Origin of the sequence: Aeromonas sobria (assembly GCF_000820145.1) — a bacterium.
GTDB lineage: Bacteria > Pseudomonadota > Gammaproteobacteria > Enterobacterales > Aeromonadaceae > Aeromonas > Aeromonas sobria.
Genome location: NZ_CDBW01000016.1, coordinates 171,001 through 375,929, shown reverse-complemented (window position 1 = coordinate 375,929; position 204,929 = coordinate 171,001). Strand labels below are relative to the sequence as shown.

At 57.9% G+C, this 204,929-nt stretch carries 192 protein-coding genes, 1 tRNA gene, 1 other RNA gene, 2 pseudogenes and 3 riboswitches; of the genes and pseudogenes, 85 read left to right on the top strand and 111 right to left on the bottom strand.

The genetic code is table 11. The annotated features are described in order from the left end of the window. Positions 1 to 70: 70 nt before the first annotated feature. From BN1135_RS08645 to moaA, 16 genes are all read right to left on the bottom strand, one after another. Positions 71 to 847: an alpha/beta fold hydrolase gene (locus tag BN1135_RS08645; protein ID WP_042020357.1), complete on the bottom strand. Its 777-nt coding sequence runs from the start codon at positions 845 to 847 to the stop codon at positions 71 to 73. Between the two features lie 91 nt (positions 848 to 938). Continuing rightward, entirely contained in the window at positions 939 to 2,039 is a 1,101-nt protein-coding gene (gene modC, locus BN1135_RS08640; protein WP_042020356.1) for a molybdenum ABC transporter ATP-binding protein, read from the bottom strand. Next, complete coding sequence (gene modB, locus BN1135_RS08635; RefSeq protein ID WP_042020355.1) at positions 2,036 to 2,716, bottom strand: molybdate ABC transporter permease subunit; 681 nt, start codon at positions 2,714 to 2,716, stop codon at positions 2,036 to 2,038. Before modB ends, modC begins: the two co-directional genes overlap by 4 nt. A 217-nt stretch (positions 2,717 to 2,933) precedes the next feature. Next, a complete protein-coding gene (gene modA / locus BN1135_RS08630; protein WP_042020354.1) occupies positions 2,934 to 3,662 on the bottom strand; it encodes a molybdate ABC transporter substrate-binding protein in 729 nt (242 codons plus the stop codon). An 87-nt stretch (positions 3,663 to 3,749) separates the two neighbouring features. Beyond that, positions 3,750 to 4,223 (bottom strand): molybdopterin synthase catalytic subunit MoaE, encoded by a 474-nt coding sequence (moaE, locus tag BN1135_RS08625; protein WP_042020353.1) that lies wholly within the window; start codon positions 4,221 to 4,223, stop codon positions 3,750 to 3,752. Between the two features lie 100 nt (positions 4,224 to 4,323). Then, positions 4,324 to 4,569, bottom strand: coding sequence for a molybdopterin synthase sulfur carrier subunit (gene moaD / locus BN1135_RS08620; RefSeq protein WP_042020352.1), 246 nt, complete (start codon positions 4,567 to 4,569; stop codon positions 4,324 to 4,326). After that, on the bottom strand, positions 4,566 to 5,090 hold the full coding sequence (gene moaC / locus BN1135_RS08615) for a cyclic pyranopterin monophosphate synthase MoaC (RefSeq protein ID WP_042020351.1): 525 nt from the start codon (positions 5,088 to 5,090) through the stop codon (positions 4,566 to 4,568). The genes moaD and moaC overlap by 4 nt, the downstream gene beginning before the upstream one ends. 9 nt (positions 5,091 to 5,099) lie before the next feature. Further along, positions 5,100 to 5,606, bottom strand: coding sequence for a molybdenum cofactor biosynthesis protein B (moaB, locus tag BN1135_RS08610; protein WP_042020350.1), 507 nt, complete (start codon positions 5,604 to 5,606; stop codon positions 5,100 to 5,102). 245 nt (positions 5,607 to 5,851) lie between these two features. After that, the gene (locus BN1135_RS08605) at positions 5,852 to 6,445 is read right to left on the bottom strand and encodes a NapC/NirT family cytochrome c (protein WP_042020349.1); all 594 of its coding nucleotides are present in this window, start codon (positions 6,443 to 6,445) and stop codon (positions 5,852 to 5,854) included. Positions 6,446 to 6,456: 11 nt separating this feature from the next. Next, positions 6,457 to 6,912 (bottom strand): nitrate reductase cytochrome c-type subunit, encoded by a 456-nt coding sequence (locus BN1135_RS08600; protein WP_042020348.1) that lies wholly within the window; start codon positions 6,910 to 6,912, stop codon positions 6,457 to 6,459. After that, positions 6,912 to 7,787, bottom strand: a complete 876-nt coding sequence (napH, locus tag BN1135_RS08595) for a quinol dehydrogenase ferredoxin subunit NapH (RefSeq protein WP_042020347.1) — start codon at positions 7,785 to 7,787, stop codon at positions 6,912 to 6,914. The genes BN1135_RS08600 and napH overlap by 1 nt, the downstream gene beginning before the upstream one ends. Next, positions 7,784 to 8,518, bottom strand: coding sequence for a ferredoxin-type protein NapG (gene napG / locus BN1135_RS08590; RefSeq protein WP_042020346.1), 735 nt, complete (start codon positions 8,516 to 8,518; stop codon positions 7,784 to 7,786). The genes napH and napG overlap by 4 nt, the downstream gene beginning before the upstream one ends. Positions 8,519 to 8,534: 16 nt before the next feature. Next, a complete protein-coding gene (gene napA, locus BN1135_RS08585; RefSeq protein ID WP_042020345.1) occupies positions 8,535 to 11,024 on the bottom strand; it encodes a nitrate reductase catalytic subunit NapA in 2,490 nt (829 codons plus the stop codon). A gap of 101 nt (positions 11,025 to 11,125) precedes the next feature. Continuing rightward, positions 11,126 to 11,380, bottom strand: a complete 255-nt coding sequence (locus tag BN1135_RS08580) for a chaperone NapD (protein WP_031227438.1) — start codon at positions 11,378 to 11,380, stop codon at positions 11,126 to 11,128. 34 nt (positions 11,381 to 11,414) lie between these two features. After that, the gene (napF, locus tag BN1135_RS08575; protein WP_042020344.1) at positions 11,415 to 11,954 is read right to left on the bottom strand and encodes a ferredoxin-type protein NapF; all 540 of its coding nucleotides are present in this window, start codon (positions 11,952 to 11,954) and stop codon (positions 11,415 to 11,417) included. Between the two features lie 239 nt (positions 11,955 to 12,193). Beyond that, a complete protein-coding gene (gene moaA / locus BN1135_RS08570; RefSeq protein ID WP_042020379.1) occupies positions 12,194 to 13,189 on the bottom strand; it encodes a GTP 3',8-cyclase MoaA in 996 nt (331 codons plus the stop codon). Then, a riboswitch (molybdenum cofactor riboswitch) is annotated at positions 13,177 to 13,330 on the bottom strand. It overlaps the preceding gene by 13 nt. Before the next feature lie 78 nt (positions 13,331 to 13,408). Between moaA and narQ the strand changes: the two genes are divergently transcribed. The 3 genes from narQ to BN1135_RS08555 all read left to right on the top strand — a co-directional run bounded on the left by narQ (position 13,409) and on the right by BN1135_RS08555 (position 16,438). Further along, entirely contained in the window at positions 13,409 to 15,121 is a 1,713-nt protein-coding gene (narQ, locus tag BN1135_RS08565) for a nitrate/nitrite two-component system sensor histidine kinase NarQ (protein WP_042020343.1), read from the top strand. Next, complete coding sequence (narL, locus tag BN1135_RS08560) at positions 15,121 to 15,759, top strand: two-component system response regulator NarL (RefSeq protein WP_005334471.1); 639 nt, start codon at positions 15,121 to 15,123, stop codon at positions 15,757 to 15,759. Before narQ ends, narL begins: the two co-directional genes overlap by 1 nt. Positions 15,760 to 15,862: 103 nt before the next feature. Further along, positions 15,863 to 16,438 carry an LON peptidase substrate-binding domain-containing protein gene (locus tag BN1135_RS08555; protein ID WP_042020342.1) on the top strand — a complete coding sequence of 192 codons (576 nt, stop codon included), beginning with the start codon at positions 15,863 to 15,865 and terminating at the stop codon, positions 16,436 to 16,438. Positions 16,439 to 16,675: 237 nt separating this feature from the next. On the opposite strand, the gene BN1135_RS08550 is transcribed toward BN1135_RS08555, so the two are convergent. Then, complete coding sequence (locus BN1135_RS08550; RefSeq protein WP_042020341.1) at positions 16,676 to 18,772, bottom strand: hybrid sensor histidine kinase/response regulator; 2,097 nt, start codon at positions 18,770 to 18,772, stop codon at positions 16,676 to 16,678. A 31-nt stretch (positions 18,773 to 18,803) separates the two neighbouring features. After that, positions 18,804 to 19,988 (bottom strand): FIST signal transduction protein, encoded by a 1,185-nt coding sequence (locus BN1135_RS08545; RefSeq protein ID WP_042020340.1) that lies wholly within the window; start codon positions 19,986 to 19,988, stop codon positions 18,804 to 18,806. A gap of 113 nt (positions 19,989 to 20,101) precedes the next feature. Here BN1135_RS08545 and BN1135_RS08540 point away from each other — a divergent pair, with 113 nt between their 5' ends. After that, positions 20,102 to 21,016 carry a gluconeogenesis factor YvcK family protein gene (locus tag BN1135_RS08540; protein WP_042020339.1) on the top strand — a complete coding sequence of 305 codons (915 nt, stop codon included), beginning with the start codon at positions 20,102 to 20,104 and terminating at the stop codon, positions 21,014 to 21,016. A 39-nt stretch (positions 21,017 to 21,055) separates the two neighbouring features. Here the strand turns inward: BN1135_RS08540 and BN1135_RS08535 are convergent, their stop codons facing one another. From BN1135_RS08535 to lpcA, 3 genes are all read right to left on the bottom strand, one after another. Then, the gene (locus BN1135_RS08535) at positions 21,056 to 21,391 is read right to left on the bottom strand and encodes an Hpt domain-containing protein (protein WP_042020338.1); all 336 of its coding nucleotides are present in this window, start codon (positions 21,389 to 21,391) and stop codon (positions 21,056 to 21,058) included. 320 nt (positions 21,392 to 21,711) lie between these two features. After that, on the bottom strand, positions 21,712 to 22,503 hold the full coding sequence (locus BN1135_RS08530) for a class II glutamine amidotransferase (protein ID WP_042020337.1): 792 nt from the start codon (positions 22,501 to 22,503) through the stop codon (positions 21,712 to 21,714). A 140-nt stretch (positions 22,504 to 22,643) separates the two neighbouring features. Continuing rightward, positions 22,644 to 23,222 (bottom strand): D-sedoheptulose 7-phosphate isomerase, encoded by a 579-nt coding sequence (gene lpcA / locus BN1135_RS08525; RefSeq protein WP_042020336.1) that lies wholly within the window; start codon positions 23,220 to 23,222, stop codon positions 22,644 to 22,646. Between the two features lie 254 nt (positions 23,223 to 23,476). Between lpcA and fadE the strand changes: the two genes are divergently transcribed. Together fadE and BN1135_RS08515 are read left to right on the top strand one after the other, a co-directional pair. Continuing rightward, entirely contained in the window at positions 23,477 to 25,933 is a 2,457-nt protein-coding gene (gene fadE / locus BN1135_RS08520) for an acyl-CoA dehydrogenase FadE (RefSeq protein WP_042020335.1), read from the top strand. Between the two features lie 180 nt (positions 25,934 to 26,113). Next, a complete protein-coding gene (locus tag BN1135_RS08515; RefSeq protein ID WP_042020334.1) occupies positions 26,114 to 27,388 on the top strand; it encodes an amidohydrolase in 1,275 nt (424 codons plus the stop codon). 96 nt (positions 27,389 to 27,484) lie between these two features. Here the strand turns inward: BN1135_RS08515 and BN1135_RS08510 are convergent, their stop codons facing one another. Further along, positions 27,485 to 27,832 (bottom strand): RnfH family protein, encoded by a 348-nt coding sequence (locus BN1135_RS08510; protein WP_042020333.1) that lies wholly within the window; start codon positions 27,830 to 27,832, stop codon positions 27,485 to 27,487. Beyond that, positions 27,825 to 28,259, bottom strand: coding sequence for an SRPBCC family protein (locus tag BN1135_RS08505; protein ID WP_042020332.1), 435 nt, complete (start codon positions 28,257 to 28,259; stop codon positions 27,825 to 27,827). Before BN1135_RS08505 ends, BN1135_RS08510 begins: the two co-directional genes overlap by 8 nt. A 169-nt stretch (positions 28,260 to 28,428) precedes the next feature. Between BN1135_RS08505 and smpB the strand changes: the two genes are divergently transcribed. The 3 genes and pseudogenes from smpB to BN1135_RS21520 form a co-directional block, all read left to right on the top strand. After that, a complete protein-coding gene (gene smpB, locus BN1135_RS08500) occupies positions 28,429 to 28,917 on the top strand; it encodes an SsrA-binding protein SmpB (protein ID WP_042020331.1) in 489 nt (162 codons plus the stop codon). Between the two features lie 184 nt (positions 28,918 to 29,101). Further along, positions 29,102 to 29,461: a transfer-messenger RNA gene (gene ssrA / locus BN1135_RS21525) on the top strand. Positions 29,462 to 29,635: 174 nt separating this feature from the next. Next, a pseudogene (locus BN1135_RS21520) lies at positions 29,636 to 30,193 on the top strand (integrase arm-type DNA-binding domain-containing protein); the annotation flags it as partial. Positions 30,194 to 30,223: 30 nt separating this feature from the next. Here BN1135_RS21520 and BN1135_RS22400 read toward each other — a convergent pair. The 5 genes and pseudogenes from BN1135_RS22400 to BN1135_RS08470 all read right to left on the bottom strand — a co-directional run. Further along, a pseudogene (locus BN1135_RS22400) lies at positions 30,224 to 32,562 on the bottom strand (inverse autotransporter beta domain-containing protein); the annotation flags it as partial. A 33-nt stretch (positions 32,563 to 32,595) separates the two neighbouring features. Next, entirely contained in the window at positions 32,596 to 32,937 is a 342-nt protein-coding gene (locus tag BN1135_RS08475; RefSeq protein WP_042020326.1) for a helix-turn-helix domain-containing protein, read from the bottom strand. Continuing rightward, positions 32,928 to 33,302, bottom strand: coding sequence for a hypothetical protein (locus BN1135_RS22045; RefSeq protein WP_139245053.1), 375 nt, complete (start codon positions 33,300 to 33,302; stop codon positions 32,928 to 32,930). The genes BN1135_RS08475 and BN1135_RS22045 overlap by 10 nt, the downstream gene beginning before the upstream one ends. Before the next feature lie 267 nt (positions 33,303 to 33,569). Further along, the gene (locus BN1135_RS21510; RefSeq protein WP_082186757.1) at positions 33,570 to 34,118 is read right to left on the bottom strand and encodes a winged helix-turn-helix domain-containing protein; all 549 of its coding nucleotides are present in this window, start codon (positions 34,116 to 34,118) and stop codon (positions 33,570 to 33,572) included. 122 nt (positions 34,119 to 34,240) lie between these two features. Next, positions 34,241 to 34,906, bottom strand: coding sequence for an EAL domain-containing protein (locus tag BN1135_RS08470; RefSeq protein ID WP_042020324.1), 666 nt, complete (start codon positions 34,904 to 34,906; stop codon positions 34,241 to 34,243). Positions 34,907 to 35,429: 523 nt separating this feature from the next. Between BN1135_RS08470 and BN1135_RS21505 the strand changes: the two genes are divergently transcribed. From BN1135_RS21505 to BN1135_RS21500, 3 genes are all read left to right on the top strand, one after another. Continuing rightward, positions 35,430 to 36,188, top strand: a complete 759-nt coding sequence (locus BN1135_RS21505; protein WP_082186756.1) for a hypothetical protein — start codon at positions 35,430 to 35,432, stop codon at positions 36,186 to 36,188. Positions 36,189 to 36,208: 20 nt separating this feature from the next. Continuing rightward, positions 36,209 to 36,862 (top strand): GGDEF domain-containing protein, encoded by a 654-nt coding sequence (locus BN1135_RS08465; protein WP_042020323.1) that lies wholly within the window; start codon positions 36,209 to 36,211, stop codon positions 36,860 to 36,862. A gap of 118 nt (positions 36,863 to 36,980) precedes the next feature. Continuing rightward, a protein-coding gene (locus BN1135_RS21500) for an IS3 family transposase (RefSeq protein ID WP_139245052.1) occupies positions 36,981 to 38,143 on the top strand; the annotation gives its coding sequence in 2 pieces (ribosomal slippage) (positions 36,981 to 37,236 and positions 37,236 to 38,143; 1,164 coding nt in all). A 184-nt stretch (positions 38,144 to 38,327) separates the two neighbouring features. Here BN1135_RS21500 and kdgT read toward each other — a convergent pair. The 4 genes from kdgT to BN1135_RS08435 form a co-directional block, all read right to left on the bottom strand. Beyond that, complete coding sequence (kdgT, locus tag BN1135_RS08450; RefSeq protein ID WP_042020319.1) at positions 38,328 to 39,323, bottom strand: 2-keto-3-deoxygluconate transporter; 996 nt, start codon at positions 39,321 to 39,323, stop codon at positions 38,328 to 38,330. 62 nt (positions 39,324 to 39,385) lie between these two features. Then, the gene (locus BN1135_RS08445; protein WP_042020317.1) at positions 39,386 to 39,859 is read right to left on the bottom strand and encodes a NanQ anomerase/TabA/YiaL family protein; all 474 of its coding nucleotides are present in this window, start codon (positions 39,857 to 39,859) and stop codon (positions 39,386 to 39,388) included. Between the two features lie 135 nt (positions 39,860 to 39,994). Continuing rightward, positions 39,995 to 40,615 (bottom strand): bifunctional 4-hydroxy-2-oxoglutarate aldolase/2-dehydro-3-deoxy-phosphogluconate aldolase, encoded by a 621-nt coding sequence (locus tag BN1135_RS08440; protein ID WP_042020316.1) that lies wholly within the window; start codon positions 40,613 to 40,615, stop codon positions 39,995 to 39,997. Beyond that, the gene (locus tag BN1135_RS08435; protein WP_042020314.1) at positions 40,599 to 41,558 is read right to left on the bottom strand and encodes a 2-dehydro-3-deoxygluconokinase; all 960 of its coding nucleotides are present in this window, start codon (positions 41,556 to 41,558) and stop codon (positions 40,599 to 40,601) included. Before BN1135_RS08435 ends, BN1135_RS08440 begins: the two co-directional genes overlap by 17 nt. A 249-nt stretch (positions 41,559 to 41,807) precedes the next feature. Between BN1135_RS08435 and kdgR the strand changes: the two genes are divergently transcribed. Next, positions 41,808 to 42,602 (top strand): DNA-binding transcriptional regulator KdgR, encoded by a 795-nt coding sequence (kdgR, locus tag BN1135_RS08430; protein WP_042020313.1) that lies wholly within the window; start codon positions 41,808 to 41,810, stop codon positions 42,600 to 42,602. Positions 42,603 to 42,675: 73 nt separating this feature from the next. Here kdgR and BN1135_RS08425 read toward each other — a convergent pair whose 3' ends face one another. From BN1135_RS08425 to kduI, 3 genes are all read right to left on the bottom strand, one after another. Continuing rightward, positions 42,676 to 43,200: a YgjV family protein gene (locus BN1135_RS08425; RefSeq protein WP_042020312.1), complete on the bottom strand. Its 525-nt coding sequence runs from the start codon at positions 43,198 to 43,200 to the stop codon at positions 42,676 to 42,678. A 67-nt stretch (positions 43,201 to 43,267) separates the two neighbouring features. Continuing rightward, positions 43,268 to 44,029 carry a 2-dehydro-3-deoxy-D-gluconate 5-dehydrogenase KduD gene (kduD, locus tag BN1135_RS08420; RefSeq protein WP_042020310.1) on the bottom strand — a complete coding sequence of 254 codons (762 nt, stop codon included), beginning with the start codon at positions 44,027 to 44,029 and terminating at the stop codon, positions 43,268 to 43,270. Between the two features lie 84 nt (positions 44,030 to 44,113). Then, positions 44,114 to 44,950, bottom strand: a complete 837-nt coding sequence (gene kduI / locus BN1135_RS08415) for a 5-dehydro-4-deoxy-D-glucuronate isomerase (RefSeq protein ID WP_042020308.1) — start codon at positions 44,948 to 44,950, stop codon at positions 44,114 to 44,116. 599 nt (positions 44,951 to 45,549) lie between these two features. Here kduI and rimO point away from each other — a divergent pair. Next, positions 45,550 to 46,977, top strand: coding sequence for a 30S ribosomal protein S12 methylthiotransferase RimO (gene rimO, locus BN1135_RS08410; RefSeq protein ID WP_223290110.1), 1,428 nt, complete (start codon positions 45,550 to 45,552; stop codon positions 46,975 to 46,977). Positions 46,978 to 47,195: 218 nt separating this feature from the next. On the opposite strand, the gene BN1135_RS08405 is transcribed toward rimO, so the two are convergent. The 29 genes from BN1135_RS08405 to fliE form a co-directional block, all read right to left on the bottom strand. After that, on the bottom strand, positions 47,196 to 47,582 hold the full coding sequence (locus BN1135_RS08405) for a DUF2802 domain-containing protein (protein WP_042020377.1): 387 nt from the start codon (positions 47,580 to 47,582) through the stop codon (positions 47,196 to 47,198). A 19-nt stretch (positions 47,583 to 47,601) separates the two neighbouring features. Next, positions 47,602 to 48,090 carry a chemotaxis protein CheW gene (locus tag BN1135_RS08400; RefSeq protein WP_042020306.1) on the bottom strand — a complete coding sequence of 163 codons (489 nt, stop codon included), beginning with the start codon at positions 48,088 to 48,090 and terminating at the stop codon, positions 47,602 to 47,604. Positions 48,091 to 48,159: 69 nt separating this feature from the next. After that, the gene (locus BN1135_RS08395; protein WP_042020305.1) at positions 48,160 to 49,026 is read right to left on the bottom strand and encodes a chemotaxis protein CheW; all 867 of its coding nucleotides are present in this window, start codon (positions 49,024 to 49,026) and stop codon (positions 48,160 to 48,162) included. After that, complete coding sequence (locus tag BN1135_RS08390) at positions 49,023 to 49,817, bottom strand: ParA family protein (RefSeq protein ID WP_042020303.1); 795 nt, start codon at positions 49,815 to 49,817, stop codon at positions 49,023 to 49,025. Before BN1135_RS08390 ends, BN1135_RS08395 begins: the two co-directional genes overlap by 4 nt. 4 nt (positions 49,818 to 49,821) lie before the next feature. Continuing rightward, positions 49,822 to 50,739, bottom strand: a complete 918-nt coding sequence (locus BN1135_RS08385) for a flagellar motor protein MotB (RefSeq protein WP_042020301.1) — start codon at positions 50,737 to 50,739, stop codon at positions 49,822 to 49,824. Positions 50,740 to 50,741: 2 nt separating this feature from the next. Next, positions 50,742 to 51,479, bottom strand: coding sequence for a flagellar motor protein (locus BN1135_RS08380; protein ID WP_042020299.1), 738 nt, complete (start codon positions 51,477 to 51,479; stop codon positions 50,742 to 50,744). A gap of 2 nt (positions 51,480 to 51,481) precedes the next feature. After that, positions 51,482 to 52,597, bottom strand: a complete 1,116-nt coding sequence (locus tag BN1135_RS08375) for a protein-glutamate methylesterase/protein-glutamine glutaminase (protein ID WP_042020298.1) — start codon at positions 52,595 to 52,597, stop codon at positions 51,482 to 51,484. A gap of 32 nt (positions 52,598 to 52,629) precedes the next feature. After that, positions 52,630 to 54,807 (bottom strand): chemotaxis protein CheA, encoded by a 2,178-nt coding sequence (locus BN1135_RS08370; protein WP_042020296.1) that lies wholly within the window; start codon positions 54,805 to 54,807, stop codon positions 52,630 to 52,632. Positions 54,808 to 54,818: 11 nt separating this feature from the next. Continuing rightward, positions 54,819 to 55,559 (bottom strand): protein phosphatase CheZ, encoded by a 741-nt coding sequence (locus BN1135_RS08365; protein WP_042020294.1) that lies wholly within the window; start codon positions 55,557 to 55,559, stop codon positions 54,819 to 54,821. 12 nt (positions 55,560 to 55,571) lie between these two features. Next, positions 55,572 to 55,943: a chemotaxis response regulator CheY gene (gene cheY, locus BN1135_RS08360; protein ID WP_005298814.1), complete on the bottom strand. Its 372-nt coding sequence runs from the start codon at positions 55,941 to 55,943 to the stop codon at positions 55,572 to 55,574. 123 nt (positions 55,944 to 56,066) lie between these two features. Next, positions 56,067 to 56,786: an RNA polymerase sigma factor FliA gene (locus BN1135_RS08355; protein WP_042020292.1), complete on the bottom strand. Its 720-nt coding sequence runs from the start codon at positions 56,784 to 56,786 to the stop codon at positions 56,067 to 56,069. Then, on the bottom strand, positions 56,779 to 57,663 hold the full coding sequence (locus tag BN1135_RS08350; protein WP_042020291.1) for a MinD/ParA family protein: 885 nt from the start codon (positions 57,661 to 57,663) through the stop codon (positions 56,779 to 56,781). The genes BN1135_RS08355 and BN1135_RS08350 overlap by 8 nt, the downstream gene beginning before the upstream one ends. After that, a complete protein-coding gene (flhF, locus tag BN1135_RS08345) occupies positions 57,656 to 59,080 on the bottom strand; it encodes a flagellar biosynthesis GTPase FlhF (protein ID WP_042020290.1) in 1,425 nt (474 codons plus the stop codon). The genes BN1135_RS08350 and flhF overlap by 8 nt, the downstream gene beginning before the upstream one ends. 16 nt (positions 59,081 to 59,096) lie before the next feature. Continuing rightward, entirely contained in the window at positions 59,097 to 61,199 is a 2,103-nt protein-coding gene (gene flhA, locus BN1135_RS08340) for a flagellar biosynthesis protein FlhA (protein ID WP_042020288.1), read from the bottom strand. 107 nt (positions 61,200 to 61,306) lie between these two features. After that, a complete protein-coding gene (flhB, locus tag BN1135_RS08335) occupies positions 61,307 to 62,437 on the bottom strand; it encodes a flagellar biosynthesis protein FlhB (protein WP_042020376.1) in 1,131 nt (376 codons plus the stop codon). Next, entirely contained in the window at positions 62,430 to 63,227 is a 798-nt protein-coding gene (fliR, locus tag BN1135_RS08330; RefSeq protein ID WP_042020286.1) for a flagellar biosynthetic protein FliR, read from the bottom strand. The genes flhB and fliR overlap by 8 nt, the downstream gene beginning before the upstream one ends. Next, positions 63,224 to 63,493: a flagellar biosynthesis protein FliQ gene (gene fliQ / locus BN1135_RS08325; protein ID WP_042020284.1), complete on the bottom strand. Its 270-nt coding sequence runs from the start codon at positions 63,491 to 63,493 to the stop codon at positions 63,224 to 63,226. The genes fliR and fliQ overlap by 4 nt, the downstream gene beginning before the upstream one ends. 25 nt (positions 63,494 to 63,518) lie before the next feature. Further along, complete coding sequence (gene fliP / locus BN1135_RS08320; RefSeq protein ID WP_042020282.1) at positions 63,519 to 64,292, bottom strand: flagellar type III secretion system pore protein FliP; 774 nt, start codon at positions 64,290 to 64,292, stop codon at positions 63,519 to 63,521. Continuing rightward, the gene (gene fliO, locus BN1135_RS08315) at positions 64,279 to 64,659 is read right to left on the bottom strand and encodes a flagellar biosynthetic protein FliO (protein ID WP_042020280.1); all 381 of its coding nucleotides are present in this window, start codon (positions 64,657 to 64,659) and stop codon (positions 64,279 to 64,281) included. The genes fliP and fliO overlap by 14 nt, the downstream gene beginning before the upstream one ends. Beyond that, the gene (fliN, locus tag BN1135_RS08310; RefSeq protein ID WP_042020278.1) at positions 64,656 to 65,048 is read right to left on the bottom strand and encodes a flagellar motor switch protein FliN; all 393 of its coding nucleotides are present in this window, start codon (positions 65,046 to 65,048) and stop codon (positions 64,656 to 64,658) included. The genes fliO and fliN overlap by 4 nt, the downstream gene beginning before the upstream one ends. Before the next feature lie 49 nt (positions 65,049 to 65,097). Then, positions 65,098 to 66,168 (bottom strand): flagellar motor switch protein FliM, encoded by a 1,071-nt coding sequence (gene fliM / locus BN1135_RS08305; protein WP_042020276.1) that lies wholly within the window; start codon positions 66,166 to 66,168, stop codon positions 65,098 to 65,100. A gap of 8 nt (positions 66,169 to 66,176) precedes the next feature. Continuing rightward, a complete protein-coding gene (fliL, locus tag BN1135_RS08300; RefSeq protein WP_042020274.1) occupies positions 66,177 to 66,695 on the bottom strand; it encodes a flagellar basal body-associated protein FliL in 519 nt (172 codons plus the stop codon). Between the two features lie 57 nt (positions 66,696 to 66,752). Further along, positions 66,753 to 68,684 (bottom strand): flagellar hook-length control protein FliK, encoded by a 1,932-nt coding sequence (locus BN1135_RS08295; RefSeq protein ID WP_042020273.1) that lies wholly within the window; start codon positions 68,682 to 68,684, stop codon positions 66,753 to 66,755. Between the two features lie 66 nt (positions 68,685 to 68,750). After that, positions 68,751 to 69,191: a flagellar export protein FliJ gene (gene fliJ, locus BN1135_RS08290; RefSeq protein WP_042020272.1), complete on the bottom strand. Its 441-nt coding sequence runs from the start codon at positions 69,189 to 69,191 to the stop codon at positions 68,751 to 68,753. A gap of 27 nt (positions 69,192 to 69,218) precedes the next feature. Continuing rightward, positions 69,219 to 70,550 (bottom strand): flagellar protein export ATPase FliI, encoded by a 1,332-nt coding sequence (gene fliI / locus BN1135_RS08285; protein WP_042020271.1) that lies wholly within the window; start codon positions 70,548 to 70,550, stop codon positions 69,219 to 69,221. Between the two features lie 50 nt (positions 70,551 to 70,600). Continuing rightward, positions 70,601 to 71,419, bottom strand: a complete 819-nt coding sequence (gene fliH / locus BN1135_RS08280; RefSeq protein ID WP_042020270.1) for a flagellar assembly protein FliH — start codon at positions 71,417 to 71,419, stop codon at positions 70,601 to 70,603. A gap of 68 nt (positions 71,420 to 71,487) precedes the next feature. Continuing rightward, positions 71,488 to 72,549, bottom strand: coding sequence for a flagellar motor switch protein FliG (fliG, locus tag BN1135_RS08275; RefSeq protein WP_042020268.1), 1,062 nt, complete (start codon positions 72,547 to 72,549; stop codon positions 71,488 to 71,490). Continuing rightward, positions 72,542 to 74,251 (bottom strand): flagellar basal-body MS-ring/collar protein FliF, encoded by a 1,710-nt coding sequence (fliF, locus tag BN1135_RS08270; protein ID WP_042020266.1) that lies wholly within the window; start codon positions 74,249 to 74,251, stop codon positions 72,542 to 72,544. The genes fliG and fliF overlap by 8 nt, the downstream gene beginning before the upstream one ends. Positions 74,252 to 74,297: 46 nt before the next feature. Beyond that, positions 74,298 to 74,615, bottom strand: coding sequence for a flagellar hook-basal body complex protein FliE (gene fliE, locus BN1135_RS08265; protein ID WP_033135920.1), 318 nt, complete (start codon positions 74,613 to 74,615; stop codon positions 74,298 to 74,300). 154 nt (positions 74,616 to 74,769) lie between these two features. On the opposite strand from fliE, the gene BN1135_RS08260 reads away from it, so the two are divergent. Then, the gene (locus BN1135_RS08260) at positions 74,770 to 75,681 is read left to right on the top strand and encodes an AraC family transcriptional regulator (RefSeq protein WP_175479086.1); all 912 of its coding nucleotides are present in this window, start codon (positions 74,770 to 74,772) and stop codon (positions 75,679 to 75,681) included. 66 nt (positions 75,682 to 75,747) lie between these two features. Continuing rightward, positions 75,748 to 77,499, top strand: a complete 1,752-nt coding sequence (locus tag BN1135_RS08255; RefSeq protein ID WP_042020265.1) for an amidohydrolase — start codon at positions 75,748 to 75,750, stop codon at positions 77,497 to 77,499. A 102-nt stretch (positions 77,500 to 77,601) separates the two neighbouring features. Here the strand turns inward: BN1135_RS08255 and befA are convergent, their stop codons facing one another. The 3 genes from befA to BN1135_RS08240 form a co-directional block, all read right to left on the bottom strand. Beyond that, positions 77,602 to 78,387, bottom strand: a complete 786-nt coding sequence (befA, locus tag BN1135_RS08250) for a beta cell expansion factor BefA (RefSeq protein ID WP_042020264.1) — start codon at positions 78,385 to 78,387, stop codon at positions 77,602 to 77,604. 244 nt (positions 78,388 to 78,631) lie between these two features. Beyond that, on the bottom strand, positions 78,632 to 80,071 hold the full coding sequence (pyk, locus tag BN1135_RS08245; protein ID WP_042020263.1) for a pyruvate kinase: 1,440 nt from the start codon (positions 80,069 to 80,071) through the stop codon (positions 78,632 to 78,634). 163 nt (positions 80,072 to 80,234) lie between these two features. Continuing rightward, positions 80,235 to 81,089 (bottom strand): MurR/RpiR family transcriptional regulator, encoded by an 855-nt coding sequence (locus tag BN1135_RS08240; RefSeq protein WP_172954099.1) that lies wholly within the window; start codon positions 81,087 to 81,089, stop codon positions 80,235 to 80,237. A gap of 312 nt (positions 81,090 to 81,401) precedes the next feature. Between BN1135_RS08240 and glk the strand changes: the two genes are divergently transcribed. Further along, a complete protein-coding gene (gene glk, locus BN1135_RS08235) occupies positions 81,402 to 82,409 on the top strand; it encodes a glucokinase (protein ID WP_139245051.1) in 1,008 nt (335 codons plus the stop codon). A gap of 204 nt (positions 82,410 to 82,613) precedes the next feature. Here the strand turns inward: glk and BN1135_RS08230 are convergent, their stop codons facing one another. Next, entirely contained in the window at positions 82,614 to 83,114 is a 501-nt protein-coding gene (locus BN1135_RS08230) for an SRPBCC family protein (protein WP_042020259.1), read from the bottom strand. 161 nt (positions 83,115 to 83,275) lie between these two features. Between BN1135_RS08230 and BN1135_RS08225 the strand changes: the two genes are divergently transcribed. Beyond that, positions 83,276 to 83,698 carry a GNAT family N-acetyltransferase gene (locus BN1135_RS08225; protein ID WP_042020258.1) on the top strand — a complete coding sequence of 141 codons (423 nt, stop codon included), beginning with the start codon at positions 83,276 to 83,278 and terminating at the stop codon, positions 83,696 to 83,698. Here BN1135_RS08225 and BN1135_RS08220 read toward each other — a convergent pair. The 5 genes from BN1135_RS08220 to BN1135_RS08200 form a co-directional block, all read right to left on the bottom strand. After that, the gene (locus BN1135_RS08220) at positions 83,688 to 84,206 is read right to left on the bottom strand and encodes a hypothetical protein (RefSeq protein ID WP_042020256.1); all 519 of its coding nucleotides are present in this window, start codon (positions 84,204 to 84,206) and stop codon (positions 83,688 to 83,690) included. The genes BN1135_RS08225 and BN1135_RS08220 overlap by 11 nt on opposite strands. A 10-nt stretch (positions 84,207 to 84,216) precedes the next feature. Continuing rightward, on the bottom strand, positions 84,217 to 84,915 hold the full coding sequence (locus BN1135_RS08215) for a winged helix-turn-helix domain-containing protein (RefSeq protein ID WP_223290109.1): 699 nt from the start codon (positions 84,913 to 84,915) through the stop codon (positions 84,217 to 84,219). A gap of 480 nt (positions 84,916 to 85,395) precedes the next feature. Beyond that, positions 85,396 to 86,922, bottom strand: a complete 1,527-nt coding sequence (locus tag BN1135_RS08210) for a methyl-accepting chemotaxis protein (RefSeq protein WP_042020254.1) — start codon at positions 86,920 to 86,922, stop codon at positions 85,396 to 85,398. 64 nt (positions 86,923 to 86,986) lie between these two features. After that, complete coding sequence (locus tag BN1135_RS08205; protein WP_042020374.1) at positions 86,987 to 87,718, bottom strand: substrate-binding periplasmic protein; 732 nt, start codon at positions 87,716 to 87,718, stop codon at positions 86,987 to 86,989. 543 nt (positions 87,719 to 88,261) lie between these two features. Then, positions 88,262 to 89,500 (bottom strand): uracil-xanthine permease family protein, encoded by a 1,239-nt coding sequence (locus BN1135_RS08200; protein WP_042020253.1) that lies wholly within the window; start codon positions 89,498 to 89,500, stop codon positions 88,262 to 88,264. 305 nt (positions 89,501 to 89,805) lie between these two features. On the opposite strand from BN1135_RS08200, the gene BN1135_RS08195 reads away from it, so the two are divergent. Both BN1135_RS08195 and BN1135_RS08190 read left to right on the top strand, forming a co-directional pair. Further along, entirely contained in the window at positions 89,806 to 91,023 is a 1,218-nt protein-coding gene (locus BN1135_RS08195) for a Hint domain-containing protein (RefSeq protein WP_042020252.1), read from the top strand. Then, complete coding sequence (locus BN1135_RS08190) at positions 91,020 to 91,361, top strand: RT0821/Lpp0805 family surface protein (protein WP_042020250.1); 342 nt, start codon at positions 91,020 to 91,022, stop codon at positions 91,359 to 91,361. The genes BN1135_RS08195 and BN1135_RS08190 overlap by 4 nt, the downstream gene beginning before the upstream one ends. Positions 91,362 to 91,449: 88 nt before the next feature. Here the strand turns inward: BN1135_RS08190 and BN1135_RS08185 are convergent, their stop codons facing one another. Beyond that, a complete protein-coding gene (locus tag BN1135_RS08185; RefSeq protein WP_042020249.1) occupies positions 91,450 to 93,165 on the bottom strand; it encodes an NAD-dependent malic enzyme in 1,716 nt (571 codons plus the stop codon). 276 nt (positions 93,166 to 93,441) lie between these two features. On the opposite strand from BN1135_RS08185, the gene BN1135_RS08180 reads away from it, so the two are divergent. Next, positions 93,442 to 94,206, top strand: coding sequence for a substrate-binding periplasmic protein (locus BN1135_RS08180; protein ID WP_042020248.1), 765 nt, complete (start codon positions 93,442 to 93,444; stop codon positions 94,204 to 94,206). Between the two features lie 84 nt (positions 94,207 to 94,290). Here BN1135_RS08180 and BN1135_RS08175 read toward each other — a convergent pair whose 3' ends face one another. Further along, positions 94,291 to 94,701: a hypothetical protein gene (locus BN1135_RS08175; protein ID WP_042020247.1), complete on the bottom strand. Its 411-nt coding sequence runs from the start codon at positions 94,699 to 94,701 to the stop codon at positions 94,291 to 94,293. A 202-nt stretch (positions 94,702 to 94,903) separates the two neighbouring features. Between BN1135_RS08175 and BN1135_RS08170 the strand changes: the two genes are divergently transcribed. Next, entirely contained in the window at positions 94,904 to 96,034 is a 1,131-nt protein-coding gene (locus BN1135_RS08170) for a hybrid sensor histidine kinase/response regulator (protein WP_042020373.1), read from the top strand. 96 nt (positions 96,035 to 96,130) lie between these two features. On the opposite strand, the gene BN1135_RS08165 is transcribed toward BN1135_RS08170, so the two are convergent. From BN1135_RS08165 to BN1135_RS08125, 9 genes are all read right to left on the bottom strand, one after another. Then, positions 96,131 to 97,102 carry a formate dehydrogenase subunit gamma gene (locus BN1135_RS08165; protein WP_042020246.1) on the bottom strand — a complete coding sequence of 324 codons (972 nt, stop codon included), beginning with the start codon at positions 97,100 to 97,102 and terminating at the stop codon, positions 96,131 to 96,133. Next, positions 97,099 to 97,722 (bottom strand): formate dehydrogenase FDH3 subunit beta, encoded by a 624-nt coding sequence (gene fdh3B, locus BN1135_RS08160; RefSeq protein WP_042020245.1) that lies wholly within the window; start codon positions 97,720 to 97,722, stop codon positions 97,099 to 97,101. The genes BN1135_RS08165 and fdh3B overlap by 4 nt, the downstream gene beginning before the upstream one ends. 4 nt (positions 97,723 to 97,726) lie before the next feature. Continuing rightward, positions 97,727 to 100,615, bottom strand: coding sequence for a formate dehydrogenase subunit alpha (locus BN1135_RS08155; protein ID WP_042020244.1), 2,889 nt, complete (start codon positions 100,613 to 100,615; stop codon positions 97,727 to 97,729). Positions 100,616 to 100,638: 23 nt separating this feature from the next. Continuing rightward, a complete protein-coding gene (locus tag BN1135_RS08150) occupies positions 100,639 to 100,842 on the bottom strand; it encodes a transcriptional initiation protein Tat (RefSeq protein WP_021229865.1) in 204 nt (67 codons plus the stop codon). Positions 100,843 to 100,973: 131 nt separating this feature from the next. After that, positions 100,974 to 101,591 (bottom strand): TorD/DmsD family molecular chaperone, encoded by a 618-nt coding sequence (locus BN1135_RS08145; RefSeq protein WP_042020243.1) that lies wholly within the window; start codon positions 101,589 to 101,591, stop codon positions 100,974 to 100,976. Positions 101,592 to 101,601: 10 nt separating this feature from the next. Continuing rightward, a complete protein-coding gene (locus tag BN1135_RS08140) occupies positions 101,602 to 103,359 on the bottom strand; it encodes a 4Fe-4S dicluster domain-containing protein (protein WP_139245049.1) in 1,758 nt (585 codons plus the stop codon). Between the two features lie 103 nt (positions 103,360 to 103,462). Further along, on the bottom strand, positions 103,463 to 104,056 hold the full coding sequence (locus BN1135_RS08135) for a DUF3306 domain-containing protein (protein WP_042020241.1): 594 nt from the start codon (positions 104,054 to 104,056) through the stop codon (positions 103,463 to 103,465). Then, the gene (locus BN1135_RS08130; RefSeq protein ID WP_042020239.1) at positions 104,049 to 104,603 is read right to left on the bottom strand and encodes a DUF3305 domain-containing protein; all 555 of its coding nucleotides are present in this window, start codon (positions 104,601 to 104,603) and stop codon (positions 104,049 to 104,051) included. Before BN1135_RS08130 ends, BN1135_RS08135 begins: the two co-directional genes overlap by 8 nt. 391 nt (positions 104,604 to 104,994) lie before the next feature. Next, positions 104,995 to 106,041: a DUF2971 domain-containing protein gene (locus tag BN1135_RS08125; RefSeq protein WP_042020238.1), complete on the bottom strand. Its 1,047-nt coding sequence runs from the start codon at positions 106,039 to 106,041 to the stop codon at positions 104,995 to 104,997. Positions 106,042 to 106,286: 245 nt separating this feature from the next. Here BN1135_RS08125 and BN1135_RS08120 point away from each other — a divergent pair, with 245 nt between their 5' ends. Continuing rightward, the gene (locus BN1135_RS08120) at positions 106,287 to 107,144 is read left to right on the top strand and encodes a formate dehydrogenase accessory sulfurtransferase FdhD (protein WP_042020236.1); all 858 of its coding nucleotides are present in this window, start codon (positions 106,287 to 106,289) and stop codon (positions 107,142 to 107,144) included. Between the two features lie 89 nt (positions 107,145 to 107,233). After that, positions 107,234 to 108,100: a helix-turn-helix transcriptional regulator gene (locus BN1135_RS08115; RefSeq protein ID WP_005312265.1), complete on the top strand. Its 867-nt coding sequence runs from the start codon at positions 107,234 to 107,236 to the stop codon at positions 108,098 to 108,100. 80 nt (positions 108,101 to 108,180) lie between these two features. Here BN1135_RS08115 and BN1135_RS08110 read toward each other — a convergent pair whose 3' ends face one another. After that, entirely contained in the window at positions 108,181 to 110,283 is a 2,103-nt protein-coding gene (locus BN1135_RS08110; RefSeq protein ID WP_082186760.1) for a sensor histidine kinase, read from the bottom strand. Between the two features lie 25 nt (positions 110,284 to 110,308). Further along, the gene (locus BN1135_RS08105; protein WP_042020234.1) at positions 110,309 to 111,664 is read right to left on the bottom strand and encodes a sigma-54-dependent transcriptional regulator; all 1,356 of its coding nucleotides are present in this window, start codon (positions 111,662 to 111,664) and stop codon (positions 110,309 to 110,311) included. A 255-nt stretch (positions 111,665 to 111,919) separates the two neighbouring features. On the opposite strand from BN1135_RS08105, the gene BN1135_RS08100 reads away from it, so the two are divergent. The 6 genes from BN1135_RS08100 to BN1135_RS08075 all read left to right on the top strand — a co-directional run bounded on the left by BN1135_RS08100 (position 111,920) and on the right by BN1135_RS08075 (position 117,902). Beyond that, a complete protein-coding gene (locus BN1135_RS08100; protein ID WP_042020370.1) occupies positions 111,920 to 112,750 on the top strand; it encodes an ABC transporter substrate-binding protein in 831 nt (276 codons plus the stop codon). A 129-nt stretch (positions 112,751 to 112,879) separates the two neighbouring features. Continuing rightward, positions 112,880 to 113,581 (top strand): ABC transporter permease, encoded by a 702-nt coding sequence (locus tag BN1135_RS08095; RefSeq protein ID WP_005347674.1) that lies wholly within the window; start codon positions 112,880 to 112,882, stop codon positions 113,579 to 113,581. Between the two features lie 115 nt (positions 113,582 to 113,696). Next, positions 113,697 to 114,392 (top strand): energy-coupling factor ABC transporter ATP-binding protein, encoded by a 696-nt coding sequence (locus tag BN1135_RS08090; RefSeq protein WP_042020232.1) that lies wholly within the window; start codon positions 113,697 to 113,699, stop codon positions 114,390 to 114,392. After that, positions 114,364 to 115,008, top strand: a complete 645-nt coding sequence (mobA, locus tag BN1135_RS08085; RefSeq protein WP_042020230.1) for a molybdenum cofactor guanylyltransferase MobA — start codon at positions 114,364 to 114,366, stop codon at positions 115,006 to 115,008. Before BN1135_RS08090 ends, mobA begins: the two co-directional genes overlap by 29 nt. Continuing rightward, entirely contained in the window at positions 115,005 to 116,768 is a 1,764-nt protein-coding gene (locus tag BN1135_RS08080; protein ID WP_042020229.1) for a bifunctional molybdopterin-guanine dinucleotide biosynthesis adaptor protein MobB/molybdopterin molybdotransferase MoeA, read from the top strand. The genes mobA and BN1135_RS08080 overlap by 4 nt, the downstream gene beginning before the upstream one ends. A gap of 75 nt (positions 116,769 to 116,843) precedes the next feature. Beyond that, positions 116,844 to 117,902, top strand: coding sequence for an FUSC family protein (locus BN1135_RS08075; RefSeq protein ID WP_042020228.1), 1,059 nt, complete (start codon positions 116,844 to 116,846; stop codon positions 117,900 to 117,902). Positions 117,903 to 117,966: 64 nt separating this feature from the next. Here BN1135_RS08075 and BN1135_RS08070 read toward each other — a convergent pair whose 3' ends face one another. Together BN1135_RS08070 and BN1135_RS08065 are read right to left on the bottom strand one after the other, a co-directional pair. After that, positions 117,967 to 118,509 carry a DUF3332 domain-containing protein gene (locus BN1135_RS08070; RefSeq protein ID WP_042020227.1) on the bottom strand — a complete coding sequence of 181 codons (543 nt, stop codon included), beginning with the start codon at positions 118,507 to 118,509 and terminating at the stop codon, positions 117,967 to 117,969. Positions 118,510 to 118,690: 181 nt separating this feature from the next. After that, complete coding sequence (locus tag BN1135_RS08065; protein ID WP_042020226.1) at positions 118,691 to 119,992, bottom strand: methyl-accepting chemotaxis protein; 1,302 nt, start codon at positions 119,990 to 119,992, stop codon at positions 118,691 to 118,693. A 490-nt stretch (positions 119,993 to 120,482) separates the two neighbouring features. Here BN1135_RS08065 and BN1135_RS08060 point away from each other — a divergent pair, with 490 nt between their 5' ends. From BN1135_RS08060 to BN1135_RS08000, 13 genes are all read left to right on the top strand, one after another. Next, positions 120,483 to 122,390, top strand: coding sequence for a PTS fructose transporter subunit IIABC (locus BN1135_RS08060; protein WP_042020225.1), 1,908 nt, complete (start codon positions 120,483 to 120,485; stop codon positions 122,388 to 122,390). 565 nt (positions 122,391 to 122,955) lie between these two features. Next, the gene (gene uhpT, locus BN1135_RS08055; RefSeq protein WP_042020224.1) at positions 122,956 to 124,362 is read left to right on the top strand and encodes a hexose-6-phosphate:phosphate antiporter; all 1,407 of its coding nucleotides are present in this window, start codon (positions 122,956 to 122,958) and stop codon (positions 124,360 to 124,362) included. A 218-nt stretch (positions 124,363 to 124,580) separates the two neighbouring features. Next, complete coding sequence (locus BN1135_RS08050) at positions 124,581 to 124,886, top strand: PTS fructose transporter subunit IIB (protein WP_042020223.1); 306 nt, start codon at positions 124,581 to 124,583, stop codon at positions 124,884 to 124,886. After that, positions 124,886 to 125,653: a PTS sugar transporter subunit IIA gene (locus BN1135_RS08045; protein WP_042020221.1), complete on the top strand. Its 768-nt coding sequence runs from the start codon at positions 124,886 to 124,888 to the stop codon at positions 125,651 to 125,653. The genes BN1135_RS08050 and BN1135_RS08045 overlap by 1 nt, the downstream gene beginning before the upstream one ends. 147 nt (positions 125,654 to 125,800) lie before the next feature. Continuing rightward, on the top strand, positions 125,801 to 126,721 hold the full coding sequence (locus BN1135_RS08040; RefSeq protein WP_042020220.1) for a pseudouridine synthase: 921 nt from the start codon (positions 125,801 to 125,803) through the stop codon (positions 126,719 to 126,721). Continuing rightward, the gene (locus tag BN1135_RS08035) at positions 126,721 to 127,212 is read left to right on the top strand and encodes an NUDIX hydrolase (RefSeq protein WP_042020219.1); all 492 of its coding nucleotides are present in this window, start codon (positions 126,721 to 126,723) and stop codon (positions 127,210 to 127,212) included. Before BN1135_RS08040 ends, BN1135_RS08035 begins: the two co-directional genes overlap by 1 nt. A gap of 157 nt (positions 127,213 to 127,369) precedes the next feature. Beyond that, the gene (mnmA, locus tag BN1135_RS08030; protein WP_042020218.1) at positions 127,370 to 128,476 is read left to right on the top strand and encodes a tRNA 2-thiouridine(34) synthase MnmA; all 1,107 of its coding nucleotides are present in this window, start codon (positions 127,370 to 127,372) and stop codon (positions 128,474 to 128,476) included. 23 nt (positions 128,477 to 128,499) lie between these two features. Then, the gene (hflD, locus tag BN1135_RS08025; protein WP_042020217.1) at positions 128,500 to 129,111 is read left to right on the top strand and encodes a high frequency lysogenization protein HflD; all 612 of its coding nucleotides are present in this window, start codon (positions 128,500 to 128,502) and stop codon (positions 129,109 to 129,111) included. Between the two features lie 129 nt (positions 129,112 to 129,240). Next, entirely contained in the window at positions 129,241 to 130,611 is a 1,371-nt protein-coding gene (gene purB / locus BN1135_RS08020) for an adenylosuccinate lyase (RefSeq protein WP_042020216.1), read from the top strand. A 165-nt stretch (positions 130,612 to 130,776) separates the two neighbouring features. Beyond that, positions 130,777 to 131,907: a ribosomal protein uL16 3-hydroxylase gene (locus BN1135_RS08015; protein WP_042020215.1), complete on the top strand. Its 1,131-nt coding sequence runs from the start codon at positions 130,777 to 130,779 to the stop codon at positions 131,905 to 131,907. Positions 131,908 to 132,091: 184 nt separating this feature from the next. Continuing rightward, positions 132,092 to 132,505, top strand: coding sequence for a hypothetical protein (locus tag BN1135_RS08010; protein ID WP_042020214.1), 414 nt, complete (start codon positions 132,092 to 132,094; stop codon positions 132,503 to 132,505). Positions 132,506 to 132,875: 370 nt separating this feature from the next. Then, positions 132,876 to 133,334, top strand: coding sequence for a hypothetical protein (locus BN1135_RS22040; RefSeq protein ID WP_139245047.1), 459 nt, complete (start codon positions 132,876 to 132,878; stop codon positions 133,332 to 133,334). Then, positions 133,334 to 134,680: an APC family permease gene (locus BN1135_RS08000; protein ID WP_042020212.1), complete on the top strand. Its 1,347-nt coding sequence runs from the start codon at positions 133,334 to 133,336 to the stop codon at positions 134,678 to 134,680. The genes BN1135_RS22040 and BN1135_RS08000 overlap by 1 nt, the downstream gene beginning before the upstream one ends. A 118-nt stretch (positions 134,681 to 134,798) precedes the next feature. Here BN1135_RS08000 and BN1135_RS07995 read toward each other — a convergent pair whose 3' ends face one another. Further along, entirely contained in the window at positions 134,799 to 135,182 is a 384-nt protein-coding gene (locus BN1135_RS07995) for a hypothetical protein (RefSeq protein ID WP_042020211.1), read from the bottom strand. Between the two features lie 268 nt (positions 135,183 to 135,450). Here BN1135_RS07995 and BN1135_RS07990 point away from each other — a divergent pair, with 268 nt between their 5' ends. Then, positions 135,451 to 136,599, top strand: a complete 1,149-nt coding sequence (locus tag BN1135_RS07990) for a sodium:phosphate symporter (RefSeq protein ID WP_042020210.1) — start codon at positions 135,451 to 135,453, stop codon at positions 136,597 to 136,599. Positions 136,600 to 136,773: 174 nt separating this feature from the next. Further along, positions 136,774 to 137,244: a BamJ family beta-barrel-assembly machinery protein gene (locus BN1135_RS07985; RefSeq protein ID WP_042020209.1), complete on the top strand. Its 471-nt coding sequence runs from the start codon at positions 136,774 to 136,776 to the stop codon at positions 137,242 to 137,244. A 134-nt stretch (positions 137,245 to 137,378) separates the two neighbouring features. On the opposite strand, the gene ggt is transcribed toward BN1135_RS07985, so the two are convergent. After that, positions 137,379 to 139,160 (bottom strand): gamma-glutamyltransferase, encoded by a 1,782-nt coding sequence (gene ggt / locus BN1135_RS07980; RefSeq protein ID WP_042020208.1) that lies wholly within the window; start codon positions 139,158 to 139,160, stop codon positions 137,379 to 137,381. A gap of 191 nt (positions 139,161 to 139,351) precedes the next feature. Further along, the gene (rdgC, locus tag BN1135_RS07975; RefSeq protein ID WP_042020207.1) at positions 139,352 to 140,263 is read right to left on the bottom strand and encodes a recombination-associated protein RdgC; all 912 of its coding nucleotides are present in this window, start codon (positions 140,261 to 140,263) and stop codon (positions 139,352 to 139,354) included. Positions 140,264 to 140,443: 180 nt separating this feature from the next. On the opposite strand from rdgC, the gene BN1135_RS07970 reads away from it, so the two are divergent. The 3 genes from BN1135_RS07970 (at position 140,444) to BN1135_RS07960 (ending at position 145,951) form a co-directional block, all read left to right on the top strand. Beyond that, positions 140,444 to 140,872, top strand: a complete 429-nt coding sequence (locus BN1135_RS07970) for a GNAT family N-acetyltransferase (protein WP_042020205.1) — start codon at positions 140,444 to 140,446, stop codon at positions 140,870 to 140,872. Positions 140,873 to 140,975: 103 nt separating this feature from the next. Then, the gene (locus BN1135_RS07965; protein ID WP_042020203.1) at positions 140,976 to 142,202 is read left to right on the top strand and encodes an exonuclease SbcCD subunit D C-terminal domain-containing protein; all 1,227 of its coding nucleotides are present in this window, start codon (positions 140,976 to 140,978) and stop codon (positions 142,200 to 142,202) included. After that, positions 142,199 to 145,951, top strand: a complete 3,753-nt coding sequence (locus BN1135_RS07960) for an AAA family ATPase (protein ID WP_042020201.1) — start codon at positions 142,199 to 142,201, stop codon at positions 145,949 to 145,951. Before BN1135_RS07965 ends, BN1135_RS07960 begins: the two co-directional genes overlap by 4 nt. A 72-nt stretch (positions 145,952 to 146,023) precedes the next feature. Here BN1135_RS07960 and BN1135_RS07955 read toward each other — a convergent pair whose 3' ends face one another. Continuing rightward, the gene (locus tag BN1135_RS07955; protein ID WP_042020199.1) at positions 146,024 to 146,788 is read right to left on the bottom strand and encodes a DODA-type extradiol aromatic ring-opening family dioxygenase; all 765 of its coding nucleotides are present in this window, start codon (positions 146,786 to 146,788) and stop codon (positions 146,024 to 146,026) included. A gap of 167 nt (positions 146,789 to 146,955) precedes the next feature. Continuing rightward, entirely contained in the window at positions 146,956 to 147,198 is a 243-nt protein-coding gene (locus tag BN1135_RS07950; protein WP_042020197.1) for a hypothetical protein, read from the bottom strand. A 308-nt stretch (positions 147,199 to 147,506) separates the two neighbouring features. Between BN1135_RS07950 and pykF the strand changes: the two genes are divergently transcribed. The 3 genes from pykF (at position 147,507) to BN1135_RS07935 (ending at position 153,683) form a co-directional block, all read left to right on the top strand. Further along, positions 147,507 to 148,919: a pyruvate kinase PykF gene (pykF, locus tag BN1135_RS07945; protein ID WP_042020195.1), complete on the top strand. Its 1,413-nt coding sequence runs from the start codon at positions 147,507 to 147,509 to the stop codon at positions 148,917 to 148,919. A 150-nt stretch (positions 148,920 to 149,069) separates the two neighbouring features. Further along, positions 149,070 to 152,399 carry a mechanosensitive channel MscK gene (mscK, locus tag BN1135_RS07940; RefSeq protein WP_042020194.1) on the top strand — a complete coding sequence of 1,110 codons (3,330 nt, stop codon included), beginning with the start codon at positions 149,070 to 149,072 and terminating at the stop codon, positions 152,397 to 152,399. A 351-nt stretch (positions 152,400 to 152,750) separates the two neighbouring features. Further along, a complete protein-coding gene (locus BN1135_RS07935) occupies positions 152,751 to 153,683 on the top strand; it encodes a GGDEF domain-containing protein (protein ID WP_042020193.1) in 933 nt (310 codons plus the stop codon). A 99-nt stretch (positions 153,684 to 153,782) separates the two neighbouring features. Here the strand turns inward: BN1135_RS07935 and crr are convergent, their stop codons facing one another. The 4 genes from crr to cysK form a co-directional block, all read right to left on the bottom strand. After that, positions 153,783 to 154,292, bottom strand: a complete 510-nt coding sequence (crr, locus tag BN1135_RS07930; protein ID WP_042020191.1) for a PTS glucose transporter subunit IIA — start codon at positions 154,290 to 154,292, stop codon at positions 153,783 to 153,785. Between the two features lie 43 nt (positions 154,293 to 154,335). Then, positions 154,336 to 156,063, bottom strand: a complete 1,728-nt coding sequence (gene ptsI / locus BN1135_RS07925; protein ID WP_042020188.1) for a phosphoenolpyruvate-protein phosphotransferase PtsI — start codon at positions 156,061 to 156,063, stop codon at positions 154,336 to 154,338. Between the two features lie 44 nt (positions 156,064 to 156,107). After that, positions 156,108 to 156,365, bottom strand: coding sequence for an HPr family phosphocarrier protein (locus BN1135_RS07920; RefSeq protein ID WP_005338266.1), 258 nt, complete (start codon positions 156,363 to 156,365; stop codon positions 156,108 to 156,110). Between the two features lie 440 nt (positions 156,366 to 156,805). Further along, positions 156,806 to 157,774: a cysteine synthase A gene (gene cysK, locus BN1135_RS07915; RefSeq protein ID WP_042020187.1), complete on the bottom strand. Its 969-nt coding sequence runs from the start codon at positions 157,772 to 157,774 to the stop codon at positions 156,806 to 156,808. 159 nt (positions 157,775 to 157,933) lie between these two features. Between cysK and BN1135_RS07910 the strand changes: the two genes are divergently transcribed. The 18 genes from BN1135_RS07910 (at position 157,934) to exeN (ending at position 176,915) form a co-directional block, all read left to right on the top strand. Beyond that, positions 157,934 to 158,776: an AAA family ATPase gene (locus tag BN1135_RS07910; protein WP_042020185.1), complete on the top strand. Its 843-nt coding sequence runs from the start codon at positions 157,934 to 157,936 to the stop codon at positions 158,774 to 158,776. Between the two features lie 3 nt (positions 158,777 to 158,779). Next, positions 158,780 to 159,943, top strand: a complete 1,164-nt coding sequence (locus BN1135_RS07905) for a vWA domain-containing protein (protein ID WP_042020183.1) — start codon at positions 158,780 to 158,782, stop codon at positions 159,941 to 159,943. 54 nt (positions 159,944 to 159,997) lie between these two features. Further along, the gene (locus BN1135_RS07900) at positions 159,998 to 161,119 is read left to right on the top strand and encodes a beta-ketoacyl-ACP synthase III (protein ID WP_042020181.1); all 1,122 of its coding nucleotides are present in this window, start codon (positions 159,998 to 160,000) and stop codon (positions 161,117 to 161,119) included. Between the two features lie 49 nt (positions 161,120 to 161,168). Beyond that, complete coding sequence (locus BN1135_RS07895) at positions 161,169 to 162,614, top strand: HD domain-containing phosphohydrolase (RefSeq protein ID WP_042020180.1); 1,446 nt, start codon at positions 161,169 to 161,171, stop codon at positions 162,612 to 162,614. A gap of 290 nt (positions 162,615 to 162,904) precedes the next feature. Continuing rightward, positions 162,905 to 164,473 carry an ExeA family protein gene (locus BN1135_RS07890; protein WP_042020369.1) on the top strand — a complete coding sequence of 523 codons (1,569 nt, stop codon included), beginning with the start codon at positions 162,905 to 162,907 and terminating at the stop codon, positions 164,471 to 164,473. Continuing rightward, entirely contained in the window at positions 164,473 to 165,165 is a 693-nt protein-coding gene (gene exeB / locus BN1135_RS07885; protein WP_042020179.1) for a GspB family T2SS assembly factor variant ExeB, read from the top strand. The genes BN1135_RS07890 and exeB overlap by 1 nt, the downstream gene beginning before the upstream one ends. A gap of 237 nt (positions 165,166 to 165,402) precedes the next feature. Then, positions 165,403 to 166,248 carry a GspC family type II secretion system variant ExeC gene (gene exeC / locus BN1135_RS07875; RefSeq protein WP_139245055.1) on the top strand — a complete coding sequence of 282 codons (846 nt, stop codon included), beginning with the start codon at positions 165,403 to 165,405 and terminating at the stop codon, positions 166,246 to 166,248. Positions 166,249 to 166,269: 21 nt separating this feature from the next. Beyond that, complete coding sequence (gene exeD / locus BN1135_RS07870) at positions 166,270 to 168,294, top strand: GspD family T2SS secretin variant ExeD (RefSeq protein ID WP_042020175.1); 2,025 nt, start codon at positions 166,270 to 166,272, stop codon at positions 168,292 to 168,294. Next, a complete protein-coding gene (exeE, locus tag BN1135_RS07865; RefSeq protein ID WP_042020174.1) occupies positions 168,294 to 169,799 on the top strand; it encodes a GspE family T2SS ATPase variant ExeE in 1,506 nt (501 codons plus the stop codon). Before exeD ends, exeE begins: the two co-directional genes overlap by 1 nt. Before the next feature lies 1 nt (position 169,800). Further along, on the top strand, positions 169,801 to 171,021 hold the full coding sequence (exeF, locus tag BN1135_RS07860) for a GspF family T2SS innner membrane protein variant ExeF (RefSeq protein ID WP_042020173.1): 1,221 nt from the start codon (positions 169,801 to 169,803) through the stop codon (positions 171,019 to 171,021). A gap of 89 nt (positions 171,022 to 171,110) precedes the next feature. Further along, entirely contained in the window at positions 171,111 to 171,542 is a 432-nt protein-coding gene (exeG, locus tag BN1135_RS07855; RefSeq protein ID WP_042020172.1) for a GspG family T2SS major pseudopilin variant ExeG, read from the top strand. Positions 171,543 to 171,711: 169 nt separating this feature from the next. Next, positions 171,712 to 172,272, top strand: a complete 561-nt coding sequence (gene exeH / locus BN1135_RS07850) for a GspH family T2SS minor pseudopilin variant ExeH (RefSeq protein ID WP_042020170.1) — start codon at positions 171,712 to 171,714, stop codon at positions 172,270 to 172,272. A gap of 82 nt (positions 172,273 to 172,354) precedes the next feature. Then, positions 172,355 to 172,714, top strand: coding sequence for a GspI family T2SS minor pseudopilin variant ExeI (exeI, locus tag BN1135_RS07845; protein ID WP_042020169.1), 360 nt, complete (start codon positions 172,355 to 172,357; stop codon positions 172,712 to 172,714). Further along, entirely contained in the window at positions 172,711 to 173,370 is a 660-nt protein-coding gene (exeJ, locus tag BN1135_RS07840; protein WP_042020168.1) for a GspJ family T2SS minor pseudopilin variant ExeJ, read from the top strand. The genes exeI and exeJ overlap by 4 nt, the downstream gene beginning before the upstream one ends. After that, positions 173,360 to 174,367 (top strand): GspK family T2SS minor pseudopilin variant ExeK, encoded by a 1,008-nt coding sequence (gene exeK / locus BN1135_RS07835; protein WP_082186754.1) that lies wholly within the window; start codon positions 173,360 to 173,362, stop codon positions 174,365 to 174,367. Before exeJ ends, exeK begins: the two co-directional genes overlap by 11 nt. Before the next feature lie 111 nt (positions 174,368 to 174,478). Beyond that, entirely contained in the window at positions 174,479 to 175,663 is a 1,185-nt protein-coding gene (gene exeL / locus BN1135_RS07830) for a GspL family type II secretion system protein ExeL (protein WP_042020164.1), read from the top strand. Further along, positions 175,660 to 176,151 carry a GspM family type II secretion system protein ExeM gene (exeM, locus tag BN1135_RS07825; protein WP_042020162.1) on the top strand — a complete coding sequence of 164 codons (492 nt, stop codon included), beginning with the start codon at positions 175,660 to 175,662 and terminating at the stop codon, positions 176,149 to 176,151. Before exeL ends, exeM begins: the two co-directional genes overlap by 4 nt. Continuing rightward, a complete protein-coding gene (exeN, locus tag BN1135_RS07820) occupies positions 176,148 to 176,915 on the top strand; it encodes a GspN family type II secretion system protein ExeN (protein WP_042020161.1) in 768 nt (255 codons plus the stop codon). The genes exeM and exeN overlap by 4 nt, the downstream gene beginning before the upstream one ends. A gap of 245 nt (positions 176,916 to 177,160) precedes the next feature. Here the strand turns inward: exeN and BN1135_RS22035 are convergent, their stop codons facing one another. Further along, positions 177,161 to 177,322 carry a hypothetical protein gene (locus tag BN1135_RS22035; protein ID WP_175479085.1) on the bottom strand — a complete coding sequence of 54 codons (162 nt, stop codon included), beginning with the start codon at positions 177,320 to 177,322 and terminating at the stop codon, positions 177,161 to 177,163. Positions 177,323 to 177,540: 218 nt separating this feature from the next. Between BN1135_RS22035 and BN1135_RS07815 the strand changes: the two genes are divergently transcribed. The 7 genes from BN1135_RS07815 to chbG all read left to right on the top strand — a co-directional run bounded on the left by BN1135_RS07815 (position 177,541) and on the right by chbG (position 184,282). After that, positions 177,541 to 177,858: a PTS sugar transporter subunit IIB gene (locus tag BN1135_RS07815; protein WP_033135185.1), complete on the top strand. Its 318-nt coding sequence runs from the start codon at positions 177,541 to 177,543 to the stop codon at positions 177,856 to 177,858. Positions 177,859 to 177,872: 14 nt separating this feature from the next. Beyond that, complete coding sequence (chbC, locus tag BN1135_RS07810; RefSeq protein WP_042020160.1) at positions 177,873 to 179,234, top strand: PTS N,N'-diacetylchitobiose transporter subunit IIC; 1,362 nt, start codon at positions 177,873 to 177,875, stop codon at positions 179,232 to 179,234. A 68-nt stretch (positions 179,235 to 179,302) separates the two neighbouring features. Then, positions 179,303 to 180,685: a glycoside hydrolase family 1 protein gene (locus BN1135_RS07805; RefSeq protein WP_042020159.1), complete on the top strand. Its 1,383-nt coding sequence runs from the start codon at positions 179,303 to 179,305 to the stop codon at positions 180,683 to 180,685. 36 nt (positions 180,686 to 180,721) lie between these two features. Further along, on the top strand, positions 180,722 to 181,075 hold the full coding sequence (gene chbA / locus BN1135_RS07800) for a PTS N,N'-diacetylchitobiose transporter subunit IIA (protein WP_042020157.1): 354 nt from the start codon (positions 180,722 to 180,724) through the stop codon (positions 181,073 to 181,075). Between the two features lie 54 nt (positions 181,076 to 181,129). After that, complete coding sequence (chbR, locus tag BN1135_RS07795; protein ID WP_042020156.1) at positions 181,130 to 181,957, top strand: transcriptional regulator ChbR; 828 nt, start codon at positions 181,130 to 181,132, stop codon at positions 181,955 to 181,957. A 148-nt stretch (positions 181,958 to 182,105) separates the two neighbouring features. After that, positions 182,106 to 183,452 (top strand): 6-phospho-beta-glucosidase, encoded by a 1,347-nt coding sequence (locus BN1135_RS07790; RefSeq protein ID WP_042020155.1) that lies wholly within the window; start codon positions 182,106 to 182,108, stop codon positions 183,450 to 183,452. Positions 183,453 to 183,505: 53 nt separating this feature from the next. Then, complete coding sequence (gene chbG, locus BN1135_RS07785; protein WP_042020154.1) at positions 183,506 to 184,282, top strand: chitin disaccharide deacetylase; 777 nt, start codon at positions 183,506 to 183,508, stop codon at positions 184,280 to 184,282. A gap of 123 nt (positions 184,283 to 184,405) precedes the next feature. On the opposite strand, the gene BN1135_RS07780 is transcribed toward chbG, so the two are convergent. The 4 genes from BN1135_RS07780 to BN1135_RS07765 all read right to left on the bottom strand — a co-directional run bounded on the left by BN1135_RS07780 (position 184,406) and on the right by BN1135_RS07765 (position 188,181). After that, on the bottom strand, positions 184,406 to 185,050 hold the full coding sequence (locus tag BN1135_RS07780; RefSeq protein ID WP_042020153.1) for a 3-keto-L-gulonate-6-phosphate decarboxylase UlaD: 645 nt from the start codon (positions 185,048 to 185,050) through the stop codon (positions 184,406 to 184,408). Between the two features lie 125 nt (positions 185,051 to 185,175). Beyond that, positions 185,176 to 185,868 (bottom strand): L-ribulose-5-phosphate 4-epimerase, encoded by a 693-nt coding sequence (locus tag BN1135_RS07775; RefSeq protein ID WP_042020152.1) that lies wholly within the window; start codon positions 185,866 to 185,868, stop codon positions 185,176 to 185,178. A gap of 40 nt (positions 185,869 to 185,908) precedes the next feature. Continuing rightward, a complete protein-coding gene (locus BN1135_RS07770) occupies positions 185,909 to 186,385 on the bottom strand; it encodes a PTS sugar transporter subunit IIA (RefSeq protein WP_042020150.1) in 477 nt (158 codons plus the stop codon). Between the two features lie 44 nt (positions 186,386 to 186,429). Next, positions 186,430 to 188,181: a PTS ascorbate-specific subunit IIBC gene (locus BN1135_RS07765; RefSeq protein WP_042020148.1), complete on the bottom strand. Its 1,752-nt coding sequence runs from the start codon at positions 188,179 to 188,181 to the stop codon at positions 186,430 to 186,432. Positions 188,182 to 188,694: 513 nt separating this feature from the next. Here BN1135_RS07765 and ulaG point away from each other — a divergent pair. The 4 genes from ulaG to ulaR all read left to right on the top strand — a co-directional run bounded on the left by ulaG (position 188,695) and on the right by ulaR (position 192,452). Beyond that, the gene (ulaG, locus tag BN1135_RS07760) at positions 188,695 to 189,762 is read left to right on the top strand and encodes an L-ascorbate 6-phosphate lactonase (RefSeq protein ID WP_042020146.1); all 1,068 of its coding nucleotides are present in this window, start codon (positions 188,695 to 188,697) and stop codon (positions 189,760 to 189,762) included. Between the two features lie 110 nt (positions 189,763 to 189,872). Further along, entirely contained in the window at positions 189,873 to 190,697 is an 825-nt protein-coding gene (locus tag BN1135_RS07755; protein WP_042020145.1) for a Cof-type HAD-IIB family hydrolase, read from the top strand. A gap of 14 nt (positions 190,698 to 190,711) precedes the next feature. Continuing rightward, positions 190,712 to 191,584 (top strand): L-ribulose-5-phosphate 3-epimerase, encoded by an 873-nt coding sequence (locus BN1135_RS07750; RefSeq protein WP_042020143.1) that lies wholly within the window; start codon positions 190,712 to 190,714, stop codon positions 191,582 to 191,584. Positions 191,585 to 191,681: 97 nt separating this feature from the next. Further along, positions 191,682 to 192,452, top strand: a complete 771-nt coding sequence (gene ulaR / locus BN1135_RS07745; protein ID WP_042020142.1) for an HTH-type transcriptional regulator UlaR — start codon at positions 191,682 to 191,684, stop codon at positions 192,450 to 192,452. Between the two features lie 102 nt (positions 192,453 to 192,554). Here ulaR and BN1135_RS07740 read toward each other — a convergent pair. Further along, positions 192,555 to 192,642: transfer RNA gene (locus BN1135_RS07740), tRNA-Ser, on the bottom strand. A 209-nt stretch (positions 192,643 to 192,851) separates the two neighbouring features. On the opposite strand from BN1135_RS07740, the gene BN1135_RS07735 reads away from it, so the two are divergent. Both BN1135_RS07735 and BN1135_RS07730 read left to right on the top strand, forming a co-directional pair. Then, positions 192,852 to 193,508: a Bax inhibitor-1/YccA family protein gene (locus BN1135_RS07735; RefSeq protein WP_042020141.1), complete on the top strand. Its 657-nt coding sequence runs from the start codon at positions 192,852 to 192,854 to the stop codon at positions 193,506 to 193,508. 295 nt (positions 193,509 to 193,803) lie between these two features. Beyond that, the gene (locus BN1135_RS07730; RefSeq protein WP_042020140.1) at positions 193,804 to 194,520 is read left to right on the top strand and encodes a lipoyl protein ligase domain-containing protein; all 717 of its coding nucleotides are present in this window, start codon (positions 193,804 to 193,806) and stop codon (positions 194,518 to 194,520) included. A gap of 134 nt (positions 194,521 to 194,654) precedes the next feature. Here the strand turns inward: BN1135_RS07730 and BN1135_RS07725 are convergent, their stop codons facing one another. Next, positions 194,655 to 196,031 (bottom strand): alanine/glycine:cation symporter family protein, encoded by a 1,377-nt coding sequence (locus BN1135_RS07725; protein WP_042020139.1) that lies wholly within the window; start codon positions 196,029 to 196,031, stop codon positions 194,655 to 194,657. A gap of 264 nt (positions 196,032 to 196,295) precedes the next feature. After that, positions 196,296 to 196,411: riboswitch (glycine riboswitch) on the bottom strand. A gap of 5 nt (positions 196,412 to 196,416) precedes the next feature. Further along, positions 196,417 to 196,496: riboswitch (glycine riboswitch) on the bottom strand. Between the two features lie 422 nt (positions 196,497 to 196,918). On the opposite strand from BN1135_RS07725, the gene BN1135_RS07720 reads away from it, so the two are divergent. Beyond that, positions 196,919 to 198,100, top strand: coding sequence for a type III PLP-dependent enzyme (locus BN1135_RS07720; RefSeq protein WP_042020138.1), 1,182 nt, complete (start codon positions 196,919 to 196,921; stop codon positions 198,098 to 198,100). Between the two features lie 88 nt (positions 198,101 to 198,188). Here BN1135_RS07720 and BN1135_RS07715 read toward each other — a convergent pair whose 3' ends face one another. Further along, on the bottom strand, positions 198,189 to 199,157 hold the full coding sequence (locus tag BN1135_RS07715; protein ID WP_042020137.1) for a calcium/sodium antiporter: 969 nt from the start codon (positions 199,155 to 199,157) through the stop codon (positions 198,189 to 198,191). A gap of 126 nt (positions 199,158 to 199,283) precedes the next feature. Beyond that, entirely contained in the window at positions 199,284 to 199,757 is a 474-nt protein-coding gene (locus BN1135_RS07710) for a peroxiredoxin (protein ID WP_042020136.1), read from the bottom strand. A 155-nt stretch (positions 199,758 to 199,912) separates the two neighbouring features. Between BN1135_RS07710 and BN1135_RS07705 the strand changes: the two genes are divergently transcribed. Beyond that, positions 199,913 to 200,839, top strand: coding sequence for a phenylacetate--CoA ligase family protein (locus BN1135_RS07705; protein WP_042020135.1), 927 nt, complete (start codon positions 199,913 to 199,915; stop codon positions 200,837 to 200,839). A 91-nt stretch (positions 200,840 to 200,930) separates the two neighbouring features. On the opposite strand, the gene yfcD is transcribed toward BN1135_RS07705, so the two are convergent. Continuing rightward, on the bottom strand, positions 200,931 to 201,413 hold the full coding sequence (gene yfcD, locus BN1135_RS07700; RefSeq protein ID WP_042020134.1) for an NUDIX hydrolase YfcD: 483 nt from the start codon (positions 201,411 to 201,413) through the stop codon (positions 200,931 to 200,933). Between the two features lie 204 nt (positions 201,414 to 201,617). Here yfcD and BN1135_RS07695 point away from each other — a divergent pair, with 204 nt between their 5' ends. Continuing rightward, positions 201,618 to 201,836 (top strand): DUF1107 family protein, encoded by a 219-nt coding sequence (locus BN1135_RS07695; protein WP_042020133.1) that lies wholly within the window; start codon positions 201,618 to 201,620, stop codon positions 201,834 to 201,836. A 52-nt stretch (positions 201,837 to 201,888) separates the two neighbouring features. On the opposite strand, the gene BN1135_RS07690 is transcribed toward BN1135_RS07695, so the two are convergent. From BN1135_RS07690 to BN1135_RS07675, 4 genes are all read right to left on the bottom strand, one after another. Then, positions 201,889 to 202,200 carry a DUF2845 domain-containing protein gene (locus tag BN1135_RS07690; protein ID WP_042020132.1) on the bottom strand — a complete coding sequence of 104 codons (312 nt, stop codon included), beginning with the start codon at positions 202,198 to 202,200 and terminating at the stop codon, positions 201,889 to 201,891. A 188-nt stretch (positions 202,201 to 202,388) separates the two neighbouring features. Then, entirely contained in the window at positions 202,389 to 203,000 is a 612-nt protein-coding gene (locus BN1135_RS07685; RefSeq protein WP_042020130.1) for a BamJ family beta-barrel-assembly machinery protein, read from the bottom strand. Between the two features lie 255 nt (positions 203,001 to 203,255). After that, complete coding sequence (locus tag BN1135_RS07680; protein ID WP_042020129.1) at positions 203,256 to 203,975, bottom strand: copper homeostasis protein CutC; 720 nt, start codon at positions 203,973 to 203,975, stop codon at positions 203,256 to 203,258. 41 nt (positions 203,976 to 204,016) lie between these two features. Continuing rightward, positions 204,017 to 204,919, bottom strand: coding sequence for an ROK family protein (locus BN1135_RS07675; RefSeq protein WP_042020127.1), 903 nt, complete (start codon positions 204,917 to 204,919; stop codon positions 204,017 to 204,019). Positions 204,920 to 204,929: the final 10 nt, after the last annotated feature.

Below are 204,929 nucleotides of genomic sequence, written 5' to 3'. Positions count from 1 at the left end.
ACCTATTTCAGGACTAGACAGCGCTTTTTGTTAACTACACACTTTGTCATCTCTGCCCTAAACATTCTCCTCAATGGGTAGTGAGGATCCGTTGCAGCAAGTGGTTAAAGCCCGAGGGATCTTCCGCGGGCCAGGCGTGGTGACCATTGGGGGTGTGGATGGTGGCGTTGGGCAGGGCGGCAAACTGCTCCACCCGTTTGGCGAGCGGCAGGTAGTCATGACTGGTGGAGATGATGGCCACCGGCTGCCAGATGGAGCCGAGCCGGGCGCGTACCGACCAGCCGGGGAGCGCCTCCAGCAGCGCCTTGTAAACCTTCTTTTTGTTGCGCACGAAACGCAGCCGGAAGGTGTGGCGCACCTGTGCCAGATCCGGGCCTGGGAAGAGCTCGCGCCCCAACCACCAGGCGAGCGGGCGCATGCCAAACCAGCGCAGCCACTTGAGACGCTGGGCATAACGCTCCTGCTCTTTCGGCGTCTCCAGCAGAAACTCGCTAAAGCCGTTGACCAGCACCAGCCCCCGCACCTTGTGGGGCAGTTGCAGCGCCAGCTCCAGCGCCACCATGGCCCCCAGCGATAATCCCACTACCCAGGCGGGCTCAGGTTGCTCATCGAGCCAGTTCGCCACATCAGCCGCCAGGGTTGATACGTCGAACGGCCCCTCCTGCATGCTCTGACCATGGCCGCGCAGATCCAGCGCCACCACCCGGTAGTGTTCGGAAAACCGTTCGATCTGCGCCTGCCAGTCGAGGCTGGAGGAGCCCAGCCCGTGCAGCAGCAACAGCAAGGGGCCCTCCCCCGCGCTGCGCAGGGCAAGACCGTTGAATTTCATCACCTGATTGCGGCGCATCAGTGTATTGCCTCTCGACTCATCACCTGAACCATCTCTTGTTGTTATGTTGCCCGTGGCTATCCCGCCACGTTATCAGCGCGGCGCCCAATCAGCCTTCGCTGACCAGACTTACCGCCTTGATATAAGCGTAGATCTGCTGCTCCGGCGCCAGTGCCAGGCGCCTGGCAGAGCGGCTGGTGATCCGGGCCAGCAGTATCTGCTCACCCAGCGCCAACTGCAACAGGGTCTGGCCGGGGCGCACCTCGCGCACCGCCAGCAGACGGGTGACGAGACAGTTGGAGAGACTGGAGTGCTCGATGGGTGCTGTGGCAATCACCACATCTCGCCCTGCCACCTTGATCTGCAAGGGGCCGCTCTCGTCCGGCACATGGGTCATGGTGACCCGCAGCCGCTGCTCGCCAAGCTGCAGGGTCGCCATCTGCTCGTCGTCATCGTAGTGGGACAGGGCAGCATCCAGCATCACCCCGGCATCGTCACGGCTGGCGAGCGAGAGATCGGTACGGGCGAAGATCTCGCTCGGCCTGCCTTGCGCCTCGACCCGGCCACTTTCCAGCAGCACCAGCTGATCGCAGAGCAGGCTCACCTCCTCCATGGCGTGGCTGACGAAGATCATCGGGATGTCGCTCTCCTGCTGCAAGCCCTTGAGCACATGGGCCTGATGAATGCGGCTGCGCCGATCCAGCGCCGAAAATGGCTCATCGAGCAGCAGCAGATCGGGCTCGGCCAGCAGCGCCCGCCCCAATGCCACCCGCTGGCGTTGGCCACCCGACAGGGCATGGGCAGGCTGCCCCAACAGATCGGCAAAGCCAAGCCGCGCCGCCAGCACTTCGGGCTGCCAGCGCCCTCGCCCCTTGCGAGCCGCCAGTTGCAGATTGCCGAGCACCGTCAGATGAGGGAAGAGCCGCGAATCCTGAAACACCAGTCCGATCCGGCGCGCTTCGGGCAGCCGCGCGGCGCACTCCCGCCCGCGCCACAGCAAGCGATCCCCGCTTTGGCGATCGAGCCCGGCGATGATGCGCAGCAGGGTGCTCTTGCCGCAGCCGGAGGGGCCAAACAGACCGAGGATCCCACCCAGCTCGAGGGTCAGTGCGCAATCGAGGATAAAGGGGCCAAACACGCGCCGGGCACTGAGGTTCAGGGCATGGCAGTGTAGGGCGTTGCCTGGCAAAATCGTGGCTGGCTGGTTCATCCGAACACTCTCCGCTGTCTGCGCTGCAGCACGCCGTAGACCAGCACCAGCATCACCAGCGAGAAGGCCATCAAGCCGCCCGCCAGAATATGGGCGTTCTGGTAATCCATCGCCTCCACATGATCAAACAGGGCGATGGAGAGCACCTGGGTCTCGCCGGGGATATTGCCGCCAATCATCAGCACCACACCAAACTCCCCCAGGGTGTGGGCAAAGCCGAGGGCCGCCGCCATCACGAAGCTGGGCAGGGTCATCGGCAAAATGATGTGGAAGAAGCGCTCCAGCGGGCCGAGTCCCAGGGTAGCGGCGGCCTCCAGCTCCTTGTTGCCCATGTTGACGAAGGCGGAGGTGAGCGGCTGCACCACAAACGGCAGCGAATAGAGGATGGAGGCGAACAGCAGACCGAGAAAACTGAAGGCGAGCGGGGCGCCAAAGGTGTTGCGCCACCAGGCGCCGAAGCCATATTCGGGGGAGAAGGCGAGCAGCAGATAAAACCCCAGCACGGTGGGGGGCAGCACCAGCGGCAGCGCCACCAGCGCCTCCACCAGCGGCCGTAGCCGGTTCTGGCTGCGCGACAGCCACCATGCCAGCGGCGGCGCCAGCAACAGTAAAATCGCGGTGGTACAGGCCGCCAGCTTCAGGGTGAGCCAGACCGCCAGCAGATCCCCGTCACTCATCGGACTCACTCCCAACACTAGGTTCAGCACCAGACATGGCAAACGAGCCGCACTCCCGGTAGAGCTGCTCCCGAGTCAGGCCGGTCATCGCCAGCAGATCGCTACTCATCGTCCGGCTCCCGGTTGAATGCGGCCAACGGCATGCTCTCTATCCTCATTGCAAAGAGTGGCCGACCCGAAGGCCGACCACTCAGGGTATCGCGTCAGCCCCAAGCCCTTATTGGGGCAGGGCATAGCCCGCGGCCTTGATCTGCCCTTGACCCGGCCCTTTGAGCCAGGCGACCAGCGCCTCCACCGCAGCCCCTTTCTTCAATACCAGCCCCTGCTGTTCGATGGGGGGATAGAAGTCAGCCGGTACGGCCCAGGCTTCACCGGTCTTGTCCGCTTCCACCAGATTGGCCCAGGCGACAAAGCCCAGTTCGGCATTGCCGGTGTCGACAAATTGCCAGGTCTGGCCGATGTTGGCGCCGGTCAGCAACCGGTACTGCTTGGGATCGATTTTGAGATGGGTGAGGGTCGCCATGGCGGCAGCACCATAGGGAGCTGTGCGGGCATTGGCGATGGCGAGGTTGCCCTTCCAATTGCGCAGGGTCGCCTCGTCAGGGGCTGGCCCCCCCTTCTTCCACAGCCCCAGCTGGCCGATGGCGTAGGTGAAGCGATCGCTCCCCTTGCCCTCTTTTTCCAGCTTCTCGGGGGTCGCCGCATCGGCGGAGAGGAACAGATCGAACGGTGCGCCGTGACTGATCTGGGTGTAGAGCACCCCGGTGGCGGCAGACGAGATGGCCAGGGTGTGGCCGGTCTTGGCGGTGAACTCCTTACCGATACGCTCGATGGTTCCCTTGAAGTTGGCCGCCACGGCCACTTTCACTTCATCAGCCTGCACGACACCGGTATGCAAGGTGGCGGCGCAGACACCGGCGATGACAACAGATAACAACGGTTTCATTCCCTTTCTCCTGATGGGGCCCGCACATCCGCGCCCCTTGGCGGGGCCGTGGTTCCCGTTGAACCTGCACCCCTCGTGATGAACAGGTCAGGCTTGCCAGCGGGCAGCGGCGGCGTTGTCGCTCTCCTTGGCCTCGACCCAGCGTTGCACACCCTCGGCGGTCAGCTCTTTTTTCCAGAACGGCGCCCGGGTTTTCAAGAAATCCATGATGAAGTGACAGGCGTCAAAGGCGGCGTCGCGGTGGGCACTGCTCACCGCCACCAGCACGATCTGATCGCCAAGCCACAACTCGCCGATGCGATGAATAAGGGTACACTCCTGCAGCGGCCAGCGGCGACGGGCCTCTTGCACGATATCGGCCAGCGCCTTCTCGGTCATGCCGGGGTAGTGCTCGAGGGCCAACCCCTTCACCTCCTCCCCCTGATTGAAGTCGCGAACCTTGCCAACGAAGGTGACGATGGCGCCACTGTCGGGGCGGGTGGCGAGGCGGGCATATTCGTCGGCCAGCGAGAAGTCTTCCCGCTGCACCACAATGCGATCTGTGATGGTTGCCTCGCTCATCATCAGCCTCCGGTCGTTACTGGAGGGAAAGGGAAGAAGGCCACTTCATCGCCACCGCACAGCTCAGTAGTACGATCCACGGTCATTATCTCGCTCATTCTCAGCCTCCGGTCACCGGCGGGAAGAAGGCCACTTCATCGCCATCATTGATAGGGGTATCGAGGGGCACCAGCGTCTGGTTGACCGCCACCAGCAGTTTGCCAGCCTCGAGGGCCAGTGCCCACTTGTCGCCGCGCTCACTTAAGTCGCAGCGCAGTTGTTCGGCAGTGGCATAGTCGCATGGCAGGCTCAGCTCGTCACACGCTACCAGCTCACGCACTTGCGCAAAAAACAGTACCTTGATCATGCTTGCTCCCCGCTAGTTGACCCCAACTGAAAATGGCCGGATTTGCCGCCCTTCTTCTCTACCAGTCGCACCTGCTCGATCACCATGTCTTTTTGCACCGCCTTGCACATGTCGTAGATGGTCAGCGCCGCCACCGACGCCGCCGTCAGCGCCTCCATCTCCACCCCGGTCTTGCCGGAGAGCTTGCAGAGGGTGCGGATATGCACCTTGTGCTGTTCGGGCAGCGGCACTATCTCTACCTCTACCTTGGTCAGGGCTAGCGGATGGCAGAGGGGGATGAGATCGGAGGTCTTCTTGGCGGCCATGATACCGGCGATGCGGGCAGTGGCGAACACATCACCCTTGTGATGCTGGCCGCTCAGGATCAGCGCCAGGGTCTCGGGGGCCATGGCGACAAACGCCTCGGCACGAGCTTCACGCTCGGTCACCTGCTTGTCGGTCACATCCACCATATGGGCTTCGCCGCTTTGATTGATATGGGTCAGGTTGGGCTGGGTCTGCTTGGGATCGGTCTGGTTCATCGTTTGCTCTCAAAGGTGGGAGACAAAGTTGCACGGCTTGGTACGGGCATCGAGCTGATCGCGAATAAGCTGCTCCCAGCCCAACCGGCACGCACCGGGGGAGCCCGGCAAGCAGCAGATCAGGGTGCGATTGGCAAGACCTGCCAAGGCACGACTCTGCATGGCTGAACCCTTGATCTCGGCAAAGGAGAGCTGGCGGAACTGTTCGCCAAAACCTTGCACAGTACGCTCGAACAGCACGCCGACCGCCTCAGGCACCCAATTTTGCTCATTAAAGCCGGTGCCACCGTTAATCAGGATCGCCTGCACTTCGCTGTCGGCGATCCAGTCACTGACCAGCGCCCGAATTCGAAACAGGTTATCAGCACACAGCGCCCGACCTGCGAGCTGGTGTCCTGTTGCAGTGAGGGCTGATACCAAATAGTCGCCCGAGCTGTCATCGGCAGTAGTGCGGCTGTCGGAAACCGTCAATACGGCGATCTTGAGGGGAATAAATTCGTTGTTGTTCTGTCCCATCGGGCAGCTCCTTATGGCTATGGGCCGTCAACGAGGCAAAATGAGGAGGGGGAGCAAACAGTCATAGAGAGCAACAAGAACCCGCGTCTCCATCCCGTTAGCCCACGTGCCCAGACGTTTGACGGCGGGCTGATTCTACCAAAGGTTTCACGGGATATGGGATTTAAAAGATACACAAATCTGATGTTTGTCTCAGATATCAGTAAAACGCAGGCTGGGCGAACCCAGCCTGTGATGAGGGAGGATCAGAATCCCTTCACCCCTGTCATGTCAGGCAGCTGGTGCGCAATCCCCTTGTGACAGTCGATGCAGGTGCCCTGTCCCTCCTTGCCAAGATTGGCGGAGTGCATCTGGGCAGCCCGTTTACCTTGTAAAGAGAAATCCATGTACTCGAAGTTGTGGCAGTTGCGGCACTCGCGCGAGTCGGTCTCTTTCATCCGCTGCCACTCCCGTTCGGCCATCGCCCGACGATGGGTTTCGAACTTCTCGGGGGTATCCACCTTACCGGTGATCATGCCCCACAGCTCCTTGGAAGCCTGCACCTTACGGATGATCTTGTAGGTCCACTCGTGCGGCACGTGGCAATCAGGACAACTGGCCCGCACACCGGAGCGGTTGGCGTAGTGAATAGTGTCGCGGTACTCCTCGAACACGTTGTCCTTCATCTCGTGACAGCTGGTACAAAACTTCTCGGTGTTGGAGGCTTCCATGGCGGTATTGAAGCCGCCCCAAAAGATCACTCCACCAAAAAAACCCATCATCAACAGCACCCAGAGGGCCGCTTTTGACGGTGACTTGAAGGTGGTCCACAGACGCTGGATAAAGCCGGGTAATTTCATTGATGGACTCCTTAGTTCAGTGCTTCAACCGGCTTGAAAGTATTTTCCACCAGCGGCTTGGCATCCGCTTGCGGCACATGGCACTGCAAGCAGAAGTAGCGACGGGGGGAAACCTCACCCAGGGTTGTACCATCACGGGTCTCGAAGTGAGTCGGGCTGATCTTGGGGGCCTTCATGGCGCTGGCATTCTTGAAGCTGTGGCAGGCCAGGCACTTGTTGACCTTGTTATCCACCTCGTAGTTACGAATATCGTGGGGGATTAGCGGTGGCTGATGAATGTACTGGCGATCATACATATCACCGTCTTTGCGAAAATTCTTCAGTGGTGCGGCATCCGCCTCGATCACCAAATCGGTGGCCCCCCGCTCGGATTTGATCCCTCCGGTACTATTGGTGATCTCGGAGGTGGCGGCCATCAAGGAACCCACCATCAGGCAGGCCAGCATTGCTCCAATCAGCTTTTTCATTATTTATTCTCCAACGTTTTTTCTGCCTTGACGGCAAAACCTACAGTGATTTCAAAAATTTGTTCCGCGCAGACATCGATGCAGCGGCCACAGTTGGTACACTCCTGAGCCGCAATCAAGGGCCCGTGACCGCGCTTGGCACCGTGAACCGGCCCGCGCAGGATGGGGCGCTCCGGGCAGACCGCATAACAATCCATGCAGTTGCTGCACCGCTCGCGCCCCTTGGCAGAAATCTTGATAAATCCGACCCGGTTGACCAGGGCGTAGAAAGCCCCCACCGGACAGAGATGACCGCACCAGCCCCGCTCAAGCACGAACAGATCGAACAGGAACAGCGCCGCCAGCAGGGCCCAGCCCGCCCCCATGCCAAACAGCAAACCGCGCATGGCAAGCGACACCGGATTGACCAGCTCCCACGCCATCACCCCGACCACCGCAGGCACCACCAGCACCATGGCCAGCAGCCAATAGCGGGTCGCGCGGCTGAACTGGCCGTTGCCCTTGAGGCCAAGTCGCCCCCTGAGCCAGGCCGCCGCATCTGTGATGAGGTTGACCGGGCAGACCCAGGAGCAGAACACCCGCCCCCCGACCAGCCAGTAACCGGCCAGCACGATGGCGGCCCCCAGCCAGAGGGTGGTGATGGGCCAATGGCCCGCCGCCAGCGACTGCAGCAGAGTGAGGGGATCGGTCAGTGGCACCGTCTCCAGCAACAGCGAGCTGGAAAGGTTGCCCTTGAGGATCCAGATGCCCGCCAGCTGCCCCAGCAAAAACAGCCCGAGCACGCTCAACTGACTCAGCCTACGCAACAGCAGGAAGCGGTGAGCACGCCACCACCCCAGCTTGATGCGAGCCTCCTCTCCCGGATAACGACTCATAACCCCTCCGGTTTGCGGGTGGGCAGAGTGAGCCGCTCACCGATCAGCGACTTGCCTGCCTTGGCCTTCTCTTCCCAGCCGAGCCGGTAGTGATGGCCCAGCTCACCCTTGGCGAGCTGACGGGGCACCACCTTGATCGCGGACTCCTCCAGCACGCAGGCGTGCTCGCACTTGCCACAGCCGGTGCAGGCATCGCTGTGTACCGTGGGCAGGAACATGGCGTGTTTGCCGGTGCGCTGGTTATGCTGCAAATCGAGGGTGATCGCCTTGTCAATCAGCGGGCAGACCCGATAACAGACATCGCAGCGCAAGCCCAGATAGTTGAGGCAGGTCTCGTGATCGATGAGCACTGCCACCCCCATCCGCGCCTGATCGATATCGGTCATCTGCTGATCCAGCGCCCCGCTCGGGCAGGCCACCACGCAAGGCATGTCATCACACATCTCGCAGGGCACGGCACGCGCCTTGAAGTAAGGGGTGCCGGTGGTCACAGGGTCAAACAGCCGAGCGAGCTTGAGGGTGTCGTAGGGGCACGCCTCGACGCAGAGCCCACAGCGCACGCAGGCGCTGAGAAACTCCGTTTCATCGAGGGCAGAAGGGGGGCGCAGCGCCTGGGCAGGCACCGCGTGTGCCTGCTGGCGGGCCACGCCACCGAGCCCCACGCCAAGCAGGCCCACACCGCAGGCCCCTTTTGCCATGTCGGCCAAAAACTGGCGACGACTACGACTCATCTCGCGCTCCCCCGCCTCAGGCCTTCATCACCTTGACGGCGCACTTCTTGTAATCGGTCTCTTTGGAGAGCGGATCGGTGGCGTCCAGGGTCAGCTTGTTGACCAGCTGGCTGGCGTCAAAGAAGGGCATGAACACCAATCCCTTAGGGGGTTTATTACGGCCACGGGTCTCGACCCGGGTCTTCACCTCACCACGGCGGGAGGAGACGATCACCTCTTCCCCACGACGCACGCCGCGGGCCTTGGCATCGTCCGGGTGCATGAACAGCACCGCATCCGGGAAGGCGCGATAGAGCTCGGGGACTCGACGGGTCATGGTGCCGGTGTGCCAGTGTTCCAGCACGCGACCGGTGGAGAGCCACAGATCGTACTCCTGGTCTGGCGACTCGGCGGCAGGCTCAAACGGCAGTGCGAAGATCACCGCCTTGCCATCAGGCTTGCCATAGAAGCGCACCCCCTCGCCTGCTTTGACATACGGGTCGAACCCTTCGCGGTAGCGCCACAGGGTCTCTTTGCCATCCACCACCGGCCAGCGCAGACCGCGCGCTTCGTGGTACTGATCGAACGGCGCCAGATCGTGACCGTGGCCGCGACCGAAGGTGGCGTACTCCTCGAACAGCCCTTTCTGGACGTAGAACCCGAAGTGCTCGGCTTCGTCGTTCAGCATCCCCTTGCTCTGCTCTTTCGGGAACTGGTTGACCTGACCGTTGGCATAGAGCACATCAAACAGGGTTTTGCCCTTCACTTCCGGCATCTTGGCGATGAGCTCGTTGGGCCATACCTCTTCCACCTTGAAGCGCTTGGAGAACTCCATCAGCTGCCACAAGTCGGACTTGGCCCCTTCCGGCGCTTTCACCTGCTGGTGCCAGAACTGGGTGCGGCGCTCGGCGTTGCCGTAGGCTCCCTCTTTCTCCACCCACATGGCAGTGGGCAGGATCAGATCAGCCGCCTGGGCGGTGACAGTCGGGTACGGGTCGGAAACCACGATGAAGTTGCGCGGATCACGATAGCCTGGCAGGCGATCGGTATTCATGTTGGGACCGGCCTGCATGTTGTTGTTGCACATCACCCAGTAGGCGTTGAGCTTGCCATCTTTGAGCATGCGGTCTTGCAGCACAGCGTGGAAACCCACCTTGTCGGGAATGGTCCCTTCTGGCAGTTTCCAGATCTGCTCGGCAATGGCACGGTGCTTGGGCTCGGTCACCACCATGTCGGCAGGCAGACGGTGGGCAAAGGTACCCACTTCCCGCGCGGTGCCGCAGGCAGAGGGCTGACCGGTCAGGGAGAAAGGACCATTACCCGGCTCGGAGATCTTGCCGGTGAGCAGGTGAATGTTGTAGCAGAGGTTGTTGGCCCAGACGCCACGGGTATGCTGGTTGAAACCCATGGTCCAGTAAGAGACCACTTTCTTGCTCGGGTCGGCATAGATCTGGGCCAGCTTTTCCAGCTTTTCTTTGGAGACGCCGGAGAGCTTGGCGACCGACTCCACATCGTAATCCGCCACGAACTTGGCAAACTCGTCGAAGGTCATCGGTGTGGCATCACCGCTGTCCGGGTTCTTCGCTTTCTGCTGCAGCGGATCGGTCGGGCGCAGGCCGTAACCGATGTCGGTGACCCCCTTCTTGAACACTGTGTGCTTGTTGACGAAGTCCCAGTTCACCTTGTCGTTCTGGATGATGTAGTTGGCGACATAGTTGAGGATCGCCAGATCGGTCTGCGGGGTGAACACCATGCCGTTGTCCGCCAGCTCGAAGCTGCGGTGTTCGAAGGTCGAGAGCACGTGCACCTGCACATCCGGATTGGAGAGACGGCGATCAGACATCCGCGACCAGAGGATGGGGTGCATCTCGGCCATGTTGGAGCCCCACAGTACGAAGGCATCGGCCTGCTCGATATCGTCGTAGCAGCCCATCGGCTCATCCATGCCGAAGGTACGCATGAAGCCAACTACCGCAGAGGCCATGCAGTGACGGGCGTTGGGGTCGAGGTTGTTGGAGCGGAAACCGGCCTTCATCAGCTTGGCGGCGGCATAACCTTCCCAGACGGTCCACTGGCCGGAGCCGAACATGCCGACCGCAGTCGGGCCTTTCTCTTTCAACGTCGCCTTGAACTTCTCGGCCATGATGTCGAACGCCTGATCCCAGCTGATGGGGGCGAAGTCGCCATCCTTGTCGAACTGGCCGTTCTTCATCCGCAGCATCGGCTGGGTCAGACGATCCTGACCGTACATGATCTTGGAAAGAAAGTAGCCTTTGATGCAGTTGAGGCCACGGTTGACCGGCGCATCCGGATCACCCTGAGTCGCCACGACCCGACCATTCTGCGAACCCACCAGCACGGAGCAGCCGGTACCGCAGAAGCGGCAGGGAGCTTTATCCCAATGGATGGCAGTCTTGTCGGTACTGGTGATGAGATTGGCCGCCAGCGTGGGGGCACTGACACCGGCCACGGCAGCGGCAGCTGCCACCGCGTTGGCCTTCATAAAGTCGCGTCGACTCAGCTTCATGGCATATCCTCGCATTGCTTATCGCGTAATAGTTGTCGAATCTGTCGAACGGGAGCCAGCCAACAGCGGCAGAGGGCACGCCCGGCATCCCATCACTCTTTTCAGTGACCGCCGAGTTCATCGAACTGGTGGTAAATCAGGGCGGCAGAGAGCACGCCCGGCATCGCCTGTATCGCATCAATGGCCGCCATAATCGGCCGCTGGCTCGGACCTTCCAGGGTCACCACCAACTTGCCCTCGTCACTGACGGCGTGGATCTCGGCCCCTTCCAGGGCGCCAATCTGCTCGGCGAGCTGATGGCGCAAGGGGGGCTGGGTCAGCACTACCAGACTCGATACATGGAACTCCTGATCCATTGTGGCTTCTGTGTCACACGGCTTCTGACTCAATTTATGACTCCTGCTTGAGGGTGGGCTGGCTGGCACCACCGGATGGGGCTGCTCGCCCGTCGACCTTGATGCTGCCAACCGGACAATCCTGCACGCAGGCGCCGCAGCCGTTACAGCGATCCAACTCGACCGTTGGGGTGGGCACACGCCCCAGCACCGGAATAAAACGAATGGCATTGGGCTCGCAGCTGTCCTGACAGCGCTGGCAGAACACCTGACCATTGGCCAGACAGTTGGCCTCGATATGGGCCTTGTAGTGCCAGGGAGATTCGGTGGTCGGACGAAACAGCGGCGCCTTGCAGACCGTGACGCACTCGGTGCAGAAGGTGCACTCGCCACGCTGAAAATCGACCACCGGAAAACCGCCCTCGCCAATCACCAGGATCTGCTCCGGGCAGGCAGCAAGACAGTCCCCGCAGCGGGTGCAGTCGGCGACAAATGCCGACCAGTTGACTGACCAGGGCAACTGCACCGGCGGTTCGGCGTTTCTCAGCCGCCCCCGAAACAGGCCGCGGCGGGCAAGATCGATCTCATCCGGCATGTTGACTCCTGTTCTGGTGAGGAAGGGTGCAGTGCGAGTCCATGATTGGCATTTTCGATACCAATTATAAGAGTGGGTGTATATTGCGATCCTGACAAGGTCAGGGATATACCACCAGGGAGATAAACAGGGGGGATTCTTGCGCCAGATCAAAGCCTTGCAGCGCAATAAAAATGGAGGTATCGGTTAAAATACCTCCATGTGAGGATTGCTATTTAATCGTTGGGGATTTTTTGCCGTTATCCGCCGATAGAGGCGAGATGAGGAGTGATGCCGGCATTGCCCTCATGGAGGCGATGAGTGGCACTCTTGCCTGCCAGTGCCGCGCGAATGCGCTGTTGCAGCTCATCCGACTGCTGATCTGCGGTTAGCAGATCCCGCAGGTCGACACCGTTGTCGCCAAACAGGCAGAGGTGCAGCTTCCCCAGCGAGGAGACCCGCAGCCGGTTGCAACCGGCACAGAAATCCTTGCTGTAGGGCATGATGAGCCCCACACCACCCTGCGAATCGGGATGCATAAAGACCTGCGCCGGGCCGTCATCCTTGCCTCTCAACTGCTGCACCCAGCCACTCTCCAGCAAGCGCAGCTTGATCTGCTCGCCGCTGACATGGTGGTCGCGAAACAGGGTATCCATCTCGCCGGTCTGCATCAGCTCGATAAAGCGCAGCTCGATGGGCTTGTGCTTGATCCAGCCCAGAAAGGCATCGAGCTGGTAGTCGTTGAGCCCCTTGAGCAGCACCGCATTGATCTTCACCGATTTGAAACCGGCGGCCAGTGCCGCTTCGATCCCCTCCATCACCTCCGCCAGCTTGTTCTCACCGGTGATCTGGTGAAACTGGCGCGGGTCGAGACTGTCGACACTGACATTGAGGGCGTTGAGTCCGGCATCAAACCACTCTTGGGCCCGCTCCTTGAGGCGATAGCCGTTGGTGGTCATGGCGACCTTCTCGATGCCCGGAGTGGTGGCGATCACCTTGACGATCTCGGTGAAATCACGGCGCAGGGAGGGTTCTCCCCCCGTGATGCGCACCTTACGAGTGCCCATGGCGGCAAAACCACCCACCACGCGACGGATCTCGTCAACCGAGAGAAAAGATTTACGCCCCTCTTTGTGGCCTTCCGGGGGGCGATAGCCGTCGGGCAGGCAGTAGGTGCAACGGAAATTGCACACATCGGTCACTGACAGACGCAAATAGTAAAAACGACGGGAAAAACCATCTTCAAGTGGCAACATAAACACCTTTCCAAATACGGGAGGCCAGGGCATTTCTTTCCTGACCCTTACAGCTCGACCATTAGGTTCAACAATCGGCTGACGGCTGGTTTTCCCCTATCGCAAGGACGTAGGCAAAACAGCTCGGAGTTCATCTAGTTTTTCGATGCTAACACAAGTTGAAGTACACTCCCACGCATCTTGCGGAGTCATTATTACTGTCCAGAGGTGTTCATCAGCATGGGAAAACGGTTCAGAGTCCATTCGGTCAGCGGCGCCATCGGCCGTGCCATGGTGTTGATCCTCTTCATGGCCAGCCTGATCGCGCTGGTCGCGATGGTGACGCTTTTTTACTCGGTCCCCGATGCCAAGGCGATCAACCTCTCCGGCTCACTGCGGATGCAAGCCTACCGGATGGCCTACGAGATCGAGCGAGGTGACAGCGTGTTGGGGCGGCTCGCCCAGTTTGAAGAGACCCTGCACGCCGAAGAGCTGCAGGAGACCCAGCGCTGGATCACGCCCGCCTCGTTGCGCCGCACCTATGGTGAAGTGCTCGGCCAGTGGGCGGTGATGCGCCAGCATATCGAAGAACGCACCCCAAGACGGTACACAGATAACACCGAGCGGTTTGTGGCGGCCATCGACAATTTCGTCAATCAGATGCAATACCACGTGGAATTCAAGGTACGGATGCTGGCCCTGGCGGAGGGACTAGGGCTGCTATCCATCATCACCATCGCCTGGTTTACGGTGCGCTTTACCCGCCAACAGGTGGTTGCCCCCCTCAATCAGCTGGTCTACTGCGCCCGCCAGATCCAGCGCCAGGACTTCGATCTCCAGCTGCCCGCCCACGGTGAAAATGAGCTGGGGGAGCTATCACGGGCTTTCGTCACCATGGCCGACGAGCTGGGCAAGCTCTATCGGGAGCTGGAGAACAAGGTGGAAGAGAAAACCGCCAAGCTGCAGCAGGCCAACGATACTCTCTCGTTTCTCTACTCGACCGCCCAGAAGCTGCACGCGGCCCCGCTCAGCACCCGCACCCTGATCAAGTTGCTGGATCGCGCCGCCGCCCACCAGCACATCGACCATATCCGGCTGACCCGCTTCGAACACAACGCCATGCCGGTCTACATCTCGGGGCGCACCGGTTGGCCCGGCGATCTCGATGCGGTCGCCAGCTTCTATTTGCAGATGGATGAGCAGGAGTTTGGCCGGCTCGACATCATCAGCCAGCACCCCATCGACGAACGGTTGATCAAAAACTTCACCATGCTGCTGGCTCAGGTGCTGCACAAGGATCAGACTCTGCTGCAACAGCAGCGGCTGCTGCTGATGGAGGAGCGAGCAGTGATCGCCCGGGAGCTGCACGACTCGCTGGCGCAAGCCCTCTCTTATCTCAAGATCCAGTCCACCCTGCTCAAGCGCTCCTACGCCAAGGGGCAGCAGGAGAAAGCACAAGAGGCGATGCAGCAGATAGACGAAGGGCTCAGCAATGCCTATACCCAGCTGCGCGAACTACTCGGCACCTTCCGTCTCACCATTGGGGATGCCAATCTGGGGGAAGCAATCCGGGTGATGCTCGATCAGCTGCAACCCCAGACCCAGGCAAAAATAAGGTGCCATTACGAACTGGCCGATAGCGATTTGGAAGCGGGCCAGCACATCCATATCCTGCAACTGATCCGCGAGGCCGTCCTCAACGCCATCAAACATGCCAACGCGCAAGTGATTGATGTTAGCTGTGAGACCCTCGCCAGTGGTAACATCAACGTTCAGATTTCAGATGACGGTGTCGGGATCGGACTCGCCAGCTCGGCGATCAACCATTACGGTTTGAGCATCATGAACGAGCGCGCCAGCAAACTGCATGGTCTGCTGACCATCAGCGAGCTACAGCCACAAGGCACCTGCGTGCATCTGACCTTCCCCACCAGTCTAGCGAGAGACGCCTGATGGACGAGATGAAATACACTGTTCTGGTCGTAGATGACCATCCCCTCATGCGCAAAGGGATTGTGCAGTTGCTGGCTCTGGAAGAGAACATGGAGGTGACCGGTGAAGCCTCCAACGGCACAGATGCCGTGGCGCTGGCCAAGGAGTCCGAGCCGGATCTGATCCTGCTCGACCTCAACATGAAGGGACTATCCGGCCTCGATACCCTCAAGGCGCTGCGAGCCGAAGAGATCACCTCCCGGGTGGTGATCCTCACCGTCTCCGATGCCCGTCAGGATGTGGTGGCCCTGCTCAAGGCCGGTGCCGATGGCTATCTGCTCAAGGATACCGAGCCTGATCTGTTGCTGGCCCAGCTGGCAGACGTGATGACCGGCAAGCAGATCCTGAGCGAACCGCTGCGACCCTATCTCGAAAATATCTACGAGCTGGATCACCTGCAGCAGAAGCTGGAAAGCTTAACGCGTCGCGAAATGCAAATCCTGCGCGAAATTGCAAAAGGCCTGTCCAACAAACAGGTTGCCTCGGTACTCCATATCTCCGAGGGAACGGTCAAGGTTCACGTGAAGAGCCTGCTGAAGAAACTCGAGGCGCAAAGCCGCGTGGAAGCGGCTGTCATGTATCTGGAACAGCGTAACTAAGAGCTCTCTTCCTCCCGAAAAGCCACCCTCCGGTGGCTTTTTTCATTCTCTGGCACAGTCGCTGCATTGTCATATTCAGCAACTACTCAATGGAGGATGGAACATGAAACTACAACCTTTGGCACTGTTCCCCTTGCCTTCCCACATACTGCCGGGCGGCAAGCTTCCACTGCGTCTGTTCGAGCCACGCCACCTGCAGATGCTCAAAGAGTCATTCATCAACGATCAAGGCTTTGGCATCGTGATGGAAGAGTCGACCACCTCGGGACAATCCGGCCGCATTCTGCCGGTGGGCACCCGGGTCAAGGTGACCGATTTTTACACCCTCAATGATGGCCTGCTGGGGGTGACTGTGCTGGGACTGGAGCGCTTCTGCATCCACGAGATGGAAACAGATGAGATGGGCCTGCGCCGCGCCAAAGTGGAGCTGCTGCCCAACTGGCCGAGCACCCACTCCGATTTCAACGACAAACTGCTGGTCAACCGCCTGCGGGAAGTGTTTGAACAGTATCCGGAGCTTGATGAGCTCTATCCGGACAAGCGCTTTGAAGATGCCGCCTGGCTCTGCCAGCGCTGGCTAGAGATATTGCCGATGCCGATTTATGAAAAGCAGATGCTGATTGCCAAACAGAACAGCGAAGCGGCCCGTAAATTCCTGCATCGCCTGATTTCGCAATAACAAAACGGCGTTGCAAAATGCAATTATTCCAAAAATGAAAATCACAAATTCGCATTTTGCAACAAGGTAGGAACATAACAAGAGAGAGCCGCTGCGCTACACGGCCAATATGAACACAAAAGAGTCTCTAAAAAGTTGGCATGGATTTTTCATATAAACTAATACAACCCGATTTATCCCGTGCTCTCTTCAGTATTTGCTGAAGAACTGGTCAACCCACAAAGTTGACCATTTTTTTTATCCGCGAATTGGCAAGCGCTGGCCAAAGTGACGCTGCAAGCACTCTCGCAACCGCGATAACGTAATGGGTTTGGCAAGAAAATCATCCATCCCCTGCGCCAGGCAACACGCCTTGTCTTCGGCCATCGCATTGGCCGTCAGGGCGACGATAGGCATAGTGCATCCCAGCTCCCGCAACCGGCGGGTGGCTTCCAGCCCATCCATCAAAGGCATCCGCATATCCATCAGGATCAGATCCGGCAGCTGTTCATCCACCTGCGCCAGCGCTTCCAGACCATTGGCAGCCAAACGCACCTTGCTCACCAGTTTTTGCAGCATCAGCGACACCACCAGCTGGTTAACCGGGCTATCCTCCACCACCAGCACATCCAGCGGCATCAGCGCAGCCTGGCTCTCCTCTTGCCTTGGCCGACAATCACAAGGCAGTGCCATGCCTGATAATTCGAACCAGAAACAGCTCCCCTTGCCAGGCTCACTCTCTAACAAAATCATCCCCCCCATCAGCTCAACCAATCGCTTGCTAATGGCAAGGCCAAGGCCGGTGCCGGAGAAACGGCGGCTGGCCGAATTATCGACTTGAGAAAAGGGCTCAAACAGCCGAGCTTGATCCGCCTGTGCTATGCCAATCCCGGTATCGGACACCGAAACCCGCAACTTGCCGTCCTGCCAGCCCAGGTGCAAGCTCACCTGCCCCTGATCGGTAAATTTGATGGCGTTATCCAGCAGATTGCCCATCACCTGCGACAAACGCATGGGGTCACCCTGCAGGGCTAAAGGGACCGCCTCATCAATGTGGTAAACCAGCGAAATGCCTTTAACGCTGGCGCGGCCCTGCAGTGGCTCGACCAGGGATTGGCATAGCTGGATTGGCTGCAGGGTCTCGCAGTGAAACGCCAGGGTTTGCGACTCGATTTTCGAAAAGTCGAGCACGTCGTCGATGATGGTTTGCAGCAATCTGGCCGAATGGGTGGCATGGCGCAGCAGGCTCTGCTGCTCAGGTGCCAGCTCGGCATGCTGCACCAGATCGAGCATCCCCAACACCGCATTCATGGGGGAGCGGATCTCGTGGGTCATCATGGCCAGAAACTGGGACTTGGCACGGTTGGCGGCTTCGGCCTCATCCCGTGCCCGCGCCAACTCCTCTTCCCGGCGGATCTGGGTGCTGATATCACGGGCGGTACCGCGATACCCGGTAAACAAGCCATGGTGGTCAAAACAGGGCTCGGCGCTCACCTCCATCCAGCAGGGGCCATCAAGCAGCGCCACCTGCATCCGCACCCCTCGCACCGACAGGCGCTGTTCCAGCAGCCGCAGGTATTTCTGCGCCTCGCTGCTCTGCTTGTTGCAAACGTAGTCATAGAGAGTCGGCCGGGTCGCCAGCGGGGTCAGATCATCGATATAACCGGGCTCGGAGGCATAACTGAGGCGATGTTCGGCATCGGTCTCCCAAAACCAGTCAGAAGCCATGGCGGCGAAACTGCGAAAACGGCGCTCACTGGTCTGCAGCGCGTCGGTTTTCACCGCGACTTGATCCTGCAAACGAGCCCGGTAGGTGATGTTGACCAGCGCCTGAGCGATAAGCGGACGGCAGCGCTCAATAGCAGCCTTGCTGTTGAGATCAAAAGTACCCGCCCGTGAGTGACGGCAGATAAGAGTCGCGGTAAAGCCTGGCGCCTGCAGCCCGGTCAGCATCACGCTGGCCCAGCCCGGCTCGCTCGCCAGCGGTGCCAGCTCGGGTAACTGGGAGGGGTCATAAATCACCAGGGTTTCACCCGCGATGGCACGAGTAAATGCCGGGGTCATACGCCAGCTACGGGCAAATATCATTGGCTCGGTACTGAGGTGGGTGATCCCGAGCTCACCTTCCCAAGCCACTACATCCGCATGTTCAAAGCCAATAAAGGGTTTGAGCACCTGGATCAAGCTCTCCAGCACCTCTTCAAGAGTTTTGGCATCAGCGAGAGTTGCCACCCCGCCCAGCAAGGTCTGGGATTCTTGCCGATATTTGGCCTCCCGCTCGCGACAGCGCACGAGATCGACCAAGGTGGTCTGCAATTTATCGCCAAGGGCTTCCAGTTCACTGTTGCCAATCATCTTGTTGCCTGCTCTGTTATGTTTTGCCGACTCAAGGGGTCAGGAAAATCACGCTCGATACCATCAGATTGCCGTGGGCCAGCTCGCCATTGGGCAGCCGCCCCTGCTCGCCGAAGGTAAAGGGGGTAATAAACGGGATCTTGCCGAGGCGAGCCTGGCTCTGTTCGACAAATTGGCACAACATATCACCTAGCGCCAAACGGCAACCAGCACAAAAGATGATGAGGGCGCCGATGGGCTGCAATTCCACATCGACCCCATAGCCAGGCTCGACGCGCATGGCATTGAGGCTGCGCTGCAGCAAACCCTCCTGACTGCTGTACATCAGCAGCAGACGCTCCCCTTGCACCACATCGGTAAAGAGCCGCAGCCCACCCTGTTCGGTCACCGCTTCGGGATGGGACAGCTTGTAGTAGGGAATGCCATCCAGTGCTCCCACCTGACGGGCCAGCGGGGTGAGCGTGGTCTCCCGCAAGATTGCCCCCACCGGCCAGGGCTGCTCGCGCCCGCACCAGCGGGCATAGACCTCAGCAGCAGGCTGGTGATCGATGGTGAGCACCTCCCGTCCGTCGCAGGCGGTGATTTCGCCGCTAAACTCGGCTGGCACATAACCTGAGTGAAACTGAAAGGCCAGCTGGCAATCGGGATAGAGCACCGCCAGACCGATGCCATCCTGACTCACAGCGTCATCCCAGCAGAGCTGCCAGTCACCACTGACACTGTTGTCTGCCGCCGAGCCGCCCACCACAGGTACCGATGCACCAAGTTCAGCCTCGATACCGGCCAGCAGCCCCTCCTCCTTGCCGGGACTGGCGTGAAACAGGATCAGCTGGGGCAACTCGCCCGGTCGACCGCAGTCACTCATGGCACGGCGCAGCAACTGACGAACATCCACCTCGTCACCGCTGGCACCGGCCACCCCGAAGGCCCCTTTGTCGTCATACAGGGCCGCCACCGCCAGTCCATATCCGTCTCTGGCGTGGTGCCCCATCTCGGTCATGACGCCGCCGCAGGAGCTGCACCCCAGCAGACGGGTGGTCGGGAACTGGCGTTTGAGCGCTTCGCGCAGTATCGCCCCGTCATGGGCTTGGGTAAAATAGAGTAACAGCAGGGAGGGGGCCTGATTGACATGGTGGCGCAGCTGCGCGCAGATATCTTGGGCCGCCAGCGATGAATTCTGGGCGAGGGAGTGAACGGTCAGAAATTTCAACACCATCTCCTTGTTTTATCGAATGGCGGTCTCAAGCAAAAATCATACCTTTATCAAACAATTATCTCGCTTCACTTGCTAACATAGCTGTCAACTGAGCCCAATTACAGGACGCCCATATGTGGCAAAAAAACATCAATGACTTCGATCGGGTCGTTGCCATCGGTGGTGGCCACGGCATGGGTCGAGTGCTTTCATCCCTCTCGTTCCTCGGTCAACGACTCACCGGCATCGTCACCACCACCGATGATGGTGGTTCGACCGGACGCCTGCGCAAGAGTCAGGAGTGCATCGCCTGGGGCGATCTGCGCAACTGCCTGAACCAGCTGGTCACTGATCCCAGCATCGGCAGCCTGTTGTTCGAGTACCGCTTCGCTGGCAAAGGCGAGCTGGCGGGCCACAACCTTGGCAACCTGATGCTGCTGGCGCTCGATAATCTCTGTGTCCGTCCTCTTGATGCTATCAAGCTGATCAGTGACATGCTCAAAATAGAGTCACAATTGCTACCCATGTCTGAATTTCCTACCGATCTTTGCGCCCATATGGAGTGTGGCACCCAGATCCTAGGAGAGGTATCCATCGACCAACTGGCAACGCCGCCCCTCTCCCTCGGCCTGATGCCGGAGGTGCAAGCAACCCGGGAAGCGGTGCTGGCACTGCAGCAGGCAGACATGATCATTCTGGGGCCGGGCAGTTTTCTCACCTCCATCATGCCGCCACTGCTGCTGGCCGAGATCGCCCAGGCCATCAACGAGAGCAGCGCCATGCTGGTCTTCGTCTGCAATCTGGTGGCGGAAAACGGCCCGGCCAGCCAGCTGGATCTGACGAGTCAGTGTCGCTGGCTGGAGTCGAGGGTGGGTCATGGGCGGCTGGATGCCATCCTGGCTCCCCAGGGCACGGGTGATGCGGGGGCCTGGCAAGGGCGGTTGATCGAGGCGGAGCTGGGTGAACTTGAGCTGCCCCATCGGCACGATCGGTTGAAGCTGAAACTGGCGCTGGACAGGATCATCCAGCAGTTGCTTAACCAGCGTTAAGCAACTGCCACGGTGCCACGGCATCCCTGCATAGCGCCGCTACTGATAATCGGCAAGAAACGCGAGCACTTGGGGCAAGGAGACTTCCAGCAGTTGCAATTGGCGCTCGGCCTCGGCCACATCCGCCTGCTTGCTGGCCATCTCCAGTGCCATCACCTGCTGGTAGCTCGGCATAGCGCCGTAGCTGCCACAGGATGATTTCATGCTGTGGGCCACCCGGGCCAACGCATCCCATTCACCCTGCTCGTAAAGAGGCCTGAGCTGGCTTAGCTGTTCGCCCACCTCTTCGATAAACACAGCAATAACCACCGGCAACATCTCTTGGCCTATATCATCGGCCAACTGCTGCAACACCTTGCGATCCACCCACTCCATGTCAGGCTCCTCCAGAAAGGTATTCAAACAGACCATACTATAGAAAGTTTTCGAGCCCGTCACTCACTACCAGGTCACTCATCAGTGTCACACTCAGAACGCCAATTGGATGACGCGGGGGATCAAACAGCAATAAATGTGATCCGCCTCGAAAGAGTGACACTGGATGCCTTATGTAAACAACAAGTTAATTGCCAATAATTAACACGTGAGCAACAATCTTTGTCGTCAGCGTGCTGCTGCTCAGCAACACCTCTCATCCCTTTTGCCATTTATGGCTGCTGCGAAGAACCAGGGTAGGAATCTACCCTGGTATTTTTTTATCTCGAGCAGCCACTCTGACTGGTCGCGACCCGTTCACCCATGCGGAACAGATTAAACTCGCCGGGGGCCATTCTGACCCAGTTTTCATTACCGGTCAGCGGACGGGTGGTGATCAGGGTCACCACATCGTTGGGCGTGGTCTCGCTCTGGAAATCGATCACCACCTCCTCATCCAGCAGGCTCGCCTCGCCAAAGGGCGCACAGCGGGTCAACCAGTGCAGGTTGTTGGTGCAGTAGCTCATCACATACTCCCCGTCGGAGAGCAGCATGTTGAACACCCCGAATGCTCTCAGCTCATCACACAGGGTGGCGAGATAGCGAAACATGGCGGGAAAATTGGCAGGACGCTTGGGATATTTTTGCTCCAGCCGATCGAGCAGCCAGCAGAAGGCGTGCTCGCTGTCGGTATCCCCCACCGGCCGGTGGCGGCCGGTTGGCAGCTTCTTGTAGCCGGTCAACTGACCGTTGTGGGCGAAGGTCCAGTAACGGCCCCACAGCTCACGGGTAAAGGGGTGGGTATTTTCCAGCGACACGCAGCCACGGTTGGCTTGCCGAATGTGGCTGACTACGGCGCAGCTCTTGATAGGCAACGCCTGTACCAGTCTGGCAATGGGAGATTGGGCGCTGGGCTCGGGATCCTTGAAGGTGCGAAAGCCCTTCCCCTCGTAGAAGGTGATCCCCCAGCCATCCTTGTGGGGCCCTGTCTTGCCGCCGCGCAGCATCAACCCGGTAAAGCTGAAGCAGATATCGGTCGGCACATTGGCACTCATGCCGAGCAGTTCGCACATATCTGGCAGACTCCTTTCATTATTTGGCTGGTGTCATATCCGACCCCCAGCCGCGTTGACAGACAGCAGGGGAAGGTGCAATTCCTTCCCCTGTGACTGGCAGCAACCGGTGCTGCCCTTGTCTCAGCGCGATAACCTGATTACTTGGCCATCTCTTTTTCGACCAGCTGGATCAGGATGTGGATCACCTTGATGTGTACTTCCTGAATGCGGTCGGCATAACCGAAGTGCGGCACCCGGATCTCGACATCCGCCAGACCCGCCATCTTGCCGCCATCCTTACCGGTCAGGGCGATGACTTTCATGCCTTTGGCGTGGGCCGCCTCGATAGCCTTGAGGATATTACCGGAGTTGCCGCTGGTGGAGATACCGAGCAGCACGTCACCACGACGGCCTACCGCTTCCACGTAGCGTGAGAAGACATAGTCATAGCCAAAGTCGTTGGAGACACAGGAGAGGTGGCTGGGATCAGAGATAGCGATACCGGCATAACCCGGACGGTTTTCACGGTAACGACCGGTCAGCTCTTCGGCAAAGTGCATGGCATCACAGTGGGAACCACCGTTACCACAAGAGAGCACCTTGCCCTCTTCTTTGAAAGAGTCAGCCAGCAGTTTGGCGGCCGCTTCGATGTTTTTCAGGTTCTGCTCATCAGCCAGGAAGGCCTGCAGCACGCTGGCAGCTTCGGTCAATTCATTGCGGATCAGTTCTTGATACATGATGTCTCTTCCACTATTTGGGTCACTTATCGCTGGCGGCTATTCTCGCACAAGCCAATCCCGGAGTCGCCCCCCTACCCACCACGGCACGGGTGCCTCATGAACGTTACGGGGATCACAGAGAGAAGGTAATGAACTTGTAAACAGCTTGATAACTTTGTGCGTATCAATTACAACAGAGGCCATATCCAACAGGTCAGACCTCTGGATCAGTGATACCACGTTGGCAACTTTATACACGCAAGGAGCAAGCAATGACGACGACCCTCACTCTGCTTGGGGTGATCCTGGTTATCGGAGCCCTGGCCTATCGCCGGGCATCCCTGTTCATCTCCACCCTGGTCACCGGCGCCGCCCTGGTGCTTGGCGCCATCTATGGTCATGTGCCCTTGCTGGTCTGGGCGCTGTTTGCGGTGATCTCCATCCCGCTCAACATGGTGGAATTTCGCCGCAACCAGCTGACCAAGCCGCTGTTCAAGATCTACAAATCGATCATGCCGGAGATGTCCCGCACCGAAAAAGAGGCGATCGAAGCGGGCACCACCTGGTGGGAAGCCGATCTGTTCGCGGGCAATCCGGACTGGAAAAAGCTGCACGCCATCCCGGTAAGTACCCTCTCTGCCGAAGAGCAGGCCTTTATGGATGGTCCGGTCGAGGAAGTGTGCCGCATGGTGAACGACTGGGAAGTGACCCACGAGCGCGCCGATCTCTCCCCCGAGGTATGGCAATACCTGAAGGACCACAAGTTCTTCGCCATGATCATCAAGAAGAAATATGGCGGCCTCGAGTTTTCGGCCTATGCCCAGTCCTGTGTGCTGCAAAAACTGACTGGCGCCAGCGCCGTGCTCGCCTCCACCGTCGGCGTGCCCAACTCGCTCGGCCCGGGCGAATTGCTGCAGCACTATGGCACTGAGGCACAGAAAGACCACTACCTGCCCCGTCTGGCAGTCGGCAAAGAGATCCCCTGCTTCGCCCTGACCAGCCCGGAAGCGGGTTCTGACGCCGGTTCCATCCCCGATTTCGGTATCGTCTGCAAGGGCCAGTGGGAAGGGCAAGAGGTGCTCGGTATGCGCCTGACCTGGAACAAGCGCTACATCACCCTGGCCCCTATCGCCACCGTGCTGGGTCTCGCCTTCAAACTGCGTGACCCGGAACACCTGCTGGGTGACGAAGAGGAGCTCGGCATCACCTGCGCCCTCATTCCAACTCATATCAAGGGTGTCGGCATTGGCCGTCGCCACTTCCCACTCAACGTGCCATTCCAGAACGGCCCGACTCAGGGCAAGGATGTGTTCGTCCCGCTCGATTTCATCATCGGCGGCCCGGCCATGGCCGGTCAGGGCTGGCGCATGCTGGTGGAGTGCCTGTCGGTAGGTCGCGGTATCACCCTGCCCTCCAACAGCACAGGTGGCGTCAAGATGCTGGCCCTGGCGAGCGGCGCCTACAGCCGCATCCGTCGCCAATTCAAGCTGCCTATCGGCAAGATGGAAGGGATCGAAGAGCCGCTGGCTCGCATCGGCGGTAACGCCTACATCATGGGCGCTGCCGCAACCCTGACAGTGACCGGTATCGATCTGGGGCAAAAGCCCTCGGTCATCTCTGCCATCGTCAAATACCACCTCACCGACCGTGCCCAGAAGTGCATCATCGATGCCATGGACATCCACGGCGGCAAGGCGATCTGCATGGGCCCCAACAACTATCTGGCCCGTGGCTATCAGGGAGCCCCCATCGCCGTCACGGTGGAAGGGGCCAACATCCTGACCCGCAGCATGATCATCTACGGTCAGGGCGCCATCCGCTGCCACCCGTATGTACTGCCGGAGATGCTGGCCGCCAGCCATCCCGACAAGGAGCAGGCACTGAAGGATTTCGACAAGGCCATGTTCAGCCACGTCGGCTTTGCCATCAGCAACCTGGTGCGCAGCTTCTGGCTGGGGATCACCGGCGCTCGCTTCGCAGCAGCACCTTACAAGGATCAGACCAAGGGCTACTACCAGCAGCTCTCCCGCCTCTCGGCTAATCTGGCATTCCTGTCAGACATGGCGATGGGCACCCTGGGTGGCGAACTCAAGCGCAAGGAGCGGGTCTCCGCTCGCCTTGGCGACATACTGAGTCAGCTCTATCTGGCCTCCAGCGCCCTCAAGCGCTATCAGGACGAGGGACGCCAGCAGGCCGACCTGCCGCTGCTGCACTGGGCTCTGCAAGATGCCATGTTCAAGGCGCAAGAGGCGATCGACGAGCTGCTGCGCAACTTCCCGAACCGCTGGATTGGCCTTGCCCTGCGCGCCGTGGTGCTGCCACTGGGCCGTGACCTCAACCGTCCGTGCGACAAGCTCGATAGCCAGGTCGCCCGTCTGCTGCAAACTCCGAGTGAGACCCGCAGCCGTCTGGCCAAGGGGCAGTATCTGACCCGCGAAGAGGGTAACCCCTTCGGACTGCTGGAGCAGGCGCTCGATGACGTGCTGGCCGCCGAGCCGCTGTTTGACAAGGTCTGCAAGGCAGATGGCATCAAGCGTCCCTTCACCCAGCTGAACAAGGTGGCCGACATTGGCCTGGCCGCTGGCGTACTGACCCAGAGCGAAGCAGAGCTGCTGCGCCGCGCCGAAGTGAGTCGCCTGCGCACCATCAACGTCGATGATTTTGACCCCATCGATCTGGTGGCCAACAAGAAGCTGTTTGAAGCCTCCGCTTACCATCACGCAGCCTGATAACCACGCCTCGACAACGCCTCCCTTGTGGAGGCGTTTTTTTATCTTCTCTCACCCCTGTCAGCAGCCCTGGCTGCCGCAACCCGCACTCGCAGCTCCCCCGACCAGCTGCGGGCCCCGTGTGGTCAGCCGGGAAAAAAGGCACAATAGCCGACAAATCGAATCACCAAGGAAGCCAAGATGACCCTTGAGCACCTAATCCTGTGGCGCCGCGACCTGCACCGCCTGCCGGAAGCCGCCTGGAAAGAGTTTCGCACCACCAGCCTGATTGCCCACCACCTGAGCGAGCTCGGCTATCGCATCGTGCTCGGCGACAAACTGCTGGCCAGCAACCTGATGATGGGTCGTGATGTGGATGTGGCGGCCGAGAAGGCTCGCGCCCGCCGTCAGGGAGCCCATCCCGACTGGCTGGAGCGGATCGGCGATGTCACCGGGCTGATGGGGGAGCTGGATACCGGTCGTCCCGGCCCGACCCTGGCCTTTCGCTTCGATATCGACGCGGTGGAAGTGGAAGAGTCCGACGCCGAACAGCACCAGCCGCAGCAAGAGGGCTTTGCCTCCCACAACAAGGGGTGGATGCATGCCTGTGCCCATGATGGCCACACCGCCATCGGCATGGGGCTGGCCAGCCAGTTGATGGCGATGAAGGAGCAGCTGTGCGGTCGAATCAAGCTCTTCTTCCAACCCGCCGAAGAGGGGTGTCGCGGGGGCAAGGCACTGGCCGCCGGCGGCGCACTCGATGACGTGGATGCCCTGCTCTCGCTCCATATCGGCATTCACGCCGGTAGCGGCGAGCTGGTGATCAACCCCACCGAGTTTCTCTGCTCCACCAAGTTCGACGTCCACTTTATGGGCACCGCGGCCCACGCCGGGCTTGAGCCCAATGCCGGCAGCAATGCGCTGGCCGCCGCCTGCATGGCCACCACCGCCATGCTCGGCATTCCCCGACACCGCGATGGCATGACCCGCATCAACATCGGCCAGCTTCACGGTGGCAGCGGGCGCAATGTCATTCCCGATCATGCCGAGCTACACGGTGAAACCCGTGGCGCCGACAGCACCCTCAACGACTACATGTTCAGTCAGGTGCAGCGCATCGTCGAAGGCACCGCCCTCGCCCACGGCGTCACCTACCGCATCATCAAACAGGGTGAGGCGATTGCGCTGGAGAACAGCCCGGCACTGCAAGCCGAACTGGCAGCGCTGGCCCGCAAGCAGGGGCTCGCCACCATCCAGACTCGCCGCTTTGGCGCCAGCGAAGATGCCGGTTTTCTGATGGAGCGGGTGCAAAAACAGGGGGGCGAAGCAGCTTACCTCATTCTGGGGGCCGATCTGGCTGCGCCCCACCACCACAACGCCTTCGATTTCGATGAGCGGGTGATGCAAAGCGGCGTCGAGCTGCTGACCGCTTGGGCCCGCGCCCGCTTGGGTGCGGCAGAACCAGCCCTGAGCTGACGCGGCCCGCCCTTGATATCCCCTCGGCCAGATGACCGGCTGACGGGATCAAAAAAGGCGCCTCGGCGCCTTTTTTTCTGCAAGAAAACCTGAGCGTTACTCGCTGCGCTTGCGATGCACATCGGGGCGGCCACCGGTCACACTATCGGCTCTCCCCTCCTCTTTCGCCTTTTCTGCGCGTTTCTTGCGCATCTCGCGGGGATCGGCGGTCAAGGGCCGATAAATCTCGATGCGATCCCCATCGTGCAGCAACTCGCCACCTTTCACCGGGCGACTGTAGATGCCGAACTTGTTGACCGCCAGATCGATCTCGGGGTGCTTTTGCACAATGCCGGACTGCTCGATGACCGCCTGCACGCAGGTCTCGGACGGCACGCGTAGCGCAATCACCGTCTGCTGTTGCGGCAAGGCATAGACAACCTCGATATTGAGCTGGTCAGACACCGTAGACCTCCTTCGCCCGCTTGGAGAAAGCCGAGACCATGGAGCTCACCAGATCGCGGAACACCTGACCAAATGCCATCTCGATCAGCTTGGAGGTAAATTCGAAATCAAGATCAAACTCCACCTTGCAGGCATCCACATCGAGCGGGGTAAAGGTCCACCACCCCGCCAACTTGCGAAACGGACCATCTACCAGTTCCATCCTGATCTGACGGTTCACATCCAGCTGATTGCGAGTGGTAAAGGTCTTGGCAATGCCAGCCTTGGCCACATCCACCGATGCAGTCATGTAGTCATCACCCGCCTCGTGGACACGGCTGCCGACACAACCGGGCAAAAACTGCGGATAGGCATCCACATCGTTAACCAATTTGAACATCTGTTCTGCACTGAACATCACCAGGGCACTGCGCGTAATCCGGGGCATGGCTTTTCCTCATCCAATCGGCGCGATTTTATCACCATGTTTCCGGTTGTGGAGCGAAAACCTCAGCCAAACCGCTCATAAAGCCACCAGTTGACTTGCAGCGCGTTTTACAGCCGCTCACGCCTACGTATAATACGAGCCTCCTAGTCATTGCCGGAAATCGCCCGTCATGAGCAAAAAAAACAGTAAAAACAAAGCCGGGTCCAGCACCATTGCTCTGAACCGAGCCGCCCGCCACGAATACTTCATCGAAGAGAGAGTGGAAGCTGGCTTGTCCCTGCAAGGGTGGGAAGTCAAATCCCTGCGGGCGGGCAAGGCCAATATCAGCGAAGCCTACGTCATCTTCTTGCAGGGTGAAGCCTTCCTGTTCGGCTCCAGCTTCCTGCCGCTGAACGCCGCGTCCAGCCATGTGGTCTGTGATCCGACCCGCACCCGCAAACTGCTGCTGAGCCGCCGTGAAATCGACAAACTCGAAAGCCTGACCGCCCGTCAGGGCTACACCATAGTGCCACTGGCTCTCTACTGGAAAGAGTGCTGGGTCAAGGTCGAAATTGGTCTGGTGAAAGGTAAAAAAGAGCACGATAAGCGCGAAGATACCAAGGCGCGCGAATGGGATCGGGAAAAATCCCGCATCATGAAGAACAAAAATCGCGGCTAATCTCCGGTTATCCGGACTCACACTCCGGATGTTCAGGGCCAGCAAGTCATTCTGCTCCCCTCTGCGCAGTTGACCCCGAGTCAGCTGAGCACAATAAATCAGCAAACAGCCAAATGACCAGAGGGAATGGTTATCAACGCCTTGCTATAACAGCATTTTTGCGTACAATCGCTTCTAACAACTTGGGGCTGATTCTGGATTCGACAAGATTCACGAAACCCAAGGTGCATGCCGAGGTGCGGTAGGCCTCGTTAACAAACCGCAAAAAAATAGTCGCAAACGACGAAAACTACGCACTAGCAGCTTAATAACCTGCATAGAGCCCTTCTACCCTAGCTTGCCTGTGTCCTAGGGAATCGGAAGGTCATCCTTCACAGGATCGTGTGGAAGTCCTGCTCGGGGCGGAAGCATTAAAACCAATCGAGCTAGTCAATTCGTGGCGTGTCTCTCCGCAGCGGGTTGGCGAATGTAAAGAGTGACTAAGCATGTAGTACCGCGGATGTAGTAATTTTGGACGGGGGTTCAAATCCCCCCAGCTCCACCAAATACCGGTCCAACAGTGACCAACGAAGTCCAAGAAACCCGCACAGCGTAAGGCTTTGCGGGTTTTTTTGTTGTCCGTGAAAGTCCGAGGAAGTCGCCAGAAGCCAGCTCATTTAGTACCATTATTAGTACCACAGGGGCTGTGGTACTAAATTCGGTGGTACTAAGAGGCAACATGGACAAGAAGACACGCGAGACCGGAACAAACCGGCTAACCGACACTAAGGTGAAAACTGCCAAGGCAGAAACCAAAGAATCAACCTTGCCTGATGGCGAAGGGCTAGAGCTGAGGGTTAAACCTAACGGCGGGAAGCGATGGGTTTTTAAATACCAAAGGCCAGCCGATAAGAAACGCACCAACATGGGATTTGGCACCTATCCAGAAGTATCCCTTGCTGCAGCCAGAGAACGGCGGCGAGAAGCCCGCGCCCTGCTGGCCCAAAGCATTGATCCCAAGCTCCACAAAGAAGAACAGATCGCCACAGCCCAAGCCGAACAAGAAGCCAGTGCCAACACGTTCGAGCGCATGGCCAGTAAATGGCTGGAACTGAAACGCCACGACGTATCAGAAGCCTATGCCGCAGATTCGTGGCGCTCTCTTGAGCTATATGTACTGCCCTTCATTGGCTCCCTGCCCATCGACCAGATACGAGCGCCGAAAGTCATTGAGATACTTCGGCCGATTGAGGCTGATGGCAAGCATGAGACTGTACGCCGCCTCTGTCAGCTCGTTCGGGTCAAGTGGGTTGTTACCACCTGCAATCTCTTCACCATCTGTCAAACCGTCACCATCTGTGTCTGGCTTCAACGGATCAGTGCCGTGCGCCGCTTCCTGGCCATCGATCAAACCGTCATCGTCCGTATCCGGCTTCAGCGGGTCAGTGCCGTTGGTAATCTCCTCTTCATCCGGTATGCCGTCGTTGTCGGTGTCGATACCGTTCGGAATGTTGTCGTTGTCGGTATCTAGCTCACCACCGTTGACCGGGTCGTTCGGGTCGAGCGGGTTGCTACCACCGGCAATTTCCACACCGTCAGTCAAACCGTCACCATCAGTGTCCGGCTTCAGCGGATCGGAACCGTGCTCTGCTTCCTGACCATCGGTCAGTCCATCACCGTCGGTATCCGGGTTCTGCGGGTCAGTACCGTTGGCAATCTCCTCTTCATCCGGTACGCCGTCGTTGTCACTATCTACAACAGCCCCACGGACCAAAATAACCATGCTGTCTTGGGCTACATGACCAGATGGGAAACGGGCCTCAACAACCAAGCGATGATCACCATCAGCCATGTCTTCAGGAATCGCTACCTCATGAGTATCGGGCGTAGCCAATAACTCGAAACCATCGAGATATACATGCTGGACTTCAATCCCATTGCCGTATGCTCTTGATGCATTACGTCCATTGTTATCAGTCACTCGCCCATCAGTCTGGCGAGGATCAATTGCATCCCAAACAACGGTATAACGCTCTTCCGGCTTAAGCATGACCTGGCGTTCACGCATCTCGATCCTGGGTTGCAATACGGCATCTTCGATAATTTCAATAGTCCCTTCGGCTCGTGCTTCTCTACCATTTTCATCGGTCACAACCACAGACACACTGTACTGATTCAGCCCATTAGCCTTGTCAATTGGCAAAGCTGGTATCGTGATTGACGTCTGCATTCCCTGTGACACACCATTTAATGCACCCAACACTTCTCCAAACCAAACCACTTTGGCTATTTGGCTCGTTCCTGTTATTTGAGCATTAAGCTGCAACGATGACAGTTCGGCCAGAACAGTTTTGCTGGGGATCTCGACCTTAAGTTCTTGTGCTTCTCGATACTCCAAGACAATGTTGTTATTACGTTCAACCAAATCATATCTCATTCCGGCGAGTGACTTATTCGGCTTAGACGTCTTTAACATTTCATCTAAAGAAGCACCCAGCCTCCATTCGAATCCAATTCCTGCGGTTGTATTGTTACGGTCATTCCCGAATGATTGGCCAACCTTCATTTTCAACAATGGGAAAGGTGAATACTCCAACCCAGCAATTATTGCATGAGGATTCTCGGACAGTTTTTTACTTCCATTGATATCGACCTTGTCTCCCCAGTATTGTTCAGCCTTCAATGAGGCACTTAACTGAGGAAGATCAGGCAGATAACCTTGTACGGAAATATCCGCCCCTTTGGCTGGCCTGGCCTGGTAGTCTTTTATATGCACCGAATCCTTCCAATCACTTAAGGGGTGATAGAAGTTCGCACTAAACTTCAAATAATTTTGCCACGCCTCTGCCCCCACACCCATCCGAGTATGCTTTGACGTAAGATCCCGATCTAAAAAGGTGTTATAGCCTAACATCCAACGCTCATAAAAGTGACGCTGGCCAATACCCAAGTTCAAGATGTCTCTGTCTTGATTATTTCGTCTGATCCCAACTGACCAAACAGAAGACGTTCTTCTGTCTCATCGATTTTCATCAACGCATCGATTTCGACCTGATCAAGTTTAAAATCTTGATCTACCGAAATATTGACACGAGCAGTGCCATGTTGACCTATTAGTGATTCAGCATAAACTGAAGCCTCCTTTTCAAATTGATCGGTTACCCTTGACCTCCAGTAATCTAGTTCCTGATCTGCGGAGTGCTTACTTTTGTCCTGATTTTCATTCCGCTGATCACGGACATAAGCACCAATCAAACTATCTTCTGATATATTGGCGTTTATTTTCGATGCACGACTCCCTCCAGCTAGCGCTCCACCTAAACGAGCACCTTGTGCAGCAAGCTCTTTCTCAATACTCGTTGAAGGGTCTTTATCTAAAGGATTTATTTTAAGTAGACCCTGGCCAGAAAGTAGCGCGAGCTCACCTACTTTCGGGACATAAATTTCAACGCCTTCTTGCCACGCTTCATATTCAGAAAAAGCTGGATTTAACCTCAGAATATCAACATTTGATACCCCAAGCTTCCTGGAAGCTGTACCCAGGGTATCACCTTTTTTAACTCGGTAGATGTCATAACGACCTGATTCTTTTCTGGTCCGACTAATTTCATCTGCCGCGATTGCAACAGGTAGAAAAATGCTCTCACCAAAAAAAGGTATGACCACATCGCGACAAAAACCTTATTTATACGCATTAAATTATCCTACCAACTCAATGACGAAATTATCAGAATATATGACTTGATATCCATAATTTGTAATCGCTTTTAGCTCTAATTTTATTTTTGTTTTTATAAGTGACTTGCGAAGACTTGAGATAATCGCTGCGACTTGATTATCTTCTACATGCTGTCTATCTGGCCATATGGCTTCCTTTAACTTTTTTTTGGGGCAACATCTTTCATCGGATGATAATAATGCAGCCAAGGCCGAAGCTTCTTTTTTACCAAGGCAGAATAGCTTTACAGCATCATCATCTTTCATTTGAATAAAACCAGACACTCTGTCAATAACTAAGATTTCACTCTGCTCTATAACCATGAGAGTTTACCTACCCTTTCTAGTTTATATATTCTCATTACTGGAGTATCTGAGATAACAACATCTTCTCCATCTATCGTTTCAAAAATTTTTTGAGATGAAAAAGCAACATCATTCACGAGGCTTGGGAAAAATGTTTTTCTCATGTCATTCGAACTTGGTGTAGTTCGAGAATTATAATTTATGACATAGATGGTATTTCCTTTCTTACCCCATAACCCCTTAGAAACCAAAATATCTCCAGTAGTTTTTTTTTGATACACAGAAGTCAACTGACCTGCAAAACAAGTCATATTAACTTTTCTAAATTCATCCTCTGCTTCTGCATAAAAATCACAACCACTACCATTTATAAATGGATACAAACCATAAAACCCAGAACTACAGAACTACAGAACTACAGAACTACAGAACTACAGAACTACAGAACTACAGAACTACAGAACTACAGAACTACAGAACTACAGAACTACAGAACTACAGAACAGGATAAACGCTAAAATTTTTAGGTGAGTAGTTATAGCCATAAACATAAAGTGAATACCTATTTCCATGCTGAGCCATAAAAGACTCTAGCTCAGCCTTCAATTGCTTTGTATTTTTCTCGTAAAGAATTTTTGTTCCACAAACAGTCACGCCACTATATAAATCTTCGCAGTAAATTTTCTTGTCATACCCCCAAATAAGAGATGACATAAATAAAGACGCCCCCCAAGAACAGCAATAATTACTTTTTGAGTTAATACTGCAATTGGGATAAAATTATATATTTTTTTCTCATTTTCTACTCTTGCTATAGAGGTGGTATCTGTTAGGCCAGAAACAGCATCGCTTCTTTCAGTCTCAACTTGCTCAATAGATACCGATGCAAACTCATCTACAATAGTTACTTCACTAACATCACCATGTAGTGAGTATCCTTTTCCATGGTGGGTTCGTATTTCAAGAGCACATTTCCTTACGGAAAATACTTTTCTGATATTCTTGATTGCTACTGTCAACGAATTTGGAGAGACTATTTTTTGCGGCCACGCAAAATCTAGTAACTCACCTTTTTCTTTGAGCTGTCCCAAATTGTCTATTAGGTATTCAAGTACCACTACTTCACTAGAGCCAAGCTGACCAACACGCTCATTACTAAAATATACATTCCCACAACTGCGCTCGATAACCCACATCATATTCAACTCCAAACTGTTCAACTCGCAACCAGTTTGTGTAAATAACCTACCGCGGTAAACTCATAAAAAATAATTATCAAATAAAAAATTAATCAAAAAAATCAATAAGTTAGGGTAAAACTTTAGTGCGCCGCCCATAGGTAACCTTGACCATAACGAGCACCAATACTAAGCGCATACTCAAGATGGTCCTCATTTTCAATACCTTCAATTACTAAAGGCCCTACATGCATTACATCACTGTAGTTGCTTCCACGATTACCTGAGGATGCTAACTTGAAGTTATCTTGGAATGCCCAACGATCGATTTTAACGCCGTTCCAGAATGAATCATTAATATTCCCACACCCATCAAAATCATCAACCCATATTTGCATTCCATAACTTTTCAAAACTGCAATATTTTTCTTGGCCCGTTCTGACATCATGCTAATATGATTATCAACTTCAATAGCTATGTTGAAGTATCTTAAGAATGGAATAAAACAATTACATGCATCGCGATCTTCTAACACTAATGGCGAAACATTTATGAACAAGCTTTTTTCATCATATATTTCTGGGTGCTGGGCACTCCACTTCTGATATATTTCTAACTGTCGCTCTATAATATTTATACTTTCGTCAACACTCAAATCACTAAAAAATCTCGCATAGTCGAACGAACCATGATGAGAACGTTCAGCCAATCTCGACAAAGCCTCAAAGCCCACTGTACAACCATCGCGCAGATATACAATTGGTTCAAGCCTTAAATTGAATAACCTATCTTTTACTATGTAACTCATACCCACCTCGATTACTTATGTTGATTCAAATGTAAGTGAAATGGGTTACTGTGCCCCACCTCTTGCTGTTCATAAAATCATACGAGTTTGAATCGAGGAAGTAGTGATTCATGCGTGATTCATATGTGATTTATGATTCGACCACAAATGAGCACCCATTAAAAATGATTAAATCCTGTTTTATTTGACTTAACACCGGCATTGATGCGACAAGTAAATCTAGCGAAAAAAAATGCCTTAGCTCACACACAAATGAATACACAAAAACCAATAAGACCATAATGCTATAAAATCAAAAAATATGAGCGCATCTCTTATAATAATTAGCAAACATATATCTACCATCTATACTTATCATGTATGCATCACTTATATGTTAGGTTTAAAAATGTACAAGTTATTAAAGGCGTAGTTATTATTAAATGAACCTCCCTTATCTCTTATATCTACTAATAAATTTGAGTTCCTATAAAAACATGTGTTCATGTTCATAGCCAAGCTGATTTAGAAGAGGTGAATCGCGATGAAGCAATTACTATCAAAAAAAATTAGAATCATCATAGTCATCACGGTGATGACTCTATCAGGACTAGCTCTTTACAGTTACCAATCACTTAAAAACTCCATGGTTTTGTTAACAACTGAATTAGACAATGTATTCGAAGTACAATTGCAAAGGGTTAAGTTATTAAACCCGGAAACTATTTTCAGATTTTCAAGTGAGCGTAGTGACATGTTTTTAACATCATCTAATGCTATAGCATATGTTTATGGGTATGAGCTCAGCAGTAGAGAACGGTACGCTTTAGTTCCTATCCTTGATGCCTCTAGAGATACTCTTCCAATTTATAGGTATATCTTGAGGTATCCCGATGTCTTAAACCTCTATATTTTGACAAATGATGACTTACTCATAGGTATAACTTCAGACTTAAATTCATTGCTCGAGCGTCTTCAGCCAAGGAAAAAAGATCTACGCGAAATAGCCCCATGGAAGCATTATTTTCAATGCAATGAATTTATTGAACGTAATAAACTATGTAGTAGTGATGAGTCCTTTGTTTCTGATGTTCAAAAGGAGGCTATGACTGGAAAGGATATCTTTGTGATGTACTTTCCATTTAATTTTTTTGACACTAAAGAAAAAAATACAGATTCGGGCTCATTGGCATCGATGTTGATATCGACACCGCATTCGCCGGGGAATTACATCCATTTAAAGAAAACAACCCTACACAAAGTTTCGTCTCATTTTATTCATTTTCATGCCCTCTATTTATGATATGCATGGAGCATGTGCTAATGACTACTATCGCAGGAAATCCACTTTATATAACATGGCGCTATCAACTTAATGATTTTATGTTATATATTCTTAGCAGCACTGCGTTTACATGGGTTGTTATTTTATATTTGTTCGCCATGCTTTTGTGGCGGTATATTGAGCCAACGTTCAGGAAGTATGTCTACACTGATAATCTAACACAACTTCCAAGGCGAGAGATGCTAAATACGATTAGCATTCAAAAATATTCATTTTTATGTTTAGTTGATATAGATAATTTCAAAGAGATAAATGATCGTCTAGGTCATGATATTGGTGACAAAGTTCTCTCTTCATTTGCTTCTAATTTAAAAGGCCACTTTAGAAAAAGTGATATAGCAATACGATGGGGAGGAGAAGAATTTTTGGTTATAATACAGGGAGCTATGACGCAAGAGCAACTTGATAGCTTATTTATAAGAATATTGTCGTGTCCATTAACTCTACCAGAAGTAAACCGCCCGATTACTTTCTCAGGTGGTTTGGTAAGAATAACTGCGGGTGTCACATTGGAAAAAATAGTTAAGGATGCAGATGAACTATTGTATTTCATAAAGAAACATGGAAAAAATAATGTTGCAATGATGGTTAACAATAGCATTTTTACTTTTCTAAAAACTGTCAGCAGTTAATTTTAAACGGCGTTGTTTCCCAACTCTTCAAGCAAGGCATGACATCCCCATGTAGTGGTCTAATCATCCCGGACACCATTTTAGGTGGTACAGTCGCCACCATGACCTGAGGTGTTCAATGACAAGATTGCGTCGCTCATTTACTGCCGAGTTCAAACTCGAAGCCGCATCCTTGGTGCTCGACCAGGGATATTCTGTCACCGAAGCCAGCCGTTCACTGGATGTCGGTGAAACCGTACTGCGCCGCTGGGTTCAGCAACTGCAATCCGAACGAACCGGTACCACCCCTATTAGCAAAGCGTTGACCCCGGAACAGCAGAAAATCCAGGAGCTGGAAGCCCGTATCAACCGGCTCGAACGTGAAAAGGACATACTAAAAAAGGCTACGGCTCTCTTGATAGCGGACGAGTTCACACGTACGCGCTGATAGACCAATTAAGAGAGCAAGCCCCCATCACCCTGGTCTGCTGCGTTTTCGATGTTCCAACATCCTGTTTTTACGACTATCTGGCTCGCAAGCGAACGATTAACCGTGAGCGGATACAGCAACGCAGCGAGTTGCGCCGGTTGTTCAAAGAGAGCAGAAGCTCGGCAGGCAGCCGCGCCTTGATGTCGATGATGCGGGAGTTGGGGCATCAGATTGGTCGATTCAAAGTACGTAACCTGATGAAGGAAGCCGGGCTGGCATCCAAGCAGCCGGGCGCACACCGTTATAAGGTCGCCCGGTCTGAACGACCGGATATTCCCAATCTGCTGGCCCGTGAATTTGATGTCCAACAACCCAATCAGGTGTGGTGTGGCGATATCACCTACGTCTGGGCAGGTGGTCGTTGGAATTACCTGGCGGTGGTGCTCGACCTTTATGCCCGCCGAGTCGTGGGCTGGGCGATGTCTGACAAGCCTGATGCAGAGTTGGCCATCAAAGCACTGGAGATGGCCTATCAGCAGCGGGGTTGTCCATCCGGTGTGTTGTTTCACTCCGACCAGGGCAGCCAATATGGCAGTCGGGCATTTCGGCAACGACTGTGGCGCTATCGCATGACCCAGAGCATGAGTCGGCGTGGCAACTGTTGGGATAACGCCCCGATGGAGCGGGTGTTCAGAAGCCTGAAGTCAGAGTGGCTCCCTGCGATGGGATACATGAGGCTACGGGAAGCAAAGCAGGATATCAGTTATTACCTGATGGATTACTACAACTGGCAGCTTCCACATCAACACAATGACGGGATACCGCCAGCAAAAGCCGAAGAACGGCCTAACCAAGTGTCCGGATTTAGTTGACCACTACACATTACAGAAAAATTGTACAAACTTAAGTTGCGGATCCAATACTATAATTTAGGTTGATGATATAACATTTCGAAACAGAAAGTTCATTCACATATAAACAAACCCCTGAAACCATATTTTTCAGGGGCTATCTTACATATTCGAAACTTTTAATTAGTATTGTTAATTCGTCATGTCAGGCAGTGCGTGATGTTGCTTGCGCCGAGTCAATTATGACTTTTTCCTTAATCGAAAACTTCTTACTGTAAATAGCTGTAAGTATAGGAACCAACACAGCCGTTACGATCACACAGGTTGCAACCAGCGCGGTTGCAGATTGAGCCACAGGTGCAAACGCCGGGTTCATCTGGGCGATGATCATCGGGTTGGCGACGGCAGCCCCGGCGGTGGAAGAGGCCGCTACCCCGGCAGTACCATTGCCACCAGCCAGCCACTTGTCGGCGAAGATGAGCGGGATCCCGGTGATAACGATTACTGCCAAGCCAAGCAAAATTCCAAGTAACCCAGTCTCTATGATGACTGAGAAGTTGATGGTATTGCCCAGTGCAAAACCGAAGAAGGGGATCAGAGTACCGGTGGCTTTACTGAAGAACTCCTTCAGATCAGAGTCCAAATTACCAAGAGCAAAACCGATAAGGAAAGGTAGGACCGCCCCAACAAAATGGTGGCCCTGGAAGGAGGCCAGCCCTGTTGCACCAAGGATGACCATGGTCATCAGGGGACCAGACTCGATAGACATTAACACGAACGCGCCGGACTCTTCCTTGGTGCCATACTGGTTCATCAGGCTGGCATAAAGACCGCCGTTAGTCATATCCATAGCTGAGACGAGAGCCAGAGTGGACAATCCCGCGAGCAGACCGGCCTCAATACCGTGCTCAGGTAGCAGTTGGGATGCCAGTACTGCAACCAACCAGGCTACCGCTATTTTGGTGATTACCAGTACACCGGATTTTCGGATCACGGTACCCGTGGCTTTGAGATTGATGGAGGCGCCGATACAGAAGAACCAGACTGCCAAGATTGGCACTGTACCGGTGATAATCCCTTTGGTGAAGCCGCCATAATACTCTGCGGTACCGGGAGCAAATGTATTCAGAGTTGCGCCCAGAAGCAGCGGGATCAGCATGATCCCCCCCGGAATTTTATCCAACGTCTGTTTGATTTTCATATAGACCTCAATAATGATAAAAGAAATAACGTAAAAATTTCAACTCTGTATTTTTAATGTTTTTATTGATTGGCCAACCACGTTTTGCTGACCTTGAATACGGCTTTTTTTATCTTTTCAGATGTATTTACTTGGCAAGTCGGACGATGAACCTCACCCGGATAAAAAATGGCGAAATCACCTGCACTAAGTAGTATCCGATTGGTAATTTCATCTTGGTCAATGAAGATCAAGTCAGGCTTGGTTTCCTGATATGAATATGGGGAGGTAATGGCTGCGCTGGTAGCGATTATCTCTTGGCCACACAACAGTATTTGAATATCGATAAACTGATCATGAAATTCACTCTTTAAGCTGTCTTCAGGAGCAGTGGTTGGGTTTGAAATAAGATAAAAAACGTCATTCTCGATTATGTCGAATTTTCCATCTTGCTGAGTCAGTAAATGCTGATGGGAGCACTCTTCTCTTTGTAAAAGCTGCAATAACGGAGTGGGTAACATCGCCATTCCGAGTTGATTCATATTACCGATGATCATGAGCCGGATTTCCTTGTCACGTTGTCCGTCTTGATCGTCGGTACAGACAGGCGAGAGCCGTCCATCGAGCGAGTCAGATCGGAGTTATCGTTACGTATCTGTGGTATGGGCCCGGTGGCCGGGCCCGAATGAGAGTTAAAGTGCCGCCATGGCATCCCGTGCAAGCGAGCCAATCTTGTCCCACTCCCGTCGCTCGATGAGATCAGCCGGGACCATCCAGGTACCGCCGCAGGCAAACACGGTCCCTTGGGCCAGATAATCCTTCACATTACTCGGGCTGATACCGCCGGTCGGCATGAAAGTGACGGGGTAGACGGCGCTCAGGGCCTTGAGCATGGCCAGCCCGCCGGATGCCTCTGCCGGGAAGAACTTGAGTGTATGCAGGCCAAGCTCCATTGCTTGCTCAACTAGGCTGGGATTGTTGACCCCTGGGATGATAGGCACGCCTCGCGCCTGGCAATACTGAACGATTCGTGGATTGAGTCCTGGGCTGACGATGAAATCCACCCCTGCTCCTATAGCCTGATCCACTTGGGCTGTAGTGAGCACGGTCCCCGCCCCGATGGTCATGTTGGGGAAGGCTGCGCGCAGTTGGCGGATGGCATCGGCCGCAGCGGGAGTGCGGAAGGTGATTTCCGCGCTCGGCATGCCGTTGTCCATCAAAGCCTGACCAAGGGCCACTGCATCATCGGCATTCTTGATAGCGATGACGGGGATGATCTTCAGGCTGGACAGTTGTTCAAGCAATACTGACATGGGATTCCTCACTCGCATTGGTGGTGGCTGGCATCGCCAGCAAAGGGATGATGGCGCCGCGATGCTGAATAACCGTGCTCGCCAGTCGATGGGCATAGTGTGCTGAGTCGTTGACCGAGGCGTTGGCCAGTCGTTTGGCAAGGTAACCTGCGCTGAACGAGTCACCAGCCGCCGTAGTGTCTATCACCTGCGTCTGTGCCAGTGACACGGCGGGTACTTCATTGCACCGTTCGTCCTGCACGATGAGGCAGGATCCAGCACCGCGTTTGACAACTATTTCACTGACGCCGAGGGCCTGAGTCCGCGCCAGCGTCTGCTCAACCTGGCTATCTCCCCACAAGGCGTACTCGTCATCGAGTGTAAGGAAAGCAAGGTCAGTCAGCGACAGCATGGCGTGATAGGCCTGCTGTGCCGCTTCCCTGCTTTCCCAAAGGCGTGGCCGGTAGTTGTTGTCAAAGGCGATCTTCACCCCGGCAGTGCGACACTCGGCAAGACGTTGTAGCAGGGTTTCCCTGTCTGCTTGGGACAGGATGGCGAGGCTGATGCCACTCAAATAGATGTAGTCAAACTCGTGCAACTGCTGGCAGATCTGCTCCGCTTCATCGCCTTGCAACCAGTAACGGGCAGCCGCATCGCTGCGCCAGTAATGGAAGGTCCGCTCGCCGTGCTCGTCAGTTTCAATGAGGTAGAGACCGGGCAGTTTGTGAGCAAAACGCTGCACCAGATCGGTATGGACACCTTCCTGTTGCCACAGCTGCAACATGGTATTGCTGATGGCATCGGTTCCCATTGCGGTCACATAGTGTACGGCCAGCTCAGTGTTGGCTCGTGCCAGATAGACCGCTGTGTTGAGCGTATCTCCACCGAAATGGCGGACGATGTTCACCTTGCTCTCCGATAGCTCGATCATGCATTCGCCAATGACGGCAACCTTGATAGCCATATGTCCTCCCACTTTTATGATGGGTCCATTCTATTTAATGAAACGAAACTATCAAATGAATTGAAACAGCATTTCATTAAATTGTGACGGAACGCAAAGGTTCTTCAGCTTGAGGAGGATGCCCGGCGTGAGAAGCGTTTTAAATGGTTCTGTTTGATACCGTAATCAGGTAAGGTAGCTGCGACCTTGGCTATGATTGCGCGCTTGTTTCAAATATAATGAAACGATAGATTTTATAAGGGGATATAGATGTCAGCGGTAGATAACTCACCGGATTCGGTCTCGTCAGTACTGAAAGTGTTCGGTATCTTGCAGGCCTTGAGTGAACAAAAAGATATCGGAGTGACTGAGCTGTCCCAGCGGATCATGATGTCAAAAAGCACTGTTTATCGTTTTTTGCAGACAATGAAGACACTTGGCTATGTCAATCAGGAAGGGGAAACTGACAAGTACACCCTTAGTCTGAAGCTTTTCGAACTGGGTGGAAGAGCGCTGGAGCACCAGGATTTGATCCAAATCGCTGATGTCCAGATGTACCGTTTGGGTAAGTTGACCAAAGAAACGCTGCACCTAGGTGCACTGGATGAAAACAGTGTCGTCTATCTGCACAAGATCGACTCCGAATACAATCTGCGTATGTACTCCCGTATCGGTCGCCGCTGCCCACTCTACAGCACCGCGCTTGGCAAGGTGATGATGGCTTGGCTACCAGAAGAAGAGGTGCGGAGCATGTTGGCCGGAGTGACGTTTGAGCGCTTCACCGGACATACCCTGGCCAATATTGATGACCTGTTGGCTGAGCTGGCACAAGTGCGCGAGCAAGGCTATGCGGAAGACAATGAAGAGAATGAGAACGGGCTACGTTGCTTCGGTGTGCCTATCTACAACCGGATGGGACGCATCATCACCGGGCTCTCTTTGTCACTGCCGATAGTACGTTTTGAAGAGAGCAAACGTGCCGAGCTTGTTAGCTTGCTACATGAATCTGCAGCCCGCATTTCGGCGGAGCTTGGCTACCACGACTACCCCTTTACCTCGAACTGAGGCTGAGGGCCTAAGCTCCTTAGCCTCATCATATGAGTGGATGCCCAGTCTGGCATCCACTCAATGCTCCCGGTTATCGAACCCGATCGAGCGGCGCTACACCTTGGCGCCGGTAGAGAGAAACTATGGTGTAGCCATTGATGACGAAGAACATCCCCTCTAACAGACTCCCGCCAATCGAACCAGCCCAGAGGTTGTGAACCACCCAACAGAGACTGCTGGCCAGCATGCACCCTCGCAGTGGTAGTCCATCCAATCTGAACAAAGCATAGGTACTCAACGTGGTCCCCGTAAGTGTGAGCAATTGCATGGGATGTTCCAGCTGAGGAAGCACCAGCGCCCAAGCCAACACAATAAAGGTCCACATGACGCTTAACGTTCGGTGGTATCCGGAGACCCACGTGCGGACTGCACACAGCAGGCAGTTTATGGCGGCGACCGTCGCACCGAGCATCATAAAATGCAGAGCCAAAAGTACCCCATTAAGGGTCAGGTGCCGCCGCAATTTCTGATCCTGGTGTTGCAAAAAAGCGGTGGCACCGATAGCGCAAGCCAGCAACCCAAGGAGCTGGGCCAGCCAAGGGGTATCAAGATGCATAGGGTAAATTCCGTAACAGGATTGAACAAAAAAAGGCGCCATTGGCGCCTTGTTGCATCTTAAGAGATCAGCGGGCCAACCAGCCACCATCCACAGCGATTGTGTAACCATTGATGTAGTCGGAAGCCGCAGAGGCAAGGAAGACTGCCGGGCCCATCATGTCATCGGGTACACCCCAACGTCCGGCCGGGATCCGTTCCAGAATGGCGGCATTGCGATCCTCATCTGCACGCAGTGCTGTCGTATTGTTGGTGGCCATGTAACCGGGAGCAATGGCGTTAACGTTGATACCTTGGCTTGCCCATTCATTGGCCAGCAGGCGAGTGATCCCCATCACGCCGCTCTTGGAGGCGGTGTAGGAAGGCACCCTGATCCCGCCCTGATACGAGAGCATGGAGGCAATATTAATGATCTTGCCGCCCTGGCCCTGAGCGATAAACTGCTTCGCGACGGCCTGGGACATAAAGAAGACGCTCTTGATGTTGATGTTCATCACATCATCCCAGTCCTTCTCGCTGAAGTTGATGGCATCTTCGCGGCGAATGATGCCAGCGTTGTTGACCAGGATGTCGACCCGACCAAACCGGGAGACGGCCTGATCCACCAGTCCTGGTAAGGTATCAACCTTGCTGACATCGGCCTTGAGACTAAGGAACTGGCGGCCAATGGCCTCGACCTTGGCAATGGTGTCGGTAGGCTCGACGATGTTGACACCAACGATGTCACAACCTGCCTGAGCCAGGCCCAACGCCATACCCTGACCCAGACCGGTATCGCAACCGGTCACGATGGCAATCTTACCCTTCAAATCGAATGCATTGAGAATCATCTTGTTTCCTCTGCTGCCACCCTGCGTGACAGTCTTGATGGTGGTGATGCGGGCCGTCTGAAGCGGGCCCGGACATAAAGGGAATTAACGCAGATCCTCGATGGCAACATGATCCATGTCACCGAACACCTGATTCTCTCCGACCATGCCCCAGATAAAAGTATAAGCCTGGGTACCTACCCCGGAGTGAATGGACCAACTTGGCGAGATCACTGCCTGCTCGTTGTGGATCAGCAAATGGCGAGTCTCGTCAGGCTTGCCCATCATGTGGAATACAGCCGCATCCTCTTTCATGTTGAAGTAGAAGTAGACCTCCATACGACGCTCATGAGTGTGGCAAGGCATGGTGTTCCACAAACTACCTTCCTCCAGCTGGGTCATGCCCATTACCAATTGACAGGTCGGCAGTACATCCGGCACCAGGTATTTGTAGATGGTGCGACGGTTGCTGGTAGACGCGTCACCGATGGTGCTGGGGGAAGCCTGCTCCTTGGTGACTTTGCGGGTCGGGAAATGCATGTGGGCCGGAGCACTGTTGTAGTAAAACTTGGCCGGTTGCGAGGCATCGACGCTGGCAAAACTTAGCTCCCTGGCGCCCTGTCCCACGTAAAGCGCTTCGGCATTACCGACTTCAAAGGTGGTTCCATCCACAGTAACCACACCGGGGCCACCGATGTTGATAAGCCCAAGCTCGCGACGTTCGAGGAAATAGCTGACACCAAAGGTCTTACCTAGCTCGTCTGAGAAGCCAAGCGGACCGTTAACTGGCATCATGCCACCGAACACGATGCGATCGATGTGGCTGTAGGTCATGGTCAGCTTGTTCGGGGTGAAGATCTCCTCAACCAGAAACTCACGGCGCAGGCCCTGAGTATCAAGTTGCTTGGCATGGTCGCTATGGATGCTTTGACGAATTTGCATAATGAACCTCAATTCAGGGCCTTTACGGCATCAATGACTGCGTACTTACGCTTTACTTTGTGGAACGCACGATACCAATAAAAGGAAACGCCATCAATTTAAAAATGAAACATTGTTTTGATTTTGTGATTCTGAGCTAATTCCAAGAGGTTGACACCTCGGTTGTTTGTCGGGCCACAGGGGCAAGTCAGTAAATAGCGATATGGGGATGGCAATAGCTGATGAGAGTGCAGGTGTCATCCCTGAGCTGAGTTCTCTTTGTATAGTGAGTCGTTCTTAGTGCCATCCAGGTGATTCGTGGGTACCAAGATGATAGAGAGTGAGTGTTGTACAAGCCCCACTCTGCGGTTAGCGGATAGGCTCATTTGTTTATGGTTGACGCGTATAATGCAGGCCAGAACAAGGCAACATTGTGGTGAGTTTTCAGTCTGGTTCATCAGGCACTCACCAACCTCCCCCCAACGCACCCCATACCAATATTAGAAATACCCATGAGTCACTGGACAGGTAGATTAAAAAACACCCAGCCATGTTCTTCCTCTTTCCTGCTCATCAGGTATAATCCGACATCTTTTTTACAGATGTGACCTGCGCCCCCTATGACCGTCAACCGTTTTGACCCCAGCTCAGAGAGCCTGACGCCTGCAACCGCGCAGGCTCAACCATTGGACAACCAACCTGTCCAACAAGCGACTTCCCGCATTATTAGGTCTCACCACCCAAGGATTGGTTTTGTGAGCTTGGGATGCCCCAAAAACCTGGTCGATTCAGAACGCATCCTGACCCAGCTGCGTACCGAAGGGTACGATGTGGTGCCCAGCTATGACGATGCCGAGCTGGTCGTCGTCAACACCTGCGGCTTTATCGATAGCGCGGTGCAAGAGTCCCTGGAAGCGATCGGTGAAGCGTTGGCCGAAAACGGCAAGGTGATTGTTACCGGTTGCCTCGGCGCCAAAGAGAACCAGATCCGCGAGATCCACCCCAAGGTGCTCGAGATCACTGGCCCCCACGCCTACGAGGAGGTGCTGGGTCACGTCCACAAATATGTGGCCAAGCCGGAGCACAACCCCTTTACCAGCTTGGTGCCGGCCCACGGCGTCAAGCTGACCCCGCGCCACTACGCCTATCTGAAGATTTCAGAAGGCTGCAACCACCGCTGTACTTTCTGCATCATCCCCTCCATGCGCGGGGATCTGGTGAGCCGCCCCATCGGCGAAGTACTGGCGGAAGCTAAGCGCCTGAAAGAGGCGGGCGTGAAGGAGATCCTGGTGATCTCCCAGGACACCTCCGCTTACGGTGTCGATGTGAAGCACCGCACCGGTTTTTACGATGGCATGCCGGTCAAGACCAGCATGGTCGCCCTGTGTGAAGAGCTGGCCAAGCTCGATATCTGGGTGCGTCTGCACTACGTCTACCCCTATCCGCACGTGGATGACGTCATCCCGCTGATGCGCGATGGCAAGGTACTGCCTTACCTCGATATTCCGTTGCAGCACGCCAGCCCGCGCATCCTGAAACTGATGAAGCGCCCGGGTACTGTCGAGCGCACCCTGGAGCGTATCCAGAAGTGGCGCGAGATCTGCCCGCAGATCACCCTGCGCTCCACCTTTATCGTCGGCTTCCCGGGCGAGACCGAGGAAGAGTTCCAGATGCTGCTGGACTTCATCGACAAGGCGGAGCTGGATCGGGTCGGCTGCTTCAAATACAGCCCGGTCGAAGGGGCGCTGGCCAACGAGCTGCCGGATCCGGTACCGGAAGCGGTGCAGGAAGAGCGCTTCCAGCGCTTTATGGAGCTGCAACAGCAGGTCTCCATCCGCAAGCTGGCCCGCCGGGTCGGTAAAGAGATGATGGTACTTATCGACGAAGTGGACGAAGAGGGCGCCACTGGCCGCTCCTTCGCCGATGCGCCTGAGATCGACGGTCTGGTCTACCTCAACGGCGAGACCAGTCTCAAGCCGGGCGACATGGTCAAGGTGCGGATCGACGAATCCGACGAATATGACCTGTGGGCCAGCCTGATCAGTTAAGCCACTGGAAATATCAAAAAAGCGCCTGAGGGCGCTTTTTTATATTCTGATGTTGCACCATACAGCATGAGAAAAATTCGGCTAACCTGTTAGCCACATTAGCCATACCACAACAGCGCCACAACAGGGACTGCATCAATATCTCTGCAAGTTTCTACACATAAATGTGACACAACCGGCCAAATAAAGTTCAGGAAGGCCATTGCCTTCCTGAATTCTCAAGAGCGACCTTTGCGCAACGATATCAAGAGCTCTGCTTCTGCCTTTGGCAACTCGCATTCACTCATGACCTCATCCAGATCAGCGCCCAGTTCGACCATCTTGGCTGCGCGACTGTAAAGCCGTCGTTCGGGATCTTGCATTGTCAGCTCTTGCTGACGATCATTGACCTGCTGCATTGTCCCTTCTACTGACTGCAAGCGCTGCCCCATGCCTATCGCCCCGGTATGAAGCTCCATCATCTGCTTGCGCAAGCTCTCCAGTTGACCCTGCAGGGTTATCACGCTCGCCTCGGACTCCTGTTTGCTACGCTTGCTTTGGAACCAGATATAAAAAGCAAACAACAAGGCAATCAGGGACAACCCCAAGGCAACTATCTCGATTATCAAAACATCACCTTATTCATCAGAGGGAACCGATATCTTCCCACTCTTCATCAGAGAGCAGCTTGTTCAAGTCAACCAGGATCAACAGTTGTCCATCACGGTTACTGACCCCCTGAATGAACTTGGCGCTCTCCTCGGTCCCGACAGCGGGTGCTGCATCAATTTCGGAGGAACGCAGATAAACAACTTCCGCCACACTGTCCACCATGATGCCGATGACCTGCTTTTCGGCCTCGATGATCACAATGCGAGAGTTTTCACTGACATCACCGGATGGCAAGCCAAAACGGGAGCGCGTATCGATGACAGTCACCACATTGCCACGCAGGTTGATGATCCCTAGCACATACTCAGGCGCACCAGGAACAGGCGCGATTTCGGTGTAGCGCAACACTTCTTGAACCTGCATCACATTGATGCCATAGGTTTCGTTTTCCAGTTGAAAGGTTACCCATTGCAGCACTTCATCTTCGGCCAGATTCTGTGCGATATTGCGCTTTCCTGTCATGTTTTTATTCCTTTTATGAAAATGTCTACTGCTAAAACTAGCAATAAAACAGCTCGATTGCAGAAGTTATCAGCGACCTTCTATGTTAACCCCACGCTCCAATAACAAGAGCAGTTCACGAACATGCAGCAGGGCGCACATTTTTTCTTTGACCATGCCAGCCAACCAGGGGCGCTTACCCTCCTGATGTCGCCACTTCACCTGGTCTCTGTGTAATAATTCGGTTCCTTTAAGATGATGGCAGGCTAATCCCCAAGGGGATTCACCGAGCATAATCAGATATTTGTAACTATCCATCTCCAGGTGCTGGCCAGGCATGACCCACTGGGCTGTATCTACCACATTCATCTTCTGCTCGCGGGAAGTCATGAGCCCCTTATACCAAGCTGGTTGGCCGAAGAGGGAGGTGATCTCGCCCAACTGATGGATCCCGCCAAGTTCGGTCAGAGGAACAGCGAAAGTAACGCCAGCGACTTCAAAAAATAGCGCCTGAAACTCTTTGCCGGTATCGATATTCTCCCAGACAACCGGAGCGCTAGCTTCTATCGGAGCTACCTCCAGCGCGGTCTCGGTCAGGATAGTTGCATGTGGTTCCACGACCGCAGGAGAAATGATCTCTGCAGGCCATTCCTGTTCTACCGGTAACAATGACTCTTCGGCCACTATCTCTAGCGGAGCTGTAACTGTGGCCTCATGCGTAAACAGATCATTTTCGAACTGAACTTGCCCAACCTGTGCAAGCAACTCCCCCAACTGGGCAAGACGTGGGTCATTCTCCAGATAGGGGGCCACCACCAGATCAGGTATGCTCTTGCGCTGCATCTGCAGTACTGGAGTCGGTGGCTCCTCCTCCACCTCATCCAGAACCAGCGGCTCGTCGAGTAGCAAGGAGTGAAAATAGTCATCCATCGCCCGCACTTGAATGGTATCGCTCATGGCATTACCTCATGCATTCGCTGCCGCTCGAGGGAGTCGAGATAATTGAGCAGTGTCTCGTAGGCATAAGTTCCACGGCTCCCGGGGGAGTAAATGGACGGTGGAATATGTAGCAAGCTGGCATCGCGAAACTTGGTATCAATCGGGATCACTGCATTCCATACCGAGTCACCGTATTGATCCTTGATCGATTTCAAGGTCATCAGAGAGGCTCGAGTTCGTTTATCAAACATGGTCGGGATGACGGTATAACGAAACTTGTCCCGCTTGGAACGCTGCATAATCTCGAATGTTTTCATCATTCTTTCCAGCCCCTTCAGAGCCAGAAATTCGGTCTGGACAGGCACTAGAATGCGATCACAAGCGGCCAACGCATTGACCATCATCACCCCCAGTACCGGCGGGCAATCGATTAATACATAGTCGTACTGATCTTGAATCCGTAGCAGCGCTCGCTTGATAACCAGTCCCATCCCCTCCCGATTACCCATCACTCTATCGAGCGTGGCAAGGGTTATTGAGGCCGGTAATAGATGAATATTCTCGAACTGGGTTCTCAGTGTGAGTTTATTGACCAGCTCGGCGGTCGGTTTAACCGCTTGAAACAACTCATAGAGGGTGCCGTCCAGCCGATCCGAATCAAAGTCAAGATAAGCGGTCAGGGATGCATGAGGGTCAGTGTCTATCAACAGCACCCGTTGGCCACGTTGGGCCAGGATCCCGGCAATCGAGACCACTGTCGTGGTTTTACCCACTCCCCCCTTTTGGTTGGCAACCGTCCAAACAATCACGTTATCAATCCTGCCTTGTTGTTATGCGTATGCCACCACCGGGCAAGGAGATCACCTTGATCTTTCCCACATCCACTGCATTGTTCACTGCTGGTGCCGGCTCAGCAGCCACCGGGCTGACAACGGCAGGAGCAGGGGGCACCCAGGCAAACTTCGAAATAGCGACCACCACTTTGCGATTCTGTAACCGCCCCTGCTCGCTACCATTGTCTGCGAAGGGGGAAAACTCACCATACGCCTCGAAAGCCAGCCGCTGGGGGGCAATGCCATTTGTGACCAAGCCACTGAGCACAGCCTCTGCTCTCGCGGCAGAAAGCACCCAATTCGAGCGATAAATTTCATTATTAATCTGTTGGTTATCTGTATAGCCCCTGACTCTTACATAGTTATCGACCGGTTTTAGAATACTTGAAAGAGTATTAATGATGGGCGCGGCATTTGGTCCCATGAAGGCACTACCACTGCTAAACAGCAATCCGGAACTCAGCTCTATGGTCAACCAGTTTTCATCTTGCGTCAGTTTGACTATCCCTGCGTCCACCAACGATCCCATGCTCTGTTGCAACTGTACATCGAGTGTGGCCAGTGTGGTGCCATCTTGCTGAATAGGGATACCAGAAATAGGGGCAAGTGAAGGAGCTTGCGCTGTAGGCCCGTCCAATAGTGAAGGTTCAGCAGAAAGCGCATTGTTTAGCAGTGTATTGCCTTGGCCGTCCAACACACCGTCGTTATGGGAGGGAATTACATTAAATGCCTGGCTCATGCCATCAATGACTGCACGATACTTGTCCTTGTTTACTAGCGCAACGGAATAGAGCACCACAAAAAGAGCAAAGATCAGCGTCATATAATCGGCATAGGAGACCAACCAGCGATCAAGATGATCACCTCCCTGCAAGTGCAACCGATAGCGCTTGCGCATGGCTACTCTCCCTTCAGATAGGCCCTGAGCCGACGTTCAACCTGCATACCATTCTCCCCATGAGCGATGGCCAACAGCCCTTCGAGAGTCATCTCCTGAAACAGTCCGTAGTGGTAGTGAAAGGCGCGTAACCGGTTGGCGATGGGCAGATAGATCAGGTTGGCAAACCCCACACCATAAATGGTTGCTACAAATGCCACTGCGATACCAGCCCCTAATACGGAAGGATCTTCCAGATGAAACATGGCCTGGATCAAGCCCAGCACGGCACCGATGATCCCTATGGTCGGACTGTATCCACCCATGGACTCGAATACCCTGGCAGCATGCTCATTGCGCTCCTGTTCAATATCGATATCTGCTTCGAGCAACATACGAATATCGTCGGAAGATACACCGTCAACAATCATACCAAGCCCCTGACGGGTAAAGTTGTCCTCTTCCTGCTCGGCTTGGTTCTCAAGCGCCAGCAATCCCTGCTGACGAGCGAAGACAGCCCAGGATTGCAGCCGCTCGGCTTGAGCAGAAAGATCTTGTCGCGGGGGGGTAACAATCCATAACAGTTGCCGCAGAGCAAGCAGGATATATTTGGCGGGAGTCTGCAATATCACGGCACCGAAGGTGCCGCCCAGCACAATCAGGAAGGCAGGGCCATCCACCAGAGTCAACAGTGAGCCGCCATGCCACATCTGGGCAATAGCCATAGCCCCCAACGCTAGGAGCAGACCAAGCAACCCCATGATTAGCGCCCCAACTCAACCAGAATACGCTGGGCCACTTTGTCCAGAGGAAGTGATTCGCTGGCAATACCCGCTTTAGCAACAGCCTGCGGCATGCCATACACCACGCAGGAAGCCTCATCCTGTGCCCAGATGGTAGAACCCTGCTCTTTCAGCAGTCGAGCACCATCACGACCATCAGCCCCCATTCCCGTCAGCACTATGGCTAGCACCTTATCGCCATAGGTTTTGGCGGCAGAAGCAAAGGTGATATCCACGCAAGGCTTGTAGTTCACCTTATCATTGCCATCAATGATCCGGATGCGGGCACCGGCGCCACGCCCTTCCAGCAACATCTGCTTGCCACCGGGAGCCAGGTAGGCATGACCTGGTTTGAGCACATCACCATCCTCGGCTTCCTTGACGCCAATCTGGCACAGACCATTAAGCCGAGCAGCAAACGCGGCCGTAAAGGTCGCGGGCATATGCTGAATAAGCAGGATCGGATGAGGGAAATCCCCAGGCAACTTGGTCAGCACATTTTGCAGTGCAACAGGCCCACCGGTAGAAGTACCAATCGCCACCAGCTGGTATGTCTTGCCACTGCGCTTGAATGACGCTGTGGTAGCAGGGCGCAGCGAATCAGGTTGACGCTCCGTAGCCCTGGGCGCGGTACTACCTAATGGAGTGCGCGCAACAGGCTCCGGAGCTTTAGGACGAGCAGACGGAGTCATCAAGAAGCGCTTGCGGGAGATCTCCTTCACCCGCTGTTGCAACAATTTGACCGCCTCGTCCTTGTCTCTGGCGATGTCCTCAAACTTTTTGGGCAAAAAGTCGAGAGCTCCGGCATCCAGCGCATCAAGGGTCGATTTAGCCCCCTCATGGGTCAGGGAGGAGAACATCAGAATGGGTGTCGGACACTTTGCCATGATCTCCCGCACCGCACTGATGCCATCCATCACGGGCATCTCAATGTCCATGGTGATTACATCAGGGCGCAGCAAGATCGCCTTGTCCACCGCTTCCCGTCCATTCTGGGCCGTGTCGATCACCGTCAGCATAGGATCCTGATTGATGATTTCACTTACCCGACGGCGAAAGAAGCTCGAGTCGTCGACAACTAATACCTTGACTGCCATTGTTATTTTTCTAACTCCTTGGGCCTGAGCTATTAATGTCTACGCGCATATGCTTTGAGCAGACTCGGCACATCCAAAATCAGGGCAATCCCGCCATCACTGGTAATGGTTGCACCCGCCATACCTGGCGTGCCTTGCAACAGGTTATCCAGCGGCTTGATCACTACCTCTTCCTGGCCAATCAGGCTATCGACTACAAAGCCAATTTGCTGAGTGCCGATCTGCACGATCACCACATGGCCAGTATCCTGACGAGAGCGCTTGTTGGAGCCGCGGATCAACCATTTATGCAAATAAAAGAGCGGTATCGCCTTGTCACGCACAATGATGGTGAGTTGACCATCAACCATGTTGGCCTTTTTCAGGTCCAGGTGAAAAATCTCGTTCACGCAACCAAGGGGCAACGCAAAGGTCTGCTCCCCGACTTCAACCATCAGGGTCGGCAGGATTGCCAGAGTCAGGGGTACCTTGATCTCCAGACGGGTGCCTTTACCCCAAGTTGAATCGATATGTACCGAACCGTTGAGGCTGACAATGCTGGTTTTTACCACGTCCATCCCGACACCACGGCCGGAGATGTCCGAGATTTCTGATTTTGTCGAAAAACCCGGAGCAAAAATCAGGTTATAGGCATCATTGTCACTCATCCGAGCAGCACTATCTGCATCCAGTACACCACGATTGATGGCAATGGACTTAAGCTTCTCAGGATCCATTCCCGCCCCATCATCTTCGATGCAGAGCAGAATATGATCACCTTGCTGGGAGGCACTCAGAGTAATCGTCCCCTGCCTAGGCTTACCTGCCTTTTCGCGCACATCCGGCATTTCGACCCCGTGGTCGCAAGAGTTGCGCACCAGGTGAACAAGCGGATCTGCCAGTGCTTCCACCAGGTTCTTATCCAGATCGGTCTCTTCACCGACCATGACCAACTCAATATCTTTTTTGAGAGTACGCGCCAGATCGCGCACCACGCGCGGGAAGCGACCAAATACCTTCTTGATTGGCTGCATGCGGGTTTTCATCACCGCACCTTGCAGGTCAGCAGTCACCACATCCAGATTGGCAACCGCCTTTGACATGTCTTCATCGTTACTCGCAATCCCCAAGCTCACCAAGCGGTTACGCACCAGTACCAACTCACCCACCATGTTCATGATGACATCCAGGGTCTTGGTATCTACACGTACAGTGGTATCGCTTTGTACTGCATTTTCGGCGGGCGCGGCCTTGGCAACCGGGGCTGGCGCTTTTACGGGTGCCTCTGCGGGTTTGGCAGGGGAAACGGGCGCCGGTTTACTGACCGGCACAGCAGGGGGGATAGGTGCGGCCTGCTTAGGTGGTGCCGGTGGCGTGACCGCAACAGGAGGCTGTGCAGCAGCCATTGTGGTTTGAGGTGACTGACCACGCCCATGCAACTCATCAAGCAGACGTTCGAACTCATCATCATCGATTAGTGCATCAACCTCTTTTTGCACCGATGCCAATGGATTAACCTCTGGTGCCCCAATATGTGCGCCTTGACCATGGAGCTGATCCAAGAGGGCTTCAAACTCATCATCAGTAATATCACCGGTACCACCGGCAACAGGGGCCGATACCGCAGCAACCGGAGTTGGCGCGCCTCCGGCACCATGCAACTCATCCAGCAGACGTTCAAATTCATCCGCTGAAATTTCATCGATAGAGCCACCGCCATTAACAGGTAAGGGGTCAGCGATCACCTCTAGCTCGGCAGCCGCTTCGACGATCTCCGCTGATCCAGTGCTCTCGGCTGGCGAACTATTATTCGCCGAAGCAGTTAGCAACTGCTCCTCACCCTCCGGCTTGCAGAGTTCATGTAAGTCATGCAGGACTTCAGCAGAAGCGGGGCTTGGCGGTTCGCGGTTTTGAACTTGGGCGAACATGACGTTAATGGCATCCAGCGCTTGCAGGATTACATCCATCAACTCGGCGGTGACTGAACGTTTACCATTGCGTAAGATATCAAACACGTTCTCCGCGCCGTGGCATACGTCAACCAGTTCACCCAACGACAGAAACCCTGCGCCACCTTTTACGGTATGGAAACCACGAAAGATGGCATTTAACAGGTTCTTGTCATCAGGCCGCTTTTCCAAGTCGACCAGTTGTTCAGACAACTGTTCCAATATTTCGGATGCTTCGACCAGAAAGTCTTGCAGTATGTCTTCATCAACTTCGAAGGCCATGCGTCACTCCATTAGAATCCCAGGCTAGACAGCAGATCGTCCACATCATCCTGACCATTAACCACATCGGCACGCGTCTCAGGGTTCATGATGGGGCCTTCTGCTTCAATCCCGTTAACAGGAAGGCTGCGAGTTGAATGCTCTGCAGAGGCTTCACCACACATGGTCAGCATTTCAATTAATTTTGTTTCAACTTCCTGAACCAGTTTGATGACCTTGCGGATCATCTGACCGGTCAAATCCTGAAAATCTTGCGCCATCAGGATCTCTGTCAGCAGTTGTCTTAATTTATCGGCATCTGTGGCTGAAGCCTTAATAAAATCATCGAGTTGGTGACATAACGATTTGAACTGTCCCAGGCTCATGTCGCGGGACATCAACGCATTCCAGTTCGGCAGCACCAGCTGAATATTGTCATTAAGGCGATCCGCTATCGGCAGACTCGCTTCCACTGCATCCATGGTTCGGTTAGCAGCCTTGTCCGTCATATCTATAACGTAGCTGAGGCGTTCCCGCGCATCAGGAATCTCATGCGTAGCCAAATCGGGAATACGGGAGTCGAGACGAAATTCTTGCAGTGAGTTATGTAGTTGTCGGGTCAGCTGACCTACTTTGTCAAACAGATCGGCTGCGTTGGGGGCACACACATCGGCAAGCAGTTCATCGGCCAGCTCAAATTCATCCTGTTCTAAATGAGCAACAAGCATCCTTGCCTGGTCGAGCGAAATCATTGCTCTCGTTTTGGCCATCATCCCTGCAGCTCCTTAGCCGATACGTTCAAAAATTTTATCGAGCTTTTCTTTAAGCGTTGCTGCGGTGAAAGGCTTGACGATGTAACCGTTGACGCCAGCCTGTGCGGCTTCGATGATCTGCTCACGCTTGGCTTCTGCCGTGACCATCAGTACCGGCAAATGCTTGAGCTTGTCATCAACGCGAATGGCCTTAAGCAGGTCAATCCCTTGCATGCCGGGCATATTCCAGTCGGTAACCACAAACTGAAAATCACCGTTTTTCAGCATCGGCAACGCTGTATTGCCATCGTCCGCTTCATGGGTATTGTTGAACCCCAAGTCGCGCAGCAAGTTCTTGATAATCCGGCGCATCGTTGAAAAATCGTCAACAATGAGGATTTTCATGTTCTTGTCCAAAATTCCCTCCTAAATAGCCACCAGAGTGGCTCACTTACATGATGCTAAAGACGGGTTGTGTCGTGCGGATTATGCCCTAGAGTTTCATCTCAGTGTAGCCAGTACAAACACTTATAGATGCCAATCTCTCAAACGAGCACGTAATCTGTGCATTGCCTGGCTGTGGATCTGGCTGACACGGGACTCACTCACGCTCAAAACGTCGCCAATCTCGCGTAAATTTAGCTCTTCATCGTAGTAAAGAGAGAGAACCAACGCTTCTCTCTCGGGTAAGCGACCAATTTGCTCAGATAATGCAATTTGAAATCGCTCCGCTGCCAATTCATCAAATCCTGTGCCTGCAGGCCCATCATCAGGGTGCCCGATCACATCCTCACTGATCCCCAGATCTTCGATACCGATAATCTTGCCGCATGAGACATCCTGCAGCATGGCGTGATAGTCATTGAGGGAGACACCCATCTGGACCGCCACTTCGGTATCCCGAGCATCCCGTCCATGAGCCTGTTCGACATTTTCGATAGCCTCGGCAATAGCGCGACTGTTGCGATGCACAGAGCGCGGCACCCAGTCGCCACGACGAATTTCATCGAGCATGGAGCCACGGATGCGGATCCCGGCGTAGGTTTCGAAGCTGGCGCCCTTGCTACCGTCAAAATTGCGAGAAGCTTCGAGCAACCCAATCATACCTGCCTGGATCAGGTCATCCAGCAAGACACTGCTGGGCAGGCGAGCCAACAAATGCTGGGCAATTCGCTTGACCAGAGGAGCATGGCGCTCCACCAGCACATAGGAATCCTGATGACGCAAGTACGCTTGGGCTTTATTCACGGGAACCTTCCTGTGTCGTGGCCGGTTTTTGCAACAAGTTTTCCAGGAAAAACTCCAGGTGACCACCTGGCTGGTTTGGCACCGGCCAGCTCGCCGCCTTGTTGGCCAGCGCCCTAAATGCCAGCGCAGCTGGCGACTTGGGAAACGCTTCAACAATCAGCTTCTGTTTACGCACTGCCGCACGTAAATTCGTGTCGTAAGGCACGCAGGCAACCAGCTCCAGTGAGGTGTCGAGGAAGCGGTCTGTCACCCTGGTCAACTTGGCAAAGAGCTCCTGCCCTTCACGCAGGCTGCGCACCATGTTGGCCACAACTTTAAAGCGAAACACGCCGTGATCCTTGGAGAGGATCTTGATCAGGGCATAGGCATCGGTAATGGAGGTCGGCTCATCGCACACCACTACCATAATGTCCTGAGCTGCACGGGTGAAACTCAGCACCATGTCGGAGATCCCCGCCGCCGTATCCACCATCAGGATATCGACCTGGGTCTTCATCTCGCTGAACGCCCGGATAAGCTCGGCATGCTGCACTGACGAGAGCTCCACCATCGATTGGGTGCCCGAAGTCGCGGGTACAATCATCATGCCATAAGGGCCTTCGACAATGATGTCATCTATGGTGCATTCGCCAGCCAGTACATGAGAGAGGTTACGATGAACCCGTAGCCCCAGCATGACGTCGACGTTGGCCAACCCCAGGTCAGCATCCAGCACCAGTACCCGTTTACCTTGGGCCGCCATCGCTCCCGCAACGTTCAGGGTCACGTTGGTCTTGCCCACGCCACCCTTGCCACCGGACACGGCGATTACTTTTACTCGATTGTTTTGACGCATTTTGCGCAGACCACTCGCCTGATCCATATGTATGTTACTCATAAAACTCCGAATCTTCGGCCTCGCCAAAGCCTGCGCCCCAGAAATAGGGCTCTTCTGTTTCTCGCTCCAGCGAGCCCATGGCCGCTCCGACGAGCTGCGCAGCATTGGCAACCTGAATATCTTCCGGAACCCTTTGCCCGTCAGTGATATAGCTGATTGGCAAAGCATTCTGGATACACACGTTTATCACTTCGCCCAGGTTCAGACTCTCGTCCAATTTGGTAAGTATGCAGCCGCTCAATGGGATCCGCCGGAAATGGTCCACCGCTTCCTGCATCACCCGACGCTGGGATGTCGCAGACATCACCAGATAACTGCGGATCCGTACCTTGGCATTCTTGACCAGGGTATCGAGCTGCTCGGTCAAGCGGATATCCCGCTGGCCAACCCCGGCCGTATCGATGAGCACCAGACGCCGATGACGGAACTGATAGAGTGCCGTGGCCAGCTCTTCGGCATCACGCACCTGCCGCACCGGGCAGCCCATGATCCGACCATAGGTCTGCAGTTGTTCATGGGCACCGATCCGGTAGTTGTCGGTAGTGATCAACGCTACCTGCTCGGCGCCATACTTCATGGCAAAACGTGCAGCCAGCTTGGCGATGGTGGTGGTCTTGCCTACCCCGGTCGGGCCTAGCAGCGCCACCGCCCCCCCCTGACGTAAAATCTCGTCTTCACTGATCTTGAGCTGACCCGTCAATACCTCTGCCAGCTGTGCCATGGCCTGGTGGATGGACATATCCTCGGGGATAAGCCCCGCCAGTTGATCGGCAAACGCATCATCAAAGCCCATCTTCTTGAGCTCTTTGATCAGCAATGCCCGCATTGGCTCACGGCGCTCCACCTCTTGCCACATCAGCCCGGAAATCTGGTGTTCCAGCAACTTTCGGATGCTGGCCATCTCCTTGCGCATCCCTTCCATCTCTTGTTCGCGAGGTGCAGGCTGCGCGGGCCGGCCCAGCGTTGCAGCCCTGGCTTTTGGCTTGGCGGGCTCAGGGGCGGCGCCCCACTGCCCCTGTTCGGCCAAGGTTCTGGGCGCGGTATTGGCTGCCGCAAGGCCAGCTGACTGAGTGCTGCTCATGGCGGCAGCGTTACCCGGCTTGAGCTTTTGCTGGCGAGCCAGCAATGCGGCCAGGGTATCGGCATAATGTTCGTTCTGCTCCTTCGCCTGAGTCGGTTCAGGGCGGGTCATCTGCCGTCCGGCAGACGAAATATTGACGCTCTCGTCATTCAGTTGACGGCGAACTGGCGCATCTTTAGGCCCCGGAACCTGGGATTGATAATCGACTGCGGCGACTATCTCGACCCCACCGGTGACCTTCTTGTTGGACATGATCACCGCATCGGGCCCGAGAGTCTCCTTGACCTCGGCCAGAGCCGTTCGCATGTCCTTGGCAAAAAACCGCTTAATCTTCACCCGTCATCTCCGCTAACTAGTTCTGCCCTACTGCGCTGACGATGCGAATCTGCTTGTCGTCGGGCACTTCCTGATAAGACAGAACGCGCAATCCAGGAATGGCATTCTTGACAAATTTCGCCAAGGTATTACGCAAGATCCCCGATGTCAGAAGCACGGCTGGCTGGCCTTCCAGTTCTTGTCGTTGAGTGGCTTCCACCAGTGATCGCTGCATCCGCTCGGCCAGGCCAGGTTCAATACCGGCACCATCACCGCCACCTGCCTGCAGGGATTGATGCAATATACGTTCCAATTCCGGCGCCAAGGTAATCACCGGCAACTCGGGATCAGGGCCAGCAATCTCCTGCACAATCAGGCGGCGCAGGGCAATCCGGCAAGCCGCTGTGAGCACTTCCGGATCCGGGCTGCGCGGCGCGTATTCAACCAGGGTCTGCAGGATAGTGCGCATATCGCGGATTGGCACGCCTTCATTGAGCAAATTCTGCAATACCTTCACAAGGTTACCCATGCTGATCACTTCCGGCACCAGCCCTTCCACCAGCTTGCTCTGGTGTTTGCCAATCATGTCGAGCAGCTGTTGTACCTCATCATGGCCCAGCAACAAGGCCGCATGATTGGTGAGGATCTGGCTCATATGGGTTGCCACTACAGTAGCAGTATCCACTACTGTATAACCCAGTGTCTGTGCCTGGGACACCTGATCTTTGGCAACCCAGACCGCTTCCAGTCCAAAGGCGGGATCCTTGGTGGCAATCCCCTGCAACTGACCAAACACCTGACCCGGATTGATAGCCATCTCTTTGTCATGGTAGACATTGGCCTCTCCGGTACTGACCCCCATCAAGGTGATGCGGTACTGGTTAGGCGCCAGATCCAGGTTGTCGCGAATATGCACGGCCGGCACCAGAAAGCCCAACTCTTGCGAGAGCTTCTTGCGCACCCCTTTGATCCGGTTGAGCAATTCCCCACCCTGGTTGCGATCCACCAGCGGGATCAGCTGATAACCCACTTCAAGGCCAATGATATCGACCGGCATCACATCGTCCCAGCTCAGCTCTTTCTGCTCATGGGGCTGTTCGTTGGTAGCAGGCATCAGCTCACCCCTGGCGACTTTGGCCGCGGCCAGCTTCTCGCGGCGCAACAACCACCAGGCGGCTGCTGCAGATACCGCCCCCAGACCCAAAAACGCCAAGTGAGGCATACCCGGCACCAGACCCATCATCAGCAGTATGCCGGCAGAGATAATCAGCGCCTTGGGATTGTCAAACAACTGACCCAGTACCGCAGTACCCATATCCTGATCGGTATTTTGCCGGGTCACAATGATGGCGGCGGCGATAGAGAGCAACAGCGAGGGGATCTGCGCCACCAGGCCATCACCGATGGCCAGCAAGGTGTATATCTCTGCCGATTCCGCGAAGGTCAGCTGGTGCTGCATCATCCCGATGATGAAGCCGCCGATGATGTTGATAAAGAGGATCATGATGCCCGCGATGACATCCCCTTTGACAAACTTGGAGGCACCATCCATCGAGCCGTAGAAGTCAGCCTCCTGCGTGACCTCTTGCCGACGCTTCCTGGCTTCCTCCTGATTGATGAGACCGGCGTTCAAGTCGGCATCGATAGCCATCTGCTTGCCTGGCATCGCATCCAGGGTGAACCGGGCGCTCACCTCTGCGATCCGCCCCGCACCCTTGGTAATGACCACAAAGTTGATGATGATCAGGATGGTAAAGACGATGATACCGACCGCATAGTTGCCACCAATCACCACCTTACCGAACGCCTCGATCACATGGCCCGCCGCCGCGGTGCCATTATGACCTTCCAGCAACACCACCCGGGTTGAGGCAACGTTAAGCGCCAACCGCAGCAGGGTGGCGAGCAGTAACACGGTGGGAAAGGCGGCAAATTCGAGGGGACGGCGGGTGTAAACGGCCACCAGCAACACCACAATGGAGAGCGCAATGTTGAACGAGAAGAGCACATCCAGCATCAAAGGTGGAATAGGCAACACCACCATCCCCAAGGCGGCCAGTACCAGCAACGGCGTACCGAACCCGGTGGTCAGTAACCCTCTGTACTCTTTCAATCGGCCCAAAGATGCCTTGAATTCCATCGTCTTTCTCAATTTCAACGTGCTGGTGTCAGATTGATGCAATCATCAAGCCAAAACACCAAGGCATTGAAGTTAAATGATTTTATTATTATTGCGTCAGAACTTTGTCATTTTCGGTATTCGGTCGGGATGGGGAGGTCTTTGGCCAGCGTCTGAGGACGGCGTCCCTGGCCACGGCGGAATTTTTTCAGCTGGAAGACATAGGCAAGCACTTGGGCAACCGCCGCAAACAGCCCTTCCGGGATCTCGTGGCCAATCTCGGTGGAATGATAGATAGCCCGGGTCAACTCAGGTGAGGGCATAATCGGGATCTCGTATTCCCTGGCTATCTCCCTGATCTTCATTGCGATTTCATCAGTGCCTTTGGCCACAACCTTGGGGGCGGCTCCGGGTGTGCCTGCATCATACTTGAGCGCCACCGAGTAGTGGGTCGGGTTGGTGATCACCACATCGGCCTTGGGTACATCCCCCATCATCCGGCGCATCGCCATCTGCATCTGCAACTGCCTTATCCGCCCCTTCACCTCGGGCTTGCCTTCGCTGTCCTTGAACTCGTCCTTCACCTCCTGCTTGGTCATCTTGAGCTGACGCATATGGTTCCACTGCTGGAACGGCACATCGATGGCAACAATCGGAAGCAGGGCACAGCAGAGGATGATCAACATCCAGAGAAACAGCTCAAGGGCATCTATGATGCCGCCGGGGAATCCCTCCATGGAGAGGTTAAGCAGGTGATTGAACTGGCTGGATAGCATCCACCAGGCAAACAGGGTAATAAACACCACCTTGGCGATGGACTTGACCAGCTCAATCAGCGACTGCACCCCGAACATCCGTTTCAGGCCACTGAGCGGGCTCAGTTTGCTCCATTTTGGCAGCATAGCTTCCGTCGAAAAATTCATCCCGCCCATCAGGGTGTTACCGATAAAGGCGGCAACGGCCACCAGTGCGAACAACAGCCCCAGCGGAAGGATCAATTCCGCCAGAAGCGCGGGCACCATGGCGATCATGGCGTTGGGATCAAACGCCTGCTCTCGATCCAGGGTAAAGCCCATGGTCACGACTTTGATCATTGCGGTCGCCAGCGAGCCCTTGAGCATCAGCAAGCCGAATACGGCTGACAGCAGGACACTGGCGGTGCCCAGCTCCTTTGAACGTGCAATCTGCCCTTTATCACGGGCCTGTTGCAGTCGTTTGCCCGTGGGTTGTTCGGTACGTTCCTGATCGGTATCAGCCATGGGCACCACCAAAGCATTGGGTGTTGATCAGCTCGCAGCTGACCTCTTGTACCCGCTCCCACATCATGTCGAAATGGCCGAGGAAACCACCAATGGTGAGCCAGAGGATCAACAGACCGGACATCATGCTGACCGCAAAACCGATACTGAAGATGTTAAGTTGTGGCGCGGCACGGGTCATGACGCCAAAAGCAAAGTTGATCAGCAGCAACGCAACGATGGCGGAGAGCGACATCACCAGCGATGCCTGATACATCACCCCGAGAAAACCGATCAGGGTGCGGATCGCTGGCAGAGAAAGCCCACTGTCTGATACTGGTAATGTCTCAAAACTGAGGATCACCAGCCGCAGCATGATCAGATGACCATCCAGCGCCAGAAACACCAGGGTTGCCAACATCAGATAGAACTGACCCACCACAGGGGCCGACTGGCCATTCATCGGGTCAACCAGCGTGGCGAATCCCAGGCTGGTCTGCATGGCAATGACCTGACCGGCCATCACGAAGCTCTCCATCAGAAACTGGGTCATCAGGCCGAGGGCAATGCCGATCAACAGCTGCTGGCCTAATACCAGAAAGCTGCCGGCAGAGAAGAGTTCGATAGGGGGCATTTTCGGCAACAGGGGGGCAATCAGAAAAGTGATGGCAAGTGCCAGCCCCATCCGTACTCGCGCAGGGGCGAGGCGGCTACCGAATACCGCCATCACCATCAGCAAACTACTTACTCGTGCCAGAGGCCAGAGAATGGAAGACAACCACTCCATGATCAGAGCGGTTGTATAGGTCATCCCACCACCTCGGGGATTTGGTTCACCATCAACACGAAGAAGTCCATCAGGCTCTGTAAGCCCCAGTGAGCACCCGCTCCCAGCGCAAAGAGGGTCACGATAAGACGTGGCAGAAAACTCAGGGTCTGTTCGTTGATGGAGGTGGCCGCCTGAAAGATGGCGACCACCAGCCCGATGGCAAGACTGGGCAGGATCACGGCACATACCATGATGGTCACCAGCCAGAGGGCCTCGCGAAAAACGTCGACAAAGGTTTCAGGACTCATGTTCGGGCTCCTTGCTCCACACCGGCTAACCGGCACCCAGTCCGAAACTGTTGGCCAGTGACCCCAAAATGAGGTTCCAGCCATCCACCATCACAAACAGCATCAGTTTGAAGGGCAGCGAGACGATCATCGGCGAGAGCATCATCATCCCCATCGCCATCAGGATACTGGCCACCACCAGATCGATGACCAGAAATGGCAAAAACAGCATAAAGCCAATCTGGAAGGCGGTTTTCAGCTCACTGGTCACAAACGCCGGGATCAGCACCCGCAGTGGCACCTCGGCAGGCTTCTCCACCTGCACGTTGGCGATCTCCATAAAGGTATTGAGATCCTTGATCCGGGTCTGGGCCAGCATGAACTGATGGATGGGCAATGTGGCACGCTCCAGCGCCTCCTTGGCTTGAATGGTCTCGGCCAGATAGGGTTGCAGCGCCTCATCATTAATGCGGTCCAGCACCGGCGACATGATGAAGAACGACATAAACAGTGCAATGCCGATCAGCACCTGGTTGGAGGGGCTCTGTTGCAAACCGATCGCCTGACGCAAGATACCCAGCACCACTATGATGCGGGTAAACGAGGTCATCATGATCACCATGGCAGGCAAGAAAGAGAGCGCGGTCATCAGCGCCAGCACTTGCAGGGTCAGGCTGTACTCCTGAGAGCCATCCCCCATGGTCTTGACGGTCACCGCCGACATGGCGTCTTGCGCCAGCGCGGGCCAAGAGCAGAACAGTGGTATCAGCAAGCTGACCAGCAGCCCCATTTTCAGCAATAAACCGTTAGCTTTTTTCATGCTTGCCCATCAATTTGCCAAGCTGTTGTGAAAACGCCTGTGGCTGGCTCTCGTCCAGCGGCTCCTCCAGCCGACAGAGGAAGTTAACCTGTTGTGGCGTCACTCCGACCAGCAGTTGCTGTTCACCCACCTTGACCACCAGCAGCTTCTCTTTGTAACCCACCGGCAACGAGGCGATGACTCTCATCTGCCCGCCACCCATGGCAGTGGCAAGCTTGCTCTTTTTGAGCAGAAAACCCAGCACCAAAATGAGGCCAATCACCATCAAGCTGGAGAGCAGCCAGGAACTCAAACTGGGCGCGTTGGCTGATGCCCCTGTCTCGGCAAAGGCCGGAACAGGCAGCAGTAACAACAGGAGGCGCATCATTTGAGCTTCTTGATCCTTTCAATCTGGCTGATAACGTCGGTCAGACGGATACCGAACTTGTCATTCACCACCACCACCTCGCCGTGGGCGATCAGGGTGCCGTTGACCAGCACGTCCAGCGGCTCACCCGCGACGCGATCCAGCTCCACTACCGAGCCCTGGTTCAGCTGCAGCAGGTTGCGAATACTGATCTGGCTACGGCCCACCTCCATGGCGATGGTGACCGGGATATCGAGAATCGTGTCGAGCTTGCGCCGCTCCTCAGCACTGATGGGAGCATCATCTTTCAGCTCTTCCAGCGGGGCCGGTTTGGCTTCTGCAATGACCTGCTCCTCCAGCGCCGCAGCCCAGGCATCAGCCATCAAATCCTCTTCCTCAGTTCCGCTCATCTTGTTTCCTTATGCTACTTCGTGACCGTTTATCGCAATAAACCGTCGATTATCGCTGTTGATCTTCGATACTGCGCTCGAGCTCTTCCAGCTCAGCCTCGCCATCAATACGTACACCGCCCCGGGTCACCAGATGCATCTCGGTCTTTACCCCTTCCGGGCGCTTGAGTTTATCGGTGATCTTGAGTGCCACATTGTCCTTGGTACGCCCCATCTTGGCGTGGAAGGTCGGCAAGTCTTCCACATAGACCAGCAGATTTTCCGGCATATCGACCGGGATGATATCGCCAGGTCGCAGCTCCATCAGTTCGCGCAGGGTCAGCTCGGTTTCCAGCAACTTGGCCCGCATCTCGACCTTGACGTCCATGATCTCGTCGCGCAGCGCCTTGCTCCAGCGCACGTCAGTGTCGCCCTTGTCACTCTGCACACCGGCATCAAGCAGTTCGCGGATCGGTTCCAGCATGGAGTAAGGCATCGCCACGTGGAAGTCGCCGCCGCCACCATCGAGTTCAATGTGGAACGAACTCACCACAATCACCTCGGTTGGACTGACGATGTTGGCCATCGCCGGATTCACTTCAGAGTCGAGGTACTCAAAGCCCACATCCATCACCGGTGCCCAGGCATCCTTGTAATCTTCGAACACCAGTTTGAGCAACATCTGGATAATGCGCCGCTCGGTCGGGGTAAATTCGCGCCCTTCTATCTTGGCGTGATAACGGCCATCACCGCCGAAGAAGTTCTCCACCAGGATAAAGACCAAGCGGGCTTCCATGGTGATCAGGGCTGTGCCCTTGAGCGGACGAAAACGCACCATGTTGAGACTGGTCGGCACGAACAGGGTGTGAACGTACTCGCCAAACTTGAGCATCTGCACCCCGTTGATAGAGACCTCGGCGGTACGACGCATCATGTTGAACAGGCTTATCCGCATGTGGCGGGCGAACCGTTCGTTCACCAGCTCCAGCGTCGGCATGCGACCACGGACGATGCGGTCCTGAGAGGAGAAGTCAAACTGGGCAACGCCGGGATCCCCCGCCGAGCCTATCTCCTCCTCTTCGACATCATCGACACCGTGCAAGAGGGCATCAATTTCGTCCTGACTTAACAGATCGCTCACGCTTCCACCTACTGCATCACAAAGCCGGTAAACAGCACTTGTTCGATAACGGGGGAAGAGACCAGGTCCTTGAGCACCCGACGGCACTCTTCCAGTGAATCCTTACGCAGCTTCTCCTTGCCTTCAAAGGTCATCAGCTGCTCGGCACTGGCCGAGCTGAATACCCGCAGCAAAGTACCTTCAATAAGGGGAATATTCTGTTTGGCCAGGGTCTCGTCGGCCGTGCCCCGCACCATCAGCTGGATCTTGATCTGCACCAGCCGATCCCGTTGGGCACCCGCCACGTTGAATACAAAGGGGCGTGGCATCCCCACATAGAGGGAGGGTTGAGGTGCTTCTACCTTGGGCTTGACCCCTTCTTCTCCTTCAGCCGCTTCTGCGGGTGGTTTATCCGAGCCGGAGAGCATCAGGAAGGCACCCGCGCCACCACCGCCCAACAAAATGACCGCCAGAGCAATGATAATGATCAGCTTCTTTTTTTTACCCGCAGCCGGGTCTTTTAGCGTCAATTCGGTATCGTCTGCCATCCCTTGTCCACCCTAGTCTCAAACTTGTTCGATATCATAAACTTACTCGGGATTGCATCAAGCATAGAAATCAATTGCACTGCTGTTTTCCGATCCCACCAGTACACTCAGGGTCGACGTTGTAATATTTCCCTCATCTTGCCTGTTACCTGAACTCGACTGACCACTACCCTGCCCCTGCTGACCCTGTCCGGTGAAGGTTGGCTGGCCCTGTTGTTGCTGTTGTGACTGTTGCTGAACCTGAGTCTGGCCAAGCTGGATCCCCTGTCCTGCCAGCATCTCCCGCAGCCGGGGCATCGACTGCTCCAACATCTCGCGAGTCTGCCCATGTTGTACCACGAAATGGACGTTGGCCTGGCTGTCGGCACCGATCTGGATCTGGATTTTCATCTTGCCAAGGCCAAGGGGGTCGAGCTGAATTTCCGCCTGTTGCAGTTTTTCGGCCAGCATCACGTTGACCTTCTGGTGCAACTCGGCAGGTGCCTCCTGACCGGCCAACTTCAGATGAGGTAATTGTGCTGGCTCACGGCGCAATGTCCCCTCTGCAGCAGGGGCTCGGCTCTCTGCCACCTGAGCCTGGGGCTGGCTGTTCTGGCCGTGCTGTACGGTCTGGCTCTGGCTGCTCTCGCTGCTCGATGCCGTAGCGACAAGACTCTTGTCCAGCTCACCGGCCTTCGGTTTCACCTCCAGCTGCACCGCTTTGCGTACCTCGTCGGTGCCCGTCACTTCCATCTGCTTGATGCCGGCGGAAATGCTCGACAGCGGCGCTTGCGGCCCCTGGGATTCGGCCTGTGCCAACACCTGCTGCGGCGCCACCATCACGGGCGCGGCGGCGCTATCGGTCTGGGCCGAACCATTTGGCGTCACGCTGCTCTGGGCTGCGGCAATTTCTGCGGCACTTTGCGCCGTCTTCACTTGCGCCGCCCCTTGATTGGCTGATGCGGCAGTGGCTGGCTGCGGGCTACCCTCGGCAGCACTCTTCTCTGCCTCCTTGCCAGCTGCACCACTGCCCTCTGCGGTAGCTGAAGTGGTAGCAGCACCCGCTTCAGGCTGCTTGAGCCCCTCGCTAAATGCCTTGAGGGCTGCCCCCTGAGTCGCGGCTTGCGCCGCCTGCCCCTTGCCGGTCACGGCGTTGCTGGCTGCGGGGTCGGATTTGCTGTCGCCAGCTTCTTTCGCTGCGAGTGACTCACCGGGTTTGGTGGTGTTGGCAGACTCATCGACCGGCAACACCTTGGCCAGCTGGGCCATCCGCACTGCCCCCGTGAGAGGCTTGGTGTGCTTGCCATCCGCCCCGAGGGTTTCTCCCTTGGCAGAGGCTTTCTCCCCGGACTGTCCATCCGGGGTGGTGGCGGCATCTTCCCCCTCAGAGGAGAGGGTGGCAGAAGCGGCATCGCCCTGCGCTACCCCTCGCGCCGCAGAGGGCGATACCGTGGTATCAAGAGTCGATTTTCCGGTCGTTGTCAGCGGCGATTGCACCTCAGCATGACTGGCAAGCTGGCGGGCAATCCTGGTAGCGGAAGGTGCCAGCTCGCTTTCATCAAGCGCAATCTCTTCCTGCTCACCCTGTTGCGGCAACGGATTGCCGTCTACCACAGTGGCGCTCTGTTGGGCCGCCATCGCCAACTGAGGCGTCACTAGCGAGGTATCGAGCTTGAGGGAGTCTTGCAGACGCAGTAGAAAGTCGGTGGCGGGAACCTCCCCCACCTTGTTGTCGGCGTCAGGATCCTGCTCCTTGCTGGTCTCTTCTTTGGGAGAGGCGCTCTCGGTCGCCAAAGATTTGGCTGATCGGACATTGTTACCGCCCTGAGTGGCCTCGGCGGCGCCCTGTTCGCTGTTCTGGGCCTTGGCAATCAGGGTAGCGAAATCCCCCTTGCTGTCGCTGCTGGTTCCTCCATCGATGCTTTTACTCTCAACGGAACCGCTCAGAGGCGCTTTGTCCAACCCGTTGGCCGGAGCCGAAGGCGTTTGTGTCAACAGTGTCTGCATCATGATGGGATCCCTGAATTCTGGTGGCCCCAAAGAGATGGCCCCCGACAATGTCCAGTTCAAAGCAAGTTACAGGCCAGCTTGATGAAAGCGCCGCAGCATGGCGTATTCATCCAGCATTTTCTGCTCCTGACGCTGGGCTTTCTGCTGCTCGCGACCCGCCTGCTTCTTCAACAACAACTCGACAGCCTTACGCCGCTGTTGGGCAGCCAGCCACTCTTCACGGCGTAACTCCAGCGCCTGACGCACCTGCAGCACCCCTTCGTACTGCTGGGTCGCCGCTTGCTCAAGCTTGCTGATAAAAGCGTGATACTGAGTGTTTTGCTGGGCGGTGATCCCTTGCAGACCGCGATCGGTCCACTGCTGGTGATAGATCTGACGATATTGGTTAAGGGCGTTTTGCTGATCCATGAACAGCTTGAGATCCTGCTGCGCCTTCACCAGCGCCAGCGCACACTGCTGCTCCGCCTCCACCAGCCGATCAGCCAACAATAGCAACCCTTTACTCATGGCCGACCTCCTCCATCAACGCCGTTATCAACGCATCAGTGGCATGGCCACCATCTGCAATGCCTGCAGGCCATCATCGTAGTGAATGACCTCACGCATTCCCTGCTGCAAGAACTGATCCAGATAGGGTTTTTGAATGATGGCTCGGTCGATGCGGGGATCGGATCCCTGGCTGTAAGCGCCGATGGTGATGAGGTCCCGGTTCTGCTGATAAAGGGAGTAGAACTGCTTGAGGGTACGCGCCAAATCCATGTGTTCCGGCGAGGTGACCATGGGCATGACCCGACTAATGGATTTTTCGATATCGATAGCCGGATAGTGCCCCGCATCAGCCAATTCGCGCGACAACACTATGTGGCCATCGAGGATCGCCCGCGCCGCATCGGCGATGGGGTCTTGCAGGTCATCCCCCTCGGTCAGTACGGTGAAGAAGGCGGTGATGGAGCCTTGACCATCACTGCCGTTACCCGCCCGCTCCACCAGCGCCGGTAATTTGGCAAACACCGACGGCGGATAGCCCTTGGTTGCTGGCGGCTCGCCCACCGCCAGCGCGATTTCACGCTGGGCCTGGGCATAACGGGTCAGCGAATCCATCAACAGCAGGACGTTGAGCCCCTGATCGCGAAAATACTCGGCAATGGCGAGCGCAGTTTCGCACCCCTTAAGGCGCATCAGGGGCGAGGCGTCGGCCGGGGCCGCCACCACCACAGAGCGGGCACGCCCCTCCTCACCAAGAATGTCTTCGATAAACTCTTTCACTTCCCGGCCCCGTTCACCGATGAGGCCAACCACCACCACATCCGCCACCGAGCCACGGGTCATCATGCCAAGCAGCACCGATTTACCGACACCGGAACCGGCAAACAGCCCCATCCGCTGGCCCTGTCCTACCGTCAGCACGGCGTTGATGGCGCGCACCCCCACATCCATCGGTTGATGGATTGGGCGGCGGGAGAGCGGATTAATGCGGTGCTGGGCAAACTGTACCGTTTGAGAGGAGAGGATGGGGCCAAGACCATCCAGCGGCTGCCCGATACCATCGATGACGCGACCCAGCAAATTCATCCCAACCGGAATGCCGTGCTCCTCGGTCATCGGTACCACCCGGGCGCCAGGAATAACCCCCTTGAGCTGTTCACTCGGCATCAAAAACAGCCGGTCACCGGAGAAACCCACCACTTCGGCCTCCAGCTCCCCATCTTGAGTATCGATGCGGCAAAGGGCACCGATCGCCGCACTACAGCCGATGGCTTCCAGCGTCAGCCCCACTACCCGGGTTAATTTACCGGCTACGGGTGGCTTGGGGGCAATACCGCGCACCCGATACCCTTGCAATCTTGTGAGTAACGAGCCGCTCATCTGGCCTCCTGAGAGATAAAAAATTCAGCCGGACAAGAGTCCGGCATCGGTTATGAGCGTGGATCCTGCGAGGCTGGATTTTGCGATGAATTGTCCCGCAAAAAGTTGCGCAGCAGCTGTTCGATGCGGCCCGAGAGGGTCAGGTCGATGCTGGAGAGTACCGTTGCCAGCTGCAAATCACCGGGGGAGAGTGTGGGATCACTCTGCAATCGCCACTGACGCTTGGCACACTCTTCCGCCCCGAATGCCTGCTCAACCCGGGCGAGGTCATCGGGATGGAGCATCAGGGTCACCCCCTGTTCGGCGGCAGGGAGCAGCGCCAACCCCTGTTTCAGCGCTTCCAGCAAGATGCGGGGAGAGGTCTCTGCTTCATGGCGAATAAGTGTACGTGCCAGTTGCATCACCAGCGAGATGAGCTGCTGCTCCACCGCCTGATCCAGCTCACTAAGCGGAGTGGCAAGGCGGGAGACAAGCCCCTGCCAGTGGGCTATCTCCTGATCCACCAGGTCGCGCCCCATGGCAAGCCCCTCTTCTTTGCCCTGCTCCAGCCCAACCTGGTGCCCCTGTTGCAGCCCTTCAAGCTTGCCCTCTTCTTGCCCCTTGGCAAAGCCAGCGGCATGACCTTCGGCCATACCCTCTTCCCAGGCAGCCTGGCGGATCGCTTCCAGCTCTTGGGCGGTAATACTCGGCAGCGGCTCCGGTTCCGGCTCCGGCTCAACGACCTCCTCCTCCTGCTGATACCAGTCAGGCGCAAAACCGAGGGCATTGGTCTCGACCGCCGCTTCGACCTCCATCTGTGGCCAGCCCCACGCCTCTACCGGAGCATCTTCCCCGTCAGGACGCACGTAGCCACGCAGTTTGTTATTCATTGGTTGAGGTACCCCTTGTCACAGCCTGATGCCGTATCTGCACAACCGTACCCTTGATGGCCCATGGTTTAGAGGAACTCCTCACCGCCACCGCCACCCAACATGATCTCGCCTGCATCAGCAAGACGGCGGGCGATGGAGAGGATCTCTTTCTGGGCGGCTTCCACTTCGGAGACCCGGATCGGCCCCATGGCTTCCAGATCGTCCGCCAGCATTTCCGCCGCACGCTTGGACATATTCTTGAAGATCTTCTCGCGCATCTGATCGTCGGAGCCCTTGAGCGCCCGTTGCAGCAACTCACCCGGCACTTCCCGCAGCATGGTCTGGATACCGCGGTCGTCCACATCGATGAGGTTTTCGAACACGAACATCAGATCCTGAATTTGCTGGCTCATCTCTTCATCCGACTCGCGGATAGAGTCCATCAGCTGGCCTTCGATGTTGGTATCCAGATAGTTCATGATGTTGGCTGCTGCTTTCAAGCCACCCATCTTGGCAGCTTGAGCACCCGCCGCACCGGCAAACTGTTTCTCCATGATGTCGTTCAGCTCTTGCAACGCCGCCGGTTGCACCTCTTCCAGGTTGGCGATCCGCATCACCAAATCCAGGCGCACCTGCTCCGGGAACTGGCTCAGGATCTCGGCGGACTGCTCCGGCTCCAGATAGGAGAGCACGATAGTCTGGATCTGCGGGTGTTCGTTCAGGATGATGCTGGCCACCTGACGAGCATCCATCCACTTGAGGGAGTCGAGGCCACGGGAGCCTGAACCCAATATGATTTGATCCACCAGATTACTGGCTTTGTCCTCGCCAAGGGCCGCCACCAGCGCCTTGCGCACGAAATCTTCGCTGCCGATACCGATGTTGGTGTACTTCTGGATATCGTCGATGAATTGACGGTGCACTGCCGCTACCCGATCGTGACTGAAGTCAGACATCGAGGCCATCGACATACCGAGCCGCTGCACCTGCTTTGGCTCGAGATGGCGAAAGATTTGGGCGGCATCCTCTTCATTGAGGCTCAACATCAGTACCGCGGCCATCTCTATGCCGGACATCTGATCGAGGATCTGGCGCTGGCCGTCGGTGATGTCATTACCGATGACTTGAGTCTTCTTTTCTTCAGGCATCTTTGTTGGTTACCCATTCTTTAATGACCTGAGCGGCCAGATCCGGTTCGTTCGCCACCAGCGCACGCACCGCCTTGAGCAAGTCTTCATCGCGGTGCAGATCAGGCAGCTTCAGCTGACCATCACGCACACCGAATACCTGATCGCCCTCCACTTGAGCGGACAGCAGGCTCAACTCGTCATCGCCACCCAGTACAGTGTGGTTGTCAAAATCCACTTCCCCTTCAGGCTTGGCATCCGGATAGAGCAGTCGCTTGAGCATGGGGCGAACCACGGTGACAATCAATACGATAATCACCAGCACTGATGCCGCGATGCGCACCGCACGCCAGAACCAGGGTTGCTCGTAAATTGGCAGGTCGGCGACACTTTCCAGCTCGGGGCGATTAAACGGAATGGCGACCACTTCAAGGGTATCACCCCGGGTCACATCAAAACCAAGGCCGCCACTCAGCAGACGGCGCAGGGTGTCGATTTCGGCCTGGCTACGGGCCTCGCGGGTCACAGCACCATCCGCTCCGGGCACCGCTTTGTAATCGACTGCCACCGAAACGGTCATGCGGCGAATGCCACCCATCTGGCGACGGGTGTGACTGACGGTGGTATCCAGTTCGAAGTTGCGGGTCGCCTCTTTGCGCGAGCGGCCAGAGGCTGCAGCGCTGGCACCATCAGCAGCGGTCGCCTGCTCGGGAATGTTGGACGCGGCAGGCGGCTGGTTGGAGAGTGCCCCCGGCACACCACCGCTACTACCATTGGCGCTGTTCTCTTCCATGGTCATTTCGGAGCGCACCGCAGGCAGATCCGGGTTGTAAGTCTTGCGGGTTTGCTCTTGCTGGGAGAAGTCGAGGGAGAGATCCACTTCCGCCGTATAGTTGTCGGCACCCAGCACCGGGATCAGGATGGCGTCAATTTTTTGCTTGTACTCGATCTCTTGCTTCTGCTGCATGGCAAACTCTTTGCGAGTTTGGGCAGAGACTGGGTCTTGCGAGCCGGAGTTGAGCAGGCGGCCATTCTGGTCGGTGACGGTGACGCGAGTTGTCTCAAGGCCGTGTACCGCAGAGGCGACCATGTCGACGATGGAGTCCACCTCACCCTGCCCCAGCGCCGCGCCTTTCAGGTTGAGCACCACAGTGGCACTGGGTTTGCGCTCATTGCGGGCAAACACGTTGTCTTTCGGGATAGCCAGCAGCACCTGGGCCTTGGCCACATTCTGGAACTGCTCGATGGCGCTCGCCAACTGGCGCTCGCGGCTCAGCTTCAGACGCTCGCTCTCCATCCGCTGGCTGACGCCGAAACTGGAATCTTTCAGCAGGATATCTTCACCACCATTGGTGGCATCAACGACATTGGCGAGACCGGCACGGGTCAGGGCCAGCTGGATAGTGGGGTAACTTTCAGCGCTGACCAGTACGCTCTTGCCATCCACTTCATAGGGGATCTTTTGCTGATCGAGGAAGTCGAGGGTCTTCACCAGCTCCTGGGTGCTGTAGGTGCCGAGGGGACGCATGTCCGGCTCCTTGCCCCACAGCAGGATGAAGACGGCAATGGCCAGACAGATGGCAAGCCCCAGGATCAGGGTGATTTGCCGCAGCACATCGGTATTGGACAGAAAGCCCAAGGCCGAACTTTTCTGCTCATTTTCATCGAGGGCGGTGGTGCCCTCATCGTTTATCAGCAGATCGCCGTTTTGGTCAGTAGCCACGATTTATGTCCTTATTGCTGACATGTTCATGATGTTCAGTAATCACTTATACCGGCATGTTCATGATGGTCTTGTAGGCATCGACCATCTTGTTGCGCACCTGTACCGTGGCTTCAAAGGCAATGGAAGATTTTTGGCCCGCGATCATCACCTCGGCCAGATCCACTGACTTGTCGCCCATATCGAAACGGGTGCGCAGATCATTGGCGGCGCCTTGCAGCTCGTTGACGTTACCGAGCGCCTGTTGCAGCAGCTGACCAAAGTCGGATGTCACCGGACGACCGGGCTGTGCCAGCGGCGTGGCGCCTGCTTCGATCTTGAGCGCCTGCATCTCTTGCATCAGGCTGCTTGCACTTATTTCCATTTTCCATCCCCAGACAAATCATTGACGCTGACAGCCAATAAGCAATTAGAGTGCCAATGCGTTAAAAGCGCGGGGCGGATGAGTGGCCAGACCAGGCCGGACGGGTTCGACAACGGCAGGTGGCTCTGATTAAATCCGACTCTGACGCCCACTTTTGCTGGCTGGCAAGGAGTCCGCTCTGGATTATCGCAAACCTGTGTTCAAGGCGATGGACTACATCAGCCACCATCTGGATGACAACCCGAGTCTGGATGAAGTCGCAACGGCGGCCGCCATCTCCACCTTTCACTTCCATCGCATTTTCAAGACGATGGTCGGCGAAACCATCGCTGGCTTTACCCGACGCCTGCGCATGGAGCGCGCCGCCCGTCGCCTGCTGGCCTCCCCCCAGAGCGACATCACCACCCTCGCGCTAGCCGCCGGGTTCTCCAGCTCCCAGAATTTCGCCAAGGCCTTTCGCCTGCATTTCGCCATGAGCCCCTCGGAATACCGCCAGCAGCAAGGGGGAAACTGGAAAAGCAAGATTGGAAACGATCCCCTTCCCTTTGAAACCTATGATGGCCTGGTCATGCACCCGGTCACCGAACACCCGGGTCTGTTGCAGGGGGCAAGCATCAAGCAGATGCCCGCCCGGCGCGTGGCATACATGCGTCGCCTGGGCCCCTATGGCAAGGAGACCTGCGAACAAGCCCATCGGGATCTGCTCGCGCTGTTCGCCTCAGACGAGGCGATGACACCGGCGGGCACCCTGAGTCTCTATTGGGATATCCCCGATATCACCGATGAGACGCGCTGCCGTACTGACGTCTGCATCGAGCTGGGGCCAACGATCCCCGCTGGGCGCCAGTTAACCACCCAGACCATTGCCGCTGGCCCCTATGCGGTATGTCAGTTTATCGCTCGCGGCGATCAACTGGTCGCCAGCTGGGAGACGGCGTTTCGCTGGGTGGTGAGCAAAGGGCTGAGCTGCGACGATCGCCCGTGTTACGAGCAATACCACGCGGGCACTGACCCCGACCGGGATCATTACGTGTTTGATATCTGTATCCCGCTGATCAACCGATAAGCCGATACCTCATTTCCATTTACCCACTTCGGTGCCTTCGGGCGCCGAAGCGACGGAGTCATGCCCATGAATATCAAAACGCTGTTGCTCGCCAGCCTGCTGGTGGCGCTTCCTGCCGCAGCCAATGCCCAGTCACAGAGCCAGACTCTGATCTTTGGCGGCACCATCTACAGCGGCGATCCGGCGAACCCTCACCCGGAGGCGGTCGGCATTGAAGGTAAAAAGATCGTGGCGGTCGGCAGCTATCAGGAGGTCAGCACCCGCCTCGGCAGCCATGCCAAACGCCTTGATCTGCAAGGAAAGTACCTGATGCCGGGGCTCATCGACAGCCATGTTCACGCAGCATTTGCCGGTTTTCAGGGAATGACGGTTAACTTTCCTGATGCTATGGATCAGGTTGAGCAGGTGCAGCAATTTCTGACCCGCAGCAAGGATGACCCCCGCCTGACACTGGGGGATGTGCAGCTATACAGCAATGTCTCCCTCGACTACTGGCATCAGCTTCCCCTGCTCGATCAGGTGTTCAATGGCCCGCAATACCAGCAGCTCCCCGTAGTGCTGGCCGGTTCGGATGCCCACACCGGTTGGGCCAATCAGGCCATGCTGCGCAAGGCGGGCATTGATGCCGAATCCCTTGCCGGTCGTTATGCCCCGCTGAAAGGCAATTTTGGCCTCACCCCATCCGGCCAACTGAGTGGCTTTGCCTCGGAAGGTGGCTGGGATGCCATCCTCAAAGCCTTGCCACCCGTCAGCGACGAGACGATTGCCAAAGCCATCATGACAGCAGCCAAGCAGCTCAATCAGGTGGGCATCACCGCCTGGATGGACCCTATCAGCAACATTCGCCCCCTCGCGCCCATCTTCAACGCCGAGCCGGATCGCCGCGACACCGGCCTGCTGCCGGCGTACAGCATGCTCTCCCGGGAAGGCAAGCTGACCGGCCATGTGTCAGCACTGGCACTGGTGGGGATCCACGCCTCGCCCGCCATCATTGATGACGTATTGGCACTGCAACAGCAGTTTCAAGACGCCCCGGACGTCAAACTGGTGGGGATCAAGATCCTGCAAGACGGCGTCATCGAGTTTCCATCCCAGACCGCCAAGTTGAGCGAACCCTACCTCAACCGCCCCGGTTATAGCGGCAAAGACGATCTGGACAAACAGCGTTTCAACGAGCTGATCCGCACCGCAGATGCCCATCAACTGATCGCCCACTTCCATGCCATCGGCGATCGAGCCGTCCGTGAATCCCTCGATGCCATCGCCTATGCCCGGGCCCACAACCGGGATCACCGCCTGCTGCACAGTATCACCCATCTGGAGGTGGTGAGCCCGGCCAGCATTGCCCGTTTCAAACCGCTCAATGTGGCTGCGTCGATGCAACTGCTGTGGGCCGGGAAAAACGTGGCGACCACCATGCTGCTGGAAGGTAAAGTGCCCCCGGCCCTGCTGGCCCGCCTCTATCCGGCAGGCAGCCTGCTGCAAAGCGGCGCCATTATCGCCGGTGCCAGTGACTGGCCGGTCTCCAGCCCCAGCCCTTTCCTCGCCATGTATACCGCGATCACCCGCCAGGGGGAGCTTGGCTTGCTGCCCCCCGCCAGCGAGCAGATCAGCCGTCAGGCTATCTTGCAGGCGTATACCCTCAACGCCGCCAAGGTGATTGGGCAGGAGAAAGAGATTGGCTCCATCAGCGCAGGCAAGAGTGCTGACCTGATCTTGCTGGATCGCAATCTGGAGCAGGTGGCGAGCGAACAGATCAAGGAAACCAAGGTGCTCTGGACCATGTTCAAGGGCAAGCAGGTCTATTCAGCCCGCTGACCCCGAGAGAACCAACAGGCCCGCACTGCGGGCCTGTTGGCAAACTCACTGCAAGCTTATGGCGAAGCCATGGTGTGTAGTGACCGGTCGATAACAACGCAATTAGCGGCTCGTTTCAGTCAAGTCCTTGTCAATCCAGTATTTGGAGCCGGAGATATTGGCATCGAGCAGCAAGCCCTTCTCGCCAATCTGGTAGATCGCCATGCCGCCATTGTATTTGGCGGTCAGCTCGGCGCTCTCCTTGCCAGCCACCACCCCCACTTCGGAGGTGGCTTCCCAACCCTGGGTCACGAAGGCATCGAATCTGGCCTTGTCTTCAAACAGGATCACCTGCTGATAGAACTTGCCGCCGATCCCGGCCGCCAGACCCGCACCAAACATCTTCATATAGGTGTGCTTGCCGTTTTTGCGATTGACCGCTACCCCGGCCCCCTGATTGGTATGCAGCATCAGGGAGAACTTGCGCGAATCGAACACCGCATAGCCATAAGCCTTGTCAAACAGCAACTTGGCTGAAGGCTGCTCGTTGAACAACCGGATCAGCGCAGTGTCGGCCATGGTATTGAGCGCGACTCTCGCCTCTTTCGCCGTCTTGGGGTTGAGCATCTCGTTGAGTTCTTTATCGGCGGCCTTCAGCCACTCCTTGCTGGTCGCGATGCTCTTGTCGGTCCAGACCCCGGCAGTATTGAAAGCATCTTCGCCCCAGGCCGAGATAGAATCCCAACTCTTTTTGGAAAAATCGCTGACGTCCTGCCACACCTCTTTGCTCGTTTCACTCACTGCTACGCCCAGATCAGAGGCTGCAGCCTTGAGTTTTGCCCAATCGGCATAGCAGGGCGAAAATGCCAGACTCAGTGATAAGGCCAGCAGCCAGTTACGCTTTTTCATCTTCTTGCTCCCGTTCAGAGTGAGGGACCTTTTGACGCACCCGCGATCCGGCACATGGCCATGCATCTGCCATCCGGTGTGCTTTTTATCCGGTTCATGTCTGCATTATCAGGAGGACCTGTGATGGAAGCAATCATTGAGTCCTTCACCACCTGATGCGGACGGCTGAGTTCCCCAGAAACCGTCATAAAAAAAGCTGCCCGCCAGTGGCGAGCAGCTTTGATAACACAGTAAATAGCAGCAGTTATTCGACCATCATCACCTTGCAGGTGTTGGTACTGCCCACGGTTTCCATCTTGTCACCGTGGGTCAGCAGCACCATGTCGCCACTCTGTACCAGGCCTTTGGCCTTGAGTACGTCCAGCGCGTCGCGGCACACTTCGTAGACCGGCTTGGTCTCGTCACCGTCAAACATCACCGGGGTGACGCCACGGTAGAGATTTGTCCAGGCCAGGGTCTTGTTGTGGGGAGACATGGCGAAGATCGGCAGACCGGAGCTGATACGGGACATCAGCAGCGGGGTGGTGCCAGATTCAGTCAACGCCACGATCGCCTTGACCCCTTCCAGGTGGTTGGCGGCATACATGGTCGACATGGCCAACGCCTCTTCCACCGAGGTAAAGGTATAGCTCATGCGATGGTTGGAAACGTTCAGGCTCGGGTGCTTCTCGGCACCGACACAGACGCTCGCCATGGAGGTGACGGTCTCGATAGGGAACTGACCAGCGGCGGTTTCGGCAGAGAGCATCACCGCATCGGTACCGTCCAGCACGGCGTTGGCCACGTCCATCACTTCGGCACGGGTCGGCAGCGGTGCATTGATCATCGACTCCATCATCTGGGTCGCAGTGATGACCACACGGTTCAGACGACGGGAATAACGGATCAGCTTTTTCTGCACGCCAACCAGCTCGGGGTCACCGATCTCGACCCCAAGGTCACCACGGGCGACCATAACGGCATCGGAACCGAGGATGATATCTTCCATCGCCTCATCGGTAGCGACGGTTTCAGCGCGCTCCACCTTGGCAACAATCTTGGCGTTAGAACCGGCTTCGCGGGCCAGCTCGCGAGCATAGCGCAAGTCATCGCCACAACGGGGGAAGGAGACAGCCAGATAGTCCACGTTCATCAGCGCAGCTGTCTTGATATCTTCTTTATCTTTCTCGGTCAGGGCCGGCGCGGAGAGACCACCGCCTTTTTTGTTGATGCCCTTGTTGTTAGAAAGCGGCCCGGCCACAGTCACAGTGGTGTGAATGCGGGAACCTTCAACCTGCTCGACTTTCAGCTGCACCCGACCGTCGTCCAGCAGCAGAATATCGCCAGCGATCACATCGTCGGGCAGACTCTTGTAGTCAATGCCGACCTGCTCCTGACACCCTTCACCCTTACCAAGGGCCGCATCGAGAATGAATTTGTCACCGATAGCCAGATAGACCTTGCCATCCTTGAAGGTGGATACACGGATCTTGGGGCCTTGCAGGTCACCCATGATGGCAACGTGGCGGCCAAGCTTGGCAGCAATCTCACGCACCTGGTTGGCACGCAGAATATGGTCTTCCGCAGTACCATGAGAGAAGTTCATCCGCACCATGTCGGCACCGGCAAGAATGATCCCCTCAAGGATCCCTTCGCGGTCAGTAGCCGGACCAAGTGTGGTAACAATTTTTGTACGTCTAGGCATGAAAAACTCCAATGTGAAGTGGATATAACTTGAGATTCTGCCCTATCGAGCCCATGGCTCGATGCACCCGTTTGCAAACCATCTGGGTGGTTTTTGTTATTAAATTACAATACTACACCACTGCGCGGGGCATAGACAGCAGGGGGCAAACGCCCCCGCCGATTCAGGAAGAGTGCGGGGTTTCGAAGCGGGATTCACGCAATCCCTCTTTTACTTTTTTCAAATTTTCGCGAAATTTCATCCCACGACGCAGGGTAAAACCGGTCGCCAGCACATCAACCAGCGCCAGCTGGGCGATGCGAGAAGCCATCGGCATGTAAACATCGGTATCTTCCGGCACATCCATGGAGAGCACCAGATTACACTCACGAGCCAGCGGGGAATCTTTGGCGGTCATACCGATCACGGTGGCATCGTTCTCCCGTGCCAGCGCGGCGATCTCGACCAACGCTTTGGTGCGACCGGTGTGGGAGATCAGCACCACCACATCCCCTTCGCTGCCGTTGATACAGCTCATCCGCATCATGACGATATCTTCAAAACTCACCACGGGAATATTGAAGCGAAAAAATTTGTTCTGGGCATCGCGGGCAACGGCAGAAGAGGCCCCCAAACCAAAGAAGCTGATCTTCTTGGACTGGGTCAGGATATCGACGCAGCGGTTGATGGCGGAGATATCCAGGCTGTTCTTGGCCGCATCCAGACAGGCCATGGTGGATTCGAAGATCTTGGCGGTGTAGGTATCCGGGCCATCTTCCGCTTCCACATGACGATTAACATAAGGGGTGCCATTGGCCAGACTCTGGGCCAGATGGAGTTTGAAATCGGGAAAGCCTTTGGTATCGAGACGACGGCAAAAACGGTTGACGGTCGGTTCACTGACGTCGGCCATCTTGGCCAGGGTGGCGATGCTGGAGTGAATGGCCGTCTGGGGAGAGGCCAGGATCACCTCGGCTACCTTGCGTTCCGATTTACTGAAACTTTCCAAGTTGTTCGTAATTTTATCAAGGGTATTCATCATCACCACCAGGCGTTTTTGTAATTTAGCTTCAGTGTCTCTGCACTGAATCTACGACTAAGCATGCTGCCAATCAAGCTAAGGACTATACAAGACAAGCGGTTATCGCAACTAACACCTGCCATACAAAGTATGACTCATCTCTAATTATTTCGTACTTTTCGTTACAAAACGTCACCTCGCCATGAAAACGCTTACAAATGTTGCAAAGCAACAACACTGTGAGCAGCCGCACGTTTGTGTCGATCCAGCGAGTTAGCGCAGCCCAAGCTCGGATAGAATATACAGTCACCCTCTAACAATAATTTCGGGATGCAACGGTCGTCCCACCCCTGTAACGAAGGAGTAGTTATGCAGCATACCCACGCGCTGGTCGGCGATGTCGGCGGAACCAATGCACGCCTGGCTCTGTGTGAGCTGGCCACCGGTACTATCTCGCAAGCCAAGACTTACTCTGGTCTGGCCCATCCCAGCCTTGAAGCCGTGGTACGCCTCTATCTGGACGAACACCACGCACAGGTGAGCGAAGCCTGCATCGCCATCGCCTGCCCCATCAACGGTGACTGGGTCGCCATGACCAACCACAGCTGGGAATTTTCTATCAGCGAGATGCAGGGTAATCTGGGGCTGGATCGCCTGCAGGTGATCAATGACTTTACTGCCGTCTCCATGGCAGTGCCGGTACTGGCAGCAACGGATCGTATTCAACTGGGCGGCTCGGCACCTGTCTCTGGCAAACCCATCGCCATCTATGGCGCGGGCACCGGCCTTGGGGTCGCTCACCTGGTGAGGGCGGGAGAGCAGTGGCTGAGCCTGCCGGGTGAGGGTGGCCATGTAGATTTCGCCGCGAACACCGAAGAGGAAGATGCGGTGCTGCAGGTGATGCGGAGCGAATTGGGCCATGTCTCGGCCGAGCGACTGCTATCCGGACCTGGTCTGGTCAACATCTATCGTGGGCTGGTGAAATCCGATGGCCGTGAGCCGGAACCGTTCGCCCCCAAAGACATTACCGAGCGCGCACTGAGTGGCGAATGTCTGGATTGCCGTCGCACCTTGAGCCTGTTCTGCGTGCTGATGGGGCGCTTTGCCGGCAATCTGGCCCTCAATATGGGCACCTTTGGCGGCATCTATATCGCAGGTGGCATAGTGCCGCGCTTTCAGGAGTTCTTCATCAGCTCGGGTTTTCGAGTGGCCTTTGAAGACAAGGGACGCTTCAAATCCTACCTCAAAGAGATCCCGGTATTCCTGATCACTCACCAAGGGCCGGGGCTACTCGGTGCAGGTGCTTATCTGCGTCAGTCGATGGGGATCTCTATCTGATTAACCTCTGGCACGAGGCGGGATCATGTATGGTTCAGCCTCGATTCAGTGTGAATGGCATAAAGTAGCTGCACGTAACCAAGAGGGTTGTACTTCACAAGGAGTGGAAAGCGACTCTCATCCGCTGGATACGTTTGTCACCTGACAAGCCTGAACTGTTTCAACCGGCCTTTTGGCCGGTTTTTTTTATCTTCAATTCCGCAGTTACTGTGCCAGCGCCTTCAATTGTGACTTATCGGGGGGGTTGCTCCAATCGATGGGGCCGTGGGTAAAACGGTACTGCAAGCGCGGCAAGCTGATCTCCAGCCACTCTTCCCGAAAATAGGCAAAGCCCTGATTCCAATCAGGATCATTGGCCCAGCCGGTTTGCAAAAAGTGCAGACGGGTCCCCTGCCCTTCAGGTACAAAGTGCAGACAGACATGGGTTTTCTGCAAGCGAATATGGGGAAACGTGGGCGGAAAATTCCAACTAAAGCTGAGTAAATCATAAGGCATCACCGCCATGACCCGGCACCCTTCACTACCCCGTTCGCCCAGCGGGGCATCGGGCCTGAAGTAGATCTCGAATGGGCCATTCGGTTCAGCCACCATCAAACACTCGGGAGCCAGAAAACTGCGCAGACCGCTTTCTGTCGTCCAGGCATGCCAGACATCGTCTATGTGTGCCGGCACAAAAATATTGCCTTCAATCTGTTTATTGTCCATAAATCAGCGATCCTCAAGCCATCCATACAAGAGCTTCCGGCAGTATAGCCCCATGCCAAATATAATGGACAGAGCTTAATCACACCCTTGTCACTTACATCGAGTTGACTTGTCGCTGTGCAATATCATCAGCTAACAGTCACTGAACCCGGAAGGTCATCATGATAAGACTCATGGCAGAACAGGATATTCCCCAACTGGCCCAGCTGTTTTTAAAGATCCGGCGACAAACCTTTCATTGGGTCGAACCCGTTCAATTTCAGCTTGATGATTTTACAAAGCAGACCGAAGGCGAACGTGTCTGGGTAGCCGAGCATGGGGCAAACATCTGTGGATTTATTTCCATCTGGCAGCCTGACAACTTCGTCCATCATCTGTATGTGGCAAGCGACTGGCATGGCCAGGGAATTGGGCGAGCGCTGCTCGATCACGGGTTGACCGATACCGCTAAACCCGGCTCGCTCAAGGTCGCGACCCTTAATACCGCAGCATTGGCTTTTTATCATCGCCTCGGCTGGATAAACAGCGATGAGACCGGTCACTGTGACGTCACCGGTCCCTGGTGCAAATTGCTCAGAACCTAGCAGGGCGCCCAGCGCCTGCGCTTTGCGGCTGAACAGGCACCAGCTGTGCCGGGGGGAAGAACCAGCGGTAGAGATCGAACCAACCATCGCGCTGGGCAATCACCACCTCATGCACCGGATCGCGCTGGAAGATCGCCACCTTGTTTTCGGTCAACGGCACCCAAGCGTAATTGACCAGCGCATATTGCGACTGGATCAGGTTGTACTCATTGAGATAGGAGTCATCGTTATCCGACTCGTGCAGCTGGGTACGGCTGTCGATGAGGTAAACAAGCTGGTTGAAGAAGGAAAATTGAAAACCGGTCACCCGCCACTTCTCTTTGGTCGCCTCCTCCTCTTCAATCACGGTAATTTTTCCCCAGCGACACACCCCGTGATAGTTGACCCCGTTGGCCGACATTTTCAGATCGTAATGACAGCCCAGACTGTTGATAAACATCCCGACCACAAACAGCAGCACGAAAAGCAGTGGCAACAGCAGCAAGGTATTTTTCAGCGTTCGTTTCATCAGACATCCCTTACAGCGTTTTTTCGAGCTCTTTATAGGAAAACACGCGGACCTTGTGGCCAGAGACCAGCACCAGCGATGCCGGTTTGACTGGTGGCACGTCACTCTTGGCCTCCATCTGGCAAACAACGCCGGTCGGCGAGTCGGCGCAGTGCACATGGAGCCACTCGAAATGGAGATAGCTGGCGGCAAACACCACCAGCACAGCCAGTAGCAGATTGACGTACATCAGGCTCTTGGCCAGCATCGGCCGCCCGATACCGCTGAGGAAGGCGAGTTGGAAACGCTCACCGAAGGAGCGGGGAGCGGCAGAAGCAGAAGCAGGCTCTTTGATGACCTCGTGGTCAGACAGTGGTGGCGTTGACGATGACAGCGCAGTCACAGCAGGCTCGGGCTCGCTCACCGGCTCGGACAAGGGCTCACTATTTGTTGGCTCCGACTTGCCGTAATAGCTCTTCACTTTGCAGTTAAGGTGCAGGGAGTACCCTTTTTTCGGGGTGCTTCTGATATCCAGCGTTTGAGGGGATGATGCGAAGTGGCGGCGAATATTGGCGATGGCCACGTTCAAGGAGTTGGGGCTGATAGGGCGGCCCAACCAGCCGATATTTAGCAGCAGATCCTTGTCGCACACCTCGTCATGGTGATCGAGCAGATAGCTGAAAATGAGGCTCTCTGCCGATGACAAGCGCACCACCCTAGCACTTTGCAAGTTGTCCTTGTCAGCACAGAAGATCAGCTCTCGCCTTTTGACATCAAAGACATAATCACCGAAGTGATAGGCTGATATGTTATTGCCTGGCGCAACCCCCGTCATACCAACCACCTGTTATTTGCATTCATCATGAAGAAGATGGGATTCCACGTCTGATATGGCCAGATGGCGGCTCAGGACTTGCTGTATTTAAACGAAATTCTAATGGGTCGGGATCAGCGGCACAATAGATGCAGGCAGGCATGAGCGGGGAAAATGAAAATATGCGTCCAGCGCTGTCGGACTGCGTATCGGGCAGAGCATGATGCTGCGATGTTCACCCATCGAGGTCATGCCAATCTCAACCAAGCCGCGGCATGAGCATGACGAAAAGTGCCATTACCGGACAGGCGGCCCCTGTCCCTCACGACAGCTCGTACACCTCACAATGAAAGGAACCTGCCCCGTGGGATGCACCGGCGGGGCGAGGCTGACTGACTAAACCCGAAACTGCTTGAGTAGACCATCAAGCTGGGTCGATAGTTGACGCAGATCGCTGCTGGCTTCGGCAACTTGTGCCACTCGCGCTGCGCTCTCACTATTGAGTGTGGCAATGCGGTTGACGCTGTGGCTTACGCCTTCTGCCACCGAATGCTGCTCTTCCGATGCCTGGGCAATGTAGATATTCATCTCGCGGATCAAACTAACCTGACTTTTTATCTTCTCCACCGAGTTCTGCACATCTGCCGCCTCGATACCCGCACGGGATGCTTTCTCCTGACTTTGCTGCATGCCCAGACCGACATTCTGGGTGGCCTGTTGCAATCGCTTAATACTGGCACTGATCTCCTCGGTTGACTGACGAGTGCGCCCTGACAGGGTACGAACTTCATCCGCCACGACCGCAAAACCTCGGCCCTGATCCCCCGCTCTGGCCGCCTCAATGGCGGCATTGAGAGCCAGCAGGTTGGTCTGTTCGGCAATGCCGTTGATCACTTCGATGATGGTGCCAATACTGCTGCTCTCGGTCGAGAGGGATCGCATCAAGACAGCCACCCGTTCCACTTCACCCAACAGTTGATGAATGGCCTCATTGGCATGGCCCGCCAGCTTGTAGCCCTGCTCCACATAGAGATTGGCCTCATCTGTCGCGGTGGCAGTTCTCCCCGCATTACCCGCGACCTCCTGCACCGCTTGGCTCATTTCGGTAATGGCGGTGGCAACCTGATCCAGCTCGGATTGCTGGGCGTCACTGTCAACGCGAGTATCTGCCGAGAGGGCGTCACAGCGTTCGGCGTTTTGCAGCACCCCGGCAGAAAGCTCATTAATCTCCGCCACCATCTCCTGCAACTTGGCAATGAAGAGGTTAATGTTGGTGGCCAGCGCCCCCATTTCATCCTGACGGCGGATCTTGAGACGCTGGGTCAGATCACCCTCTCCCCGTGCCAGGTCAAACACCGCCTGATTCATCTGATGGAGCGGCCTAAGCACATTGCGGTGAATGAGTACCATCAGCAGCACAATGATGCAAAGATCGAGCACCACGATTTGCCAGACGGTCGTGATCAACTGCTGACGCAAGTGGGCCTGAATAGCAGCATCACTGGTTTGCACCAACAATCTGGCCACTGTGTTTTTCTGACCGCTGTCGTCATAGACCAGATCATACCCCCCGTAGGCAGCAGTATCGGCAGGGATGGCGCTAATCGGTGCGATAGTCCCCGCAGCATCACGAGCAAATCCGGCCACCAGCTTGTCCTTGTTGACCACCAGCAGCGCACTCAGGATATCAGCCGCCAGCTCGGACTTGAGCGATGCCTCGATGAAGGCCGATTCATAATTCCACAGCGGGCCGGGTAGGGATAGCTGCAGCCGACCGATGGCCTGCTCGACCAACACGCTCTGCTTGCTATAGCTCTCCGCCCTGGCGGCGCTGTAGTTGTAACCGCCAAACAACACCAGCAACAGACTCACCGATAGAGAGGTCAACACGGCGATCCTGAACGTCAGACTTTTCCAATCCATGGTTTCCTCCCGGTTTTACGGCAGCCGGAGCAGTGCCATGAACTGGCACTTGCTGTTGGTACTGTTACTGGTATTTGGCGTTGATCTTGTCGATGGTGCCATCCGCCTTCATGGCGGCCAGGATCTCGTTGAGCTTGGTGATGAGCTCATCCGGCGTCTCCTTGTTAAACGCCAAACTCATCTGGGTTTCCTTGAACACAAACACTGACTTGGGATTAGCAACCTTCTCCTTGGTGGCCAGATAGGGGGCCAGATATTGACCGGTTGCCCACAAGTCGATGCGACCCGCTTCCAGTTTTTTCACGTTGGCGGTGTCATTGGCGGCCAGCTGCAACTTGGTGAAACCCTGCGCCTTGAGATACTCGGCAGCTGCATCACCGTTATAGCCCCCCACCGAATACTGCTTGGCATCTTCGAGTGACGTCACCGCAATATTGGCCGTCGCGCTGGAGAAAAAGACCCAGTTGTTATTAACCAGCGGCCCGACCCACTTGAACAGCGCTTCCCGCTCTGGCGTGCGCGTTGTTGAATAGAGCGCCGTGTTGGGGGTGCTGAGGGTATCTTCATAAGCCCGCTTCCAGGGCATCAGCGTCAGTTTGTATTCAACCTCAGCGCGCTTGAACAGCTCTTCAACCACTTCGGTAGATAGCCCGACAATCTTGCCCCCCTCCCCTTGCATATTGAATGGAGGATAATCCTCCGTCATCACATTCAATGGCACTGCCTGAGCCGCACTCATCGTCATTACGGTAGAGACTGAAAAAATTGCGCTTTTCCACAGCTGTTGATAGTTCATTGCAACCTCGCCTTGCTTGCCATTCATCCCTGAACACCCACCCCTTTTGGCGGGCGGTGCACTCCTGACTCGATACGGGTCATGCCGGCTTTCACGGCTCGCCGCCCACCCGATGTGCAGCAGCAAACAAATTCCGATTTCGCCAGCACGCGATTGAGCGCAACCGGCAAGACAGGCTCATGGTCAAAGAGAGGGGGAACAAGCCAAAGCAAGATGAAAAAATGCTGGATGGGGACGGATAATACCGATGACGTGCAACAGCGCCGTGGCAAAAGAGAGGCGCGTCGATACATGGCGACGGCTTGGAAGAAAAATGATCGAAAACGCCAACATCCATTTTATCATCCTGCTCAAAACAACATCAGAGCCATACCTGCCCTTTAGCTAAGGTCACGAAAACAGATACGTCAAATGACAAGGCTAAACCCCTAATCCATCACCGGACTGCGGTGTGGCAATGGGATTTCGCTGCATGATTCAGTCAAAAAGGAGGCCACCCCAAGGTGGCCTCCTGCAGATCAACAGCGTGTGTAATGCCGGAGCTTAATCCTTGGTGGCTTCCATCACTTCCTCTTCAGAGTGAGTAGGCAGGATCAGATTGAGCAGGATGGCCGCCACTGATGCCAGACCGACACCGGCCAATGCGAAGTCACCGATCTTCATCTCCAGCGCACCCACACCAACCGTCAGCGTCACACCCACAATAGCGATGTTGCGCGACAGCCCCATATCAACTTTGGACTCCACCAACGTCTTGAGGCCGATAGCAGCAATGGATCCGAACAGCAGCAGCATGATACCGCCCATCACAGGCATCGGGATGGAGGTGAGCAGTGCATTGAACTTGCCGAAGAACGCCAGAATGATGGCGAATACGGCCGCCCAGGTCATGGTCACCGGGTTGAAGTTGCGAGTAATCATCACAGCGCCGGTCACTTCGGCATAGGTGGTCACGGGAGGGCCACCGATGAAACCGGCAAAGCAGACACCGATACCGTCACCGGCCAGCGTGCGGTGCAGACCCGGATTCTTGGTGTAATCCTGACCCGTCACCCCCCCGATGGCCAGCACGCCACCGATATGCTCGATACACGGGGCGATGGCTACCGGCAGCATAAACAGGGCTGCAGCCCAGTTGATCTCCGGGGTTTCAAAGTGAGGCAGCGCTAACCAGGGGGTAGTGACCATCCCCTCAAAGCTCACCAGCCCCATAAATATTGCCGAGATATAGCCGACTACCACACCACTGAGGATCGGGATGAGCTTGATCCAACCTTTGCAGAACACGGCAGCAATCAGGGTCACCGCCAGTGAAATCCCCGCCAGAGTCAGCGCTGCACCGGCCGGAATAACTTGCTCGGCACCCGCACGCCCCATCGCCATGTTGCAGGCAACCTGCGCCACGGAGAGGCCAATTACCATGATCACCGGGCCGATGACGACCGGCGGCAACAACTTATGGACAAAACCCATCCCTTTTACCCGGATCAGCGCAGCCAGAATGAAATACATGAAACCGGCGGCAAACAGGCCAAACATGGTGGATGGCAATCCCCAAGTCTGGGTGGCGTAGATGATGGGGGCGATGAAGGCAAAGCTGGAACCGAGGAAAATCGGGACTTGGCGACGAGTGCAGAGCTGGAACAACAAGGTTCCCACACCAGCGCCAAGCAGGGCCATGGAGGGGTTCAATCCGGTGAGCAGGGGCACCAGAACCATGGCGCCGAACGCAACAAACAGGATTTGCAGCCCGGCGACACTTTGCTTGACTAAGGAAAACATGGATGTCCTTAACTTTTTGATAACTGACAGGGATATTTGACACTTTTCAGTTATCACAAGACTTTTTCAAGGCACGAGATGAGCATAAAAGCATCACCTGTTACCTTTTACTGCTTGGGGAGGGCATGAAACTGGCTTTTTAGGCGGGATTCGTTGCTACAAGCATCGAGTATGCGATTTTACGCATTATTGTGGCGAACGCCAATCGTTTTTCCATCATGTTTATTGTGTTTGTGGTCAGAAATGCCGCCATCAGAGGGCGATCTATAATGGATCCCGTGAACCAAGACGGACAAGGAGTCCCCATGTCACTGCCCCCATTCAAAGCCAGCCAGCGCAGATTGCTGATCGGCTCGGCTATTGCACTCGCCCTGTTTGCGAACCCATTCAGTTATGATTTCACCCACAATGAGTGGCAAATGAATCAGGCTTATGCCAAGTCCTGCTTTATCGCCGGCACCCGCATCACGATGGCAGATGGTTCCATCCGCCCCATAGAGACGCTCCGGGCCGGTGAACAGGTGCTGGATCAGCACGGCGGCAGCAACCGGATCCTGGCTGTCGAGCAGGTAATACTGGGCAAACGCAGACTCTACGGGATCAACCATCTGGCCCCATTCTTTACCGCAGAGCATCCTCTGCTGACCACTCGGGGCTGGGCGGCCATCTCACCCGCCATGACCCGAACCGAAAACCCGCAGCTGACGGTGCTACCGCTATTTACCGGCATGCAGATAGTGTGTCGCCCGGCACATGGCATGGTGACGGGCAATCTGGCCCTGCAACCCCAACCTGAGCTACTGCTGGTTGAGTCGCTCTGCTGGATCGAGGCTCCCCCAACCACTGCGCTCTTCAATCTGCTGCTCGATGGCAGCCACAGCTATATCGCCAATGAGCTGATCGTTCACAACAAAGATGGCGACGGGGGTGGCGGCGGCGGAGGCAGCGATGGGGGCGGAGGCAGCGATAGCGGCGGAGGTAGCGACAGCGGCGGTGGCAGCGACAGCGGCGGTGGCAGCGATAGCGGCGGAGGCAGCGATAGCGGCGGAGGTAGCGACAGCGGCGGAGGCAACGACAGCGGCGGCAGCGATAGCGATGGGGGCAACGATGACAGTGGCGGCCAGGGCGAGCATGCTGGCGGTGAGCGGCATGGCGGTGGTGAACAACACGCGGGTGGCGAGCGTCATGGCGGCCGTGGGTTTGGCAATGGCGTTGATGACAACGGTGTGGATGCCGTCGATGCCAATGGCAACAAGCTCAGAGGTGATGGCACCATCGATGCCAACGGCAACAAGCTCAGGGGCAATGGCACGGTCGATGATAACGGCGTGGATGCCGTCGATGCCAATGGCAACAAGCTCAGGGGCGATGGCACGGTCGATGATAACGGCGTGGATGCCGTCGATGCCAACGGCAACAAGCTAAGAGGCGATGGCACGGTCGATGATCGCCAGCAAGTGCTTACCGATGAGCAGGAGCGTGCTCTGCTCAACAACGTTTTTCGCCAACAGGGGCAACCATGATGCGCTATCTGCTACCACTCCTCCTGCTCAGCCTCGCTGGTTGCGCCACGGTCGACACCCCGCCGCTTTACCATCAGATGGATAAGGCCGATGTTCAACGGGCCAATCAGGCCCTCGCCCAGGCGCTGGAAACCCGTACCAAAGGGCAGAGCCTCACCTGGTTCAATCCAGCCAACCGTCACTCGGGCAGCGTCACGCCGCTGCGCACCTTCCGCCATACCGATGGGGAGTGGTGTCGCGACTATCGCGAGCAACTCTATATCGGCAAGGCTAGCGAGCAGTGGCAGGATACCGCCTGTCGCAATCAGGAAGGGCGCTGGCGGCCATTGCGCACTTAGCGCATGCACGGGTAATAAACGAAAGGGGGTAGCAGTGCTACCCCCTTGTCATCTTTGCCAACCCATTATCTTGGCTGTGGATCCGCGGTTATACCCGACGATAAGGCAGGTAAACCGGCTCCCACATGTGGCTGAGGATATGCTGCTGCAGATCCTGACCGATCAATGGATGGGAGGGATCCCGCCGCACTATGTCTTTGAGCACTGCGGTCGCCACATGCACCGAGATGCTGCGCAGCTCGCGAATACGCGGATAAACGGCCCCTTTCGCCAGATCCACCTCACTCACACACTCGGCCAGCGCAAAGGCGGCAGTAGTGAAGATATCGGGGCTTAACTCGCGAAGCTGGCTGACGATGGCCGCCAGACCCACACCGGGGAAGATAAAGACGTTGTTGCCCTGCCCGACCCGGAAATCCTGTCCCTCATAGCTCACATCCTTGAACGGACTGCCGGTAGCAACGATGGCCTTGCCCTGACTCCAGCGGTAGATATCCTCCGGCAGCGCTTCACAGTTGGCGGTCGGGTTGGAGAGCGGGAACACCATGGGGCGCTCGCAATGCTTCTGCATCAGTTTGACGTGCTCTTCCTGAAAGGCACCACCCGAGCCGCTGGTACCCAGCAGCACGGTAATGGGCACATGACGCAGCACATCGGCCAGATTGGCCTTGCCGGGCACCTCGGTATCCCAGCCGGCAAGCAGCAGTCCCGGCTTGGCGTAACGACGTTTGTACTCGTCGAGCCCGTCCCGGTTGTCACACACCAGCCCTTGGGTATCCAGGATGTAGATGCGATCGCGGGCCGCCTGCGGGTCCATCCCCTCGCGGATCATCCCCGCGCAGATCTGATCCGCCACCCCGACCCCGCCAGCACCGGCGCCATAGACCAGATAGTTCTGCTGGCCGAGGGTTTCACCCTTGACCTTGACCGCACCTATGATACCGGCCAGCACCACGGCACCAGTGCCCTGAATGTCATCGTTGAATGACGGCAGCGCCTGCTGGTAGCGGGCCAGATTGTTGAAGGCGTTGGATTTGCTGAAGTCTTCCCACTGCAGCACGGCGTTGGGGAAGTGGCGCTTGACCCCGGCGACAAACTTGTCGATGAAGTCGTCGTACTCCTTGCCGCGAATGCGCTTGTGGGGCTGACCCAGATACATGGGATCATCGAGCAGTTTCTGGTTGTCGGTGCCCACATCCAGCGCGATGGGCAAGCAGCAGGCGGGGTGAATACCGGCCCCCAGGGTATAGAGAGAGAGCTTGCCGATGGGGATCCCCATGCCGCCCACCCCCTGATCGCCGATCCCCAGGATCCCCTGGCTGTCGGTCACGACTATGATGCGGATCGATTTGGCATCGATATGGCGGGCCAGCGAGTCCATGTCTTCGACATTTTTCGCGGTGATATAGAGGCCGCGCGGCTTCTGGAAACGGTGGCTGAACTCCTGACACGCCTTGCCGACAGTCGGGGTGTAAATATAGGGAGTCATCTCCTCCACATGGCGGGAGAGCAAGGCATAGAAGAGAGTTTCGTTGCGATCCTGCAGGGCGCGCAGGTTCTGGTACTTCTCGATGTCGCTGCTCGCGCTCTTGAACCCTTCATAAACCCGTTCGAGCTGGGCTTCAAACGTTTGTACCTGAGGCGGCAACAAGCCATCGAGCTCGAAATCGGCACGTTCCTGTTCGGTGAAGGCAGTGCCCTTGTTGAGATTGCGATCATTCAGCAGGTTGGTACCTGTCAGTGCAACGGGGCGAAAATCCTGTCCCTGTGCATCTTTCCACAGCAGATATTGTCCGGTAGCCATAGTCATTCTCTTTGATTTACGTGAAGTTGCCATTCGGCAGGAGAGTAAGACTCATAATGAAATCAATCATATGACGTTTATTCGATCGGTTTTGTGAGCTTGGGCATACCCTGCGGCCAAAATAAGCCCCCGGCGACCCCGGCGAGACAAATATCCACGGCAAGGAATTAGACTCATGTTAGCATTGCTGGCAACCCAGCCACCCTTCACAGCATCACAGCCGGGAGTGACCCTGATGCCATCGACTCTGCCAGCCTGCACTCCCCTCTTCTTGCCATGCGCCTGATCCCGCTGCTTGCTCTTTGGCTGTTTCTGACCTGCCAGTCGGCACTGGCCGCACCGGGCCGGTTGCTCAACATCATCGTCGGCGAGTGGCCCCCTTTTGTCTCTGAACAGTCGAAACAGCACGGCCCGGTGGCCCATCTCATCGTCGATCTGTTCAAGAAGGCGGGCTACGAGGTGAAGTTCCACTTCGCCCCCTGGGGCCGAGTCTATTCGCTGGCGGCCAACAGCCAGCTCTATGACGCCACCGCCGTCTGGATGCACAAACCGGAACGGGAGCAGGATTTTCTGTTCAGCGAAGCGGTGCTACAGGAGCAGTTTGTCTTCTTCTCACTCAAAGCACGACAGCTGCAGGCCGAGCGCCTTGAGCAGATCGTCGGCATGCGGTTGGGGGGCGATATCGCCTACAGCTACGGGCCAGAACTGGACCAGATGGTGGCTGACGGCAAGGTGACCCAGCAGAAGGTCACCGACGTGAAACAGAATTTTGGCAAGCTGCTGCGGGGGCGGATCGACCTCTATCCGCAAGAGCTGCGGGTCGGTCTGGCCGAGCTGCAGAGCCAGTTTGATCCCGCCAGCGCAGCGCTCATCACCCACAGCCAGACCCCTTTCCTGCGTAACGATAGCTTCGTGATGTTCCCGCGCAAGATGCCGGATTCGGCCAAATTGCGGGATCAGTTCAATCAGCAATTGCAGCAGGCCATCGCCAGCGGACGCTATCAGACCTACTTCGAACGGCTGGCCCGAGGCGACTATTGATCGTCTTGAGGTAAACGCGAGGGAAAAAAAACAGCGGTGGCCCCTTGTAGCAGCCACCGCCGTGATGCTTGTCAGAAGCAGGCATTAACCGCTGATGCCCACCTCCAGCTTGAACGGAGTCTTGGCCTTGCTGCTTTCGGCCGCCCCCATCTGGTAGACACGAATGGTGTAGGTGCCCTTGGCGGGCAGGGTCGCCTCAAAGTTGTTCCCTTCGGTGGAGCCGATAAAGATTGCCTCCCCCTTGCTGCCTGGCGGCAGAATATTGAAGTAGGGCTTGCCGGTCAGGATCACCACCATGCTCTGGCCCTTGTTGGCCGTCAGCTTGTAATCGAGGGTCTGGCGGCCCTGAATGGTGTCGTTGATGGTCGCCCCAGACTCCCCCTTCTTGAACTGCACCTGCTGGGTCTTGATCCCGTCAGCCGCCTGCACAGACCAGGCCGATATCCCGCCCAGCAACCCGACCGACCATACCGCTGCCAATAACGCTTTGTTCATCTTCACACACCTCTCCGTTGAAACCATGTCCGTGTACTGTCGCTCGCTTACTATTGCACATTTTCCGTGCACCGCTGGCGCACAAAAACCCGTTTGAATCACTTTTCCCTTATTTGTAAACCGATAAAGGGGATGAACCACTATGCTGAAGATTGGGCCCATAGCAACGGAACTGCACTGCGGTATGCCAAACAGCAACACCATGAGCAACATACTGATCGTCGATGACATGGCCTCCAATCGCTACATCCTGCGCAGCCTGCTCGAAGAGGCAGGCTATAAGGTGCGCGAAGCGACAGATGGCCAGCAGGCCGTTGATGCCGCAGCACAGGCCACGCCCGATCTGATCCTGATGGACATCAATATGCCGGTGATGGATGGCTACGAAGCATGTCGGCGGATCCAGCAACAACAGGGGCAATGGGCACTGCCCATCATCTTTATCAGTGCCAACAGTGAAGTCAGCGCCCTTGAGCAAGCCTTTCAGGCCGGTGGCTGTGACTATGTCTCCAAGCCCTTTCATCAGCTCGAAGTGCTGGCCCGGGTGCAAAACCAGCTGCGCCTCAAGGAGCTGGGGCGCCAGCAGGCCAGAGTGCAACTCTACCAAAGCCTGTTCCAGCTCACCGCTGGCATTGCCCATGAGATAAATACCCCGCTGGGGGTCGGCATTACCGCTTCCAGCCTTATTCAGGGCGCTGGCGACCTGCTGGCCAACGCGGTGAAAAGCGGCGTACTGGGTCAACGCCTGCTCCATCAGCAACTCACCGATATCAAAGAGGGCACCGAGCTGGTTGAATCCAGCCTGCGCCGGGTTGCAGTGCTGGTCACCCGTTTCAAAGAGCTGACCCGGGATCAGACCGAACTTGATGCCAATACCTTTTCGGTGCAAGAAAGTGTACAGAAGCTGCTGCTGGCCTTCTTGCCCGAGCTGCAGATCGCCAAGGTCAGTTACCATCTGGACGGCAACCAGGTCACCATAACTGCCCCCGAATCCCTGTTTCTGGATCTGATCCAGGAGCTGATCAAAAACAGTCTGGATCACGCCTTTCAGGGCGCCGGAGAGCACAGTTTCACCATCCATATCGGGCAGCAGGATGGCTCACTGCTGCTCACCTACAAAGATTCCGGCCCCGGCATGCCCGCCGACAAGTTGCCCCGGCTGTTTGAACCCTTCTTCACTACCCTGCGCGGCAACGCCAATCACTGCGGGTTGAGCGCCTGTCGGATCCACAATCTGGTGGAGAACAACCTGCGCGGCTCGATCAATGTCACCAGCCCAGCGGGTGGAGGGCTCTGCTACGAGATCCACCTCCCGCTCAAACCGGCGGGCTGACACACCAAGCAGAGCAGATGAACAACAGGGGGAATGGAACAACAACAAGGGGCGCCTCAGCGCCCCTTACCTTTATGTGTTCCGTGCCATCGACGGTCAGCTTGATTTACCCACCTTGGGCTCATCAAGGGTGTGTTTCACCTCTTCATACCAGAGGTCGTGGTGCTCCTTGGCCCAGGTCTCGTCCACCTCGCCGGTCACCATCCCCTCCAGCGCCCCTTCCAGCTGGAACAGGCCCATGTAGATATGGAAGATGAAGCCGCAGATGAGGATCAGCGCCCCGACGATATGGATAAAGCTGGCCCACTCCATCTGGCGGCGCAGCTGGCCGAAGATGGGGAAGTCGAGGAACAGCCCAGTCGCCACCACTATGCCGCCAAACCAGATCAGCAGCCAGAAGATCGCCTTCTCGCCGCCGTTGGAGAAGCCCGCCGAGGGGTGACTCCCCTTGTGAGGGCCCAGCATGCCACCCGCCTTCATAAACCACTTCACATCCACCATGTTGACGATGTTGTGGCGGAACCACTTGATGAGCACCCCCATCAGGCAGAGGAAGAACAGCGGCCCCACGTAGTTGTGGAACACCTTGGCGAACCAGATCCAGTTCTCCCACACCCCGAGGCTCACCACCGGCTTGATAAAATACTTGCCGTAGATAATGGCCAGCCCAGACCCGGAAAGGGTCAGAAACATGGCCGCCGTGGTCCAGTGCAGCGCCCGATCCAGCCTGCTCCAGCGCTTGAGCTTGCGCCCGGTGCGCGGTTTGGAGAGCTTGGTCTGCCCCACCGCCCAGTACATCAGGCCGCACATGGCGAGCGATCCGAAGATAGCGATGGCACCGAGCGGCGACACCCACTTGGTCTTCACCTCGAACCAGAGCTGGCCCGGCACCGAGATCAGCACCCCGTGCTCCGGCGAGCGGGAGGTGGTATACCCCTCCTGCCCATCCTTCACCGCCCGCCAGTAATCGGCACCGGCAAAACCGACTGCCTCTTGCTCGGCATCGGCGAAACTCGCGGTACTCACCAGCAGCAGGGCAGCAAACAGGGCCATTAGCCAGGTTTTCATGCTGCCCCTCCCTTGCCCGCCTTGCTCGCGTCATGGAACAGCTCATCGCCGTTACCCCATGCAGCATCCTTGGCGCCGCGATAGGCAACCCGCTCGCGGAAGATGTCGGAGATGACCTGCGCATCTCCCGCCAGCAGTGCCTTGGTAGAGCAGAGCTCGGCACACATGGGCAGCTTGCCTTCGGCAATGCGGTTGGCACCGTACTTCTGGCGCTCCGCCTCGCTGTGATCCTCTTCCGGGCCACCGGCGCAGAAGGTGCACTTGTCCATCTTGCCGCGATCGCCAAAAGCGGCAGTCTTCGGGAACTGGGGCGCCCCGAACGGGCAGGCAAACAGGCAGTAGCCACAACCGATGCAGAGATCCTTGTTGTGCAGCACGATGCCGTCGTCGGTGTGATAGAAGCAGTCGGCCGGGCAGACCGCCATGCAGGGGGCGTCGGTGCAGTGCATGCAGGCGACCGAGATGGAGGTCTCCCCCGGCAGGCCGTCGTTGAGGGTTACCACCCGGCGGCGCTGGATGCCCCACTCCAGGGCATCGTCGTTCTCGTTCTTGCACGCCGTCACACAGCCGTTGCACTCGATGCAGCGCTTGGTGTCACACATGAATTTCATTCTGGCCATGGGATCAGGCTCCTACTTTGCGAAAACGGCACAGGGTGACCTTGGTCTCCTGCATCTGGGTGACGGGGTCATAACCATAGGTGGTGACTATGTTGACCGACTCCCCCAGCACATAAGGGTCAGACCCTTCCGGATATTTGGATCGCAGATCCTTGCCCTCGAAGTGGCCGCCGAAGTGGAACGGCATAAAGGCCAGCCCCGGTTTGACCCGCGGGGTCACCAGCGCCTTCACTTTGACCCGGCCCCCTTCCGGCCCCTCGACCCACACATCCTGACCATCTTGCACGCCGACATCGTTGGCATCCGCCGGGTTGATCTCGACGAACATCTCCTGCTGCAACTCGGCGAGCCAGGGGTTGGAGCGGGTCTCGTCGCCGCCCCCCTCGTATTCCACCAGACGGCCGGAGGTGAGGATGATCGGGAACTCCTTGCTGACATCCTTCTCCTGTACAGAGGCGTACTGGGTCGGCAGGCGCCACAGGCTCTTCGAATCAGGCCAGGTAGCGTAGTCGGCCAGCAAGTCGCGGCGCGGGGTGTAGAGCGGTTCACGGTGCTTGGGCACCTGATCCGGGAAGGTCCACACCACGCAGCGCGCCTTGGCGTTGCCATAGGGGACGAAGCCGTGCTTGATGGCGACCCGCTGGATACCGCCAGAGAGATCGGTCTTCCAGTTCTTGCCCTCGGCCTCTTTCTTCTCGGCCTCGGTCAGCTCATCCCACCAGCCAAGCTGCTTCATCAGGTCTGCAGTGATCTCGGGATAGCCGTCTTCCACCTCGCTCCCTTTCGGCCAGGAGTCTTCGGCCAGCAGCGAGACACCCTGATACTCGATGCCGAAACGGGCGCGGAAACCACCGCCCCCTTCCGAGACCGGAATGCTGGTGTCGTAAAGGATGTGGCTGCCGGGGTGTTTCATCTCCGGGGTGCCCCAGCAGGGCCAGGGCAGACCATAGATCTCGCCGCTCACCGGGCCCCCTTCGGCCTTGAGGTTGGTCTTGTGGAAGGTGTGCCAGTTCTGCTGATGCGCCTTGAGCCGCTCCGGGCTCTGGCCGGTGTAGCCCACGCTCCACATGCCGCGGTTGTATTCGCGGGTGATGTCTTCCAAGAGCGGCTGGTTGTTCTCCACCTTGATGTGCTTGAACAGCTGATCGGCAAAGCCGAGCTTCTTGCTCAGCAGATACATGATCTCGTGGTCAACCTTGGATTCGAAAAGCGGCTCGATCACCTTGTCGCGCCACTGCATGGAGCGGTTGGTGGCGGTGACGGAACCATAGGTCTCGAACTGGGTGGTGGCCGGCAGCAGGTAGACGCCATCGGTACGATCGTTCATCACCGAGGCAACGGTAGGATACGGGTCGACAATCACCATCATGTCGAGCTTTTGCATCGCCTTCTTCATCTCGGGGCCGCGAGTCTGGGAGTTGACCGCATGGCCCCAGTAGAACATGGCGCGAATGTTGGAACCCTGCTCGATCAGATCGGCGTTCTCCAGCACCCCATCCACCCAGCGGGAGACAGGAATGCCGTTGTTGTTCATCGGCAGCTTGCCGTTGTAGGCCTTGTTGTCGAAACGAGCCTTGATCCACTCGTAATCCACATCCCACACCCGGGCCCAGTGCTTCCAGGAGCCCTCTTCCAGCCCGTAGTAACCGGGCAGGGAGTCGGAGGTGACACCAAAGTCGGTGGCACCCTGCACGTTGTCGTGACCGCGGAAGATGTTGGTGCCCGCCCCGCTCTTGCCCACGTTGCCGAGGGCCAGTTCGAGGATGCAGTAAGCGCGGGTGTTGTTGTTGCCTGTGGTGTGCTGGGTACCGCCCATGCACCAGACCACGCAACCGGGGCGGTTGTCGGCCAGCAGCTTGGCGGCATCGTGCACTTGCTGTTCGTTAAGACCGGTCACCCGCTCCACTTCCGCCGGGGTCCAGCGCGCCACCTCTTTTTGCACCTCGTCCATGCCATAGACACGGGTGCGGATGAACTCTTTATCTTCCCAGCCGTTCTTGAAGATGTGCCAGAGCATGCCCCAGATAAAGGCGACGTCGGTGCCCGGGCGCAGGGATAGGTACATGTCCGCCTTGGCGGCGGTGCGGGTGCGGCGCGGGTCGACCACCAGGATCTTGCAGCCGTTGCGCTCTTTCGCCAGCAGGATGTGCTGCATGGCGACCGGGTGGGCCTCCGCCGGGTTGGAGCCGATAAACATGATCGACTTGCTGTTGTGCATGTCGTTCAGGCTGTTGGTCATGGCGCCGTAGCCCCAGGTGTTGGCTACGCCAGCGACCGTGGTGGAGTGGCAGATGCGCGCCTGGTGATCCACGTTGTTGGTGCCCCACAGGGACGCCATCTTGCGAAACAGGTAGGCCTGCTCGTTGGAGTGCTTAGCAGAGCCGAGCCAGTAGACGCTGTCGGGGCCGGACTCCTTGCGCAGGCGCAGCACCTCGTTGCCCACCTCTTCGATGGCCTGATCCCAGCTAATGCGTTGCCACTTGCCGCCCACCAGCTTCATCGGGTACTTGAGGCGACGCTCACCGTGGCCATGCTCGCGCAGGGCAGCCCCCTTGGCGCAGTGACCGCCAAGGTTGAAGGGGTGATCGAAAGCCGGCTCCTGACCGGTCCAGACGCCGTTCTGCACCTCGGCATAGACGCCGCAGCCCACCGAGCAGTGGGAGCAGATGGTGCGCTTCACTTCGACCGGCACCTCAGCAGCCACGGTTTTGGCCTCGGCCCGTTGCATCATGGCGGGAGCCAGCCAACCGGCGGCCACGGCGCCACCGGCCACCAGACCAGAGTTGACCATAAAGGCGCGACGGGTCAACCCCTGGCCGCGAGCGGCCTCATTACTTTGTAAGCTGCCCTGCTCGCCCACTTGGGGCTGCTCGGCACGTTTTGTCAGTTTCATGAATTCTCCTTCACTGAGCCGGCTTAGTCGGTGCCGCGCAGGGTGCGATAAAAGTCGTGAACATGGGGGGTCTCCCGATAGCCCTTGTCAGGCTCGGTGTCGTGGGTCAGCACCTCTTTGCCCACCACCCGACCGGTGGCACCGGCCAATACGCCTATGGTGGCGACCACGCCAACTCCCTTGATCAGATTGCGGCGGGACGGGTCTTTCAGCTTTTCATCGCTCATTCTTGTGACCTCTGTTGTTGTTCTTGCTGGCACCTGCGGGCCAGCTTCGCGTCCAATGGGATATCTCGTCTGCTCGTTTTGTTATGCGCAGCTCTTGTTGTGCACAGCCTGTTATGCACAGATGGAGGCGTTCAGCCCGTCACCACGCAGGCGCCAAACGGCAGGCGCAATTCGTTTTCCAGCTTGAAGAAATCTTCGGCAAGGGCGCCGACCGCCCGGTAGAAGCTGCCCCCTTTCGCCTGTTGCTGATCGCGGCAGCAGGCGAGTACCCAGGGGGCAAGGTGGCGCTCATAGAAGCGGTTGCGATCCGGGTGCTGCTCACCAATCAGTACCGCCATCACCTCACAGAGGGCGGCGAGGTGATCTTCCGGCTCGCACACTCCGCTCTGGCGCTCGAAACCGAGGGACTGCAGGTCTGCACGCAGCACCGCCAGCGGCAACTCCATCAATGAGCCGGTGAGATACCAGGAGGCAAACGGTACGATCTCCCCGCGCCCCAGCCCGATAAAGAGATCCTGATACTCCTCGGCAAGCTCGTTTTCGTGGTGGCTGCTGGCCGCCAGCTGCACCAGCCCCAGCCCTCTGGCAAAGGGGCCCGGCATAGCCTGCAACCCTTGCAGCCAGGCGAGCTGTTCGCCACGGGGAGCGGCGCGCCAGAGGCTTGCCAGCAGGGCGTAGAGATCGGCGCTGCTCTGTTCCAGTTCGGTCATGGTCAGTTCGCCAGCCTTTTCGTTATGTTGTTCACTCATCACTGGCCCCTCACACCTTGAGCTGGGAGACGGGATCCGCCGCCAGCGCTGCAAACACATCCTTGACCCGGCACTCCTCACACATCAGCAGCCGCTGGGCGGCCTCGTTCTGGAAGTGGGAGTGACCGGCCAGCTTTTGCTGGATGCGGCGGATCATCGAGGCGGGCGCGAACGGCTTGCCGCAGCGAATGCAGCAGGCAGCCTCTTCGGCTTTCAGGCTCTGCACGGCGCGACGCGCCTCGGGCACGGGTTGCAGACGGGGCACCAGTACGATGGCCTGCTCGGGGCACGCCTTTTCGCACATGCCGCACTGGATGCAATCCTGCTCGATAAAGTTGAGCCCCGGCGTGTGCCCCACCGCATGCAGGGCGCGGCTCGGGCAGACCGCCACGCAGCCCATGCAGAGGGTGCAGTCAGCTTCTTTCAATTCAACGCTGCCGTATGGGGCGCCATGAGGCACTGCCAGCGGCTCGCGGCTCCCCTCATTGGCCTGCCAAAGGGCATCGAAGGCGGCAAACAGGTTCTCCCGTTTGTCACCCTTGAGTGGCTTCTCCAGCAGGGCGACGACTGGCTGCGCGTAAAGAGACTCATCCATTTCGGCATCGCCGTTAAACAGGGCAATACGATCGGCAGCAAGACCCGCGCCCGCCAGCAGCACGGTGGCGCTGGCCAGTTCCCGCTCAACCAATGCCCGCACGCTGGCGGGAGCATAGTCACCCAGCGCGATGCGCACCGCGCTGGCGCCATAGGTGAGGGCGGCAAACCAGCTCTCGATGCCTAAACTCGCACTCTCCTCCACCCAGACCGGCAGCCAGTTGGCAGGCAGAGCAGTAAGCTCGGCTTCCACCCATTCGCGCTCGTTTTCACCGGCGATCAGCAGCTGGGGCGCGTCGCCTCCCGCCTCCCGATAATGCTTGAGCAATCGGAACAGGTAGTCGCCGCTGGTGTTGGCGTCGGGCTGGTGATAGGCAATCGCCCCGGTCGGGCAGGCAGAGGCGCAGCTACCGAAGCCCTGACAGAGATGGGGATCGATCTGGATGCGACCATTGATGGGCTTGAGGGCATCGGTCGGACAGACATCGAGGCAGCGGCTGCAACCGGGCACGCCGCGGGCGGTAAAGGCGCAGGCCTCGGGGTCGAGGCGAAAATAGCGTGGCTTGTCGAAGATACCGGTCAGCGCACAGAGCTCGGCGAGTCGTTCGGCCAAGCCAGTATCATCGGCCAGATACAGATAGCCGACCGGCGGACGCTCCAGCGCAAAGAGCGGGGCGTGGCCCAGATCGGCCACCAGATCGAAGCGCGGTTCGCGTGGCTGTTCACTAACAGCAGCCGCTTTTTGTGGAAAACAGAGCGCAGCCAGATTAACCCGCTCACCCTGACCGTTAAGACCGGTGAGCTGGAACTGCCCCAGATACCCTGTCAGGCTCGGTTCGCGCAGGGTCAGGGCCGCGAGGGATGCGGTGGCATCAAAAATGGCTTCAAGATCTGCCGCCTCAGCATCGTGAACCGATTCGGTCACCAGCAGGGTGGGCTTCACCCCGGCAGGCAGCAGGCTGGCGACGCGGCGAATGCGATCTTCCGGGCCGACCAGCAGCAGGCGCCCCTGACTTTGGTAAGAGACAGTGGCCGGGATCAGGTTGTCGGTCTTGACCGTATGCTGCAGCGCATAGGCGCGAGCGCGCGCGTTATGCTCGGCCGCCCCCGCCCCATGGGCAAGATTGGAGGCTAGATTTGGGGCCAGATTTGGCAATGTTTGTTCAGTGCTCACATACACTCCTGCGCGCGCCACCTCATGGGATGGGCGCTTGTTGGTAAGCCGAGAGAGCAAGAGGCGAGCCAACTCCCCCGGGAAAAAAGTGACTGACAGGGAGTCAGGATCCTGAGGGTTCCATTCCCCCACCTTTGGTTGGGACATTTTGTCCACCACAGGAAACCAAAATGTCCCGATCATCGGTGTGGGTTTGAGAATGGTTATCAGCCAGCTCGTCGGCGGCAGGTGCGCTGGCAAGCACCACCGGTTCAGCGGATCCGCTGGCCGGATTGGCCGATTCGCTCTCCGGGGCGGTCACCTGCTCCACCAGCCAGTTGCGCAGCCCGGCGGTCAGGGCTGCCGGCAGCAACTCGGGCTGGCTGAAATCCTGGGTGTAGTCGTCGAGTCCATCCGGCTTGTGGCTGCGAAACATGGCCCGCAGCGCCTCCTTGTCGGGGAGTTTGGCCTTGCCCGGCTGGGCTGTTGTTAGCGGCGGTTCGCCACTCTCGGCCCCCTCAACGGCACGCGGTTCACAGCTCCCCTTGTCAGTGCTGACTACGGGGCTATCCAGCGCAGTATCTGAGACTTCACCTTCACCACTGCCTTCGATGGGGGCGGCAACCGCCTCGGGAATGGCCTCTTCCCGTGGCTGCAATGCCTGATGCTTGCGCGCCTCACTCTTGCGTGACGACCAGCGCTTGAGAAACTCACTCATGGGCGCTGTTTCCGCTGTGGCTACCACGCTCGCGGCCATCGGGGCCAGTGGCTTTAACGGCGCCACAACTGGCTTGATCTACCGTATCGACACCAAGCTGATCCTGCGCCCGTCCCTTGCCCTTCTTGCCCTTGCGGCGGGCCTCCAGCAGCTCGCCGTGGCGGCCTATAAAGGCCTCCACCCAAGCTTGCAGCGCCTCGGGCAGCGGGCAGGAGAGCACCTGCCGCTCGCCATCCATATAGGCGGCGGCCACAGTCTGGCTCAGGGTGAGGCCATCGGCCACAAAGCCATTGTCCACGCGGCTTCCGGTGACAAAGAGGCGGGGCGAACCGGAGCTCAAATTGAAGCGATAATCCCCCCGCTCATCACGAAACAGGGTAAGGGGCAAGGCACCGGCAGCCTCGGGTTCGGCGGGATGGAGCGCCGCAATCTCGAAACGGCGGCTCTGCCAGCGGCCAACCTGGCTGTCGATGGCCTTTAACTCCAGTTGCAGCCAGCGCTGCGGGGGCAAGGTATTGGTTGTCTCTTGCACTATCACGGCTCCCATCAGAAGGTCTCTGCCGGGCCGCTCTCCCCCGTAATCCACCCCGTTTGGGGCGGATCACGGTGGTACATTCAGGGCGGCCACGGCCATCATTGGGATAAGACTTAGCAAGAGTGGGGCCAAGGCAGGTTTGGTAGTTGATGGAGGCATTGCTGCGGGTTGGCGCGTTGTGCGGGATATGGATCGGCGCGGGCGTAGGTTGGTGCAGAGCGCAGCGAAGCCCAACATGCGGCGTCAAACCAATCCGCCAGAGCCTGATTGAGGGAATGGCAATAATCGAATAATGCTGAATTATCCGATTATTACCTTGATAAAGTGTTCGCGGTAAACGTTGGGCTTCACTTCGTTCAGCACCAACCTACGATTTAGCCCAACATACGAGATAGATTTAACTTTAAAAAACAACATCAATGAGCTCTAACTCACCATATAAATTATGCTTTGTTTGTTTTATTTTTATATGTTTTAAACTTTCATTACGTTGAATCAAATCAATTATGATATATTTATCACGTTCATTAATAGCATAACCTAAAACGACTGTATCAAATGCAGATTTCGGTATTTTCTTCAAACAGACCTCATGATATTCACTGAATAAATCGTTCAATCCCAATGAATCATCAAAACTACCTTTAAGTAGGTCGCCATTTTTCTTCTCACAACTATTAAGAGGCGCAACGATTTTAACCTCCTCTTCATAACTCCATTTTTCCGCCTTTGAAAGCATTACTCTCTGACTAAGCTCATATAAATCAGCCCCATTTCTAAGTAAATCACTGACAATGGATGAATGGCTTGATAAATTAGAAACCTGATAATTTTTTATTGGCTCACCATTTAATCGCCAGCTTCCTTTAAAATAGGTTATTGCGGCTCTTTTTTCAGGAGAATAAGTAACCTCTTGTGGAGGGTTATCCTTAAAAAACTGATGTTCTTCTTTAAAAATTATCGCGATACCCTTTCCTTCTGATGCATAATGAGTCCACATCAATTCGTTAGTTGCACTTTTACATAAAGAAAATACTCCTATATGGCAGCTAATTGCCTCCAATAAAACCTTATTAAACATTTCTACTGAGGTTGTGAATTGATTTTCATCATACTCTTCCATTGAATTAAAACCAGTCTGTACTTTAATCATTTGAGGAAAAGCATCGCCATATCTAAGACCAGTAGGCAACAAGTAATACTTAATCAACTCTTCTTCACTTGGCGTATATGAAGGGTCATGTTGCATCTTACTATGTTGTTTTTTAGCCCAAGCAATATCAGCGGGAGAAAATCTATTAAAGTAAGGCAGCATTTTAGACTCACTCCCTTTATCATTAAGAAACTTAGGTTGAGTAAATCTAAAAAGCTCATTTAGTAAAAAACTATGTCTTGGCACATTACATTTATTAATCTCGTCATTTATTAATCCATAATATTTAACTAGCATTTACCCCACCTAATAATCATAGAATATGAAACTCATCGTTTATTAATTGGCACTTAATATTCCTATGTTTATTGAATGAACGAGTTTTGTCCAGAAAAGTTTACTTTCGAAAGGTAGATATGAGATATCAGATCCAATTTTATAAATACAGATACCAAGACCAACATTCAGCCTATTCATCTTAGATGGAACAAAACTTGCTGTATCCCTTCCCTTAGATCCCGGCAACCGGTCGCGAGGGGCCCATGACACCGACCTTTATCAAAAGCAATGCTGCCGTCCAGCTCACCATGGCCGTCGAGGTGATGGATGAACAGGGCACGATGAACACCCGCCAAATCGCCTGTGAGCGGCCACTGACGGTCTACCTCAACTGGAAGGAGATCGTAACCCTGATGACGCTGGGAGCCCGCCCCGAGGCGCTGGTACTGGGCTATCTGAAAAATCAGGGTTTTATCGAGGATATTGCAGCCATAGAGTCGGTGATCGTCGATTGGGAGAGTGAGGCCGCCGCCGTGGTGAGCAGCCAGCAGGCAGCCGATCTCGACAAGTCGCTGGAGAAGAAGACGGTCACCTCCGGCTGCGGTCAGGGCACCATGTATGGCAGCGTGATGAAGAAGCTCGAAGGGGTGGTTTTGGCGGCGCCCGAGCTTAAACAGAGCACCCTCTACGCCCTGCTCAAGGCGCTGTCGGCCCATAACGAAACCTACAAGATGGCGGGTGCCGTCCATGGCTGCGCCATCTGTCGCGGTAGCGAAATCCTCTCCTTTGTCGAGGACGTGGGACGCCACAATGCGGTGGATACCCTGGCGGGCGAGCTGTGGATGCGCGGTGAGACCGGCCACGACAAGATCTTCTACACCACCGGGCGGCTAACCTCGGAGATGGTGATCAAGGTGGCGCAGATGGGCATTCCGGTGCTGCTGTCGCGCTCCGGCGTCACCCAGATGGGGCTGGATCTCGCCCGCCAGCTCGGCATCACCATGATTGCCCGCGCCAAGGGGCGCCATTTCGAGGTATTCAGCGGCCACAACCATATGGTGCTGGACGAGAAGCCGCCGGTGCTGGCGCCCAGTCCGGCCGGTCGCGGGATGCGGGACTAGGTAATGAACGAGTTGATGAGTGCCAAGCAGATCGCTCTGTATCTCGATCACGCCACCACAGGGGTCAGGAACAAGCCATGAACGAATTTATGAACGTGAAGCAGGTGGCGGAATACCTCGATCTCAACGAGAAGAAGGTCTACCAGCTCGCCAACGAGGCGCGCATCCCCGCTACCAAGGCGACCGGCAAGTGGCTGTTTCCCCGCTCCCTGCTCGACCGCTGGCTGCTCGGCAGTTGCCACGAGGGGGTGATGAACGACCGGCTGCTGCTGGCAGGCTCGGACGATGTGCTGCTGCACTACGCCAGCAGCCGCTTGGCACAGCAGCTCGGCACCCAGGCACTGGTGGGCTACACCCCGTGCGGCACCCGTCAGGGGCTGGCGATGCTGGCGCGCGGCCATGTGGATCTCTGCGCCATCCACTGGGGGCAGGCCGAGGAGGCGCACCTGCGCCACCCGGCGCTGGTGCAGCAGTATCAGGGCCACCGGCAATGGGTGATCGTTCATGGATTTCGCCGGGTTCAGGGGCTGGTGCTGCGGCAGGGGTTGCAACCCAAGGAGGCGAAAGAGGCGCTCGACTGGCGCTGGGCCATGCGTCAAGAAGGGGCTGGCAGCCAGCGCGCCCTGCAGGAGTGGCTGCAAACGCAAGGGGAGTCGCTGACCCGGCTGGAGCGCACCATTGAGGTCAACAGCGAGCGGGAGCTGGCCGCCGCCATCAGCCGCGGCGATGCGGATGTCGGGCCCGGCGCCCAGAGCACAGCCACCGAGTTTGGCCTCGGCTTTATGCCCTTGTCGCAGGAGTGTTTCGATCTGGTGATGCCGCAGGGGGTCTTCTTTCGCACCCTGCTGCAGCAACTGATCGGCTGGTTGCAATCCCCCGAGGGGCGTGAACTGGCGGCCCGCCTCGGCGGTTACGACCTGACCCAGAGCGGCAAGCTGGTGTGGAGCCCGCAGTAAATAACCACTCACCCACCGACAAAACAGCCCGCCAACCATGTTGACGGGCTGTTTTTATAACGGGCCTTTTTATAACAGCATCAATCGCTTGTCTCACGCCCCTCGGCATTGAGGGCGATGCGCCACCCTTCCAGTTTCGCGGGCTCACTGCCGCTGGGCAGCAAGGCGTGGCTGCGCAGCCGCACGGTAAAGCAGCTCCCCTGCCCCGGTGTGGAGTCCACCAGCAGCTCCCCGCCCCAGCGGCTGATGATGCGGTGGCTCAGGGCCAGCCCCAGGCCGGTGCCGGTGGCGCGGGTGGTGAAGAAGGGGTCGAAGATCTTGTCGATAATCGCCGCCTCGATGCCGCTGCCGTTGTCGATGACCCGCACCTCGGCCCCGCGCAACTGACCCAGTTCATCGAACCAGTCGCGGCTCTCGACCCGGATCTCCCCCTGCTCCCCCAGCGCGTGGCTGGCGTTGACCAACAGGTTGATCAACACCTGCAACAGCTGCTGGCGATCCGCCTCGATGGGCTGCATGGCCTTGAGATCGGCCACCAGATCCACCTGCTGCTGACGCAGGGCGGAGCGCACCAGGGTCAGGCTCTCCTCGATGATGGGATTGAGATGCTGCCACACCGGCGCGGTCTCGTAGTCGCCGGGACGGGAGTATTGCAGCAGGCTGCGGGTGATGGCACGGATCCTCTCGATCTGGGCCAGCACCAGCGCCAGCTCCTCGCTGACCGGCTCGGCCGCCTCCCCCAACTCCAGCTTCATCAGCTCCACATTGCCAAGGATCACCGCTAGCGGGTTGTTGATCTCGTGAGCAACGCCAGCGGAGAGCTCGCCAAGGGCCGCCAGCTTCTCGCTGATGAGTAGCTGCTGGCGCGCCTCGGTCAGCATATGGATATGATCTTCCAGCTCGGCGGTCTTGAGCTTGAGGCTCTGGGTGCGTTCGGCCACCTTCTGCTCCAGCTCATCGGCGCTACGGGCCATCTGCTGCTGGTGCGCCTCCTGCCGATCCAGCATGGCGTCGAACTGGCGGCCGAGCTGGGCCAGCTCGTGGTCGGGATCGAGGGCCAGCGGGCCGATGCGAGCCGACTCCCCGGCCTGCACCTGCCGCACTACCTTGTGCATCCGCTCGATGGGGGAGAAGAGATCCCGCGCGCCGCGATAGACCAGCAGGCCGGAGAGCAGCAACAGCAGCACCACGCCGGAGCCCAGCTCCACCAGATTGGTGAGGTAGGTGCGGATAATGGGCCACTCGAGAAAGCCGACATAGAGCATGCCGAGCCGTTCGCCCCTGGCTCCCAGCAGTGGCTCGTAGCCCGAGACATACCAGGCGTCGTGGACGAAGGCGCGGTCAACCCACATCTCCCCCCGCCCCAGCACCTGCTCGCGCACCGGCGGCGAGACCCGGGTGCCCACCGCCCGTCCCACCTGACGACTACTGCTGACCGGCACGTTGGTGCTCACCCGCAGATCGTCGAGAAACAGGGTGACGGTGCCGACGCTGCCATCCGGCAGGGTATTTTTGGCAAACACCTGCCCCTTGAGCTCATCCACCAGCCGGGTGCTGCCGTTGACAAGCTCGCCCCCCTCCAGCACAGCCCAGAGCGAGCCGTCGCGGCCCATCACCGGCGTCAATGACAGGCTGATCAATCCCCGGTTCTCCACCACCTTGGTACCATCCCGCTGCCACAGCACAGCCCGCTTGGCCAGCACAGGGGCGAGGGCGAGCATCTCCTGCTGCGACCAGACCACGAAGTGACTGACGCTGCGCCCTGCCGTGAGAGCCGCGCGCGCCTGCGCCGTCAGCTGATCCAGCTCGGGGCCACGGCGCAAACGCAGGAAGTCGAGGCCATAGTTGGCCGCCAGCGGCATCACCCAATCCTGCAGCTGATCCGGCGATTCCCTCAGTCGCAGCTGAAAGGCCCAGGCATCGCGCAGATGCTCCAGATGTTCGGTCTGGCGCTGCTGCTGCACCGTGATGGCGTGGTGGGCCACCCCGAGATCACTGCGCACCGTGGTGAGCAGGTTCTGCCAGCTGTAGGTGAGGGTCCAGTAGAGGGTGAGCGCGATCATGCCCGCCAGGGTGAGCATGATGGGCACCGAGGTGAGCAGCAGCAGACGCCAGCGCACTTTGGTGCGCACGCAGCGGGGCAGCAAGGCGCGCATACAGCGAGACAGCAGGGTCAGTTTCATCGCCACCCCATCCAATCAACCTTCCTCATTCGATGGCCCACTCCTTGAACTTGCGCTCCAGGGTCTTGCGCGCCACCCCGAGCACCCGGGAAGCGGCCGACTTGTTGCCATCATGGCTGGCTACCACTTGCAGGATGTGGGCCTTCTCCACCTCCGCCAGTGGCCACGCCAGCGGATAACCCTCCTCGCTCGCCTCCTGTTCGGCGGGTTTGCTGCTCAGCCAGTAATCGGCGGGGGGCTTGCCCAGCAGCAGACAGCGCTCAATCAGGTTGCGCAGCTCGCGCACGTTGCCGGGCCAGGGATAAGCCTGCATCGCCACCACATCCTCGTGGGTCCAGCTTAAGGATCCCATCCCCATCTCGGCGGTGAGCTGGCGGGTAAAGTGGTGTACCAGCGCGGGGATGTCATCGACGCGATCCCGCAGCGGCGCCACCGGCAGCGCCACCACGTTGAGCCGATAGAAGAGATCTTCGCGAAAGCGGCCCGCCTCCACTTCGGCTTTGAGGTTGCGGTTGGTGGCGGCGACGATGCGCACATCCACCGCCAGCTCGCGCTCGGCACCGACCGGGCGAATGGCTTTTTGCTCCAGCACCCGCAGCAGGGAGGATTGCATGGCCAGCGGCATTTCGCCGATCTCGTCGAGAAACAGGGTGCCCTGATGGGCAACCCGAAACAGGCCGTCACGCCCCTTGCGGGCACCGGTAAATGCCCCCTGCACGTGGCCGAACAGCTCGCTTTCCAGCAGCTCCGGCGCGATGGAGGCGCAGTTGAGGGGCACAAAGGCCCCCATCCGGCCAGATAGTTGATGCAGGGCGCGGGCCACCAGCTCCTTGCCGGTGCCGGACTCCCCCTCCACCAGCACGGCGGCATTGGAGGGAGCCACTCTGGCGATGAGCGTCTTGAGCTCGCGGGTCTTGGCGCTGTCGCCAATCAGGGTGGGGGGGAATAGCTTGCTCACCTCTCGGCGCAGCAGCAGGTTCTCCCGCTCCATCTGGCGGCGCTCGATGACTCTATCTACCGCCTGCACCATCTGATCGAGATTGAAGGGCTTGAGGATAAAGTCACTGGCGCCGAGCCGTAGCGCCTTAAGGGCGGTATCCATGTCGCCAAAACCTGTCATGAAGATGATGTCGCTGCGACGGGTAGCGGGGTCGATCGCCTCGTGCCACTCGATGCCGGAGCGCCCCGGCAGCCGGATGTCGGCGATGATGAGATCAAAATGCAGGCGGCAGCGCAGGGCTTCCGCCTCTTCCACGCTGGCGGCAGTCTCTATCTGGGCGAAGCGCTTGGCCAGTGCCTTGGCCAGAAAGCTGCGCATGCCGGGCTCATCGTCAACGATGAGCAGGGAGAGGGCAGACCAGCGGCTAACGGATGCAGTCATGGAAAAAAGTACCTCAGATACACGTAAGGTCAGATAATATCCCGATAACCGGAACTTTAGTGGGACATTTTGTCCTTCCCGTATCAAAAGCACCAACACCCATGATTAAAAGCGACAACAAGCTCCCCTGATTGATTTTAATAAGCTTCTGTTTTTAAACGGCAAACCGTGAATCCGATGACAAAGGAACAGTTTGGCACCCTGCTTGCTTACTCTTGCCCTCTCCTCATCCACCCTGAAAAAAGTTGCATCAAGATGACGATAAAAACCAATTTCAAACGTTTTGCGCTCTCCCTCACCGCCAGCCTGCTGATCGCCGGAGCGGCCCACGCTGACGCCGCGAAATCACCAATTCGCCTCGCTACCACCACCAGCACCGAGCAGTCCGGTCTGCTGGGCTGGCTGCTGCCCCAGTTCACCAAAGAGACCGGTTATCCGGTGCAGGTGATGGCGGCTGGCACCGGCCAGAGCCTGAAGATGGGCGAAAATGGCGATGCGGATCTGGTGATGACCCACGCCCCCTCTGCCGAGAAGAAGTTCGTCGATGCAGGCTTTGGCATCGAGCCGGTGCATTTGATGTACAACGACTTTGTCATCGTCGGCCCGGCCAAAGACCCGGCGGGACTGGCCAAGCTGCACGACGCCGCCAAGGGGCTGCAAGCCATCAAGGATCAAGACCAGACCTTTATCTCCCGCGGTGACGAGTCCGGCACCCACATCAAGGAGAAGACCCTGTGGCAAGCCGCTGACGTCAAACCCGAGTTTGCCGGTTACAAATCCATCGGCCAGGGGATGGGCCCGACCCTGACCATGGCCTCCGAGCTGGGTGCCTACACCCTGACCGACCGCGGCACCTGGCTCGCCTATCAGAGCAAGCTGGATCTCGCCGTGCTGCTGGAGGGTGACAAGCGCCTGTTCAACCCCTATCAGGTGATCCTGGTCAACCCCAAGCGCTACCCGGATCTCAACACCGAAGGGGCTCGCACCCTGAAGAACTGGCTGGTCTCCGAGCATGGCCAGCAGCTGATCGGCGACTTCAAGGTGGCCGGTCAAGCGCTGTTTGTGGCGGATGCCAACGGGAAATAATGGCAACCCTGACCCCTGCGATGAGGTTGATGGCCCTCCCCCGGTTCGCTGAGGGAGGCGCCTGATGCCGACACTGCTCGACACGACCGTATTGACGGCCCTCGCCCTGCACTATGAGAGAGAGGTCTGATGCCGACGCTGCTTGACACGACATTAGCGGCCCTCGCCCTGCTGTTTAGTGGTGACACCGAACTGTGGCAGGTGGTGGGGGTCTCCTTCTCCGTCTCCTGCATCGCCCTGCTGCTGGTGCTGCTGCCCGCGTTGCTGCTGGGCTTTGCGCTGGCCTATCTGCCGCTGCCCGGCCGCTGGCTCTGGCTCTCCTGCATCAATACCCTGCAATCAGTGCCGACCGTGGTGATTGGCCTCTTGCTCTATATGCTGCTGTCGCGGGCCGGCCCCTTTGGCGACTGGAAGCTGCTCTTTACCCAGCAGGCGATGGTGGTGGGGCAGATGCTGATCGCCTTTCCGGTGATCGCCACCATGGCCCACGCGGCGTTTGTTCAGAGCGATCGGCGCGCCTGGGAGACCGCCCTGACCCTGGGGGTATCCTGGCCCAAGGCGTTGATCGGCCTGATGCATGAGTGCCGCTTTGGCCTGCTGGCCGCCATCATCGGCGCCTTTAGCCGCATCGTTACCGAGGTGGGCTGCTCCATGATGGTGGGGGGCAATATCCTGCACTTCACCCGCAATATCCCCACCGCCATCGCGCTGGAGACCCAGAAAGGGGCCTTCACCCAGGGGGTAGCCCTTGGCATCGTGCTGCTCACTCTGGCCCTGTTGCTCAACCTGCTGCTGACAGCGTGTCGCGGCCACAGCTATCTGAAGAACTGACCATGGCGCAGCGCACTGTTAGCCATTACCGAATGCTGCTGACCCCATCTCTGGCGCGGCCACAGCTATCTGAAGAACTGACCATGCCCCCACTGTGTATCAACAGGAGTACCCCATGGCCCTGACCGCCCAGCAACTCACCATGCGCTTTGGCGAACGCCAGCTGTTCGAGATTGACCGGCTCGCCATCGCACCGGGGGATGCCATCTGGCTGCACGGGGCCAACGGGGTGGGCAAGACCACCCTGCTCAAGATCCTGGCGGGGCTGCTCGCCCCGACCCGTGGCCACACCAATCTGCCGGGACGCTGGCAACGGCGGCTCAACCGGCTGCTCAAGCGGGATCTGGGGCCGGGCCGGGTCACCTATCTGCACCAGACCCCCTATCTGTTTGATCGCACCGTGCACGACAACGTGGCCTGGGCGCTGGATAAACAGCTTGGCAGCGAGATCCGGGTGTTCGAGGCGCTGCGCCGGGTCGAGCTGGAGGGGCTGGCGCGGGAGCACATCAGTATTTTGTCCGGTGGCGAACGGCAACGGCTGGCGATGGCCCGCGCTTGGGCGCTGCAACCGGCCTTTCTGCTGATGGATGAGCCCACCGCCAATCTGGATACACATTCGGTTGCCCTGATGGCCGCATTGGCGCAAGATCTGCGGGAACATGGCAGCGGCCTGGTCGTCATCAGCCACCAGAGCAATGCCCTGACCGACCTGTGCGAGCGGCAATGGACCCTCGCCCGTGGCCAGCTGCAAGAGACGACCCCTTTAAAAATCATCGAGCGACATGACTTCAAAAAGCGACAGCCACTCTGATCCCGTTGCCGTATCAGCAGTGATCCTGGCAGGAGGCCGCGCCACCCGGATGGGGGGCGAAGACAAGGGATGGGTAGCACTGGCGGGACGCCCCCTGATCGACCACGTGCTGGCGCGCCTGCGCCCCCAGGTGGATGAGGTGCTGATCAACGCCAACCGCAGTCAGCCCCGCTATCAGGCGCTGGCCCCAGTCATCAGCGATGACAACAACGACTATCTCGGCCCGCTGGCGGGCATGCAGGCTGGCCTTGCCGCCGCCCGTCATGACTGGGTGCTGTTTGTCCCCTGCGACGGCCCCGCCCTGCCGCTGGATCTGATGAGCCGCTTTCGCGCCGCCCTGACCCCACAGACCGAGCTGGTGGTGGCCCACGACGGCGACTGGCTGCAACCCGTGGTGGCCCTGCTGCACAAATCCCTGCTCCCCTCCCTCACCGCCGCGCTGGCAGAGGGTGAGCGCAAAATCGATATCTGGTTTGCCCGCCACAATATGGCGGTGGTGAGCTTTGCCGATCAGCCGGATGCCTTTATCAATCTCAATAGCCCTGCCGAGCTGGCCGCCTACGAGGCCCGTCTGCTCGCCCCAGCTATCGACCCCCAACAAGGAGTCACCTCATGACCCCGGCCCCCACTCTTCCCCTGCTCGGCTTCGCCGCCTGGAGCGGCACCGGCAAGACCACCTTGCTGGAGCAGTTGATCCCCTTGCTGGTGGATCGCGGCCTGCGCATCGGGGTGCTCAAGCACGCCCACCACGACTTTGATATCGACCAGCCGGGCAAGGACAGTTACCGCCTGCGCAAGGCGGGTGCCCAGCAGATGATGGTGGCTTCCCGCTGTCGCCACGCTCGTATCATTGAGACCGAGCTGGCCGAAGCGGACTTTCGCCAGCTGCTGGCAAGCTTCGATCAGACAGAGCTCGACCTGCTCTTGGTCGAGGGGTTCAAGCACGAACACTTCCCGAAAATCGAGCTGCACCGCGCCGAGATTGGCAAGCCGCTGCTCTTCCCCGAAGACAGCGACATCATCGCGCTGGCCAGCGATCAGCCCCAACAGAGTGGCGAACAACAGCAGACAAGCCTGCCCCGCCTCGATATCAACGATCTGGCGGCCATCGCCGACTTCGTCTGCCGCTGGCTTGACGGCTGCCAGACCAAGGAGCCGGAGGCGGGCAAGGGATTTCTCTCGGTAGAGGCGGCCCGCAACGCCATTCTGCAAGCTCTCACCCCAAGCAACGCCTGCTCGAACAAGCCGCTGGCCCAGTGCCACGGCGCCGTGCTGGCCGCCGATCTGGTGAGCCCCATCAATGTGCCCCCCCACGCCAACTCGGCGATGGATGGCATTGGCCTGCGCAGCGACGATCTCGCCACCGGTCGCTGGCAGCTGGTGGGGGAAGTGCTGGCGGGCCAGCAGCGCCATGAGCCGGTGCTGGCCGGTCAGGCGGTGCAGATCATGACCGGCGCCCCGCTGCCCCCCGGTGTGGATACCGTGGTGATGCGGGAAGAGACGCTGATTGAAGGTGAGTGGGTCACCGTCACCGCCCCAATCCGGGCAGGGCAGAATGTGCGCCTGGCCGGGGAAGATCTCGCCAAAGGCGCGGTCGCCATCCCGGCCGGTACCTGGCTTGGCGCCCCCCAGCTCGGGCTAGCGGCATCACTCGGTCAAGCCAGTCTCACTGTGCGCACCCCGCTGAAAGTGGCGCTGTTCAGTACCGGCGATGAGGTGCAGGCACCGGGCGAAACGCTTGCCCCCGGCCATATCTTCGACAGCAACCGCTTCACTCTGATGGCCCTTATCCGCGCCGCCGGTTGCGAGGTGATGGACCTTGGCATCATTCCCGATGACAAGACCATTCTGCGCCAGCAGCTGGAGCAGGCCGCCGCCAGCGCCGATCTGGTGCTGAGCTCGGGCGGGGTCTCGGTGGGTAACGCCGACTTTATCAAGCTGGTGCTGGCAGAGCTCGGCCAGATCGATTTCTGGCGCATCCAGATGCGGCCGGGCCGCCCGCTCGCCTTTGGCAAACTGGGGCAGACCCCCTTCTTCGGTCTGCCGGGCAATCCGGTGGCGGCGATGATCTGCGTGCTGCAGTTTGTCGAGCCCGCCATTGCCCGCCTGCAGGGCAAGCTGTGGCAGCCGCTGCGCCTGTCGGCACTGGCGGACGAGAAGATGAAGAGCCGCCCGGGGCGCTCCGAGTTTCTGCGCGGCATCTTCCATCAGGACCGTAACGGCCAGCTGCGGGTGCGCACCACAGGACCACAGGGTTCGGGTATTCTGAGCTCCATGGCAGATGCCAACTGCCTGATCGAAATCGTACCGGACCAACCCGGCATCGCCGTTGGCGAGCGGGTCTGGATCCACCCCTTGCAAGGACGACTAGCCTGATACCCGAACGGGGCGTCGGCCGGATGCACGGCGCCCCGTCACACACCTGATCGGCGACCTGATACGAGGCAAACTGTGCGTCTTGATGCCCCTCTCTCCCGACTCGATCTGCTGGTCTATGGCCACTACCGGATCGTCCATGGCCTGCGCATTGCGCTCGCCTTTATGCTCACCTTTTTGCTGACCCGCGAACTGCAACTGCCAGAGAGCACCTGGCCGCTGATCACATTAGTGGTGGTGATGGGGCCCATCTCGTTTTGGGGCAATGTGCTCTCCCGTGCCCTGCAGCGGGTGGTGGGCACCATCTTCGGCGCCGGTTGCGGAGTGGTGGCACTTTATCTGGAGATCTACTCCATGCCGCTCACCCTGATCTGGTGCGGTTGCATCATGTTCCTCTGCGGCTATCTGGCCCTCGGCAAGCGCCCCTATGTGGGGCTGCTGATCGGTATCACCCTTGGCATCACCATGGGAGCCATGCCGGGGGACATCAAGATGGCGCTGTGGCGCAGTGCTGATGTGATCCTTGGCTCCCTGCTGGCGCTGCTCTTTTGCAGCATCTATCCCCAGCGCGCCTATAGCCACTGGCGGCTGCAACTGCACCAGATCCTGCAACAGTCGGGGCGGCTCTATCACACCCACCTCTCCCCCAATGTGCTGGAGCGGCCGCGGCTCAAACACAATCTCTCTCAACTGCTGGCCCAGACCGGCAAACTGCGGGCACTGCTGGCCCCGGCAGCCAAGGAGAGTCGCCACAGTATCTCGCTGTTTGATGCGGTGCAGGTCACCATGCGCAACACCCTCTGTACCCTGGAGATGCTGGCCAACACTTACTGGAACGATCGCCAGAGTCACTTCCTGATGCAGAGCACCCGCGAGCTGCACACTTGCCATCAGGCCACCGAGGAGGTGATCAGCCAGCTCGCCCTGATGATGCAAACCGGCGACGGGCGCGGTGCGGATGCCGCCATCGCCCGCCTGCAGGAGGTGGCGATGCAGGTGTCGCTGCCCCCCAACACCGAGGCGGCCATCAATGGCTACCTCTGGCTCAACGTCCAGCTGACCGAGCAGCTCACCCACCTGCGCCGCCTGCTGGGGCTGATCCTCACCCCGCCCCATCGCAAGCAGCCGGACTAAAACCAATGCAAAACGCCCCGCAGTTGCGGGGCGTTTTGAGTACCAACATGAGGATCGCAGCCGTTTACGCGGCGGTGCGGATCTGCTCAAGTTGATCCTGGGTCATGGTAGAGACCAGCTGGCCATCGAAATAGATATCCAGCATCTCACCACGCTTCTCGCCGCGCATCATGCCAATGCTGCCATCCAGATAATGCAGCTTCATTTCGGCGCTCTGTGCGTTGGGGTAGCTGATTTCTACTTCGCGCACACCCTGCGGCAGCATGGCCAACGGCACCTTTTTAAGCGCCGGGTCCAGATGCTGGTTCACCTTGATCACCGAGTTGGCACGCATGTCGACCAGCGCTGGCGACTTGCCAGTGATGACGTTTTTGCCAGTCCAGAATTCGATGGTATTGAATACGAACAGATCGCCGGTGGCCGCCAGACCATAGACAGGGGCGAGCAACACGAAGACCCCGGCACGGCCGTAGCGGTTATCCACCACGCTCAGGTTGCCCTTGGTGACCATGCCAGAAAGCCCCATCTGCCCCATACAGCCGCCCAGACCCATGCTCGCGACCATAACCAGCAGGGCCATTGCCCGCCCTTTCTGTTGTAATGCCATCTTGTTCTGTTCCTGCTCCAAAATTAATGAGGCGGCAAGCCTAATCAAGAGGTCAAACCAGAACAATTCACAATGGAGGGACGATACAGGAGGGGTTCAGATTCACATATCAAGTGCACAAGAAATAAGCACCGATGGAGTAATAATCCAAACGGTGCCTTTACTCAACAACCAATACCACTCAAGAATCTATGGCCAAGTTGGATACGGTTTCGGTGACACTGATGGCACCCTGCTCAATCTGGGCCATCACACTGCTCACCTCGCTAATCTGCTCCTTGCCACGTAATGCTCTACTGGCCACTTCATCGATATTGCTGGTGATATGGGCGGTCAACTCGCGGTTTTTCTGCACCACTGCGGCAATCTCGCCGGTAGAGAGCGAGGTGCGAGCCGCCAGTTGCCGTACTTCGTCGGCCACCACCGCAAAACCACGCCCTTGATCTCCGGCCCGCGCGGCTTCAATGGCCGCATTCAGTGCCAACAGGTTGGTCTGCTCCGCAATGCTGCTAATGGTGGAAACAATCGCCTCTATGCTTTTTGACTGCTCATTTAACTGACCAATCAGAGCTGAGGTTTTGCTTACCTGCTCCGAAATAGCACTCGAGAGAGCGACCGAGGCATTGAGCAGATCAGAACCGGTCGACGCAGCTTGGGTGGTCTCTTTAGAAATAGTGTGAGCGATACGGGCCGCTTCACTGACCGCCTGGGCCCGTTTGATCCGTTCCGTCACGTCACTGGCAAACTTGACCACTTTGATCACCTTGCCCGACTCATCCTTGATGGGGTTATAGGTTGCCTCCAGCCAGAGCTCGTTACCATGACTGTCCCGGCGTAAAAAGAGACCCGACTTGAGCTGGCCATGGGCCAAATCCTCCCAAAAATGGGGCTGTTCCCGATAAAAGCTGTCGTCACAAAACAGCTTGTGATGCTGTCCTTTGAGTTGTGATAACGAGTAACCAACGCAGGAGAGGAAATTCTGATTGGCAGTGATGATGTCACCTTTGGGGGTGAATTCGATAATGGCCAGCGAACGGTCGAGGGCTGAGGCGATGGCTTTCTGACGGCTGAGCTGGATGTAACTCTCGGTGATATCGGCGGCAATCTTGACCACTTTTATCACCTTGCCATCAACCTTGACCGGGAAGTAGGTCGCCTCTAGCCACAACTCTCGCCCCTGCTTATCAAAACGCTGATAAATGCCGCTGTGGGTCTCGCCATGGTCCAGTTGCTGCCAAAACTGCGAGTAAGAGGTCGACTGCCCATAGTGGGCGTCGCAAAACATCCGATGGTGTTTGCCAACCACCTCCTGCTCGCTATAACCCACCACACTTAAAAACAGCGGATTAGCCTCGAGGATAACCCCTTGCGGGGTAAAACTGATGGTTGCCACCCCCTTTTTGACGGCATCAATAAAGGCGTGGGCCTGGGCCAACTGCGTTTGACATGCGAGTAATTCTGCTTTGATTTTAAAATTAAACATCAGCCCAGCCTCCGGTAGATACCTGCAATTAGGTTACGTCTGTACCGATTTTAGACGAAAAATCTGATAGATAGCGCTTACCACTTTCCCCCGGCCAGCAGGCGCATAAAAATCCTAATCACGTCGAAAAAAACAGGGGTTAGCGTGATGAAGATCACACTACTTTATTCTGGTTCACCACATAAAAATCCATCACCAGATAGGGATTAATTTATTGATATTACCCATAACAAACCTCAACCCATGCCACAAATAGCCTCAATTATTTGTTTTTAAATAGAAAAATAAATGCCGACTGAAAATAGCGAGTCCTGCCTGAAAACGGGATCTTCATCACATCGTGTTTTGCTGCGCACAAAAATCCAGTGATTGGCACATTTATCCGATAGGGCGGGGGCGGACGAACCGCGATAATAGCCAGGTCATTTTTATCCAGTACGTCGATACGTACTCACGCATAGCTTCCGTCACCGGAAGCGGGGAGAGCGCCATGATCACCACCTTGATCAATGAACATCTGATCAACCTCGATTTGAAAGCGACGCGAAAGGAAGAGGTCTTCACCGAGATGGCCCGCCTGCTGGCATCGCAAGGCAGGGTCAGCGACGAGCAGGCCTTTATCAAGGATCTGTGGGCCCGCGAAGAGCTGGGTAACACAGGTTTTGAGGAGGGCGTGGCCCTGCCCCACGCCAAGAGCGCGGCGGTGAGCAACCCGGCGGTCGCCATCGGCATCAGCCGCAACGGCATCGAGTACGGCGCCGAAGATGGCAAGCCGTCCCACCTCTTTTTCATGATTGCCTCCCCCGATGGTGGCGCCAATCACCATATCGAGGTGCTGGCGGAGCTCTCCGGCAAGCTGATCGAAGAGGGCTTTATCGCCAAACTGCTGGCAGCCAAAACCCCGGCTGAGGCACTGGCGCTGCTGCTGGCCAAGAAAGAGGAGCAGAGTGCAGCCCCGACTACCAGCAAAGGCTTCATCATCGGTGTCACTGGCTGCCCGGCCGGTATCGCTCACACCTATCTGGCGGCCGAGTCGCTGGAGCGCGCAGCCCGCGAGCTGGGTTACGAGGTGAAGGTGGAGACCAACGGCTCCATCGGCGTCAAGAACAGCCCGACCGCAGACGAAATTGCCCGCGCCAGCGCCATCGTGGTGGCCTGTGACAAGCAGGTGGACATGGCCCGCTTCGCTGGCAAGCCGCTGATCAAAACCGGCGTCAAGGCCCCCATCAAGGATGGCAAGGGTCTGATCGAGCAGGCACTGAAAGCCCCGGCCTATGTGGCCGGCAAAGAAGATAAAAAGGGTGAAGAGAAGAGCACGGGCGGCAGTTCCGATCTCTATCGCTACCTGATGAACGGCGTCTCCCACATGATCCCGTTCGTGGTGACCGGCGGTCTGTTGATTGCGCTGGCACTGGCCATCGGCGGCAACCCGACCCCGAGCGGCATGCAGATCCCGGAAGGGAGCATGTGGAACCAGATCCTCAACGTGGGTGTGGCCGCCTTTACCCTGATGATCCCCATTCTGGCGGGCTATATCGCCTACGCCATCGGTGATCGTCCGGCGCTGGCCCCGGGCTTTATCGGCGGCTGGATCGCCAACAACGGCAGCTTCTACGGCGCTGACGCCGGTACTGGCTTTATCGGTGCCATCATCGCAGGTCTGCTGGTCGGCTATCTGGTGCGCTGGATTGCCACCCGTCACTACCACAAGATGGTGCAGCCGCTGGTGCCGATCCTGATCGCCCCCATCGTCGGTTCCCTGTTTATCGCTGCGGTCTTCATCTTCATCATCGGCGCCCCGATTGCCGACATGATGACAGGCCTCAACGCCATGCTGCTCTCCATGAGCGGTGGCAGTCTGGTACTGCTGGGCATCGTGCTGGGGGGTATGGCCGGCTTTGATATGGGTGGCCCGGTCAACAAGGTGGCCTTCCTGTTCTCCGTCGGCATGATTGCCTCCGGTCAGACCCAGTTTATGGGTGCCATGGCTTGCGCCATCCCGGCTGCGCCGCTCGGCATGTCGCTGGCTACCGTGCTCGGTCGCAAGCTGGGTATCTTCGATGCTTCTGAAATCGAAGCGGGCAAAGCCGCCGGTGCCATGGGCCTGGTGGGGATCTCCGAGGGGGCGATCCCGTTCGCCGCCCGTGATCCGCTGGCCGTCATCCCGGCCAACATTCTGGGCAGCATGACCGCCGCAGTGATGGCCTTCCTGTTTGGCATCACCAACAGCGTCGCCCACGGTGGCCCCATCGTGGCCCTGCTGGGTGCGGTCAACAAGCCACTGCTGGCGCTGCTCTGCATGGTCTGCGGTGCCATCGTCACCGGTGTGGTGGCTGTCGCCCTGAAAAAACTGCGGATCAAAAAGAGTGACGAGGTGACCCTGGCCAAAGCGGCCTGAGTCCCCCCGCGCAATCGCTGCTCGTAACGCATAACAGGAGGCCACCCCACGGGGTGGCCTCTTTGGTTTTCGCAGCGCCTGATAGCCAGCTTTCCTCTGATCCGCCCCACGAAACAGGGGTCGATGACCCCGCCTACCTCGCTTCTCGCTTCGCCCTCCTCTCCTTGCGTCTCTCCCTCACGCCTCGCAACCAAGGGCTCGCACGGCGCAGCAAACTGGCTGACATGGCAGTACTTTGGCATTCACTGTGTGATGTTTCTCACGCTTTTTCCGCGAAAGCGCAAAAACTAGGAAATTTTCCTAGTGCCACTAGGGATGGCTCTCAAGCCATTTTCTGCCCCTCTGATTAGAGTCACCTCACCTGATGTCGTGACCCGCACCACGATGGGCAACCAGCCCCATCATCCCGTGCCGGGCCCGGGTTTATATGGATGGAGAGTCGGCCACAGCACCAACTGGCAGGATCTGACTTTCGGTTCCCCTTCCGTGGCGTGACCTCAAACAATTTATCTACAAATGAGGGGCGCGGCGGAAATACCGTCTATCTCGCAGAGGATGAACGAAGATGTTGAAATTGCTCCAACAGGTCCGGGTTCCGACCCTCGACCTGCCGGTCGAAGCCCGGCGCAAGCTCTGGTTCAAGCCTTTTATGCAATCCTATCTGGTTGTATTTATTGGCTACCTGACCATGTATCTGATCCGCAAGAACTTCAACATTGCGCAAAATGACATGATCCAGGAGTACGGTCTGTCGATGACCGAGCTTGGCATGATCGGCCTTGGTTTCTCCATCACCTACGGGGTGGGCAAGACAGTCGTCTCCTACTACGCCGATGGCAAGAACACCAAGCAGTTCCTGCCGCTGATGCTGATCCTCTCCGCCCTCTGCATGCTCGGCTTCAGTGCCAGCATGGGTGGCACCGGTTTTAGCCTCTACCTGATGATCTTCTTCTACGCAGCCAGTGGTTTCTTCCAAAGCTGTGGTGGCTCGTGCAGCTACTCCACCATCACCAAGTGGACGCCACGCAACAAGCGCGGCACTTACCTCGGCATGTGGAACCTCTCCCACAACGTCGGCGGTGCCGGTGCGGCCGGTGTGGCGCTGTTCGGTGCCAACTATCTGTTTGATGGCAATGTGCTCGGCATGTTTATCTTCCCGTCCATCATCGCGCTGATCGTCGGCTTTATCGGCCTGCGTTTTGGTAGCGATTCACCGGAAGCCTATGGTCTGGGCAAGGTAGAAGAGCTGTTTGACGAAGTGGCGAGCGAAGAAGATATCGCCACCGAAGAGCAGCAGCTGACCAAGGGGCAGATCTTCGTCAAGTACGTGCTGCTGAACAAAGTGATCTGGCTGCTCTGCTTTGCCAACATCTTCCTCTACGTGGTGCGCATCGGTATCGACCAGTGGTCCACCGTCTACGCTCACCAGGAGCTGGGTTTCTCCAAAGAGGTGGCGATTCAGGGCTTTACCTTCTTTGAAGTGGGCGCACTGGTCGGCACCCTGATGTGGGGTTATCTCTCCGATCTGGCCAATGGCCGTCGTGGTCTGGTGGCTTGCGTCGCCTTGGCACTGATCATTGCCACCCTGGGTCTCTATCAGCACGCCACTACCCCATTCATGTTCCTGGGTTCGCTGTTCTTGCTGGGCTTCCTGGTGTTTGGTCCGCAGCTGCTGATCGGCGTTGCCGCCGTGGGCTTCGTCCCCAAACAGGGCATCAGCGTCGCCGATGGGGTCAAGGGCACCTTTGCTTATCTGATCGGTGACAGCTTCGCCAAACTGGGTCTGGGCATGATCGCCGATGGTACCCCCATCTTCGGTCTGACTGGCTGGGCAGGCACCTTCGCCGCCCTCGACATGGCTGCTGCCGCCTGTCTGGTGCTGATGGCCTGTGTGGCCGTGGCCGAAGAGCGCAAGATCCGCCGTATCAAGCGCGAGCTGAAAGCCGCAGCGCTGGCCGGCCAGACCGCCTGATCCCCTGCAGATTGTCGCTGATTGTTCAGGGCCACCCACACGGGTGGCCCTTGTTGTTTGGCGCAACCAGACACCCGATGGGCCCGACATGAGCCTGCGCTGCCGCTCAAGGGGCAGGCATATCCCCATCAAGATCCCACTTTTCGTATGGACTTTTGGTAAAGCCAGCCCGCCAGCGCTATCTTGTTGCTCCCACTTGCCTGCATCACAGATATCTGATGAAGATCGTTGCCATCACCGCTTGCCCGACCGGTATTGCCCATACCTATATGGCTGCCGATGCCCTGCAAAAAGCTGCCACCACCCTGGGGCTCAAGATCAAGGTCGAAACTCAAGGTGCCATGGGCATGGAGAACATGCTGACCGCCCGCGATATTGCCAGCGCCGATCTGGTGCTGATTGCCTCCGATATCGAGATTGAGCAAAAAGATCGCTTTCTCGGCTGCGCCATCCATCAGGTGACCCTGGAGACAGTGCTGCTGGATGCCATGGGCGTACTCAAGGGATTGCCGATCCCGGCCTGATGCTGACCCGCGAGATCACCTTCTACTGCCAGCAGGGAATGAGCATCACCCAGGCCAAACAGTTGAACCGGCTGGCGGGGATGTTCAAATCCTCCATCTGTTGCGCCAACCTCACCCGGCGCCAGACTGTCATCGCCAGCAACCAGCTATCTCTGCTGACCCTCGCCACCCAACCCGGCGACCTCTGCCAGTTGCAGATTGAAGGGTGCGATGCCGAGCTGGCCCACATGGCGTTTACCTGCTGGTGCGGCGAACTGGGCCAACCGCTGGTGCGCCCATTGACCGCCGCACTGGCCGAATTACGGTTGGCGAGCGCCCTGCCCGACTACCATTTTGCCCTGCGCCAGCTGGCCCACAGCCCCGAACCGCTGACCAAGGCCGAGGCCCTCGAACATCTGATCGATCTGCTGCCCGCCGAACTGGTCACCGACCGCCCTAAACTGACCGCAGCAGTGGAGCGGCGCGAGCAGGTCTCTGCCACCATTATCCGCCCGGGCCTTGCCATGCCCCATGTATTGAGCGAAGGGATAAGCCAACCGGCGCTGAGTCTGCTCAACTGTGCAGACCCCATCGAGTGGGGCTCCCGGATTGGGCCGGTGCAGACCATTATTTTGCTGGCAGTACCGGTCGGCTGCGGACGGGAGACCCTGCGGCCCCTCACCCGATTGGCGCAGGCGATGATCGACGATGTGGTCAGCCACGCCCTGTTGCAGGCAGGCTCGGCCCCCGCCCGTCAGGCTATCGTGATTGAGAGCTTGCTGAGCTAGGCCGGTTTGCCCCCTGTTGCCAACTGACCTGTTGCCAACTGAAGAGTCGGTCTGCGATCTTGGTCTCACCGCGGCCTCTGCCATTCATCCCGCCGTCAGCCCCCTGTGGTACACTCGCAGCCATCGACAGTCTGAAGTGTGTATCCGATGAAATCTCCCCGTTCCCGTCGCTCTCTCCCTAACCGTCCGCCCCGTGATGGCGCCGCGCGCACCACCACAACGGCGCGCCCAGCCGCCCCCCGCAAACCGGATCTGGCAGCGGCGGATCGCAAGTTGCTGCTGTTGAACAAGCCCTACATGGTGCTGTGCCAGTTTACCGACGAGGCAGGCCGGGAGACCCTCAAGGATTACATCAGGGAGCCCGGCATCTATGCCGCTGGCCGCCTCGACAGAGACAGCGAAGGATTGCTGCTGCTCACCAACGACGGCAAGCTGCAGGCGCGCCTCACCCAGCCGGGGGAGAAGACCCCCAAGACCTACTGGGTGCAGGTAGAAGGCATCCCCAGCGAAGAGCAACTGGCCGCCCTGCGCGCCGGCGTGGAGCTCAATGACGGCATGACCCTGCCGGCCGGGGCCCGCATTATGGAAGAACCTGCGGTGTGGCCGCGCAATCCGCCCATTCGCGAGCGCAAGGAGATCCCCACCAGCTGGCTGGAGATCAAAATCATCGAGGGACGCAACCGGCAGGTACGGCGGATGACCGCCCATATCGGTCACCCCACACTGCGCCTTATTCGCTACGCCATCGGTGACTGGACCTTGGGTAATTGGCAAGAAGACGGTCTGGCCCCCGGCGAGAGCCGCAGCCTGCCCGCCCCCGAGCTGGCACCAGCTCCGGCCAGCCGCCCGCGTCCGTCATCATCCCGTTCGGGCGGACATGCCAAACCGGCAGGAGAGGCGCCACGGCGGGCCAGCCAGCCAAGACAGGACGAGCGTCCCCGCAGCACTAATTCAACCGAGCGCGCAACCCCAAACCCGGCCGGCGGCAAACCCCGCAGCAGCGGGCGCAGCACAATGCGCAGACCGGCCCGCGCAGGCAATCCCAATAGCAACGACAAGGAGTCATGATGAGCAATCAGGCAGAGCAATCGACCAGCAGCCATGCCCGCATGGAGGCGCGCCTGACAGTCGCCGCCGTGGTGCAGTGGCAGGGCCGCTTTCTGGTGGTGGAAGAGGAGATAAAGGGCCAGCGCCGTTTCAACCAGCCCGCCGGTCATGTGGAGCCGGGGGAAAACCTGCTTGAAGCGGCCTGCCGCGAACTGAAAGAGGAGACGGGTCTGACCGCCACGCCAACCGCCTGGCTCGGCACCTATCTGTTCAAACCGGCTGACAGTGAGGCCACCTTTGTCCGGACCGCATTGATCTTCGACCTTGAAAAAGCGCCCGGTCAGCACCATCCAGAGGATCCTGACGGCGATGTGCTCGCTTGTCACTGGCTCACCCTGGAGGAGATCGCCGAGTGCAAACCGGCCCTGCGCAGCCCGCTGGTATGGCAATGCATTCAGGACTATCTGGCGGGCACCCGCCTGCCACTCTCAGCACTCAAGGCCTTTATTTGAGGCCATTTGACACTCTTTTACGGCCGCGCTGGCCAATAACAGAAAAACGATTTCCTGCTATCAGGCTCCTGATGGGAACGACAGCATGGAGATGTGACCGGGGGCGCAAAACTCTGGTAGAATACGCCCCGTTTAAACGAACTGGTAACTTCGACTAATGACAGACAACAGCCAAATCAAGGTGATCGTCGGCATGTCCGGCGGCGTGGATTCTTCCGTCTCGGCCTACCTGCTCCAGCAGCAGGGCTATCAGGTCGAAGGCTTGTTCATGAAGAACTGGGAAGAAGACGACACGGACGAGTACTGCTCTGCCGCCCAGGATTTGGCTGATGCCAAGGCCGTCTGCGACAAGCTGGGGATGAAACTCCACACCATCAACTTCGCAGCCGAGTACTGGGACAACGTGTTCGAGCACTTCCTCGAAGAGTACAAGGCTGGCCGCACGCCGAACCCGGATATCCTGTGTAACAAGGAGATCAAGTTCAAGGCGTTCCTCGAATTTGCCGCCGAAGAGCTGGGTGCCACCTACATCGCCACCGGCCACTATGTGCGCCGTGACGACAGCACCGGCCACCCGCGCCTGCTGCGTGGTCTCGACACCAACAAGGATCAGAGCTACTTCCTTTATACCCTGAGCGAAAAGCAAGTGGGTCAGAGCCTGTTCCCGGTGGGCGATCTGGAGAAACCCGAGGTGCGCCGCATCGCCGAGCAGCTGGATCTCATCACCGCCAAGAAGAAAGACTCCACCGGCATCTGCTTTATCGGTGAGCGCAAATTCAAGGACTTCCTGGCCAAGTTCCTGCCCGCCCAACCCGGCCCCATCGAAACCGTAGATGGCAAGGTGATCGGCGAGCACCAGGGCTTGATGTACCACACCCTGGGCCAACGCAAAGGGCTCGGCATCGGTGGTCGCAAAGATGCTACCGAAGAAGCCTGGTATGTGGTCGACAAAGAGGTCGAGCGCAACGTACTGGTAGTGGCGCAAGGTGAGCATCCCCGCCTCTACTCCGACGGCCTGATTGCCAGCCAGCTGCACTGGGTGGATCGCACTCCGATCCGCGAGCCGCGCCGCTGCACCGTCAAGACCCGTTACCGCCAGCAGGATATCCCCTGCCTGATCCAGCCCATCGACGATGAGACCATCCGGGTCATCTTCGACGAGAAACAGGCTGCGGTCACCCCGGGCCAATCCGCCGTCTTCTATGACGGGGAAGAGTGCTTGGGCGGTGGCATCATAGAGCAACGTTTCAGCCATCCGGTTTGAATCCTTAACACAAGGCAGCAGACGTGAGCGATAAATTCCAAGACAGAACAATGGCCTTTGCCGGCATCTGCCAGGCTGCCTTTCTGGTGCAGAAGGTGGCCCGTGACGGCAACTGCGACGAAGCCTCCCTGCGCGAGAGCCTCTCGAGCGTACTGGTGACCGATCCCAAACAACCGCTGGAAGTGTTTGGCAGCCATCTGGCGATCCGCGATGGCTATCGCGCGCTGGTCGAACAGCTGGGTGCCGACGGCAGCCAGAAGAATGCTGAGCTGACCCGTTATGTGGTGAGCCTGATTGCGCTGGAGCGCAAGCTGGCCAAGCGCAAGGACATTCTCAACCTGCTGGGAGAGCGGATCAGCCAGATCGGCCGCCAGCAACAGCATTTCGATCTGTTGGACGAGCAGATCATGGCCAACATGGCGAGCATCTACAGCGATCTCATCAGCCCCATCGGGCCGCGCATTCAGGTGGCGGGTACCCCGCTGTTCCTGCAGCAGCCGCTGGTGCAGCACAAGGTGCGCGCCCTGCTGCTGGCGGGCATCCGTGCCTGCGTGCTGTGGCGTCAGCTCGGTGGCAGCCGAACCCAGATCATCTTCGCTCGCAAGAAGATGGTGGAGCTGGCCAAACGTTACTAATCATCGGCTCGCGCGCGGGCAATCGAGGTCGACATCAGGGTGAACAGCCGCACAGCGGCCTTGATGACGACTCCGGCCAACGCGCGAGTGGATACGGATCCCCCACACAAATCATCAGGAGTTCACCCCATGGAGCTGTCCGCGCTGACTGCTGTTTCCCCGATTGACGGTCGTTATGGCGACAAGGCCGATGCCCTGCGCCCTATCTTCTCCGAATTCGGCCTGCTGCGTTTTCGCGTCGAAGTCGAGGTGCGCTGGTTGCAAAAACTGGCCAGCCACACCGGGATCCCCGAAGTCCCTGCCCTGAGTGCGGCCGCCAATGCCCTGCTCGACGGCATCGTCAGCAACTTCAACGAGAGTGACGCAGCCCGTATCAAACAGATCGAGCGCACCACCAACCATGATGTGAAAGCGGTGGAGTACTTCCTCAAAGAACAGGTCGAAGTGACCCCTGAGCTGGCGGCTGTCAGCGAATTTATCCACTTCGCCTGCACCTCGGAAGACATCAACAACAACTCCCACGGTCTGATGCTGAAAACCGCCCGCGAAGAGGTCATCAAACCTTATTGCGAGAAGCTGATCAGCGAGCTCAAGCGTCTGGCTCACGAGTACCGTGACATGCCGCTGCTCTCCCGCACCCACGGTCAGCCGGCAACCCCGAGCACCATGGGCAAGGAGATGGCCAACGTCGCCTACCGTCTGGAGCGCCAGTACAAGCAGATCATGGCGGTGGAGATCCTCGGCAAGATCAACGGCGCCGTCGGCAACTACAACGCCCACATCAGCGCCTACCCGGACGTGGACTGGCACCAGTTCTCCGAGGAGTTCGTGACGTCCTTGGGCCTGAACTGGAACCCCTACACCACCCAGATCGAGCCGCACGACTACATTGCCGAGCTGTTCGACGCCATGGCCCGCTTCAACACCATCCTGATCGATTTTGACCGCGATGTGTGGGGTTACATTTCACTGGGTCACTTCAAGCAGCGCACCATCGCGGGCGAAATTGGCTCCTCCACCATGCCGCACAAGGTCAACCCCATCGACTTCGAAAACTCCGAAGGCAATCTGGGTCTGGCCAACGCCGTGTTCCAGCATCTGGCGAGCAAGCTGCCCATCTCCCGCTGGCAGCGTGATCTGACCGACTCAACCGTGCTGCGCAACCTGGGTGTGGCGGTGGGCTATTCGCTGATCGCCTATCAGGCGACCCTCAAGGGCATCTCCAAGCTGGAAGCCAACAGCGACGCCATGGCCGCTGACCTGAGCGCCAACTGGGAAGTGCTGGCCGAACCGATCCAGACCGTGATGCGTCGCTACGGCATCGAGAAGCCCTACGAGAAGCTCAAAGAGCTGACCCGTGGTCGCCGCGTTGATGCCGAAGGGATGCGTACCTTTATCGACACCCTCGAACTGCCAGAAGCAGTGAAGGTGGAGCTGAAGAAGCTGACCCCGGCCAACTACATTGGTGACGCCCAGCGTCTGGTTGATCTGCTGAAATAAGCGGATAAGTAACACGACCGGGGCCCTGTGCATGATCTGCAACAGGGCCCCGGTTATTTTATGTGGCACCCTATACACCCTTTGCAAGAGGGCTTGCCCGAGGTCGGCAGCCGCCTCTGGCAAGACCTCTCTTACCCTTTGTCGAACCCTTTGACGAGAAGATCTATGTACGAACTCAATCTGGATATCGCTCACTTCCTTGAGCACTACTGGCAGAAGCGCCCGCTCCTTATCAAGGGCGGCTTCAAAGACTTTCAGGATCCCATCAGCCCGGACGAGCTGGCAGGTCTGGCCATGGAAGAGGTGGTCGAGTCCCGCCTCGTCACCCGTTTTGATGGCAAGTGGGATGCCGCCCACGGCCCCTTCGAATCCTACGACCATCTGGGCGAAGAGAACTGGACCATTCTGGTACAGGCTTGCAACCATTGGGCGCCCGAGGTGAACGAACTGGCGGTGCCGTTCCAGTTCATCCCCGGCTGGCGACTGGATGATGTGATGGTGAGCTTCTCCACCCCCCATGCCGGTGTTGGCCCCCACATCGATCACTACGATGTGTTTATCACCCAGGGTCTGGGCAAGCGTCACTGGCGGGTTGGCGATGCGCTGCCACTGAACGAATTTGCGGCCCACGCCGCGCTGCTGCACTGCGAGCCGTTCGAGGCGATCATCGACGTCATCATGGAGCCGGGCGATATCCTCTACATTCCGCCAGGATTCCCCCACGAAGGCTACGCCATCGAGCCCTCCATGAACTTCTCGGTCGGTTTCCGCGCGCCGGACGCCAAGGCGCTGATCTCCTCCTTTGCCGATCACCTGATCGACAACGAGGTGCGTACCGAGCGTTACAGCGACCCGGACCTCAAGCCCCGTGCCCGTCACGGCGAGATCCAGTCCCATGAACTGCACCGTCTGCGCGAGTTGATGCAACAGGCCCTCGATGACGAGACCCTGTTCAAGGAGTGGTTCGGCGCCATGATCTCCGAGGCCAAGCACGATCTGGACGTCAATCCGGTCGAGCCGGACTACAGCGCCGAGGAAGTAGCCGACCTGCTGACCCAGGGCGAGCCTGCTATCAAGGTGCCGGGCCTGCGCAGCGTCTGGTTCAGCGGCGAGAGCCAGCAGTGCTATATCGACGGCGAAGCCTGGACCCTGCCGAGCGAGGATGCGGCTGCCATCTCCCTGCTGTGTGATAAAGACATCATCACTCAGGCTGATATGGTTGAACTGGCCGATCAGGCCGGTTTCCTGCAACTGCTGACCCGTCTGGTCAATCGCGGTTACTGGTTCTTTAGCTGATCAGGCTATGGTTGGACCATATGAAAGGCGCCTTTTGGCGCCTTTTTTATTGCTCCGCCACTGTTCAATTAACAATCTATTCGCGAAGCTGAACCTACTCTTGATGAACCGGCAAGTGGTGCTTTGTTGAACGAAACCGGCCACGTATCATGCGGCCGTTCCTGTTCAGAAGAGAAGAGCCCCCATGCAGATCACCTCCCAGCCCATGCCACTGCCCGATTACAGCAAATACCCCTCCTACCCCGATGTGACTCCCGAGCAGATCAATAAAGCCCGCAATGAAGCGCTGGCCAAAAAGGATGAGGTGAAGGCGCAGAGCGAGGAGCAGGCAACCGCCCGCAGAACCATGGCCGTCTCCTACACCGCCCACCAGCAGGATAAAGCGGCGATCAATCGTTACTTGCAAGCGAGCGGACAAGAGACCGGCAACAGCGCCGCCCCGAGCACCGCTGATGTTTATCAGGCGGCAAATCGCTACCAGCGCCAGCAGAACCTGACCGACTATCTGCAATTCCAGCAGAGCCCCCTCGGTCAACAGATGGGTAGTATGGTTGGTGAAGAAAAACGCAAAGGCTCCCAGCTGGATATCATGGCCTGATACGAGAGACGGCCAGCATCGCCGACTTGAATGGCAATGCTCCGCTCCGCTCAGCTCAGCCCAGCTCTCCATGACCAGCCATGGGTTCATCGCGACTCCCGAAGAGCCGGCAGGCTCTTTGGGTTTGTCGCAAAAGTGTGATTTATTTCAAATAACCGCCCGTTGCGCCGTCTCGTTATGACCTGGTTTTGGCAGATGCATGCCATATGTGCAGTCACTAATATGACTAACTATTCAGGTTTCTTATCCGCCCTTTATCCCCCTTGGCTGACCCTGCCCGACCACTCGATAACGGGACTCATATATCAGGGGATCATGGCAAATATGATCCGGATCAATATTCAGGCGCCATGCACCCTGCAGCGACGATTTGCCGGTTTTTCATCCCCTCTCTGACCATCCTGTTTTTACCCCAAAAAGAGCCGCAAGGCGCACCGGCAGCCACAGCGGGATAGTGATCACTTACCTGCCTCCCCTTTATGCAAATAAATGCGTTTTAGCGCCTTTAATTGCTTGTCAAGGGGGCATCACGAATGCAAAATACGCCGCCAATAAAGGACCGATGTTCACTGCGACATCGGTTTTTGTATTTTTGAAGTGCAGTACAAACCCACCACAAGAGGCCGGAACGTTTCCGGAAGTGATATTCGAGATTGCCAAACAATCTCCCGACGTTGAGAGGATAACCATGGGGCGTTTTAATGCTTTCCTGCCGGTACAGCCCGGTATGCGCCACCCCGGCGCCCTTGATGTACAGGCTTGCGAATCCATCGTATCCCTGCGCTCGTTGCAAGCACGTGCTGCGGCACTGATTGAGGAGAAAGCGTAATGGCATCGCAAAACGCCAAGCTGCTCAAGACCCTTACCCTGACACAAGTGATTGTGATGGGTCTGGCCTATCTGACCCCCATGGCTGTGTTCGACACCTTCGCCATCGTCGGTGACATCACCGATGGTCGGGTCGCCACCGCCTATCTGCTGGCACTGGGTGGCATCCTGCTCACCGCCCTCAGCTATGGTCATCTGGTACGCAAGTTCCCTTCTGCGGGTTCTGCCTACACCTATGCCCAGAAAGTATTCAACCCCTACGTCGGTTTCATGGTCGGCTGGTCATCCCTGCTCGACTACATGTTCATGCCGATGATCAACATCCTGCTGGCCAAGATCTACCTGACCGCCATGTTCCCGGGCGTCGAGCCCTGGATCTTCATCTTCGGTCTGGTGACAGTGATGACCTTGCTGAACCTGCGCGGCATCAATCTGGTGGCCAACTTCAACGGGCTGATCGTGGTGATCCAGCTCGCTATCATCACCCTCTTCATCGGCCTGATGGCGTGGGGCATCTATCATGGTGAGGGCGCTGGCACCCTGATGAGCAGCCGTCCGTTCCACGTCGAGTCAGCCCAGATGGTGCCGCTGTTTACCGGTGCGACCATCCTCTGCTTCTCGTTCCTCGGCTTTGACGGTCTGAGCTCCCTCTCCGAAGAGACCCCGAACGCCGGCAAGGTGATCCCCAAGGCGATCGTGCTGACGGCCCTGATCGGCGGCATCATCTTCGTGGTGGTCTCCTACTGCCTGCAGCTCTACTTCCCGAGCCTTGCCCGCTTCCAGCATCCGGATGCGGTACTGCCGGAGATCGCCCTCTACGTTGGCGGCACCTTCTTCCAGTCGGTGGTACTGGTCTGCACCACGGTTGCGGTACTGGCCTCCGGCATGGCGGCTCACGCCGGTGTCTCGCGCATCCTCTACGTGATGGGTCGTGACCGGATGATCCCGGAGCGGGTGTTTGGCTACATCCACCCGAAATACCGCACCCCGGCCATCAACGTGTTGATGGTGGGCGGTCTGGCCCTCTCCGCCGTGTCGTTTGATCTGGATACCGCGCTGGCGCTGGTCAACTTCGGGGCGCTGGTGGCGTTCAGCTTCGTCAACCTGTCGGTGATCGGTCAGTTCTGGGTACGCGAGAAGCGCAACAAGACCATCAAGGATCACGTTGTCTTCCTGCTGCTGCCGCTGCTCGGCGCTGCCACCATCGGCGCCCTGTGGATCAACCTGGAGCAGAGCTCCCTCGAGCTGGGTCTGATCTGGGCCGGTCTGGGTGTGACCTATCTGTTCCTGCGTCTGGCGGTGTTCCGCATCCCGTTCCGTCAGTACGAGGAAGCGGCTGACGCCTGATCCTGAGCGATAACGGATACACAGAAGGGGAGCCATGGCTCCCCTTCTGTTATTTCACCGGCGCTATCTCACCGAGTGACTGCCCTTACTCGCTAAAAAGCGTAAGAGGAGAGTGTGATCAACTCTTGTTGATCACCGCAGTTGCTGCCGCCTTGAGCGGATCATTGGCAACCGCTTTAACATCCTTGTTCACTTGCTTGAGCTGATCTTGGGCCTTGTCGGCCTGGCGCTGGGTCGATTTAACGTCATCACGGGCACCTTGCACGCTGTCGTTTGCCTTGTCACGCAAATCGGCGGTGCCATTTTTCAGCTCATCCTTCGCCTTCTCTTTCTGCTGACGCATCAGCATCTCGGTATCACAACGCCCCTTGACGCCAACGGAGGCACCCATCGCCTCGTTCTTCAGCGCTTTGTCCAGATTACAATCCGGCTGCAGCACTGACTTGGCCTGCACACCGACCGACAACAACCCGAGGGAAAGAGAGAGAACCAATGCTCGCATCACGCTTATTACTCCACGACTCAAAAGAAACGCCGCAGCATAGCGTCCCGTACCGGGATCACAAGCCTTATTGTGCCGATAGCCCCCGGGCGACCGGATAATCGTCCATATCCGTCACACCTTGTCGAAGAAGTTACCGAAAAAGCCCCCCTCCCCAGTCATAAAACCATCATAAAAGTGTCACTTTGTCATATTTCTGTCATTTACCACTGCTTAAATGCGCGGGTCATCAACTACCCAAGACGGAACGACCGTCCCAAGAGGCTTTATGCAACACCATCACGCTTTGTCACAGCCGCCCGCGACCCGCGCCCTGTTCAACTGGATGAGTGTCATCGTACTGGTCTACCTGATCCTGGTAGCCGTGGGCGCCATCTCCCACGGTTTCAAAAATTTCTCCGGCGGCGCCGAGGGCGCAGCCCAGATCTTCGCCTTTGCCAACAACCCCTTTGTCGCCCTGCTGCTCGGCATTCTGGCCACCGCGCTGGTGCAATCCTCCAGCACCGTCACCTCGGTGATCGTCGGTCTGGTGGCCGGCGGCCTGCCCATCGGCATGGCCATCCCCATGGTGATGGGTGCCAACCTCGGAACCACCATCACCAACACTATCGTCTCCATGGGTCATATCCGGGATCGCGACGAGTTCCGCCGCGCCTTCGCCGCCGCCACCGTACACGATTTCTTCAACCTGCTGGCGGTGTTCATCTTCCTGCCGCTGGAGCTGATGTTCGGTCTGCTGCAACGCAGCGCCGAGTGGCTGGCCAACCTGCTGGTAGGCTCCGCCAACATGTCGATGAAGGGGATGGATTTCATGAAGCCGCTGACCGCACCGGCCCAGCAGCTGATCGACAGCGCCGTCGCCTTCCTGCCGGGCAAGAGTGCCGCCATCGCCACCATCGTCATCGGTATCCTGCTGATCCTCGCCTGCGTCACTTGGCTCGGCAAAGTGCTGCAGCAAGTGCTGGTTGGCCGTGCCAAAGAGCTGTTGCACAAGGCGCTGGGCCGTGGCCCGCTGACTGGCATCACCTCGGGTGCGCTGGTGACCATCATGGTGCAGTCCTCCTCCACCACCACCAGCCTGATGATCCCGCTGGCTGGCGGCGGCGTGTTCAGCACCCGCCAGCTCTACCCCTTCACTTTGGGGGCCAATATCGGCACCACCATCACCGCCCTGCTGGCTGCCACCGCCATCAGTGGAGCCGGAGCCCAGCTGGCCCTGACCATAGCGCTGGTACACGTGCTGTTCAACGTCTTCGCCGTGGTGCTCATCTATGGCATCCCCTTGCTGCGTGACCTGCCGGTGCGCGCCGCCGAGGGGCTGGCCCGGGTAGGCAGCGAGAACAAGCTGCTGGCACTGGGTTATGTGGCGGGTCTCTTCTTCGCCCTGCCCGCCCTGATGATGGTGGCCGCCAAGTAAGCGCTGGCGCCATGACAAGGGGCGAGTCACCGACTCGCCCCTTTTTACGTCTGCGTCACCCTGCTTTGCTTGCCCGGTCACATCCTCCCGCCCTGTGGCTCGCCATCAGGGGCGGTGCGCGATAAGATGGCGCCTTCATTGCACTTTTTACATTTCATGGAACAGGAAAAACCGATGAAATTCATACTGATCGCGCTGCTCATTGCCGGTGCGGCCTACTACTTCTACTCCAGCAGCAACAACAAAAAGCTGGCGGCCGACAACGTGCGGATTGGCGCCGAGTTCCTCGCCAGCAACAAGGAGAAACCGCTGGTGACCACCACTGCCTCCGGCCTGCAGTACGAAGTGCTGATCCCGGGTACCGGCACCGTTCACCCCACCGCCACCAGCAAGGTCAAGGTGCACTACGAGGGCAAGCTGCTGGACGGCACCGTCTTTGACAGCTCGGTCGCCCGTGGCGAGCCCATTGAGTTTGGCCTCAATCAGGTGATCAAGGGCTGGACCGAAGGGGTACAGCTGATGGTGGAAGGTGAGAAGACCCGTTTCTACATCCCCGCCGACCTCGCCTACGGCGACCGCGCCGCTGGCAAAATCCCGCCGGGATCTGTGCTGATCTTTGACGTAGAGCTGTTAGGGATCCAGTAACCGCGCAGGACGCTCCAGTGGCAATATCCCACTGAGCGCCTGTGCTGATCTTTGACGTGACGCTGCTGGGCATCCAGTAAGAGCACCATCAACAACAAGGCCAGCATCATGCTGGCCTTGTTGTTATGGGAACCTCACTCCCCCTTGGCAATCCCTTCCCGACGCGGATCCGCTGCGCCAAACCAGCCACCAGCGTTGCGCTCAACCCCCTGCAAGCCGGAGGTCTGCTCGTTCAGCACCACCTCGTGCCCCCTGGCCTTCAATCCCTCGACCACCGACATGGGAGTGAGTCCCGCCTCCAGCTCGGTGGGGCCGTTGCGACTGCCGAAGTTGGGCAGGTTGATAGCCTGTTGCAGGTTCAAGCCCCAATCTTGAGTGCCGAGCAGGGTCTTGCCCACGTAGTTGATGATGGCGGAGCCCCCCGGCGAGCCCAGCGTCATGGTCAGCTCGCCGCTTGGCTTGTCAAACACCAGCAGCGGCGACATGGAGGAGCGGGGCCGCTTGCCCGGCTCTACCCGGTTTGCCACCGGCAGACCGGCAGCGTCCACCGAGGTGAAGGAAAAATCGGTGAGCTGGTTATTGAGCAGGTAACCGTTGACCATCTGGCGTGAACCAAAACCATCCTCGATGGAGCTGGTCATGGAGATAGCCATCCCCGCCTTGTCGACGATCGAGACATGGCTGGTGGAGGGGAGTTCCGGGGTCGCATCCTTTCCGCGCGCCAGCGCCAGTGGCGGCGTACCGGGCTTGGCAATCCCCATGGAGTGCTTACTGATAAGCTTGCCGCGCTCGGCCAGATAGCCCTTATCCAGCAGCCCCTTCACCGGCACGCTGACCATATCGCTGTCGGCGACGTACTGGTTGCGATCGGCGAAGGCCAGACGCGCCGCTTCGCTGTAGAGGTGGATAGCCTCACTGGAGGCTGCCAGTCCCCCCTCCTTGGTGGTGATCGGCTTGAGGGCCGCCATATCGCGGCTCTCCAGCATGCCGAAGATCTGGCCGAGTGCCAGGGTGCCGGATGAAGGGGTTGGGAAACCGCAGATCTCGCTCTGGCGATAGTCAAAGCAGAGGCCGTCCCGCAGTTTGGCCTGATAGCTGGCCAGATCGGTGGCTGCCAGTACCCCGGGATTGGTGGGATGCTGACGCACCTTGGCCACCATGGCATCCGCCAGCGGCCCCTGATAGAAGGCATCCGCCCCCTCTGTGGCCAGAGTGCGCAACACCTTGGCCAGCGCCGGGTTGGTCAGCCGGGTGCCTGCCGTTTTGGGGCTGCCATCAGCCTGATAGAAATAGGCGCGCGCATCCGGGTCACGAGCCAGATAGGGATCCTTGGCCAGCAATGTGGCCAGCCGGGGACTTATCACAAATCCTTGTTCTGCCAGGGTGATGGCGGGCTGAAACAGCGCAGCCCAGGGCAGCTTGCCATAACGCTGATGGGCCAGCGCCAGGGCGCGCAGGGTGCCGGGAACGCCGACCGAGCGGCCACCCACCACCCCGTCATAAAACGCCAGCGGCTTGCCATCTTGCATAAACAGCTGGTCGTTAGCGGCGGCCGGCGCCGTCTCGCGGCCATCCACCGCGCTCACCTTGCGGCCATCCCACACCAGCAGCAGTGAACCGCCACCGATCCCGGAGGATTGCGGTTCTACCAACGTCAATACCAGCTGCACCGCAATGGCGGCATCGACGGCACTGCCACCCGCCTTGATGATCTGGTAGCCCGCATCCACCGCCAGCGGGTTGGCCGCCGCCACCATGAAATCATGACCCTGCCAGCCCTGTTTGTCGGTCCAGCCACTGGCGGCTTCGGGCGCGATCAGGGCCTGGGGTGGCGGGGCGTAGTGAAAGCCGTTGTCACTGGCACAACCGGCCAGCAGGGTAAGGGCGACAGCCAGCCCCAGAGGTTTGAGCAACATGACACTCTCCTTGTCTGTTTTATGACCATGAAGAGGGACTATGTCACGATTGACGCCAGTTGCTCAAGTTAATGAACAAGATCAATATCTTAGTCATTTATCAATAATGGTTATCCGCCATAGACATAAAAAAACCGCCCGAAGGCGGTTTTTACAATGGGATAGCTGAGGCTAAACAGCCGCCAGTCCGGTTAGATGGACTGCTCTTCGCCACCCAACACGGCAAACAGCGCCGGGATAAACTGGGCCAGCTCGGAGGTGACCAGCGCGAAGTCCGCATCCAGACGGGCGGCCGGATCTTCGCTGGTGACATCGTCGTTCTGCTCGCGCAGCTCTTCGCTGAATTTCAGGCGCTTGATGGAGAGATCATCCCCCAGCACAAAGCTGATGGTCTCGCCCCAGTTGAGGGCCAGCTTGGTCACCAATTTGTCGTTGGCCAGGTGGTTTTTGATCTCTTCACTCATCAGATCCTGCTGCTTGCAACGAATGATGCCGCCGTGCTCCATGGCACTGCGCAGCTCGGCTTCGTCTTCCAGCGTGAAAGTAGATGGCAGGTTACCCTCGTTCAGCCACTCGGTCATGGTGATCTCGGGCGGGTTCTTGAGGGCCACCGGTACCACCGGCAGGGAGCCGATGGATTTGCGCAGCAGCGCCAGCAGATCATCTGCCTTCTTGGCAGAACCTGCATCTACCACCATCAAATTGTCGGCCGGATTGATCCAAGCGAAGGTCTGGCTAGTACGACTGAAGGCACGGGGCAGCAAGGTGTGGAGGATCTCCTCCTTGAGCGCTTCCTTCTCTTTCTTCTTGAGGGCGCGTCCCTGTTCGAACTCGATCGCCTCTACCTTCTCGGCCAGCATCTCCTTGACCACGGTACCGGGCAGCATCTTCTCCTCTTTGCGGGCGCAGAGCAGTATGTGGCCGGAGGCAGAGTGGGTCAGGGTTGAGCCGAATTTGCCAAGGGGCTTGACCCACCCGAAACGGGAGATGTCCTGACTGCCGCAAGGGGTGAAGGCACAGGCTTCCAGCTGGGTTTCCAGCTGATCCACGGTCAGGTCAAAGGGGCGGGTAAAGCGATAAATCTGCAGGTTTTTAAACCACATGGCGTCCTCGGTCTCTAGATTGTCCGGCGGGCATTGTACTAGAGAGGCGCTTTGTGATCAGCCAATCATTCTCGCTAAATAAAGGGCGATCGACCTCACAGGGTCTCATTTATATCACCTGAGCGGTCACCAAGTTCCCCTAGACTGCGAGTTGTGCAAGTTGTTAACAAGGATGAAATTATGTTACGGCCCAGTCGCCCGGAAGACATGGAAGAGATCGTCGAAATCTGGTTGCTGGCCTCCCTGCAGGCCCACGATTTCGTCGATGCCTCCTGCTGGTGGCGGGCTCAGGAGGATCTGCGCATTCGCTACCTTGATCGCGCTGCCATCTGGGTATTCGAGGAGCGCGGCGACCTGCTCGGTTTCATGGCGCTGGTGGACAACTACCTCGCAGCCCTGTTCGTGCGCCCCGATCGCCAGGGTCGTGGCGTCGGCCATGCCCTGCTGCAAGAGGCCAAGCGTCAGGGGGCGTCGCTCCACGCCCGGGTCTTTGTCGAGAACGATCAGGCGGTGCGTTTCTATCGCCGCCACGGCTTCGTTATCGAGGCCGAGGAGTCCGATCCCCTCACCGGCCACCCCCAATACAGGATGTGCTGCGAACCAGCCTGAATCGATGCCAGCCCCCTGTTTTACTTGAAAAAAGCACGGGACATCCTCATCTTGTCTCCATCGGGTGCCACTGGCACCGTCCCTGCAACCGAGCAGCTTTCCAATGAAAATCCTCCATACCGCCGACTGGCACCTTGGCCATCAACTCCATGGTCACGACCGCCGTTTTGAACACGATGCCTTTCTCGACTGGCTGAGCGACACCCTCAAGGCGCGCGAGATCGACGCCCTGCTGGTGGCGGGCGATCTGTTTGATACCGCCAATCCCCCCGCCAGCGCCTGGCAACAGCTCTACCGTTTTCTGGCCAGACTGCGCGCCGAGATGCCCCACCTCAACATGGTGCTGATCGGCGGCAACCACGACTCCCCCTCCAAGCTCGATGCCCCCCACGAGCTGCTGCGCGCCTTTGACCTGCATCTGGTGGGCAGCATCAGCCGCGACAGCAAGGGCAACCTCGAGACCGACCGCCTGCTGGTACCGCTGCAAGACAAAGAAGGCAAGCTGGCCGCCTGGTGCGCCGCCGTGCCGTTCCTGCGCAGCAGCGACTTGCGGGTGGAGCCGTTGGCAGAGGGGCAGGACAGGCTGATCGAAGGGGTACGGCAGGTCTATGCCGAAGTCTTGGCCGAAGGGCGCGCCCGCTGCGGGCAAGATCTGCCACTGATCGCCATGGGCCACGCCTATCTGGCGGCAGGCCAGCTCTCGGAGCTGTCGGAGCGGCGGGTGCTCGGTGGCAACCAGCACGCCCTGCCTGCTGATCTCTTCGCCGCGGCTGACTACACGGCGCTCGGTCACCTCCATCTGGCCCAGAGTCCGGCCGAGGGGGTGCACTACAGCGGCTCGCCGCTGCCGCTGTCGCTGGCCGAAGCGAACTACAACCATCAGGTGCTGGAAGTGACCTTTGCAGGGGGCAAGCTCACCACGGTGGCATCCATTCCAGTGCCACGCGCGGTGGAGATGATCCGCCTACCCCAGAGCACCCTCGACGATGCGCTCAACGCCATCGCATCGCTCGAGCTGCCTGCTTGTCCACAAGAGGCACAACCCTTCCTCGAAGTGCGGCTGCTGCTGCCCAAGCCCGAGGCCCGCATCCGCGAGCGCATCCTGGCGGCCATTGCAGACAAACCGCTGCGCCTCGCCCGCATCAGCACCCAGTATCAGGGCTCGGGGGAAGGGCTGGCCGATGGCCGCGAGCAACGCAGGCTCGATGAACTCTCCCCCACCGAGGTGTTTCGCCTCTGCTATCAGCGCCAGTTCGAGGGGGAGCCCGAGGCTGGGCTGATTGCCTCGTTTGAAGAGATCCTGGAGCAGGTGAAGGAGTCAAACCAATGAAAATCTTGTCTCTGTCAGGTGAGAATCTGGCCAGTCTGACCGACCCCTTCAGCATCGACTTTACCCAGGGGGCGCTCGGCGCTGCAGGCCTGTTTGCCATCACCGGCAATACCGGTGCGGGCAAGAGCACATTGCTCGACGCCATTTGTCTGGCCCTCTACGACGAGATGCCGCGCTTTATCGCCAATCGCAAGAATGTGGCCGAAGTGGGCCGCATGGATGATGAGGAGAAACTCAAGGCCAACGACGTGCGCGGCATCCTCAGTCGAGGTCACGCCAGCGGCTTTGCCGAGGTGCAGTTTCGTGGCTGCGATGGCCGCATCTGGCTGGCCCGCTGGGCGGTGCGCCGGGCGCGAAACCGCTCGGAGGGGCGTTTTCAGGCGCAGGAGCGAACCCTGACCGATGTGGAGTCAGGGCAGGTTTTCTCCGGCAGCAAGCGGGAGCTGCAGGATCGCATCGACGAGCTGGTGGGTCTCTCCTGGGAGCAGTTCCGCCGCGCGGTGATCCTGCCGCAGGGGGAGTTCGCCGCCTTCCTCAAATCGGATGCCAACGAGCGCTCCGCCCTGCTCGAACGGATGACCGGCACCGAACTCTACTCTGCCATCTCCATCCAGACCCATGAGCGGGCGCGCGAAGAGCAGCAAAAACTGGCCACCATTGCCCAGCGCCTCGGCGACGTGGCGCTGATGGATGAGGCCACCCGCGAACAGTGGGTGAGCCAGCAGGTGAGCCTCTCCACCACCCTCAAGCACGAGCAGCAGCAACAGCAGCTGATGCAGGACTTGCGCGACCTCAACAGCCGGATTGCCGCCCAGATGCAGGGCTGCGCCGAGGGACAGGCGGCACTCGATGCCGCCCTGCAGGCTCACGGCGCCGCCGCCTCCGAGCGCGACGAGTTTGCCCGTGCCGAGCAGGCCCAGGTGGCCCGCGCCGATCACGACGAGCTGGCCCGCCTCACCCTGGAAGTGCAGCAGCAGGAGAAGGTGATCGCCGAACTGGGGCCGGAGCTGGCCAAACTCGAGGAGCAGACCCAGCAGAGCGCCCTCACCGAGCAACAGTTGCTGGCGGAGAAGATCGCCGCCGAGCGGGAGTGGGGCGCCCTGCAACCCGAACTCAAACGGGCACAGGAGCTCGATACCCGCATCCGGGAAAAAGTGCAGCAGTTGCAGAAGATCCAGCAGGAGGGGGCGCAGGAGCGGGAAGTCCAGCTCACCCTCGAGCAGGGCTGGCACGAGCAGAGCAAACAGGTAGAACTGCTCAAGCAGCAGCACCAGAAGTGGGGGCTCTGGCTCGAAGAGCACAAGGGGCTGGCCCCGGTGGCCCGCCAGTGGCAGCCCCTGCTCACCGCCGTGCAGGATTGGGCCAAGGATGCCGACAAGCTGCAACAGCTGCTCACCCTGCGGGATCACCAGCTGCGCGCCCTGCAACAGTTGCAGCGCCAGCTGGAACAGGGCCAGCAGAAGCGCGACTACTGGCAACAGGAGCAGGCGCGGCTGCAACAGCAACAAAACGAGCTGCAGGAGCAGCAGTGGGAGAGCCGCCTCGCCACAGCACAGGAGCAGTGGCAACAGCAGACCGAGCAGCTGGGCCAACTGCGCCAACTGCTGGAGCTGGCCGATTATGGCCGCAACCACGGCGAGCAGCACGGTCGCCTGCAGCAGGAGATTGCCCAGCTGGAGCAGGCGCTCAGCAAACTCGCCACCCTCAGCGAAGAGCTGGCGCCAGCCCGCGAGCGGCTCGCCCTGCAGCGGGACGAGGCGCGCCACGCGCTGGAGCAGTCCCGCGCCATCGCCAGCTTCGAGCAGTATCGCCACATCCTGAGCGATGACGAACCTTGCCCGCTGTGCGGCGCCAAGGAGCATCCCTACAGCCAGAGCCAGCCGCAAGTAGCAGGCATTCTGGGCCAACTGGCGGAGCGGGCCCGCAGCCTCGAGCTGGAGTGGGAGCGGCTCAACCATCAATACATTCAGTGCGAGAGCGAGCGTCAGGAGCTGGCCCGCCAGCTGGCGGTGCGTCAACAACATCTGCCGGAACTGGAGGCACGCGCCGAGCAGCTGACCCAACGCTGGCAACAGCTGGGGGGCGATACCCTGCTGGGTCATCCGCTGCCACTGCGCCAAAGTCCGATAGAGTGGAACGAGCTGATGAGCACCCTGCTCGGCCGTGGCCAGGCGCTGGAGCAGGGGCTGGCCCAAAGCCAGCAGCAGCTGCGTCAAGCCCAGCTCGGTCAACAGCAGTTGCAAGGGGTGCGTCAGCAACTGAGCCAGTTGGCGGCCCAGCACCAGCAGTTTGACCAACAGTGGCAGGAGGCCGATCGCCAGCGCATCACGCTGGAAGGGGAAGTGAAGGCAATGGGCGAACAGGAAACGACCCTGCGCCAACGCCTTGAGCAAGGCGCCCACCGCCTCGACGAGCAGATGGGCGGCCAACCGTGGCGCCAATGGCTCGGCAGCCAGCAGTGGCACGAGTGGCAGCGAACCTGCGAAGCCTGGCTGCACGGTCAGAGCGAGTGGGAGCGGCTGGCCAGCGAGATCGCCAGCCTCACCCCGGCCCTGAGCGCACAGGAGGCGCGTCTGCAGACCCAGCGCGAACTGCTGCACAAACTCGAGCGGGACTACAAGGAGCATGATCAGCAGCGGCAGGGGCTGCTCACCAGCCGCAGCGGTTGTCTCGGTGGCGAGGAGATCCCACTGGTCGAGAGCCGCTGGCAACAGCGACTGCAACAGCTCGCCAGCGAACTGGATCTGATGCAGAGCGGCGCCCGCGTTGTGCGGGAGCGGCAGACCGAGCTCAAGACCCGCCTCACCCATGTGGAGCAGGAAAAGCAGACCAGCAGCCGCCGCAAGCGGGAGGTGCTGGGGCGCTGGGCTGCCCATGCCAGCACCCTTGGCATCAATGAGTACGATCTGCGCCGCCTGCTCGCCATCAGCCCTGATGAGCTCAAGGCACGCCGCACCGCCCTGCAAGGGCTGGAAGATGCCCTTGGCGAGGCGCGTACCCGTCTTGCCGAGCGGCAACGGGCGCTGGCGATGGAGGAGAGCAAGCGGGATCGCTATCGGGAGCACCATCCCGAGCTGGCCGCCCTGCCAGATACAGAACTGAGCGAGCAGCTGGCGGCACTCGATGCACGTTGCCGCGCCCTTGAAGAGCAGCTGTTCGAGTGCAAGAGCAAGCTGGCGCAAGCCGAAGCCGCCGCCCTCAAGGCAGGCAGCCTGCAACAGGAGTTGGCCGCCCAGCAGGCGGTGGCCGACCACTGGCAGCAGCTATGCGATCTGATCGGGCAGGCCAACGGCGCCAAGTTCCGCACCTTCGCCCAGAGCCTCACCCTCGAGCGCCTGCTGCTGGAGGCCAACGCCCAGCTCGCCGAGCTGTCGCCGCGCTACCGGCTGGAGCGGGTGCCCGGCACCGATCTGGCGCTGCAGGTGGTGGATCTCGACATGGGGGACGAGGTGCGCTCGGTGGACTCCCTCTCCGGCGGCGAGAGTTTTCTGGTGTCGCTGGCGCTGGCGCTGGCCCTCTCCAGCCTCTCGTCGCGCCAGACCCAGGTCGAGTCGCTGTTTATCGACGAAGGATTCGGCACCCTGGATCCGGACAGTCTGGATCTGGCGCTCTCCAGCCTCGACTCCCTGCAGGCTGCCGGACGCCAGATCGGGGTCATCTCCCACGTCCAGACTCTGGTGGAGCGGATCGGCGTGCAGATACGAGTCGAAGCCCTCGGCGGCGGCGAAAGCCAGGTGCGGGTCCCCTGAGTTCCATCGACTCAATCCCCACGCCATAAACAACAAGACCCCGCCAATTGGCGGGGTCTTGTTGAGAGGCTATCAGCCGAAGCGGTAGGCGCCCATATAGAGGCTGCCGCCATCCCAGCTCTGGTGCAGCCGGGTTGGCGCCACGCCATCAGCCGCCCCCAGCGCCACAAAGAGCGGGCGCAGGTGGTCGTCGTGGGGATGAGACTCCACCGCCCCGGGGGCCCGCTGGCGATAGTCGAGCAGCGCCAGTTGATCCTCCTCGGCCATCTTCTGCTCCAGCCAGCCGACAAACTGGCTGGCCCACTCTGGCACCGGCGAACCTTCCGGCCCCAACGCCCGCAGGTTGTGGGTGATGGCGCCAGAGGCGAGGATGCCAATCCCCTGACTGCGCAGCGCCCCCAGCACCTCCCCCAGCTGCCACAACTGGGCCGGAGTGAAACTGGCGGGGATGGAGATCTGCACCAACGGGATCTCGCTGGCGGGATCGATCAGAGAGAGCGGCGACCAGACCCCGTGATCCAGCTCGCGCCGCACCGGGGTGGCGGTCAGTCCGGCCAGCGCCAGTTGGTCGCTCACCCCCTGCTGCAACCACGCCGGGCTGCTGGCAGGCCAGCGCATCCGGTAGAGGGGCTCGGGAAAGCCGTAGAAGTCGTACATCAGCGCCGGTTTGGGCTCGATGTTGATCTGCAACTCGCGGCTGAACCAGTGGGCGGAGATGACCACCAGCCCCTTGAGCTCACCCAAACGCAGGGTACGCAGAAAACGGGTGGCGGGTTGCTCACGCAGCACCAGATCTGGTGCGCCGTGAGAGATAAACCAGACGGGGGCGAGAGACATAAAGCGAGCTCCAACAAGGTATCAGGGGGCGATACCGGAGGGGATATCGCTGTTGGAATCGATTATCACCCTGCCACTTAAGGTGAACAATCCAGCAAGATAGATAAGCACTATCAACCAATGGTTGATAATTTCACCCCTTCACGACCGGGAAGCGGCAATAGCTATCAAGGCTGCGGCGCGTCCAGCTGCGGTCGGGAAGCGCGAAGCGCCATCCGGGTCGCGGCGCCATGATCCTGCCATTCGCGCCACGCCAGCCCCTCGGCGGCAGCCTCCCCTTTCACCGGATGGGCGAAGATCGCCAGCAAACGAGGGTTGTCAGGCCAGCAGCGGGCTGGCAGTACCTGAACCAGCAGCAGGGCGGTGCCCAGCAACAGCAGGGCCAATCCGGTTTCATGGCTGTTTTTCATCCCGACCTCCTTCACCTGCACGCCAATGAACTAACATTTTTGCGCAAGCTGGTGACAAGACGGTGACAGTGGGCGGGTGGTCATTTTACAACATCTGAACCTCAACCGGGCCAAACCACCACAGGTGGTAACATTCGTGTCCCGTCAGTCCGGATCAGTGGCCGTATATCCTAAATAGTGACCGATAGGAAAACGTTATCCCTTAAAAGAAAACGTTATCTGGTCAAAACGTTGTTTCTGGATCATAAAAAGATTCCAAAAACTGGTGTATATTGCTCGGCGGAAATTCCTTAACCATGAAGATTGACATGAAAAAGACCAAAATCGTCTGCACCATCGGTCCTAAGACCGAATCCAAAGAAATGCTGGCCAAAATGCTGGATGCCGGCATGAACGTCATGCGCCTGAACTTCTCCCACGGTGACTACGCCGAACACGGCGGTCGTATCAGCAACCTGCGCGCAGTGATGGCCGAAACCGGCACCCACGCAGCTATCCTGCTGGACACCAAAGGTCCGGAAATCCGTACCATCAAGCTGGAAGGCGGCAATGACGTCGCGCTGGTCGCTGGCCAGACTTTCACCTTCACCACCGACCAGACTGTGGTTGGTAACAAAGACAAAGTAGCTGTGACCTATGCCGGTTTCGCCAACGACCTGCGCGTCGGCAACCGCATCCTGGTTGATGACGGCCTGATCGGTCTGGACGTTATCGAAATCACCGAGCGCGAAGTTATCTGTAAAGTGCTGAACAACGGTGATCTGGGCGAGAACAAAGGCGTTAACCTGCCGGGCGTCTCCATCAAGCTGCCGGCCCTGGCCGAGAAAGACAAGCGCGACCTGATCTTCGGTTGCGAGCAAGGCGTTGATTTCGTTGCAGCTTCCTTCATCCGTAAGAAAGAAGACGTACTGGAAATCCGTGAGCACCTGAAAGCCCACGGTGGCGAGAACATCCAGATCATCTCCAAAATCGAAAACCAGGAAGGCCTGGACAACTTCGACGAGATCCTGGCTGTCTCCGACGGCATCATGGTTGCTCGTGGCGACATGGGTGTAGAAATTCCGGTTGAAGAAGTTATCTTCGCCCAGAAGATGATCATCACCAAGTGCAACAAGGCACGTAAAGTGGTTATCACTGCCACCCAGATGCTGGATTCCATGATCAAGAACCCGCGTCCGACCCGCGCCGAAGCTGGCGACGTGGCTAACGCCGTGCTGGATGGTACCGACGCAGTGATGCTGTCCGGTGAATCTGCCAAGGGTAAGTACCCGCTGGAAGCCGTGACCATCATGGCCACCATCTGCGAGCGTACCGATGCCGTGATGCAATCCAACCTGTCTGCTGCCAATGACAGCAACAAGCTGCGCATCACCGAAGCCGTTTGTAAAGGTGCCGTAGAGACCTCCGAGAAGCTGGACGCCCCGCTGATCGTGGTTGCTACCGAAGGCGGAAAATCTGCCAAAGCCATTCGCAAGTACTTCCCGCAAGCCTGGATCCTGGCCATCACCACCAACAAGAAAACTGCTGCCCAGCTGGTTCTGACCAAGGGTGTGGTTGCTCATGTTGTTGACAGCATCGCTTCTACCGACGATTTCTATCGCATCGGTAAAGAAGCTGCGCTGCAAAGCGGTATGGGCCTGAAGGGTGACGTAGTTGTTATGGTCTCCGGTGCACTGGTACCGAGCGGCACTACCAACACCGCTTCTGTTCACGTTCTTTAATCAGAGCTGAACAACGTGAAAACGGCGCCTTCAGGCGCCGTTTTTTTTATCCCTCCCCCCTGCTTACCTGACAAGCCCGGTGTTAGAATCCACGCCAATTTAATCTATGTGGGAAGTTTCCCGCGCCCCGTGTAATAACCCGGAAGTTATATGCCCTCAATACGCCTCAAAAGAGTCTCAGCCACCCTATTGCCGCTGCTCTGTCTAATCTCCAGTCTCTGCACCCCGCTCGCCATGGCGCAAGATGTGCCCTCTCGAGCCACAGTTCAGCGCACGCTGGACAGTCTGGCGAAAACAGAAACGCCGACGGTCAGCCAGCAAGAGGATCAGAAGTTGCTGACCGCAACCCTCGCCCTGCTCGACAGCATCGACAAGGAAGAGGCCAAAGCTAAAACCCAGGCCCAGCGCATCCGCAGCTTGCCCACCGAGCTCAACGAGATCAGTGCCAAGATCGATGCCCTGACCAAGGGCAAGAGCGTCGAGCAGATCAAGAGCGAATACGCCAGCATGAGTCTGGCGGAGCTCGATAGCCGCCAGCCGGAAGTACTGGCCAATATGCAGGAAGCCCAGGAGGCGCTCGGCGCCATTGGCAGTCAGCTGACCACTCTGCAGACCCTGCCGGAGCGTGCCCAGACCAGCATGAGCCGCGCCTACCAGCGCAGCCAGGAGATCCGTAGCCGTCTCAATGCAGGCGAAACTGTCAGCAGTGCCGAGAAGATGAAGCTGAACGCCGAATCCGCACGGCTGGATCTGCAACTGGCGCTCCTGCAAAAGGATTTGGATAACCGTACCAGCATGCAGGATCTGGCGGTCAAACAGCGCGACTATCAAAGTGCCCGCCTCGCCAGCGAAGAGCAGAAGCTGCAACTGCTGCAGGAGCAGAGCAGTGCCAAGCGCCTTGGCGACACCGAAAAAACGGCCGAACAGACCGGTGAACTGGTCGCCAGCGAAGATAACCCACTGGTGCAAAAAGAGCAGGAACTCAACCACCAGCTGAGTCAGCAGTTAGTCAACGCCACCAGCAACCTCAACTCGCTGGTACAAAAAAACCTGCAAGCCAAGACCTGGTTAGAACGCGGCATCCAGACCGAGCGCAACCTCAATGAACAGGTGCAGATGCTCAAAGGCAATCTGCTGCTCTCTCGTATCCTCTATCAGCTCTACCAGCAACTGGAGGCGGCCCCCGCAATCGCCGTCAAGAATCTGGAAGAGCAGATCGCCGATCTGCATCTGGCGCAGTTTGAATTGAGTCAGCAGCGTGACCAACTGTTCCAGAAGAACCTCTATCTGGACAACCTGATTGCCGGCAGCAAGGATCCGGTCAGCGATGAGGACAAGGCCAGCCTTGCCAAGCTGCTCGATACCCGTATCAACCTGCTGGACCAGCTTAACCGCCAACTCGACAGCCAGCTCACCAACGCCATCAGCCTGCAGCTGACCCAGCAGCAGCTGGCCCGTACCCACGACGCTATCGAGTTTACCCTGCAGCAGCACATCTTCTGGGTAAGCAGCAACAAGCCTATCGACAGCAAGTGGCTTATCAACTGGCCCACCCAGGCTTACAAACAAGCCTCTGACTGGGTGCTCAAGCCCGACTGGAAGCACTGGCGCGCACAGCTGCTGGCGGTCTCCGCACTGGCCTTCCCGCTGTTGCTGATCGGGGGCGTACTGATGTGGAAGCGCCCCATCCTTATCGAACAGCAGAAGCGGATCACCAAAGATCTGGGTCGTTTCCGTCAAGACAGCCAGTGGCACACCCCCAAGGCGCTGCTGTTCACCCTGTTGCATCGCCTGCCGGGCAGCCTGTTCATTCTGGCTGGCGGCCTGTTAGTCACCTACTGCGGTCTGCTCAGCCCGAAACTGACGTTCCAGATCACCCTCAACCTCGCCCTCGGTTATCTGGTATTCAGTGTCTATCTGGCCGTGATGCGTCCGGGCGGCATCGCCGAATCCCACTTCCGGATCCCGAAGGCGGAGTTGCAGGCCACACACACCAGCATGCGCTACCTCTGGCTGCCACTGCTGCCGCTGATCATGCTCGCGACCAAGGCGGTGGTTGAACCCTCGACCCTTGGCAACGACGTGATTGGCCAGGCTATGACCCTCTCCTTGCTTGGACTGGCCGCCTATCTGGTGTTCCCCATCTCCCGCGCCCGCATCAAGGGCGAGGCGAGCATGCAGAAGTCGATCATCGCGATCGCGCTGGCACTGGCACCAGTGGCACTCATCGTGTTGGCGGTGCTTGGTTACTACTACACAGCACTGAAGCTGACCGGTCGCCTGATCGAATCCTTCTACCTGCTGATTACCTGGGGTTTGATCTACCGTACCGCCCTGCGAGGTCTGGAGCTGGCGGCCCGTCGCCTGGCTTATCGCCGTGCAGTCGCCAAACGTGATCACAAGTCTCAGGAAGATGCAGAAGGTGGCGAATCCATTGAAGAACAGCCGATGGATCTGGAGGATGTCAGCCAGCAATCCCTGCGCCTGACCCGTACCGTGCTGCTGGTGATCTTCGGCGTGGCCTTCTACTGGCTCTGGTCTGATCTGGTGGCGGTATTCTCTTACCTCGATAGCATGGTGTTGTGGCACAAGAGCGAAGGAACCGGCGCCAATGCCATCCTCTTCCCGGTTAGCCTCAGTGATGTGCTGATCGGCTTCCTCATGCTCGGTGGTGCCTGGTCACTGGCCCGCAACCTGCCGGGTCTGCTGGAAGTACTGGTGCTTTCACGGTTGCGCCTGGCCCAGGGTACAGCCTACGCCTTCACTACTATGCTCAACTACCTGCTGATTGGGGTGGGCACCCTGACCGCCCTCTCCATGATGGGCGTGCAGTGGGACAAGCTGCAGTGGGTCGCGGGTGGTCTGTCGGTCGGTATCGGTTTCGGTATGAAGGAGATCCTCTCCAACTTCGTCTCCGGCATCATCATCCTGTTTGAACGTCCGGTACGGATCGGTGACACCGTCACTATCGGCTCCTTCTCCGGTACCGTCTCCAAGATCCGTATCCGCGCCACCACCCTGACCGACTTCGACCGCAAAGAGGTGATCATCCCCAACCAGCAGTTGATGACCGAACGACTGATCAACTGGTCCCTCAGTGATACCGTCACCCGGGTTATTGTGCGAGTCGGTGTGGCCTATGGTTCGGATCTCGAGCTGACCCGCACCCTGCTCAAACAGGCTGCGGATGAGAACAGCCGTGTACTGAAAGACCCGTCACCTATCGTCTACTTCCTCACCTTTGGCGCCAGCACCCTGGATCACGAGCTGCGCTTCTTCGTGAGCGAACTGGGGGATCGCAACCCGGCAGTGGACGAGTTGAACCGCAAGATCGATCAGCTGTTCCGCGAGAATGGCATCGAGATCGCCTTCAACCAGATGGATGTCTATATCAAGAACATGCAGGGAGAAGAGCAGAAGGTGGAGTCCAGCTCCACCGCCCTGCCGCCTCCGACTGAAGATGGCAAGCAGCCAGCCTGATAGCCCAGCTGCAATGACTTGATGACAAAAGCCGCTCACCCAAGGTGAGCGGCTTTTTCATGGCTATCTATCAATGACCTGTTGAAAGGCTAATCTTGGCATAACACATCAGTTCTAGGCCTACCATCATGGACATCTCAGCCTTTCAATACCGGTTGCGGGTAGCTGTAGCTACAAAGACCTTTGTAAGCAGAGTTCATCCAAATATGTTCAGGCTGTCTCATCCCCCTGCGAGCACCATCAGACCAATCAGAAAACCCAATCCCGCAGCCGCTATAAATCGGTTTACCACCCCTGGGCTCTGACCTATGGTAAAGCATGCAATATATGCATCAAGGAGCCAGGTTCCCGATGAATGACCTAGAACTGCAGCAGATCCTGTTTCGCTCCTTCGATGTAATACCGCTGCCTATTCTGGTGTCGGAAGCCATTACGCGACCCGATAGCACCTCACCGGACCCGCTTTCGCAACGGCTCCACCGTTTTATCAACAAGGCATTCCTTGAACAGCTGGGTTATGACCTTGCTGATCTGCCGGACATGGCCTCCTGGTTTCGACTCGCCTACCCGGATGAAGGGTATCGTCGCACTATCATAGATGCCTGGCATACCCAGGTGGAGCAGAGCCTGGCTCAAGGGCTGGAAGTCGCCGAAATGCCTGCGCTGATCCGCTGCAAGAACGGTCAGTCCCGTTGGTTTGTCGCCACCGCACAACTGGGGGCGGATGCCATCCCTGATTGCCATATCATCACCTTTCGCGATATCCACGACCTGCAATGCATGGTAGAAGAGGTGAGCCGCCTCTCCTGCACCGATCCCCTTACCGAACTTACCAACCGGCGTGGGGCACAGCAACAGCTGCAAGCTCTCTGGTTGCAGGGCCAGCCCCTCTCGGTAGTACTGGGAGATATCGACCATTTCAAGCAGGTCAACGACCGCTACGGCCATCCTGCAGGCGATGCCGTGCTCTGTGCCGTCGCTCACGCCATGGCCAGCCAACTGCTGCCAAGAGAGAGCCTGGCCCGCTGGGGCGGGGAAGAGTTTTTGCTGATCTTGCCAGGTTGCACCATCGAGCGGGCCGCATTACGTGCCGAGCAGCTGCGACAGCAGGTCTGTGCCACCCGCTTACCGTGGCAAGGGGAGCAGATCTCGATCACCATCAGCTTGGGTTGTGCCAGCATGAAGAGCCAGGAGAGCCTCGACAATCTGCTGATGATGGCCGACCAGGCCCTCTATCAAGCCAAGGCACAGGGGCGTAATAGGGTTGTCATCTCGGCACAATAGAATAGTGACCAGAAGGGGAAGCCGACTCCCGGCCATAAAAAAACCGAAGCACCAGGCTTCGGTTTTTTATTGCAGCAACTGGCTTGCGCCAGCCGGGCATTACTTCTTGATACGGATAACCGGGGTCTCGCCCACAGTCACAGCACCAGTCAGTTTGATCAGCTCTTTGATCTCATCCATGTTGGAGATGACAACCGGCGTCAGGGTAGACTTGGCTTTCGCTTCCAGAATGGCCAGATCGAACTCGATGATGGTGTCGCCACGCTTGACCTGCTGGCCTTCATGAGCGATACGAGTGAAACCTTCACCCTTCAGTTCAACGGTGTCGATACCGAAGTGAACGAACAGCTCGATACCTGAGTCGGATTCCAGAGAGAACGCGTGGTTGGTCTCGAAAATCTTGCCGATGGTACCATCGCACGGAGCAACCATCTTGTTGCCGGTTGGCTTGATGGCAATACCGTCACCCACGATCTTCTCGGCGAAGACAACATCAGGCACATCTTCGATCGGTACGATTTCACCTGACAGCGGGGCATACAGCTCAATGCCACCGGTATCAGAGCTATCATCGGAAACCAATTTCTTCAGTTTATCAAACAGACCCATAGTAAAGCTCCTAGAGATGATTTGTCGCTGCTTGCAGCCGATCTTAGCAGACTGCTTTTTGCTTAATAAAGTTATCTACGCAAGCTTCAATTTCAGCTGCAGTGGCAAAGCTCAGTGCCTGCTCGGCCATTGCCTTAACATCTTCAAAGTTGGTGTTGCGGATAAGCTTCTTGATACGCGGTACAGAGATGGCGCTCATGGAGAACTCATCCAGACCCATACCCAGCAGCAGCAGGGTGGCGCGCTCGTCACCGGCCAGTTCACCACACATACCGGTCCACTTGCCTTCGGCGTGGGACGCATCGATAACCATCTTGATCAGCGTCAGGACGGAGGGCGACAGCGGGTTGTACATGGCGGAAATCATCTCGTTACCACGATCGACAGCCAGAGTGTACTGGGTCAGGTCGTTGGTACCGATACTGAAGAAATCCACTTCCTTGGCCAGATGGTGAGCCATCACGGCCGCAGCCGGGGTCTCGACCATGATACCCACTTCGATGGATTCATCAAAGGCTTTGCCTTCAGCACGCAGTTCGGCTTTCAGCGTCTCTACGGTAGCTTTCAGGCTACGGAACTCTTCGACAGAGATGATCATCGGGAACATGATGCGCAATTTGCCGAAGGCAGAAGCACGCAGAATGGCCCGCAGCTGAGCGTTCATGATGTCTGCGCGGTCAAAGAAGATCCGCACGGCACGCCAGCCCAGGAAAGGGTTCATCTCTTTCGGGAAATTCATGTACGGCAGTTCTTTGTCTCCGCCGATATCCATGGTGCGCACGATGATCGGCTGATCCGGCATCGCTTCGGCCACTTCTTTATAGGCTTTGAACTGCTCGTCTTCGGTCGGCAGCGCATCACGATCCATAAACAGGAACTCGGTACGGTACAGACCTACGCCTTCGGCGCCATTGCGGATGGCACCTTCGGTATCCTTGACGGTACCGATGTTGGCGCACACTTCGACCTGATGACCATCCAGGGTGATGGCAGGCAAGTCTTTCAGCTTGGCCAGCTCATCTTTCTCGGCTTGGAACTGGGCCTGGAACTTCTTGGCCTCGGTCAGCTGTTCAGCGGTCGGATTGACAATAATCTGGTTGTTGATCCCATCAAGGATCAGCAGGTCACCATTGTTGACACGCGCAGTGATGTCGTTGGTGCCCACGATGGCCGGCAGCTCCAGAGAGCGGGCCATGATGGAGGTGTGAGAGGTACGGCCACCGATATCGGTCACAAAGCCCAGCACATATTTCAGATTGATCTGAGCAGTTTCAGACGGGGTCAGGTCTTTGGCGACCAGGATAACCTCTTCGTCGATGGTGCTCAGGTTGACAACGGCGATGCCCAGTACGTTCTTCACCAGACGGGTACCGATGTCACGGAAGTCAGTGGCGCGCTCACGCAGATAAGGGTCATCCAGATCAGCCATCATTTTGGCATACTGTTCGATCACCTCATAAACGGCTTTGTCAGCGGAAGCCTTGTTGTCTTTGATGAAGGATCTGATATCCCCTTCCAGCTCCTCATCTTCGAGCAGCATGATGTGGCCTTCGAAGATGGCCTCTTTTTCCTCACCGAAGGTGCGACCGGCCATGGTTTTGATGGCTTCCAGCTGAGCAGCTGACTTGGTACGAGCTTCGAGGAAACGGTTGATTTCGACATCAATCTGCTCGGCAGAAATTTTGCCCTGATTGATAACGATTTCATCTTCTTTAAGAAGAAGCGCCTTACCGAATGCGATACCGGGGGACGCAAGAATGCCAGATATCATAATCCTTCCTATTAAAACGACTGTGGGGGAGGAATAAAGCTGGATTACTCCAGCTCGTCCATCAGGGCAACCAGCTTCTCAACAGCTTGTTGAGCGTCCGGACCATCGGCCTGGATGGTCACGTTGGTGCCCTTGGTCAGGCCCAGGGTCTGCAACTTGAACAGGCTCTTGGCGCTGGCGGACTTGCCACCGGAGACCACAGTGATCTCGCTTTGGAATTCTTTGGCTTCTTTCACGAACTGAGCTGCTGGACGGGTGTGCAGGCCGTTTTCAGCAGTGATAACAACAGACTTCTCGTACATGGTTTCACCCCATATTATTGATATTTTTTGGTGGATTGGTCGGTTTTGAAGCGCCCTGACCCACCGTGTCAGTATGGATATGTTGTAAAGTAACGAAAGCAGACCCGCAATAGCTTAATCCAGGTCAAGTTTCTGTGCAGTAATCGGCGCGCTGGTTGGCAATTTTCAGTTATTGGGCTACAAGCCGCATCAGGACTGGCCTGAAATTATTTTATAACGAAAAATAACACTTTGTTACTTTGTGATACCAAGCCAGCAAACACCGCGTGACGCCGCACAGGATATGAGATTTGCCGCACGATGTCTGCTTTTTTTCTCATGCAGGAACTTGTTATTTTACCCCAAAAAATAAGAAACAAGTGACACTAACTGGCGCTGAGTCTAGCCCATAAAGAAGCGGCGCTCCTGAGAGCGCCGCTTCTTTGACAAAATCCGATCAGTTACTGTTGCAGCTCTTGCTCGCTGAATACCCCGGCAAACAGGGCGCTGGAGAGGTAACGCTCCGCCGCGCTCGGCAGTATCACGACAATCGTTTTTCCTTCGAATTCTGGCAGTTCTGCCAGACGACTGGCCGCCACTACCGCGGCACCCGAGCTGATACCTGCCAGAATGCCCTCTTCCTCCATCAGGCGGCGGGCCATCTCGATGGCTTCGTCGCTGGTGACCTGCTCAACCCGATCAATCAGGGACAGGTCCAGGTTGCCCGGGATAAAGCCGGCGCCGATCCCCTGGATCTTGTGGGGGCCCGGTTTGATCTCTTCACCGGCCAGCTTCTGGCTGATGACCGGCGACTCGGCAGGCTCCACAGCGACAGAGACCACCGCCTTGCCCTGAGTCTGCTTCAGATAACGGGAGACACCGGTAAGGGTGCCACCGGTACCAACTCCGGCCACGAACACATCTACCTCGCCGTCGGTGGCATCCCAGATTTCGGGGCCTGTGGTCTTTTCGTGGATCTCCGGGTTGGCCGGGTTTTCAAACTGTTGCAGCAACACATACTTGCCCGGCTCGGATTCAAGGATCTCGTTGGCCTTGGCAATGGCCCCCTTCATGCCGAGTGGCCCTTCGGTCAGCACCAGATTGGCACCGAGCGCCTTGAGCAGCTTGCGGCGCTCCAGGCTCATGGTGGCTGGCATGGTCAACGTAATGGCATAACCGCGAGCCGCCGCAACAAACGCCAGAGCAATACCGGTATTACCACTGGTGGGCTCGATGATCTCCTTACCCTTGGTCAGGATGCCGCGCTTCTCGGCATCCCAGATCAGGTTGGCACCGATACGGCACTTGACGCTGAAGCTGGGGTTACGGCTCTCGATCTTGGCCAGCACGCGGCCTTTGGTAACACGGTTGAGACGAACCAGCGGGGTGTGACCGATAGTCTGGCTGTTGTCCTCAAAAATTTTGCTCATGGTGCTATCCCTGTGTTTGTTACGACGATGAAACAAGATTACCCTGTGATTTCTGAATGAGAAGTGACTATTCGTTATAACCATATGGTATTACAACATATAGAGCTTATTCTCTCTGGCCCCTGACTCCGGGCGCCAATCGTCAAAGGAACCGACGTTATGGGATTTTCAGGAAGCAGCGATTATCTCGCCTCCGATGCATTGAGGATGGCGGTCAATGCCGCCATCACCCTCGAAAAACCGCTACTGATCAAAGGGGAGCCGGGCACCGGCAAGACGGTGCTGGCAGAAGCGGTCGCCGACCATCTCGGCACAGACCTCATTGCCTGGCATATCAAGTCCACCACCAAGGCCCAGCAGGGGCTCTACGAATACGATGCTGTGGCCCGGCTGCGCGACTCCCAGCTCGGCGACCCTAAAGTGGCCGATATCAGCCACTACATTCGCCAGGGCAAGCTGTGGCAGGCTTTCAGCGCCGAGCAGCGGCCGGTACTGCTGATCGACGAGATCGACAAGGCCGATATCGAATTCCCCAACGATCTGCTGCTGGAGCTGGATCGGATGGAGTTCGATGTCTACGAGACCGGCGAGCGAGTCAAGGCGCGCCAGCGGCCGGTGGTCATCATCACCTCCAACAATGAAAAAGAGCTGCCGGATGCCTTCCTGCGCCGCTGTTTCTTCCACTACATCCGCTTCCCCGACAAGACCGAGATGCAGGCCATCGTCAAACTCCACTACCCCAACCTCAAGGAGAGCCTGCTCGGCGAGGCGATGGATCTCTTCTTCGAGCTGCGCGAGGTAGAGGGGCTGCGCAAGAAGCCCTCCACCTCAGAACTGCTGGACTGGATCCGGCTGCTCTTGGCCGACGATATCGCCCCCGAGGCGATGCGCGCCCGCGAGCCGGGCAAGCTGGTGCCCGCGCTTTACGGCGCCCTGCTCAAGACCGAGCAGGATCTGCATCTATTCGAGAAGCTCGCCTTTTTGGCCCGGCGCGGCAGCTGACCCATGCTGATCGACTTTTTTACCCACCTGCGCCGCCACAAGCTCCCCTGCAGCCTGCGCGAACTGCTGGACTTGCACGCCGCACTGGCAGCCCGGCTGGTCACTATCGATATGGACGAGTTCTACCAGCTCGCCCGCTGCCTGCTGGTGAAAGACGAGGCCCACTACGATCGCTTCGATCGCGCCTTCGCCGAATATTACCAGGGGCTGGAAGCCATCCCCCTGCTGCCGGAGAGCCTGCCCGAGGAGTGGCTGCGCAAGGAGTTCGAGCGACTGCTGAACCCTGAGGAGAAGGCGTTGCTTACATCCCTCGGCGGACTCGACAAGCTGCTGGAGACCCTCAACCAACGGTTGAACGAGCAGAAAGAGCGCCACGCCGGTGGCAACAAATGGGTAGGCACAGGCGGCAGCAGCCCGTTTGGTCACGGCGGTTTTCACCCCGAGGGGGTTCGCATGGGTGGAGAGGGTCAGCACGGCAAGGCGGTCAAAGTGTGGGAAGCCCGACACTATCGCAACTTCAGCGACGACTCGCCACTCGGCCAGCGCGCCATTCAGCTGGCGCTGCGCAAGCTCAGACGCTGGGTGCGCAAAGGCAATCCCGACGAGCTGGATCTCGACGACACCATAAAAAGCTCTGCCCGCCAAGGGTGGCTCGATGTGAAGCTGCGACCCGAGCGCCACAACGGGGTGAAGCTATTGGTCTTTTTCGATGTGGGGGGCTCCATGGATGCCCACGTGGCAGAGGTGCAGCGCCTCTTCTCCGCCCTGCGCCACGAGTTCAAGCATCTGGAGTACTTCTATTTTCACAACTGCCTCTACGACTTCGTCTGGAAGGATAACGAGCGCCGCTTTGAGGAGCGGTTCGACACCCTGCGGCTGCTGCGCACCTACGGCAGCGACTACCGGGTAATTTTGGTGGGAGACGCCAAGATGGGTCCCTACGAGATCAGCTGGCCCGGCGGCAGCGTCGAGCAGTGGAACGAGGAGTCGGGTCAGGTATGGCTCACTCGCTTGCAGCAGCACTTTCCCAAGCTGGTGTGGATCAACCCTATTCCGCGGCGGGAGTGGCTCTGGCACCCCTCCATCAAGTTGATGAATGACGTGGTTGGCGGGCGGATGCATCCGCTGACCCTGGCGGGTCTCGCTGCGGCGATCGACCAGCTGTAACCCTCTCTACCCTATAAACCGACAAGCCGGGAACGCACCCGGCGAGGAGCAAAGATGACCTCTATCGTGATCAGTGGCTCAGGCCTCTATACCCCACCCTTTGCCGTCAGCAATCAAGAGCTGGTGATCGCCTTCAACCAGTATGTGGATCTCTACAACGAAGAGAACGCCTCCGCCATCGACGCTGGTCAGCTACCCGCCAAGCAGCATTCAAGCTGCGAGTTCATCGAGAAGGCCTCCGGCATCAAGAGCCGTTATCTGGTGAGCCGCGAGGGAGTGCTCAACCCCGACATCATGCAGCCGCTGCTGGCGGAACGGCCAGATGAAATGCCCTCCATCATGGTGGAGATGGCGGTGGCCGCCGCCGAACAGGCGCTGATCGCCGCTGGCCGCGAGCCGGGGGAGATCGATTTGGTGATAGTGGCAGCATCCAACATGCCGCGCCCCTATCCGGCGCTGGCCATCGAGCTGCAGCACTATCTGGGGGCGAGCGGCATGGCCTTTGACATGAACGTGGCCTGCTCATCCGCCACCTTCGGCATCAAGACTGCCGCGGACATGCTGGCGGCGGGCACCGCCAGAGTGGCGCTGGTGGTCAATCCGGAGATCTGCTCGGGGCACCTCAATTTTCGCGATCGGGATAGCCACTTTATCTTCGGCGATGCCTGCACTGCTGTGTTGCTGGAGCGGGAAGCCGATTGCAAGGTGGCCAATCCGTGGCAACTGGTGGCCAGCAAGCTGGTGACCCAATACTCCAACAACATTCGCAACAACTTCGGCTTTCTGAATCGGCTCAGCCCGCGTACCCGCTATGGCGATGACAAGCTGTTTCGCCAGCAGGGACGCAAGGTGTTCAAGGAGGTGTTGCCACTGGTGTGCGACCAGATCGCCAGCCAGCTCGATGAGCAAGGCTGGCCCACCGAGAGCCTGAACCGGCTCTGGCTCCATCAGGCCAACCTCACCATGAACCAGTTCATCGGCCGCAAGCTGCTGGGCCACGATGCCAGCCAGCAGGAAGCGCCGGTCATTCTTGATAGCTATGGTAATACCAGCTCGGCGGGTTCCATCATCGCGTTTCATCTGTACAATCGCGACCTTGCTGCGGGGGCCCGCGGCGTACTTTGCTCCTTTGGCGCTGGCTACTCCATCGGTAGCCTGCTGCTGCAGCGTCTGTAATGGCGGGCCTCCCGCCGACATAACAATAACCAGCAACATGGGTGGGAATATGCAGAGGATCACGGGGCGCTGCGCCCTGCACTACGGGGTAACCCTGTCACTATTTTGTCTCTATGGCTGGCAGGTCTGCCCGTTTCTGGAGAGCCTCACCCTGCCCCAGTTGCTGGGGCCAACCCTGGTGACGTTCGCCATCATGTTCGCCGTGCGCAACCGGCTGCTCTCAAGGCGGCCCCTGCCGCGCAACGAGCTGAACGGGTTCGGCCTGGAGGTGGGTTTCTACCTGCTGGGGGCGCTGCTGCTCTCGTGCTACAACGCCCTGAACCACGACTTTCCGCTGGAGAGTCATCTCAAGGTGCTGCTGGGAATGACTACCCTCGGCTTTCTGGTCGCAGCCGATCTGACCCTGGAGCGGGGCTGGCATCGGGCCAGAGCGCGGCAAGCCGAGCAGAGCCTGGCGCTGAGCCACCCGCTGGCCATGCCGCTGCCACGCAAGTTCACCCTCTTTACTCTGGCGACCCTCACCCTGCTGGGAAGCGTCTTCTTCTTGCTGTTCAACAAAGATCTGGAGTGGCTGGTGACCGTGGAGCGCAGCCTGCCGAGGGTCGATGCCCAGCACTACATCCTGTGGGAGATCGCCTTCGTGATGACGGTGACCTTCTGCTATCTCGCCCTCATCATCCACGGTTATGGTCGCAATCTTGGCCTCTCCCTGCGCCAGCAGACCCGCACCATGGCCAGAGTGCAGTGCGGTGACTTCGACGCCCGGGTGCCGGTCACCCGGGATGACGAGTTCGGCCTGATTGCCGCCAGCACCAATCAGATGATCGGCGAGCTGAAATCCCGCAGCGACGAGCTCAACCTGACCCGTGACGTGGCCATCCTCGGCCTCGCCTCGCTGGCGGAGACTCGGGACAACGAGACCGGCGCCCATATCATCCGCACCCAACACTATGTGAAGGCGCTGGCACAATACCTCAGTCGCAACGACCGGGATCGCTACCCGCTCGATGACGCCACCATCGACCTGCTGTTCAAATCGGCGCCCCTGCACGATGTGGGCAAGGTGGGCATTCCCGACGCCATCCTGCTCAAACCGGGCAAACTGACCGACGAGGAGTTCGCCATCATGAAGCGCCACCCGCAGATCGGCGCCGATGCGCTGGCCAGTGCCGAGGCGCAACTGGGCTCTAACTCCTTCCTGCGGCTGGCCCGGGAGATCTCCCTCACCCATCACGAAAAGTGGGATGGCAGCGGCTATCCGGCAGGGCTGGCGGGTGAGGATATTCCTCTCTCCGGGCGCTTGATGGCGGTGGCGGATGTCTACGATGCGCTCATCTCGAAGCGGGTCTACAAACCTGCCTTCAGCCATGACGAGGCGAAAGCCATCATCGTGAAAGGGATCGGCAGCCATTTTGATCCCGGCATCGTCGCGGCTTTTCTCGCCTGCGAGGCGCAGTTCAGGGAAATTGCCGCGCAGTTTCAGGATCACCACTGAGCAGGCGCATCCCGACCCTTTGCTGTGGTGGCTGACAGGGCAACCTGCGTCATAAAAATGCGTACAAGCGGCATGTGCCACACCGGGCATATTGATATTTCCCTTTATTTACAGATGTTTTTTGTCATTTTGTGATCCGGGTTCGTGCTGATGGCACAACCGGGATCACAAGATGGTAGGAAAAGGCCGCAATTTGCCCTCCTTCGCCAATGATGGCTTCCAATGAAAGCGAGGTTTGCTATCATCCGGAGATATTTTTCATCTTTCGCCAGCCAAACAAGAATACCCTCATGTACACACAGTTCTTCGGCCTCTCGGAACATCCGTTTTCCATCTCGCCCAATCCCAAATACCTCTATATGAGCGAGCGCCACGGCGAAGCCCTTGCTCACCTCAACTATGGATTGCAAGATGGCGGCGGCTTTGTACTGCTGACCGGTGAAGTCGGCACCGGCAAGACTACCGTCTCCCGCTGCCTGCTGCAGCAGCTGCCCGCCGAGACCGAGATCGCCTACATCCTCAACCCCTCCCTGACCGAGCGGGATCTGCTGGCCGCCATCTGCGACGAGTTTCAACTCCCCTATCCCGAAGATGCCGGGATCAAGCGGCTGTTTGACCTGATCCGCGATCACCTGCTGGCCAACCTGGCAGCAGGCAAGCGTAGTGTGGTGTTGGTGGATGAGGCGCAGCACCTGCTGCCTGGGGTGCTGGAGCAGTTGCGTCTGCTCACCAACCTGGAAACCGACGAACGCAAACTGCTGCAAGTGGTGCTGATTGGCCAACCAGAGCTGCAGCAGATGCTGCGCCAACCCCTGCTGCGTCAGCTGGCCCAACGCATTACCGCCCGCTATCACCTGCTGCCCCTGTCGCACCCTGATGTGGATGCCTATGTCCGTTTTCGCCTGCAGGTGGCTGGCTGCGTGCAACCGATTTTTACCCCCAGAGCCATCAAGACACTCCACCGCCTGAGTGGTGGCATCCCCCGTTTTATCAACCTCATCTGCGATCGCGCACTGATCGCCGCCTTCTCCCGTGGCAGCTACAAAATAGTGCATAGCGATATCAGTCAGGCGGCGTTTGAAGTAAACGGGGTGCGCGATGAGGGGAGCTGGATCTCCGGTCTGATGATAACGCTGGCGGGCGCCCTGCTGGTGGCCGCAGGTTGGTGGGGCTGGCAACTCTTTGGCGTATTGCCCGAGCGCCCCGTGGTCAAGGTCGAGGTGCCAGTCACCGTCGACGAGACCGCCGAGCAGCAGGAACAACTCACGGAGGCGATCAATCAGGCCATCGATCCCGATAGCGCCATGCAGAATCTTTACAAAGTCTGGGGCTATGAGGTCGACTCTTTCGAGGCGACCTGTGACAACGCCCCTCGCGCTGGCCTGCGCTGTCAGGAGGGTGAGGCGAGCCTCGATGAACTGCGCGCCCTGCAACATCCCGCCATGATCACCCTGACCGACGAGACTGGTGGTATCTACTACGCGACCTTGGTCAATCTGGGGCCGAGCAAGGCCAGCCTGATGATCGGCAGCCAAAGCTGGCAAGTGGAGCGGCAGTGGCTCACCGACAACTGGGGTGGCAGCTACACCCTGCTCTGGCGCATGCCCAAAGGGGGTGTCAGCCTGATTGCCAGTAATGCCGGACAAACCCAGATCCAGTGGCTCGACAACGCCCTGAGCCGTGCGCTGCAACAGCCCGAACGCAAGGTGCGCCGTTTCGATGGCGAACTCAAAAACAAACTGCAGCAGTTCCAGCAAGATCAGGGACTGACCCCCGACGGCATCGCAGGCAGCAATACCCTGTTGCGCCTCAATGTCCACTCCGGTGAACCCATGCCCAGACTGGAGGATGCCTCCTGATGTCCACCCTGCTCAAGGCGCTGCACCGCGCACAGCAACCGCAACAGAGCGCCCATATCCCTGCCATGGGTTTGCCAATGCCACGTGAAGAAGAGCGCAACCCCCGCCGCATCGGCTGGCTGCTCGCACCGTTGGCGCTGCTGCTGGGGGTTGCCGCCAACTATGGCTGGCATCTGCTGCACAATCGCCCCATTGAGGAAAAAGTGGAAGTAAAGGAGGTGATTACCCCTCCCTTCGTGCGGGTCGAACCCAAGGCGATGATCACTCGGCCACTGCCGCCCCCCTTGCCAGAGCCGGTGGTACAACCCAAAGCGGTGGCCAGAAACGACGCAGCCAACCAGGGCCAGGCTCCCTCTTTGAGTCTGGCCGAGCAATTGATGCGGGCCCTCAACGATACCCCGTTGCAAGAGACCCCCGGGGCATCCGCTCAGAACGTACAACCGACCCAATTGATGGCACTGGCTGCTGCCCCGCAGTCGATACGCCAGCAAGTGCCGACACTGAGCTATGGCTCCCATCTGTTCTCATCCAATGCGGCCAAGCGGGCCGTCGTGCTCAATGGCCGCGAATACCGTGAGGGCAACGAAGTGGCGCCCGGCGTACACCTTGCCACCATAGAGCAGCAGTACATTGTGCTGGATGTGAGTGGACAGAGCGTGACCCTCAAGGCGCTGCAGGATTGGCGCGGATAACTCATAAATTGCACAGGCTTATCGCTGGCACCATCTTGGCGAGCATCAGGCGGGCATGTAGTGACGCAGGCTGTTACTTTTATCAGCACCCATTCAGGCTTAGTGTGATGAAATATTCATTTTTGCTTATTGGCGTGCTCAGCGCCGTTGTGTCGCAGCCACCGGCCGTACACAATATGCAGCCGACCCAGAACCTGGAATTTGTTGATTAATATGACATTACGATTCAGGGATGAGATCTTGACCCTGCTGGCCCAGTGCCGGCGGCTCCCCATGACCAGAGTCACCCAGGTGATTTTTCTGGTATTGCTGCTGATGCTGGCGCAACAGAGTGCCGCCCTCACCTGGCGTCTGCTCACTCTGGCAAGCCCGCAAACCAGCCAGCCGTGGCAACCAGTGCCGGTAGCCACTGCCAGCCAGAGCGGTCCACGCCTTGAACTGGGAGAGATAAGCCGTCTGGCCCTGTTTGGCAAGGCGATCCCCAAGGCGCAGGCCAAAGCCGCCGCCGTGGCCGCCAACGCGCCGCGCACCCAGCTCAATGCCCAGCTCAACGGGGTGTTGGCGAGCTCCGAGCCCGCCAAATCCATCGCCATCATCGCCATGTCCGGCATTCAAAACTCCTATGGTGTCGGTGATATGATTGACGGCACTCAGGCCAGGATCCGCCAGGTCTTCTCCGATCGGGTGATCATCGAGCGGGATGGTCGTGACGAAACCCTGATGCTGGACGGCGAGGAGTACGGCAAGCCGCTGCCACAAACCGGTAACGCCGCCCCCCTCGGTGCCCTGCGCAGCGAGCTGATGACCGATCCAGGCAAGATCACCGATTACCTCAATATTTCACCGGTTCAGGTGGATGGCCGCATGACCGGCTATCGCCTCAATCCGGGCACCCATCCGGAATTTTTCAACCAGAGCGGGCTGCAGGCCAATGATCTGGCCATCAGCATCAACGGGCTGGATTTACGAGACAACATGCAAGCCATGCAGGCCATGCAGCAGATGGCGGGTGCCACCGAACTGACAGTGACCGTCGAGCGACAGGGCGAACAGTTCGACATCTATGTGCGCTTGTCAGAATAATGATTTGGAGTCGTACCAATAATGACCACTAAAGGGAAATGCTGGCGTCTGGCCACTATCGCAGCGGCACTGATGATGGCGGGCTCAGCCTGGGCCACCGAATATTCAGCCAGTTTCAAGAACGCCGAGATTGAAGAGTTCATCAATACGGTGGGCAAGAACCTCAATAAAACCATCATCATAGAGCCATCGGTGCGCGGCAAGATCAACGTGCGCAGCTACGACCTGCTCAATGAGGAGCAGTACTACCAGTTCTTCCTGAGCGTGCTCGACGTCTACGGCTTCGCCGTGGTGCCGATGGACAACGGGGTGCTCAAGGTGCTGCGCTCGCGGGATGCCAAAACCTCCGCCATTCCGGTGGTGGATGGCAGCAACCCGGGGGTGGGCGACGAGATGGTGACTAGAGTAGTACCGGTGCGCAACGTCTCGGTCCGTGAGCTGGCCCCATTGCTGCGCCAGCTCAACGACAACGCCGGTGGTGGCAACGTGGTGCACTACGAGCCCTCCAACGTACTGCTGATCACCGGCCGCGCCGCCGTGGTCAATCGGCTGGTGGAAGTGGTCAACCGGGTCGACCGCGCCGGCGATCAGGATGTGGACATCATCAAGCTCAAGTTCGCCTCTGCCGGCGAGATGGTGCGACTGGTGACCAACCTCAACAAGGATGGCAGCCCCCAGGGCGGCACCGCCTCCCTGCTGCTCTCCCCCAAGGTGGTGGCCGACGAGCGCACCAACTCGGTGGTGGTAAGCGGTGAACCGAAAGCACGCGCCCGCATCATCCAGATGGTGCGTCAGCTCGACCGCGACCTGCAAAGCCAGGGCAATACCCGGGTCTTCTACCTCAAATATGGCAAAGCCAAAGACATGGTCGAGGTGCTCAAGGGGGTCAGCTCCAGCATCGAGGCCGACAAGAAAGGGGGCGGCGCAACCACAGGTGGTGCCAGCATCGGCGGTGGCAAGCTGGCCATCTCCGCCGACGAGACCACCAATGCGCTGGTCATCACTGCTCAGCCGGATGTGATGTCCGAGCTTGAGCAGGTGGTCGCCAAGCTCGATATTCGCCGTGCCCAGGTGCTGGTGGAGGCGATCATCGTCGAAATCCAGGATAGCGATGGTCTGAACCTCGGGGTGCAGTGGGGCAATGCCAATGGCGGCGGTACCCAGTTTACCAACACGGGCCTGCCACTAGGTGGCGCCATTGCCGCAGGCAAGGATTACCAGAATGGCAAACCTGAAACTGCAGCCAAATTGCTGGACGGCTTCAACGGCATGGCTGCTGGCTTCTATAAAGGGGATTGGGCCATGCTGGTGACCGCTCTCGCCTCCAATACCAAAAACGATATTCTCTCCACCCCGAGTATCGTCACCATGGACAACAAGGAAGCCTCATTTAACGCGGGTAAGGAAGTCCCGACCCAGACAGGCAGCCAAAGTTCTACCAGTACTGACAGCATCTATAACACCATCGAATACAAAACTGTCGGTACCAAGTTGACCGTCACCCCACAGATCAACGAGGGAGATTCGGTGCTGCTCAATATCGAGCAGGAGGTCTCTAGTGTTGGCAAGCAGGCTGAAGGTACAACGGGTCTCGGCCCAACGTTTGATACCCGTACCGTCAAGAATGCGGTGCTGGTCAAAAGCGGCGAGACCGTGGTACTGGGCGGTCTGATGGATACCCAGACCCTGGAGGAGGTATCCAAAGTGCCACTGCTTGGCGATATTCCGGTGCTGGGCTATCTGTTTCGCTCTACCTCGAACACCACCACCAAGCGCAATCTGATGGTGTTTATCCGCCCGACTATTTTGCGCGATGCCAACGTCTACTCCGGTATCTCCAGCAACAAGTACTCCCTGTTCCGTGCCGAGCAACTTGATTTGGCCGCAGAGGAACGCTATCTCACCTCACCCAAACGCCAGGTGCTGCCTGCTTATGGCCAGGATGTGATGATGTCGCCTGAGGTGCAAAAACAGATTGAGCTGATGAAGGCTCGCCAGCAAGGAACGGCCGACAGCACCCGCTCGGTTGTCCAGGGTCAGCCCTGATGAGTGCCTACCATCTCGATGGGGGGGTAGGCCCTGCGCCCCTGCCCGAGCTGCCCTTTGCCTTTGCCCGCAACTTCGGGGTGATCCTGATGGAGCGTGCGGGCTTGGCGATATTGCAGTGCCGCCCCGGCGTCACCCCGCAAGCCCTGCTGGAAGTGCGGCGGGTGGCGGGCTGTGCCTTCACGGTAGAGCAACTGGACAACGACACCTTTGAAGAGCTGCTGATGGCCCACTACCAGCGCGACTCCTCCGAGGCGCGCCAGTTAATGGAAGATCTCGGCAACGAGATGGACTTCTTTGCGCTGGCCGAAGAGCTGCCGCAGAGCGAAGACCTGCTGGATGCCGATGACGACGCCCCCATCATTCGCCTGATCAACGCCATGTTGAGCGAAGCGATCAAGGAAGAGGCCTCCGATATCCATATCGAGACCTTCGAGCGGGCCTTGGTGATCCGCTTTCGCATCGATGGGGTGCTGCGGGAGATCCTGCGCCCCCATCGCAAACTGGCCTCGCTGCTGGTATCACGGATTAAGGTGATGTCGCGGATGGATATCGCCGAGAAGCGGGTACCGCAAGATGGCCGCATCTCATTGCGGATCGGCGGTCGCGCGGTCGACGTGCGGGTTTCGACCATGCCGTCGAGCTACGGCGAGCGAGTGGTGCTCCGTCTGCTGGACAAAAACAACGTGCGCCTCGAGCTCAAACAGCTCGGCATGACCAAGCCCAACCGCACCATCATCAGCGAACTGATCCGCAAACCCCACGGCATTATCCTGGTGACCGGCCCGACCGGTTCAGGCAAGTCCACCACCCTCTATGCGGCGCTCTCGGAGATCAACTCGCGGGATCGCAACATCCTGACGGTGGAAGATCCCATCGAATATGACCTCGAAGGGGTGGGCCAGACCCAGGTCAACAGCAAGGTGGACATGACCTTCGCCCGTGGCCTGCGCGCCATCTTGCGCCAAGACCCGGACGTGGTGATGGTGGGGGAGATCCGGGACCTGGAGACCGCCCAGATCGGGGTGCAGGCATCGCTCACCGGTCACCTGGTGATGTCAACCCTGCACACCAACACCGCCATCGGTGCCATCACCCGGATGCGGGACATGGGGATCGAGCCCTTCTTGCTCTCCTCATCCCTGTTGGCGGTGCTGGCCCAGCGGCTGGTGCGTACCCTCTGCCCCGACTGCCGCGCCCCGCGCCCCATCACCGAGCAGGAGCGGCTGGCGATGGGCATCGAGCTGGCCCCCGATCAGCAGGTGTGGCGCCCGGTGGGCTGCGAGCAGTGTAACCACACCGGCTACCGTGGCAGGACCGGCATTCACGAACTGGTGGTGATCGACGAAGCGGTGCGCGAGGCGATCCACAGCGCCAGCGGCGAACTCGCCATCGAGCGGCTGATCCGTGGCCACACCCCCAGCATTCGCCGCGATGGCATCGACAAGGTCCTCAAGGGGCAGACCAGCCTCGAAGAGGTACTGCGCGTGACCCGGGAAGATTGAGATGGCGGCATTCGAATATAAGGCCCTCGACAACAAGGGGCGCAGCAAGAGCGGCGTGATGGAGGGCGACTCGGCCCGTCAGGTACGCCAGCTGCTGCGTGAGCAAGGGCTCACCCCCCTTGAAGTGAACGAAACCACCGAAAAGGCGAAGCGGGAAGCGACCCGTTTTGCCCTGTTCCGACGTGGCGCCAGCACCGCCGAGCTGGCCCTGATCACCCGCCAGCTGGCGACCCTGGTCGGTGCCGGTCTCACCATCGAAGAGGCGCTGCGGGCGGTCGCCGAGCAGTGCGAGAAGGCTCACCTGCGCAGTCTGGTGGCCACCGTGCGCAGCAAGGTAGTGGAAGGTTATTCGCTGGCCGACTCGCTGGGGGCCTTCCCCCACGTATTCGACCAGCTGTTTCGCTCCATGGTGGCGGCCGGTGAAAAATCGGGCCATCTGGAAAAAGTGCTCAACCGGCTCGCCGATTACACCGAACAGCGCCAGCACATGCGCACCAAGCTGCTGCAGGCGATGATCTACCCGATCGTGCTCACCTGCGTGGCGGTCGGGGTGATCTCGATCCTGCTCACCGCCGTGGTGCCCAAGGTAGTGGCCCAATTTGAACACATGGGTCAACAACTGCCGGCTACCACCCGCTTTCTCATCGGCACCAGCGAACTGATGCAGCACTATGGCCTGTGGTTCCTGCTGCTGATCTTCATCGGCAGCTTTGTCTGGCGCTGGTGGCTGACCGATGAGAAACGCCGCCGCCACTGGCATAAGGTGATCCTTGGCCTGCCAGTGATTGGTCGGGTCAGCCGCGGCCTTAACACCGCCCGTTTCGCCCGCACCTTGAGCATTCTCAACGCCAGTGCGGTGCCATTGCTGGAGGGGATGAAGATCTCCGGCGAAGTGCTCTCCAACGACTTTGCCCGCACCCGTATTGGTGAGGCGGCAGAGCGGGTGCGCGAAGGAACCAGCCTGCGCAAGGCGCTGACCGAGACCAAAATTTTTCCACCCATGATGCTGCACATGATCGCGTCGGGCGAGCAGAGCGGTGAGCTCGACAGCATGTTGGAGCGGGCGGCGGATAACCAGGATCGGGAGTTTGAATCCCAGGTCAACATCGCCCTCGGGGTGTTCGAGCCGCTGTTGGTGGTCTCCATGGCTGGCGTGGTGCTGTTTATCGTGATGTCGATCCTGCAGCCGATCCTCGAGCTCAACAACATGGTGAATATGTAATTTTCCGGCGTTCGACAGGGAACCTGTCGACCCCACCCATTGATCAATCTCTGATGGGCCATCCCATCTCATTCGTTACGGAGCAACTCATGAACAAACGTCGTCAATCCGGTTTTACCCTGCTGGAAGTCATGGTGGTCATCGTGATCCTCGGCATTCTGGCCAGTCTGGTGGTGCCCAACCTGATGGGCAACAAGGAGAAGGCTGACCAGCAGAAAGCGGTCTCCGATATCGTGGCGCTGGAAAACGCCCTCGACATGTACAAGCTGGACAACAACCGCTACCCGACCACCGAACAGGGGCTGGACGCATTGGTGACCAAGCCTTCCATCGATCCGGCGCCACGCAGCTACCGCGATGGCGGCTACATCAAGCGCCTGCCGCAAGATCCCTGGGGCAACCAGTACCAGCTGCTGAGCCCGGGCCAGTTTGGCAAGCTCGACATCTTCTCCATGGGTCTGGATGGTGAAGCAGGTACCGATGACGACATCGGTAACTGGAACCTGAAGGATTTCCAATAAGTGATTTGCCACCACCGCATTCACTCCCTCCTGTTGGAGCAGCCTGAATGAGGGCTGCGCCACCTGCTCGTCGCCAATCCGGCGTTACCCTGCTGGAGGTGCTGTTGTGTGGTGTCGCCATGCTGACGGAGTGGCGCTATATCGCCACAACGCGGCCAGGGGCTGCGCGATGAAGCATTCTCGTCAAGCTGGTTTTACCCTGCTGGAGGTACTGCTGGTCGCCATGCTGATGGGGCTGGTAGCCACCGCTGTCACCCTCAGCATGGGGGGGGCCAAAGGGGATCGGGAGCTGGACAAGCAGGCGCGCCGACTGATGGCAACCCTGCAGCTGGCGCAGGAGTATGCGGTGATGGATGGTCGGCTGGTGGGCATTCGCATCGAGGATAACGGCTGGCAATTTATGCAGCGTCAGGCCAAGGATCGCAAGTGGCTGGCCCTGACCGGCGACAAGCAACTCGGTCCGGTGCAACTGCCCGAAAATATGGTGCTGACGCTGGAGCTGGAAGGCTTTGGCTGGCAACCGAACCCCGATGAAAAAACCGAACAGAAGCGGGACGAGAAAGAGCGCACACCGCAACTGCTGGTCTTCCCGGGCGGCGAGCTGAGCCCGTTCGTACTCACCTTCACCCAGCAGGATGACGACGTGCGCTACACCCGTATCGTCAAGGGGGACGAGTTCGGTCGCCTGACCCTGCTCACCGGCGATGAAGATGAAGAGGTGTCCGAGTGAACGCCCGTGGTATGACCTTGTTTGAGAAAGGTGTGATGGTGGCGCTACGTCTGTTTCAACAACACACGCAGCAGGTGGCGCTATGAACGCCCGTGGCATGACGTTACTCGAGGTGATGGTGGCGCTGGCGATATTTGCCATCGCCGGTCTGGCAGTGATGAAAACCGCCAGCGAGCACCTCTCGGCGCTTAACTATCTGGAGCAGAAGACATTGGCCAGCTGGGTGGTGGAGAACCAGCTGGTACAGCAAAAACTCGAGAACAAGTGGCCCCGCAGTAGCTGGGTCGAAGGGGACGAGCAGATGGCAGGCACTACCTGGTACTGGCGCTATCGTGGCGTGGCCACCAATGACACTAATTTTCGTGCCCTCGATATGGAAGTGCGCACCGAGGCCAAAGCCGACAGCCCGGTGGCCATGATGCGGACCTATATCAGCCGATGATTCAACACCCTATCCGCACGACTCACCCCGTCCGGCCAGCTCGTCAGGGCGGTTTCACCCTGCTGGAGATGCTGGTGGCGATCGCCATCTTCGCCAGCCTCAGCATGGGTGCCTATCAGGTGCTGCAGGGTGTGCTCACCAGCGATGAGGTGGCCAAACGCAAGGAGGCTCGCCTCAATGAATTGCAGCTCGCCTTCACCCTGCTGGAGCGAGATGTCACCCAGATGGTGCCGCGCAGTGGTCGCATCGAGGGGGAGAACAACAAGGTGCTGCTGGCGGCCTCCCGTTTCGGCCAGCAGAGTGATGACTGGGGCATGGCCTTTATGCGCAGCGGCTGGCTCAACCCAGATGGCATGTTGCCCCGCTCTCATCTGCAGCGGGTCGGCTGGCGCCTCAAAGATCAGAAGCTGGAGCGGCTCAGCGATCTCTATCCGGATCCGGTGATCGGCAACGAGCCACGGATCCAGCAGGTGTTGACCGGCGTCACGGCGTTTCGCCTCTATTTCTACGACAAGGGCAGCTGGAAAGAAGGGTGGACCCAGCGCAGCGTGCTGCCCTACGGGCTGGCGGTGGAGCTGGATCTGGAGGATTACGGCACCATTCGCCGTCAATTCCTGATTGGGGCCGGTGGCCAGCGAGTCGAAAATGCGAACTAAGCGCCTCTCACCACCCCGTCGCCAGGGTGGCATGGCCCTGCTGGTGGTGCTGCTGATCCTCTCGATTATGGTGATCATCGCCAGCAACATGAGTGGTCGCCTGCAGCTGGAGCTGCGCCGCACCGCCAACATTACCACCGGCAAACAGGCCTGGTGGTATGCCCTGTCGGCGGAAGCGCTGGTAAGCAAGGTGCTGGCGCAGGATTTCAAAGATAACCCGGAAGTGGTCAATCTCAGTCAAAACTGGGCCCGCAAGAATACGGTGTTTCCGGTAGATGATGGCCAGCTGCGGGGTGAAGTGACCGACCTGCAATCCTGCTTCAATCTCAACAGCCTGAGCTTGCCCCCCAAGGAGGGCAGCAGTGGCGAGGAGCTGGAGCAACAACCCTATCCGGTACAGGTGTTTCGCGAGCTGCTCAAACAGCTGGCGATGGAGGAGTATGAGGCGGCCCAGCTCACCGATGCCATTCGTGACTGGACCGACAAGGATACCGCGCTGGTCTCGAGCCTCGGCGCCGAAGATGCCTACTACGAGGGGCTCAAGCCCCCCTATCTGACCGCCAACCAGTTGATGCTGGGCAAGGACGAGCTGCGGGCAGTACGCGGAGTAACGGCCAGGGTCTATGCCAAACTGGCCCCCTACGTCTGCGCCCTGCCGAACGACAAGTTGAAGATCAATATCAATACCCTGGCCCCCGAGCGCCCCGAGTTACTGGTCGCCATCTATCTTGGCAAGATTGAGTTGAATGACGCCAAACGGGTGCTGACCGAACGCCCGACCAAGGGGTGGAAAGAGCCCAAGCTGATGACGGATCAACTCACCCCGGCCGACTCGGTCAAAGGGTTGAAAGAGGCGCTGGTAGTCAAAAGCGACTTCTTCGAAGCCCGTATGGTCGCTGAAGTGGGCGATAACCGGGCCTGGCTCGAAACCCTGTTCCAGCGGGGCAAGGACAACAAACTGGTGATGCTGCGCCGCCTCAATGGTGGCGCCGAATAAACAGCGTATCCGTGGGCATCTGGTCGCGGGTACAAGAGGTTTTGGCTGCAGCCTGCGGGCTGCGCACTGATCGTCCCCTTGAGGCCGAACAGTATCGCAGGAGAGAGATGCGTGAGCGAAAGTCTGGTCATCCGACTGGGGACCAATAAACAACAACCCGTGGCCTGGCTGGTCTGGTCCGGTCAGGAGCAGGAGATCATCGCCTCCGGCACCCTGCCCTCGGCCGATGCACTGACAGAGCTGCAGGAGCGGGCCGGTGGCCGCCCCGTGGTCACGCTAGTGCCGGGCAGCGATCTGGTGTTCCGGCGTGTTACCCTGCCGGGCCGTTACAACAATCAGTCGGCGGCGGCCCTCCCCTACCTGCTGGAAGAGCAGATCGCCTCCGATGTGGAAACCCTGCATCTGGTGGTGCTGGCCAATGAGGGCCCACAAGTCGATCTGATGGCGGTGGATCAGCAAAAAATGAATGAGTGGCTCGGCTGGCTCGATGCCGCTGGCCTCAAGAGCCTGCAACTGCTGCCCGATGTACTGGCGCTGCCACCGGCCGCTGATGGCTGGTCTGCCCTGCAACTCGGCAGCGAATGGCTGGTACGCCAGAGCCCCTGTCAGGGGATCGTCGCCGACGAACCGCTGCTGGCCATGTTGCTGGCAACCGAAGCCGAACCGGTCACCATCCACAGCCACACCCCGCTGCCCGCCATTGCCGCCGCCAACTGGCAGGCGGCAGAGCCCGAATTGCCGATGCTACTGCTGGCCAAGGGGGCACTCAGCTGCCGCGCCAACCTGCTCACTGGCCCCTACCGACCGCAGACCGAATATGCCCGCTACTGGTTGCAGTGGCGCAAGGTGGCCATCACCGCTGGCCTGTTGCTGCTGGTGGCCCTCGGCCAGCGCGGGGTGCAGCTCTATCAGCTCACCGAACAGGACAAGGCGCTGAAAACGGAGATCCGTGCCGTCTATACCCGCATCTTTCCGGGCGAGAACCGCATCGTCAACGTGCGCAGCCAGATGACCCAGCACCTCAAGTTGATGGGGCAAACACCGCAAAACGGCGTGCTGCTGATGCTGACCGAACTGGCCCCCACCTTTGCCGAAGTGCCTGGCCTGAAACCGCAGGTGATGCGCTTTGATGCCAGTCGCCGCGAGCTGCGGCTGCAGGTCACCGCCCCCGGCTTTGCCGAGATCGAGCGGTTCCGTGAGCTGGCAGGCAAGCAATTCGAGGTACAGCAGGGCGAGGTGCGCAGCACCGAGGGCAAGGTAGAGGGTTCACTGGTGCTCAAAGGTAAATCATCATGATGGAAAAATTGCAGAGCTGGTGGCAGGGCATCAGCGCACGGGAACAGCGGTTGGTGGTTGTGGGCGGTGCCCTGCTGCTGGTCGGCCTCTGCTACTGGAGCATCTGGCAGCCCATCGCCAACCGCATTGCGGAGCGGGAGCGGCAGGTGCAGAACCAGCAGCAGACCCTGGCCTGGCTCAAGGAGAAGGGTGAAGAGGTGCTGGCCATGCAGGGTGGCTCGGGTCGCCAGATCGACACCAGCGGCACCCTGGAAGGGGTGGTCAACCGCACCGCCTTCAACCACAAGATCAAGATTGCCCGGCTGCAACCTCAGGCGCAGGAGCTACAAGTGTGGATCGACACTGTCCCGTTCGATGACTTGCTGCTGTGGCTCGCGACGCTGGTGGAGCAACACGGCATTCAGGTCCAAATAATCGAGATCGCCCGCGAGGGGCTGGCCCCCGGTCTGGTCAAAGTCAGACGTTTGCAGCTGAGTCGTCCCCAATGAAAAAACGCATCCTGATTGCCAGCTTCTTTCTGGCGGCCTATTTGGTGTTTCTGCTGGCCACCCTGCCTGCGGCACTGGTGGCGCGATATCTGCCGCTGCCTGCCAACGTCGCCAACTTGCTGAAACTGGAAGGGGTGAGCGGCACCCTCTGGAGCGGCCAGGCAGCCCGGCTGCAATATGCCAGCGAATCGGTGAACCAGCTGCGCTGGGATCTCAACGGTTGGTCGCTGCTGCGCCTCGCCCCCGAAGTGACCCTTCGCTTTGGCGATCGCAACGGGCTCAACGGTCAGGGCGTTGTCGGCTGGAATGGCGCCGCCTTTGGCCGGGATCTGACCCTCAATGCCCCCGCCCCCTGGTTGCTGAGCCGGGTGCCGATGCGCCTGCCGATCCCGATCACCGTCACCGGCCAGCTGCAACTCAAAGTGGATCTGTTTGCCCAGGGCAATCCCTGGTGCGACAACCTCTACGGCAACCTCGACTGGTATAACTCCAGCGCCGATACCCCGGCGGGCAAGCTGGATCTGGCCGACCCCGAGGTGAAACTCACCTGCCTCGACTCCAAACTGGTGGCCGAACTCAAGCAGGGATCCGATGCGGTACAGACCATCGGTCGCCTCGAGCTGCAACCCAATGGCCAGTACCTGTTCCAGGGCACCCTGAAGCCTGGCCCAGAACTGCCTCCGCAGATGCAACAAGGGCTCCCCTTCCTCGGCCAGCCCGACAGTCAGGGCCGCTTCCCCCTGCGCTATCAGGGGCGGATCTAACGCCCTCCCCACCGACCCCGGAGCCACTCCGGGGTCAGTTTTTTCCCCCTTTGTGTCCTCTCACTGCACTGACGCCCTCAGCCCTCACTCATTCAGCCCTTACGTACCGCCACATCCCCTGCAAGGATGTCGGCTACCCCTCTCCACCTGCCCGTTCCGTACGGCAAACGCCAGCCTCTCTCGTCAGTTCATGTGTTGCCGATGGTCAATGAGCGCGCACCTTGTCGAGAAAGCGGCAGATCACCTCAGCAAAACTGAATATCAACCAGATTGCATTGTTTATTAAATGTGAGCTGCCACTCGTTATTGATCTTTTCCAGCCAGGTTTCAGCCATCCACAAGGGGGTAAAAATAACCAACTGAAAAATAACGACTAAACAAGAATTAAAGTCCTCGTTACGCGCCATTCCGCCTCATTCCCTCTGTGCCTGCCCATCAAAATTGTGAGCGATGGCAAAACCACAGGTCAACCAGAGACAATTGATATAAATATCGAAATACCAGATGGAACCCGAGGCTAGATACAATGAGGTCAATTGGAGATGATTGATTTGTCTTTATAGCGCGACAGGCAACCATCTCGACCGATCTGTTCATTTGGTTTTCAAGCGTTGAGGGAAGAGTTATGGAAAAGAAGCGTATCTACCTGTTTTGCTCTGCCGGGATGTCCACTTCACTGCTGGTTTCAAAGATGAAGGCGCAGGCGGAAAAATATGATGTGCCGGTGCTGATCGATGCCTACCCGGAGACCCTGGCTGGCGAGAAGGGACAGGATGCCGATCTGGTGCTACTGGGCCCACAAATCGCCTACATGCTGCCAGAGATCCAGCAGCAGCTGCCGGGCAAACCAGTCGAAGTGATCGACACCCTGCTTTACGGCAAGGTAGACGGCCTCGGCGTACTGAAGGCGGCGGTCGCCTCCATCAAGAAGAGCCTCGCATAGGTAAGGAGATCCCTGTGAGCAACATCATCGCATCGTTGGAGAAGGTCATACTGCCCATTGCCGTCAAGCTGGGCAAACAGCCTCATGTCAACGCCATCAAGAACGGCTTTATCAAGATGATGCCCCTGACGCTGGTCGGGGCTATGTTCGTTCTCATCAACAACGTCTTCCTGAGCTTTGGCGAAGGATCCTTCTTCTACTCCATCGGGGTGCGGCTCGATCCCGCCACCATCACCACCCTGGACGGCCTCAAGAGCATCGGCGGCAACGTCTATAACGGCACGCTGGGGATCATGTCCCTGATGGCCCCCTTCTTTATCGGGCTGGCACTGGCCGAAGAGCGCAAAACAGACCCCCTCGCCTCCGGCCTGCTGTCGGTTGCAGCCTTTATGACGGTCACGCCGTTCAGCGTGGGCGACGCCTATGCGGTCGGCGCCAACTGGCTGGGCGGAGCCAACATCATCTCCGGCATGCTGATAGGTATCGCCGTGGCCGAGATGTTCGCCTTTATCGTCCGTCGCAACTGGGTCATCACCCTGCCCGACAGCGTACCGGCCTCGGTCTCCCGCTCCTTCTCGGCACTGATCCCGGGCTTTATCATCCTCTCCATCATGGGGATCATCTCTTATCTGTTGAGCGATGCCGGCACCAACTTCCACCAGCTGATCATGGACAGCATCGCCAAGCCGCTGTCCAACATGAGCGGTCTGGTGGGCTGGGTCTATGTGATCTTCTCCTCCTTCCTCTGGTTCTTCGGGGTACACGGCATGCTGGCGCTCACCGCGCTGGAATCCGGCATTTTGTTCCCGTTTGCTCTGGAAAACGTCGCCCTCTACAACCAGTACGGCTCGGTTGAGGCGGCCATCGCGGCAGGTAAGGAGTTCCACTTCTGGGCCAAGCCGATCACCGACTCCTTCGTCTTCCTCGGTGGTACCGGTGCCACCCTTGGCCTCATCATCGCCATCTTTATGGTCTCCCGCCGCGATGACTACCGTCAGGTGGCCAAGCTGGGTCTGCCCTCCGGCCTGTTCCAGATCAACGAGCCCATCCTGTTCGGCTTGCCGGTCATCATGAACCCCATTCTGGTGGTGCCCTTCATTCTGGTGCACCCGGTCCTGATGGGGATCACCATGGCGGCCTACTACGCCGGGATCATCCCGCCCATCACCAACATAGCGCCATGGACCATGCCAACCGGCCTGGGAGCCTTCTTCAACACCAACGGCAGCGTGGCCGCCTTCTGTCTGGCGATATTCAACCTGGGGGTTGCGACCATGATGTATATCCCCTTCGTGCTGATTGCCAACAAGGCGCAGAACGTCATCGATGAAGAAGAAGAGAGCGAAGAGGATATCGCTCTGGCCCTGAAGTTCTGATAACAGCCATTCCAATGACAGCAAGGGAGGAGCAAGACTCCTCCCCTAACAGCCTGGAGAAGTAACCCATGCAGTATCGTTTTCCGGATAACTTCTGGTGGGGCAGCGCCAGCTCGGCCCCGCAGATGGAAGGCGCCGCCAACCGCGGCGGCAAATCCGCCAATATCTTTGACTACTGGTTCTCCATCGAGCCCGAGCGTTTCCACAACGGGGTCGGCCCGACCGACACCTCCACCTTCTATGACAACTTCGAGAGCGACATCAAGCTGCTCAAGCAGTTGGGGCACAACAGTTTTCGCACCTCCATCTCCTGGTCACGGCTGATCCCGGACGGAGTGGGCGAAATCAACCAGGAGGCGGTCAGCTTCTACAACGCCGTCTTCGACCGGTTGCTGGTGGAGGGGATTACCCCGCTTATCAACCTCTACCACTTCGACATGCCGATGTGCATGCAGGAGCGAGGGGGCTGGGAAAGCCGGGAAGTAGTGGCCGCCTATGTGCGCTACGCCACCCGCTGCTTCGACCTGTTTGGCGGTCGCATCAAGCACTGGTTCACCTTCAACGAGCCGATCGTGCCGGTCGAGTGCGGCTACCTTGGCCACTACCACTACCCCTGCGTGGTGGATTTTGGCCGAGCGGCCACCGTTGCCTATCACACAGCGCTGGCCCATGCCGGCGCGGTGCAGGCCTATCGCGCCTGCCAGCATGATGGCGAGATCGGCATCATCCTCAACCTGAGCCCGACCTATCCCCGCTCGCAGGATCCGGCAGATATCGCCGCCTCCCGCATCGCGGATCTGCTGCTCAACAAGAGCTTCCTCGATCCGGCCCTGAAGGGGAGCTACGACCCCGAGCTGGTCGCCCTGCTAGAGCAGTACGACTTGCTGCCGCAGCGTGAGGAGGGTGACAAGGAACTGCTCGCCGCCGGCAAGGTGGATATCCTCGGCATCAACTACTACCAACCGCGCCGGGTCAAGGCCAAAGAGGTGGCGTGGCTGGGCGTGCCGCGTACGCCGGAAGATCTGTTCGACTACTACGAGATGCCGGGCCGCAAGATGAACCCCCACCGCGGCTGGGAGATTTACGAACAAGGGGTCTACGACATCCTCACCGACCTGCGGGTCAACTACGGCAACCTGCCCTGCTACATCTCGGAGAACGGCATGGGGGTCGAGGGGGAAGAGCGCTTTATCGGCCCCGAGGGCCGGGTGGAGGATGACTACCGCATCCAGTTCATTCGCGAGCACCTCGAGTGGCTGCATCGCGCACTGGAAGAGGGCAGCGCCTGTCGCGGCTATCACCTGTGGACCTTTATCGACAACTGGTCGTGGCTCAACGCCTACAAGAACCGTTACGGCTTCGTCCGCCTCGATCTGGAGAGCCAGCAGCGCACCATCAAGAAGAGCGGCTACTGGTTTGCCGAGGTCGCGCGCAACCATGGTTTCAATTAACGGTTTCAATTAACGCATTCACGTAAGGAACGACACATGTTCGATCTGGACAGCATCACCGAAGAGGCCACCACCTGCACCGATCTGGAAGAGGTGGTGATGGGGCTCATCATCAACTCCGGGCAGGCCCGCAGTCTCGCCTACACCGCGCTGAAAAAGGCCAAGGAGGGGGATCTGGCTGCCGCCCACCAGCTGATGGCCCAATCCCGCGAGGCGCTCAATGCCGCCCATCTGGTGCAGACCCAGCTGATCGAGGACGATCAGGGCGAAGGCAAGATCCCGGTCACCCTGGTACTGGTCCATGCCCAGGATCACCTGATGACCTCCATGCTGGCCCGTGAGCTGATCAGCGAGCTGATCGAGCTGCACGAAAAGCTGCAGAACCAGTAACCTCCGGACGGGGCGAGAGGCCCCGTCATCGGCCCGCAGATCAGGAAACAACTCATGAGCGTCAAAACAATCCGGGAAACCGAACTGTTTAACAACAAACCGTTCCACATGTTCATCTACAACAAGCAGGTGAGCGGAACCGGTTTGCACCAGCACGACTACTACGAGTTCACCCTGGTACTGACCGGTCGTTACTATCAGGAGGTCAACGGCAAGCGGGTGCTGCTGGAGCGGGGGGACCTGGTGTTTATTCCGCTCGGCTCCCGCCACCAGAGCTTCTACGAGTTCGGCACCACCCGCATCTTCAACGTCGGGATCACCCGCACCTATTTTGACGAGCACTTCAAATACCTGCTGCCGGAGCACTTCGTCGCCTCTCAGGCCTATGCGCTCAAGAGCGAGTTCCTCAGCTACATCGAGTCGGTGCTGGTCTCACCGGGGTTTCGGGAAGAGGCGCTGACCGAATTTCTCGAAGGGGTGACCTACGCGGTGATGAACCGGCTGCGTCACTACAAGGACACCTCCGCCAGCGACGATCTTCCGCTCTGGCTCCACGAAACCGTGGAGCGGATGCACGATCGCCCCCTCTTTGCCGAGGATGCGCTGGCCAACATGGTCTCCCTCTGTGGCAAGAGCCAGGAGTATCTGACCCGGGCCACCCGGCGCTACTACAACAAGACGCCGATGCAGATCATCAACGAAATCCGGATCAACTACGCCAAGATGCAGCTGGAGGTGACCAATAACTCGGTGGCCGATATCGCCTTCGAGACCGGCTACAACGACGTCAGCCTCTTTATCAAAAACTTCAAGAAGCTCACCTCGTTTACCCCGGGCAGTTACCGCAAATATCTCTACCCGAAATTTGAAAGCCCGGCCTGATGCCGGCAGTGAATGCCATGTAAATACAACCGATTGCAATACAAAGCACCGAACATGACCAGCCCCTGCCACAGGCGGCTGCGGCCCCTCTCACCCTGACGACAGAGCGGCCACCATCAAACCGATAGAGATCGATAAAGAGGGATTTATGAGCGAGAAGATCAAGGTAGTGACCATAGGCGGCGGCAGCAGCTACACCCCGGAGCTGGTCGATGGTTTCATCAAGCGCTATGCCGAGCTGCCCATCAGCGAGCTGTGGCTGGTGGATATTCCCGCTGGCGAAGAGAAACTGAACATCATCTTCGACCTCTGCCAGCGGATGATCCGCCAGGCGGGCATTCCCATGACTTTGCACAAGACGCTGGATCGCCGCGAGGCGCTGGTGGGCGCCCACTTCGTCACCACCCAGCTGCGAGTCGGCCAACTGCAGGCGCGAGAGAAGGATGAGCGCATCCCCTTGAGCCACGGCATGCTGGGTCAGGAGACCAACGGCGCAGGCGGCCTGTTCAAGGGGCTGCGCACCATTCCGGTCATCTTCGACATAATTCGCGACGTCGAGGCGCTCTGCCCGGATGCCTGGCTGATTAACTTCACCAATCCGGCCGGCATGGTGACCGAAGCGGTGCGCCGTCATACCAACTTCCGCCGCTTTATCGGGGTGTGCAACATTCCGGTCGGCATGCAGATGTTTGTGCGCGATGCCCTCAAACTGACCGAGCGGGATCACCTCTCCATGGACCTGTTCGGCCTCAACCATCTGGTCTTTATTGGCGATGTGCTGGTCAACGGCGAATCCCGCTTTGACGAGCTGCTGGAAGGGGTCGCCGATGGCAGCCTCACCCGCGCCAGCTCGGTCAAAAACATCTTCGATCTGCCGTTCGATCCCGGTTTTATCCGCGGCCTGCGCCTGCTCCCCTGCTCCTACCTGCGTTACTATTTCAAGGAGAAAGAGATGCTGGGGATCGAGATGGGCGAGTTCTACAAAGGCGGCGCCCGGGCTCAAGTGGTGCAGCAGGTCGAGAAGAAGCTGTTCGAGCTCTACCAGAACCCCGAGCTGTGCGAAAAGCCCAAGGAGCTGGAGCTGCGTGGCGGCGCCTACTACTCCGATGCGGCCTGCGAGGTGATCAGCGCCATCTACAACGACAAGCAGAGCGAGCACTACGTCATCGTGCCCCATCAGGGCCATGTCACCAATATCCCGGCCGACTGGACGGTAGAGATGAGCTGCCTGATCGGGCGTGATGGCGCTATTCCCCATCCGCGTCTCACCCGCTTTGACGACAAGGTGAACGGGCTGGTGCACCTGATCAAGAGCTTCGAGATCGCCGCCGCCAAGGCTGCCATCAGCGGTGACTTTGACGACCTGCTGCTGGCGATGAACCTCAACCCGCTGATCCACTCCGACAACGATGCCCGCATCGTCGCCCGCGAGCTGCTGCTGGCCCACCGCGAACACCTGCCCAACTTCGCCGCCGCCATCGACGCCCTCGCCTGAGGCCAACACGCCCCGCCCGAACCGGCGGGGCGCTTAACCGCAAGGGAACCCTCATGAGCAAGAGATTGATCATCAACGCCGACGACTTCGGCCTCTGCCGCGCCCAGAACTACGGCATCGTAGAGGCGTTCGAGCACGGAGTCGTCAGCTCCACCACTGCGATTGTCACCTCCCCCGCCATCGAACACGCCGCTTGGCTGGCCGGGTGCTTCCCCGAATTGCCAGTCGGGCTGCACTTTATGCTCAGCTGGGGCAAACCACTCACGCCGCTCACCTCGCTGGTGAACGAGCAGGGCGATCTCAACAAGGGGATCTGGCACAAGAGCGAGGCGGGAGAGCTGGATCTGGCCGAGATATCCGGCGAGCTGGCGAGTCAGTATCAGCGCTTTGTCGCGATCTTCGGCAAACCGCCGACCCATATCGACAGCCACCACCATGTTCATATGCTGCCGACTATCTACCCGCTGGTGGAGGCCTTCGCCAAGACGCATGACCTGCCCCTTCGCATCGACCGGGGCGAAATAGCCCGCCACGGCCTGACCGTCACCCACCCGCAAAGCTGCGATCGGTTCGACGACCGCTTCTACGGCGCGCAGCTGACCCAAGCCAGCCTGCTGCAACTGCTCGATGAGGCCAGTGAACAGGGGGCCAATTCGCTCGAAATCATGTGCCACCCCTCCTTTATCGATCTGGAGATGCAAGACAGCTCCTACTGCCAACCCCGCCTCAACGAACTGGCGATCCTGACCGACCCGTCCCTGCCCACCCTTATCGCCGAGCGCGGCTACCGCCTCGCCAGCTATCAAGAGTGGCGGTGTGACGCGAAATAGCGCGAAACAACCAGAACATTGCCGGTGGAAAAAGGAGAGCAGTGAACAGGGATGAGGCGGGCAGGCAAGAAAACGTGAGAGAAGAGACAGGATGACGGCACAAGTACCGCCATCCTGTTTCCGTTACCAATATTTGTTTATCTCGCGGCGCAACGCTTCGGCGGTTGCCTGGCCGCTTTCTGAGGCCAGTGCCCGTCCGGCGATAAAGGTCTTGGCCCGGATCCCTTGAAACAGATGGATATCTTCCGGCACGATACCGCCGGTGATCGACAGCTCCAGACCCAACTCGGAGAGTGCCCGCATCTTGCTCAAATCGGCCTGGGTCCAGCTGACCCCGGCCAGCTCGGCATCCCGCGAGCGGTGATAGATAGCCTGGGTGATCCCCATATCGGCCCACTGTTTGGCATCATCCAGCGTCCAGTTACCGTAAATCTCGATCTGGATCTCCCTGCCAAACTCGTCCGCGACTTTCTTGCAGGCAGCAATGGTAGCAACATGTGCGGCGGCCGATACCGTGATCCAGTCAGCTCCGGCCGAGAAGGCCATGCGGGCCAGAATGGCACCACCATCGGTGGTCTTCATATCGCACACTATGATGTGATCAGGATGACGCTCGCGCATGGTGCGTACCGCAGACATGCCTTCCGCAAAGGCCAGAATAGTACCGACCTCGATCACCTCGACATAACCGGCGACGCGATCGGCAATATCCACGGCGGTAGCAAGATCGGTAGAATCCAGAGCAATCTGTAACATTGGTTTGGTCATAATATATTTCCTTAATTTAAAACCTTGGCGGGGTTGATTGGTCCATTGATTTAAAGTCGATAAAGGGCCGTAACCTGCCGTCACTAACATAAATAGATGAGCGATTTAAATAATTTGCCGACTAATTAGCGCTGGCCGTAATAGGCATTCTCACCATGTTTTCTGAAATAGTGTTTGTCAGACAACTCCTGCGCAATATGTATTGCCGGATTCAACGCTCTGGTTGCCAGCGCCATGGTGGCGACCTCTTCCAGCACCAGCGCATTGTGCACCGCATCCAGCGCACTCTTGCCCCAGCAGAAGGGGGCATGGCCGGTGATGACCACGCCTGGCAAGGCCTGCGGATCCAGATCCCGACGCTGAAACTCTTCGACGATGACCTTGCCGGTATTTTTTTCATAATCAACGCGGATTTCATCTTCGGTCAGCGGACGCGTGCAGGGAATATCGCCATAGAAATAATCGGCGTGGGTCGTGCCCAAGGCGGGAATATCCATTCCCGCTTGCGCCCAAATAGTGCCATGACGGGAATGGGTGTGCACAATACCGGAAATTCCTTTAAACGCTTTATATAAAACCAGATGGGTTGCGGTATCACTGGATGGGGATAAATGCCCCTCGACGATCTGACCTTCCAAATCAACAACCACAATATCGTCAACGGTCATATTGTCGTAAGAGACCCCGGACGGCTTGATGGCCACCACCCCCAGGCTGCGATCAATCTGGGACACATTGCCCCAGGTCAGGGTAACCAGACCGTATCGGGGCAGCAGCAGGTTGGCCGCCAGTACCGCCTCTTTCAATGAGTTGTACATTCCGTTCTCCTGGGCCCCTTGCGGGGCCCCGTTGGGTGCCTCAGGCCACTTGCGCCAGCGCTTGGTCAATGACGTTGAATACATCTACCGTGCTCTGGCATGCTCGCAGCTTGTCGAGGTTGATCCCGCTCTCGCTGTGTTCATCCTCCAGCACTTGAGTGACCTCCATCAGCCCCTCCATGTGTTCATCCGAGGTGCTGCCTGCCAGCGTCACCAGCACATCCACCGGCTCCTCTTCCCCTTCAAATTTCACCGGCGTAGTCAGGGTGACCAGTGCAAACGCCGTGCGATTGACTCCATCTTCTGGCCTCGCATGGGGCATTGCGAACTGGGGAGCAATCACGATATAGGGCCCCATCTTTTCAATGCTGCCGATGATCGCATCGTGGTAGCGAGGCTCCACGGCGCCGGAGCGGATCAGCATGTCGGTGCCCAGTTTGATGGCGCTGCGCCAGTCGCTGGCTGTTGCGTTGAGCAATACAGAGTTGTTTTCCATCAGAGATTGTTTGAATTTCATCTTGTTCTCCTTGCCCGCTGCCGAGTGCAGCGAGGCTCGTTGGATTAATTGGCAAAGTTGCTGTTGATGATGCCCAGCAGTTCATCACCAAACGAATTGGGGTTGAGCATGTTCTGTACGCCCAGCACGAATTTGCCCTCACCGGGGTTCATTTCGCCAGCCAGATGCTTGGAAGAGACAATGATGTCGGTGGTCTGCAGCTTGGTTTTGTAATCGGCCACGGCACAGGAGTCCATGACATGGGGCACGCCACGCTGCTCGAGAAACTTGCCGATCTTCATCTTCATCATCATGGATGAGCCCTGGCCGTTGCCGCATACCGCCAGGATCCGCACTGCATGTCCCCCTTTGGCACTCTCGGCTGGCAAGGCAGGCAGATCGGCCGCTTCTTCTGCCGCGGCAGCACTCGGGACGGCCATATCCTCTTCCATGCGCAGGGTGCGGGAAGCGAAGTACATATAGATCCCGGCGCCGGCCAGCAACACCACGAAGAACAGGGAAGAGAAGGAGAGCCCCTGCATGATCACCGGGAACACCAGCGCCCAGTCAGCCATGCCCATCCAGCCATTGAAGCTGGTGCCATTGACCGCGAACAGGTGGATTGCCCAGGCAGAGCCCAGCACCTCGATGATCCCCATCACGAAGCAGATCTTCATCACTGCGCGCCAGCCGCCAAAGTGGTTGGCGAACACCCCTATGGTGGCGTTGGAGAAGAACATGGGAATGAAGCCCGGGATAATCATGATGGGCGCCTGGAATGCCAGCAAGGCAAGCACCGCGAGGAACTGACCGATGGCACCCCACATGAAGCCAAAGACCATGGCATTCGGTGAGTAGGCGTAGATGGCAGCGCAATCGATTGCCAGGACGGCGTTGGGAATGACCCGTTCGGAGATCCCCTTGAAGGCCTCGGAGAGTTCGGCAACGAACATCCGCACCCCCACCACTATGACCTGAATGGCGACCGCAAACTTGAGGCCGGTCTCGAGAATGTAGATGGACCAGTGGGTCTGACCCGCCATCTGTTGCAGATTATCGAGGCCAAACGAGAGCAGGATGATGCCGAAGAAGAGGGTCATCACGATGGCGGTCGCCGTGATGCTGTCGTGGAAGATGTGCAGCCACTTTGGCAATTTCAGGTGGTCGACGCTCTCTTCCTTATTGCCCAGTTTCGGCGCCACCTTGGTGGCAATCCAGGAGGCGACCTGTTGCTGGTGGCCGATGGAGAAACCCGCGCCGCCAGTCACTTCCTGGGTTGGCTTGAACATGATGTTGGAAGAGATCCCCCAATAGAGCGCCATGATGACGGCGGAATAGAGGATGGTTTCCCACATCGAGGCGCCCATCACCATATAGAAGACCGCGATCAGACCCACCTGCTGAAACATGATGTGGCCGGTCAGCATGATGGTGCGGATCCCGGTATAGCGCCGCAGCAACACCAGCAAAATATTGAGGGCAAGGGCCAGCAATACCGCATAGCCGACCCAGGAGTAGTTCTCCCCCATGGTCTCCATGGTCGCCATCATGGTGGTGTAGGGATCAATCACTGAACCGGTGAGGTGATGATATTCCGCAATCTTGTCCACCACCGGCTTGAAGCCGGCCACCAGCGTACTGGCGCCCACCTGCACCAGCATGAAACCGACGATGGTCTTCACGGTGCCCTTGACGACCGTCGTGCCATCCTGCTTGAGCAACAGGTAGCCAATACAGGTCACCAGCCCCAACAGCAGGGGTGCCTTGGTCATCACCTGACTGTAAAAGATGTAAAAAACGTTGTAGAGGGTTTCCATATTTATGCTCCGTCCAGATGAGGACAACTCATTGCTATTGGATTGGTGCGGATATCTCACCATTCATATGGGCATTGCTTTACCTGACGCCCCGCGAGCAGATTCAACTGTCACCACTCACTGTGGAATCTAAAATAATCATACGTGGTCACATTGTGATTTATTGTGATGAAGATCTAGGTCGGGAGAATCTCTTTTTTCCATCACCCGGATGTGAAATTTCGGTTAAAAGCACACAACAAGCCGCACAAAAGGATTCAAAAAAAACCTAACAATGCACGTAAAACCAATAAACCCTATAAATACAAACACTTAAAATCATACTCATCTCTTGATTGTAATATCCCGCAATTAATCTCATAAAACAATCACGAGAATCATTGATAATCACGAACAGCAATAATATAGTCACAACCAATCAAAACGAATCACTGGCTAGCAACCATGCAGGCCATGTCATCACCCGATGAATCACCACTGCGTGAACCATCCAAACCAGAAAAGGTATGTCAGATGAGCAAGATTGAAGAAATCACCCGTGAATCGTGGATCCTCAGCACCTTCCCCGAGTGGGGCACCTGGCTGAATGAAGAGATTGAGCAGGAAGAGGTCAAACCGGACACCTTCGCCATGTGGTGGCTGGGCTGCACCGGTATCTGGCTGAAGTCTGCCGGCAATACCAACATCTCCATCGACTTCTGGTGCGGCACGGGTAAAAGAACCCATGGCAATCCCTATATGAACAAGCAGCACCAGATGATGCGGATGGGGGGAGTGCGCAAGCTGCAACCCAACCTGAGAACCTCACCTTTCGTGCTCGATCCGTTCGGGATTAAAGATATCGATGCGGTGTTGGCCACCCATGATCATGCTGACCATATCGACGTCAATGTGGCGGCAGCAGTGCTGCAGAACTGTGGGAATCATGTGAAGTTCATCGGCCCCCAGGCCTGTGTCGACCTCTGGTTGCGCTGGGGTGTGCCTGCCGAACGTTGTGTGGTGGCGCGAGTGGGTGACGAGATCCCGGTGGGTGACATCGTGATTCAGGTACTCGATGCCTTTGATCGTACCGCGCTGGTCACCCTGCCGGCAGGAATCTCCTCCACCGACAAGAGCATTCTGGATGGCATGGACGAGCGGGCGGTGAACTATCTGGTCAAGACATCCGGCGGCAATCTTTACCACTCTGGTGACTCTCACTACTCCAACTACTACGCCAAGCACGGCAATGACTACCAGATCGATGTGGCGCTGCTCTCTTATGGCGAGAACCCGCGCGGCGTAACCGACAAGATGACCTCATCAGACATCTTGCGGGCCGGAGAGTCCCTTAATACCAAGGTGGTGATCCCGTTCCACCACGATATCTGGGCCAACTTCCAAAGCGATCCCCGCGAGATCGAAGTGCTCTGGAACATGAAAAAAGAGCGCCTCGATTACCGCTTCAGCCCCTTCTTCTGGCAAGTCGGTGGCAAGTACACCTTCCCGACCGACCAGAGCAAGCTGCACTACCAGCACCCGCGCGGCTTTGATGACATCTTCATCGACGAGCCGGAGCTGCCTTACAAATCCTTCCTGTAAGCACACGTCGGGTAATACCAGGGATGGTGATTGAGATGGGCCAGCAAGGCGTCATCTCAATCACCCCCTCTATTGCCCACTCCCTCACCGGATAACAAGAAGATCAGACGATGCGCTATCACGCCCTGGCCCTCGATCTCGATGGCACCACCCTGACCAGTGCTCACACCATCATGCCGGCCGTCAAAGAGGCCATCATGAGGATCAAGGAGCAGGCCACCGTCATGCTGGTCACCGGCAGACACCATACGGCCGCCCACCCCTATCACCACGAATTGGGCCTGACCACCCCCATCATCTGCTGCAACGGCACCTACGTTTACGACTACGACCAACCCGCTGTGCTGGCAGAGAACGCCATTCCCCATCAGCTGGCACAGCGCTTCATCGCGCTGGCAAGAGAGCACCGGCTCAACCTCGTCATGTATGTCACAGACCGCATGGTCTACTCCGCTCATCAGCCGGTGCGCTACATGGCCGCGTTGCAACAGTGGGCCAACGGCTTTGCGCCGCCAATCCAGCCGCAGGTGGCCACTGTTGACTCGTTTGAAGAGGAGCTGACCAACAGCAGCCATGTCTGGAAATTCGTGGCAGAGGGAGAGATCGCCGCCATTCAGGCTTTCTCAAACCATCCCTGGGTACGCGAGCACTTCAGTGGCGAGCAGTCCTGGTCCAATCGGGTTGATTTTGCCCGCTGTGGCAACAGCAAGGGGGCGCGACTGCAGGAGTATCTGGAACAGCAAGGGATCAGCCCGGCACGACTGGTCGCCATCGGCGACAACCACAACGACACCTCCATGCTCTGTCTCGCGGGGATGGGCATCGCCATGGCCAATGCCGAGCCGGAGGTCAAGCTGATGGCCAACCGGGTCACCCGCGAGAGCAACGACGAGGACGGGATCCTCGAGGTATTGAACCGTTATTTCCCTATCTGAATGCAGGAGCTTGTATGCATAACTTTGACCATGCCTTTCGCCTCGGCCTTTATGAAAAAGCCATGCCCTCCGAACTGGAGTGGCAAGAGAAAATTCTGTCGGCCAAAGAGCTTGGCTTTGATTTCATCGAAATATCCATTGATGAGTCAGATGAAAAACTGCAGCGGCTGGATTGGTCAGATAGCGAAATCTATCAGCTCAGACACCTGTGCGAGCAGCACAGCTTCCCGCTGCACTCCATGTGCCTGAGCGCCCATCGCCGCTTTCCGTTTGGTTCGCAGGATCCGGCCATCCGCGAGCAGGCGGCCATCATCATGGAAAAAGCGATCAATCTGGCCTACAAGCTCGGCATTCGCTGCATCCAGCTGGCGGGCTATGACGTCTATTACGAACCCCAAAGCGAACAGACCCACCACCATTTCGTGGCAGGGATGAAGGCGGCAGCCAAAATGGCAGAGCGGGCAGGCATCATGCTGGGTGTGGAGATCATGGATACCCCCTACCTCAACTCCCTCAGCAAATTTGAGGTGCTGAAAAAGCAGATCCCCTCCCCCTACTTTATGGCCTACCCGGATGTCGGCAATATCACCGGCTGGAACTATGACACCTGCACCGAGCTGCAATTGAGCGCAGACCATATCGTGCAGATCCACCTCAAAGACACCCGCAAGGTATCGGCCGATTGCAACGGGCAGTTCCGTGATCTGGTCATTGGCGAGGGAGAGGTCGACTTTGCCGCCATTTTCAACACCCTGGCAAAAATCGGTTACAACGGGCCCCTGGTGCTGGAGATGTGGGCCAAGGATGCACAGTGGGCCAGCAACCTGAAAACGGCCAAGGCACGACTGGTCGAGCTAGGCCAGCAAGCCGGTCTGGCGCTCGCCTGAACGTCCGTCATCAGAAGAGTTAACAAGGTTGCTGTCATCCACACTTATGCGCGATATAATCACCACCCAATCAGATTCAATCATCATTAGGCATGATATGACAGAAGCACATCGCCATAACGCCATTTTGGAATTGCTCAATCAGAAACGTCATCTGTCGGTCAACAGCATAATGCAAGCCTTTGATATCTCTCCGGCAACGGCTCGCCGCGATATCAACAAGCTCAATGACACCGGCAAACTGCGCAAGGTGCGCAACGGGGCCGAAGCCTTGATGCAGGTAAAAAAAGCCCACTGGTCTCCCCTCGACAGCAACGAAAACCTCAATCACAGCGACAATCACAGCGAAAAAGTGCGGATCGCCCAAGCAGCTGCGGATCTGATCAAACCCGGCGAAAGCGCGGTCATCAACTGTGGCTCCACCGCCTTCGTGCTGGGTCAGGAGATCTGCGGGCAGGATGTTCAGGTCATTACCAACTACTTCCCACTCGCCAACTACCTGATCGAGAATGACCATGACGGCGTGGTGATCATCGGGGGTCAATACAACAAGTCGCAATCCATCACCCTGGCACCGCAGGACGAGATCTCCTCCCTCTATGCCGGGCACTGGATGTTTACCAGCGGCAAGGGTGTCACCGCAGATGGTCTCTACAAGATGGATATGCTGACCGCCATGGCGGAGCAGAAGATGCTCAACCACGTCGGCCGACTGGTGGTACTGGCCGACAGCAGCAAGGTGGGACAACGGGCAGGCATGTTGTTTTGCGCTGCCAGCAAGATCGACATTCTGATCACCGGCAAGGATGCGGATAAAGCAGTGATCGAGCAGATCAAAGCCAAGGACGTGCAGGTCATTCTGGTGTGACCGCATGAGGAGCGGGAGAGGCATGATTCGCCACGCCTCTCCCGCCAAAATGCAAATACGAAAAAACCCAAGCGATTGAATCGCTTGGGTTTTCTCTTAATATGGCGGAGGAGGTGGGATTTGAACCCACGGATGGTCACCCATCGCCGGTTTTCAAGACCGGTGCATTCAGCCGCTCTGCCACCCCTCCGAACGGCGTGCATACTACGTCAATGGCCCGTTCATATGCAATACATATTTCCTGTGGGATAGTGTGCGGGAGCAAAATGGCAGGTGGCTTGAAATTGTTCCTCGTCATCCCTATTTGTTCTACATACAATGCGTATAACAAGCGGTAACAAACAGCGATCACGAGACGGCCGCTCGCCGCCTCACCCGGACATCAAGAGGACACCCAAGATGGATACCCGTTCTATCTTCACTGGCACCCAAAGTGCCGTACGTGATACCAACAAGGTGCTGCGTAACACCTATATGCTGCTCTCCCTCACGCTGGGCTTCTCTGCCGTAGTGGCAGGGGTCGCTACTGTGATGAACATGCCGCCGCTGCACTGGGCCGTATTCCTGATCGGCGTCTACGGTTTGATGTTCCTGACTCAGAAAAACCAGAATAACGGCATGGGTCTGGTATTCACCTTCGCCCTGACCGGTCTGATGGGCTACAGCCTGGGCCCGATCATCAACATGTACATGAACAATGGTGGTGGCGAGATCGTGATGACCGCCCTTGGCGGTACCGCGCTCACCTTCTTCGGTCTGTCGGCCTATGCCCTGACTACCAAGCGTGACCTCTCCTTTATCGGCGGCATGCTGTTCGTCGGTTTCTGGGTGCTGCTGGTGGCCATGGTTGCCAACATCTTCCTGCAGATGAGCGCCCTGAGCCTGGCTCTGTCCGCCATGTTCATGCTGTTCTCCTCTGGTGCCATCCTGCTGACTACCCAGCAGATCGTGCGCGGTGGCGAGACCAACTACATCTCTGCGACCGTCACCCTGTATGTCTCCATCTACAATATCTTCCTGAGCTTGCTGAGCCTGCTTGGCGGCAACCGCAACTAATCAGAGCAACCCCGCTTCGGCGCTGTCGCTGATACCCAACTCCCCACCCCATCGGTGGGGAGTTTTTTTTGCACGAGTGCATTGCTCGGGATAGGGCCGATCGCCGTTCAAACACCCTTTTCTTGGTCAAGCCAGGTGGTCTGCATCATACCGGGGCACGTTGCTGTATCGCCCGTTCTGCCCACCAGCCTGTCTCTTAAACGCGAATGATGATCAAGAGACAGGCACGCGGCGGGCTTTACCTTGCCAACGGCCACGGGTAGTGTGCTGGCAGCGCTTGCCCGAGGATGTCACCATGCCCTATGCCCTGCTCCCCACCCTCCCAAACACCTGTACCCCCGCCCAGATATTGGCTGAGGAGCAACACTGGCTGCGCGACTGTGCCCGCGACGGCCAGCCCCGCGCTCACCTTTGGCAAGCCCCCCAATGCCTGATTGTCACCCGCAAGGATACCCGGCTCCCCCATTACGAAGCCGCCTGCCAGCAACTTGCAGATGAAGGCTGGCCGGTACATGTGCGCGACAGCGGCGGCACCGCCGTGCCCCACGGGGCGGGCATTCTCAACCTCTCCTTACTGCTGCCTCGCACCACCACCGATCTCGCCCACTACTACCGGCTGCTGGGGGCGCCGCTGCTGACCCTGCTGGCGGAGTACGGCCTTGCGGGAAGCTATGACTTCGTGCCCGGCTCCTTTTGCGACGGTCAGTACAATCTGGTGATCGGGGGGCGCAAAATCACCGGCACCGCCCAGCGCTGGCTGGCGCCGGGGCAGGATCACCAGGGCGCCGTGCTGGCGCAAGCCATGCTGCTGGTGGCTGGGGATGTGGATGAGGGAACCAAGATGGCGAGCCGCTTCTACGAGTTGGCGGGCGGCGAACTGCGCTTTATGACGGGAACCTCCACCACGCTGGCAAGCTGCATTCGCTGGCGCGGTGGCGACCAGGCGTTGGTGGACAAGGTACGAGCACGTCTGGATAGCCTGTTGAGCGAGGGGCGATCCCCCTCACCCTGACCCTCTCCCAGAGGAGAGGGAACACGCCCGTCCATGGAAATAGCGCAGCGCACAAAAAAGCCACGACATCAGGTCGTGGCTTTGATTTCTTAAGGCTCATATCGCGGATCAAATCCCGCAACAGCACAACCAACTCAGGCGGTCTGCGGCTCCGGTTCAGCTTCGCCATCCAGATCCCGACCAAAGTAGGCGCGGGTCTCGGCAATCACCACATGGCGCAGGCCAATCAGGCCGATAAGGTTGGGCACCGCCATCAGGCCGTTAACGATATCGGCCAGCAACCAAATCATATCCAGATGGAGGAAGGCGCCGCTCGCCACCAGCGCCAGATAGATGACGCGGTAGGGCTTGATCGCCTTCACCCCGAACAGGTACTCGGTGCAGCGCTCGCCGTAGTAGTTCCAGCCCAGGATGGTGGTAAAGGCGAAGAACAAGAGGCCAATGCTCACCAGATACTGGCCAATATGAGCATCCAGTCCTTGCGCAAAGGCGGCGCTGGTCATGGCGGCACCGCTCAAATCACCACCCCATACCCCAGTCACTACCAGAGTCAGGCCGGTCATGGTGCAGATGATGATGGTGTCGATAAAGGTACCGGTCATGGAGACCAGCCCCTGCTCCACGCAGGAGTCAGTCTTGGCCGCCGCCGCCGCGATGGGCGCAGAGCCCAGCCCCGACTCGTTGGAGAAGACCCCGCGTGCCACCCCGGACTGGATCGCCAGCATGATGCTGGCGCCGACGAAGCCGCCGGTCGCCGCATGGCCGCTAAAGGCGCTCTCGATCACCAGCATGACGGCATCGGGCAGAGCACTGGCGTTGTTCACCAGCACGCCCAGACAGGCGACGATGTAGAAGATGGCCATGAAGGGGACCACCTTGCTCGACACGCTGGAGATGGACTGGATGCCCCCCAGGGTCACCAGCGCCACGATCAGGGTCAGCACCACGGCAGTCGCTTCACGGGGCACCGAGAAGGAGAGGCTCATGGCGTCGGAGATGGCATTGACCTGCGGGAAGGTACCGATCCCGAAGAAGGCCACGCCGATGCCAAACAGGGCAAACAGCTTGGCGAGCGGCTTGGAACCCAACCCCTTCTCCAGATAGTACATGGGGCCGCCAGCCATCTGGCCGTTGGCATCCTGTTCGCGGTATTTGACTGCCAGCAGGCACTCGGCGTACTTGGTGGCCATGCCGAACAGCGCCGCCATCCACATCCAGAACAGGGCTCCCGGGCCACCCAGCTTGATGGCGGTGGCAACCCCGACGATGTTGCCGGTACCAATGGTGGCAGAGAGGGCGGTGCACAGGGCGCCGAAGCTAGAGACATCCCCCTGCTTGCCCTGGCCCTGATCGCGGCCAAAGACCAGTCGCAGAGCGAGCGGCAAGCGCACCACCTGAAGCAGACCCAGACGCAGGGTGAGATAGATACCGGTCCCGACCAGCAGGATCAGCAGGGGCGGACCCCAGATAAAGCTATCGATGGCGGTTAACGCCGATTGAATTGATGACATGCATCCTCCTTAAAAAACAAAAATTAAGGAGGAGAAGGATGATCTTCCCATAGGTGTCGCGATCGGCCAGAGGCGATCGGATGCGGGCCAAGAACGTGTTCACACTCTTACTGCGAGGCCGTGATCAAGGCTCATGTGCAGCTCACTTATGTGGGACCGAGAGGCTCATGTATTCACATACACTCCGGTTCCTGCGCTGCTATTTACCTTGCTGACGACCTCTCGTGACAGATCGTGAACAGTTCCAAGCTCAGGTACAACCATCCCATCCCCTCTGTCCTTTTGCCTGAGAGTTTCCGACACCAGCCTGCCCTTGCGGGTAGTCATGGTGCCTTGCTCCTTCGGCGCCCGATCTAACGGGTCTCTCCAGAGTATCGTCCAGTAGCAGTCCACACCGGTTGCCCGGTACCTGAAAGATTTACTTCTTCGGTGGATGGTCCCCCATCGCTCTCCTGCTACCTTCATCCGAACTAGTTTGGATTAGGAAGCGGGCATGTTAATCCAAAAAATGTGAGCTGTCTCGCACTTGAAAACCCTCACTGGGATTTTTTAAGCGGCAGGCTGAGCACCAGCAAAAATGTTAAACATTAGTTAATTATCAATAAGTTAAAGATAAATGAGTAATGCGTGGCCCGAATGGGAATCCTGCCGGATAGAGAATCGTGCTCTCTCTCGTTTCGCCAAGAAAATCTTGCCAACATATCCAATCAAAATGCTTGCACACAGAATCAATAAGCCGATAATCCGGCGCATAACCAAGCACTTTGCCATCAATTTATGCACTGTGTTCGGTTGGTCCCACCGGACCGCTCGCCTGACCCGGCCGTCGCCGGTTCAATCGCATATGGCTTGGGCATATCACGCCCCCTAAGGATGACCAAAAGAGAATGAACGAGACTCTGGTTGCAAAAGATGTGGTTGCAAAAGATGTAGTCGCACAAGATTACCGTCAGCTGGTTGAACAATTCGGCTCCCCCCTGCTGCTGCTCGACAAGGCAGCTGTCCGCAAACAGTATCGGGCGCTGGCCGCCGCCCTGCCCGATGTACGATTGCACTATGCACTCAAACCCCTGCCCCACGAGGCAGTGGTCGCGGTATTGAAGGAAGAGGGGGCCTGTTTCGACCTGGCCACCAATGGCGAAGTGGATCTGGTGCGCAGTCAGGGAGTTCGCCCGGGACGTTGCATTCATACCCATCCCATCAAACGCGACAGCGATATCCGTTATGCGCTGGAGTTCGGCTGCACGGTGTTTGTCTACGATAACCCGCTGGAGCTGGAGAAGTTCATTCCCTACAAGGACGAAGTGAAACTGCTGCTGCGGGTCAGCTTCCCGAACCCGGAGACCAAGGTCGATCTCTCCAAAAAGTTCGGCTGCACCCCAGAGCAGGCGCTGCCGCTGCTGCAACTGGCCCACGCCAAGGGCCTCAAGGTGATGGGGCTGTCGTTCCACGTCGGCTCCCAGGTGCCCCACTCACGACGCCATGTACAGGCTATCGATGCCTGCCGTGAGATCATGGAGCAGGCTTGGGATCTCGGGCTCAAGCCCTGGGTGCTGGATATCGGCGGCGGTTTCCCGGTCGACTATGAGGGGGGCGAGTTCGACATCGACGGCTTCTGCGCGCCGATCCGCGAGGCGCTGGCCAAGCTGCCCGCCACCGTACAGAAGATTGCCGAACCGGGCCGCTTCATCAGCGCACCGGCCATGACTTCGGTGGCCAGCGTGATGGGCAAAGCCCACCGCGGCGACAAGATCTGGTACTACCTGGATGACGGCCTCTACGGCAGCTACAACGGCCAGCTCTATGACCACGTCACCTATCCGGTGAGCACCCCCTATGCCAACGGCGATCAGCACAATTCGGTGCTCTCTGGCCCCACCTGCGACAGCGTGGATGTGATCCGCGAGGGCATCATGCTGCCGGATCTCGCCATCGGCGAACTGGTGATTGGCAAGGTGATGGGTGCCTACACCTGGGCATCGGCTTCGACTTTCAACTTCTTCCCCAAGGCGAGCATCCTCATTCTGGACAGCAGCCAGAAGGGGCAGAAGCTGGTGGCAGTGGCCTGAGCGAACGGCTCAGCAACCAAACCGCTCACCGGGCAAAAACAAGAGGGGGAAGCTTGAGCTTCCCCCTCTCTCATTTCACCGGCACCGGTCAGATAAACTGACTGGTCAGCAGCCAGCCGGTGTAGGCGACGAAGCAGCTCAGCAGCACGCCCCCCTCCAGCCGGTTGATGCGGCCTTGTCCCTTGCGGCCCAGACACATCACCAGCAACAACAGGGTCAGCCCCATCATGACGGTCCAGTCACGGGTAAGCACCTCCGGGGCCACATCGAGGGGGTGAATACCCGCCGCAATCCCCACCACCGCCAGGGTATTGAACAGGTTAGAACCGATCACGTTGCCCAGCGCCAGGTCGTGCTCATTCTTGCGAATGGCGATCAGCGATGACGCCAGCTCCGGCAGCGAAGTACCAATAGCGACGATGGTGAGACCAATCACCAGGTCACTGATGCCAAATGCCTGAGCGATGGTCACCGCGCCCCATACCAGCAAACGGGAGGCGCCGATCAGCAGCACCAACCCGACAATGAGCCAGAGAATGGCGCGCTTGAGGGACATCCCCTCGCTCTCGATATCCTCGGCGGTCTCGGTATCCAGCGCATCTCCCTTGCCCCTCATGCCAGCCCAGATTGACCAGCCCATCAGACCAACAAACGCCACACCCAGAATGGCCGCATCCATCCGGCCCAAATGACCATCGAGCAGCAGGGCGCCGGAGAGCAGGGTAATGCCGAGCAGGATAGGGATCTCCTTGCGCACCACCTGAGAGGCGACCGCGATCGGGCTAATCAGGGCAGTCAGACCCAGGATCAAGGCGATATTGGTGATGTTGGAACCATAGGCATTACCCAGCGCTAACCCGGGATTACCCTGGGAGGCGGCCAGTGCCGAGACCACCATCTCGGGGGCCGAGGTGCCAAAACCGATGATCACCATACCGATCAGCAGCGGCGGCATACCCGCATAACGGGCGGTCGCCGCAGCGCCATCGACAAACTTGTCTGCACTCCAGACCAGCAGCGCCAGTCCGGCAATCAGGGCAACAAAAGCCAGGGTCATAATCTCTCCATCCCATCGCCAGAAAATAGCAGAGCCAGACTCGGGGCCTGGCTCTGCCATCAAAGGTGGTCAAGTGTAACGGGCAAACCTCCCATTTCAAGAGGAAATCAAACCGTGATTAACATTTCATAGCGCAGCCAGCAGGCTCGCCGCATCGGAAACCTCAAACTTGCCGGGCGCCTCCACAAACAGCTGCTCGACCACGCCATCGTTGGCAATCAACGCAAAGCGCTGGGCGCGGATGCCGCCGAAGGCGCCGGTATCCTTGGCAAGACCCAGTGCCTGGGTCCAGCTGCCATCGCCATCCGCCAGCACGGTGATCGCCTCGGCATTCTGGGCCACTTGCCAAGCCCGCATCACAAAGGCGTCGTTGACCGAGAGGCAACAGATGGCATCCACCCCTTTGGCCATGAACTGATCAACCAGCACCACGTAACCCGGCAGATGAGCATTGGAGCAGGTGGGAGTAAAAGCGCCGGGTACCGCAAACAGCACCACTTTTTTACCGGCAAACAGCGTGTGGCTATCCCGCAGCTGCTTGCCCTCGGCGGTGATAAAGGTAAATTCGCCCGCAGGCAGGGGTTGTCCTACAGCAATCATGGGTTCTCGTCCTGAGTCGTGGTGGAAAGTGGCCAGTTTATCCCAGCGTGATGACGTCGCCTAACCGGTACACGGAGCAGGGCCACAGATGGCGGCAGGCATTTTTCCCTTGGGCAGACTACTCTTGAGCAGGTTTCACGGCGCCAGGAGGCCCCATGCAACACTACTACGATGGTCTGGAAATTCGTCCCCCCACCATGCGCGAACAGCAACAACTGGACCAGCTCAATCATCAGCTTACCCATGTCAGTCAATACTGCGCCGGTTACTCCAGCGCCTACCGCCAGTGCCGCCTCGAGGATCTGGCTGAGCTGGCCACCCTCCCGCTGCTCGATAGCAAAGAGCTGTTTGCCGCCCAGCAGGCTCATCCCCCCTTCGCCGGTCTCACCGGTCGGCCAGCCAGTCAGGCGCTGCGGGTCTTCTCCTGTCCGGGCCAGCTGGCCATCCCCGAGTATGCCGGGGCGGACTGGTGGGGCGCCGCCCGGGCGCTGTTTGCCGCCGGTTTCAAGGCGGGGGAGGTGATGCTCAACGGCCACGACTATCACGCTGGCCCTACGGCCTTTATCTTCGATAACGGTGCCCGCCAGCTGGGGGCCCCTGTGGTACCGTGCGGGCCCCACGATACCCAGCACCAACTGGAGGCGCTGCTGCGCTATCAACCCACCGGCTATGTCGGCCCGCTGGTGACCCTGCTCGACCTGCTGGAGGCTGCCGAGGCGGCGGAGATCCCGACCGACTCATTGCGCCGCGCCCTGCTGTGCGAAGCCACCCATCCTGAAACCGCGCCACTGCGCGCCATTCACGGCATTGCGGCCCTCAACTGTCTGGTGTGGCAAGATATTGGGGTGGTGGCCTATGAGAGCCAGCCCGGTCAGGGCTTTATCGTCAACGAGAGTTGTATCGTCGAGATAGTCGATCCCGCCAGCGGCGAACCGGTGAGCGGCGACGAAATCGGCCAACTGGTGGTGACTAGGCTCGATCTGGAGTATCCCCTGCTGCGGCTGCTCACCGACTGGCAAGGGCACTGGCTCGCCAAGCCGAGCGCTTGCGGGCGCACCAACCGACGCCTCAAGCTGGTGTAGCAACCCACAGAGATGCACAAATGCAAAAATGCAAACGGGCAGCCATCAGGCTGCCCGTCTTGTCTCTGGCGAGGAGAATGTCTGAAGTTGGTCAGCGCCTCGCCTGCCAGGTGGCGATGGCGAGCAGGGAGTCAGGGGTAAACTCGGTGGCGCGCTCGGCAATCTCGGCCAGGCTCATCCAGTGCACCGCGCTCACCTCTTCGGCCTGCAGTTGCAGCGGTCCCTGATAGCGGCAACTGAAGAGGCCGCCCCAGACCCGGTAGCCCTCCCCTTCGGCATAAAAGCTGCCAAAGCCCTGCAGGGGAACATCCATAATCCCCAGCTCCTCGGCCAGCTCGCGCCGGGCGGAGAGCTCCATCTCCTCACCGGTCGTGACCACACCACCGGCGCAGGCATCCAGCATGCCGGGGCAGAAATCCTTGCTGAGGGTGCGCCGCTGCACCAGGATCCGATCCGCGTCGTCGAGCACCAGAATATAGCTGGCGCGATGGCAGAGATTCTCCCGCCGCACCTTGGCTCGCTCGGCCACGCCAATCACCCGGTTATTCCCGTCCACCACATCAACCCATTCCACGCGCAGACCCTTTTGTTCGTTCCATTCAAGCCCGCAGTATATCGGTGCAGCCCTTTGTCATGGCACTACTTTTTCTGCCGGGGCGGCTCTTTTTCTGGCTCCCATCGCCAGAGTGAGGATTCATGCAAATCTTTATAAAGCGTCATCTCAGTGTCATCAAGTGACACCATAGTGTGCCCTGTCCAGGCAATCAGGGAACTTGTGATGAAGGTGTTCAAGCAGTTATCCCCACGGCAGATCGCTCGCTACATCAAGAGCTTTCACCGAGGCTATTTTGCCATCGAGTCGCTGGGGACATTTGAATTCAACGCGGGCAGGATCAGCCTCCATGGCTTGACCTGTCGCCAGCGGCTAAGGCTGGCTCGCCAGATCAATCAGGCCGTCAGCCAGCTTGGTCACAACGAGCTGTTGCCGGACATGTGAGTCAAAGGGTCTTGCCCTACTGTCTGTTGTGCATCCATGCTTTGCCCGCCGGCTAGTCGCCGCGCGGGCCGTTTTCGATGTCGGTAATCATGCCGTTGCGCACCGTCACAAAGCGCATGAACTCGTTCTTGCCGAAGTTGTAGGTCCAGCGCTCGCCATATCTGACCTGCACCAGGTTGCCAAACTGGTTCTCTTCATTGCGGTTGAGCTCTTCGCGCAGCATCGGCTCACCGCACTTGAGCAACATCTCGGCGGTGGTATCCCCTTCGGTGATAAGGGCGTTTTTGCAACGCATGGCATCGGCACTGGCCGGAATGCTTAACAGCAGCAGGGTGAGTGCCGCCACGTTCTTCATCTTGTTCATCGGGTACCCCTTATCCTGTCCAATGAGTCGCAGTATGCCTGTTCCTGTTGCTGAAAAAACCGGTCAATGGTGCAAAATAGCGCTCCCCCGAGCTCTCGCAGCATGGTGGTCACGACACCGGCTGTCTATCGGGCTGCACTAAAACAAACGGCGACCCGAAGGTCGCCGTTTGCATCAAACTAGCAGGATCACAGGATGTCCAGCAGCTCGACTTCAAATACCAGTGCAGAGTAGGGCGGGATGGAACCAGCGCCACGGGCACCGTAGGCCAGATCGTGGGGGATGTAGAGCTTCCACTTGGAACCAACCGGCATCAGCTGCAGCGCTTCAACCCAACCAGCGATCACGCCGGTTACCGGGAATTCAGCTGGCTGGCCACGGGCGACTGAGCTGTCGAATACGCCACCGTGGGTGAAGGTACCGTGGTAGTGCACACGAACAGACTGACCGGCTACCGGTACAGCACCGTTGCCCTCAACCATTACTTCGTACTGCAGACCGGAGTCGGTCACCTTCACTTCGCCGCGCTTGGCGTTGTCAGCCAGGAAGGCTTCGCCATCGGCAGCAGCGGCCTTGGCAACGGCTTCTTGCTCTTCCTGCATGCGCGCGGTGATCACCTGAAAGGCATCATTGACATCGTCACGGCTGACCGCGAACTCCAGACCATTGAGCGCATCTGCCAGACCTTGTTGCAGAGCTGGGATATCCAGACCGGCGAACGCTTGCTGCGCCAGTTGCTCACCCATGTTGCGGCCGATGCCATAGCTGGCCTTCTGTTCGATAGAGTCGTATTGGGACATTGAGATGTTGCTCCAGATCCATGTAGTAAAGAGGCGGGATAATATCAGACTTTTAGCCGGGGTGCTGCCGGGGACGCCCCTGATTTCCCCGTCAGTGGGAGGAACTTCACACAAGAAGCGGATGAACGCCGCCCAACGGCGGCGATCTGCTTAACCGCGATCCAGCAAGGCTCTGACTGCAGCAACTTTACCACCGTCAGTGATATTGACCCCGTACGGAGGGACACCATGCCACCACGCAGCTTTCCTCACGCCTTACTTCAGTAGAGCGCGTACCGCAGCCACTTTGGCGCCATCGGTGATATTGACCCGACCGTCATCCGAGGTGCCCATGTTTACACCGTGAGGCACCATGCCACCGCGCCAGCCCATGCCGGACATATGCACTTCGCTTACTCCGGTGAACTCGATGATGGTACGCACGTTGTCGGCATTGACCCCGGCCCCCGGCATCAGGCTGGCGCGCCCCGCCAGCGCCTGCTGCATCACCTGCAGGGTTTCCAGCCCCGCCAGCGCGGTCGGTGCATGGCCCGAGCTCAAAATGCGTTCGCAACCGGCAGCGACTATGGTCTCCAGATCCAGTCGCCAGTCGGAGGATAGGTCGATGGCGCGATGGAAGGTGACTCCCAACGGACCGGCTGCATCCACCAGCAGTTTGAGCTTGGCGGCAGGCACCCGCCCCTCCTCATCCAGCAACCCGACCACTACCCCTTGCAGGCCGGCAGCGCGCGCCGCCGCGATATCCAGCAGCATCATCTCGAACTCGCCGTCGTTGAAGCAAAAATCCCCGGCGCGTGGGCGGATCATGGCGTAAACCGGCACGCTGGCGTGGCGGGCGGCCAGCTGCATAAAGCCATAAGAGGGGGTCAGGCCACCCAGCCCCAGCGCAGAACAGAGCTCGATGCGATCCGCCCCGGATTGCTGGGCGGTAAAGAGGGATTCCAGGTTGTCGATACAGATTTCAAGACGGGTCATGAGGACTCCTTTTTCGGGGAGATCAGACCCCACATCTGATCTCATAGATTGAGCAAGGCTGCGCCACGCACACCACCGGCGCCGCCAAAGCGGGCCTGGCGGATCTCGGGCAGGGCAACACCGGGCAACAAATGGCCCGGCAGGCGCAGCGGCAACTGTTCATAGAGGGCAGGCAGACCACTCAGGCCGCCCCCCAACACCACCACCTCGGGATCAATCACCGAGATAGCGGTGGCAAGTCCGGCAGCCATGATCTCCAGCCAGCAGTCGATGGTTGCGACCGCATGGGGCTCATTTGCCTCGAAGCGTCCCACAATCTGGTGACCCGTGGCGCGCTGGCCATGGAAATGGTGATAGAGACGCTCCAGACCGGTGCCGGATGCATAGGTTTCAAAACAGACCAGACGGCCGCAGCCGCAACGGGGACGGGGCAATTCGGGGTACTTCATCAGCATGGTGGCGGGCAAGGGGTAGTGGCCAATCTCGCCAGCCAGCCAGTTACGGCCCTGGATCAGCGTGCCCGCCAGATAGACGGCGCCGCCAATACCGGTACCGATGGTGACACCGAGCGCACTGCCTGCACCGTCGGCAGCCCCCTGATGCACTTCGGACCAGAGGAAGCAGTTGGCATCGTTCTCAACCTTGACCGGTCGCCCGAGCAGCTCCGCCAAGTCAGCCCCCAGATGACGACCATTGATGGAGGGCAGATTGGCCGCCACTATGCTGTGGTCATGACTGTTGATGATGCCTGGAAAACCGATGCCAACCGAGCCTTTGGCGCCGAAGCGGGTATCTGCCTGCTCGACCCGAGACTGGATAAGCTGCTGCAACCCCTCATAATCGTTGCCGGGGGTGCTCATTCGCTCTTCATGGCAGAGGTTCAACCCGCCGTCATAGACCGCGAAGGCGATCTTGGTTCCACCGATATCAAAGCCGTAATACATGCCAGCACTC

Coding starts and splice junctions, on each gene's coding strand:
- chbA (WP_042020157.1), top strand. CDS start 180,722: ATGTTCGATCTGGACAGCATCACCGAAGAGGCCACCACCTGCACCGAT.
- BN1135_RS08165 (WP_042020246.1), bottom strand. CDS start 97,102: ATGAAAACCTGGCTAATGGCCCTGTTTGCTGCCCTGCTGCTGGTGAGT.
- BN1135_RS08365 (WP_042020294.1), bottom strand. CDS start 55,559: ATGATGGCCAAAACGAGAGCAATGATTTCGCTCGACCAGGCAAGGATG.
- BN1135_RS08040 (WP_042020220.1), top strand. CDS start 125,801: ATGAAATCTCCCCGTTCCCGTCGCTCTCTCCCTAACCGTCCGCCCCGT.
- exeK (WP_082186754.1), top strand. CDS start 173,360: ATGCGAACTAAGCGCCTCTCACCACCCCGTCGCCAGGGTGGCATGGCC.
- BN1135_RS07735 (WP_042020141.1), top strand. CDS start 192,852: ATGGATACCCGTTCTATCTTCACTGGCACCCAAAGTGCCGTACGTGAT.
- BN1135_RS08225 (WP_042020258.1), top strand. CDS start 83,276: ATGATAAGACTCATGGCAGAACAGGATATTCCCCAACTGGCCCAGCTG.
- BN1135_RS08645 (WP_042020357.1), bottom strand. CDS start 847: ATGCGCCGCAATCAGGTGATGAAATTCAACGGTCTTGCCCTGCGCAGC.
- flhA (WP_042020288.1), bottom strand. CDS start 61,199: ATGGAATTCAAGGCATCTTTGGGCCGATTGAAAGAGTACAGAGGGTTA.
- fliH (WP_042020270.1), bottom strand. CDS start 71,419: ATGAATAACAAACTGCGTGGCTACGTGCGTCCTGACGGGGAAGATGCT.
- BN1135_RS08470 (WP_042020324.1), bottom strand. CDS start 34,906: ATGAGTTACATAGTAAAAGATAGGTTATTCAATTTAAGGCTTGAACCA.
- BN1135_RS08545 (WP_042020340.1), bottom strand. CDS start 19,988: ATGGTGTTGAAATTTCTGACCGTTCACTCCCTCGCCCAGAATTCATCG.
- BN1135_RS08150 (WP_021229865.1), bottom strand. CDS start 100,842: ATGAGCGATGAAAAGCTGAAAGACCCGTCCCGCCGCAATCTGATCAAG.
- BN1135_RS08445 (WP_042020317.1), bottom strand. CDS start 39,859: ATGATCATCGGTAATATGAATCAACTCGGAATGGCGATGTTACCCACT.
- BN1135_RS08070 (WP_042020227.1), bottom strand. CDS start 118,509: ATGGCATTACAACAGAAAGGGCGGGCAATGGCCCTGCTGGTTATGGTC.
- fliE (WP_033135920.1), bottom strand. CDS start 74,615: ATGGAAATAAGTGCAAGCAGCCTGATGCAAGAGATGCAGGCGCTCAAG.
- BN1135_RS08385 (WP_042020301.1), bottom strand. CDS start 50,739: ATGCGCAAGCGCTATCGGTTGCACTTGCAGGGAGGTGATCATCTTGAT.
- fliQ (WP_042020284.1), bottom strand. CDS start 63,493: ATGAGTCCTGAAACCTTTGTCGACGTTTTTCGCGAGGCCCTCTGGCTG.
- BN1135_RS08035 (WP_042020219.1), top strand. CDS start 126,721: ATGAGCAATCAGGCAGAGCAATCGACCAGCAGCCATGCCCGCATGGAG.
- rimO (WP_223290110.1), top strand. CDS start 45,550: ATGACCGTCAACCGTTTTGACCCCAGCTCAGAGAGCCTGACGCCTGCA.
- BN1135_RS07995 (WP_042020211.1), bottom strand. CDS start 135,182: ATGCGAGCATTGGTTCTCTCTCTTTCCCTCGGGTTGTTGTCGGTCGGT.
- fliG (WP_042020268.1), bottom strand. CDS start 72,549: ATGCCTGAAGAAAAGAAGACTCAAGTCATCGGTAATGACATCACCGAC.
- napF (WP_042020344.1), bottom strand. CDS start 11,954: ATGCCGGATGAGATCGATCTTGCCCGCCGCGGCCTGTTTCGGGGGCGG.
- BN1135_RS08130 (WP_042020239.1), bottom strand. CDS start 104,603: ATGGGAGCCGTGATAGTGCAAGAGACAACCAATACCTTGCCCCCGCAG.
- narL (WP_005334471.1), top strand. CDS start 15,121: ATGGACGAGATGAAATACACTGTTCTGGTCGTAGATGACCATCCCCTC.
- BN1135_RS07900 (WP_042020181.1), top strand. CDS start 159,998: ATGACCTCTATCGTGATCAGTGGCTCAGGCCTCTATACCCCACCCTTT.
- ulaR (WP_042020142.1), top strand. CDS start 191,682: ATGACAGAAGCACATCGCCATAACGCCATTTTGGAATTGCTCAATCAG.
- BN1135_RS07990 (WP_042020210.1), top strand. CDS start 135,451: ATGCAACACCATCACGCTTTGTCACAGCCGCCCGCGACCCGCGCCCTG.
- BN1135_RS08125 (WP_042020238.1), bottom strand. CDS start 106,041: ATGCTAGTTAAATATTATGGATTAATAAATGACGAGATTAATAAATGT.
- BN1135_RS08100 (WP_042020370.1), top strand. CDS start 111,920: ATGACGATAAAAACCAATTTCAAACGTTTTGCGCTCTCCCTCACCGCC.
- exeJ (WP_042020168.1), top strand. CDS start 172,711: ATGATTCAACACCCTATCCGCACGACTCACCCCGTCCGGCCAGCTCGT.
- BN1135_RS07725 (WP_042020139.1), bottom strand. CDS start 196,031: ATGTCATCAATTCAATCGGCGTTAACCGCCATCGATAGCTTTATCTGG.
- kduD (WP_042020310.1), bottom strand. CDS start 44,029: ATGATTCTCAATGCATTCGATTTGAAGGGTAAGATTGCCATCGTGACC.
- BN1135_RS07765 (WP_042020148.1), bottom strand. CDS start 188,181: ATGGAAACCCTCTACAACGTTTTTTACATCTTTTACAGTCAGGTGATG.
- BN1135_RS07690 (WP_042020132.1), bottom strand. CDS start 202,200: ATGAACAAGATGAAGAACGTGGCGGCACTCACCCTGCTGCTGTTAAGC.
- BN1135_RS07910 (WP_042020185.1), top strand. CDS start 157,934: ATGGGATTTTCAGGAAGCAGCGATTATCTCGCCTCCGATGCATTGAGG.
- fliL (WP_042020274.1), bottom strand. CDS start 66,695: ATGGCAGACGATACCGAATTGACGCTAAAAGACCCGGCTGCGGGTAAA.
- BN1135_RS07950 (WP_042020197.1), bottom strand. CDS start 147,198: ATGAAAAACAGCCATGAAACCGGATTGGCCCTGCTGTTGCTGGGCACC.
- BN1135_RS08375 (WP_042020298.1), bottom strand. CDS start 52,597: ATGGCAGTCAAGGTATTAGTTGTCGACGACTCGAGCTTCTTTCGCCGT.
- BN1135_RS07960 (WP_042020201.1), top strand. CDS start 142,199: ATGAAAATCTTGTCTCTGTCAGGTGAGAATCTGGCCAGTCTGACCGAC.
- BN1135_RS08200 (WP_042020253.1), bottom strand. CDS start 89,500: ATGTTTTCCTTAGTCAAGCAAAGTGTCGCCGGGCTGCAAATCCTGTTT.
- pyk (WP_042020263.1), bottom strand. CDS start 80,071: ATGCCTAGACGTACAAAAATTGTTACCACACTTGGTCCGGCTACTGAC.
- BN1135_RS07705 (WP_042020135.1), top strand. CDS start 199,913: ATGCAACACTACTACGATGGTCTGGAAATTCGTCCCCCCACCATGCGC.
- BN1135_RS08530 (WP_042020337.1), bottom strand. CDS start 22,503: ATGTGCGAACTGCTCGGCATGAGTGCCAATGTGCCGACCGATATCTGC.
- narQ (WP_042020343.1), top strand. CDS start 13,409: ATGGGAAAACGGTTCAGAGTCCATTCGGTCAGCGGCGCCATCGGCCGT.
- fadE (WP_042020335.1), top strand. CDS start 23,477: ATGACGACGACCCTCACTCTGCTTGGGGTGATCCTGGTTATCGGAGCC.
- uhpT (WP_042020224.1), top strand. CDS start 122,956: ATGTTGAAATTGCTCCAACAGGTCCGGGTTCCGACCCTCGACCTGCCG.
- BN1135_RS08515 (WP_042020334.1), top strand. CDS start 26,114: ATGACCCTTGAGCACCTAATCCTGTGGCGCCGCGACCTGCACCGCCTG.
- BN1135_RS08065 (WP_042020226.1), bottom strand. CDS start 119,992: ATGTTTAATTTTAAAATCAAAGCAGAATTACTCGCATGTCAAACGCAG.
- BN1135_RS08370 (WP_042020296.1), bottom strand. CDS start 54,807: ATGGCCTTCGAAGTTGATGAAGACATACTGCAAGACTTTCTGGTCGAA.
- pykF (WP_042020195.1), top strand. CDS start 147,507: ATGAAAAAGACCAAAATCGTCTGCACCATCGGTCCTAAGACCGAATCC.
- chbG (WP_042020154.1), top strand. CDS start 183,506: ATGAGCAAGAGATTGATCATCAACGCCGACGACTTCGGCCTCTGCCGC.
- exeG (WP_042020172.1), top strand. CDS start 171,111: ATGAACAAACGTCGTCAATCCGGTTTTACCCTGCTGGAAGTCATGGTG.
- BN1135_RS07730 (WP_042020140.1), top strand. CDS start 193,804: ATGCCCTATGCCCTGCTCCCCACCCTCCCAAACACCTGTACCCCCGCC.
- BN1135_RS08090 (WP_042020232.1), top strand. CDS start 113,697: ATGGCCCTGACCGCCCAGCAACTCACCATGCGCTTTGGCGAACGCCAG.
- BN1135_RS08395 (WP_042020305.1), bottom strand. CDS start 49,026: ATGAGCGATACCATTCAAGTGCGGGCGATGGATGACTATTTTCACTCC.
- ptsI (WP_042020188.1), bottom strand. CDS start 156,063: ATGATATCTGGCATTCTTGCGTCCCCCGGTATCGCATTCGGTAAGGCG.
- cysK (WP_042020187.1), bottom strand. CDS start 157,774: ATGAGCAAAATTTTTGAGGACAACAGCCAGACTATCGGTCACACCCCG.
- BN1135_RS08180 (WP_042020248.1), top strand. CDS start 93,442: ATGCGCCTGATCCCGCTGCTTGCTCTTTGGCTGTTTCTGACCTGCCAG.
- moaA (WP_042020379.1), bottom strand. CDS start 13,189: ATGTTGCCACTTGAAGATGGTTTTTCCCGTCGTTTTTACTATTTGCGT.
- BN1135_RS08380 (WP_042020299.1), bottom strand. CDS start 51,479: ATGGGGTTGCTTGGTCTGCTCCTAGCGTTGGGGGCTATGGCTATTGCC.
- fliP (WP_042020282.1), bottom strand. CDS start 64,292: ATGAAAAAAGCTAACGGTTTATTGCTGAAAATGGGGCTGCTGGTCAGC.
- BN1135_RS07890 (WP_042020369.1), top strand. CDS start 162,905: ATGTACACACAGTTCTTCGGCCTCTCGGAACATCCGTTTTCCATCTCG.
- BN1135_RS08190 (WP_042020250.1), top strand. CDS start 91,020: ATGATGCGCTATCTGCTACCACTCCTCCTGCTCAGCCTCGCTGGTTGC.
- BN1135_RS07780 (WP_042020153.1), bottom strand. CDS start 185,050: ATGACCAAACCAATGTTACAGATTGCTCTGGATTCTACCGATCTTGCT.
- BN1135_RS08295 (WP_042020273.1), bottom strand. CDS start 68,684: ATGATGCAGACACTGTTGACACAAACGCCTTCGGCTCCGGCCAACGGG.
- BN1135_RS07905 (WP_042020183.1), top strand. CDS start 158,780: ATGCTGATCGACTTTTTTACCCACCTGCGCCGCCACAAGCTCCCCTGC.
- BN1135_RS08580 (WP_031227438.1), bottom strand. CDS start 11,380: ATGGATCAGGAGTTCCATGTATCGAGTCTGGTAGTGCTGACCCAGCCC.
- purB (WP_042020216.1), top strand. CDS start 129,241: ATGGAGCTGTCCGCGCTGACTGCTGTTTCCCCGATTGACGGTCGTTAT.
- BN1135_RS08605 (WP_042020349.1), bottom strand. CDS start 6,445: ATGAAATTACCCGGCTTTATCCAGCGTCTGTGGACCACCTTCAAGTCA.
- BN1135_RS08400 (WP_042020306.1), bottom strand. CDS start 48,090: ATGACAGGAAAGCGCAATATCGCACAGAATCTGGCCGAAGATGAAGTG.
- BN1135_RS07685 (WP_042020130.1), bottom strand. CDS start 203,000: ATGTCCCAATACGACTCTATCGAACAGAAGGCCAGCTATGGCATCGGC.
- BN1135_RS08540 (WP_042020339.1), top strand. CDS start 20,102: ATGTGGCAAAAAAACATCAATGACTTCGATCGGGTCGTTGCCATCGGT.
- BN1135_RS08060 (WP_042020225.1), top strand. CDS start 120,483: ATGATCACCACCTTGATCAATGAACATCTGATCAACCTCGATTTGAAA.
- befA (WP_042020264.1), bottom strand. CDS start 78,387: ATGAAAAAGCGTAACTGGCTGCTGGCCTTATCACTGAGTCTGGCATTT.
- fliO (WP_042020280.1), bottom strand. CDS start 64,659: ATGATGCGCCTCCTGTTGTTACTGCTGCCTGTTCCGGCCTTTGCCGAG.
- BN1135_RS08015 (WP_042020215.1), top strand. CDS start 130,777: ATGTACGAACTCAATCTGGATATCGCTCACTTCCTTGAGCACTACTGG.
- BN1135_RS08110 (WP_082186760.1), bottom strand. CDS start 110,283: ATGAAACTGACCCTGCTGTCTCGCTGTATGCGCGCCTTGCTGCCCCGC.
- moaE (WP_042020353.1), bottom strand. CDS start 4,223: ATGAGCGAGGCAACCATCACAGATCGCATTGTGGTGCAGCGGGAAGAC.
- BN1135_RS08120 (WP_042020236.1), top strand. CDS start 106,287: ATGACACCGACCTTTATCAAAAGCAATGCTGCCGTCCAGCTCACCATG.
- smpB (WP_042020331.1), top strand. CDS start 28,429: ATGAGCAAAAAAAACAGTAAAAACAAAGCCGGGTCCAGCACCATTGCT.
- BN1135_RS08425 (WP_042020312.1), bottom strand. CDS start 43,200: ATGCATCTTGATACCCCTTGGCTGGCCCAGCTCCTTGGGTTGCTGGCT.
- lpcA (WP_042020336.1), bottom strand. CDS start 23,222: ATGTATCAAGAACTGATCCGCAATGAATTGACCGAAGCTGCCAGCGTG.
- BN1135_RS08220 (WP_042020256.1), bottom strand. CDS start 84,206: ATGAAACGAACGCTGAAAAATACCTTGCTGCTGTTGCCACTGCTTTTC.
- BN1135_RS08105 (WP_042020234.1), bottom strand. CDS start 111,664: ATGACTGCATCCGTTAGCCGCTGGTCTGCCCTCTCCCTGCTCATCGTT.
- mscK (WP_042020194.1), top strand. CDS start 149,070: ATGCCCTCAATACGCCTCAAAAGAGTCTCAGCCACCCTATTGCCGCTG.
- BN1135_RS08210 (WP_042020254.1), bottom strand. CDS start 86,922: ATGGATTGGAAAAGTCTGACGTTCAGGATCGCCGTGTTGACCTCTCTA.
- BN1135_RS07770 (WP_042020150.1), bottom strand. CDS start 186,385: ATGAAATTCAAACAATCTCTGATGGAAAACAACTCTGTATTGCTCAAC.
- modB (WP_042020355.1), bottom strand. CDS start 2,716: ATGAGTGACGGGGATCTGCTGGCGGTCTGGCTCACCCTGAAGCTGGCG.
- BN1135_RS07965 (WP_042020203.1), top strand. CDS start 140,976: ATGAAAATCCTCCATACCGCCGACTGGCACCTTGGCCATCAACTCCAT.
- moaC (WP_042020351.1), bottom strand. CDS start 5,090: ATGAACCAGACCGATCCCAAGCAGACCCAGCCCAACCTGACCCATATC.
- exeB (WP_042020179.1), top strand. CDS start 164,473: ATGTCCACCCTGCTCAAGGCGCTGCACCGCGCACAGCAACCGCAACAG.
- kdgT (WP_042020319.1), bottom strand. CDS start 39,323: ATGAAAATCAAACAGACGTTGGATAAAATTCCGGGGGGGATCATGCTG.
- BN1135_RS07715 (WP_042020137.1), bottom strand. CDS start 199,157: ATGACCCTGGCTTTTGTTGCCCTGATTGCCGGACTGGCGCTGCTGGTC.
- BN1135_RS08475 (WP_042020326.1), bottom strand. CDS start 32,937: ATGGTTATAGAGCAGAGTGAAATCTTAGTTATTGACAGAGTGTCTGGT.
- BN1135_RS07790 (WP_042020155.1), top strand. CDS start 182,106: ATGAGCGAGAAGATCAAGGTAGTGACCATAGGCGGCGGCAGCAGCTAC.
- BN1135_RS07970 (WP_042020205.1), top strand. CDS start 140,444: ATGTTACGGCCCAGTCGCCCGGAAGACATGGAAGAGATCGTCGAAATC.
- BN1135_RS07920 (WP_005338266.1), bottom strand. CDS start 156,365: ATGTACGAGAAGTCTGTTGTTATCACTGCTGAAAACGGCCTGCACACC.
- ulaG (WP_042020146.1), top strand. CDS start 188,695: ATGAGCAAGATTGAAGAAATCACCCGTGAATCGTGGATCCTCAGCACC.
- BN1135_RS07805 (WP_042020159.1), top strand. CDS start 179,303: ATGCAGTATCGTTTTCCGGATAACTTCTGGTGGGGCAGCGCCAGCTCG.
- BN1135_RS08550 (WP_042020341.1), bottom strand. CDS start 18,772: ATGATTGGCAACAGTGAACTGGAAGCCCTTGGCGATAAATTGCAGACC.
- fliI (WP_042020271.1), bottom strand. CDS start 70,550: ATGAGCGGCTCGTTACTCACAAGATTGCAAGGGTATCGGGTGCGCGGT.
- BN1135_RS07750 (WP_042020143.1), top strand. CDS start 190,712: ATGCATAACTTTGACCATGCCTTTCGCCTCGGCCTTTATGAAAAAGCC.
- exeN (WP_042020161.1), top strand. CDS start 176,148: ATGAAAAAACGCATCCTGATTGCCAGCTTCTTTCTGGCGGCCTATTTG.
- BN1135_RS08230 (WP_042020259.1), bottom strand. CDS start 83,114: ATGGACAATAAACAGATTGAAGGCAATATTTTTGTGCCGGCACACATA.
- fliR (WP_042020286.1), bottom strand. CDS start 63,227: ATGACCTATACAACCGCTCTGATCATGGAGTGGTTGTCTTCCATTCTC.
- BN1135_RS22035 (WP_175479085.1), bottom strand. CDS start 177,322: ATGGCGCGTAACGAGGACTTTAATTCTTGTTTAGTCGTTATTTTTCAG.
- BN1135_RS08350 (WP_042020291.1), bottom strand. CDS start 57,663: ATGAGTAACATACATATGGATCAGGCGAGTGGTCTGCGCAAAATGCGT.
- BN1135_RS08465 (WP_042020323.1), top strand. CDS start 36,209: ATGACTACTATCGCAGGAAATCCACTTTATATAACATGGCGCTATCAA.
- BN1135_RS08115 (WP_005312265.1), top strand. CDS start 107,234: ATGAACGTGAAGCAGGTGGCGGAATACCTCGATCTCAACGAGAAGAAG.
- BN1135_RS08555 (WP_042020342.1), top strand. CDS start 15,863: ATGAAACTACAACCTTTGGCACTGTTCCCCTTGCCTTCCCACATACTG.
- exeF (WP_042020173.1), top strand. CDS start 169,801: ATGGCGGCATTCGAATATAAGGCCCTCGACAACAAGGGGCGCAGCAAG.
- fliN (WP_042020278.1), bottom strand. CDS start 65,048: ATGAGCGGAACTGAGGAAGAGGATTTGATGGCTGATGCCTGGGCTGCG.
- BN1135_RS07680 (WP_042020129.1), bottom strand. CDS start 203,975: ATGACCCGTCTTGAAATCTGTATCGACAACCTGGAATCCCTCTTTACC.
- BN1135_RS08175 (WP_042020247.1), bottom strand. CDS start 94,701: ATGAACAAAGCGTTATTGGCAGCGGTATGGTCGGTCGGGTTGCTGGGC.
- BN1135_RS07935 (WP_042020193.1), top strand. CDS start 152,751: ATGAATGACCTAGAACTGCAGCAGATCCTGTTTCGCTCCTTCGATGTA.
- BN1135_RS08205 (WP_042020374.1), bottom strand. CDS start 87,718: ATGAACTATCAACAGCTGTGGAAAAGCGCAATTTTTTCAGTCTCTACC.
- BN1135_RS07955 (WP_042020199.1), bottom strand. CDS start 146,788: ATGTCTCTCGCCCCCGTCTGGTTTATCTCTCACGGCGCACCAGATCTG.
- ggt (WP_042020208.1), bottom strand. CDS start 139,160: ATGTTGCTCAAACCTCTGGGGCTGGCTGTCGCCCTTACCCTGCTGGCC.
- napH (WP_042020347.1), bottom strand. CDS start 7,787: ATGAGTCGTTATCCGGGAGAGGAGGCTCGCATCAAGCTGGGGTGGTGG.
- BN1135_RS07775 (WP_042020152.1), bottom strand. CDS start 185,868: ATGTACAACTCATTGAAAGAGGCGGTACTGGCGGCCAACCTGCTGCTG.
- exeI (WP_042020169.1), top strand. CDS start 172,355: ATGAACGCCCGTGGCATGACGTTACTCGAGGTGATGGTGGCGCTGGCG.
- BN1135_RS08435 (WP_042020314.1), bottom strand. CDS start 41,558: ATGGCTATCAAGGTTGCCGTCATTGGCGAATGCATGATCGAGCTATCG.
- BN1135_RS08535 (WP_042020338.1), bottom strand. CDS start 21,391: ATGGAGTGGGTGGATCGCAAGGTGTTGCAGCAGTTGGCCGATGATATA.
- fdh3B (WP_042020245.1), bottom strand. CDS start 97,722: ATGGCCAGAATGAAATTCATGTGTGACACCAAGCGCTGCATCGAGTGC.
- exeE (WP_042020174.1), top strand. CDS start 168,294: ATGAGTGCCTACCATCTCGATGGGGGGGTAGGCCCTGCGCCCCTGCCC.
- crr (WP_042020191.1), bottom strand. CDS start 154,292: ATGGGTCTGTTTGATAAACTGAAGAAATTGGTTTCCGATGATAGCTCT.
- BN1135_RS08505 (WP_042020332.1), bottom strand. CDS start 28,259: ATGCCCCGGATTACGCGCAGTGCCCTGGTGATGTTCAGTGCAGAACAG.
- cheY (WP_005298814.1), bottom strand. CDS start 55,943: ATGAAAATCCTCATTGTTGACGATTTTTCAACGATGCGCCGGATTATC.
- kdgR (WP_042020313.1), top strand. CDS start 41,808: ATGTCAGCGGTAGATAACTCACCGGATTCGGTCTCGTCAGTACTGAAA.
- modC (WP_042020356.1), bottom strand. CDS start 2,039: ATGAACCAGCCAGCCACGATTTTGCCAGGCAACGCCCTACACTGCCAT.
- mobA (WP_042020230.1), top strand. CDS start 114,364: ATGACTTCAAAAAGCGACAGCCACTCTGATCCCGTTGCCGTATCAGCA.
- BN1135_RS07675 (WP_042020127.1), bottom strand. CDS start 204,919: ATGTATTACGGCTTTGATATCGGTGGAACCAAGATCGCCTTCGCGGTC.
- rdgC (WP_042020207.1), bottom strand. CDS start 140,263: ATGTGGTTTAAAAACCTGCAGATTTATCGCTTTACCCGCCCCTTTGAC.
- BN1135_RS08185 (WP_042020249.1), bottom strand. CDS start 93,165: ATGGCTACCGGACAATATCTGCTGTGGAAAGATGCACAGGGACAGGAT.
- BN1135_RS08255 (WP_042020265.1), top strand. CDS start 75,748: ATGAATATCAAAACGCTGTTGCTCGCCAGCCTGCTGGTGGCGCTTCCT.
- BN1135_RS08050 (WP_042020223.1), top strand. CDS start 124,581: ATGAAGATCGTTGCCATCACCGCTTGCCCGACCGGTATTGCCCATACC.
- BN1135_RS08155 (WP_042020244.1), bottom strand. CDS start 100,615: ATGAAACTGACAAAACGTGCCGAGCAGCCCCAAGTGGGCGAGCAGGGC.
- moaB (WP_042020350.1), bottom strand. CDS start 5,606: ATGGGACAGAACAACAACGAATTTATTCCCCTCAAGATCGCCGTATTG.
- BN1135_RS07695 (WP_042020133.1), top strand. CDS start 201,618: ATGAAGGTGTTCAAGCAGTTATCCCCACGGCAGATCGCTCGCTACATC.
- BN1135_RS21510 (WP_082186757.1), bottom strand. CDS start 34,118: ATGATGTGGGTTATCGAGCGCAGTTGTGGGAATGTATATTTTAGTAAT.
- moaD (WP_042020352.1), bottom strand. CDS start 4,569: ATGATCAAGGTACTGTTTTTTGCGCAAGTGCGTGAGCTGGTAGCGTGT.
- BN1135_RS08010 (WP_042020214.1), top strand. CDS start 132,092: ATGCAGATCACCTCCCAGCCCATGCCACTGCCCGATTACAGCAAATAC.
- chbR (WP_042020156.1), top strand. CDS start 181,130: ATGAGCGTCAAAACAATCCGGGAAACCGAACTGTTTAACAACAAACCG.
- BN1135_RS08095 (WP_005347674.1), top strand. CDS start 112,880: ATGCCGACGCTGCTTGACACGACATTAGCGGCCCTCGCCCTGCTGTTT.
- BN1135_RS08240 (WP_172954099.1), bottom strand. CDS start 81,089: ATGAATACCCTTGATAAAATTACGAACAACTTGGAAAGTTTCAGTAAA.
- BN1135_RS07895 (WP_042020180.1), top strand. CDS start 161,169: ATGCAGAGGATCACGGGGCGCTGCGCCCTGCACTACGGGGTAACCCTG.
- modA (WP_042020354.1), bottom strand. CDS start 3,662: ATGAAACCGTTGTTATCTGTTGTCATCGCCGGTGTCTGCGCCGCCACC.
- BN1135_RS07720 (WP_042020138.1), top strand. CDS start 196,919: ATGAACGAGACTCTGGTTGCAAAAGATGTGGTTGCAAAAGATGTAGTC.
- exeM (WP_042020162.1), top strand. CDS start 175,660: ATGATGGAAAAATTGCAGAGCTGGTGGCAGGGCATCAGCGCACGGGAA.
- glk (WP_139245051.1), top strand. CDS start 81,402: ATGCAACGGTCGTCCCACCCCTGTAACGAAGGAGTAGTTATGCAGCAT.
- exeD (WP_042020175.1), top strand. CDS start 166,270: ATGACCACTAAAGGGAAATGCTGGCGTCTGGCCACTATCGCAGCGGCA.
- BN1135_RS07815 (WP_033135185.1), top strand. CDS start 177,541: ATGGAAAAGAAGCGTATCTACCTGTTTTGCTCTGCCGGGATGTCCACT.
- BN1135_RS21505 (WP_082186756.1), top strand. CDS start 35,430: ATGAAGCAATTACTATCAAAAAAAATTAGAATCATCATAGTCATCACG.
- napG (WP_042020346.1), bottom strand. CDS start 8,518: ATGAGTCGTAGTCGTCGCCAGTTTTTGGCCGACATGGCAAAAGGGGCC.
- flhB (WP_042020376.1), bottom strand. CDS start 62,437: ATGGCTGATACCGATCAGGAACGTACCGAACAACCCACGGGCAAACGA.
- BN1135_RS08000 (WP_042020212.1), top strand. CDS start 133,334: ATGGCATCGCAAAACGCCAAGCTGCTCAAGACCCTTACCCTGACACAA.
- BN1135_RS07755 (WP_042020145.1), top strand. CDS start 189,873: ATGCGCTATCACGCCCTGGCCCTCGATCTCGATGGCACCACCCTGACC.
- BN1135_RS08195 (WP_042020252.1), top strand. CDS start 89,806: ATGTCACTGCCCCCATTCAAAGCCAGCCAGCGCAGATTGCTGATCGGC.
- fliJ (WP_042020272.1), bottom strand. CDS start 69,191: ATGAGTAAAGGGTTGCTATTGTTGGCTGATCGGCTGGTGGAGGCGGAG.
- BN1135_RS08135 (WP_042020241.1), bottom strand. CDS start 104,056: ATGAGTGAGTTTCTCAAGCGCTGGTCGTCACGCAAGAGTGAGGCGCGC.
- napA (WP_042020345.1), bottom strand. CDS start 11,024: ATGAAGCTGAGTCGACGCGACTTTATGAAGGCCAACGCGGTGGCAGCT.
- BN1135_RS08600 (WP_042020348.1), bottom strand. CDS start 6,912: ATGAAAAAGCTGATTGGAGCAATGCTGGCCTGCCTGATGGTGGGTTCC.
- BN1135_RS07710 (WP_042020136.1), bottom strand. CDS start 199,757: ATGATTGCTGTAGGACAACCCCTGCCTGCGGGCGAATTTACCTTTATC.
- BN1135_RS08440 (WP_042020316.1), bottom strand. CDS start 40,615: ATGTCAGTATTGCTTGAACAACTGTCCAGCCTGAAGATCATCCCCGTC.
- exeH (WP_042020170.1), top strand. CDS start 171,712: ATGAAGCATTCTCGTCAAGCTGGTTTTACCCTGCTGGAGGTACTGCTG.
- BN1135_RS08045 (WP_042020221.1), top strand. CDS start 124,886: ATGCTGACCCGCGAGATCACCTTCTACTGCCAGCAGGGAATGAGCATC.
- BN1135_RS08080 (WP_042020229.1), top strand. CDS start 115,005: ATGACCCCGGCCCCCACTCTTCCCCTGCTCGGCTTCGCCGCCTGGAGC.
- BN1135_RS07985 (WP_042020209.1), top strand. CDS start 136,774: ATGAAATTCATACTGATCGCGCTGCTCATTGCCGGTGCGGCCTACTAC.
- BN1135_RS08145 (WP_042020243.1), bottom strand. CDS start 101,591: ATGAGTGAACAACATAACGAAAAGGCTGGCGAACTGACCATGACCGAA.
- kduI (WP_042020308.1), bottom strand. CDS start 44,950: ATGCAAATTCGTCAAAGCATCCATAGCGACCATGCCAAGCAACTTGAT.
- mnmA (WP_042020218.1), top strand. CDS start 127,370: ATGACAGACAACAGCCAAATCAAGGTGATCGTCGGCATGTCCGGCGGC.
- BN1135_RS08170 (WP_042020373.1), top strand. CDS start 94,904: ATGAGCAACATACTGATCGTCGATGACATGGCCTCCAATCGCTACATC.